We start from the raw sequence: 230,686 nt of genomic DNA, 5'->3' as shown, positions 1-230,686 counted from the left end.
CGCCCCTCGAAATGCTGTTGGAAATCGCGGAAATAGGAGGTATATACCCTTACGGTATGGTCACTGTAACGCACTTGCTGAAGTTTTTCCAGATAGCCTTCCGGCAGTGGCGGCCGTTTGTCTTCCTCTTTACGGGGTGCGGTTTCCTTGATGGCAGAATAGTCTATAAACGCCATTTTTACATAGCGGTCGAAGAACTCGGCAAGCACGAAATCTTCTGCCGGCAGATAAGCCCTGCCGCCGACAAGCAGTACGTTTTCTTCCTTCGACAGCGACAAGCGGATGTCATTGTCATTACCGAAAGTCACTTCGACAAATTCTCTCCCGTTTCTTATCACCGGAGAAAGTTTGATCTTGGTTTTTGGGGGATATATTTCCATGCCTCACGTTTTGTCGGATATTGAAACCCGTTTTCGCAAATTTATAAAAAAACACGGGTTATCCATGCGCTTTATTGACATTTAACAATAGATCCCGACTACCTGACAATAAGGTGAGGAGCCACGAAAATACCCTCTGCCAAATCCGTCCTTCCCGGCACTCCGTTTCTCCGATTTCCTCTGCCCTGCGCCACAAGCGGCCACTTCTGTGCCCGATGCTTCCATAGCCTTTCCAACTCTTTTACGTTCAGCCGGTTCCCCTTACTTTCGTTCCCGCATCGCTATTGGTGCTAACTAAAAACACTCGTAATTATGGACGAAAACGTAAAGAACGACGCTAAACAAGTCATGCTCGTTCAGAATGCCGACGACGGACGACTGCAAGCCGTTACCGGCGTGGATCGGGACGGCAATATCCAGACCGCCGACCCCACGGATCAGAATGTGGCGAGCCTGCTGAACGTGAACACGCAGGATTCAGCCCTCGAAGCCTTCTTCAAAAAGTTCATGGAACAGGCCCAGAACCCCGTCCACACGGGTATCTTCGTCATGACGGAGAATGCCCTGAACAAACTTATCCGCATCGACTTCGACCCGGAGATTCTGGAAAATTACCGTATCGACCCCTCCGAACGGCTTCAGACGCAGGAGCAGCGGCAGTTCGAGCCGCTGGACGTCACGAAGATAGACCTGGCGGATATGGAGAAGAAAGGTATCCGCATGGAGGACATCGAGCCGCACCTGAAAGCCATGTCTTACGGACATAAATCCAACGGGCTGGTGGAGATGAACCCCGAACTGGAGAACGGGATGCGTGTTTCCACCAAAGGGCGCGTGTCGCTCGAAGAGCAGGCGGACGGCTCGCTGCGCGTCGTGCCGCATTACTGGCAGGAACGGCCCGACCTCGACGCCCCCTTCCACGGGGTGCTGCTCGACGAGGAGGCGAAAACGAACCTGATGAACACCCGCCACGCCGGGAAAGTGATCGACCTGGAGCTGGAGCCGGGCAAGCTCACGCCCTGCTACGTGTCGATAGACAAATGGACGAACACGCTGGAACCCATGCCCGTTTCGTTACTCGAAAAACGTGCCCGCATCAAGGAGGCCGACCTCTCGGAAGGCAAGCAGATGGATTTCTACGGCGGCGGCAAGGTGTTGCTCGAAGGATATACCACCCGCGCGGGTTATAAGCGGGATGCCTATATCCAAATCGACGCGGCCGAACGTAACTATTCCTTTACCTACGACGGTTTGGATCGCAACCGCTACGCCCAGGAGAACAAGGAGATTTACCGTCAGAAGGCCGCCGAGAAAAACGGACGGCAGGAAACTACGGCCTCCGAACGACAGCCCACGCTCACGATTCACCGGACAATCCTCAAAGCCTCCGTGCCCAAAGAGGCTTATGACCAGTGGACGGAAGCGGTGAATGATCCCTCCAAGCGGGCGGATGTCAAGGCTTTCTACATCAAGGGCATGGTCAAGGACGGGCAGGGTGAGCCGTTCAACGCCTGGGTCAAGCCCAACTTCGAGCGTAACAAGATGGACTTCTTCCGCTGGAATCCCGACCGTGCGAAACGGCAGGGAGCGGAGGTCAAACCCGCCGTTGAAAGCCGTACCCAGGTCGCCGTCAATTCCGAGGGCAAGACCGTCGAAGCGGTCAAAGGTGTGAAAGAGCCGCTCAAGCAGGGACAGCAGGAAGCCACCCCGACGCAGAAGAAAAATTACCGCAGCAGCAAAAAGAGCAACTCCAAAGGTGTCAAGGTATAACGTATGAAATGGTTCTACATGCAGGCCGGAGCCATGCCGCTCCTGATCGCGGCGCTGGCCGCCTTGTACCTCCGGCCGGGTAAACGCAGCCCCCCGGAGGAGGCGGACGACGGACGGCAGTATTACGACGGGAACGGCAACCATGTCTATTACGACCGCCGGCTGATCGCCCGTCCGGAAAAAGAGAAAGAAGAAGAACTACAAGAAAACAACCACTGAAAAATCCGAATCATCATGCAAGTAATTATCGCAGAAAAGCCCTCGGTGGCGCGTGAGATCGCCGCCATCGTGGGAGCCACGAACCGTAAAGACGGTTTTATCGAGGGAAACGGCTACGCCGTAACCTGGGCCTTCGGCCACCTGGTCGGGCTGGCAATGCCCCAACAGTACGGCATCGCGGGTTTCCGCCGGGAAAACCTGCCTATCCTGCCATCATCGTTCATCCTCCTGCCCCGGCAGGTTCGGGAGGGTAAAGAGTATAAGGCCGACCCGGGTGTCGTGAAGCAGCTCGGTATTCTCCGGGAATTGTTCGGCATGGCCGAGCGCATCATCGTCGCGACCGACGCGGGGCGTGAAGGGGAGCTGATCTTCCGCTACATCTACTCTTACCTGGAATGCCGCACCCCTTTCGTGCGGTTATGGATCAGCAGCCTGACCGACCGGGCCATCCGCGAGGGGTTACAACACCTCCGCCCCGGCAACGAATACGACAACCTTTACCTCTCGGCCAAAGCCCGCAGCGAAGCCGACTGGATCGTCGGTATCAACGCCTCGCAAGCGCTTGCCGTGGCTGCCGGGCGGGGCGTCTGGTCGCTCGGACGGGTGCAGACCCCCACGCTGGCGATCATCTGCTCCCGTTACCTGGAGAACAAGGCGTTCAAGCCCGCCACCTATTTCCGGCTGAAGCTCTCCACGGCAAAGGAGGGCACGGAGTTCACCGTCCTCTCCACGGAGAAATTCGACGGCAGGGAGAAGGCGGAAGCAGCCCGCGCCGAGGTTATCGGCGTCCGAACGGTACGCGTCGTGAACGTGGAGCGCAAGGAGGCCAGGGAACAGCCGCCTCTCTTGTACGACCTGACGACACTCCAAAAAGAGGCCAACAGCCGGTATGGTTTTTCGGCAGAAAAAACGCTCGACATCGCCCAGTCGCTTTACGAGAAGAAGTTCATCACTTATCCCCGTACCGGCTCACGCTATATATCGGAAGATGTGGCCGAGGAGATTCCGGCACTCATCGGGAACATGACACGCTATCCCCGTTTCGCGGAATACGCGGGCAGGATGGATACCGCATCTCTCTCCCGCCGAAGCGTGGACAACGAAAAGATCGCCGACCACCACGCGCTGCTTCCCACCGAGAACCTCCCCTCCGAACTGGATGCCGACCACCGCATCGTCTATGAGATGGTCGCGGGGCGGATGCTCGAAACCTTTTCCGGGGCCTGCGTGAAAGAAAACACTTTCCTTACCCTGCAAAGCGCGGGACATGATTTCACGGCCCGCGGCAGTATCATGGTCGAGACGGGCTGGCGGGCCGTCCTGAATGAACCTGTCGAAGAGAAAGAGGAGGACATGACCCTCCTTCCCGACATCGTGCAAGGCGACGAGCTGCCCGTCAAAGGATGCGGCACGGAACAGAAACAGACCCGGCCGCGCCCCCTTCACACGGAATCGAGCCTGCTGGCGGCGATGGAAACCGCCGGACGCGAACTGTCCGACGAGGCCGAACGCGAGGCGATGAAAGATGCCGGCATCGGCACGCCCGCCACCCGTGCCGCCATCATCGAAACGCTCTTTGCCCGCGAGTATGTCAGGCGAGAGAAAAAGTCGCTTGTACCCACGGACAAGGGACTGGCCGTGTATGCCGTGGTCAGGGACAAGAAGATTGCCGATGTCGCCATGACGGGCGGCTGGGAACTGGCCCTCTCGAAGATCGCCACCGGGGAGATGGACGCCCCGACGTTCCATCGCGGTATCGAGGTCTTCACCTCGCAAATCGCCAAAGAACTGCTGGAAGCAAGAATCGACGGCGCGGAGAGTGACACAGCCTGCCCGCGTTGCGGCAGGCCCGTGGTGTTCTATCCCAAACTCGCCAAGTGTCAGAATCCCGATTGCGGCCTGACCGTATGGAGAACCGTGGGCCGCAAGGAGCTGACCGACAAGCAGCTCGCGGAACTGCTGACCAAAGGCAAAACCGGCACGATCCGGGGATTCGTCAAAAACGGCGGCGGAACGTTCGACGCGGCCCTCACGCTCGATGACCAGTTCAAGACCTCGTTCGTTTTCGAACCGCGCGATACTCCCAGGCAGGGAAAGAGGAACAAACGGAAATAATCGTTACCTTTGCCACTGGAAAAGACCTGTCATAACGAGATACGCTTGTTTGATAAGGATTTTTTCAGTGGTCGGCGCTTCGGGTGGGAACCCGGGGCGCCTTTCTCTTCCCCGATTATCAACGACCACTAAAAATTCTTATCATGCCAGACAAGCAACACCATACCCCCACGGGGGAATTGTCCTATTACGGACTTTCGTTACTATCCTACCTCAAGGACAGCCACCCGGAACTCATCGCCGAAAGTGAGTTCATCGCCGAGCGGGCCGACAGCGCCGCCCAAGCGTACAGCGAGGCGATCCGTTCGGGCTGCAACCACATCGAGGCCGAAGAAATTGCCCGCGAGGAACTCTGCCGCGGACTGCACTTTTCACCCTACAACACGCTGGTAAACATCCTCTGGAGGGAATTCGAGGCGGAGATTCCCGAGGATACCGCCCGGCAGGCGGCTCTACGCCTGCTGCCCCTCTGCCGCGGGGTGCTGGAGAAGTACGACCTCACGGACGACTTCGCCGACACGCCCGACTACGAACTGTTCTATACCGAACTGACGGGAACCGTCCAAATACTTCTCGAAGATGGCATTCAATAAGAAAACCCACCTCCGCCAGAATATCGACGCGCTGAAGACGGCCTTCACGCTCGACAGGGAACGGCGGGCGCCGACTCCCGAAGAAGAAAGGACACTCGGCGCATACAGCGGCTTCGGCGCCATCAAGGAAGTGCTGGAAAACCCCACCGGGAAACCGGACAAGGACGGCATGGCAACGCTCGTGGCCGAGTTGCACGAGGTCATCAGGGCGAACACCCCCGACGAACGGGAATACAAGCGCTACATGGACGGGATCAAGAACTCCGTCCTGACGGCTTTTTACACGCCCCCGAAAGTGGCAGACGCCATCGTGGAGGCGATATGGGACACGCGGATCGTCCCCAAACGTATTCTTGACCCCAGTGCGGGAACGGGGGTTTTCGTCAGTGCCGTGGATTTCCACGCCCCCTATGCGGAGATCACCTGCTTCGAGAAAGACCCCGCCACGGGGTTGATCCTGAAGCACCTGCACCCCGAAAAACGGGTGCGGGTACAGGGATTCGAGCGCATCGAACCCAAATACGCCGGTTACTACGACGTGGCCGTGAGCAACATCCCTTTCGGGGACGTGGCGCTCTTCGACCCGTTCTTCTCCACCCATACCGACCCCGTGCGGCGGCAAGGCACACGGGCGCTGCACAACTATTTTTTCATGAAGTCCGTCGATATGGTACGCGAGGGCGGCCTGGTGGCATTCATCACCTCGCAGGGAGTATTGAACGCCGAGCAGGGACGCCCCGTGCGCGAGTGGCTGATGAACCGCTGCGAGCCCGTATCGGCCATCCGGCTGCCGAACAACCTCTTTACAGAACACGCGGGGACGGAGGTCGGCAGCGACCTGGTTATCCTGCAAAAGAAAGCCGCCACGGGGGAACTGTCCGAACGGCAGCGGGATTTCATCGAATCCCGCAAGCTGTCGAACGGCATCCGGATAAACAACCTTTTCCAGTCGTTCGACAGGGTGATCCATACCGAGGCCAAAGTAGGCAAAGACCCCTACGGCAAACCGGCGATGGAGTTCACCCACGCGGAGGGCGTGGACGGCATCGACCGGGAGATGCGGCGTATGCTCTCGGAGGATTTCAACCGGCATTTCAACGAGAGTTATTGCCTGGAACATGCTCCGGAACAGACACCCGGTACACCGGAGCGGGAATTGTCCCGTCCCCGTCAGGCGGAACGCCAGCGTGCCGAAAGACACGAGCCCCGCCTTGCCGGAGAAATCGTCAAGGAGATTATCGCCGATGCCCGTAACCTTCAGCAGCAGCGGGAAGAGGAGGAAAAACGCCGCGTCGTCGCCGAAATGGCGGCACAGGGCTACCATGTCGATACCGAAACCGGGGAGATTACCCGAATCGAAAACAAACCCGGACAAGTGTTACCGGATTCTGCTGCCACACCCGCCGGAGAACCGACCGGGGAGGATCTGGCCGACTTCGGGGCCTGGTCGAAAGAGCGGGAGAATCGCTTGTGGGAGCAGCACCCGCCGAAACCCGAAGATTTCGGCATGGCAGATACTCCCGTGCAGCACGTGGGCGGAATAACGGAACCGAAACCGCGGGAGGGCTTCGCCGGGTCGCTTTTCGACACGGTGGAAACGGCGGCTCCCGTACCTGCCACCCAAGCTGCCGAACCGGTAAATGTGCAGCAGGAACCGTTGCTGACGCTCTACGATCTGTTCGGCTTCAGCGCCGAGGAGCGGCGGCAGGCAGAACTCGGTATATCCAAGAAAAGGAACAGCCGCCGGGGAGCAAAGCGGAAGACGCCCCGACAACCCTCATTATTCGCCCCGGCCTCCTCTCCGGAGGAACAGAAGAGCGAAATGCCGAAAACGACGCCACCGGAGCGTGATCCCGAAGACTTGTATGCCTCCCTGAACTGGGAGGACAACCCGCCGATCAACGGCTTTTACGAGATGATGATGTCGCTTACCCCGGAACGGAGGGCGGAATTGCGCCGACAAAGCGCCCGGCAGCAGGAAACCCCGGAACAGCGGGAACGGCAGGCGGTACGCCCCCCGACGGAAGCCCCGAAAGGCAAACGGAAACAAGCCGCCGGTACGCCGAGAACGGGCGGCCTGTTCGACACGCCGGACAATCCAGAGGAGGAAGAACCCGGTAAAGAAATGCCGCAGATACGGGAGGCGGATATGAAACCCCGACCGTTCGAGGGGGAGGTCGCCCCCTATTTCCGCGAGGGAACACTCGTCACGGACGGACAAAACCGGGTCGGCTACCTGCGGGAGACTGAATCCCTGCAACCCATGTTCCACCCGCTGGAACTCACGCCTGCACAACGGACGAAAGCCTCCATGTATATCGAGATACGCGATGCCTATTACCACCTTTATAACAACGAGGCGGAAACGCTGACGGCGAACCCCGCCCTGCGGGAGATGCTCAACCGGCTTTACGACAATTTCACCGAACGCTTCGGACGGCTCAATGACAAACGCAACCTCGACCTGATCAAGATGGACGCGCGGGGGACGGAGATTCTGTCGCTGGAGCGTTACATCGACGGCAAGGCACGCAAAGCCGACATCTTCGAGCGTCCCGTGGCCTTCAATCCCGATGAGATCACGCACGCCGACGACGCTTCGGAGGCCCTTGTGGCCAGCCTGAACAAGTACGGCCGGGTGGAACCGCACTACATGGCCTCGCTCACGGGAACTACCGTGGAGGGAATACTCGGGGAACTGAAAGGACGTATCTATTACAACCCGGAAACGGACGGCTACGAGGTTGCCGACAAGTTCATCGCCGGCAATGTCATCGGGAAAGCCGAACGGATCGAGGCGTTCCTGCGGGAGAATCCCGACCACGCCCCGGCCCGGGAATCGCTGGAGGCTCTGCGCGAGGCGACGCCCAAACCCATCGCTTTCGACGACCTGGATTTCAACCTGGGCGAACGGTGGATTCCAAAAGGTGTTTACGAGCGTTTCGCCTCCTCGCTCTTCGATACGGAGGTGAAGATCACCTTCGCCTCCAACCTAGACGAGTACGGCGTGAAGGCGGAAGCGACGAACGTGAAGATCACGGAGCAGTATGCCGTCAGCGCGCAGACCCGTAAGTACAACGGCCTGCACCTTTTGAAACACGCCCTGCAAAACACTTCGCCCGACATCACCAAGACCGTCCTCAAATGGGTGGACGGAGAACGGCGGGAGGTCAAAGTGCGTGACGGGGAGGCCATACAGCTCGCCAACAGCAAGATAGATGAGATCCGGGGTGCTTTCCCCGAATGGCTGCGCGAGCAGTCGTCCGACTTCAAAGACCGCCTGACAGACCTCTATAACCGTACTTTCAACTGTTACGTGCGCCCGAAGTACGACGGGACGCACCAGGAATTCCCCGACCTCGACCTCAAGGGGCTGGGAATCGACAAACTGTATGACAGCCAGAAGGACGCGATATGGATGGACAAACTGCTCGGCGGCGGGATAATCGACCACGAGGTGGGCGGCGGAAAGACCCTTATCATGTGCTGCGGGGCCTACGAGAAGAAACGCCTCGGGCTGGCCAATAAACCCATGATTATCGGGCTGAAAGCCAACATCCATGAAATAGCCCGGACGTTCTGCACCGCTTACCCGATGGCCAAAGTCCTCTACCCGGGCAAGGAGGATTTCACGCCCCGGAAGCGTGAGCGCATCTTCCGGGAGATACGCAACAACGACTGGGACGTCGTGATCCTCTCGCACGAACAGTTCGGCATGATACCCCAGTCCCCGGAGATACAGCAGGAGATATTGCAGGCCGAGCTGGACTGTGTGGAGGAGAACCTCGAAGTGCTCAAAGCACAAGGCAGGGACGTTTCCCGCGCCATGATGAAAGGGTGTCAGAAACGCAAGGCCAACCTGGAAGCCAAGTTGCAGAAGGTGGCGCACGCGCTGGAAACACGCAAGGACGACGCCGTGGACTTCCGCCTCATGGGTATCGACCACCTCTACGTGGACGAGAGCCACAAATTCAAGAACCTGACTTTCACGACCCGGCATGACCGGGTGGCGGGCCTCGGAAATCCCGAGGGGTCGCAGCGGGCGCTCAACATGCTTTTCGCGCTGCGTACCATACAGCAGCGCACGGGCCGCGACCTGGGGGCGACGTTCCTCTCGGGAACGACCATCTCCAACTCGCTCACGGAACTGTACCTGCTTTTCAAGTACCTGCGCCCGAAGGAACTGGAGCGTCAGAATATCCGCACCTTCGATGCCTGGGCGGCCATATTTGCCAAGAAAACCATCGACTACGAGTTTTCCGTGACCAACGAGGTCGTGCAGAAAGAACGGTTCCGATATTTCATCAAGGTTCCCGAACTGGCCATGTTCTACTCCGAGATTACAGATTACCGCTCGGCGGAGGATATAGGGATCGACCGACCGCAAAAGAACGAGATATTGCACAATATCCCGCCGACACCCCAGCAGACGGAGTTCATAGAACGGCTGGTGCAGTTCGCCAAATCGGGCGATGCCACGCTCCTGGGCCGCCTGCCGCTCTCGGAGCGGGAGGAAAAGGCGAAAATGCTCATTGCCACAGACTACGCCCGCAAGATGTCGCTCGATATGCGTATGATAGACCCCGAACTATACAGCGACCACGTGGACAACAAGGCGAGCCACTGCGCCCGTATGATTGCCGGTTACTACCGCCGTTTCGAGGCGTACAAAGGTACGCAGTTCGTATTCTCCGACCTGGGAACCTACAAACCCGGAGCGGGGTGGAACGTCTATTCCGAGATACGGCGTAAACTCGCGGAGGATTACGGCATACCCCAAAGCGAGGTGCGGTTCATCCAGGAGGCGACCTCGGAAAAAGCGCGCAAGGAGATGATCGCCGGTATGAACGCCGGAAAAATCCGCGTACTCTTCGGATCGACCGAGATGCTCGGGACGGGAGTGAACGCGCAGAAACGCTGCGTGGCGATACACCACCTGGACTGCCCCTGGCGTCCCAGCGACCTGGAGCAGCGCGACGGGCGGGGAATACGCACCGGGAACGAGATCGCCAAACTCCATGCCGACAACAAGGTGGACGTGATATTATACGCCGTCGAGAAGTCGCTCGACGCCTACAAGTTCGGGCTGTTGCACAACAAGCAACTGTTCATCCGCCAGCTCAAGACCAACAACATGGGAAGCCGTACCATCGACGAGGGGGCCATCGACGAGAAAAGCGGCATGAATTTTTCCGAGTATGTAGCCGTCCTCTCGGGAAATACAGACCTGCTGGACAAGGCCCGCCTGGAGAAGAAGATCGCCACGCTCGAAAGCGAACGCCAGGCATTCGTGCGCGGCAAATCATCGAGCCGCTACAAGCTGGAGCAGATCACGGAGAAGATAGAGAAGAACAACGACCTGATACGGCGTATCGGCAAGGATCTGGAACACTTCAAGGCCCGCGTCGAGTTCAACGAGGACGGCTCGTACCGCAATCCCGTGAAACTGAACGGGCTGGAAACCTCCGACCCCAAGCTCATCGGGAAACAGCTCAACCGTATCGCCGAAACGGCACGCACGCTCGACAGGCTCGAACCCATCGGGAGCCTCTACGGGTTCGAACTGCTCGTCCAGAGCGAAACGACCGGGAAAGACGGGCTCGACCTGGTGCAGAACCGTTTTTATGTCCGGGGTGAAGGGGATTATCTATACCAGTATAACTACGGGAATATCGCCTCCGACCCGCGACTGGCGGCGATGAACTTCATCCACGCGCTCGCGACCATCGAGCCGACACTGGAAAAATTCCGGAAAAAGAACGAGGAACTGGAGAAAGATATTCCCGTCCTGCGGGAAGTGGTGGAAAGTTCCTGGCGCAAGGAGCCCGAACTGACGGCCCTGAAAACTGACCTGACGGAAATAGACCGCAGGATACAGCAAAGCCTCAAACCGATAGAAGAGAGCGAGGGAAAGGAGGCGGAGGAGGATAACGACGTGTGCCGGGAACGGCATGACACGGCGGAAGAGCTCCCGAAGGAAGACAACACGGCGGCCCGTATTCCTTCCCGGCTGCGGCAGATTGCCGACGCCTCCGGGGGGCGCATCGTGATCGCGGGCGTGGGCAGCCCGCCGGAGAACGGCCCCGCAAAGAAAGGGATTAAGATGTAAGCGAAAAGCCGACGGAAGTACAGATTTCCGTCGGCTTTTTTCATATGCCCATGAGCGTTGTTGTCACACTTCCTGCAAGAGTGTTTGCAGCTCCTCCTGCGTGGGAAGATAGGTCATGTACTGGGCGGCGAAGACCTGCTTTTCATCTTCGGGCAGCGTATAACGGACGACCGCGTCGTTTTTCTCCGCGCAGAGGACGATACCCACCGGAGGGTTATCCCCGGGATTCATCAACTCACGGGTGTAGTAATTGACATACATCTGCATCTGCCCCAAATCCTGATGGGTCAGCTCCCCGGATTTAAGGTCTATTAAAACGAAACAGCGGGCCAGGTAATTGTAAAAGACCAGGTCGATGTAGAAATGCTTGTCGTCGAAGGAGATACGCTTCTGTCGCGCGACGAAGGCGAAGCCTTTCCCGAGTTCGAGCATCAAGCGCTGCAAGCGGCTGATGAGCAGTTGCTCCAGATCGGTTTCCAGAAAATGCTCTCCCTGGGGGATACCGAGAAACTCCAGGATATACGGGTCGCGGATGATCTCTTTGGGTTCGACACGCCCGGGTTCGGTACGGGAAATCTCCTCTTTCACGGCTTTCTTGTCTCGGCTGGCCAGCAGGCGGTCATAGAAAAGCGTGTTGATTTGGCGGTCGAGCTGCCGGACACTCCAGTTTTCCTTGACGCACTCGTGCAGGTAAAAATCACGGGCGGCATCGCCCGACACCTTGAGAAGCGTGCGGCAATGCGACCAGCTCAATTTATCACACAGCGTGTGATATTTCGGGTAGCACTGGTAAAACTGCCTCATGTACCGCAGGTTGGTGGCCGTGAACCCGTTTCCGAACTCCGCCACGAGCCGCCTGGAAAGGGTGTTGATGACAGCCTTGCCATATCCGGCACGGCCGGTTCCCTGCTGCTCGTACTCCACTATATATTTCCCTACCTGCCAGTAAGCCCTCACGAGGGTCGAATTGACATGATGTATCACCTTCGCGCGCGCTTCCTGCAAGATATGGCGCACGTTATGCAGTAGCTCTTCCTCCCCTTTGTCGGCAGGATATATTTTATCTGTTTCTTTCATTGTTCATTATTATATAGGCTTCCAAGTGCAAACATACTGATTTTACGGCAAATATCGAACGGTTGTACCGCCTTGTCGTGCCTTATTCCATGTATCTCCGCGTTTTTCCATGACGCCGGACTCTCGGGACAGGGCCTAACCGGAACCGGCAGGACGATCCTTTTTCAGCTTGCGGAAATTACTGAAGTTACGCTCGATGAACCGCAGGACGTCCGATTCCCGGTAGAAGGTCTTGTGATAGATCATCTCGTAAGGCAGCTCTCCCGAGGTGCGGTAACGCTGGAGTGTGCGCTTGCTGATATTGAGCATACGGCACAGGTCGTAATTGTCCAGAAGACGCTCCCCGTCAGGCAGGATGGAAAGCGGTTGCTCCACATCCCCCGCGCACAGCTTCTCAATACGTTCCAGCCGTTCCGAGAGCCGCTGCATCCATCCGTCGAAATATTCCTTATCCAGAAACATGGCCTACTCCTTTGGTCGGTTTTTGCGCCGCACGGAACGCTCCTTCAGCACACGGCGGATTTCCGTGAGGGAATAATACAGCTTCCGGTTGATGGCCGAATAGGTGATCACGTGATCCGAGCGGAGGCGTTGAAGGGTACGCCCGCTGATGCCCAGGTAACGGCAGACCTGCTCGCCGTCCATCCATTCGTCGTTTATATACTCCTTATTCCATGCACGCCCCTTTTCAGGGAGAGAGGCGATTGCAGCCTCTATTTTCTCTATACGCCCGACAAGCTCGTTATAGGCTCGCGAACCGATCACTATGATTTTCATACTCCTTTGTTTTTTAGTCTGTTACAAAGGTCGGGCTTATATGGACAGCTTAAAACGAGGTCGGTACGACTTTTTTTTGATAATTTGCAGTGAACTGATTCTCAACGGTTCATGCGGTGAAGAAGGCAGTGTTTTTTACCGAAATCCGCGGCCCGTACTCGGTATTTTTATTGGCAGAAATGCGATAGCATACTGTGATTCAACGCTTAACGGTGTTCTAATCCGGACGGGGCTACAACGGAACACCCGTATCGGCTCCTTATACGGGTGCAAATACGGGCGTTCGGGAAAGTTCCTTTCGAGAGTTACGGGGGAAAACCGACCTCGGTTCTTTTGTTATATACAACGCTGATTATCAGTGCTTCTATAAGAAATAGAGTGCTTTACCGGTTCATGTTCTACTCGGAATTGCCGTTTTTCTTGTTTCGCTTCCACGTCTGCATACGTTTAAGCAGGGCCTCTTTCGCCTTGTCAAGCCACGGTGTCGGGTTGTTTCGGATTTTCATATCGCAGAATGTCCTCGAAAGGTTCATGTCGAGGTGTACGTTGAAAGCGTTGGAAATGTAGCTGGCAAGTTGCGTGAGTGGCACATTGCCGAAACAGCCTTTACTGTCGAGCAGGTAAATAAGTTCCGTCAGATCCGTCTTCGAGTCCTGCCATGTCGGACGCACGTCAGGCAATGGCAGAACCATGTTCCGGAGGTTCGTGCTCTCCAGTGATTCCAATTCGCCCATAAGATAAACCGACAACATATCGTTGGCCAGGATTTTCGCCACCTTGAAATCCGCGTTTGTCGAAAACTGCGGGTCGAGTTCATAGTAGAAGGTTTCCAGGTATTGCTCCGTGTCGGTCTGCCCGCGCAGGAAATAGAGGCTGTCCAGGTGTGTAGCGCCGCTGCGGAAATAGCGGATAAAGTCGAGGCGTTTCTGCGTGTACGCGTTGATGGCCCGAACATGGGCGTCCAGGTACTCCCGTTGTGCCTCGATACTTCCTACCGGACGGTTCATCTCGATATTGTAGAGCTTGCGGTAATAGATCAGACGGCAAAAAAGACGGGGTTTGATTTCTTTGAAGAACTTTATTTCCTCGTCATCGTTTTGAAAACGGTAGCCGATGATATATTGTTTCAAACGGTCGAACGCTTCTCCCAGGACACGTGACGCTTCAAGCGACTTTTTCAACACGTCGGTATCCCGCGATTCGATACGTTCGATACTCCGCAGGACTTCGCTGTTTAATTTTTCTATAAATGCAATCATAATCCGTCTTGTTACTTTCGCGTATAAAGTTAGCGAATCGAAAAACCGGCGGATTACGATTTTTATCTTTCTCTTCGTTTTTTTATCACGGAGCCGATTTTAATGTCAGATCCGACCTTCCTGGCGGATGGAAGTGGGATTGCTCCCCATATTCCGCTTGCAAAAGTCCGTAAAGTGGGATTGGGCGGAGAAACCGCACATGTAGGCTATTTCCTGCAACGTGTAGTGTGTCGTCCGCAACAACTCCCCGATACGTTCGATACGGCGCTGACGTAACCACGAGGAGGCCGAGCAGCCGAAAACCCGCTGGAAACGCCGGCGGAAGGTAATCGTGCTGGAATACCCGCAAACCCCGGCGAGTTCCGTGACGTTATCCGAGGCAAGATAATTCGATTTGACACGGGAGATGAACTCGTAATCGTCCCCCAGGTGCAACAGCTCCTCGAACTCCCCGACATCGGCGGGAGTGAGATGTTCATAAGAGGCGTCGAGCATTTTCAGCATGACAGCAGCGTTACATTCAACGGGCATACCCAATGTCTTACGGGCTTCACGCAGGTAATTCTTGAACCGCAGCCGCAGCGTGTCGTGATGCGGGTAGGAACACTCGGACAGAATGGTGCAAACCGTCCGCAGTTCATCGACACAACAGTAGCCGAAATACCACGTTACAAGACGCTCGACGTAATGGACGACATGAAATTCCTCCGAAAGCATCAGAAGAAGCAGGAACGGGGTGAAATCCTGGTATTCCCTCGTTATGGGACGGGGTGCTTCGTCAAGCAAGGAGGCGATGTCCCGCATCAGCAGAGAATCTCCCGAGTACGCTTTTATTTGTTCGGAACTGCGGGCATAATCCCGGTAACGCGATATGACCGCCGACAAAGCATTGAACTTCACGGCGTGAACGCCTTCTATAAAGGAAGGGCGAAGACTGTTGTAAATGGATAAGTCGGTTTGCATAAGTCATTTCTATAAAACGGAGCCGCATCCCCTTGTTGCCAAAACTCCGCAAGTCGTTACTTATGAACCGCTTGGAACACGGTACGAATCCTAATTACAAATATATCGCATCTGATAATCCGGAACAAATATCAGCAGGTAAAAATGAAAATAAACCTCGTTATTTTTGATTATTACCTGCAATAATATTATATTTGCAAACAAATAAGAGTTGTTTGACAGCATGAGAAATATAGTGTATCAAAGCACTTTACCAATTTCTTATCCGTTGCCCATTCTCATGCGAGTTTCTTTTAATCTATTTGTAGTCAATTAAATACCTTCAGACTACATCAAATATAGAAAAAACTAACAATATACAATGGAGTGTTTCTATTAATTTTTTACCAGTACCTATTATTCGAAATGGAAAAAGGCTTTGGGTATGGCTATATGCCAGTTTTAGAGTTTGCCAAGAATCTTGTCCATCACCCAGTTGGTCAGCGTGGCGCTTTCACCGTCGCAGGAGCAAACAGACTGACCCAACAAATGGTCTACCACTGCCTGGATAAGCGGCTGTTGCACATGTTCAGGATTACCGATGCAGATTTCTTCGCGTCCCTTTTCGGTATGCAGTCCGATAGGCTCGTAAGTAAAGACAGAGAAACAAATCATTCCCTTATCGCCGATAATCTCTATACGGTCTTCGCGGGCGGAATCATGGGCGACGAAGCACCACGAACCGCTACCCACCAATCCGTTGTCGAACTGGAAGCAGGCGCTCAATGTATCTTCGGCGGGATAGAGTCCGCCACGATTGCTCTTGTAGCCGCTGGCTTCGAGGATACAACCGAACATATCCTGCAATAAATCTATCTGATGCGGGGCAAGATCATAGAAGTAACCACCTCCGGCAATATCCGCTTGTACACGCCAGGGAAGATTATCACGATTGTAATCCAAATCGCGCGGCGGCTGGGCAAAACGAATCTGTACATTGATAACATTACCGATAGTCCCATTTTCTACCAGTTCCTTTACTTTTTGAAAATAAGGAAGATAACGCCGATAATATGCGACGAAACAGGGAACACCCGTTTCTTTGGATATGCGGTTGATGCGGGTACATTCTTCATAAGTGACGGCCATCGGCTTTTCGATATAGGCCGGCTTGCCTGCTTTCATGGACATGATTGCATAAGTGGCGTGTGAAGAAGGGGGGGTAGCGATATAAATAGCATTAACTTCCGGGTCGTCTATCAACTCCTGTGCGTCATCATACCATTTTTTGATACCTCTCTCTTTGGCATAAGCCTTCGCCTTCGCACCGTCACGGCTCATTACTGCCACGACTTCCGAATGGTCTACTTTTTGGAAAGCAGGGCCACTTTTTGTTTTCGTAACTTCTCCGCAACCGATGAAGCCCCATTTAATGATCTTTTCACTCATAATATAATTACCTATTGTGCCTGTTTTAAACAAACCCCAAAGATAAAGCTATTTTTTGTCAAGAGCAACTTTATCGGGTATAGTATTTCTTGTAAATCTTTTGATATTCCTCTTCCTTTTGGAATGCATCCAGCCATGTATTCAAACTATCGAGTAAGACGGGTGATTGTTTGCTGACTGCCCATGAGTAGAACTGCGTAAAGCTGATTGCCGTATTAATATCAATTTGCGGCAAAGAATCTGCAACCGCTTGTGCGATGCTTTCGTCACAAACGGCGTAGTCGATGTCTCCATGAGCTACCATCGAAATCAATTGCTCGGGGCCGTATTTCTCTATCTCCTTTATATAGATAGTGTCTCCGATTTCATTTCCCAGGTTTTGGATGCGTAGAATGGAAGGAGAGCCTTTCACTACATGAAGGGTTCGTTGCGCTAAGTCCAACTGGCTGTGAATATAAAGTGAATCGTCTTCTCCGGTTTCTTTCCGCTGTACCAGCACTTGCTTGTTGAGTACGATAGGAGAGGTGAGGAGCAGGGAATCTTTTAGCGCGCTGGTGGCTAATATGCCGAAAGCGATGACATCATAACGCCCTTCGCTTAGTCCTTTCAGACGTTCGTCGAAACTCATAATGGGAGTTATCCTGGCTTCCAGTCCCTTATCACGGGCAAATGCTTCAATCAGTTCATAATGAAAACCGGAAATGGTGTCACCATCTACATAGAAACTGATGGAATTGTATTCAGTTGCTACACGCAATATCCCTTCTTTGGCAATGGCGGCGTAGTCACGCGGGTGTCCCGACGGCTTTTCCTCTTTGCCGCATTGGCGGACAGAAAAAAGGATTGCCAGTACAAGGATTACAGGTATTAAATATCTGAACAGTCTCAGTTTGGGGCGTGTCTCCATAAGCCATAAAGGTTTAGTTAATCATAGAAATTCCATGAAAGGCCGAATTTCAGTACTCTGGGGTTGATAGGGTAGTGAGGTGACAGGAAGTAATTCGGTCTGCTCATATCCTGGTTCACATGATACATCATCACATAGAAACGTGTACGCTTTAAATGCAGGTTTGCGTAAACATTCACAATCGGATAACCGCCAATCTCTACCTGATCTTCTGTCGGTTGCAGATGGAAGTTCTGAATGGCAGGCATATAGGCAGGGGCATTGTATTTTGTAAAGTACCGCACATCTGCACCCAACTGTACGCTAAGTACCTTCTTCGCCAGTTTGAACTGCATATAGAAATTGTGATACAAGGACAGGTCGGGCAGAGGAAGCACCGTCTGGTCACTGGACTTTTGCCAGGTTACTTCATTGTCCAGATGGAATATTCCCACCTTGAAGTCTTGTGTTAAACTGGCGGATAATACTTGCAGGCTTCCGCTTTTCTGTTCGGGTGTTGCCTGTTGGTTAAAGTAAGTGTAGTTCTTTATGTTCTCTACTCCTGCTTTCAGCCGTGTTCTCCAACGGGCGATACTTAATTCCCCCTCGATACGGGTGCGGAATTCTTTGTCCATATCATTGTCCCACAAGAAATGTTTGGAGTGATAATGGCGCATATAGAAAGGCGCAAGTTTGTTGCTGACTTCACCACGGGCTATGAGACTTACCGTATCTTTCCACAAAGGGAAGTTAAGGTCAATATCCCCTTTCACGTTGAACTGCCCGATGGCTTTTCCTGCCAGCCCCACTTCACCGATAGCATGATAATGAAGCACATTTCCTTCGCGTTTGGAAAGTTCACCGCCCACAAATATTTCGTTCTCATTATATTTGTCGGGAGACGGGCTGCCATTCATATTCATAAGTGTGTACTTGCTAATTTTATAGGAAGCAAATGCGGTCAGTCCGGCTTTGGCATATTTGTTGAATCCTTCCAATAAAGCAATACCTAAGGTGTTCTTGATTCCTATATACGTGGTACTGTCTCTGACAGTCGGGCTTTCCGGGTCTAAATATGTATTCTGATAATAGCCTTTATCTACTTGGTCATTCGAATTAAAACCGTGCCGCGCACGCTCTACCTGAATGGTATGTATGAAGCTGGTGACCGGTACAAATTCCTGTTTGGCGGGAGTGGTATCATTTTCAGCCTGCACAATATCGCGTTTGAATCCCAAATTGTAGCGTTGGGTCAGGAATACATAAAAATCGTGATTACGATTGGTTGTTGCGTTTAGTTTGGTCGGGATGTTGGTTGATTCATATTCCCTTTGCCCCTCTGCCATTTCCTCGGGAGCTGTGATATATCTGTCATCAGTAATACCGCCGTTTTCGTTTGTCTTCAGGTAGTTGTTGCTGTATATGGCTTGCATCTGATATTTGTCGCCAATGTAACTACCGAAAAAGGCGGCATTGAAGTATGCCGTATTCTGATTATTGTAATATCCCCGTCCGTACAGGTAGTCTATATTAAAACCGAAAGCCAGTCTCTTGTTGACATTGACAGAGAAGTATGATTTGAAACGTTCTTCACCGTTTACTTTATTCCCCGCTTTATGATAGGTAAGATTGGTGTAGGGTACGTTACTGTTTGTAAAATTGAATTCCGTAGGACGGATAAAGAAACTGGAGAAAGGCTCCATGAAAATGGTCGGTTCCGGGTCGCGGCGGTCAAAGAAGATACGCGACATACGGGGAGAACCCATATTACCCAGATAATTATAATGTCCGGTCAGTCCGTCTGTAAGGTTCGTGTTCTGGAAATGATGGTAGGCGGTATCTGCCGGAATGATAGTCCGGTCGCCCAACTGATTTTTGATACGCCACATATATAATGTAGGCGGTAACCCCTGCACTTCGACATTTGCACTATCCAGTCTGTCCGGAATCATGGCAGGGTCTACCTGATTACCATATTGGTCGTATCCGTTCTCGTCCACTCTTTGTCGACCATTATCGAACTGTGCACGGACAGTTGTCAAACCTATAACGGAAAGCAGTATATATAATAGTAAGATTCGTCTCATAATTGGGGACAAAGATACTTACTTTTATTGATTTAATGATAATGGATAATTGAAAATTATGTTGCATACGCACTATACGTAGCTAATAATTATCAATTATCCATTGTACATTATCTGTTAATTAAACCTCACGGATTAACTCCATACCTTTCTTGATGGCTTCCTCATTCATAGGTATCAAGTGGTGGTGGCGTTCAGGCAGGGTTTTCTTCAGTCCTTTGATGACATTTTCCAACGTAACAATCGGGCGGAGCTTCAATAAACCGCCAAGCACAATCATGTTGAATGCCTTGGCATTATTCATTTCGTTGGCTGCGTCCATTGCGTCGATGCGGTATACTTTGATGTCCTTGCGGGTAGGCGGGTTGATAATTCCGTAACCGTCATAAATAAGGATACCGCCGGGCTTCACTTTGCTTTCAAACTTCTCGAGTGAAGGCTGGTTCAGAATGATGGCACTGTCATATTTACTAAGAATCGGCGAGGATATCTTGTCATCGCTTACAATGACCGTAACGTTGGCCGTTCCGCCACGTTGCTCAGGGCCGTAAGCCGGCATCCAGCTAACTTCCTTGCCTTCCATCAAACCGGAATAAGCCAGAATCTTACCCATAGACAATACGCCTTGTCCACCGAATCCTGCTATAATTATTTCTTCTTTCATTGTTCTGTTGACTTTTAGCGTTATTCTTTATCTTTTAAATCACCCAGCGGATAGAACGGGAACATATGTTCTTCCATCCATTTGTTCGATTTTTCAGGAGTCATCTTCCAACCTGAACTACAAGTTGAAACGATTTCTACCAAATTGGAACCTTTACCGCTCATGGAATTTTCAAAAGCCTTGCGGATTGCTTTCTTTGCCTTGCGGATAGCCGGTACGGATTGTACGGACTGGCGGGTTACGTAAGCGGTCCCTTCCAGTTGGGCGGCGATTTCGGTCATCTTCAACGGATAACCGTGAAGTTCTACGTCACGTCCGTAAGGACAAGTGGAACTTTTCATGCCTACGAGGGTAGTCGGAGCCATCTGACCGCCGGTCATACCATAGATAGCATTATTAATAAAGATAATCGTGATATTTTCGCCACGGTTCAAAGCGTGTATGGTTTCGGCTGTACCGATACAAGCCAGGTCACCATCACCCTGGTAAGTGAATACCAGACGATCAGGCCACAGGCGTTTCACGGCAGTTGCCACAGCGGGAGCGCGTCCGTGTGCTGCTTCCTGCCAGTCAATATCCAAATAATTATAGGCGAAAACTGCGCATCCTACCGGCGAGATTCCCACCGTCTTATCTTCCATGCCCATCTCCTCTATCACTTCGGCAATGAGCTTGTGTACCACACCGTGACTGCAACCCGGGCAGTAGTGCATGGCGTTATCGTTCATCAGAGTCGGTTTTTTGTAAACCAGATTCTCGGGCTTGATTATTTCTTCTTTAGTCATAACTTCATCTCCTTATCTGTTGGTGAACCGTATAAAAAACTCCATCAGCTTGACAAAGATTGCCGCGCCGCATACGTAGATAAACATTTTGAAATCATCTCGCGCTACGAAGTAGGTGATGATGGCTGCCACAGCCAATATTATAAAAAGGATGTTCAGTACGTTTCTTATTTTATCGGGATTCATCGTTTCGTTATTTGATTATTTTTTCTTCCAAAGCAGTTACAATCTCATCCGGATCGGGGACAATGCCGCCGAGACGTCCGAAATGTTCTACCTTAATTTTACCGTTCACAGCCAGGCGGACATCTTCAATCATCTGTCCCGCGTTCAGTTCCGTAACAAGCATGCCTTTCACCTTTTCAGCGTATGCGGCAATCGCTTTTGTCGGGAACGGCCACAGTGTAATCGGACGAAGGATACCTACTTTGATACCTTTCTCACGAGCGAGTTCCATTGCTTTCTGACCGATACGTGCCATTGAACCAAAGGCAATAATCAGATATTCTGCGTCTTCGCAGTTTATTTCTTCGAAGCGTACTTCGTTTTCTTCAATTTCGCGATATTTGGCCTGGAAACGCAGATTGTTGATTTCCATCGCTTCCGGTTTCAATTCAAGAGAAGTGATAATGTTCGGTTTGCGGCCTTTCGCTTTTCCGGTAGTAGCCCACGGGCATTGCGCGATAACTTCTTCTTCCGTGCGGCGTGGTTTCTGCGCGGGAAGAACTACTTTTTCCATCATCTGTCCGATAACACCGTCGGAAAGGATGATAGCCGGGTTACGGTATTTGAAAGCCAGTTCGAAGCCGAGTGCCACGAAATCCGCCATTTCCTGCACGGATGCCGGAGCGAGGGCAATCAGCCGGTAGTCACCGTGGCCGCCGCCTTTTACTGTCTGGAAGTAGTCGGCCTGGCTCGGTTGGATAGTTCCCAGTCCGGGGCCACCGCGCATCACGTTCACAATCAGACAAGGAAGTTCGGCACCGGCGATGTAAGAAATACCTTCCTGTTTCAAGCTTACACCGGGGCTTGAAGATGATGTCAGTACCATCTTTCCGCTACCTGCGCCACCATACACCATATTGATAGCTGCCACTTCACTTTCTGCCTGAAGCACTACCATACCGGTTGTTTCCCAGGGTTTCAGTTCGGCAAGCGTTTCCAACACTTCCGATTGGGGAGTAATAGGATAACCGAAGTACCCGTCCGCACCGCAACGGATGGCTGCGTGGGCGATGGCTTCGTTTCCTTTCATTAATACAACTTCTTCTGCCATATTCTTTTCTTTTATTCTACTTTTACTTTATACACTGAGATACATCCGTCGGGACAAACCGTTGCGCACGAGCTGCATCCGTTGCAGGTATCTTCTTTCACTTGCCAGGCATAGTTATAGCCTTTCATATTCACCTCTTTATTGAGGGCGATTACATCGAGCGGACACGCCACTACACACAGGTTGCATCCTTTGCAACGCTCCGTGTCGACTACGATTGCTCCTTTGATTTTTGCCATAATCTTTATTTTATTACGTTATCTTTGAGTACGGTTATTGATTATACATCTCTTTATTGATTGAATCTGTTCTTTACTGGTTGAACATATCCTTGTTGTAGAAGTTAAGGATATCTATCACCATCTTCCTGGCCTGAACGGCAGGACTGTCGGGATTGATTTCGATAGCATACTGGTAGTTGTCCAGCGCCCGTTTCCAATCTCCTTTTTTCCGGTAGGCATTTCCCCGTAAATAATAAAGGGCATCTTTCTCTTTTTCGACAGAAGTGTCCTGGAGAAGCTGATCCAATTGCTTGATCGCTGTGTCCACGTCCCCCTGATTGATAAGCTCTTTTAGGTTGTCTATTTGCTCCATTTCTTTCGTCTTTCGGGATTCTGAAACGCAAAGATAGTTTTTATTTATGTAAATGGGGCAAACGTGGACGGAAATTTGCATCGTTTTGAGTTTATTGCATATTACTTCTTTATCCGACGCACCGGCTTTCGCATACTTCACTTCCAACAGATACGTGTACGGTGGCAATACGGGTACTGCCGGACTGGGTTTGAAGAAGAAATTATTCTCTTTATATAATATTTTATTAGATGAAAAAAGCGTGTATTTGAGGGTGAGCCCCTCACCCTCAAATACACGCTTTTTTTGCATTAAAAAGAATAATATTCCGCGCCTGCGCGCGTACATTATTATATAAAAATCAATTATAATAAGAAAACTGCCCCCCTTGCTTATTCTCCATAATGCGATGTATTTGATGAAATCCCGTTATAGTCGCTTGAACTTTTCGCTATAGCTAATTCCGGTTTCATTATAGCAAATTTTTTTTTCATTATAGCTAATCCGTTTTTCATTATAGCTAATTTTATTTTCGTTATAGCTAACCGGAATCTGTCCTAAAGAGATTCACGGCTCATCGGGATACTTCAAGAAATAATTCCGGATGTTAGCTTGCATTTACTGAAAGATACTGTATTTTTGTGCAGATATTAAAATGTATAGACTATGCTGGACATTATTTTGATTGTGATAAGTGCCCTCTGTTTGATAATCGGGTTGGCCGGTTGTGTACTTCCTATGGTGCCCGGCCCGCCTGTTGCTTATTTAGGACTGGTTATTCTCCATTTCACGGATAAGGTGGAATATACTGCGACGCAATTAATCGTGTGGTTATTGATTGTAGCTGTTTTGCAGGTCTTGGATTATTTTACGCCGATGCTGGGCAGTAAGTATAGTGGTGGCAGTAAATGGGGAAATTGGGGATGTATCATCGGAACTTTGGCCGGACTTCTTTTCTTGCCTTGGGGAATTATTCTCGGGCCTTTCCTCGGAGCAGTGATTGGTGAGTTGCTGGGGAATAAGGAGTTTTCCCAGGCACTCAAATCCGGATTCGGCTCATTGATCGGGTTCATATTGGGAACATTGCTGAAGTTCGTTGTCTGCGGTTATTTCTGTTATCAGTTTATTATAGGTTTTATCCGGTAAGCCTTTTTTGTTGTATAAATTCAAATGTAAGTTACTGAAATGTCTGGTGAGAGTTTATAATAAACTGTAGGCCCGTTTATAATAAACGATGAACGTTTTTATTATAAACTTAAAAAGGGTTTGTGTATAAAGGATAAACAATTTTCAATGAATAAGGAAGGCGGGAAAACGAATGAATGGTTTTAGAAGATTGAAATGGTAAATATGTGGTACATATTTCCCGGATATACGATTCAGTTATTCAAAAATAAAGGCAGCTATTTTATTTGATGTTGTACCATCCTATAAATAGCTGCCTTATTTATTTTATCTTTTCAGGCTTTATTTTACCGGAATCTTATCAATACGGTTCTGATGACGGCCGCCGTCAAACTTTGTAGAGAAGAACTCTGTCAAAATCATGTCCGCTTCTTCAGTGCTGATGAAGCGTCCCGGCATTACCAGAATGTTGGCGTCATTGTGCTGACGGGCAAGATGTGCAATCTCTGCATTCCAGCAAAGAGCGGCACGAATACCCTGATGTTTGTTCAGCGTCATATTGATTCCGTTTCCGCTGCCGCAGATAGCGATACCGGGATAACATTCACCCGATTCCACTGCAAGGGCTAGCGGATGAGCATAGTCCGGATAGTCTACGCTTGCGGTAGAGTTAGTTCCGAAATCTTTGTAAGCCCAACCTTTTACTTCCAGCCAGCCACGAACATATTCTTTTAGTTCAAAGCCGGCATGGTCGCATGCTAATCCGATTGTTTTCATTAGAGCATTGCTTTTACTTGGTTATACACGTTCTCGGCAGTAAATCCAAGTTTCTCATCCAATACAGTGTAAGGAGCGGAGAAACCGAAAGATTCCAGTCCCCAAACTTTACCGTGGCAACCTACCAGACCTTGCAAGGTGACAGGCAGACCGGCGGTCATACCGAAGATCTTGGCTGCTGAAGGAAGAATAGATTCCTGATACTCTTTGGACTGGCTGCGGAACAGACCTTCGGACGGAGCAGATACAATACGTACTTTTACACCGTCTTTACGAAGCAATTCTGTGCCGGCTACCAAAGTAGCCACTTCAGAACCGGAAGCTACGAGGATTACATCCGGGTTTTCGTCAGAACCTGCTACGATATAAGCACCTTTGGATGCTTGTTCGTAATCCGTTCCTGAGGGCAAGCTAACAATATTCTGACGAGAGAAAATCAAGCCTGTCGGAGTAGATGTATTTTCCATGGCAAGTTTCCATGCGATAGTTGTTTCTTCTGCGTCGGCCGGACGAAGTACCAGCATAGAGTTGTGTCCCTTGTGGTTTTTCAGTTTCTCCATCAGGCGGATTTGTGCTTCCTGCTCTACCGGTTCGTGAGTAGGGCCGTCTTCACCTACGCGGAATGCATCGTGTGTCCAGATGAACTTCACGGGTTGTTCCATCAGGGCAGCCATACGTACGGCAGGTTTCATATAGTCAGAGAATACAAAGAAAGTACCGCAAGCTGCGATTACACCACCGTGAAGTGACATACCGATACAGATACAAGCCATTGACAACTCAGATACGCCGGCCTGGAAGAATGCTCCGCTGAAATCACCTTTCTTGAAAGAATGGGTTTTCTTCAGGAAGCCGTCGGTCTTGTCAGAGTTGGAAAGGTCGGCAGAAGCGACAATCATGTTTTCCACTTGAGTGGCAAGTGCTCCCAATACAGTTGCAGATGCGGCACGTGTTGCGCTGCCTGCTTTCTGTTCGATAGCGGCCCAGTCCACTTTCGGAGCTTTGCCGGAGAAGAATGCTTCCAGTTTGGCAGCCAGTTCAGGGTTCGCTTTTGCCCATGCGGCTTTTGCTGCATATCTTTCAGCTACGATTTTCTTCAGTTCTTCCGCACGTTTAGCATACAATTCGGCTACTTCGGGGAATATAACGAACGGGTTGGTAGGATCACCGCCCAAATTTTTGATTGTATTTACATAAGCGTCACCGCCGAGAGGGGCACCGTGTGTAGCGCAGTTAGCTTCATAGCTGCTGCCGTCTGCCTTGCGTGCGCCTTTACCCATTACGGTCTTACCGATAATCAGTGTCGGGCGTTCTTTTTCAGCCTGTGCTTCCTTGATAGCTGCGCGGATTTCGTCCGCGTCGTTACCATTGATGGTAAGTACGTTCCATCCCCATGCTTCATATTTCATGGCTGTGTCTTCAACGGTCACATCTTTCGTTTCTGTAGAAAGCTGGATATCGTTGGAGTCATAGAACATAATCAGGTTGTCCAGTCCCAGTGCGCCGGCAATACGTCCGGAACCTTGAGAGATTTCTTCCTGAATACCACCGTCCGAAATGTAAGCATAGATGGTTTGGTTCATCACCTCATTGAAACGGGCTTTCAGGAATTTTGCGGCAATCGCGGCACCTACGGCGAAAGTATGTCCCTGTCCCAACGGGCCGGAAGTGTTTTCAATGCCACGCATGATATCTACTTCAGGATGTCCCGGAGTAGGGCTTCCCCATTGACGGAATTCTTTCAATTCATCCAACGTGAATTTTCCTGTCAATGCCAGTGTGGAATAAAGCATCGGAGACATATGACCCGGATCGAGGAAGAAACGGTCACGTCCTTCCCAACGTGGGTTTTCGGGGTCGTATACTAGAAACTCGGAGAAGAGTACATTAACAAAATCAGCACCACCCATGGCACCACCCGGGTGACCGGAATTGGCTTTTTCAACCATTGAAGCAGCAAGAATACGGATGTTATCCGCTGCACGATTCATAAGTTTGTTATCGTTCATATCTTTAAAATTTAATGGATTTCTGTCAGATTGCTGGCAAAGATAACTCTTTATGTGGATTTAACAATCCAAAAGTACTATCTTTTTTATTACCATTTTAACAGTCTTCTTGTTTGTGGAACAATAAGTGACAGCCCTAAAATTACTGTAACTCTAAAGTAACAATGGACTTAGCGGGAAGTTTTACCTTCATTGTACCTTTATTGATTTTTACCTCTTTGAAAGGTGCCGGTTTTACAATATCAGGATTTTCAAAAGAATTGTAATCGGTCAGTTTGGCAGAGGTCAGGATTTCTCCGACAGCTTTTTTCGCTTTCGTATTTCCCAAATTGATGGTAATTTCCTGTGCGTCGTCAGCATCTACATTGGAGAGTGAAATATGAATGATACCGTTCTTGTCTTTCGAAGCGGTGGCGCTTACCATAGGTACGGTGCGATTATCACGTGCATTCACCTTTTCGCAGTTCAGGTCGATGGGAAGATAGGTGGCATCCTGATGCACTTTGTACATCTTGAATACATAATAGGTGGGAGTAAGCACCATCTCTTTGTCCTTCGTCAGAATCATGGATTGAAGTACATTGACAATCTGTGCGATGTTTGCCATCTTCAGGCGGTCTGTGTATTTGTGGAATACATCAAGGCTCAAAGAAGCTACGAAAGCGTCGCGCATGGTGTTTTGTTGATACAGGTGTCCTCTGATAGTTCCGGGTTCTTCGTCCCACCAAGTTCCCCATTCGTCCAATAAAAGAGCGATTTTCTTATCTTTGTCGTATTTGTCCATGATGGCGCAATGCTTCTTGAGTACGTCTTCCACTTCCAGGCATTTGCCCATTGTCCAGTAATAATCGTCCTTGTTGAATCGGGTGGCGGAAGTCTTGCTGCCACTCCATCCGGTTACGGTATAATAATGGAGAGAAAGACCTTGCATACGATGTCCTACACGGTTCATCAATACATCTGTCCAGTTGTAGTCGTAGTCGCTCGCACCGCTGGCAATCTTATACAGGCGGTTGCCGTCATAATTGCGGCAATAAGTGGAATAACGGCGGTACAGGTCTGCGTAATATTCCGGACGCATACTTCCACCGCATCCCCAACTTTCATTTCCTACACCGAGATATTTAACTTTCCATGCTTTGTCACGGCCGTTTTTGCGGCGGAGATTTGCCATAGGCGAGTCGCCGTCCGACGTCATGTATTCCACCCATTTGGCAAGTTCCTCTACCGTACCGCTGCCTACATTTCCGCTCACGTAAGGTTCGCAACCCAACATTTCGCAGAGATTCAGGAATTCATGTGTACCGAAACTGTTGTCCTCAATCGTTCCGCCCCAGTTATTATTAACCATCTTCGGACGGTCTGCTTTCGGGCCGATACCGTCCATCCAGTGATATTCGTCGGCGAAGCAACCGCCCGGCCAACGGAGAACAGGAACAGCCAAATCCTTTAATGCGTTAAATACGTCCGTACGATAGCCTTTGATATTAGGTATATCCGAATTTTCGCCTACCCAAAGGCCACCATAGATACATGAACCCAGGTGTTCGGCAAACTGACCGTAGATTTCTTTCGGGATGATTTCTTTGCCTTGGTCGGCATGTACGGTGATGGTGGCGCTCTTTTGTGCGGAAAGAGACACGGAAGCTGCCAGAAAGGCCGTGCTGACTAATAGTTTTGCTTTCATAAAATGGTATTTGTTTAAATGATTATATAGATATTTGATGATGTCTTTCTTTTTGCCTTTATTTGAGTAAGCGTATCTCGTAAATGGCGGGAGTCCACTCTGTGCCGTCAGGGCTGAAACGTATCGGATAACTGCCGGCTTTCAACTTCTGTGGCAGAAGCCAGGAGAGGGTAGTGAAACCGTCTTTATCTGCTTCGCTGATAGTCGGATTTACTGCCAGTTTCTCGTTATTCAGGAGAATGGTTACTTTATTTCGTTCATCTTTGCGTACTGTAATCATAATCCGGCTTGCTTCTTCCTTTACTTTCAGATTATAACTGAACCAACCTTTGGCACGACGGAAGTGACGGTCTTTGTTCGTTCCTGTTTCTGCCTGTTCGTATCGGATACCGTGGTCGGATTCCGGTTGTTGCTCACCGGGGAAAATCAAGTCGATAGTTTGATTGGCCAGTTCTGTCGCTTTTCTTTCGGTCATTGCCATTTCTTCCTGAATAGCTTTGAATTGTTCTTCACTTGCCTGGCGGAAGTAAACGGCATAGCGGGAATTGTGCAGGCGGAAGAATGGAACGAGTTCCAATGCTTTGCCTTGTGCCGGATAAACCTCTCCGTTGTAACTGAAAGTAATCCGGCTGTTTTGTTCTTTCTGAAGAGATTTACAGATTGAATCCGGGTTTCCTATCAGCATCGGGACTTCCTGCAAAGGTATTTGTTTGCCATGAGCGATATGTCCGCCACGACTGTCGTCTGCATATAAACCATCGAGATGTTCAGTGCCCGTGGATGCAGCAAGGACGATAGGACCATACAAAAAAGCGTAATAGTCTTTCTTGTCAGGTATCTGCTCAAGACTGACTTCCATTGGCAGATTGAATGTAATGACATCTCCTTTTTTCCATTTGCGATGAATGGGTAGATAAATACTCTCTCCCGGACGTATGACAAACTGACTTTTCTTTCCATTGATTGTTATTGCATAATCTTTGGAGTTTTTAGCCCATTCAGGAATACGTATCATCAATGTGAATTTCTTTTTAGGTGCTTCATCCATTCGTAAGGTTACTTTTCCATCATCAGGAAAACGGGTCTCTTGTGTCAAGGTAATGCCTTGCTCTTTCCAGGTCAGTTGTGAGGGGATGAAAAGATTGACGTAAAGCGTATCTTTCTGATGTGCATAGATAAATTCACCGTATTTGGTATGATTCTCCAAACCTGAACCGACACAGCACCACATGGATGTTTCCGGTTGTGAATAAACACGATAATGTCCGGGACGCATAGGAGTGAAGTAAACAAATCCGCCCTTATCCGGCTCTTGTGATGCCAGGATATGATTGTAAAGTGCGCGTTCGTAATAATTCACATAAGTTGGATCCGGTTCATTGGCATGATACGGATTTTGAGAGTTCTGATAAAGCATTTTGGTTAGCCGGAGCATATTATAGGTATTGCAAGTTTCCGGCCCTTGGACATCGTTCAGCATGGAAGTGAAATTATCTGCCGGATGGAAATGTTCGCGTACGCTATTTCCACCAATGCATACAGAACGGTGATTGACTACCGTATTCCAAAAGAAACGGGCGGCATGGTCCCATTCAGCAGCATGATTCCAGTTTTTATCATCTTGTGACAGTTCGGCAACTCGTTTGTATCCGATAACTTTTGGTATCTGTGTGTTGGCGTGCATACCTGTCAATCGGTCTTCATCTTTGATAAGCGGGTCAAGGATTACTTCATGGGAGAATCGGCGTGCCAGTTCCAGATATTTCTTGTCTCCTGTGATTTCTGCTACATCGGCGAATGTTTCATTCAATCCGCCATGTTCGCTGCGAAGCATATCCTGTATTTGTTTATCGCTTAGTCCGGAAGTGATGTCAATCATCCAGTCTGTCAGGGAAATAAGCATTTGGCGTGCCAAATCACTGTTGGCGTAGATATATGCGTCCCGCAATCCGGCATAGGTCTTGTGTATATTGTAGAGAGGTACCCATTTGCCGTTAAGGTCGAAACCACCGGCACGGATATTTCCTGCTTTTATTTCTTTCCAAAGTTGGAGACTTCCCGGAGTTCCTCCGATAAATCCTGTGCCTACTGCTTGCTGTGCACGGTGAAGTTCACCCAGCATATAGTTGAGGCGATTGTAAACTGCGGTGTCTCCCGTAGCAGCATACATCATGGAGAGTGCGGATAAATAATGTCCGCCGATATGTCCGTCCAATCCGGTATTCTCCCAGTTGGTGTAGCTTGGAGCTTTCGGTGTCAGTCCCGCTTCACGTAGAAAAGGAGCGAGCAGACGGTCGGGGTCGAGAGCTAGTATGTAATGTAAATCAGTCTGTTGGGCTTGTAAGAAAGGACTATCCAATAACTTTACATCCTGTAACGGGAAGTAAGACACTTGTGGAGCGTTTTGTGCTTTAGCCAGTGAAGCGGATAGGATGAGTGCAAGTATGAACGAGGTGGTTTTCATAATAATAGTCTCCCCTTATCCCTCTCCAAAAGGAGAGGGGATGGGGATAGTTTATGTGAATACTTAAATATGGTTATTGAGAAAAAAGCAGAGAAAGCTGCCTGTGAGGAAGCTTATTTAAATTTGACTGCTGCTTCTTCAATGGGCAATCCTGCCTTGTAGTTTTCGATGTATGTATTGAATCCGGCTACATCTTCGGGTGTGGGGGATACCTCGACACCGGCGTCACCGACAAATACACTTTCATCCAGAAAATCGGCAAGGGATTGTTTCTTTTCATTGTTCACGAGATAAGAACCTAGCAGGGCAATACCCCATGCACCACCTTCACCGGCTGTCTCCATTACGGAAATGGGCGAATTGATAGCTGCTGCAAGTATTCTCTGACCTACTCCCTTTGTTCTGAATAATCCTCCGTGACCTGTAATTCTGTCGACTTTGACTTTTTCTTCGTTGAACAGGATGTCGTTGCCAATCTTGAGAACTCCTACTGAAGCGTATAAGTGAGTCCGCATGAAGTTTGCCAGGTTGAACTTGTCATTTGCCGAACGTACAAACAACGGTCTTCCTTCAGCAAGTCCTGTTACAGGTTCGCCTGAGATGTAGTTGTACGAGAGAAGACCTCCGCAATCAGCGTCACCTGTGAGCGCAATATTATAGAGCTTGCCATATATTTCATCCATATTTACGGGGATGCCCAGAAGTTCCTGATATTCCTTGAACAGGTTGACCCATGCATTGAGGTCGGAAGTGCAGTTGTTACAATGTACCATGGCTACGGGACTTCCGTCAGGAGTGGTGACCATGTCAATCATCTCGTATGGTCGGGACAATTCTTTTTCCAATACAATCATGGAGAATGAGGAAGTACCTGCCGATACGTTTCCGGTACGCTGTTTCACCGCATTGGTTGCAACCATGCCGGTACCGGCATCTCCTTCCGGCGGACAAACCGGTATTCCTGCCTTCAAATGACCTGATACGTCGAGCTTTTTGCTTCCTTCCGGCGTGAGGACACCCGCATTTTTACCTGCCGGTAATACTTTGGGCAGAATATCCAGCAATTTCCAGTTATATTCCTTCGGCGCAATCAGATTGTCGAATTTCGCCACCATTTCTGCAGAGTAGTTGTTGGTAGTTGAATCTATGGGAAGCATACCCGATGCGTCGCCTATGCCTAATACCTTTTCACCTGTTATCTGCCAATGCACATAACCTGCAAGGGTTGTCAGGAAATCAATCTCCTTGACGTGAGCTTCGTTGTTCAGAATAGCCTGATACAAGTGGGAAATGCTCCATCTTAGAGGGATGTTGTAGACAAACAATTCTGATAAGGCTGCTGCTGCCTGACCTGTATTGGTGTTTCTCCACGTGCGGAAGGGTACGAGGATTTCTTCTTTTTTGTTGAATGGCATATAGCCATGCATCATGGCGCTGACACCGATGGCTGCCAGGTTTTCGATTTCTATGCCATATGAGTTCTTTACGTTAGAGCGAAGGTCGGCATAGCAATCTTGCATTCCGTTCCATATGGCTTCAATGCTATACGTCCAAAGCCCGTCGACTAACTGGTTTTCCCAAGTGTGGCTTCCTTGAGCAATGGGCTTGTTTTCCTGGTCAATCAAGACAGCTTTTATTCGTGTCGAACCGAGTTCGATACCAAGAATGGCTTTACCTGCCTCGATGGTTGATTTTGCATCTAATTTCATGTTGAAATTAATATTTTAAGGTTTAGCAAAGTGCTTTATTCAGCATATAATAAACTTCGTTCATACGGAGTTCTTTCTTGAAGCAGCTGATAGTCGTATCCTTGTTGATATGTACCATTTCGATACCGGCGATTTCAGCGTAATCTTCCCAGTATTCGGCTGTCAGGTCGTAAGAGAAGCAAGAGTGATGAGTACCACCTGCCAAAATCCATGCACCTGCACCTACTTCGAGGTCAGGCATCGGAATCCAAAGGGCGGAAGCAACCGGCAATTTAGGAAGCGGTTTCGGTTCGATACATTCTACATCGTTCACAATCAGACGGAAACGGTTACCCATATCTACTACGGTAGCAGTACAGCCTGTTCCTGTTTTTGAAGTGAATACAAGACGTGCTGTCTGGCTCTTGCGAATACCTATACCGAGGAAGTGTACTTCCAGGCGAGGTTTGTTGGCTGCGATAAGCGGACAGATTTCCAACATATGTGATTGAAGGATAGAGCTTCTTGCACCATCGAAGTTCAATGTATAGTCTTCCAGGAAGGAGCAGCCTTTGGGAAGTCCCTGATTCATTACCCATACAGTGCGGTAAAGAGCAGCCGATTTCCAGTCGCCTTCAGCACCGAATCCGTAACCTTCTGCCATCAGGCGTTGGGAAGCCAATCCCGGAATCTGGTCGAAACCATTGTATTCTATGTCACCCAAATCGTCGAAGTTGGTTGTGAAACCTTTGGCGCCTTTCGCTTTCAGGATAGCACGCATGGCAAGTTCGGCTTTCGCGGCATTCCATACTTTCTGGTAAGCTTCTGTCGACTTGTCTTCCAAAGAAGCATCGTGGTCGTATTCCTTGAAATAAGTAGCTACCAATGCATCTACGTCAGCGTCTTTAATATCTTTGTGGTATTCCATCAGTTCGCTTACCGGACAGTAGTCTACGTGGTAACCCATGCGCTGTTCAGCTTCTACTTTGTCACCGTCGGTTACAGCTACATTATTCATCTGGTCGCCGAAACGGATGATAAGCATATCCTGTGAGTCTGCCCAACCTGCGCATACACGCATCCAAACGGCAATCTTATGCAGTGTATCTTCTTCTTTCCAGTAGCCTACCACCACTTTGCGACGGATACGCATACGGGTACAGATGTGTCCGAATTCACGGTCGCCATGAGCCGACTGGTTCAGGTTCATGAAGTCCATATCCATTGTATCCCAAGGAATTTCCTTGTTGAACTGGGTGTGCAGGTGCAGCAACGGTTTCTTCAACTGCTGCAAACCATGAATCCACATTTTAGCAGGAGAGAAAGTATGCATCCAGGTGATAACACCAACACACTTTTCATCATTATTGGCTGCTTTGAAAACAGCTTCCACTTCTTTGGAAGAATTGGCCGTTCCTTTATATACTACTTTAACAGGAAGTTTACCGGATTCATTCAGTCCGTTAACCATTTCATTAGAGTGTGCGTCTACTGCGATTACTGCGTCACCTCCGTACAAAAGCTGTGCTCCTGTTACGAACCATACTTCATATTGGTCAAATACGTTATTCATATCTTTACTTGTTTTACTATTATTAATCGTCTAAATTGAATTTCTTGTTATTGTCCGTAGTAAGCATTCGGACCATGCTTGCGGCTGAAATGTTTCTCTATCAGCAGCGGGTTCATTGTTAAATTCGGATTAACGGCATAAGCGATGCTTGCCATCTTTGCCACCTGTTCCATTACTACAGCATTGTGTACTGCATCATGCGCATCCTTCCCCCACGAGAAAGGACCGTGATTCTTCACCAGTACCCCCGGCGTATGTACAGGATTCAATCCTTCAAAACGTTTCACGATCACGTTTCCGGTTTCCAGTTCGTAGGCGCCTTTCACTTCCGCTTCCGTCATGTCTGCCGTGCAGGGGATGGCGTCATGGAAGTAATCCGCATGAGTGGTTCCGATATTCGGAATATCACATCCGGCTTGCGCCCAGGCTGTCGCATAGGTAGAATGAGTGTGTACCACTCCACCGATTTCCGGGAATGCTTTGTAGAGTACTACGTGAGTAGGAGTATCTGAGGATGGCTTCAGCCGTCCTTCAACGACTTTGCCATCCAGATCCACTACTACCATATCTTCCGCTTTCATATCATCATAGCTTACACCACTGGGCTTGATTACTACCAGTCCGCTTTCACGGTCGATGGCAGAAACATTTCCCCAGGTAAAGATGACTAATCCATGCTTTACCAATTCGAGATTGGCATGAAATACTTTTTCTTTCAGTTCTTCCAACATGCTGATTATAATTTAAATTTCGGGTCTTTGCGATAAACTTTGCTGTTAAACTTGTACAAGGCTGCACCGCGCTTAGAACCCAGTTTATCTATTTTGTCCGTCTTTTCTATATAGTCCATTCCGGCGACGCGCTTGCGGAAATTCCGCTTGTCCATCTCCTCACCGTAAATGGCTTCATATAAGCTTTGTAACTGGGACAAAGTGAAGAGCTTCGGCAATAAGTTGAAACCGATGGGTTCGGAAGATGCTTTCTGTTTCATCAACTCCCGTGCTTTTGTCACCATCTCGGGATGGTCGAAAATCAGTTGGGGGAGTTCATTGATATTTACCCAGTAAGCATTATGTTTCTTTACCAGTTTCCGGTCGTATTCATTGATGTTGATGAGCGCATAGTATGCAACGGAGATTACCCGTTCCCCCGGGTCGCGGTCGACCGCCCCGAAGGTGCCCACTTGTTCCATATATACATTCTCCAGTCCGGTAAGCTCCGCTAATACGCGCTTGGCAGCATCGTCCACGCTTTCATCGTTTTGCACGAATCCGCCCATCAGTGACCATTCGCCCATTGCCGGTTCGAAGTTTCTTTTCAGTAATAACAGGTTCAATTCGCCCTCGCTAAAACCGAAGATGATACAGTCGATACCAAGATAAAAGGTAGGGTTCGAGCTATAATAGTTATTCATTGTTTTGTTAATATGAGTTTTTATTTAGTTACCAGAAATACCAATAGAATGCACCTGTGATAGCCAGAATAATAACTGTATGGATAATATCCCAGTGATTCCAGCTTGCACGTGTAGCTGCTTTTTGTTCTTTGCTAGCCGTACCGAACACCAGTCCCTGGATTTTTTCGGCTGTCGGAGCTTCTGTTGCCAAGCTGACTACGATTACTACGATGATACAGAACAGGAACATCCATCCGCAGAAGAACAGCCAGTTCATATCATAGAACAGATATTTGAATGTAGAATCTGCCATTTCACCTGCATTGCTGTAATATACTTTAGCACCCAGACGGGTCAAACCGATAACCATACCGGAAATCAATCCCCACATACCACCTTGGGCGGAAGTACGTTTCCAGCAGATACCCAGTAAGAAAGCAGCGGCAATACCCGGAGCCAATACAGACTGAACATCCTGCAAATAGGTATAAAGCACGTCACCTACACTACGCATGATAGGAATCCAGAGAATACCTAAAATAACGATTACCACTGTTGCAATCTGGCCGATACCTACCAGTTTCTTTTCCGGAGTCTCCGGTTTGAAACGTTTGTAGAAGTCGATAGTGAACAACATGGCAGATGAGTTGAACAAAGAAGCCAAAGAACTCATCAATGCAGCAAGGATACCACATACTACCAAACCTTTCACACCGGCAGGAAGCAATTTAGCCACTAATGTAGGGAAAGCGGCATCGGCATTGGCATTACCGTTAGCCAACATCGGAAGGAAACCTTCACCACCGGCACCGATATACTTCTGATGCAAGGCAAATGCAATCATACCCGGAATCAGGAACAGGAACACAGGCAACAGTTTCAGGTAAGCACCGAAGATAGTACCACGGCGGGCTTCCTTCTCGTTCTTTCCGGAAAGTACACGTTGTACGATAAACTGGTCAGTACACCAGTACCAGAAACCGATGATGGCAGAACCGATCAAGGCACCCAGCCAGGGGAAGTTCGCATCATCATTGCTACGAATCAGGTTCGTCATTGTGTCCCCGTAATCATTAACGGTTACAGCACCACACACTCTCATCATTTCGTCCCATCCGCCCAGTTCTTTGAAACCAAGCACAAGGATAATCAATGAACCCAACAGAAGGATGGGGGTCTGAAGTACGGAAGTGTACAATACAGATTTCATACCACCGAAAATTGTATAAAGTGCAGTCAGGAGAACCAGACCGATTGCCGCAATCCAGAAGAAGTCGATTCCCCAAAGTGCTTTGATGCCGAATACCTGTTGGAATACCAAGCCGCCGGCATATACGGTAACAGCTACTTTAGTCAATACATAACTTACCAGAGAGATAACTGACAGTATCGTGCGTGATTGAGGATTATAACGGCGTTCAAGGAATTCGGGCATTGTATATACCATGCTTCGTGTGTAGAACGGCACGAACACCCATCCGAGAATCAAAATCATCCATCCCTGAATTTCCCAGTGTGCCATAGCCATACCACTGGAAGCTCCAGCTCCTGCGAGTCCTATCAAGTGTTCCGAACCGATGTTCGACGCGAAGATAGAGGCACCTATCGCAAGCCATGTTGCGTCACGTCCGCCTAAGAAATAATCTGCCGAATCATTTTGTTTTTGTCTGACTACCCAAACAATAATACCGATTAGAGCCAGAAAGAAGACTCCAATTACTACCCAATCTAATGCTTCCACAATAAATATGATTTATAAGTTAATATTATTTCTCTACTGAGAATTTGAAAATACATTCGCTGTTGTATGTTTGTCCCGGTTCCAGAACCACTGAAGGCCAGTCTGCCTTGTTCGGGCTGTCAGGATAGTGTTGTGTTTCCAGGCAAACGGAAGCACGTTGGTTGTAAACGATGCCTTTCTTGCCGGTTACGTTTCCATCGAGGAAGTTGCCTGTGTAAACCTGGATACCCGGTTCGTTGGTATATACTTCGAGGGTAATGCCACTTTCAGAAGAAGTCAGTCTGGCAGCTACCTGCGAAATGTCCCCCTTTGTATTCAGTACCCAGTTATGGTCGTATCCGTTTCCGTTCTTCAACTGGACGAAATCGTAGTTGTTGATTTCCTGTCCTACTGCTTTTGGAGTAGTGAAGTCCATCGGCGTGTCTTTTACCGGAGCTATTTCGCCTGTTGTCATAAAGGTGCTGTCCACCGGAGTATAGTAGTCTGCGTTTACATACATAATATGATCGGTTGAAGCTTTCGACGGATTACCGGCCAGATTGAAATAAGAATGGTTGGTCATGTTGATAATCGTCTTTTTATCAGTAGTAGCGCTATATTTGATGTCGATAGCGTTGTCTTCAGTCAGTTGGTAAGTCACTTTTGCAGTCACGTTGCCCGGAAAGTTTTCGTCACCGTCGGGTGAGATACGGGTCAGTTCCAGTGTCATCGGGTCAACGGGATTTGCTTCGTAAACCTGATATTGCCAGCCTTTCGGACCGCCGTGCAGACAGTGACCGAAGTTGTTCTGCGGCAATTGGATTGTGTCGCCATCCAGAACAAAGCGTCCCTGATCGATACGGTTCGCATAACGTCCGATAGAAGCACCAAAGTCACTCGGCACATTGATATAATCAGCAATGCTGTCAAAACCTAAAACTACATCCTGCATCTTTCCGTTTTTGTCCGGCACCATGATAGACACGATACGTCCTCCGAAGTTAGTGATGCATACTTCCATGCCTGCCTTATTCTTTAATGTATAAAGATTCGTTCGGGCATTGTTCACTTCTGTTTGAAAATTTGCCGGGTCAAGACCGGATAAAGTCAGCTCGGAAGCCGGCTTGTTATTGCACGCAGCTAGCATCAGCGCGGCAATTCCTGCAAGTAGAAAATGTTTTTTCATGGTTTTATTTTTAATGTAAATGAGATGCTTATCTTAATTTGGGTGTAAAAGTAACACTTTAGTTTGGTGTATCAAATACACTCTTGTATGTTATGCAGCATAAAAGGTACTTTTTTAATTATACCTTATTATATATAAAGTGTTGATTCGTCGTTCGTATGGATAAATAGTAAGGATGAAATAGGTGTCTTTATGCCTTGGTTCGTACTATAATAATGGACGATGAATGGAAAATTGTGCAAATGAATGGAAATTGGTCCTTTTTGACCGAAAAATGCCTATTAATGGTAAGATTGGGCAAAGAGGAAATTAAGAATCTGATTATCTTTGCAGGACACGATTGGGAGAATGAAACGGAAACTATATATAAATTTTTAATTAAAACCATGAGAAGATACACAGAAATCTTGGCTGCATTAGCCTTATCCGCCGGAATGGCACTTCATGCGCAAACCAATGAAATGGTGATACAAACCAAGAAGTTGGGAGTAGAAATTCAACCTACCATGTACGGACTCTTTTTTGAGGATATCAACTATGCTGCGGACGGTGGGCTCTATGCCGAACTGATCAAGAACCGTTCATTCGAGTTTCCCCAACACTTGATGGGTTGGAATACCTACGGAAAAGTGTCATTGATGGACGACGGCCCTTTCGAACGCAATCCTCATTATGTACGTCTTTCCGCCCCGGGACACGCACATAAGCATACCGGACTTGATAACGAAGGTTTTTTCGGTATCGGCGTCAAGAAGGGGGAGGAATACCGTTTCTCCGTTTGGGCACGTCTGCCACAGGGAAGTACGAAAGAAACATTGCGGATTGAACTCGTAGATACCAAATCAATGGGCGAACGCCAGGCTTTTGCCACACAGAATCTTACCATTGACTCCAAAGAATGGAAAAAATATCAGGTTATACTGAAACCGGAAGTGACCAATCCCAAATCTACGCTTCGCATTTTCCTTACTTCCAAAGGAACCGTAGATCTGGAACACATTTCTCTTTTCCCGGTAGATACTTGGAAAGGACATGAAAACGGACTTCGCAAAGACCTTGCACAGGCTTTGGCGGATATTCATCCGGGAGTCTTCCGTTTTCCCGGTGGCTGTATTGTGGAAGGTACGGAACAGGGTGATCGTTATGACTGGAAGAAAACGGTAGGAGCTGTAGAGAATCGTCCTTTGAATTTAAATCGCTGGCAATATACGTTTACGCATCGTTTTTATCCGGATTATTATCAAAGTTATGGACTGGGATTCTATGAATATTTCTTGTTATCCGAAGAAATAGGAGCGGAACCTCTTCCTATTTTGAATTGTGGACTTGTTTGTCAGTACCAGAATAATGATCCGAAGGCGCATGTGGCTGTTTGCGACTTAAATCCTTATATACAAGACGCTCTTGATTTGATAGAGTTTGCCAATGGTGATGTAAATACGACTTGGGGAAAAGTGCGTGCCGATATGGGACACCCGGATCCATTCAATCTGAAATTTATTGGTATCGGTAACGAGCAGTGGGGAAAAGAATATCCCGAACGTCTCGAACCGTTTATTAAAGCCATCCGCAAGGTGTATCCCGAGATAAAAATTGTAGGCAGTTCCGGCCCTAATTCCGAAGGTAAGGAATTCGATTACCTGTGGCCCGAAATGAAACGTCTGAAAGCCGACCTGGTGGACGAACACTTCTATCGTCCCGAAAGCTGGTTCTTAGCCCAAGGCGCACGTTATGACAACTACGACCGTAAAGGTCCGAAAGTCTTTGCCGGTGAATATGCCTGCCACGGAAAAGGAAAGAAATGGAACCATTTCAATGCCGCCTTGCTCGAAGCTGCTTTCATGACCGGACTGGAACGTAACGCTGACATTGTCCATATGGCTACTTATGCTCCGCTTTTCGCCCATGTAGAAGGCTGGCAGTGGCGTCCGGACATGATTTGGTTTGATAACCTGAATTCCGTACGTACCGTAAGTTACTATGTGCAGCAACTGTATGCACAGAACAAAGGGACGAATGTACTTCCGCTTACAATGGACAAGCAAAACGTGACAGGTGCCGAAGGACAGAACGGACTCTTTGCCAGTGCCGTATATGATAAGGATAAGAATGAACTGATTGTAAAGGTTGCCAACACTTCGAATACTGCCCAATCTATTTCGTTGAACTTCGCAGGATTGAAGAAACAAGACGTATTATCGAATGGCCGTTGTATCAAGCTTCGCTCACTTGATTTGGACAAAGATAATACGCTTGAACAACCTTTTGCCATCACTCCGCAGGAAACTCCAATATCTATTGAAGGACATGTGTTTATAACCGAATTAGAACCGAATACATTTGCGGTTTATAAATTTACGAAGAAATGATATATTAGATAATTGGCTTTGTTAATAGAGAAGAAGGGCGGCTACCGTGATGGGAAGCCGCCCTTCTTAGTTATTTAATATTGAATAATCTCTTATTCCAATCTACGAGAACCGTCGCCGATTACTACATCATATACTTTCGGGCTTCTGCCGAATTTAGCTTTGAAAGCTTCTTTTGTCTTTTCAACGAAGTTGTCATACAATTCGTTTTTAACAAGGTTGATAGTACAACCACCGAAGCCACCACCCATAACGCGTGAACCGGTCACACCGTATTCTTTAGCGCAATCATTCAGAAAGTCGAGTTCTTCGCAGCTTACTTCGTACAGCTTGCTCATACCGTGGTGAGTTTCATACATCTTCTGGCCTACAGTCTCGTAATCATCTTTTTCCAAAGCGTCGCAAACATCGAGTACGCGTTGGATTTCTTCGATTACGTATTCTGCACGCATATAATCTTCGTCACTAATGTCAGCTTTTGCCTCTTTCAGCATTTCCATAGTACAGTCGCGGAGGAATTCTACGTGCGGATGTTTCTTCTGGATAGCGGCAACAGCAGCCTCACAGCTTTGACGACGCTTGTTGTAAGCAGAAGAAGCCAATTCGTGTTTCACCACTGAATCCATCAAAACCAGACGATAACCTTCCGGATGGAACGGGAAATACTGATATTCCAGTGAACGGCAATCCAAACGAATCAAGCTGCCTGCTTTACCAAATACGGAAGCAAACTGGTCCATGATACCGCAGTTCACGCCACAGTAATTATGTTCTGTTGCCTGACCAACTTTCGCCAATTCAAATTTATCTATTTTGTTTTCACCGAACAGTTCGTTCAATGCGAAAGCGTACGTACTTTCCAAGGCTGCAGAAGAAGACATACCTGCACCCAGAGGCACATCACCCGCGAAAGCAGTATTGAATCCCTTTACGTCAACACCACGTTTGATCATCTCACGGCAAACACCGAAAATATATCTTGCCCAGCTGGCGCGTGGAGCATCTTCTTCGTTCAAACCAAATTCCACATAATCCTTCAAGTCGATAGAGTAAGCTCTTACCTTGTCAGTACCGTTCGGTTTGATTTCAGCAATCATACCTTTGTCTACTGCTCCGGGGAAAACGAATCCACCGTTGTAATCTGTATGTTCGCCGATCAAGTTGATACGGCCTGGTGAAGCATATAAGAATCCGGTAGTTCCATCAAAATGCTTAATGAATCGACTTCTTACGTATTCTGTATCCATGATATTAATAGTTTAAAGGTGAATAAATTATATATGATTATTCCACAGGAATATCCTTATTGACATTTTTGCAACCTACCAGGCCGTAGAACAGCAGATAAGCGAGGGCAACGATAATCAGCCAGTAGCTAGCCATGTAACCGACAGCATCTGAGATACCTTGTTGGATCAATGGCAATACACCCCCACCGACAACCATCATCATGAAGATACCGGAAGCCTGTGCAGTATATTTTCCCAAGCCTTCTACAGCAAGGTTGAAGATACCGCCCCACATTACAGAAGTACAAAGACCGCAAAGAACGAGGAACAATGCGCTGACAGGAACCTGGGCCATCATGAACCCTTCACCTACCGAATAACCCGGCATAGACACTGTTACGTCTTTCGGAGTGAAAATAGCGATCAAAACAAAGATGATAGCAGTAACCGATACGACAATCAACTGCGTGCGGCTTGAAACCTTACCGCTGATAGCGCTACTTGCAGTACGTCCGACAAGCATTAACAGCCAGTAGATAGCAGCAATTGCACCACCGATAGCTGCTCCGTTCATCAATATACCGGCACCTTTGTCGCTTGGGTCGGCAAGGTAGAAGTTCAATGTACCCGGAATACCGATTTCGATACCTACATAAATAAAGATACCGATTACACCCAATACCGTGTGGCGGAAGCTCCAGGGGCTATGAGAGAATTTCTCTTTAGCAGCTCCGGCTTTCTGAAGATGAGGTTCGGGGATTGCGACAAATGAAATAATGATGAATGCAGCTACGAATACTCCCATTGCAACGAAAAGGAGAGGAGCTACGTCGGACATGGCTGTCTTGTCAGTTACTGTACCGATCAAAGCACCTACGAAGAGCGGAGTCAGCGTTCCGGACAAAGAGTTAAGCGCACCACCCGTCTGGATCAATTGGTTACCCTTGTTACCACCGCCACCGAGAAGGTTAAGCATCGGGTTTACAACAGTGTTCAGCATACATACGCAGAAACCGCAGACGAATGCACCGAGCAGATAGATGATGAAGTTCAGCTTGATGGCATATTCACCGAAAGCGAAAACGTCGGTGCCTGCGCCTATTACACTGGAAAGATACTGGATAAACAATCCGACAACACCTACTGCCATTGCAATAAGAGCAGTTTTCTTATAGCCGATTTTGACAAGCATGTTACCGGCGGGAATACCCATAAACAGATAAGCCAGGAAGTTCATCATATTTCCCATCATACCTAATGTGCTCGAGCCTGCGTATTCATTTTTCCAAATGGTACCGAAAGGCGCGGCCAGGTTTGTCACGAAAGAGATCATCGCAAATAAGAAGAACATTGTAATAATCGCGATGAGATTACCGTTCTTTTTTCCTTGATTCATGGTTCAAAAAAAATGTTAGTTTATAAAATTAGGTTAGTTGTTTTTTGATTATTCTTCTTCTACCGTAAATTTGTAGACAGTGATTTGCTGATATTCATCACCCGGCAGCAAAGTAGCCGATGGGAAATGAGGTTTGTTCGGAGTATCCGGGAAACACTGTGCTTCGAAGCAGATGGCGCTTCTTGCAGGGAATGTGGCACCGTGTGCACCTTCGAATCCGTTGAGCCAGTTGCCGGTATAAAGTTGTACGCCCGCTTCGGTTGTGTACACTTCCATGATACGTCCGCTTTCCGGGTCTTTGCAAGTGGCAGCCAGGTCGAGTGAGCCGCTTTCAATCTTGTTCAATACATAACAGTGGTCATATCCTGCGCCAAATACCAGTTGCTGGAATTTGTCGTCGATACGTTCGCCTACGGTATGCGGAGTACGGAAATCCATCGGAGTGCCTTCTACTTTGGCAATTTCTCCCGTTGGGATGGAAACTTCGTCGATTGGCGTATAGAAATCAGCGTTGATAGTAACAATGTGATTGTTGACAGTAGGAGTAGGGGTGGCGATGCCGGCGAGATTGAAGAAACCGTGGTTAGTCAGATTTACCACTGTGGCTTTGTCGGTTGTAGCACGATATTCGATAGTCAGTGCGTTTACTTCGTTTTCCAACCGATAGGTCATTTCTACTTCGAGATTACCGGGGAAACCTTCCTCTCCGTCTTCAGAAACATAGTTGAATTGTACCGTACTCTCGTCAATCTGGATAGCATCCCAAACGCGGGCATGGAAACCAGTGGGACCGCCATGCAGGGAGTTAGGCCCGTTGTTGATAGTGAGTTCGTGCTCTTCGCCGAATAGAGTGAATTTACCCTTGGCGATACGGTTGCCATAGCGTCCGATAGTCGTACTCAGGAAAGGTTCCGGGCTGTTGACTACATGGTCGATACTGTCGTGTCCGAGAATCACATTAGCATACTTACCGTTTTTGTCCGGTACCATAATAGAAAGAATGGCGCATCCGTAATTGGTTACAGCTACTTCCATTCCCTTTGTGTTTTTGAGGATAAATAAATCTGTTTTCTTATCGTTTATCTCCTTTTGAAAATCTTCACGGCTGAGCCCTGAAAGATTCCCTTCTGTTGGGAATGTGTTATTCATGTCTGGTATTATTAAAATTTCCTGCAAATAAAAGGAAATTCTTTCTTACTCACAAATTATTCCGACTAAATATAAGAGGTGGTTTAGGAAAGTTTAGCTTTCTTACTTTATGTTCCTTATTTTTTGCGGTACGATTTTTTTCAAAAAGATTTTCATCTTCCTTTTCTTAAAAAACAAACTATTTTTTGTATGTTTGTTCCCGGATTGTAACAATCCGAGCGAATTTAATCTAAGTTTATAACAAGAAAAACAAAAATGTATCCATTAAAATTCGAACCGATTCTGAAGCAGACGCTTTGGGGGGGCGACAAGATTATTCCGTTCAAGCATTTGAACTCAGACTTGAAAGGAGTAGGAGAGAGCTGGGAGATTTCCGGCGTTGAAGACAATGAATCCGTAGTGGCTAATGGCCCGGATAAAGGTTTAACCTTAACCGATATGGTAAGAAGGTATCGCGAGGAATTGGTGGGCGAAGCTAACTATGCGCGCTTCGGTAATAAATTTCCGTTGCTCATTAAGTTTATCGATGCCCGACAGGATTTGTCAATCCAGGTGCACCCGGCAGATGACTTGGCGAAAAAACGCCATAACTCGATGGGAAAAACCGAAATGTGGTATGTGGTAGATGCCGACAAAGGAGCCAAATTGCGTTCGGGATTTTCTGAACAGATTACTCCGAAAGAATATAAAGAACGCGTGTTGAACAATACGATCACCGACGTATTGCAAGAGTATGAAGTCCATCCGGGAGATGTATTCTTCCTTCCCGCCGGACGCGTGCATAGCATCGGTGCCGGTTCGTTTATTGCCGAGATCCAACAGACCTCTAATATTACGTACCGCATCTACGACTTCAACCGCAAGGATGCGAACGGTAAAACACGTGAACTTCACACCGATTTAGCACGCGAGGCCATCAACTACGAAGTATTGGATGACTACCGTACTAAGTACGATGCAGTGAAGGACGAACCGGTAGAATTGGTTGCCTGCCCTTACTTCACGACTTCTCTGTATGACATGACCGAAGAAATTAGTTGTGACTACTCGGAACTCGACTCATTCGTGATTTTTATCTGCATGGAAGGTGCATGCAAAATGAGAGACAATGAAGGTAACGAGTTGACAGTTAATGCTGGTGAGTCTATCCTGCTTCCTGCTACCACTCAGGATGTCACTATTACTCCTGAAGGGGGAAATGTGAAGTTGCTGGAAACATACGTGTAATCTTATCTTGCATATAGTTAAGGTCATCCGACTTTGTCCCGTTATAGTGACGGACAAAGCCGGATGACTTTTTATTGTATGTAATGAAGATGATTAATGATGCATTATAGAGCCTTAGGGAAACGAAAAAGCAAAGCATCGCTTTGTGCCTGCTAAAGCTATGCTTTACGATTGCTAAAGCATAGCTTTAGAACTCGCAAAGCACTATGTTATTAACAGGTACAGTAGGTACACTTTTTCCGGGGCTCCTAACACACACACACACACACACGCATGTGTGTATATACGCGCCCGCGCATATAATAATGTACACGCGAAAAAAAAACTTATATATGGGTTTGATTTGATACTTATATCTGTTCGTGTTCCGAATAATTTCGAATTACGCAATGTATAGTTGCGGGTAGTATGAATTATGATGAATACTAGAAATTCTGATCAGCTTTTTTGTTGTTCCATACCTTATTATTACGCGCACGTGTGTGGAAAATGAAGAGGGTGTACCTGCTGTACCCGCTGTACCTCTCCGGTTGTTTAATACCCCATGAATAAGTATGAAAAATGAGTCAGTATAATCTCATTTCAAACTCCTGAAATACTTCCGCACCTTCCGCATAATCTTAACTCCCATCATTACTCCATCAAAGACAGCCATACCCGTATTGAACGAGCGCATGATGGCGTCCGCCTTATTGGCTGTCGGAGCAACAGGGGCGAATATTTCGCGGGTGGTAGTAATTATAGCCTTTTTCTGGACCTGAATCTCACTTTGTAATTGCTTTTTACGTTCGGCAATTTCTTCTAAAGTATATTTATGTACAGTTTGCGGACTCATAACTTATTTATTTGAATCGGTTAGAAATAAATTAGCGAGGAAGTTGACTAAGGGTGAGATGATAAGCCGCTTCCGGAAAATGACAATGATGGCAATGAGGACAACATTGATACCTGCAATAATGGCAAAGCTTGCCATGAGTCCACCAACGAATGGTTCCAAAATATAAGCCAGTGTGAAAAATAGATAAAACAGGGCTACCATGCCAAGAATAATTAGTATTAAAACCATGATTAACGTTGAGAAAAGTATGGTTAACTTTTCTGTTAATTCTAATTTGGCATATTCTTTTTGAAGTTCCAAATACTTCTTGAACTCGAAAAATAACTGTTGAAAATTCTCAATACTTTTATCATTCCCAAACATAGTTGCTCTGTTTTTAGTCTTTTGTTACTCACTTACTCTGCTATTTCTCCTTTCATCTCGGCAGCAATCTCGTCCACGAGATTTTCCATTTCACTGCGGTTGAGCTTGATTCCTTTCTTACGTAGAATCTCGGCGATCTTGTTACGGGTATCTTCTCCCTTTTCAGGAGCAAATAAAATACCAAGGGCTGCGCCTACGGCTGCACCACCCAAAAAAGCTGCTAATACATTCAATCCTTTCATAATTTGTAATATTTAAAATGATTACGATACAACAAATATAACATTTTTATCGAAAGGTTGTTCATGAAAACGAAGAAAAAGTGCTTAGTTTTATAATTCTTTTTTCTTTTATGGTTTAATCTTATTTAACGGGCTTTCGAGACTAACCAATATGACTTAAGGCGTACTTTTGCTACCGAATATTATAAACCAAAACATAATGGATAATAAAATTGTTTTAATAACCGGCGCAACCAGTGGAATTGGTAAAGCTTGTGCCCGTAAATTTGCGAAAGAAGGATGGGATTTGATTTTGAACGCACGTAATGCTTCGAAATTGGAGGAGTTGATATATGAGTTGAAGGTGGAATATCCCAAGGTGGTGACGTGGTCATTTCTTTGTGATGTGCGTAACCGCGGACAGATTGAGGCTGCATTGGAAGAGTTGCCGCCGGAATGGGCTGAAATTGATTTGCTGATAAACAATGCCGGACTGGTGATTGGAGTGGATAAGGAATTTGAAGGCAGCCTGGACGAATGGGATATCATGATCGATACGAATATAAAGGGATTATTGGCAATGACGCGTCTTGTGGTTCCGGGCATGATAGAACGTGGACGGGGACATGTTATCAATATCGGTTCTATTGCCGGTGACGCGGCTTATCCGGGCGGAAGCGTGTACTGCGCTACCAAGGCTGCCGTGAAGGCTCTTTCGGATGGCTTGCGAATTGACTTGGTCGATACTCCGTTGCGGGTTACGAATATCAAGCCGGGCATGGTAGAGACTAACTTCTCGGTAGTACGTTATCGGGGTGATAAAGAAGCTGCTGATAATTTCTATAAGGGAATCCGTCCGTTGACGGGAGATGATATTGCCGAAACAGTTTATTTTGCAGCATCGGCTCCGGAACATATTCAGATTGCGGAAGTGCTTTTGATGCCGACAAATCAGGCAACAGGCACTATTTCGTATAAGAAAAAGCAGGAATAGACGTTTTTTTGACGGATTTCTTTGCCGGATGATAAAATTTCTATTATTTTGTTGCCCGAAACTAAATATAGATAGACGGGAACGTTGAATTATTAATTAAAACAGAGTATAGGATTATGAAAAAATTAGTCGTATTAGGAATGGGAGTATGCTTGGTTCTGGCATTTACATCTTGTAAATCCAGCGAAAGTGCCTATAAGAAAGCTTATGAGAAAGCAAAACAGCAGGAATTGGCAGAACCGCAAGTGGAAGCTCCGGTAGAAGTGACTCCGGTAGTTGTAGCTCCTGTGACAACGCCTAAAGTGGCAGATACATCCGGCGTTCGCCAGGAAAAGGTTACTGTGGTTTCCGGCAATGAAGGATTGAAAGATTACAGCATCGTGGCTGGTAGCTTTGGTGTAAAGGCAAATGCCGAAGGTCTGAAAGACTGGTTGGATGCACAAGGTTATCATTCTACTATCGCATTTAATGCAGACAAGGCAATGTATCGCGTGATTGTCAGCTCATTTGCTGATAAGATGGCTGCTGCTGAAGCCCGTGACGCATTCAAGGCTAAGTACCCGAATCGTTCAGATTTCCAGGGAGCTTGGTTGCTGTATCGTGTATATTGATTTCTTTTTGGTAATATATATTGGAAAGGACAAGCGTTTTTTCCAAATAAGAAGGCGGTAACTGGGAAGTTACTGCTTTTTTATTGAAAGAGGAAAGTGTTATTCCGTTTAGATATTTTTATCTTTCTACTAAAAGAAGTTATAAATGATAGTGGGGAAACTTTTATAGCAAAGAAAGTTTTTACTTTTGTCAATTCTTAATTTGGAGAATTTACGGCCTTGGTATAAATAAGGTATTAATGAAGGAATTAAATGGAAGAAAAATATGTAATGGCTGCTATCGACGCAGCATTAAAAGCTGGTAAAGAAATACTTTCTATCTATGAGGATCAGGCATCGGATTTCAAGATAGAGCGAAAGGCTGACAACTCTCCGCTGACAATAGCAGACAGAAAGGCACATGAGACAATTGTGGCTATTTTGAATGATACTCCTTTTCCTGTTCTTAGTGAAGAAGGGAAGCATATGGGGTATGAAGTCCGTAGTCAGTGGGATACTTTGTGGATTGTGGATCCGCTGGACGGAACGAAAGAGTTTATCAAGCGTAACGGAGAATTTACCGTAAATATAGCTTTGGTGCAGAATTCTGTCCCTGTGATGGGGGTTATTTATGTACCGGTAAGAAAGGAACTTTATTTTGCGCTTGAAGGTGTGGGAGCTTATAAATGCTCCGGTATTATCGGCTTGGAAGATGACAGCGTGGCATTGGAACAGCTGATAAAGGAATCGGAACGGATGCCTTTGGAAGATGTCCGCGATCATTTTATTGTGGTGGCTTCCCGTTCGCACCTCTCACCTGAAACGGAAGAATATATCGCAGATTTAAAGAAGAAACATGGCAGCGTTGAATTGGTATCAAGCGGGAGCTCTATTAAGATCTGCCTGGTTGCAGAAGGAAAGGCTGATGTGTATCCGCGTTTCGCTCCGACGATGGAGTGGGATACGGCTGCCGGACATGCGATAGCACGTGCCGCCGGAATGGAAGTGTATCAGGCCGGAAAAGACGAACCTCTACGATATAACAAGGAGAATTTATTGAATCCGTGGTTTATCGTTGAGCCAAAAAGAGAACACTAATTAATGTTTATATGACATTTGAAATTGTATTTGTACTATTGTCCCTATTAGGAATGGTAGCTGCCTTGGTTGCGGATAAGATGCGGCCGGGCATGATACTTTTTTCGGTAGTGGTATTGTTTTTGTGTGTAGGTATCCTGACTCCTAAAGAGATGCTTGAAGGGTTTAGCAACAAGGGGATGATTACCGTTGCTTTGCTGTTTCTGGTCAGTGAAGGTATTCGTCAGTCGGGTACACTGGGACAGGTGATAAAGAAATTGTTACCTCAGGGTAAGACAACAGTGTTTAAAGCGCAGTTGCGTATCTTGCCTTCGGTCGCTTTTATCTCTGCTTTCCTGAATAATACTCCTGTTGTGGTCATTTTCGCTCCGATTATCAAGCACTGGGCAAAATCGGTGAAGCTCCCTGCTACAAAATTCCTGATTCCTCTTTCATATGTGACTATCCTGGGTGGTATTTGTACGTTGATCGGTACTTCTACCAATCTCGTGGTGCACGGAATGATATTGGAAGCAGGATTTGAAGGGTTTTCCATGTTTGAACTGGGAAAGGTGGGGATTTTTATAGCGATTGCCGGAATTATTTATATATTTCTTTTCTCCAAACGGTTGCTGCCGGATGCCCGTCCGGATACAGCAGTACCGGATGAGGATGTAGAGGAAGGGGAGAGGCTGCATCGGGTGGAAGCTGTTTTGGGCGCCCGTTTTCCCGGTATCAACAAGAAACTGAAGGACTTTAATTTCCAGCGTCATTATGGGGCGGAAGTGAAGGAGATCAAGACACGTAGCGGACAGCGGTTCGTGACGAACCTGGATGAAGTGGTGCTTCACGAAGGTGATACGCTTGTGGTGATGGCGGATGATACATTTATTCCGACTTGGGGGGAGTCTTCGGTATTCGTCCTGTTGACAAACGGTAATGAACCAGATACTACCGGAAAGAAAAAACGTTGGTTTGCTTTGCTGCTGTTGGTCTTGATGATTGTCGGCGCAACGGTAGGTGAACTTCCGGTCACCAAAGAATTGTTTCCGGATATCAAACTGGATATGTTTTTCTTTGTTTCTATTACTACGATTATCATGGCGTGGACAAATCTGTTTCCTGCCCGTAAATATACCAAATATATTTCGTGGGATATTCTGATTACTATTGCCTGCGCGTTTGCTATCAGTAAGGCGATGGTGAATTCGGGTGTGGCTGGCTGTGTGGCGAAGTTTATTATCGGGCTAAGTGATGATTACGGGCCGCATGTATTGCTTGCCATGTTGTTTATCATCACGAATTTGTTTACGGAGTTGATTACGAACAATGCGGCGGCCGCTCTGGCATTCCCGTTGGCGCTGTCTATTGCCGCCCAGTTGGGAGTAAGCCCGACGCCTTTCTTTGTCGTAATCTGTATGGCTGCGTCTGCCAGCTTCTCTACGCCTATCGGCTATCAGACTAATTTGATTGTGCAAGGTATCGGTAACTATAAGTTTACGGATTTTGTCCGTATTGGTTTGCCGCTTAATATCATTACCTTCCTGATTTCTGTTATTCTGATTCCGATGATTTGGAACTTTTAATAAAACTAATTTATAAATGGAAGAAAAGAATCATATATATCCCATATTCGACCGCATGATGACGCGGCAGGATAAAGAGGAACTCCTTGGACAGCATAGTGTGATGATTTGGTTCACCGGATTGAGTGGGTCGGGGAAAAGTACAATCGCTATTGCGTTGGAGCGCGAACTTCACAAGCGGGGATTGCTCTGCCGTATCCTGGACGGAGATAATATCCGTAGCGGTATAAATAATAACCTGGGATTCTCGGAGACTGACCGGGTGGAAAATATACGTCGTATAGCCGAGGTTTCCAAGTTGTTTTTGGATAGCGGTATTATTACGATTGCCGCGTTTATCAGTCCGAATAACGATATCCGTGAAATGGCGGCAAATATTATCGGCAAGGAAGATTTCCTGGAGATTTTCGTAAGTACTCCGTTGGAAGAATGCGAAAAGCGTGATGTAAAGGGGCTGTATGCGAAAGCGCGGAAAGGAGAGATTCAGAACTTTACGGGAATCTCCGCTCCGTTTGAAGTTCCGGTGCGTCCGGCTTTATCACTGGATACTTCAGAATTGAGTCTGGAAGAATCGGTGAACCGTTTGTTGGAGTTGATTTTGCCCAAAGTGAAAAAGAATGTTTAGTAGAAGAATAAAATCATTATTTTAGTAATGGAAGAATATAAATTAAGCCACTTGAAGGAGCTCGAAGCAGAGTCTATTCATATCATCCGCGAGGTGGCTGCGGAATTTGAGAATCCGGTGATGCTTTACAGCATCGGAAAGGATTCTTCGGTGATGGTGCGCTTGGCTGAAAAAGCGTTTTATCCGGGTAAAGTGCCATTCCCGTTGATGCATATCGATTCGAAATGGAAATTCAAAGAGATGATTCAGTTCCGTGATGAATATGCAAAGAAATACGGATGGAATCTGATTGTGGAAAGTAATATGGAGGCTTTTCATGCAGGCGTTGGGCCTTTCACGCATGGAAGTAAAGTACATACGGACTTGATGAAGACGCAAGCGTTGCTCCATGCATTGGATAAATATAAGTTTGATGCTGCGTTCGGCGGCGCCCGCCGTGATGAAGAAAAGTCACGTGCCAAAGAACGTATCTTCTCATTCCGTGATAAATTCCACCAGTGGGATCCGAAAAATCAGCGTCCCGAGTTGTGGGATATTTATAATGCCCGTGTGCATAAGGGGGAAAGTATCCGCGTATTCCCGATTAGTAACTGGACAGAATTGGATATTTGGCAGTATATTCGTCTGGAGAATATTCCGATTGTTCCGCTTTATTATGCCAAAGAACGTCCTGTTATCAACCTGGATGGAAATATCATTATGGCGGATGATGAACGTCTGCCTGAAAAGTATCGTGACCAGATTGAGATGAAAATGGTGCGTTTCCGTACATTGGGTTGCTGGCCATTGACAGGCGCGGTGGAAAGTGGAGCCGCTACCATCGAAGAGATTGTGGAGGAGATGATGACTACTACTAAGAGTGAGCGTACCACCCGTGTGATTGATTTTGACCAAGAGGGTAGTATGGAACAAAAGAAACGTGAAGGATACTTTTAATTGGAATTGGAAATGGCAGATAATAAATTAGATATAAAGGCTTTTCTGGACAAGGATGAACAGAAAGACTTGCTGAGACTGTTGACCGCCGGATCGGTAGATGATGGAAAATCAACGCTGATCGGACGTTTGTTGTTTGACAGTAAGAAATTATATGAGGATCAGTTGGATGCGTTGGAACGTGACAGCAAACGTGTGGGGAATGCGGGTGAGCATATCGACTATGCATTGCTGCTTGACGGTTTGAAGGCCGAACGTGAACAGGGTATCACGATTGACGTGGCTTACCGTTACTTCTCTACCAATGGTCGTAAGTTTATCATTGCGGATACTCCGGGACACGAACAATACACACGTAATATGATTACCGGCGGCTCTACAGCCAACCTGGCGATTATTCTGGTGGATGCCCGTACGGGAGTGATTACGCAGACACGCCGCCATACTTTCCTGGTGTCTTTGCTGGGTATCAAGCATGTGGTATTGGCTGTCAACAAGATGGACTTGGTGGACTTCTCGGAAGAACGCTTTAATGAAATCGTTGCAGAGTACAAGAAGTTTGTGGCTCCGTTGGGAATTCCTGATGTGAATTGTATTCCTCTTTCTGCGTTGGATGGAGACAATGTTGTAGATTTGTCAGAACGTACTCCGTGGTATAAAGGAACTTCCTTGTTGGATTTCCTGGAAACTGTCCATATTGACAATGACCATAATCTGACTGATTTCCGTTTCCCGGTTCAATATGTGCTTCGCCCGAATTTGGACTTTAGAGGATTTTGTGGCAAAGTTGCGTCCGGTATCATCCGTAAGGGAGATCCGGTGATGGCTCTTCCTTCAGGCAAAACGTCTAAGGTGAAGAGCATCGTGACTTATGACGGAGAATTGGATTATGCTTTCCCGCCGCAGTCTGTGACGTTGACACTGGAAGATGAAATTGATGTGTCTCGTGGCGAAATGCTTGTGCATCCTGATAACCTGCCGATTGTTGACCGTAATTTCGAAGCGATGATGGTATGGATGGACGAAGAACCGATGGATGTTAATAAATCATTCTTTATCAAGCAGACTACCAATTTGAGCCGTACTCGTATTGATGCGATTAAGTATAAGGTGGATGTGAATACAATGGAACATCTGTCTTTGGACAACGGACAATTGACAGAAGAAACTTTGCCTTTACAACTGAATCAGATTGCCCGTGTGGTGCTGACTACTGCGAAGGAACTGTTCTTTGACCCCTATAAGAAGAATAAGTCTTGTGGCTCGTTCATTCTGATTGACCCGATAACCAATAACACTTCAGCAGTGGGTATGATTATCGACCGGGTGGAGATGAAGGATATGAGCAATACGGATGATATTCCTGTACTGGATTTGTCAAAGCTGGGAATTGAGCCGGAACATTATGAAGCTATAGAAAAGGCGGCGAAAGAGCTGGAACGCCAGGGATTTGCCGTGAAAATAATAAAATAAGATAGTATGGGATTACTCGAATTTAATAAACTTCCGATTAATACACTGGTAGGTGCCGACTGGAAAACGTTTAAGGCAATCACTGCCGGTCGTGAAATTGATGCGGCCTATAAGGGTAAATACCGACTGACAAAGGCTGTATGCCGTTTGCTTTCTCCATTGGCTGGGCTGCAAAATAGCCGGTATGAAAAACGGTTGGCTAACCAACCGTTGGAACATGACCCGGTATTTATCCTGGGGCATTGGCGGAGCGGAACGACTTTCGTGCATAACGTATTCTCGTGCGACAAGCATTTTGGGTATAATACAACGTACCAGACTGTATTCCCTCATTTGATGATGTGGGGGCAGCCTTTCTTCAAGAAGAATATGAGCTGGCTGATGCCGGACAAGCGCCCGACGGATAATATGGAACTGGCTGTGGATCTTCCTCAGGAAGAGGAATTCGCATTGTCGAATATGATGCCGTATACGTATTATAATTTTTGGTTTTTGCCAAAATATCAACAGGAATATGCTGATAAGTACCTGCTGTTTGACGACATCACGGATGCTGAACTGAAGGTTTTTGAGGAGGTGTTTACAAAACTGATTAAGATTTCTTTGTGGAATACACAGGGGACACAGTTTCTTAGTAAGAACCCGCCACATACGGGCAGGGTGAAAGAACTGGTGAAAATGTTCCCGAACGCTAAGTTTATCTACCTGATGCGTAACCCGTATACTGTATTCGAATCTACACGCAGTTTCTTTACAAATACGATTCAACCGTTGAAATTGCAGGATATAAGTAATGAACAATTAGAGGAAAATATCCTTTCTATCTATGCAAAGCTTTATCATAAGTACGAATCGGATAAACAGTTCATTCCTGAAGGAAACTTGATTGAAGTGAAGTTTGAAGATTTTGAAGCGGACGCGATGGGTATGACGGAGAATATTTATAAGTCTCTTTCCATCCCCGGATTTGCCGAAGCACGCGGAGATATAGAAAAGTACGTAGGCGGCAAGAAGGGGTATAAAAAGAATAAGTATAAATATGATGACCGGACAATTCAATTGGTAGAAGAAAACTGGGATTTTGCTTTGAAGCAATGGGATTATAATTTATAAGAAGAAAAAAGAAAGGAAAGTAATGATTCAGAAAATCGTTCATCGCCTGTTGGTGACAGGTTTCGTGGCATTTTTTTCTTCCTTGTCTTTGATGGCGCAACATAGGGTGGAAATGGTTCCTTTTGGAGACATGAACCAGTGGGTAGACCGTCAGATAAAGGAGTCGGGCATTATTGGTGGGAATACAAAGAATGTATATGCGATAGGGCCGACGTCTGTAATCAAGGGAGATCAGGTTTATAAAAATATGGGTGGGTCGCCTTGGGCTACTTCGAATGTGATGGCAAAGGTGGCAGGTGTTACGAAGACAAATACTTCGGTTTTCCCGGAAAAGAGGGGAGACGGATACTGCGCCCGATTGGATACACGCATGGAAAGTGTGAAGGTGATGGGACTCGTTAATATTACAGTATTGGCGGCTGGCTCTATTTTTACTGGTTCGGTACATGAGCCGATTAAAGGTACTAAGAATCCGCAGAAGATGTTGCAGACGGGTATCCCGTTTACCAAAAAACCGGTTGCCCTTCAGTTTGATTACAAAGTGAAGATGTCTGATCGGGAGAACCGTATCCGTGCTACCGGTTTCAGCAAGATAACGGATGTTCCCGGCAAAGATTTTCCGGCGGCTATCCTGTTTCTGCAGAAACGTTGGGAAGATGCGGAAGGAAATGTGTATGCCAAACGTATAGGTACGATGGTGACTTACTATTATCATTCGACGGACTGGAAGAATAATGCTTCTTATGAAATTATGTATGGTGACATTACGGATCGTCCTGAATATAAAGCTCACATGATGCGCCTGCAAGTGACCGAAAGCTATACGGTGAACAGTAAGGGTGAAAGTGTGCCTATCCATGAAGTGGCATGGGGAGATGAAAATGATGTTCCGACTCATATGTGTCTTCAGTTTACGTCCAGCCATGGCGGTGCTTATATCGGTTCGCCGGGAAATTCATTGTGGATTGATAACGTGAAGTTGGTATATTAATAGAAGGATACAACCAAAATATGAAAAATGACCGGTGGTGTGATTTACTATCGGTTATTTTTTTTGTTTTGATTCTTCTGTAATAAATGCCCTCAGAAGGCTTCTGAACTTATATGACACTTTTATCATTCCATAAAAAACTATGTCCGAATGAAAATTTACGTGATTTTTTGTTTGTGTTATATTAAATATCTATATTTGCATTAATTTTAGAGAAAAGGACAATGAATATTGTCTCTTTGTTAGGAATGGACGTTAAGGTCTATTGCCATCTTGAAAGGCAATTGAAATATATTATTTACTAAAATAAATTGAGATGAAAAAGGGTTTATTGTTTATTTTATTGGCAGCAGTCTCAGTATGTCTGCCTGCTCAAGAAAAAGAAAAAGCTGCAAAGAGCTACAGAGTAGAAACAAATCTCTTTGGCGCTAATTGGTTTATCAGCGGTGGTGTTGGTGCACAAATGTACTTTGGTGACAACGACAGTAAGGCTAGTTTTGGAAAACGTCTTGCTCCAGCACTTGATATTGCTGTTGGTAAGTGGTTTACTCCGGGATTGGGATTACGTGTTGCGTATAACGGTCTTCAGGCTAAAGGCGCATCTCCGGAAGCTGATGACCTTTATGTAAAAGGCGGCACCTATTCTAATGGGTATTACAAACAAAAATGGAATGTTGCTAATTTCCATGGTGATGTAATGTTCAACCTTTCCAATATGTTCTGTGGATATAATGAAGAACGTGTTTATTCATTTATTCCTTATGTAGGTGTTGGATTGGTGCATTCATGGACAAAACCGACAGAGAACAATTTAGGTTTGAATGCAGGTTTGATTAACCGTTTCCGTCTTTCTCCGGCATGGGATCTTAATGTAGAATTACGTGGATTACTGATGAAGAATGCTTTCGGTGGTGCAGGTAAGGAAGGTATGGCCGGTTTGACTGTAGGTGTTACTTATAAGTTCAAGAAACGCGGTTGGGATGCTGTTCCTACTGTTCCTATGGTTCCGGAAAGCCAGTTGAACGACCTGAGAGACAGGGTTAACTCTTTGAAGGGTGAAAACGAATCTCTGAAACGTGACTTGGTTGAAGCACGTAACAAGAAACCGGAAGTTATCGTTAAGAAAGAAGTTGTATCTGCTATCCCACGTCTGGTTGTTGTATTCAATATCGGTAAGAGCAATATCGCTAAGAGAGAATACATGAACATCGAGACTATGGCTAAAGCTATCAAAGAAAATTCTGGTAAAGTATATACTGTAACAGGATATGCTGATAAGGGTACCGGTTCTGCTGAGTACAACATGAAGTTGAGTAAGAAGAGAGCTGAAGCTGTTCGTGACTTGATGGTTAACGAATTTGGTGTTCCTGCTTCTCAATTGAAGGTTGATTACAAGGGTGGTGTAAGCAATATGTTCTATGATAGCGCTAAACTGAGCCGCGTAGCTATTGTTGAAGAATAATATACATTTGAAATATTACAATAAAAGAGACGTTTCCTTTCACGGGAAGCGTCTTTTTTGTATTTTTGTGCCCCATGAGCAGAATTGTAGCAATAGATTATGGAAGAAAGCGCACAGGGATAGCTGTCAGTGATACTATGCAACTGATTGCAAACGGTTTGACAACAGTGCCTACGCATGAGCTTCTGAAGTTTATCGGTGATTATGTAGCCAAAGAACCGGTAGAACGGATTATTATCGGACTGCCTAAGCAGATGAATAATGAGGTCTCGGAAAATATGAAAAATATAGAACCTTTTGTCCGTTCGCTGAAGAAACGTTTCCCTGATATTCCGGTTGAATATGTGGATGAACGTTTTACGTCTGTTCTGGCGCATCGCACAATGCTGGAAGCGGGCTTGAAAAAGAAGGATCGTCAGAACAAAGCATTGGTAGACGAGATAAGCGCTACAATAATTCTGCAAACATATTTGGAGAGTAAACGTTTTTAGTAGATGACAATAGAATAATTTAATTTATTAGTAGAATATAAAGATATGATTTTACCTATTTATGTATATGGACAGCCTGTTTTGAGAAAGGTGGCAGAGGACATAACTCCGGATTATCCGAATTTGAAAGAGTTGATTGCGAATATGTTTGAAACAATGGTGCACGCAGACGGTGTTGGGCTGGCTGCCCCGCAGATTGGTCTGCCTATCCGTGTTGTTACCATCACATTGGATCCGCTTTCGGAAGATTATCCTGAATTTAAGGATTTTAATAAGGCTTATATCAATCCGCATATACTGGAAGTGGCTGGTGAGGAAGTGTGTATGGAAGAAGGTTGTTTGAGCCTTCCCGGCATTCATGAAACAGTGAAAAGAGGAGATAAGATCCGCGTGAAATATATGGACGAGAATTTTGTAGAACATGAGGAAGTGGTAGAAGGTTACCTGGCTCGTGTCATGCAGCATGAATTCGATCATTTGGACGGTAAAATGTTCATTGATCATATCTCTGCGCTTCGTAAACAGATGATTAAAGGAAAGCTGAATACGATGCTGAAAGGGAAAGCACGCAGTTCTTATAAGATGAAACAGGTGAAATAAAGATAAAAAACGTTTATATCCCTGTTAAGTAAACGAAAAGCATTATTTTTGCTTCGTTTACAAGCATAAAATGTCGATGATAAAAAGAATATTAACAGTATTATTACTGTTCCCCACGCTGGTATGTGCTCAGATAAATACGGATCGGGTGATGACTATCGCCCGAAACGCTCTTTATTTTGAGGATTATGTACTTTCTATCCAGTATTTTAACCAGGTGATTAATGCGAAGCCTTATTTGTATGAACCTTATTTCTTCAGGGCGTTGGCTAAACTGAACCTGGAAGATTTTCAAGGTGCTGAAATAGACTGTGACGCAGCTATTCAGCGGAATCCGTTTGTGGTAGGCGCTTATCAGGTTCGTGGTTTGGCAAGGATTCGTCAGAGTAAATTTGACGGGGCTATTGAAGATTATCAGAAAGCTTTGCATTATGATCCGGAGAACATCACTCTGTGGCATAATCTGACATTATCCCATATTCAGAAGAAGGATTATGATTCTGCGAAAGAAGACTTGGAGAGTTTGCTGAAAGTGTCTCCGCGTTATACTCGTGCGTACCTGATGAGGGGTGAGGTGTCTTTGCAGCAAAAGGATACGATTGCTGCTTTGAATGACTTTAATAAAGCGCTTGAACTGGATAAGTATGATCCGGACGCATGGTCTGCAAGAGCGATTGTGAAATTGCAGCAGTCTAAGTATGCGGAAGCTGAGTCAGACTTCGATCGGGCTATTCATTTAAGTGCCAAGAATGCAGGAAATTATATTAATCGTGCATTGGCACGATTCCACCAGAAAAATCTGCGGGGTGCTATGAGCGATTATGACCTGGCACTGGATATTGATCCTAATAATTTTATCGGGCATTATAACCGTGGCTTGCTTCGCGCGCAGGTAGGTGATGACAACCGGGCGATTGAGGATTTCGATTTTGTGATTCAGATGGAGCCGGATAATATGATGGCTATATTTAACCGTGGCTTGCTTCGTGCACAGACGGGTGATTATCGTGGTGCGATAAAAGACTACACAACTGTAATCGACCAGTATCCCAACTTCCTTGCCGGATATTACCAACGTTCGGAAGCCAGACGGAAGATTGGTGACAAGAAAGGGGCGGAACAGGACGAGTTTAAAGTCATGAAGGCGCAGATCGACAAGCAGAACGGTGTGACGAATAAAGATGTAGCCCAAAATCAGAATAAAGAAAAAGACGGTGAAGACGAGGAGGGTGAAAAGACCCGTAAGAAGTCAGATAAGAATATGAATAACTATCGTAAGATAGTCATTGCTGACGACTCTGAAGCCGAACAACGCTATACGAGCGATTATCGTGGACGTGTGCAGGATAAGAACGTGAATATTACACTGGAACCTATGTTCGCATTGACTTATTATGAGAAAATGAGTGATGTGAAGCGTTCTGTTAATTTCCACAAATTCGTTGAGGATTTGAACCGTTCGGGTGTGCTTCCGAAACGTCTCCGTATCACAAATATGGAAGCTCCGTTGACGGAAGAACAAGTGAAGTTCCACTTTGCTCTGATCGATACGCATACATCTGCTATTGTAGCGGATGAAAAGAGTGCTCCAAAACGCTTTGCCCGTGCAATTGATTTTTACCTGGTACAGGATTTCTCAAGTGCCGTTTCCGATTTGACGCAAACGATCCTGTTGGATGGGGATTTCTTCCCGGCATACTTTATGCGTGCTCTTATCCGCTGTAAGCAACTGGAATATCAGAAGGCGGAACAAGCTGCTGAAACAGAGACTTTGGGTGACAAGCGCAAGGAGATTACGGCGGTAGATTATGAAGTGGTGAGAAAAGATTTGGATAAAGTAATCAATTTGGCACCGGATTTTGTTTATGCTTATTATAATCGTGCGAATGTTTCTGCCATGCTGAAAGATTATCGCGCGGCAGTGGCCGACTATGACAAGGCTATCGAACTGAATCCGGACTTTGCGGATGCATATTTCAACCGGGGGCTTACTCATATTTTCTTGGGTAATAACAAACTGGGTATTTCTGATTTGAGTAAAGCCGGTGAGTTGGGCATTGTTTCCGCTTATAATGTAATCAAGCGTTTTACGGATCAGACGGAATAACATTTTTTTGATAAAAAATGGAAAACTCAAAAGATTTAGTTACTTTTGCGTTCAAATTGTGAAAATATAACATAATCATATTATGATAAAGATAACATTTCCCGATGGCTCTGTTCGTGAGTATAACGAAGGAGTGAATGGTTTACAGATTGCAGAAAGTATCAGTTCGCGTTTGGCACAGGATGTGTTGGCATGTGGCGTGAATGGTGAGACTTACGATTTGGGACGTCCTATTAATGAGGATGCGAATTTCGTACTTTATAAATGGGATGATGAAGAAGGTAAACATGCCTTTTGGCATACAAGTGCCCACTTGCTGGCTGAAGCTTTGCAGGAACTTTATCCGGGTATCCAGTTTGGTATCGGTCCGGCTATTGAAAACGGATTCTACTATGATGTGGATCCGGGAGAAGCTGTGATTAAAGAAAGTGATCTGCCCGCTATTGAAGCTAAGATGCTGGAACTGGCTGCAAAGAAAGAAAATGTAGTCAGAAAGAGTATTGCTAAAACAGATGCTTTGAAGATGTTCGGTGATCGTGGGGAAACTTATAAATGTGAATTGATTTCCGAATTGGAGGACGGACACATTACTACGTATACACAGGGTGTATTTACTGACCTATGCCGTGGCCCTCACTTGATGACGACTGCTCCGATCAAGGCTATCAAGCTGACTGCTGTTGCCGGTGCTTACTGGCGTGGTCACGAAGATCGCAAGATGCTGACCCGTATTTATGGTATTACGTTCCCGAAAAAGAAAATGCTGGATGAATATCTGGTATTGCTGGAAGAAGCGAAGAAGCGTGACCACCGTAAGATTGGTAAGGAGATGCAATTGTTCATGTTCTCTGAAACGGTTGGAAAGGGACTCCCGATGTGGTTGCCGAAAGGTACTGCATTGCGTCTGCGTCTGCAAGAATTCCTGCGTCGTATTCAGACCCGCTACGATTATCAGGAAGTGATTACTCCGCCGATTGGTAATAAATTGTTGTATGTGACTTCCGGTCACTATGCAAAATATGGTAAGGATGCATTTCAGCCTATCCATACGCCGGAAGAAGGTGAAGAGTACTTCTTGAAACCAATGAACTGTCCTCATCACTGTGAGATTTACAAGAACTTCCCGCGTTCGTATAAGGATCTGCCTTTGCGTATCGCTGAATTCGGAACGGTTTGCCGTTATGAACAAAGTGGCGAGTTGCACGGTTTAACTCGTGTACGTAGCTTTACGCAGGATGATGCACATATCTTCTGTCGTCCGGAGCAAGTGAAGGATGAATTTCTCCGCGTGATGGATATTATATCTATCGTGTTCCGTTCTATGGATTTCCAGAATTTTGAAGCTCAGATATCATTGCGTGATAAAGTGAATCGCGAGAAATATATCGGTAGCGATGACAACTGGGAAAAAGCTGAACAGGCTATTATCGAAGCTTGTGCGGAAAAAGGCTTGCCTGCCAAGATTGAGTATGGAGAAGCTGCTTTCTATGGCCCTAAGCTCGACTTTATGGTGAAAGACGCTATCGGCCGTCGTTGGCAGTTGGGTACTATCCAGGTTGACTACAACTTGCCGGAACGTTTTGAACTTGAATATATGGGTTCTGACAACCAGAAGCATCGTCCGGTAATGATTCACCGCGCTCCGTTCGGATCTATGGAACGTTTTGTTGCCGTGTTGATAGAACATACTGCCGGTAAGTTCCCATTGTGGCTGACACCGGAACAGGTGGTTATTCTGCCGATCAGTGAGAAGTTCAATGAATATGCAGAACAAGTGAAGATGTATCTGAAGATTCATGAAATCCGTGCGATTGTAGATGACCGTAACGAGAAGATTGGTCGTAAGATTCGCGATAATGAAATGAAGCGCATTCCTTACATGCTGATTGTCGGTGAGAAAGAGGCTGAAAATGGTGAAGTTTCTGTTCGCAGACAAGGCGAAGGTGATAAGGGAACCATGAAATTTGAAGAATTTGCTAAAATTTTGAACGAAGAAGTTCAGAATATGATAAATAAATGGTAACTTTGCAGCCGTTTCAGAATAAAATATTTAGTATAACAATTAAAAGATCAAACTAGGAAGTAAACGTTTTTAATGAAGAATGACACTCTAAAAGGGCAATACAGAATCAATGAACAGATTCGTGCCAAGGAAGTTCGCATAGTAAGCGACGATATTGAACCGAAAGTATATCCTATCTTTCAGGCTTTGAAAATGGCCGAAGAGAAAGAACTGGATTTAGTGGAAATTTCTCCGAATGCTCAACCCCCTGTTTGTCGTATAATTGATTATTCTAAATTTCTTTATCAGTTAAAGAAACGTCAGAAGGAACAGAAAGCAAAGCAGGTGAAGGTTAATGTGAAAGAGATTCGCTTCGGCCCTCAGACAGATGACCATGACTACAACTTTAAGTTGAAGCATGCAAAAGGATTCCTGGAAGACGGTGATAAAGTGAAGGCTTATGTATTCTTTAAAGGTCGCTCCATCCTTTTCAAGGAACAAGGTGAAGTATTGCTGCTTCGTTTTGCCAATGATCTTGAAGACTATGCAAAAGTGGATCAAATGCCGATACTTGAAGGAAAGCGTATGACTATACAACTTTCTCCGAAAAAGAAAGATGTTCCTAAAAAGCCGGCGGCTCCGAAACCTGCTGCTCCTGTACAGAAAGCTGAAAAGCCGGAAACAAGCGAAGAATAAGAAAAGATGCGTAACGCGCAGGTATAGTGCGTTGCCATTATATATTTAATAATTTAAAAACAAGTAAGATGCCAAAGATGAAGACTAACTCCGGTTCTAAAAAAAGGTTTACCCTTACCGGAACAGGTAAAATCAAAAGAAAGCACGCTTTTCACAGTCACATTTTGACTAAGAAATCCAAAAAGAGAAAAAGAAACCTGTGCTACTCTACAACTGTTGATACAACAAATGTAAGCCAGGTGAAGGAACTCTTAGCAATGAAGTAATCAAAAGCGTAAAAGTATTATTAAAGTATTAACCGAATGCATTAGCCTGAAGTTCGCTGCGTGAAGTAGCGGCGCTAACATTCAAAAAAAGTAAAACTATGCCAAGATCAGTAAATCATGTTGCTTCAAAAGCAAGAAGAAAGAAAATTTTGAAATTAACCAGAGGTTACTTTGGTGCAAGAAAAAATGTATGGACCGTAGCTAAAAACACTTGGGAAAAGGGTTTGACTTACGCGTTCCGTGACCGTAGAAATAAGAAAAGAAACTTCCGCGCTCTTTGGATACAACGTATCAACGCTGCTGCACGTCTTGAAGGAATGTCTTATTCTAAATTGATGGGCGGTTTGCACAAAGCCGGTATCGAAATAAACCGTAAGGTTTTGGCTGATTTAGCAATGAATCACCCGGAAGCTTTCAAAGCTGTAGTTGCAAAAGCAAAAGCTGCTTAAGTTTCAACAGTTTACGATTTACAAAGTGTCAGATACTAAGCTAGTAACTGGCACTTTCCTTTTATCAGGCAGATGAAAAGGAATAAAAAAAATGTTAGTAGGCAAACAAAATCCTTTTTTTTCTTGCTAATCTCAGGGATTCTTATTACATTTGTGATACAAAAATATTAGCCGTATCGACTGGATCGGGAAACTCTTCAAATTAATCTGATGCACCGAGAAAGCTTCGTTCTTCAATGGCGGGCCACATCCTTCGGGACAGCTTTAAGCCGGTGGATTACAAAGAGGGCGAGCGCTCAAATCTTGTTCTATCAGAGTTTCATCACATCGTCGGTACGGCTTTCTTATATACTTTCCTATGATATTTTATTTTTCAGGTACAGGTAATTCCAAGTGGATCGCCCGGCAGCTATCCAAGGAACAGAAAGAAGAATTGGTTTTCATTCCCGATGCATTAAGGAATGAAACGTTGGAGTTTTGTCTGCAAGAAGATGAGAAGATAGGATTTGTGTTTCCAATCTATTCGTGGGCACCGCCTGAAATTGTATTTCGCTTTATCCGGAAACTTTCTCTGAAAGGATATAAAGGACAGTATTTGTTTTTTGTCTGTTCATGTGGGGATGATACCGGACTTACGCAGCAGGTGTTGACGAAGGCACTGAAGTCTAAGAGGTGGGAGTGCCATGCCGGCTTTTCTGTGACTATGCCTAATAATTATGTATTGCTTCCGGGGTTTGATGTGGATAGCAAGGAACTGGAACGTAAAAAGTTGGCAGAGAGTATTCCAAGCCTCAAAAGGGTAAATACTTTGATAAGTAGGAGGGAGTATGTATTTTCCTGTCATGAAGGGAGTATGCCTTTTATCAAGACAAGGATTATCAATCCTTTATTTAATAGTTTCCAAATGTCACCTAAGAACTTTTATGCTACGGATGCCTGTATTGGATGCAGGCGCTGTGAGAAGAGTTGCCCGGTGAAGAATATCACCCTTTCGGAAGGAAAGCCAGTGTGGGGAAAGGATTGCACCTCCTGTCTGGCATGTTATCATGTATGTCCTCAGCAAGCGGTGCAATATGGAAAAAGAACAAAAAGGAAAGGGCAATATTTCAACCCCAACTCCGGTTATTGATCTTTGATTTTAATACAGCAGTGGGATAAGTCCTCAATAATAGCAAGGCTTTCTACTCTGACTCCTTGTTCTTCTAATATTTTGCGGCCGTTTTGGAAGGCTTTTTCGATTATAAATCCCATTCCTACCAAATTAGCTCCGGATTGCTTGATGAGGTCGAGAACGCCTAATGCTGCGTTTCCGTATGCAAGGAAGTCGTCAACAAAGAGTATATTGTCATTAGGAGTGAGGAAATCGGCACTGATAACAACTTCATAGTCACGGTCTTTGGTAAATGAATGGACAGTGGTACTCAGTGCATTCTGAATGGTTTTAGGAGATTTTTTCTTGGCAAATACGACAGGTAAGTCCATTAGGTAGCCTGTCATGATAGCTGGGGCGATACCACTGGCTTCGATTGTCATAATCTTATTTACGTTTGTGGCTGCAAAACGGCGGACAAACTCAACTCCGATTGATTTCATCAGGACGGGATCCATTTGATGATTGATAAAACCGTCTACTTTCAGGATACCTCCTTCGTAGCATTTTCCGTCTTGCAGAATTCTCTTTTTAAGTAATTGCATGCTGTATGATATTAATTAATAATGTGCTAATATGCCATTCCGTTTGATGAAAGTTGCGGATGGTATATTAGCACATAGGCAATTTAAATAGTTTACTTGTTGTTTCGTAAGTCTTTCACACGAACGGCTTTTCCCTCGCTTTGTGGGAGAGAGCCTTTCTTGACCAGTTTCACTTTCGGCGTAACTAGAATTTCATCTTTCAATTGGCGGGTAATATCCTTGCGGATTTTTTCCAGCTCAATATAGTTGTCGGTAGAGAGATCGCTCAATTCTACCTCGACAATCATTTCGTCCTGGTTGTTGACAGTTTCCAGAGTGATTAAGTAGTTGCTACCTAATTCGGGGAATTGTACCAGAATTTTCTCAACCTGCATCGGGAAGATGTTGACTCCCTTGATAATAAACATATCATCACTACGCCCTTTGATACGGTCGATGCGGATATGTGTACGTCCGCAGGGACATTTTCCGGGGAGAATTCGGGTTAAATCGCGCGTACGATAGCGGAGCAGCGGCATCATTTCACGGTCGAGAGTGGTGAGTACTAATTCTCCGATTTCTCCTTCGGGCATAGGTTCACCTGTTTCGGGGTCAATGATTTCTACCAGATAGCAGTCTTCCCAAAAGTGCATTCCGTTCTGTTCCTGGCATTCGAAAGCGACACCGGGGCCGTTCATTTCAGTCATACCGAAGCTGTTGTATGCTTTCACGCCTAACATACGTTCTATTTTCCGGCGTTGCTCGTCTGTATGAGGTTCAGCGCCGATAACCAACGTCTTTAGGGTGGTCTTTGTCGGGTCGAGACCTTCTTCCTGGAAAACTTCAGCAAGGCGGATAGCATAACTGGGAATGGCGTGTAAGGCGGTCGTTTTAAAGTCGTTGATGAACTTGATCTGGCGCTTACTGTTTCCGGCAGCAGCAGGAACCGTCAGGCAGCCGAGACGTTCGGCACCGTATTGGAAACCTAATCCGCCGGTAAACATGCCATATCCCGAACTGTTTTGGAAAACATCGGTCTTGCGGATACCTACGGCATACAAGCATCGGGCAACCAGGTTCGCCCAGGAGTCGAGGTCATGTTGTGAATGGACAATTACGGTCGGATTCCCGGTAGTACCACTGGAAGAGTGGATACGTACACCGTCATTGCTCATATCGCCTGCCACTAGTCCGAAGGGGTAGTGGGCACGCATATCGGATTTGGTTGTAAAAGGCACTTTGCGGATGTCATCCAATGACTGTATGCTATCTGCGGTAATGCCATGTTTGCTGAAAACTTCTTTGTAGTAAGGAGCGTTTGCAGCTATGTTGATTGTTTTTTTAAGCCGTTGAAGTTGCAATTCCTGCAACTTCTCGCGGCTCATGGTTTCTAGTTCTTCTTCCCAGTATTGTGTATTCATGGTAATGCCTGTTATTGCATTAACTTTTCGGCAATTTCCTTGCCGGCAGCCAATGCTTTAAGATTCATTTCTACAACTGCTTCTCCCTTGCGCAGGAAGATTTCACGAATGCTGTCTTGTATTTTTTCGTAATCAATGCCAAGGAATGGGATGGTTGCTCCCAGTAAGACGATATTAGCAACCCGGGCAGAACCTACTTCCTTTGCTACTTTATCTACATTCAATACAATCTTATGGGGTAACTTATTGATTTCCGCCATTACTTTGTCTGCTTCCGGATAGTTGGGAATGTTGACAAACGGAGTTTCGTTAGTCACCAACCAGCCTTCGGGACTAAGGTAGGGAAGATAACGCAATCCTTCCATAGGTTCCAGGGAGATGATAAGATCACATTTTCCGGAAGGGATCAAGTCTGAGGCAATCGGCTGGTCACTGATGCGGAGATTGGACTGAACGTCTCCACCACGCTGGCTCATTCCGTGCACTTCTGCCTGTTTCATGTAAAGTCCTTCTTTCAAGGCAGCTTTGCCGATTACTGTAGCGATGGACAAAATTCCCTGTCCACCTACTCCTGATAATATAATGTCTTTTTTCATGGCTTACTTACTTCTTTTTTTGCGTGCTAATGTTTGGATACACTCTCTGCGTGGGATAATGACAGATACACCCCGATATTCGATTTCTTCGCGTATGATTTGCTTCATCTCTTCGTAGTTTTTCTTCAGTGGAACAACTACGCGGATATGGGCGGGCTCTACTCCAAGGCCAGCGCATATAGCCTCAATGCGTCCTGTTCCGGCCGAATCCTGTCCACCTGTCATGGCAGTGGTTTCATTGTCGGAAATCACGATAGTTACGTTGGCGTTTTCATTGACACAGTCTAGCAGTCCGGTCATTCCCGAATGAGTGAAGGTGGAGTCTCCGATAACGGCTACAGCCGGATAAAGACCACCGTCGGCCGCACCTTTTGCCATAGTGATGGAAGCACCCATGTCTACACATGAGTTGATGGCGTTGAATGGCGCATTAGCCCCCAGTGTGTAGCAACCGATGTCACTGAATACCTTATGAGAAGGATATTCTTCTTTAAGGACTTCAGTCAATGTGATATACATATCGCGGTGTCCGCATCCTTCGCAAAGTGCGGGTGGACGCATTTCCACTACGGAAGGAATGCCAAATGCTGATTTATTCTCTTTTCCTATTGCACGGGCTACCGAATCGGGGTTTAATTCGCCATCTTGCGAAAGAGTACCGTCCAGGCGTCCTTTTACTTTAATGCCAATGCCCAGATAACCTTTTAATTGCTTTTCTACAAATGGCTGACCGTCTTCCAGAACGAGGATTTCGTCACAAGATTCGATTAATTGATGCAATTGTTTTTTAGGTAATGGGTATTGACCGATTTTGAGCACCGGATATTCACAACCTTCGGGATAATTTTCCATCAGGTAATTGTAGCCGATACCGCAAGCGATGATTCCTAATTTCTTGTTAGGGCCATCTGTATATTTATTGTAAGGTGATTCTTCTGAAGCTTTGATAAACTCGTCCTGGCGGGAGAGTAATGTTTTATAGCGCTTGCGGGCATTTCCCGGCAACAGGATGAACTGGCGTGGATCTTCGCTGAAAGATATGCCATTCTGTGGCTTTTGCTCTTTACGCTCTACTCCGGAACGGGAGTGTGCAAGGCGGGTTACCATACGCATTAAAACAGGCTCGCCTAGTTTTTCAGAGAATTCGAAACCGCTGTACACCATGTCATATGCCTCCTGCTGGTTGCTGGGCTCGTACATAGGAATCAGTGAAAAATCTCCGTAGAAACGGCTGTCCTGCTCATTCTGAGAAGAGTGCATGCTAGGGTCGTCGGCTGCTATCACGATCAATCCGCCTTTCACGCCGGTGATGGCAGAATTGACGAAACAGTCGGCAGCTACGTTCATTCCTACATGCTTCATACAAACTAACGCCCGTTTGCCCACGAAGGACATACCCAATGCGGCTTCCATCGCTGTTTTTTCATTGGCACACCAACGGTTGTGTATATTCTGTTCGGTCGTTATAGGGGCCATTTGAATATATTCCGTAATCTCAGTTGAAGGAGTACCGGGATAGGCATAAACACCTGAAAGTCCGGCATCCAATGCAGCTTGTGCAATGGCTTCATCGCCAAGTAAGAGTTGCTTGCTCATATCTATTTCTTTTATTTAGTGTTGATCACAGTTTGTTAATCTATCGGGCAAAGATAGGCTTTTCAGTTCGTTTTATCACGAATTTACTTGAAAATCTTTCTTTCATTCAGTGCTTTCCAGTATTTTCTTGCATTTGCCATGTGGTCGGCATAATTGGATGCAAAATTGTGGGTTCCTGAGAAATCTTCTTTGGCACACATATAGATATAGTTATGTTTGGTATAGTTCAATACGCTGTCCAGACCTTTCTTGGAAGGGATACGGATAGGACCCGGCGGCAATCCGGTATTTATATAGGTATTATAGGGTGAATTAACTTTCAGATGTTCGTTGGTGATACGGCGCAAGCCAAAATCTTGCAGGGCAAATTTTATGGTAGGGTCTGCCTGCAAAGGCATATCTTTATGCAAACGATTGATATACAGTCCGGCTACCATTGGCTTTTCTTCATTGTTGTTGGTTTCTTCCTCAACAATGGATGCCAGTGTACTTACCTCATCCGGTGTCATTCCGATGGCAGTAGCTTGAGTGAGGCGTTTTTCGTTCCAGAAACGCTCGTGTTCCTTTTGTATACGCTTGAAAAAATCATCTGCGCTTATATCCCAGTATACTTGATAAGTTTCCGGTATGAAAAGACTGGGAAGGGTTGTCTCCGTGTATCCTATTTTGTTTTGAAAAGCAGGGTCAAACAGTCGCCCGGCGATTTCGGCGGAGTCTATCATAAGTTGTCTGCCGATGCTACGTGCCAGTCGGTCTAATGTCCGGACGCTTCCGATTGTGAGATTGACGGGTTCCTGGTAACCTCTTGAGAAACGGCTGTATACATGATAGACATTATCATTCGGGCGAATGGCGTAGCGTCCGGTATGGATGTTCTGTTTGAAATCCTTATATTTAGCCATCCAGTAAAATCCGGTGAATTTGTTGACATGTCCGGACTTCTTTATTTTATTATATATGGAGTCTGCTGTGTCATCCCGGTCTACATAAATATATACGGTTTTAGACGGACGGAATTGAGGAGCAAACAGGTAATAATAAACAGTTCCTCCGGCAATGGCACAAAAAAGGAATGCTCCGATCAGAATGGATAATAAAATGTTTCTCTTTTTCTTCTTCATCTTATGAGACGTTATTTTTGCAGCGTCAAAGATAACAAGAATTTGAATAGGAGTGATTTCTTTCTGAGAGGAATCTTTCTTTTGTGACATTTTTGCTCTTATATTAAGTATTATACCCGGAAAAACAAAAATGTCGCAGCGTTGATAATCAGACGATTATGTGTGTAAATAGGGTGTAATTAAGATAAGTTTACAAAAAACATCTAAATGATTTCTGTTTTTTGAAGGAGAAAGTTGCACTTTTTGTGCAATGTGTTGTTAATGAAGTGATTACTTGCTTTTATACGTATATGTGCTGATTTGTTAAGTTACAGTGGAGTAACTACGGGGAAGAACAAGTGCAACTGGCAAGTTGCTCAACAGTATCAAGCAGGTTGCACAAGTGTAACAGCTTAATATCCCGGCGGATTTTATTAATATACTGAAAGGATTACATTAATTGATAGGAAAGAAACCGGTAAGGTTACCGCATGATTCTAAGAAATTATGTGGTGTTTCTGATTAATTCGACCATTGGAAATAGTTTGCTTCTGCTTCTATTTTATTCTCTATATCATCGGGAAGTGACGCAAAAAAGTCCATGTTCGTAAGACGTTCGATGCTGTCTATGGTTACTGCGTATGTAGAAAGAGGCTCTACTGCCTGTTTGTTATTGAACAGGAATCCGATAGCCCGCATGGGTTTGACGTAAGGAGAGAGGATTACTTTGAAAAACTGCTGAGGTACTGCAACTTTATTTTTTCCTATTGTTTTTGGCTGTTTGCTTACGATAGGGCCACATATAATGATAATTGCGCTATCTGCAATAGCCCAATCCCGGATTTTCTCTTCCAGGTTTTTCCATCCTCTCCTGTTTAATTGCGGGTGTTGCGGACACATATTACTGAAATAGAATGATTCTTTCATTGCTTGTGAACTCCATTTCATATCCGCAGCAGGTGCCATGTGTCCTTTGTCGTATCCTGAACGTGTATAGTCGGCATTAGTTGCAATCGAGCCTGTTACCAGCGGATCGGCAATAAAACGGTCGTTTCTTTTTTCTTTTCCCTTTGTTTCTTTCCGGGTTAATTCATAGGAAACCCAATTGGGGAGCTTTAAATCTTTATTATATGAAACGGTGTATCCGGTATGGTGGATTATTTGTTCTTGTCGCGGAGTTAGTGATACCGGAATCTTCAACTCCTTGCCGGATGGAATTTGAAGTGATATGTTTGCTTGCGGCTCTTCCTTTTTTGTGCTGTCAATTTGTTGACAATATAAATAGACGCCATAAAGAATAGGAATGAGTGCAATGAGGACGATAATCCATCCTAATTTATAATTAGAGCGTGATTTCTTTTTGAATAATTTTCTGCTTTTGCCTTTTTTACTTCGATTCATTGATTTATTGACGATAATGGTCAAGTGCATATCATGCCATTCTGTAGATATGATGTCACTTTTATACTTATAATTCAGTCAGCAAAAATAAGCTATATTTCTTTCTTTTCCTCATTTTCTATGAACTTTTAAAGTTTTCTGTTTCAATAAGGAAGCGATGGGGTATTGTGTAGTTCTTAGATACTGAATAATTTTATTAATCTAATTCGTTAATCTAGTACTTTTTGTATATTTGCAATCAATATACTTAGTTTGTTCCTGATTATAAATAATACTTGATAAAATACAAATCAAAATGGAAATAAGGGTAAGCAAAGAAAGTTGGCTGTTGTTGATACTCTTTTTGGGCAGTTGGGGAACATTGCAGGCTCAATATAAATGGAAGAATCCTCAGGAACAAGTCTGTCCTGTGATTCGTGGTAGAGCCTGGCAAAGTGAATTGCAGGGTACTTATGCCCGTCTTCCGCTTAAAGCCCAAAGCAAAGTGCGTACCCCGCTTTGGGACTTGTCTCAACAGAGTGCGGGTCTGTCTGTTGCTTTTTATTCCAATTCTCCGGAAATTAAAATAAAATATGTAGCAAAAGGTAGCCGGGGGATGGCGCATATGCCGGTAACAGGAGTTTCCGGAGTTGACTTATATGCCACTGACAGGAATGGACGAAGTAGGTGGTGTGCAGGGAAATACAGTTTTGGTGATACTATAACCTATACATATAGCGGTTTGACTTATGAAGACGGTTCAGGTAGAGGATATGAGTATGAGTTGTTTCTGCCTCTTTATAACTCAGTATCTTTTATGCAGATAGGGGTTAGAGAAAATGCTTTTATAGACTTTCTTCCCGTTTCACAAGAGAAGCCATTGGTCATTTATGGTACCTCTATTGCGCAAGGAGCCTGTGCGTCGCGTCCTGGAATGGCGTGGGGAAATATAATCAATAGGGAACTGAAACATCCGGTTATCAATTTAGGCTTTTCGGGCAACGGAAAGATGGAGAAAGAAATCTTTGAATTGCTGTCGGAAATAAATGCCCGATTATATATAATAGATTGTATGCCTAACATGGCTAATGCAACTGATAGCGCAATGATTTATAATCGTACCTTGGACGGGGTAAACATGCTTCGTGCCCGGAGTGACGCTCCTGTTTTATTAGTGGAGCATAGCGGGTATATGAATGAATATACTTCAGAAAAAGTGAAATCTTCTTATAAGATGGCAAATACCCCATTGCGCAGAGCCTATGAAGATTTGATAAAGAATAAAGTTGCAGATATCTATTACTTGACTAAAGAAGATATTGGCTTATCAATGGATGCTATGGTTGAAGGAGTTCACCCGTCTGATTTAGGTATGCAGCAATATGCGGATAGCTATATTCGGAAAATAAGGGAAATACTACATGAAGAAGGTGGAAATTCTTCAGCTTGTATTCCTTGTAAGCAACAGAGAGACCCGTATGACTGGACAGCAAGACATGAACAAGTATTGGATTTGAATAGTAAGAATTCTCCTGAAATCTTGATGATTGGTAACTCGATTACTCATTATTGGGCAGGTGAACCGCTTTCGGACAAGCAATCCGGAAAAGAAGCGTGGGAGAAACTTTTCAAAGGACGAAGAGTGCATAATTTGGGCTTTGGTTGGGATAAAACGGAGAATGTACTTTGGCGCATTTATCATGGTGAATTGGACGGTTTCCAGGCAAAGACTATTTTTCTGTTGATTGGCACTAATAATTTACAGTTTAATACTGACCGGGAGATATTGGATGCCATTATGTTGATAACAAAGACTATCAGAAACAAACAACCGGCTGCCAAGCTGTATGTAATAGGTCTTTTACCTAGAAAAGGCATGGAAGAGCGTATCCGCCGAATTGATTCGGAATTGCAGGATTTGGTATCTGAAACTGATGCTTTGTATATAGACCTGACCCCTTCTTTGATTAATAAAGAGGGGCGAATTGATGCGTCATTATTTAGTGATGGCCTTCATCCTAATGAGAAAGGATATGAACGGATCGCTAGTGTGCTTTCTTCATTTTTATAATGTGAGAGATATGGGGATGTTTAGAAGTCTCTTTACTCTTCTTTTCTCATGCTGAATTCACAACCACAATATTGCTGGTTGTAGAAATTATATTCTTTGATGATGGCGATACGGCGTTCGCTTAATCCACCTTTACGCCAATTCTGTTCCCAGTATGTGACATCGGGATAGTGTGCCGTGGCGTATTGTCCGGCTTCATTAATCTGTTCCAGGCTTTTCCAGCGGCTGGAAGCAAGGGTGGTAGTAATTACGGAAAATCCATGCTCGTGTGCATAACGGGCTGTTTCCAACAAGCGGACTTTAAAACAACGCAGGCAACGTCCCCCTCTTTCGGGTTCCTGTTCCATTCCTGTCATTTGGCATCGCCAGGCTTCGTGGTTGTAATCGGCATCAATAATTTCCAGCCCTAATGATTGTGCATAACGTGTACATTCATCTTTTCTTATATTGTATTCTTCCAGTGGATAAATATTGGGATTACAGTAGTAAATGACAGGGGTTATATTGTGTTGCATCAGACATTCGATGATAGCTGACGAACAGGGAGCACAACAGGTATGAAGTAAAATCTTGTCGGCTCCTCCGGGAACTTCGAGTTGGAATTTCTTTTTCATGCGGTAAAGTTAGTACATAATTTGCCATACCGCTCAATGGTTTATAATTTATTCAGAATAAAGTCGGAGAGGGTTGGGGATGGAATTTTTGCTAAATGAATCAGAACGAATCAATTAATCTCGTTTTTTTTAGTAATTTTGCCCGCTCAACTCAATAACAGAACATGATGGATGAATTAAACAACGGGCAACAGGAGCAATATGCTGAACCCGCTAAGAAAAAGAATACACAGAAAATAGTAAAGAGAACTTTGGTAGTGGCAGGATTAGCCTTGGTGGTATATGTTGTATATTCCATCGTTTATCTGTTTGTCTCGCCCGACCGTAATATCCAGCAGATTTATCTGGTTCCCGAAGATGCTGCATTTATTATACAGTCATCTGCTCCGATTGAAGATTGGGAAAAATTCAGCGGAAGTGAGACATGGCAATGTCTGAAGAAAGCGAAATCTTTTGAAGAAGTAACTGCGAGTGTGGAAAAGCTCGACTCGGTGGTAAAAAGCAATAAAGTACTATTGTCTCTTGTCGGTAAAAGAGACATGCTGATTTCACTTCATAAAACCCGTCCTACTAATTGGGATTTCCTGCTTATCCTGGATATGCAGAAAGCGTCAAAGATGGATTTGGTAAAGGATCAGGTTGAAACGGTACTGGTAATGAGTGGCTTTAAGGTTACTAACCGAATGCATAATGGTATCAATATACTTGAAATGCGTGATCCTGATACGCGTGATATTTTCTACATTGCTTTTGTGGATAATCATTTGGTGGGTTCTTATACATCCGGCCTTGTCGAGTCGGCTATCGATTCGCGTAATAAACCCAAAATCGGACTCGACCAGTCTTTTATCGAAACGGAAAAATTAGTTTCGGGTAAGGGGCTTGTAAGGGTCTTTGTCAATTATGCACGCGTTCCTCAGTTTATGTCTATTTATTTAGGAACGAGAAACGAATATGTTGATCTCTTCAGTAACTCTATGAACTTTGCCGGTCTTTATCTGAATGCAAACAAGGACAGAATGGAGGTGAAGGGATATACTTTACGAAAGGACTCCGCCGATCCCTATGTTACTGCTTTGTTGAATTCGGGAAAACATAAGATGAAAGCGCATGAGATTCTTTCCGGGCGAACGGCTCTTTATACAAATATAGGTTTCAATAATCCGGTAACTTTTGTGAAGGAGTTGGAAAATGCACTTTCTGTGCATGATAAACTGTTGTATGATTCTTATCAAAATTCCCGGAAGAAGATTGAAGGATTGTTCGGTATCTCTTTAGAGGATAACTTTCTGAGTTGGATGTCGGGTGAATTTGCCATTACACAATCTGAACCGGGCTTATTAGGGCATGAACCTGAACTTATTTTAGCCATCAGGGCTAAAAGCATAAAAGATGCCCGTAAGAATATGGAATTTATTGAGAAGAAGATAAAGCGGCGTACTCCGGTTAAGGTCAAGACTGTTAATTATAAGGACTTTGAGATTAATTATGTTGAGATGAAGGGCTTCTTCCGCCTGTTTTTCGGAAAGTTATTTGATAAGTTTGAGAAGCCATATTATACTTACGTGGATGATTATGTAGTTTTCAGTAATAAGGCTTCTTCTTTGCTTTCCTTTGTAGAGGATTACGAACAAAAGAACTTATTGAAAAATAATCAGGGATTTAAGGATGCACTTTCGTATATGAAATCCAGTTCTACTATTTTCTTATATACAGATATGCATAAGTTTTATTCTCAGTTGAAACCTATGATGAATGCGAGTACATGGAACGAGATACAATCTAATAAAGATGTTTTGTATTCATTCCCTTATTGGACGATGCAGGTGATAGGGGATAACCGGTCAGTTTCTTTGCAATATGTTATGGACTATGCGCCCTATGAGCCTGAAGAGACTGTTGCGGTTGTAACAGATGAGGATGACGAAGAAATGAACAAAGATGCTGAAACCGAAAAAGAACAGATGAGCGAACTGAAACGTTTCTATGTAGAGAAATTTGAAGGAAATGTTCTGCGGGAGTTTTATCCGGAAGGCGCATTGAAGAGCGAGTCGGAAGTCAAAGAAGGAAAACGGCATGGACGCTATCGTGAATATTACGAAGATGGTACTTTAAAACTTCGCGGAAAATATGCTAATAATAAACCTAAAGGTACGTGGAAATACTATACCGATGAGGGGAAATTTGACCACAAAGAGAAGTTTTAGATTTAGCCAACAAAAGCCGACTAAAAAATAACTTCAAAAAAATAGTCGGATTCTTTTTGTTTTCTCAAATAAAGCTGTAATTTTGCACGCCGTAAACGAGAGACAAACGCCGCTATAGCTCAGTTGGTAGAGCAACGCATTCGTAACGCGTAGGTCGCCAGTTCAAGTCTGGCTAGCGGCTCTCAAATAAAACGCTGATTATTAGTTAAATAATCAGCGTTTTGTTTTATGTGGAATTTCTTTTGTATGAGCGGGGTGTCTCCCTTTATATGAAATTTATGTGAAATATAAAAACGAAATTTATGTTGGGTCGCATTATTGTTTTAGTCATCGCCGGAGTTGCCGTGGTCTATATTGTTCGTTTTATAGATAACTTTTTCTCTCAGCGCAGAAGATAAAATCAACTTTCAAACATGCGGCTACGTGCCAGCATACAAGCGCCGACGATACCGGCTTTGTCTTTCAGTTTGGATGTCACAATGGCTGAATCCTTATTGACCAGATTTAGCGAGTACTTGCGTACTGCTGTTTTTATTGGCTGGGTGATATAATCGTCAGTCAAAGATAGGGTTCCGCCTATGATTACCAGTTCAGGGTTGAATATATTAATTAGCCCTGCGATTTGTTTTCCCAGTTTTTGTCCGATCTCTTCTACAATTTCAATGCAGAGTGGGTCTTCCTTGTTTACGGTAGCTATAATTTCATCCAAAGTAAGAGGATTTTCTTTGGCTAAAATCCGGTTGGATAGGATAGAACTTTCTCCTTTCTGGATGCGTTCTATTAATATTCGATGAAGAGCTGAACCTGACGCTTCCGTTTCCAAGCATCCTTTTTTACCACAGTGGCAGATGATTTCATTGTCAAATACATTTGTATGCCCGAATTCTCCGGAAAATCCGGACTTTCCGGTATATATTTTCCCATCAATGATAATGCCTATGCCTAATCCCCAACTGACGTTTACAAAAATAATGTCTTTTTCCCCTTTTACGCATCCTTTCATATATTCCCCGTAAGTCATAGCGCGTGTATCGTTGTCTATTGTTACCCGGAATCCGATTTTTTCAGTTAATACTTCCGCCAAGGGTCTCTCTTCAAAATTAAATTGACTGAAGCTATATCCGGATTCTGGGTTGACTCTGCCGGACACATTTATATTGATATTTAATATTTTATCATTATCTATATCTGCTTTCTTTATGAATTGCAGAATAAGTTTGCATAACTCTTCCAGTGCTTCTGAAGTGTTTTCTGATTTAAAAGGGATATTCATTTTTAATTCTACCATATCGCCTTTGAAATTAATCAGTCCTATATTAATGGCAAACTTTTTAATATCTACTCCTATAAAATAACCGGATTCGGGATTTAGTCCATATAAGCTGGGGTAGCGTCCTCCGCTCGTCTCCAATTTGCCATAATCGTTTATATATCCTTCTTCGCACATTTCACTAATGAATTTTGTGACAGTCGGGACACTGAGATCCAGTTCTTTTGCTAAATCTGTAATAGTAGAACTACCATTATATATATAATGTGTAATAATCTTCTTTTTGAGAAGAGCGTTCTTGGTTCCTGCTTCTATTTCTTTCAGTAAATGTTGTTTCATCTTAGTCCTTCTTTATTGTTTGAGACAAAGATAATAAATTTATTTATTAATGGAGATTTGTTTGATTTGAATTTAGTAGATGCTTTATTTATCCCTCTTCCTGAATATTGTATTAAAATGAATAATATATAAATCAAGAATCTATATATTGAATAATTTTATTAATAACATCCATTATATTAAATATTTCTTTTATATTTGCCCTTCTATTATTTAATTATAAATGAAAGGAAAAATATGATCGTATCTAATCTGCAAAACAGTCAGCGTATCGAAGGGCTCCACCCTTTGTTCAAGCCCTTGTTTGATTATGTGAAAACCCATGATTTGCTTCATACGGATTTGGGGCGTATTGAGATTGATGGTGAGAATTTGTTTATCAATAATGTAAATCCGGAATGTGTATCTCCTGATAAGCAAGTTTTAGAATTACATCATGACTATATTGATGTGCATATCTTGTTGGAAGGTGCGGAAACAATTGGTTGGAAAGCCTTGGAGGACTTACAAAAAGAGATTAAGGCATATTCTAAAGAGGACGAGTGCGCCTTATATTCAGATACTCCGACTACTTATGTTAATCTGCTTCCGGGACAATTTGTAATAGTGTATCCGGAAGATCCCCATGCCCCGATTATTGGTCATGGCAAGATACGTAAATTGATAGCTAAAGTACGGCTATAAATTGTTATTGTTTTTATTTTGTAGTATCGAAAATAACATGGAAAAGGTGGTATCTCTTATAAATGAGATGCTGCCTTTTGATATATATAAAGCATTATATCTTCTTGCGTGTTTTATAAATCAACGGATATATAATAAAATATTTAATTAAATGTTTGGATAAAAATAAAAATAGTATTATGTTTGCAATGATTTAATACGAGTGAAACATAAAAAATTACTTTATATGAAAAACAAAAGTATTTACCCATGGGTGGTTGTCGGTCTGCTATGGATAGTAGCGTTACTTAATTATATGGATCGTCAGATGCTTTCTACGATGCAGGAAGCTATGAAAGTAGATATCGTAGAGTTGAACAAAGCTGAAGCTTTTGGAGCTTTAATGGCTATATTTTTATGGATATATGGTTTTATGAGTCCTGTTGCGGGAATTATCGCCGATAGGGTAAATCGTAAATGGCTGGTGGTCGGTAGTCTTTTTGTCTGGTCAGCGGTTACTTTTTTAATGGGGTATGCTCATAACTTTCACGAGCTTTACTGGTTGCGTGCTGTCATGGGAGTCAGTGAAGCGTTGTATATTCCTTCGGCTTTATCGTTGATTGCTGACTGGCATGAGGGAAAATCCCGCTCTTTAGCTGTAGGAGTTCATATGACAGGGTTGTATGTCGGGCAGGCTATCGGTGGTTTTGGGGCTACGGCTGCTGCCGCTTTTTCCTGGCAGGCTACTTTTCATTGGTTTGGCATTGTAGGTATTGCTTATTCTTTGGTACTTATATTGTTTTTGAAAGAAAATCCTATTCATAATATATCTATCAAAAAAATAGATAATGCTCCTGAAGAGAAGAAACCTTCCATTATAAGTGGACTTTCCCTGCTGTTTACTAATTGGGCATTTTGGATTATTCTTTTCTATTTTGCGGCTCCCAGTCTTCCGGGGTGGGCAACAAAGAATTGGCTTCCGACTTTGTTTGCGGATAGCTTGAATATTCCTATGTCCGAAGCGGGACCGATATCTACTATAACAATTGCCGTGTCTTCTTTTATCGGTGTTATTTTAGGGGGAATCTTATCTGACCGTTGGGTGCAAAAAAATATTCGCGGGCGTGTTTATACCGGAGCCATCGGTTTGGGTATGACTATACCGGCTCTGCTCCTGCTTGGGTTTGGACATAGTTTTGTTAGTGTGATTGGAGCGGGATTGCTTTTTGGTATTGGTTTTGGAATCTTTGACGCAAATAATATGCCTATTCTATGCCAGTTTGTATCAGCAAAACATCGTGCAACGGCTTATGGAATTATGAATATGACCGGTGTGTTTGCGGGAGCTGCCGTGACAGAAGTTCTTGGAAAGTGGACAGACGGAGGAAGTTTAGGACAGGGATTTGCAATGCTGAGTATCGTGGTAGCTGTAGCATTGGTACTTCAAATCTATTTCTTAAGACCGAAGACAGATAATATGGTAGATTAAGAATATAATAACTTTATAAAAAATAAAATGATGGAACGAATTAAAGGACTTATCGATGCACCGTTTACTCCTTTTTACGAGAATGGTGAAGTGAATTTGGAACCTATTGAAGCATATGCCAAGATGTTGGTAAAGAACGGACTCCAAGGAGTGTTTATCAATGGTTCTTCCGGTGAAGGTTATATGTTGACTGAAGAAGAACGTATGTTATTGGCAGAGCGTTGGGTTGCTGTCGCTCCCGAAGGCTTTAAAGTTATCGTGCACGTCGGTAGTTGCTGTGTAAAGGCCAGCCGTATGTTGGCTGAACATGCACAAAAAATAGGCGCATGGGGAATTGGTGCTATGGCTCCTCCTTTTCCGAAGATTGGCCGTATTGAAGAATTGGTGAAATATATTGAAGAGATAGCATCCGGTGCGCCCGAACTTCCCTTCTATTATTATCATATTCCGGCATTCAACGGTGCTTTTCTGCCAATGGTTAAATTACTGGAAGCGGTAGACGGACGTGTTCCTAACTTTGCAGGTATTAAATATACTTTTGAGAGCATGTATGAATACAACCAATGCCGTTTATATAAAAACGGAAAATATGATATGTTGCATGGACAGGATGAAACAATTCTTCCTTGTCTGGCTATGGGTGGTGCTCAGGGCGGTATCGGCGGAACAACCAATTATAATGGTAAAGAACTGGTTGGCATCATCAAAGCATGGGAGGCAGGTGATATCGAAACAGCCCGTGAACGTCAGAACTTCTCACAGGAAGTAATAAATGTGATCTGCCATTTCCGTGGGAATATTGTTGGCGGAAAACGCATAATGAAATTGATAGGACTTGATTTAGGCAAGAACCGTACTCCTTTCCAGAATATGACAGATGAGGAAGAAGCTCAAATGAAAACGGAACTTGAGGCAATTCATTTTTTTGACCGATGCAATAAACTTTAAAAACGCATAGCATGAATACAGCAGAATATTTGAATAAGTGGGCCATATCCTATAAAGACGATATAATAAATAATATTATGCCGTTCTGGATGAAGTACGGGCTGGATAAAGAACATGGAGGGGTGTATACATGCGTTAATCGGGATGGTAGTTTGATGGATACAACGAAATCTGTCTGGTTTCAGGGACGTTTCGGGTTTATAGCTGCATATGCATATAATAATATAGAGAAAAATCCCCAATGGTTGGCGGCATCCAAGAGTTGTATCGATTTCATCGAAGCGCATTGCTTTGATACGGATGGACATATGTTCTTTGAAGTCACAGAAGATGGAGTCCCGTTGCGTAAGCGCCGTTATGTGTTTTCAGAAGGTTTTGCGGCAATAGCAATGGCTGAATATTCATTGGCAACCGGTGAAAAGGAATATGCTGAGAAAGCATTGGAAATCTTCAAGCGTACACAGCATTTCCTGGATACTCCGGGAATGCTTGAACCTAAATATTTGCCGGCTATGTCTTCAAGAGGGCATTCTATAACGATGATCTTGATTAATACAGCTTCTCGTATCCGGATGGTTATTGACGATCCGGTGTTGACAGAGCAGATAGATGCTTCGATTTCCGCCTTGCGTAAGTATTTTATCCATCCGGAGTTTAAGGCTTTACTTGAAATGGTAGGACCTGATGGTGAATTTATCGATACATGTAACGGACGTGTCATAAATCCGGGTCACTGTATTGAAACCGCGTGGTTCATTATGGAAGAAGCTAAATATCGCAATTGGGATAAGGATTTACTGCAATTGGCTCTTCAGATTCTCGACTGGTCTTGGGAATGGGGATGGGATAAAGAGTTCGGCGGTATAATCAATTTCCGTGATTGCCGTAATCTTCCGGCTCAGGACTATTCTCAGGATATGAAATTCTGGTGGCCGCAAACAGAAGCTATTATTGCCACTTTATATGCCTATCAGGCCACAGGGGATGAGAAATATATTCAGATGCATAAACAAATCAGTGACTGGACATATGCTCATTTTCCTGATAAGGAATATGGAGAATGGTATGGTTATCTTCACCGTGATGGTACTGTGGCACAACCAGCTAAGGGAAATCTCTTTAAAGGGCCTTTCCATATACCTCGCATGATGATTCGTAGTTATATGCTTTGCAGGGAGCTTTTGTGAAGTAATATGTAACTTTTCTGATAAAATCTAGAACTATTACTATGTGTATTATGAAGAACATATTATTTGCGGGACTTATGCTTTTCTTTTCTTGTATGAAAGGAGAAGCGCAGTCCGGTGCAAAAAATATTTTCCCGGAGTTTCCTAAATATACCGTGTTTTCAGCAGGAGATGATAATGTGAATAGTTACCGTATTCCATCATTATTGACAGCGAAAGACGGCTCTTTACTTGTATTTTGCGAAGCACGTAGAGAAAGTTGGAAGGATAAAAGCCGTACGGATATAGTAGTGAAACGCAGTACGGATAATGGGCGGACATGGTCAGTTATGCAAGATTTGACTCAGGGAATCACCGGTGCTTATATGGATCCGACTCCTCTTTTAGATTCAGTTACCGGCAGAATTTTCCTTTTTACCACTTTTTGGCCGGCAGATGATCACACAGGTGCCAAAAATCGGGCAGTCTTGCTGACTTCAGATGACAATGGTTGTACATGGGCTGCTCCTGTTGACGTGACTGATACGTTAATGCCGAAAGGATGTCGTATTTATGGTTTTGGGCCGGGAGCCGGTCTGCAAATGGTGGGTGAAAAATATAGAGGAAGACTGATTTTACCGGCTCGTGTATCTGAAGTCACTGGTGAGAAAGCCCATGATGTAGCTATTTATTCCGATAATCATGGTAAAACATGGAATATGGGTGGCAATGGTGATAATGATGATGAATTTCAGATTGCAGAGTCACCTGCCGGAGTCTTGGTTTATAATGCCCGTGTTCCCAAAGCACGAATGGTGTCATTCAGTGTAGATGGGGGAGATACATGGAGTAAGGCTGTAAAGGAACCTGCTTTGCCAGGTGTATCTAAAGGATGTCAGGCAAGTGTATTGGGAAAGGGCAAAACGCTTTATTTCTCGGGGATACAAGGAATACCGGAGACATCCGAATATGATGAACGTGCAAAACTTACTTTATATAAAAGTGAGGATGGTGGAAGGAAATGGGATAATGGGTTACTGCTATATGATAAAGCTTCCGGATATAGCTGTATGTCTTTCTTACCGGACGGACGAATGGCTATAATCTTTGAAACGGCAGATACTCAGTCGTTTACTCGTAAATCATTACCTGATACGAAACCTCTTAAGCGTCCGGCTGATTGGATGAAGTTGGATTTAATTTTAGTGCCTGTTATTAATCTTTAATTTTTTTATTTATGAAAAATATATTTAATACGTTTTGTTATATTCTGAGTTTGCTTACTATTATTGCCTGCTCGGATGACAACGTTAATGACTTTAGTCCGGTGCCCTATCCGGATGAAGTCGTGAACCCTAATCCTGAGCCTAACCCTGATCCTGATTCAGAACCGATATGGGAGATAACTTCTCCAACAATAACCGTATTCAATTCAAAAGCAAGCAATGACATTTCGTATCGTGTCCCTGCCATTGCGGTTACGAAGAAAGGTAGTATACTCGTATTTTGTGAAGCTCGTTATGGAACTTGGCAAGACAAAGCTGGCCGGACGGATATTCTGATGAAGCGTAGTACCGATAAAGGGGCAACATGGACTGAAAAGAATTTAACCAGTCAAGCTACTTCATCAAAGTTGTCATATATGGACCCGACTGTTGTAGTCGACCAAGTTACGGGGAAAATCTTTTTGTTTACTTCTCTGTGGGATGCTGTAGGCAAGGAGTCTGCCAAACAAGGCTATAATAATAGAGCTATCATGTACACTTCGGAAGATGACGGATTAAATTGGACAAGAAAAGATCTCACAGACGAGGTGGAAATTGGTATTTTTAGCGGTGCGACAAGAATGATTGGTAGCTTCGGTCCCGGCTCCGGAGTGCAAATGACGTCAAGTGAGCAATATAAGAACCGGTTGATTGTTCCCATACGCACATTCAAGGTAAATGAAGATGCCGGTACTGTTTCAAACGGTGGAAATACGGCCATGTGGTCGGATGACAACGGAGTGACATGGGAAACCGGACAGCCTAACAAGTCCGGTGAATGGACAGTTACGGAAGCTCCTGACGGTGCTTTGATTGGAAATATCCGTTATAAAGGATATCGCCAGAATTATGTAAGTACAGATGGTGGAGCCAAGTGGCCTTCTTTCTCAGACTATGATCCGACAGCATTACCCACTCCTGCTAATGGTTGTGCAGGAAGTGTTATCGTAAAGGATGACTGGTTGTATTATTGTGGACCGAAAGGGATTACCGAAACGGGTGCTCATGATGACCGTGGTATACTATACTTGGCTAAGGCCAAATTCTTTGGTGGCCATTCGCATACATTCGAGCCGGCAGACCATATGGTGCTTTATGACAAAGCGGCAGGATACACATGTATGGCACTTCTGCCTGATGGTGATATGGCTATTGTTGCCGAACTCGGTAATGAACCGGGATTCCAAAAACTATCGACTCGTCCCGCCGGATGGATGAGATTGGAATTATTTATATTATCTACTAAATAACCTCTTTTAATATGAGAAAAATACATTTAAAGTACTGCCGAGAAGTAATATTCGTGGTAGTGGCCATGCTTTGCTCCATTGGTAGCATGTATGCACAAGTCGGGCAGACGGTAAGTGGTGTTGTGAAAGATGTTACAGGAGAGCCTTTGATTGGTGTCTCGGTATTGGAAGTAGGCACATCAAATGGTGCCATTACTGATTTGGATGGAAAATATACGTTAACATTGACAAAGAGTAAATCAGTTCTTGCTTTTTCATACATAGGTTATGTTCAGCAGAATATTCATGTGGATGGACGTAAGAATATTATGGTAGTGATGAAAGATGATGCTATAGGTTTGCAGGAAGTCATAGTCACAGGTTATGGCAAAACCGTTACTAAAGATAAGCTGACAGCGGCTATTTCCAAAGTCTCTTCCGAAGTTCTGGAGAAAGGTGTACGTTCTAATCCGCTGACAGCTTTGGCGGGTACGGTTACTGGTGTACGTGTTACGCAGACTTCCGGTCAGCCGGGAGCAGGGCCTTCCATTCAAGTGCGTGCGGGAGCTTCCTTGAATGGTAGTGGTAGTCCGTTGTATATTATTGATGGTGTGCAGAAAGACGATATGAACGACATCAACAGTAACGATATTGAATCTATCGAAGTCTTGAAAGATGCTGCTGCGACAGCGCTTTATGGTGCACGTGCCAATAACGGCGTAGTTTTGGTGACCACAAAAAGCGGTCATGTGGGGAAAACAACCGTAACATTGAACGTAAATATCGGTAAAGGTTTTGCCCGCGACAACTACGATTTTATGAATGCCCGCGATTATCTGTATTGGGAACGTATGGCGGCAAAACGCAGTGGAGATGACATGAATCTTGTGAACGGATGGGGTACAGGAAATGACATCACTGCCGACGGAAATAAAAGCAGCAACGGTATCTATAGTACCTCTATTCTGACGGATAAGAACAAATATCTTTTGGATTATGGTTGGCAATCGATGAAAGATCCAGCATCAGACAATTATCTATTGTTCAAGGAAACTGATTTTATGAAGTTGAATACGCAGGATGCTTGGACGCAGGATTATAATGTCTCTTTCTCCGGCGGAAACGATAAAGGCAAATACTACTCAAGTATCGGGTATTATGATGAAACAGGTTTTCCATTGGAGTCGGGATACCAACGTTTGTCTTTCAACCTGAACGGTGAATATAAGATTAAGAGCTGGCTGAAAGCTTCCGGTTTCGTGAATTTCTCACGTTCGGAAACTAATCCCAACTACATGAGCGACGCTAATTTCTGGAGCGTGGTAGCTGCTGCTCCGCCTACTTTCAAAGGAGCTAATCTGGACGGAACGGTTATCACACTACTCAATAATACCCAAAATGCCAACTGGAATGAGATGAAGAACTACTACTATCGCAGAAATACGGCTTACAAGACTACGCTGGGAACTTCTTTCCAAGTGGATTTGATGAAAGGACTGAGCCTGAAACTGAGCGGCATGTGGTATCTTTGGATGAAGGAAACAGAATCTTTTGATAAAGAGTTGCCTACCGCTCCCGGTAAGTTGAATTCTAACCGCAAAGCTTCTGCTACTTATGCACGTAAACTGGATCAGACTTACAACGCCATTCTTAATTACAATGCATCATTCGGTGAACACAGTGTCAGTGCAGTCGGTGGTTTTGAAATGATAGACAAATACAACTACGGACTCTCGGCATCAGGTCAGGGAGCTACTTCCGATGACTTTATCGGATTGCAGTTCACTGCCCCGTTGGACGCAAACGGAAAATCCACCCGTAACATGTCTACCACTCACACACAGGAGCGCATCATGTCCGGTTTCCTGAATGCTACTTACGACTATAAGAGCAAGTATCTTTTCTCTTTCTCCGGACGTTACGACGGTTACTCCAAACTGGTGGACAACCGTTGGGGATTTTTCCCCGGTGTCAGTGCCGCATGGAACGTATATCGTGAGGAATTCATGGAGAAATACCTGGATATATTTTCCAACATGAAAGTACGTATGGGATACGGGCAGAATGGTAACGTGAATGGTATCGGACTGTACGAACTACAAGGCAGTTATGGAACTGCCGGTAACTATAACGGCATCTACGGCCAGTTGATTGACGATATTGCATATCCCGGACTGCGTTGGGAGAAAACCACCTCTTTTGATACTGCCATAGAGTTGGGATTATTTAATAAAGTAGATCTGACAGTAGGTTACTTCAACAAGAAAACTACTGACCTGATTGCCAATGTACCTTTGGCTTCTTCATCCGGCGTAGGCTCAATGACGACAAACAACGGCGCCGTGCGTAGTCAGGGTATGGAGCTTGAAGTCAATTACCGTATTTTTGACCGCAAGGACTTTAAATGGAATGTAGGTGCCAATATCACTTTCGTGAAATCCAAAATCCTGAAATTGCCCGACAACGGTAACGAGAACAACCGTCAGGGCGGAACGGAAGTTTATAAAGGCAAAGGTAGTAATGAAACCGTATGGAAAGGTGGAATGCAGGAAGGACAATCTTACGGTGATATCTACGGTTTCAAAATGATGGGCGTTGTGCGTGACGAATCCGATTTGGCAAACTATGCTTACTATGTAGACAAGATTCCTTCCAAGCCGGTATACGGCCCGGCGGCTTATGCACAGTTGACGGTTGAACAGCGGAAAAATGCGCAGCAGTTAGCTCCAGGTGATGCTGTCTGGTACGATGTGAATGGTGACGGAACTATCGACACGTACGATCAGGTGAAGCTTGGTAATGAAATTCCAAAATGGATGGGTGGTTTCAATACATCCGTTACGTGGAAAGGGCTGACCTTGTTTGCCCGATTCGACTATGCGTTGGGATACAAGAAGTGGAATAGCGGTTATCAATATTTCATGGGTATCACTTCCGGTCACTTTAATGTCCCGGATTTGGCTAAAAAGACATGGACAGAAGATAATCCGGGTGCGGAACTTCCGGTATTGATGACTAACGACACTAACTTTAAAAAGAACTATACCCGCAACACTTCATTGTTTTGGGAAGATGCTTCATACCTGTGTGCCCGTGAGATTTCCTTGAGCTACGATTTACCTTCGCAGTGGACTAAGAAAGCCCTCATGGATAAAGTGACGGTGACGCTTACCGGACAGAATTTATTCTACATAACGGACAATCGTCTCTATACTCCCGAGTATGGAACCACCAGTAGCAACAAGGGTGGATATGCTTTGCCGAAGACAGTTCTGATGGGATTAAAGGTTGTGTTCTAAAATCATAAAGAAGATAGTATTATGAAAAAGATAAAATATGCATTATTAGTATTGTTGATAGGAGCCATGCAGTCTTGCGATTATTTGGACTTGAGTCCGGTAGACTCCTATGGTATCAGTAATTACTGGACTACCAAAGATCAGGCGGAACGCTTTGTCCGTGGTTTGCATTATCGTGTCCGCGAGCGTCAGGAAGTGCTGTTCAAGATGGGTGAACTGAGAGGCGGGACTTTTTACGGCTCCAACTCTTCTTTGTTCAATCAGACTATCAGTGACGTTCCGGCTGTGACAAACAATCTCACTGTGGCTAATTATGTAATAGGTAACTGGGGTAATTTCTATATGGACATCATGCAGATAAATCATGCCATCCAGTCCGTTCCCGGCAGTTCTGCCCTGAATGAAACAGAAAAGAACTATTATCTGGGAGTACTGCACGGATTAAGAAGTTTTTATTACTTCCACCTGTTCCGTACCTATGGTGGAGTTCCTTTGATTGAAACCGCACGTGTGATGGACGGAAGTTTTACCCCTTCCGACTTGAATCAGCCGCGGGCTACGGAAGAAGAAGTCTATGATTTCCTTGTAAGAGACATCAAGGCATCAGACGATTATTTTGCAGGTGACGCATTTACCATCCCTTCCACAGACAAGAGTTCTTATTGGAGCAAAGCGGCCACAAAGATGCTGAAAGCCGAAATCCTTTTGTGGGGGTGTAAGGTGAAACCTATTGGCGGTGCAAGCGTCTATTCAAAAAACATATCGTCCGATCTTGCGGCAGCCAAACAGGCATTGCAGGATATCATTGATTGTGGCAAGTACGGCTTTGCTTCTAAGAACAGTTTTGAGGACGTTTTTGATGTAACGAAGAAAGATAACAAAGAAATGATATTCGTTATCCGCTATATGCTGAATGAGAAAGAAAATTTCTTCAGCAAGTTCATGTATCCTACCAATACCAATTTGGTCGGTTTTGAAAATGCGGACGGTGTAGAGTACAAAGGTGACAATGTGAACCCATTGAAACTGAATGGTACGGCATCCAACTATCAGTATGCGAAAGAATTTTTTGATACGTTCAGTGAAAACGATATCCGTCGTAGCGCCACTTTCTTTGATGTATATAAGGTAGACGGCGGAGCGGCAGCCATACTCTTGAATAAATATAAAGGTGAACTGGACAATGACATACGCAAGTTTACGAACGACTGGCCTGTCTACCGCTATGCGGATTTGCAGTTGCTGCTGGCTGAAATCGTGGCATTGCAGGGAGGTGATCCTGCCGCTTACATCAATAGTGTCCGTGAGCGTGCATACGGTTCCGCTTATGCTGCCAATAAATATCCCCGTGAAGGCGAAACGGCGGAAGATGCAATTCTGGAAGAACGCTCCAAGGAGTTTGTCGGCGAAGGTAAACGTTGGTATGATATTCGCCGCATGAAGGATGGAGAATTGGCCAAGGCTCTCCAGACCAGTGTATCGGGCGACCTGATTGAGAAGCACTTGTTGTGGCCTGTCGACGCTTCGGTAATGTCGAAAGACCCGTTGGTACAGCAGACACCGGGTTACTGATCTGCCTGTCGGATTCATATCATTCATTAAAAATTAAATCATACAAAGATGAAAAAACAATATATATTTCCGGTCTTAGGACTTTGTGCAGCGTTTCTTGCCACTGCATGCAGTGACGATGACTATGCCCAGACAGATTTTACGCGTCCGGCGGGAGGAAATCAGATCTTCCTCGGTTGCCAGTCACAGTTGGGTGATAACAAGACGGTTTGGGCGGCAGATAGTAAAATTGGTTTCTTTTGCGAGCAGACAAAAACAATCAATCTTGCCGTGGGAGTTGCAGCTCCTTATGTGGGACAGGTTGAGGGAATGTTTTACACACAGGTAGTGTGGGGCAAAGAAATGGGAGAGCACACTTTCTATGCTTACACTCCTTATAATAAGGATAATACGTCAGCGAAAGCGGTTGCCGGAGTTTTGAGCAACTCACAATTACAGTCGGGCACATCAAACGCTCATCTGACGAACACTGCCTTGATGTATGCGACGGCTAAGTCTGCCGAAGTGGAAACTGCTGTTCCGATGACCTTTAGGCATGCTTTGGGATATTTAGACATCAGTTGCAAGACATCGGCTAAGTATGTCGGTTGGAAAGTGAAGTCCATCGAGTTTTCTACGGAGGATGGCATCGCTTTGGCGGGTGATTATAAATTTGACCTTACTACCGGCCAGTTTGCCATCGCCGACGGTTCTTCAAGAATAGAGTTGAGAGTAGACAATGCTCCGGTACTCGTTGCGAACGAAATTTTTCACGGATATATGTCTATGAATCCTATGGACTTGTCAGCGAAACAATGTAACGTAAAAGTAGCGATTGAAAAAGCAGGGGAGGACGACCTTAGTCTGACAGGCAGGATCGCTTCTGTCAATATACTTGCAGGCGGCATTAACACATTGAATCTGGAACTGGACAATCTGACTGCCGAACTTCTGGAAGACTTATCCATTGATTTGAGTGCAACGGAAACGGCAAACTGCTATGTGGCAGGAAAGGCAGGGCAGGAATATCGCTTTAAGGCTACCGTTATGGGTAATGGAGCAATTACTCCGGCAGTAGAAGGGGACGAAACAAAGAAAGGCATCACTCCTTCGCCGCTAGCTCCTGTATCGGCTTCAATTCTTTGGCAAAGCGAAAGAAGCCTGATATCCGGTGTGAAACTGAAAAATGATTATATCTATTTTACCTTGAACGGTTCGGAAGAAACGGCGTTGAAAGCAGGTAATGCGGTTATTGCCGCTTATGATGACGCAGGAACGATTGTATGGAGTTGGCATATTTGGGTTACAGATGTGGATTTGGACACTAAAGTGCAAACATATACTGTGCATGCAGATTACAGCGCATACCCCGCTTTCCAGTCACCTGTGATGATGGATCGTAACTTGGGTGCAACGGATGACAAACTGTGGTCGGCAGCTACTGATCCTAAAGGTTCGCATGGTTTGTTCTATCAATGGGGACGTAAAGATCCGATTATCGGCCCGAGTGATGATGCGGCAAATGCACACGCCACAGTTTATGATAAGGATAATGAGGTTGTAAGTTGGGACTTTACAGTTACAACATTGATTTCAAGAGAAGATATAGCCAAATATCCGATGAAATATATTAAGGGAGATAATTGGTTGAATGAAGACGCCTATGATTTATGGGGAAATTCAACAATGTATGATAGTGGCGGAGGAGACGGCTCTACCGGTTCGAAGTCAATCTATGACCCATGTCCTCCGGGTTATCGTGTCCCTCATCCTTATGTGTGGAGTGGATTTACATCGACAGTCAGCGGCGGCAATCATAAAACAGGTGCTGTGACTACCAGTGCTTCAGGTGATATAACGAAACAGGGTGGCGTTACTTTTGCAAATGGCGGAACGGCTATTTATCCTAGTACCGGTTTTATCAATAACGGAGCATTGCAGCGGGTAGCCCCTGCAGGTAATGGATGTGTCAGCTTATGGAGTAATGCCGCAACCAAAAAAGACTTCGGGGCACAGTTCTATTACGATGCTACGAATTGTAATACACCTAAAGGAAATAAGCGTACATTTGGTTTTGGTGTTCGTTGCATGAGAGACAATACCGTCAACTAGTCACTCGCTTTTCATTTCCATAAATCCTTGGCATGTTTTTTGAAGAATCATGCCAAGGATTCTTTTTCAATATAAGGAACGATAAAATAACTTTTTATAATACAGGCATTACAATGAAAAAGAACATAATAGCTGTTTTGTTATTACTATTGGTGCATGCCAACAGTCTTGCTCAAATTCCTGATGTGACAGGAAGCGAACATACTATCATTCAATCAGAAAGACAAGACGGACGATTCCTGAGTACCTATGGAGTTGTCCATGCAATGCTCGCGAACATAAAACCGGAATGTGCATTTCAGCCGGATATGACTGCCGAAGAATTCCGTGAATGGCAGCATAAAGTACGGAAGTCAATGCAGGAAATTATGAAATTTCCCGAAGTGAAAGATATGCCGTTCCCTAAACGGCTGTACAGCAAACAGCGTGACGGTTACAAACTGGAGAAATGGGAATTTTATCCTTTGCCCGAGTGTGTCTCTACCTTTTTAGTACTGATACCGGATTCTCTGCGGCAACCGGTTCCCGCCATTCTATGTATCCCCGGTTCAGGTGGCAGTAAGGAAGGATTGGCGGGAGAGCCGGGAGTTGCTCCGAAGCTGAATGATGATTATCTGAATCCTAAAGTAACGATGGCACGCAACTTTGCGAAAGCGGGTTATGTGGCGGTAGCCGTAGACAATCCGGCAGCCGGTGAAGCTTCTGATTTGGAACGTTATGCCCGCGGAAGGAATTATAACTACGATTTAGTGTCACGCATCTTGTTGGAATTGGGGTGGAGCTATCTCGGATATACTTCATTTCTTGATATGCAAGTTCTTCAATGGATGAAAACGCAGTCCTATATCCGTAAAGACCGGATTATTGTAAGCGGTTTTTCTTTGGGGACAGAACCTTTGATGGTATTAGGGACACTGGATACATCCATCTACGCTTTTGTTTATAACGATTTTCTGTGTCATACACAAGAACGGGCATTGGTTATGACTGCTCCGGACAAGGCGGGTATACGACCTTTTCCAAATTCTATCCGCCATTTGATACCGGACTTCTGGCGTAAATTTAATTTTCCGGATATTGTAGCCTCTTTGGCTCCCCGTCCTGTTATATTAACGGAAGGCGGACTGGATCGCGATTTGGATTTAGTACGTGCCGCTTATAAGATGACCGGACGTTTGGAGAATGTCGAGATACATCATTATCCAAAATACGCTGATCCGCATAGTCGGACAGATATAAAGGCACTGCCGGAAGGGCTCGATAGGAATGAGTTTTATAAACTGGTGAATGTGGACGGGGCCAATCATTATTTTAAGTCGGAGTTGATACTTCCTTGGTTGAAAAAACATCTTGAATAGATTGTGATATCTGTCACTAGGGTAATAAAATATCTATCATACTATCATTCATTTTTATATTGTTCTCATTATTAAAACAATACATATGATAGATACCTTTATCAAAAGGTATCTATCATTATTTCTCCAGTAAAAACAGGGTATCTATCATTAATAAAACAGTCTAATGGAAGGAGAAAAAGCATAAAATGGCTTGTTTTTGTTGAAATGAATCCATATAAAGCGGATTATAATGGCTTAATAACCCGATTTGAGTGGCGCTAAGTTTATAGCCCACGGTTGTGTGCTGTAGAGCCTGCATACGTGGGCTGTATGGTTTACATATGTGTGCTGTTCAGCCTGCATATGTGGGCTATAAAAAGACGACCATTCCTATTAGATTATCAAGTAGCTAACCGTTGGTAATATATGAGATTTGTGGTGTTTATTTCTACTGGCTCATATTAATGATGCGGTTCTGTTTATGCTGTTGTCATTATACGAGTAATCGAACCCATTAGCTTTGTCTTTCTAAGAATCTAATAGGCATAGTTTTTCTAATGTATAAATGGCTTTCTTGATAAGTTTTAATGGATGGCGGTTTCTGATAAATACCTAAGTTCGATTAGAACTTAGGTAAGTTATTAATTAATATTTCTTTTGTTTCATAGATAATTTCTTTGTTTTTGTTTATATGTTATTTGAAAACGCTGCAAATATATTTGTAATATTAATATCTACAAAGTATTTAATAAAATATTTTTGTATATATGCTATTAAATATAAAATATCAACTCATAATTAGAGCTGATACAAAGTATGAATTACATATGAAAAGAGTAGAAAATAAATGGATTTTATAAACCTGTTTTTTCTCATATAGAAATTTTAAAGGTGAATCTGGCATAAGGGGCATAGGGTATTACTAAGGGATTAGTTCTAATCGGACTTAGGTAAACGTATTTCCAATATTTAATTATTAACTAAAAGTAATACTAATGAAAAAAAACATCCTTTTGCTTGTGTTGTGTCTTTTCTGCTCTATTGGGGTTGTGGCACAGACAAAAACAATTACCGGTGTGGTAAGCGATGCTTCAGGTGAGCCAATCATTGGAGCGAGTGTCATCGAGGTGGGTACCACGAATGGTATCATTACTGACATTGATGGTAAATTTGTATTGAACATGAATCCGGGTGGAAAGATTAAAATCTCGTATATCGGATATCAAGCGCAGACTGTTGACCTTAAGGGGAGGACTTCTCTTAAGATTCAAATGAAAGAAGATTCCGAGATGTTGGAAGAAGTGGTCGTGACAGGTTATGGGGGCAAGCAGTTGCGCACAAAGGTGACGAACTCCATTTCTAAAGTAAGCGAGGAATCGCTGAAAGTCGGTTTGTTTTCCAATCCGGCTCAGGCGCTCTCGGGCGCGGTTGCCGGATTGAAAGTGACGCAGTCATCAGGAAGTCCGGGTGCTACTCCTACTATTGTCCTTCGTGGCGGTACGGATTTCAACGGGTCGGGTTCTCCATTGGTTATTATTGACGGGCAGTTGCGCGACGGATTGAGTGATATCAATCCTGAAGACATCGAGTCAATGGAAGTGCTGAAAGATGCGGGAGCAACTGCCTTGTATGGTGCTCGTGCAAGTAATGGTGTAATTCTTATTACTACAAAAAGCGGTAAGAAAGGACATCGTGAAATCAATCTGAAAGTCAAACTGGGATTGAACTATGTTAATAATCCGTATGAGTTCTTGAATGGAGAAGAATATATCCGTGCATTACGTACTACTTATTCAAAGTCCGGCTATTATTGCAGCGACGGAGAATATGTTTCTATTGCTCCATTGAGCAATCTGACGGGGGCGTCTCCTTTCGGTCTTGGAAACGAACTGGGCAAGTCGGCATGGAATATTATGGGTAAAACCGCAGATAATGCCTATCTGGTGCAGCAACATGGTTGGAAAGAAATGATAGACCCGCTTGACCCGGCACAAACCATTATATATAAGGATATCAATCCGGCAGATTACAACTTGAACAATCCGTCTTTCTCGCAGGATTATAATGTGAATATGTCCGGTGGGGGCGATAGGGCAACTTATTATGCCGGTATCGGTTACAATCGTCAGGAAGGTTTGCCCATTGATACCTATTATGAACGGTATAGCTTTATTTTGAACGCAGGTTATAAGGTGACCGATTGGCTGACAACAACCTCTAATTTTAATTATAATCGTGCAAACTGGAAAAATATGCCGGGTTCCAATACGAGTGAGGGCAATTACTTCGGACGTATTATGTCGACGCCGCCTACTTCACGTTTTGAGGATGAAGAAGGTAACCCTACGTTGGGGCCTAATGTTGCAGACGGCAACCAGGCTTTCCAACCGGACAAATGGACAAACTTCAACCAGACGGACAAGTTTACCATGATTCAATCTTTCCAGATTGATATTATGAAAGGATTGTTTGTGAAGGGGTCTGCCAACTGGTATTATTCGGAGGGGCTGTATGAAAGCTTCACTAAAGACTATCTGGATAATATGCTGACAAATCATTATACGAAAACTCGTAGCACTTCTGCCAAGTTCGAACGTAATTTTGCCCAGACATATAATGCTGTGTTGAACTATTCGCAAACACTCTTTAAAGACCATAATGTAAATCTGATGTTGGGTATGGAATATTATGCGAATGAGAAACGTGGTTTCTCGGCATCAGGCTCCGGCGCCCCGACAGATGATTTTGCCGATTTGGCATTGACGGACAAGGGAGAGGGCAAGCGTTCTATCGACTCATGGCATGAACAATATCGTATCTTGTCTTATTTCGGGCGGTTGAATTATGATTATAAAGGAAAATATCTGCTTTCGGCAGTATTTCGTCATGATGGTTATTCTTCTTTGTTGGGAGATAACCGTTGGGGATTCTTTCCGGGCGTTTCCGCTGGTTGGATATTCGGGCAAGAGCAGTTTGTTAAAGATGCCGTTCCTTTCCTTTCATTCGGTAAGTTGCGTGCCAGTTATGGTGTGAATGGTAATGCAACGGGAATCGGTGCTTACACTCTGCAAGGTTCTTATAACTCGGCTGTTTACAATGGCAATACTGGTTTCTTGATAGGTTCTTTGCCGAATCCCGCTTTGAGATGGGAAAAGACGAAAACTGCCGAAGTCGGTCTTGACCTGAGCTTCTTTGACAATCGGTTGAATGCCAACTTCACTTTCTATAACCGCTTGACTTCTGATAAGTACGCAGACTTCAGCCTGCCTTCAACAACGGGCTTTTCTTCTATAAAAAATAACAATGGAGAATTTCGTAACAGAGGTTTGGAGATAGAACTTTCCGGCAAGATTATTGATACGAAAGACTGGAAATGGAGTATGTCCGGCAATATTTCCTACAACAAGAATAAGGTGATTTCTTTGCCGGACAATGGTTTGGAGCGCAACCGTCAGGGTGGACAGCAAATCTATACGGGAGAAAAGATAACGAAAGAGAATGGTGAGATTGAATACGTAAAACGTTGGGTTGGTGGTACGCAGGTTGGTATGGAACCCGGCACTATGGTGGTCTACCAATCGGAAGGCGTATATCGTAGTTGGGATGAAATCCCCGGTGATTTGGTAATCACATCCGGCAATTACTTCGGTAAAAAACTCTATGGCCCCGATGCTTGGAAAAAGCTGACAAAAGCCGAACAAAAGAATGCTTTGCCTATTATGCCCGGTGATATGAAGTGGAAAGATATCAATGGCGACAGGGTGATCGACCAGTACGACCAGGTAGAATTGGGGAATACCACCCCTCATTGGACAGGCGGTTTCAATACTACCCTGCGTTGGAAAAACTTACAGCTTTACGGACGTTTCGATTTTGCTTTGGACTATTGGATTTACGACCATACCACTCCGGAGATATTCCTCGCTTGTGCGCAGGGTACTTATAATACCACAAAAGATGTATATGATACGTGGTCGGAAGATAATCCGGGTGCAAAATACCCGCGTTATGCCTATGCGGATGTTTTGACGAACGCAAACTATGCCCGTAACTCTACAATGTTTGCTTATAAGGGCAATTATCTGGCTATCCGTGAGATATCTCTCACTTACTCTCTTCCCGAACTTTGGGCTAAGAAAGTATTCTGCCAGAAAGTAGACGTATCTATTACCGGACAGAATCTGGGGTATATAACTTCTGCCAACGTGGCGACTCCCGAGGTTTCCAGTGCCGGTTCGGGCTATGCTTTACCACGGACTCTGTTGTTCGGATTGAATGTGACGTTTTAAGTAACTAACTCTAAAAAGAAAGAATTTATGAAAAAATTAAATATACTATCTGCTATACTGTTTGCAGCTGTTGCGGGAGGGGTAGGGACATCATGTGCCGACAAGTTAGATCTTTCTCCTATTGATTACTATGGAAGCGGTTCGTATTGGAAAACCGAAGCGCACGTGATAGGATACATGGATGGCATTCATAAGCATCTTCGTGATGCGGCATTCCAGCATACTTTTTTATGGGGAGAAGCACGCGGCGGAAGCTTGATTACCGCAGGTACCAGTTCGGACGGTATGGGTATGCTCTATGGCGACATCAAGTTGCAGAATTTTGATGAAGCACATACCGGCGTCTCTAAGTTTGGTGATATTTTCGGCCGTCTCACCAATATCAATCTTTTCATTGCCCGTGTGACGGAAGCCACTTATATTGATGAGGCAAAGAAAGGTTATTATCTGGGACAAGCTTATGGATTGAGGGCCTTTTATTACTTTGACCTCTACCGCACGTATGGCGGAGTGCCTTTGCGTCTGACGGCAGATGTGGTGGAAGGCGTGATTGACCCCAATCAGTTATATTTAGGGCGTGCTACTCCGAAAGAGGTGATGGATCAGATAAAGAAAGACCTCAATAAGTCGTTGGAATGTTTTGGGGACAACACTTCTTTTGATCCTAACAATAGAAACAATAAGAAAGGCTATTGGTCTAAGGCTGCCACCGAATGTCTGATAGGAGAGGTGTATCTTTGGATATCCAAAGTTACTATCGGCAACGATGCTGCTGATGAGAGCAATCTGGTTACGGCAAAGAAGCACTTGTTAAATGTTCTGAGTAACTATGGGCTTGACTGCGTGGAGAACTTTGCAAATGTGTTTGAAGCTAAGAAAAATAAGGGTAATAAAGAAATAATATTTGCAGTCCGTTATGCAGAAGGTGAGGCGACCAACAGCAATAATCTTTTTACGTATGCCATGGCTACGGGTAGTACGAAAGACAGATACAAAGAAAACGGAGAGAAATTTCTGGATGCCTTGAATCTCGGTAACACAGGAAGCCAGCAACTGGAGTATAAGAGAGAACTTTATACTAGTTTTGATGATAAGGACACTCGTAGGGATGCCACATTCATCGCTTCTTATAATAAAGATGAGGCTACCAACGAGTTGTCTTTGTTTGGCACGCATGTGTGCAAGAATATTGGTTATGTAAATGATCAGGGAGCACGTATATACTGTGGAGATTACATCATTTATCGTTTACCGTGGGTATGGTTGACACTTGCTGAAATTGAAAACATGCAAGGGGGAGATGTTGCCGCTTATATAAATAAGGTACGCGAACGTGCTTATGGAGACGATTGGGATGAAACAACTTATGGTTATAAAAATGCAGATTTCACAACGAATGAATTGGCTATATTACATGAAAAGGATAAAGAGTTTGTTCAGGAAGGACAACGCTGGTGGGATCTTCGTCGCATGACTTTGACTAAAGGCGGCAAGCACCTGGTGTTCTGTAAAGAAGGGAGCATAGGAACAGACCAGCCCGTACTGGACGAAGAGACAGAAGCTCATAAAGTGCTTTGGCCGGTAGATGTCACTTTGCTGGGCAATGACCCGCTGATTTATCAGACACCGGGATATGCCACTTATAAGCAGCAGTCGGAATAAGGTTAGTACATTGTGATAAAAAGCAGGATAGGTACTGATTTGCTTATCTTGCTTTTTATCTTTTCCTTTCTTTTGAAGGGGGAAACAGTATGTTGAGGCGAATTTATTAATATTCTTGTATATAATAAAATATTTAATTATTTGCGAGAGATATGATAAATTTATATCTTTGTGCCCAAACAATTAATAATACCATGAAAAGAAAACTACTTTTATTATCGTCTATCCTTTTTTTATGTGTCTGCGGAACCTTGCAGTCAGTTGCATCGGATACTGTATTTGTGCGTGAAACTCAGATTCCTGTTTTGATTGAACGACAAGACAATGTGTTGTTTATGTTGCGTATGAACGCAAAAGAGAGTCGTGCTTTGGATGAAGTGGTTTTAAATTTCGGCAAAGATGTGAATTTGTCAGACATAAAATCCGTCAAGTTATATTATAGTGGTACGGAAGCCCGTCAGAACTATGGCAAGAATCTTTTTGCTCCTGTGTCCTATGTTTCCAGTTATACGCCGGGAAAGACATTGGCGGCCAATCCTTCTTATTCGATTAATAAGTCGCAAGTGGACAATCCGAAACAGAAAGTTACCTTGAAAGCCAATCAGAAGCTTTTCCCCGGAATCAACTATTTTTGGATTAGTTTGCAGATGAAGCCGGATGCTTCTTTGCTGGATAAGGTTTCGGCTAAGATTGCTACTGTGAAAGTAGATGGTAAAGCCGCCCTTATGCATACGGTTTCACCGGAAAATATAGCTCATAGGGTAGGAGTAGGCGTGCGCCATGCCGGTGACGACGGCTCGGCTGCTTTCCGTATTCCGGGACTGGCAACTACCAACAAGGGAACTTTGCTGGGAGTATATGATGTACGTTACAATAGTAGTGTCGATTTGCAGGAGCATGTAGATGTTGGTCTGAGCCGCAGCATAGACGGTGGTAAAACATGGGAGAAAATGCGTTTGCCTCTGGCTTTCGGTGAGACCGGCGATTTACCTGCTGCTCAGAACGGTGTTGGTGACCCTTCTATTCTGGTGGATACCAAGACCAATACGGCATGGGTGGTAGCAGCCTGGACACATGGGATGGGTAATCAGCGTGCCTGGTGGAGCTCTTATCCGGGAATGGATATGAATCATACGGCCCAGTTGGTGCTGTCAAAGAGTACGGACGACGGTAAAACGTGGTCAAAGCCTATCAATATCACAGAACAGGTGAAAGACCCTTCCTGGTATTTTCTTCTGCAAGGGCCGGGACGTGGTATCACAATGCAGGACGGCACACTGGTATTCCCGATTCAGTTTATCGACTCTACCCGTGTTCCGAATGCGGGAATCATGTATAGCAAAGACCGTGGCGAAACATGGAAAATACATAACTACGCACGTACAAATACGACTGAAGCACAAGTGGCGGAAGTAGAGCCGGGCGTATTGATGCTGAACATGAGGGATAATCGTGGCGGCAGCCGTGCTGTTGCTACCACCAAGGATTTGGGCAAGACGTGGACAGAACACCCTTCTTCGCGCAAAGCATTGCAGGAGCCGGTATGTATGGCAAGCCTGATTAGCGTAAAAGCCAAAGACAATGCACTAAACAAGGATATTCTTTTATTCTCCAACCCGAATACGGTGAAAGGCCGCCATCATATCACCATCAAAGCAAGTCTGGATGGCGGTGTCACATGGTTGCCCGAACATCAGGTGATGCTCGATGAAGGTGAAGGATGGGGATATTCTTGTCTGACTATGATTGATAAGGAGACAGTCGGCATACTGTATGAGAGTAGTGTAGCCCACATGACTTTCCAGGCTGTCCCGTTAAAGGATATAATAAAATAGAGACACACTCGACCTGTAATCATGAAAAACAAATTAATACTATTCATATATTTTACAATTAACTTATACACACTTTCAGTGGCAAAAGCAGGTGATTACCACCTGCTCCCCCAGCCACAAAAGTTTACCCCCTCTCATATAAACTTTCAAGTGAATAAGGTGATGCTTTCCACTCCTGTGCTTCAACAGGAGTGGGAAGCCTTTATCGCAGAAATGGGTGGAATAGTCTCACCAAAGGCAACTGCCGTCATCGAGGTGAAACTACTGCCTTCTCTACCTGAAATACCGATGAACCGGGATGAGGCTTACCGCCTGAATGTAACCAGGAAACGGATAACCGTTGAGGCTGTGACCGAACGGGGCGTTTATTGGGCTATGCAGACTTTAAGGCAACTGGCAGAGAAAAAGAACTCAAAAACACAGATTCAAGGAGCTGAAATCATTGACTGGCCTGCTTTCCGTGTCCGCGGATTCATGCAGGACGTAGGGCGGAGTTACATTTCATTGGAAGAACTCAAACGTGAAATCGCCGTACTCGCAAAATTCAAAATCAACGTCTTCCACTGGCATCTGACCGAGAATCAGTCCTGGCGACTGGAAAGCAAGATTTTCCCGATGCTTAATGATAGCGCGAACACCACCCGCATGCCCGGTAAATATTACACGCTGGAAGAAGCCAAAGAACTGGTCGCTTTCTGTAAGGCGCATCACATGACGTTGATTCCAGAAATTGATATGCCCGGACACAGTGCAGCCTTTATACGCACCTTCCGTCACGACATGCAAAGTCCCGAAGGAATGAAAATCCTGAAACTTCTGCTGGACGAAGTGTGCGAAACGTTTGACGTGCCTTATTTGCATATCGGCACGGATGAAGTGCAGTTTACCAACCCCCGTTTCGTACCAGAAATGGTGTCCTATGTACGTTCCAAAGGCAAGAAAGTAATCTCATGGAATCCGGGCTGGCATTATAAACCCGGAGAAATTGATATGACCCAGCTCTGGAGCTACCGCGGGAAAGCGCAGGAAGGTATTCCCGCCATTGATTCACGTTTTCATTATCTGAACCATTTTGATACATTCGGTGATATTGTCGCATTGTACAACAGCCGTATATATAATAAGGAACAGGGAAGCGACGACCTGGCAGGAACGATTCTGGCTATCTGGAACGACAGGCTGATTGATTCCGAATGGGATATGATTATCGAAAATAATTTTTATCCCAATATGCTGGCTGTGGCAGAACGTGCCTGGAAAGGTGGCGGAACTGAATATTTTGACAAGAACGGCACAATACTTCCTACTGACGGACAGTCGGAGCTATTCAAGAATTTTGCTGATTTTGAACGTCGTCTGTTGTGGCATAAGGAACACACCTTTGCCGGTTATCCGTTTGCGTATGTCCGTCAGACAAATGTGAAATGGAATATTACGGACGCATTTCCGAATGGGGGAGATTTGACAAAGACTTTCCCGCCGGAAGAATCCTTGCAGGATAGTTACACTTATGAAGGAAAGACATACAATGTACGTCCCGCCATTGGTGCCGGCATTTACTTGCGCCATGTATGGGGTATGCTTGTTCCCGGATTCTATAAAGAACCGGAAGAGAACCATACAGCCTATGCTTACACCTATGTCTATTCACCGAAAGAACAGACAGCCGGCCTGTGGGTGGAATTCCAGAATTACAGCCGTTCGGAAGCCGACCTTCCCCCTTTACAGGGAAAATGGGATTATAAAGAAAGCCGCATTTGGATAAATGAACAGGAAGTGTTGCCGCCCGTATGGACAGCCACCCACCGGACTAAAAGTAATGAAATCACTTTGGGTAACGAGAACTGTGTAGTGCGTCCCCCTTTGGAAGTCCGTCTGCAAAAAGGATGGAATAAAGTATTTATGAAATTGCCGGTAGGAAAGTTCACTTCTCCCGAAGTCCGGTTGGTGAAATGGATGTTTACCGCTGTTTTTGTTACTCCTGACGGACAGAAAGCGTTAGAAGGACTTGTGTATTCACCGGACAAAACATTGAAATAGCCAATCATAGAGGGAAAGACTTTTATGGATATGCCATGAGCTAATAAGAATATGCTATAATGAAAAACAGATATGCTATAATGAAAAAGAAATATGCTATAATGAAAAACGGATATGCTATAATAAAAGACGGATGTACTATGATGCAAAACGGATATGTCAATGAGCCAATAAAAGGAATAGCCTGTAGGAAGTTCTTTTTTCTAGTGGTCATATTGTCTTTGGCATTAGTATGCCGTGCGCAAGAACGTAAATATTCTACATTTTATTATCAGCGTGCCACATTGTTTGAAGAGCTGCCCGTGACTTCTGATGACATTATTTTCTTGGGGAATAGTATTACGAACGGTGCCGAATGGTCGGAACTGTTTAATAATAAGCACGTCAAGAACCGCGGAATCAGCGGTGATATCTGTATGGGAGTGTATGACCGTCTGGATGCTGTCCTGAAAGGAAAACCTGCAAAAATATTTCTTCTGATTGGCATTAATGATGTGAGTCGTGGAACTCCTGCCGATACCATTGTGTCCCGTATCGGGATGATTGTCCGGAAGATAAAGACGGATTCACCGAAAACAAAGCTTTATCTGCAAAGCGTTCTCCCCGTGACCGACCATTATAATATGTTCAAGGGGCATACTTCCCGTTGGCAGGTTGTTCCGGAAATTAATAAAGGATTAGTCCGTCTGGCAGAGAAGGAAGGAGCGGCATATATAGACTTGTACTCCCATTTTGTAGATAAAGAAACCGGAAAAATGAACACTGCATACACGAATGACGGTCTGCATCTTTTAGGAAAAGGGTATTTGAAATGGGTAGAGATTGTAAAACCTTATATCGGAAAGAAATAAAAACCAAAGAAATAAATCAAAAGGAGCTCGATATAAATCATAGGCTGTGCTTCTTCTCCTTCTGGAAGGAGGGGAAGCCATGCGGAGATTGATTATATTGAATTGACGTTAAAAAGGGGAGGAAATACATGAAAAAGATTCTGATTCTATCTGTCTGTCTGTTTGTATGTTGGACTATTTCGTCCGCTCAGCAACAACGGATAAAAGTAGCCTGTGTAGGAAACAGTATCACCTACGGAACCGGATTATCCGACCGTTTGGTGCAGTCTTATCCCGTGCAGTTGCAAAAAATGTTAGGCAACCGTTATGAAGTCGGAAACTTCGGAAAGCCCGGCGCCACCCTGCTCAATCAAGGACACCGTCCCTATACCCGGCAGGAAGAATATCAGAAAGCATTGGATTTTGCAGGAGACATTGTTGTCATTCATTTGGGAATCAATGATACCGACCCTCGCAACTGGCCCAATTACCGTGACTTTTTTGTGAAAGATTATCTGAACCTGATTGATACCTTCCGCAAAGCCAATCCCGGCGCACGGATTATCATAGCGCGAATGACCCCGATTGCCGACCGGCATCCGCGTTTCCAGTCGGGCACCCGTGACTGGCACGGCGAGATACAGACAGCTATCGAAACAGTAGCGCGTTATGCCGGTGTGCAGTTAATAGACTTTCACGAACCGCTCTATCCATATCCTTTCTTGCTGCCGGATGCCGTTCATCCTACTGCCGAAGGGGCAGCCATCATGGCAAAAACTGTTTATTCGGCTATCACCGGAGATTATGGCGGCTTGAAATTATCCCCGCTTTATACGGATAATATGGTTCTCCAACGTGATACCCCTTTACTGATACAGGGAACAGCCAATGCAGGAGAGCAAGTAACAGTCAGCATAGACCGTCAGCAGTGGATTACAAAAACTGCACTGGACGGGAAATGGTCGGTGAGATTATCACCGTTGAAAGCAGGCGGCCCTTATACGTTGGCAGTCTCCACTCAAAAAAGAATCTTGAAGTACACCAACGTCCTGGCAGGAGAAGTCTGGCTATGCTCCGGACAGTCGAATATGGAATTTATGTTGAGCCAAACCACTACCGGAAAGAAAGACATTCCTCAAGCTGCCGACGAACAGTTGCGCTTGTATGACATGAAAGCCCGTTGGCGTACGGACGCGGTGCAATGGGACGCTTCCGTCCTCGACTCCCTGAATCATCTTCAGTATTATAAAGACACGGAATGGCAAACCTGTACTCCCGACAATGCCGCCCGTTTCTCGGCGGTAGCATCTTATTTCGGCCGGATGTTGCGGGATAGCTTGAAAGTTCCGGTAGGGCTGATATGCAATGCAATCGGCGGTTCGCCTACTGAATCATGGATAGACCGGAATACGTTGGAATATCACTTCCCGGCTATATTGAAAGACTGGACACACAATGATTTTATACAAGACTGGGTACGCGGACGTGCTGCATTAAACATCAAACAGTCGAAAGAGAAATACCAACGCCACCCTTACGAACCTTGTTATTTGTATGAGTCGGGGATTCGTCCGTTGGCGCAATATCCGGTCAAAGGTGTGATTTGGTATCAGGGAGAATCGAACGCCCATAATTACGAAGCCCACGAGAAACTCTTCAAACTCTTGATAAGCAGTTGGCGTAAGAACTGGGAGAATGAGGAACTGCCGTTCTACTACGTTCAGCTCTCCAGTATAGCCCGTCCTTCCTGGCCGTGGTTCCGTGACAGCCAGCGCAGGATGATGAACGAAATACCGAATACAGGTATGGCGGTGTCGAGTGATAATGGCGACTCATTAGACGTACACCCTAGAAATAAGAAACCGATTGGCGAACGTCTCGCCCGTTGGGCCTTGAATAAAACGTATGGCATGAGCCATATACTGCCATCCGGCCCGTTATTTCAGCAAGCCGATTTTCGTGAAAATGCCGTATATGTGACTTTCAATTACGGCAAAGGCTTAAAGAGTGCGGACGGTCGTCCTTTGCGTACGTTTGAGGTCGCCGAGACGGACGGTATTTATTATCCTGCCGTTGCCGAGATAATAGACGGTCAGATAAAAGTATATAGCGAACAAGTAAAGCATCCGCGATATGTCCGCTACGGTTGGCAGCCTTTCACACGCGCAAATCTGGTGAATGAAGCAGGCCTGCCGGCTTCGACCTTCCGTGCGGAAGCATCCGAGCGGTTCATTACGGATATTCACTTGCAGAAAATGGAAGGATTCCCCCAATCGGAGAAAGGCTTCAAACTTGGCGTTTCCGCCTGCTACTCAGGAATCCTGAGCGGTAACCTGCTGATGGCGGGTGGTTGTAATTTTCCCGGTGTTCCTGCCAGCGATGGCGGAAAGAAGAAATTCTATCGGGGGATTTATGCGGCAACGATAAATACCGATACGGTACTTGCCTGGCGTAAGGTGGGAGAGTTGCCTGTCGCTTCCGCTTACGGAGTTTCCGTGTCTTGTCCGGATGGTATCATCTGCATAGGGGGAACCGATGGAAAAGATGCGCTGACGTCTGTCTATAAAATCAGTTGGGGGAGAAATCCGAAGGCGGCAAAACAAGGGAAAGTCGTAATAGAAACTCTTCCTGCTTTGCCTTATGCGTTGGATAATATGTGCGGCACGTTGATAGGCGGGCAACTGTTCGTTGCAGGTGGTAACAGAAACGGCAAACCTTCCAACTCATTCCTTTGCCTCGACTTGGACAGGCTTGAGACTGGTTGGCAGGAGTTACCGGATTTTCCCGGAGATGCACGGACGCAAGCTGTCTGTGCCGGACAGCTTAAAGACGGTGAAGCCCGTATCTTCCTATGGGGCGGATTCGCCGCTTCTACTGATGACAAACCGGCAACACTTTCCACCAACGGTTATTGCTACTCGTCCCTGTCCCGCCAATGGATTCCCATAGCCACCCCGACAGGAAATGACGGTGAAACCATCTCCTTAGGTGGCGGAACTGCTATCGCCATCAATGAAAACCTGATTCTCTGTACAGGCGGGGTGAATAAAGATATCTTCCTTGCGGCTCTCCGACACCCCCAGAAGGACTATCTTCTCCATCCTGCCGAATGGTACAAATTCAATGACCGGATATTAATATATGACATCAGCCAAAACACATGGCAGGAAGTAGCCCGTACCCCGCAAACAGCCCGTGCCGGAGCAGCATTGGTGGGATGGGATAAGACTTATTACAACATAAACGGAGAATTGAAGCCGGGTATCCGCACACCCGAAATAATCAGGATAACAGTGGAATAATAAAAACAATGCCGCTTGTAATCTATATTTTGTTAAATTATCAGGGAAAATTGATGGAAAAATAATATCTTTGACACCGTTAATATCTAATGCCCCCACTATGATGATTAATTTAACCGGAAAAAAAGCTCAGATAGCGTGTGGATTACTCTGCTGTTGCAGCATGGCCTATGCCCAGAGCAATGACAATTCAGAAGTTCTAACTTTGCACACAGGCTGGGAGTTTTCCCAAGTGGGGACAGAGGTATGGCGCACAGCCGTAGTCCCCGGCACGGTACATCAAGACCTTATCCATCACAACCTCATTCCCAATCCCTTCTACGGTACCAACGAACAGAAAATCCAATGGGTCGAAAATGAAGACTGGGAATACAGGACGGCTTTTACAATCACCGCCGACCAACTGAAACGTGATGACGCCCAACTCACCTTTGAAGGGCTCGATACCTACGCCGATGTCTACCTCAACGGAGCATTGCTGTTAAAAGCCGACAATATGTTCGTCGGCTACACAATCCCCGTCAAACAATATCTTCGTTCCGGAGAAAATCTCCTTCACATATATTTTCATTCGCCCATTCGGCAGACATTGCCCCAATACGCTTCCAACGGATTCAACTATCCCGCCGACAACGACCATCACGAGAAACACCTGAGTGTATTCTCCCGCAAAGCCCCTTACAGCTACGGCTGGGACTGGGGTATCCGCATGGTGACCAGCGGCATCTGGCGTCCGGTAACCATCCGCTTCTACGATGCCGCTTCCATCAGCGACTACCATGTGAAGCAACTATCACTGACTGACCAGGTAGCCAAGCTGTCCAACGAACTGGAAATAAACAACATACTTCCCCATCCGCTTCAAGCAGAAATAAAAATAAAAACCTCGCTCGAAGGGGAACAGGAATCCGCCATCACCCAAAACGTCACCCTGCAACCCGGAATCAACCACATCTGTATCCCTACGGAAGTTGTCTCACCGGTACGCTGGATGCCGAATGGCTGGGGAGCGCCGACCTTATACGAATTCTCCGCCCAAGTTATCGCTCAAGGCAACATCGTAGCTGAACAATCCCACAGAATCGGACTCCGCACCGTCCGCCTGGTGAACGAAAAGGACGCGGATGGAGAATCCTTCTATTTTGAAGTGAACGGTATCCCGATGTTTGCCAAGGGAGCCAACTACATACCTCAGGACGCTCTACTGACGAATGTGACTACCGAACGCTATCAGACATTGTTCCGCGACATTAAGGAAGCGAACATGAACGTCATCCGCGTATGGGGTGGCGGAACCTATGAAGACGACCGTTTCTACAATCTGGCAGACGAGAACGGAATACTGGTATGGCAGGACTTTATGTTTGCCTGCACCCCTTATCCGTCCGACCCCACCTTCTTGAAAAGGGTAGAGGAGGAAGCCTGCTACAACATCCGCCGTCTCCGCAACCACCCTTCGCTAGCCATGTGGTGCGGAAACAACGAAATACTCGAAGCCTTGAAATACTGGGGATATCAAAAGAAATATACCCCGGAAATCTATCAGGAAATGATGACCGGCTACGACAAACTCTTCCGCGAGTTACTTCCCGCCAAAGTGAAGGAACTCGACGCAGACCGCTTCTACATCCACAGTTCCCCCTATCTTGCCAACTGGGGACGTCCCGAATCATGGGGAATAGGGGATAGCCACAATTGGGGCGTCTGGTACGGAAAGAAAACTTTTGAATCATTGGATGCCGATTTGCCGCGTTTTATGAGCGAATTCGGTTTCCAGTCTTTCCCCGAAATGAAAACCATTGCCACATTCGCATCTCCAGAAGATTATCAAATCGAATCGGAAGTGATGAACGCCCATCAAAAGAGCAGCATCGGCAATGACTTGATTCGTACTTATATGGAACGCGATTATATCGTACCCGAGAAATTCGAGGACTTCGTATATGTCGGACTTGTATTGCAGGGACATGGAATGCGCCACGGCCTGGAAGCGCACCGTCGCAACCGTCCCTATTGTATGGGTACATTATACTGGCAATTGAACGACAGTTGGCCGGTAGTGTCATGGTCGGGTATCGACTACTACGGTAATTGGAAAGCCCTGCATTATCAGGCAAAGCGTGCATTTGCCCCCGTTCATATCAATCCTTTGCTGGAAGGTGACAACTTGTGTGTTTACTTGCTTTCCGACCATCTTGACACCCGGGAGAAACTGACGTTGGAAATGAAACTGACGAACTTTGCGGGAAAGAAAGCCGGAAAAACGGTTGTCCTTCCTTCTTTGTCTCTTCCTGCCAACACTTCCCAATGTGTATACCGCACTCCGCTCACCACTTTGTTCTTTCCGGCAAAGCGCCCGCTTACGGACGACCTGCGCAGTAGCTTCATGCAACTGACCTTGAAAGACAAATCCGGTCATACAGTAGCCGAAACAGTCTACTTCTTTGAAAAGACCAAAGACCTGCTCCTGCCCGAGACGACCATCACCTATAAGATGAAGCAGACAGACGGCAAATGCGAACTGACACTTCTTTCTCCTGCCCTGGCAAAAGACGTCTTTATCGAAATACCTTTGCAGGGCGCCCGTTTCAGCGACAACTTCTTCGACCTTTTGCCCGGAGAGCGTAAAACGGTCATCATCACTTCTCCCGACATCAAGAAAGGAGAAGAATTGCCTTTGGGACTCAAACATATTCGTGAAACCTATAATTAAATATCTATTAGTAACTTAACACTTAATTTTTAGTTTATGAAACAATTCTTAAAACTAACCGGATGCCTGGCAGTGGCGGGACTTTTTGCTTCGTGCCAATCCGCGCAACAGGAAGCTGATTACCAAATCATTCCTTTGCCGCAGGAAATCGTTACAGCTCAGGGAAGTCCCTTCATCCTGAAGAGCGGAGTGAAAATCCTTTATCCGGAAGGTAACGAAAAGATGCAACGCAACGCAAAATTTCTTGCCGACTACTTGAAAACAGCTACCGGAAAAGACTTTGCCATCGAAGCCGGAACAGAAGGTAAGAACGCCATTGTGCTGGCATTGGGAGCGGAAGCCGAAAATCCCGAGTCCTACCAGTTGAAAGTAGCGGGTGACGGAATCACTATCACCGGCCCGACGGAAGCCGGAGTATTCTATGGAATCCAGTCTTTGCGCAAATCCTTGCCCGTTGCAGTGGGTGCGGATATCGCATTGCCGGCAGTAGAGATAAAGGATGCTCCCCGTTTCTCTTATCGTGGCGCGCACTTCGACACTAGCCGCCATTTCTTTACCGTAGACGAAGTGAAGACCTATATCGACATGATGGCTTTGCACAATATGAACCGTTTCCACTGGCATATTACTGAAGACCAGGGCTGGCGTCTGGAAATCAAGAAATACCCGAAACTGACGGAAATCGGTTCCAAGAGAACGGAGACAGTCATCGGACGCAACTCCGGCGAATATGACGGCAAACCTTACGGCGGTTTCTACACTCAGGAACAGGCGAAAGACATAGTAGCTTATGCTGCTGAACGTTATATCACGGTTATCCCCGAAATCGACCTGCCGGGACATATGCAGGCTGCTCTTGCCGCTTATCCGGAACTCGGATGTACAGGTGGCCCGTACGAAGTATGGAGACAATGGGGTGTATCCGAAGACGTGCTCTGTGCCGGAAACGACCAGGTATTGAAATTCCTCGAAGACGTATATGCCGAACTGATTGAAATCTTCCCGTCGGAATATATCCATGTAGGTGGTGACGAATGTCCGAAAGTACGTTGGGAGAAATGTCCGAAATGCCAGGCACGTATCAAGGCGCTGGGATTGAAATCGGATGATAAGCATAGCAAGGAAGAACGTTTGCAGAGCTTCGTTATCAACCATATCGAAAAATTCCTCAACGACCACGGACGTCAGATTATCGGTTGGGATGAAATCCTCGAAGGCGGGCTTGCACCGAACGCGACTGTCATGTCATGGCGTGGTGAAAAGGGCGGTATCGAAGCAGCCAAGCAGAAACATGATGTTATCATGACACCGAACACTTACTTGTATTTCGACTACTACCAGACAAAAGACACGGAGAACGAACCTCTCGGTATTGGCGGTTACCTGCCTCTTGAAAGAGTGTACAGCTACGAGCCGATGCCGGCTTCCCTCACTCCCGAAGAACAGAAATATATCAAAGGCGTGCAGGCTAACCTCTGGACTGAATACATTCCTACATTCTCTCATGCCCAGTATATGGTATTGCCCCGTTGGGCTGCCTTGTCCGAAATCCAGTGGTCGGCTCCCGACAAGAAGAATTATGAAGACTTCCTGTCCCGTCTGCCGCGCCTGATTAAGTGGTACGATGCCGAAGGATACAATTACGCAAAACACGTATTCAACGTAACTGCCGAATACACTCCGAACCCGGCAGACGGTACGCTGGATATCACCTTGTCAACCATTGACGGTGCGCCTATCCATTACACACTTGACGGCACGGAACCTACCGCTGCTTCTCCGCTTTATGAAAGCCCGCTGAAAATCAAGGAAAACGTAACTTTCTCTGCCATTGCTGTCCGTCCTACCGGAAACAGCCGTGTGGTTTCTGAAAAGGTTAATTTCAGCAAGTCCAGCATGAAGCCGATTGTAGCCAACCAACCTGTCAATAAGCAATACATGTTCAAGGGTGAATCTACACTGGTAGACGGCTTGAAAGGAAACGGCAACTACAAGACCGGACGTTGGATTGCATTCTACAAGAACGATATGGATATGACTATCGACCTTCAGCAGCCCACCGAGATTTCGAGCGTTGCTATTTCTACTTGCGTGGAGAAGGGCGACTGGGTGTTTGACGCGAGAGGACTTTCCGTAGAAGTTTCAGACGATGGCAAGAACTTTACCAAAGTCGCTTCCGAGGAATATCCTGCTATGAAAGAAAGCGATAAGAATGGTATCTACGAACATAAACTGTCATTCAGCCCGGTGAAAACTCAATACGTGAAAGTGGTTGCCCTGTCTGAAAGTAAAATACCGGCATGGCATGGTGGCAAAGATAGTCCGGCATTCTTGTTTGTAGACGAAATCACGATAGATTAATGAATATAAGAAAGAGATACGCTAAAGTTTGTCTTTTCTTATGGGTATTGGGAATGTGCTTGACCGCACATTCCCTCAAAGCACAGTCCGTCATTCCTGTCCCGTTGAAAATGGAGCAGGGGACGGGCTCTTTTTTACTCTCGGAGAAAACAAAACTTTATACAAATTTACAAGGTGGAGAAGCGCAGCTTCTTGAGAATTGTCTGCAAGCATTGCCGGTTCATCTCAAGAAAGGGAAAAAGAAAGATACGCAGAATGTACTTTCTCTATTGATAACGGAAAAGAGCGGACAGTTGCCTACTCCTGAAAGTTATACGCTGTCCGTCACACCGTCCCGAGTCCTGATACAGGCAACTTCGGGAGCCGGACTGTTTTACGGGATTCAGACACTCCTGCAATTGTCGGCGGCTTCGGGTGAAAGTATTACTGTTCCTGCCGTTGAAGTGCAGGATACCCCCCGTTTCGCCTATCGCGGATTGATGTTGGACGTGTCCCGCCATTTCCTCTCCAAAGACTTTGTGAAAAAGCAGATAGACGCACTGGCATACTATAAAATCAACCGCCTGCACCTGCACCTTACGGACGCGGCAGGTTGGCGCATTGAAATCAAGAAATACCCCCGGCTGACAGATTTTGCCGCCTGGCGTACCGATGCCAACTGGAAGAAATGGTGGAACGGCGACCGCAAATACGTCCGTTTCGACGAACCCGGAGCTTCCGGCGGTTTCTATACCCAGGATGATATCCGTGAAATCGTGGAATATGCCCGTCAGCATTTTATTACGGTTATTCCGGAGATTGAAATGCCTGCCCACTCGGAAGAAGTATTGGCAGCCTATCCGCAACTTTCCTGTACGGGCGAACCATATAAGAACGCGGATTTCTGTGTCGGAAACGAAGAGACATTCACCTTCCTCGAAAATGTACTGACCGAAGTAATGGAGCTTTTCCCGTCGGAATATATCCACGTCGGCGGTGACGAAGCCGGTATGGCAGCATGGAAAACCTGCCCGAAATGCCAAAAGAGAATGAAGGACGAGCACCTCTCTCACGTAGACGAACTGCAAAGCTACTTGATTCACCGGATAGAAAAGTTTCTGAACGCCCGTGGCCGTCGTCTGCTCGGTTGGGACGAGATATTGAAAGGCGGTCTGGCTCCTAATGCGACAGTCATGTCATGGCGTGGGGAAGAGGGTGGCATCGCTGCCGTCACTTCCGGTCATCAGGCCATTATGACCCCCGGCGCATTCTGCTATCTGGACAGTTATCAGGACGCCCCGTATTCTCAGCCGGAAGCTATTGGCGGATACCTGCCCTTGAAGAAAGTCTACTCCTACAATCCCGTTGCCAAATCATTGTCGGCAGAACAGGCGGAACTGGTGTATGGCGTGCAGGCTAACCTGTGGGCTGAATATATCCCGACTCCGGAACACATGGAATATATGATGTATCCTCGTGCATTGGCGTTGGCGGAAATAGCCTGGTCGGTTCCCGAACGCAAGTCGTGGACAGACTTCCATGCCCGTGCCTTGAAAGCGGTGACGGACTTGCAGTCAAAAGGTTACCACACTTTCGATTTGAAAAACGAGATAGGCAGCCGTCCCGAATCCACCCGTCCCGTCGACCACCTTGCTTTAGGCAAAAAGGTGATTTACAACTCTCCGTACAGCTCTCATTATACCGCCGGTGGAAACACCGCCCTGACGGACGGCATACGTGGAGACTGGACATATGGTGACGGCCGCTGGCAGGGCTTTATCAACGGCGACCGTCTGGACGTGACGGTTGACCTCGAAGCCGCGACTACCATCCACTCCGTTACAGCAGCTTTCATGCAGGTGGTGGGAGCGGAAGTATTCCTTCCCGCATCTGTCACCATTTCTGTCTCCGATGACGGAATCAACTTCACGGAACTGAAACATCAGACCTTTGAAGTAACCAAAGAAGTCCCCATTAAATTTACGGACATTTCTTGGGAAGGAAACGCACAAGGAAGATATGTGCGCTATCAGGCAAAGGCCGGAAAAGAGTTCGGCGGATGGATATTTACTGACGAGATAATTGTGAAATAGATATTCGGACACGGATTAAAAAAAAGAGGGAATCTACTCAACCAGATTCTCTCTTTTTTTGTTATATTTATATCAGAAGTCTGCTTTAAAAACGAAAGTATCTCAAATTCCTTCCGGAAGGAAGAGATTTGAATAGAATCAACAGCTTGGAGTAGACACTATTGTAACATTACCTTAAAAACTAATTATTATGGTACGACGACACGGTAAACTAATTTTTCTCAGTCTTCTTCTGATAACCTCTTGTGGCAGCCTGTTTGCGCAGAAGATTCCCCTGACAGTTCCCATAGATTCCTTAATCACGGTAGGATATGCCACCGGAAGTCTGAAAACTATCTCCGGCTCCGTAGAGAAAATCACGGAAAGGCAGATGAACAAAGACCAGATAACGAATCCTTTGGAAGCCATTCGCGGTCGTGTCCCCGGTCTTACCATTCAGCGGGGAAGTAACGGCCCTGCCGCCCTCGATGCTGTCCGTCTCCGGGGAACCACCTCTCTGACCAGTGGCAACGACCCGCTGATTATCGTTGACGGAGTATTCGGCGACCTTAGTATGCTGACCTCTATTTACCCCACCGACATCGAGAGCTTCACCATTCTGAAAGACGCTTCCGAAACCGCCCAATACGGTTCACGCGGTGCGTCCGGTGTGATAGAAGTCACCACGAAAAAAGGAAGGCAAGGCCGGACGCAAGTCGCCTACAATGGCAGCTTCGGCATCTCCACCGTCTACAAAAACCTGAAAATGCTCTCCGGCAACGAATTCCGCCAGGTAGCTTCAGAACGTGGCATCTCCATCCTCGACAAAGGAAACAACACCAACTTCCAGAAAGAAATAGAACAAACCGGCTTACAGCAGAATCACCACATTGCCTTCTACGGCGGTTCTAGTGAATCCAACTACCGTGTCTCCCTCGGTTTCATGGATCGTCAGGGAGTCATACTGAACGAGGACATGAAGAACTTCACCTCCAACATGAACATGAACCAAAAGATGTTCGACGGTTTTCTGGACTGCGAACTGGGAATGTTCGGTTCTATCCTCAAGAACCATAACCTCGTAGATTATCAGAAAACATTCTACTCCGCCGCCACCTTCAACCCCACATACCCCAACCACAAAGACCCCGTCACCAACTCTTGGGACGGCATCACCACCGCCAGCCAAATCACCAATCCGCTGGCATGGATGGAAGTGCAGGACGACGATGCCACCTCACATATCAGCACCCACGCCCGACTGACATTCAACCTGATGAAAGAACTGAAACTCACACTGTTCGGTGCCTATACCTACAACATCGTCGAAAACTCCCAATACCTCCCCACGTCCGTATGGGCAAACGGCCAAGCCTACAAAGGAACGAAAAAACGTGAATCCCTGCTAGGCAACATGATGCTGACCTACAAGAAGAACTGGAGAAAACACTTCTTCGACGCACTCGCCCTTGCCGAAGTCCAGAAAGAAACTTACACCGGATACTACACCACAGTGACCAACTTCAGCACCGACAAATTCGGCTACAACAACCTGCAAGCAGGAGCGCTCCGCCTGTGGGAAGGCACGAACTCCTACTACGAGCAGCCCCGCCTTGCATCCTTCATGGGACGCTTCAACTACACCTACGCCGACCGCTACATCTTGACTTTGAACGCCCGCACGGACGCATCCTCAAAATTCGGCTTTAATCATAAATGGGGATTTTTCCCTTCCGCATCCGCCGCCTGGGTAATCAGTGAAGAGAAATTCATGAAACAACTCCCGATGGTCGATAACCTGAAATTTCGTATCGGCTACGGTCTGGCAGGCAACCAAAGCGGAATCGACTCCTACACAACCCTGAACCTCGTCAAACCGAACGGCGTTGTCCCCGTAGGAAACTCCGCCATCGTCTCCCTGGGCGACTTGCGGAATACCAACCCCGACCTGAAATGGGAAGTAAAACATACCTTCAATACCGGTATCGACGTCGCCCTGTTCGGTAACCGTCTGCTGCTCTCCGCCAACTATTACAACTCCCGCACCACCGATATGCTCTACCTCTACAATGTCAGCGTACCGCCATTCACCTACAACACCCTGTTGGCCAACATCGGCTCCATGCGCAACTGGGGTACTGAAATCGCCATCGGCATCACCCCTCTGAAAACGCCGGACATGGAACTAAACATCAACGCCAACATCACTTTCCAACGCAACAAACTGCTCTCCCTGAGCGGTATGTACAACGGTGAAATGATTTCCGCCCCCGAATACAAAAGCCTTGCCAGTCTTGACGGCGCCGGCTTCCACGGCGGATACAACCACATCGTCTACCAAATGGTAGGGCAACCCTTAGGTGTCTTCTACCTTCCCCACAGCACCGGACTGGAATCCGACGGCAACGGCGGATACACCTATGGCATCGCCGACCTGAACGGCGGCGGTGTCAGCCTCGAAGACGGTGAAGACCGCTACGTGGCAGGACAGGCCGTCCCCAAAACGATACTGGGCTCCAATATCAGCTTCCGCTACAAACGCTTCGACCTCTCCGTCCAAATCAACGGAGCTTTCGGGCATAAAATCTACAATGGAACTTCCTTGACGTATATGAATATGAACATCTTCCCCGACTATAATGTCATGAAAGCAGCTCCGAAGCAGAACATCAAAGACCAGACCGCCACCGACTACTGGCTGGAAAAGGGGGATTACGTCAACTTCGACTACGTCACCTTGGGTTGGAACGTCCCCATAGAGAAAGTGCAGAAACTCAAAAAGTATGTCCGTTCCCTGCGTCTGGCATTCACCGTCAACAACCTGGCGACTATCTCCGGTTATTCGGGACTCTCTCCGATGATTAACAGTTCCACCGTCAACTCAACCTTGGGCGTGGACGACAAACGCGGCTACCCGTTAGCCCGCACCTACATACTAGGATTAAGTATCAACTTCTAAAAGAGGACAACATGATAAAAAAATATTTGAAAAATATAGGACTTATCCTTATTGCATGCACCACTTTCTTTTCATGCGATAAATTTCTGGAAGAAAATCCAAAGGATAAACTTCCCGCCGATGACGTTTACAATAAACTGTCAGACGTATATCTCAACGCCGTAGCCTCGCTCTATACTTACATCGGCGGTTACAGCGACAGCCAAGGACTGCAAGGAACGGGTAGGGGAGTCTACGACCTCAATACCTTTACCACCGATGAAGCCATCATCCCCACACGTGGCGGTGACTGGTACGATGGTGGCTTTTGGCAAGGTCTGTTTCTCCACGACTGGGGCATCGAGAACGATGCCATCCAAGCCACTTGGGAATACCTCTACAAAGTCGTCATGCTAAGCAACAAATCATTAGAAATAATAGACAAATTCAGCGAAACCCACTCCGACGCGGAACTTCCCGCCTACCGTGCAGAAGTGCAAGCCATGCGTGCCATGTATTATTATTACCTGATGGACTTATTTGCCCACATCCCTTTGGTGCAATCTTCTTCCGTAGCCATGAAAGACGTCGTCCAAAGCGACCGCAAAACCGTCTTTGAATTTATATTTCGCGAATTGCAGGAAGCCGCCCCCTTGTTAAGTGTCGCGCACAGTAACCAATCCGGCCCTTACTACGGTCGTATCACACGTCCCGTGGTCACTTTCCTGTTGGCCAAACTAGCCCTGAACGCCGAAATCTATACCGACAACGACTGGACGGACACTCAGCGTCCGGACGGAAAGAACATCAAATTCACCGTAGACGGCAACGAACTCAACGCCTGGGAGACTACCATCTACTACTGCGACCAACTGGAATCCCTTGGCTACAAACTGGAACCGGAATACGAAACGAACTTCTCCATATTCAACGAACCATCGGTAGAGAACATCTTCACTATCCCGATGAACAAAACCCTGTACACCAATCAAATGCAATACCTCTTCCGCTCCCGTCACTATAACCACGCCAAGGCCTACGGACTAAGCGGCGAGAACGGGCCCAGTGCAACGATTGAAGCCCTCGAAACCTTCGGCTACGAAACACCCGAACAAGACCCCCGTTTCGATATCTGCTACTTCGCCGGCATCGTGCGCGACCTCAAAGGCAACATCATCAAACTGGACAACGGCACCGTCCTTGAATATCTTCCTTGGAAAGTAGAACTCGATATCACCGACACCCCCTACGAACAAACAGCCGGTGCACGCATGAAAAAGTACGAAGTAGACCCTACCGCCACCAAAGACGGTAAATTGATGGAAAACGACATTGTACTCTTCCGCTACGCCGATGCCTTACTGATGAAAAGCGAAGCAAAAGTACGCAACGGCGAAAGCGGCGATGATGAACTGAACGAAGTACGTAGCCGTGTGAACGCCTCTTCCCGTTCCGCCACCTTAGAAAATATTCTTGCCGAACGCCAACTTGAACTGGCATGGGAAGGCTGGAGACGCCAGGACTTGATACGCTTCGGGCAGTTCACAAGAGCTTATAGCAGCCGCCCGCAATTGCCCAAAGAGGAGAGTGGCTATACTACTGTATTCCCCATCCCTGAAAAGATACGGGTAATGAATGATAATCTGACGCAGAATCCGGGATACTAATAAAGTAATAAAAGTGAAATAATAAAAGCCGGAGAAATCCGGCTTTGGTTGATGGTTACTTTTCCCATTGTATTCTATAGAAATATCCAGGTGCGGGATTGATTAAATAATATTCATAACATTTTGCACGTTCATCGAATGTAATGCTACCGATTTCTTCATATTCTGTTGGTGTTTTACAATCTATCGGTCTTTTTAGCACTTTAGCTGGTTGCTGAAAATCATCTTTATATTTTAGGATTACACGATAATGGATAATGTTAATGTAGGATTCAACCTTATAATCTAAATAGGGTTTAGCTTTTCCATCGTAATCGTCTGTTTCTGCCCTAAAATGAACGACTCCTGTTTCATTATATAATAAGGGTTTTTCAAATGTCAATATAGCTTTGTCATAGTCATGCTCATTTGTTATGACATCTTTGACTTTTTGAAATCTTGATGATACCTTAGGCAGTTGAGAACCTGACCATTTGAAGTTTTGGTCTATTTCTGATAAGACAAGTCGTTTGGATTGGATCACTCTATAAGTCTCGAATATACTATGTGTTTTGTCTAATGCTTCAAACTTTGTAAAAACAGATACTTTTAAATGATTGTTTTCATTACTACGTTTAACAAACGAATAAATAGCCCATATAATACTCATAAGAAGTACTAATATACATATGCAAAAAAATGATAGCGCAATAATGGCATTAGTAGTGTCAGAAAATGCAAGTATTAAAATTCCTATAATTGAAGCAAATCCGGCTGTACTGTTAAATATTGTCGATAAATTTTCTTTTAAAAATCTCATCTGTGATTGTGTTTGTAATATAAATAAAGCAATGTATATTTATATACATTGCTTGTTATTTTCTAATTCTAATTTGATTACTCAGTCTGATCCCATAATTATATCCTCCTTACTTTTAATAGAGAGGTGCTTGAAGCACTCTATACAATTAGTATTTGATATGTTGCTTTATAATAATAACGTTAATAACCTTATTATGTTGCAAATATACGAAATATATTATGGAGTATTGATTGATTGATTGATTGATTGATGTACCTTAGTGGTTTTTAACACTTTTGGCTTACTGTTCAATGCCTTTTTCTCTGGTTTTGAGAGTGCTCCACCCTATGTTTGAAACAGGATGGAGCATTTGGTGTTATTTTTATATAGCAAAGTCTTAGTCGAAGAAACTCTTGAACTTCTTGAAAATCTTCTCCTTCACCGACGTGCTCGGCTTGAAGTTGTCCGAATTCTCCATCTTCTCGAGCGTACTCTTCTCCTCCTTGTTAAGAGCTTCCGGCACATAAATACTGATATTCACGAGCAAATCCCCCGTTCCATATCCATTCACGTTCGGCAATCCCTTACCGCGTAGACGGAGCACCTTGCCCGGCTGAGTACCCGAATCAATCTTCACCTTCACCTTGCCGTCAATCGTCGGAATCTCCACGGCACCGCCCAGCGCAGCCGTCGGGAAACTCAACAACAGATTGTAAATCAAGTCATTCTCGTCGCGAATCAAGTCCGGATGCGGTTCTTCCTCTACGAGAATCAGCAAATCGCCTGCCACGCCATTATGCTTTCCGGCATTACCCTTGCCACCCATAGAGAGTTGCATACCCTCTGCCACTCCGGCAGGAATCTTCACCGTCACCACCTCTTCACCGTAAATGATTCCGTCGCCACCACACTTCTTGCACTTGTTCTTGATAATCTTACCTTCACCATTACAAGTAGAGCAAGTGACACGCGTCTGCATAGTCCCTAGAATCGTCTGCTGGTTGCGAATCGTCGAACCGCTACCCTTACAAGTAGGGCAAGTCTCCGAACCACCATCGCCCTCGGCACCAGAGCCATGACACTGGTCGCACGGCACATATTTCTTGAGCTTAAACTTCTTTTCCACCCCTTCGGAAATCTCCTTCAGAGTCAGTTTCACCTTGACGCGAAGGTCACTTCCGCGATACCGGCGCTGCTGTGAACCGCCGCCACCGCCGCCGAATCCGCCAAAACCGCTGAATCCGCCGCCGAAGCCACCGCCACGACCGCCGAAGATATCGCCGAACATAGAGAAAATGTCATCCATCGACATACCTTCGCCACCGAAACCGCCGAACGGCCCGCCATTGCCTGCCGCGCCGCTCACGCCCGCATGACCGAACTGGTCATAACGTGAACGCTTGTCCGGATTACTCAATACATCATAAGCCTCGGCTGCCTCTTTAAACTTCTCTTCCGCTTCCTTATCCCCCGGATTCTTGTCAGGGTGATACTGAATCGCCTTCTTGCGGTATGCCTTCTTTATTTCTTCTACTGTGGCGGTCTTCGTCACTTCCAGTATTTCGTAATAATCTCTTTTTTCTGCCATGCTTCTTTGTCAATTACAAATTAATCTTATTCCCCTACAACTACCTTCGCGTGACGGAGCACCTTGTCGTTCAATGTATAACCCGTCTGCACACAATCCAGAATCTTGCCCTTCTGTTCTTCCGACGGAGCAGGAATCACTGCGATGGCTTCATGATAATCCGTATCGAGCGGCTGGTCTTTCGTCTCGATGACCTTTACGCCGTTCTGTGCCAGTACAGCCAGAAACTTATTGTAAATCAGCTCAACGCCTTCCTTTACGGCATTCACATCCGTTGCCGTCTCCATCGTCTTGATGGCACGCTCGAAGTCGTCCACTACCGGAAGAATGCTGCTCAGGCTCTTTTCGCCACCATTCAGAATCAGCTCCGCTTTCTCCTTTATAGTGCGCTTGCGATAATTGTCAAACTCGGCGGACAATCGCAGATACTTATCCTTCTGCTCCTCGATAGTCTCCTGAGCCTTTCCCAATTCCTGCTCAAGCTCTTCCTCGTGCGTCAGCGGCGCTGCGTCTTCAGCCTGTTCGTTTTGCGGTTGGTCTTCCGCACCATTATTCAGAATGTCTTCCACATTCATCTCTTCTTCCTTCACTTTTTTTTCTTTCGGATCCATATTGGTATTTACTATTTTACTTATTACTATTTACTGTTTAAAAAACACGCGTCATCCGTATAAGATACCGCCTGTAAACATGCCGGGCTGACCGGATGTCATTGATTCTGCCTGCAAAAACTTTGCCAAGTTGGCCGTTTTGCCAAAAAACGCTGCAAAGGTAACACTTTTATGTCAGATTGGCACATACCGGATAGCTCATAATTCATTTTAAATACCTACCTTTGCGGCTTCAAAGCGAAAAAGTTAAAAGTTAAATAGAAAAAGGTAAGATGATTACAGTTTCGAATGTTTCGGTACAGTTTGGTAAAAGAGTGTTGTTTAATGACGTAAACCTGAAGTTTACGAGTGGTAATTGCTATGGTATTATCGGTGCGAACGGTGCGGGAAAATCTACATTCCTCCGCACGATTTACGGGGATTTGGATCCAACTACCGGTACGATTGCCCTGGGCCCCGGCGAACGCCTCTCCGTATTGAGCCAGGATCACTTCAAGTGGGACGCCTTTACCGTAATGGATACCGTAATGATGGGGCATACCGTGTTGTGGGACATAATGAAACAACGCGAAGTGCTGTATGCCAAAGAAGATTTTACAGACGAAGACGGACTGAAAGTTTCCGAACTGGAAGAACGTTTTGCCGAGTTGGACGGATGGAACGCGGAGAGTGACGCGGCCATGCTGTTGAGCGGACTGGGCATTAAGGAAGACAAGCATTATACATTGATGGGTGAGTTGAGCGGTAAGGAAAAGGTACGTGTGATGTTGGCACAAGCCTTGTACGGAAATCCGGACAACCTGCTACTGGATGAGCCTACCAATGACCTCGATATGGAAACAGTGACCTGGCTTGAAGAATACCTTTCCAACTTCGAACACACCGTGCTCGTAGTGAGCCACGACCGTCACTTCCTCGACTCCGTATGTACGCATACGGTAGACATCGACTACGGAAAAATCAATATGTTTGCCGGTAACTACAGTTTCTGGTACGAATCGAGCCAGTTGGCTCTCCGTCAGCAGCAGAACCAGAAGGCAAAGGCTGAAGAGAAGAAGAAGGAACTGGAAGAATTTATCCGCCGGTTCAGCGCCAACGTAGCGAAGAGCAAGCAGACCACAAGCCGTAAGAAGATGCTTGAGAAACTGAACGTAGAAGAAATCAAACCGTCTTCACGCAAGTATCCGGGTATCATCTTCACCCCCGAACGCGAACCGGGCAACCAAATCCTGGAAGTATCGGGACTGAGCAAGAAGACGGAAGAGGGCGTAGTGCTCTTCAACGACGTCAACTTCAACGTAGAGAAAGGCGACAAAATCGTATTCCTTTCACGCAACCCGCGTGCGATGACTGCCTTCTTCGAAATCATCAACGGAAACATGAAGCCGGATGCCGGAACCTTCAACTGGGGCGTGACTATCACCACCGCTTATCTTCCGTTGGACAACACCGACTTCTTCAACACCGACTTGAATCTGGTAGACTGGTTGAGTCAGTTCGGCGAAGGCAACGAAGTTTATATGAAAGGCTTCCTCGGCCGTATGCTGTTCTCAGGCGAAGAAGTGCTGAAGAAAGTAAGCGTACTCTCCGGTGGTGAGAAGATGCGTTGTATGATTGCCCGCATGCAGCTCCGCAATGCCAACTGTCTGATTCTGGATACTCCTACCAACCACTTGGACTTGGAATCTATCCAGGCATTCAACAACAACCTGAAGACGTACAAGGGAAATATCCTCTTCTCTTCCCATGACCACGAATTCATCCAGACCGTTGCCAACCGTATCATCGAACTGACTCCGAACGGTATCATCGACAAGATGATGGAATATGATGAATATATCACGTCCGACCATATCAAGGAATTGAGAGCAAAGATGTACGGCGATAAATAACCACGCTAACGCTTAGCCATAGCTATAAAACTAAGGCGCGAATTACGCGGATAACACGGTTTTTGTTAATCACAAATGATTAGCTACCGTGAAATCCGCGTAATCCGTGCCTGATTTTTTTATATCTAAGACTCACCCGCACATTGTCGTGTGATAAGTTATCCTATACCTCTTTCATCTGTGCCGATTTCCGATAAAAGCCCGTGCGTAAGTTGAAAGAATGTGTTGTTTTGTGCGAAAATCACAACTCCAATCCCTTCTGAACCGGAAGTTGCGGTCGAATTGAATTTTCTTTGCGTTCTTCGGGTGAATATTCCACCACCCAATATTCCGTCACCTTGTTGGAAGTCTTCCGTGAGTGGAAATGGTTGTTTTCCAGTACCGTGGTCAGCATTTGTTTCGTCTGCGCGTTGGACTGTGTGCGCCCGTTCAGGCTCAATACCGACAGCAGATAGGAGGCAGGATACCATTGCGCCAGTATATCGTTCGGCCTGGCGGCACGGAAATAGAAGAAAAGATTTTCCTCTATCGGGTCTTTCTGGCGGAACGCCTCATTGCGGTTGTTGAGAAACGTAATCTCCTCGTTCTCATACCAGTACTGGAATCCCTGCCGGTAGAGCGCATATGCCTGTGCGTATATCCCCTCATGGTTGACGGGCGTATGATAGTCTATGTCCAGTAGCGTGTTGAACGAGATACGCCTGTTCTCGCCGATATCCGGCAGGCAGTGCGGATTGTTGGTACTGGCGATGAACGATGCCCGGCGGATGTACGTATAACTCTGGATATCATAGACCTTGCGCTCGTTCACGACATCTTGCGTGATAAGGCTTTTCAAGTTCTGCATACGCTCCGGGGAGAGCGTGTCAAATTCGTCCAGGTTGATAATCAGGCAAGACGACATTTGCAGCAGATGGGTCGTGTTGTCGGGATTAATCATGCCGTTGCGATAATAATCCTTAAGTTCCGGCGGGAGAAGGTGGCGTATGAAGGTGCTCTTCCCTTTTCCCTGTGCGCCGTGGAATAGCATCAACTGGTGGTTCTGCACCTCGTCGTCGATGGCGCACGCCACCATTCCTACGAGCCATCGGCGGAAACTGTCCTCGAAAAAAGCCTGGTCTGCCGCCTTCACAGTTCCCGTCAGTTGGCCGATAAAGTCCGTTTTCCCGTCCCATGCCTTGAGTGAGGTGAAATAATGGACAAACGGGTTGAACGGCTTTGCGTAGTCCGAGTCTACTACAGCTTTCAAGTCAGCCTGAGTACAGTTGATATTCTTTACATGTGCGTTGACATAGAATGTGTTGAGATCCTTTGTGCGAAGCGCGTTGAAAGGCGGCAACTCTGCCGGAGGGATTTCGGGCGTTGTCTTCCGGAACTCGATTTGTTCTTTCACTACGTTTCTCCTGATTTCGTAGTGTTCGTCCATAAACTTGATGATCTGGCAGATTTTCGGTTCTTTCTCTTCCTCTTCCGCATGGTCGGTCTTTGAGGTGTATTGGTAAGCGTTGTGCAGGGGGAGTCCGAGGTCGAAGCCGGGAAGGTCGCCGAAATGGCTGTGTGCCAGGCTGACGGCTTCCTGCTCCGTGATGTGGCGGCGGTAACACTGGTTGCCCAGGCAATAGAAGAAATTGTCGCGGTTGCCCGTCTCGAGACGTTCCTTGCGTCGGGTGTATTCCAACGCCTTGCGGAAGTCAAGCTGCACTTGCAGCTCGATGGGCGACGCGTTCTCCTGTACGGGAAGGAGCGGGGAGCGGTGTTCCGGATTCCTGCGTTTCTTGTTCTTGCACTCTTCCTCGGTGGGGAGAGTCACTTTGACCGTCAGTGGCTTTACGTTTTCCAGCCCTTCGAGGGAGAGGAAGGCGTCCGGGTCATGCGACACGAAGAATCCCCGTCCCGGATCGCTTCCGCTTGTATCCACTTTGGTGTTGAGCAGCTTCTCGTATTTGCTGCTTGCCAAGGCGTACATGCGGTGGTGGTAGCGTTCCAGAGTGGGGAAGTCGACAGTTCCCAGCGCATTCAGTTCGGCACGCAAGGCTTCCGCTTCTTTGCCGGTGAGATAGACGAAGATTTTCAGCCCGTGCATGCGGGGGCTGACGAAATCCCCTAACGTGTCGGGACATTCATTCACCAACAGGCGGAATTCCGGGAGCTTTTCCGTCGGCATGTCGTCACAGTCGAGCGTGATGATGTCCTGATACGTGTCAAGACTGTAAGCCAACCTTTCCTTAATGTAGGTAGCCGTGATAGTGTGGTAGGGCAGTTGCTTCTTCATCCGGTCTGCCTTCGCTGTGTCTCCCTCTTCCATGGCTTCCCGAAGTCTCCGGATTCTGTCGCGGTAAACATCTCCCCGGATAAATGCGAACAACTGCCGGATGGTTATCCTTCCCGATACGAGTGATAATCCTCTGTATGTGGTTATTACGATATTTTCCATTTTAATTGTTTATATGAATTTAAGTTGTGTCAATAGTGACACGCTGCAAAGGACGGCTTTTCGTGTGGAATAAAAAAACTGCTTTTTGTACCCAAAAAGCAGTTTTTTAACATTTGGCTCTTAACTACTAATCGTCAAGAAGCGTTCTTTTCAGTCTTTGTATCTCACAATCAATCTCTTCCACGCTTAATGACTCGTCCGAATCATCAGATTTCTTGAAATCGACAGCCAGAAATAACCACTCTGCGAAGAACTTGGGGCCTTTAATCTTAAAGGGTGAGTCATGGTCATAGCAGAGATGGACATAAGGAAGGAGATACTTCTTGCGGTCGCGGGGACTGACTACTATCCTGTTGTTATACAGGTGATTGACGATGTCGAGCGTCTGCGTGATAGACTTGGATACTTGGGGGAACTCCCCTTTTTCGAGTGTCACGGCCTGTTTGTTCTGGTAAACGAAGCCTTCGGAAAAAATGTCTTTTTTCTCATGATTTTAACTGGTTTTTTGGTCTTGTTAAAAAATGTTGTTTTAAAAAGACGCAAAGGTACGTTTTATTTTGTTCCTTTCATTTACTCATTCTGTCTATTTTCTTATATATTTTATTTGATGGAAAAAGCGTGTATTTGAGGTGGAGCCCCTCCACCTCAAATACACGCTTTTTCCTCTAAAAAAGATAAAACTTTCGCGCCCGCGAGCGCGTACATTATTATAATGTGAGTTTGACATAGTACCCCTTCCGCATGGCTCGGGGATTACTGTATCGAACACACGTTATTATAGGAGAAAAACCACAGCTTGCTTATCTTCCCCAGTGTTATGAATTGCACGGGAGCCCGCTATAGCCGCTTTTATTTTCATTATAGCAAATCTTTTTTTCATTATAGCTAATCTTTTTTTCGTTATAGCTAATCCGGATTTCATTATAGCTAATTTTATTTTCGTTATAGCTAACCGGAATCTGACCTGAAGAGATTCACGGCGCATCGAGATACTTCACGATGAGCCGCACCTGTCTTGCGCTGTAAGCGTGGTCGTTTTTACCTTCGCCACCGCTGTACATAGCGTCATACAGTTCCTTGTTGTTTCTGATCCACTCCCTCATCTTCCGCATGGCATACACCAACGGTACATAAGGATTGTACAAATGTGCCAGTTCCGACTTCAAATACGGACGTATGACAAACGGCTCTTCCACCGCCTCTTCTGTTTCTGCTTTCATATCTTCGGGAAATTGATATTATCGTATTCCAAATATACGAAAAATCCCCCGGATAGCCAACTATGTAAGTCAAATAAAATCAATATGAATAAAAGTAAATACACTTTGGATGAAACTGAATGAAAGTAAGACAAAGTAAGCCAATCCGAGACAAAGTACGTCATCTCACCCCACTGTAATATAGTACCTTTGAGGTATCGAAAGAGAAAGAAACAGAGCTCGTTCATCTCTCCCGATACTCATTGCGAAAATCGCAATATGTAATAAATATTTTTCAATTATTAATTCTCAATTTTTAATCTATCATGGCAATACCATTTAAAAGAATGGGTCGTAAAGACCCGAGAAAGGATGACGGGGTGGTGAAATTTCACCCGCAACTTGTGACACAGGGACAGAGTGTAGACTTGGATAAACTCGCTTACATCATGAAAGACAAGAGTTCTCTTTCACTGGGAGACATCCAGAGTGTGCTGACCAATTTTGTGGAAGCGATGCGCTCGGAACTGTTCGACGGCAAATCCGTCAACATCCGTGACTTCGGTGTATTCAGTCTTTCCGCCACCACACTGGGAGCGGACACGAAGGACAAGTGCACGATGAAAAACATCAAGACGGTGAACATCAACTTCCGTCCTTCGAGCAGTGTCCGTCCTAATCTGACATCTACCCGTGCCGGAGAAAAAATCGAGTTTCTTGATCTCGATGCGCCCAAGACGAAAAACGAGGGTGGCGGAACTCCTGATGAAGGTGGCAATGAGAAGCCCGGTGGCGGTGGCGACGACGGAGAAACTCCGGATCCGGCAGCATAAGCTATTGGCAACCGATAACCGGTTATCAGCAACCGGTTATCAGCAACCGACAACCGGTAGTCGCCGATAATCAAAAACCGGCAATCAACAACCGGCAATCAGTAATCAACAATCAGCAATCAGCAATAGAAATATCAGCTACACCATGAGAAAGATTGACTTAATCGTGATCCATTGTTCCGCTACCCGTGAAGACCGTTCACTTACGCCGGATGATTTGGAAACGCTGCACCGGCGACGCGGATTCAACGGTACGGGCTATCACTACTACATCCGCAAGGATGGCACGGTTCACCTCACCCGTCCGATTGACCGTATCGGCGCGCACGTCCGGGGGTTCAACGCTCACTCGATAGGCATCTGCTATGAAGGCGGACTGGACTGCCGGGGACGCCCGGCAGACACCCGCACACCGGCTCAATGGTCTTCACTGTGGCAACTGGTGAATCTGCTGCAAGAAAAGTTTCCCGGCTGTCGGGTGTGCGGACATCGCGACCTCTCGCCCGACCGTAACGGAAACGGGGAGATTGAACCGGAAGAGTGGATTAAGGCGTGCCCGTGTTTTGAGGTGAAAGACGAGTTCGGTACTTCCGCCACATAAGACTTCAGTTTTTGAAAGGATAACAATGAATTAAGGTAATAGAGTTTTTCAGGAAGTGATTAATTATTTAAAGAGTCGGAAAGGAGGTGTGTAAAGTTATGGCAGTCAAAAGATCCCTTTGGGATACCATTTTGAAGGTAATCATCGCGGTGGCTTCGGCAGTGCTCGGTGCGCTGGGTGGTAATGCGATGAATCTGTAATCCTGTTCACTCCTGCAGGCAGAGATGGAATGTCTCTCTTGTGGGGGTGGATTTTTTACTACAAAGATTAGTGTATAAGAAAATGAGCGAATCTATTATTATATAAATTATGAAACAAAAATATCAAAAAAAAATAGGAATATTCCGAAATCGTTTTTTACTTTTGCTGTTGGCGATCCTTGGATGCCAGTCGTATCTGCATGGGCAGACAAGGAGCAATCCGCTTGACACGGAATCATTGTTTGACTACGAAGCAGTGGGTACGCCCGCTACGACGGCACTGATACAGAATATAGTCTATCCCGTAAATTACAGTACTGGACTGCCGGAAATAAAAATCCAGCTCTATGAAGTGAAAAATGGTGATGTCACTCTTCCCATTTATCTCACTTATCATGCTTCGGGCATCAAACTAAGTGATGTGGCTGGTTGGACGGGATTGGGATGGAATCTAGTAGCGGAGCCGATGATAACAAGGACTATTCGGGGATATGAAGATAACCCGAAAACCCGGACTTGCTCTTTTGATAAGGATGCCTATAACAGGCAAAGCTATGTATATACTATGGCAACAGAGGGAAACTTAGAATATCCGGACGAATATTATTATCGTCTTCCTGGCAAACAAGGAATGTTTATGTACTCAATGGAGCCTAAAGATACAACCCGGCAATTTCTTCCAATCCCTTATGAAAATATCCGTATTGACTGGATGAATACGTTTTTTAAGATTGTGGATGACAACGGAACCATTTATAAATTTAACGGAGGAACAGAATCAGGCGGGGCGGACGGAAAGGTCGTGGGATGGAAGGCATCGTCTCTAGTTGCTTCCAACCGGAAAGATTCCATATCATTCGTGTACGATACCAGTGTACTTTCTTATGACGTGAAGGTGCATAATGATTATATGGTAGTAAGGGATAAAATTAATAGTTCACTCTGTACACATACGAAGCGGAAAGAATGCATGGAAGTATGTGATTATTTGCCTGATGAGTGGATGCTGAATCCTATTATTTATAGTACGGTTAATAATCAGACAAAGACTTATCAGTATAATGAGACGGAGAAGGAACTCGTCCCGGACTGGGATGACTCGTTTTATTCGTCTTCGAACCGTATTCTACATACACATACCCAACCTTTGAGTGAGATTCGGTTCAGTCAGGGAAAATTGGTTTTTACGAAAGAGCAAAATCGTCCGCGACTTCAGAAAATCACAGTATATGATCTTGCAGGAAATAATGTTAAAGAAATCCGGTTCAATTACATGACCAATAATAGTAAATGGATACACCGTTACTATTTGGAAGGCATTGAAATAACGGATGAGGAGGGAAAAATATTGGAAAACTATCGCTTTGGCTATTATAAGCATGATCTCTTGCCACAACCGGGAGACCGCAGTATCGACTATTGGGGATATTTCAACGGTGTATATCGTTCGGATGATGAAACGTTGATACCCGGCCAGATGATAGATGCAAGGAGAGGGGTGGGATCTTCGGAGAGTTCTGATATCGATATAAATATTGGTTCTCTACTTTCTAGAGAAGCGGATGAGAAATATATGATGTGTGGAGTACTAGATGAAATTACTTACCCTACTGGTTCTACTGATAAATTTGTTTACGAGGCGCATCGCTATGTTGCAGCAAACAAAAAAGTCCGGATAGCCGGAGGGCTGCGTATCAAGCAGATTGTAACGAAAAATAAAGACAGGGAGATGAAAATCCGTACATTCAAGTACGGCATAGGCGAAGATGGAAACGGAAACTCTCTGATCGACGATTATTTCAATTATTTCATGCTTGACCAGGCACTGTATCTGGGGGATCCTCTGACGGTATGGTATGGACATGGGACTTTGTATTTTGCCCCTTATTACGATTTTTACATTTCTGCCCGACAACGCACATTTTTCAGTAATCCGATATGGTCTGTTACATATGACGGAGGATCTCCGGTGATGTATGATTGTGTAACTGAATACAACGGAACTCCTGAGAACAACTCTGGAAAAACGGTGTATCAATATGCCGTCAAATCCCCGGATTATTTTCCTGTCGGATACAATACTATTCAACGGAATTTGCATGATGGTTGGCAATACGGACATCTGACCAACAAGACTATGTATAAAAATGATATGGGAATGTATAAACCGTTGGAAAGTATTGAGAACTTCTATTCTTCTTCTAAAAAGAATTTCGGAAATATATTAATTGGAGAAGCTGCTTCAAATGTCGTTATCAGGAAAGCTGTCAGTGGCTTTATTCCTGGTGAAATAATGTATGACATTGATTACGCACGTACAACAATAAAAGTTGGAGCTAAATTGCTGTTGAAAAGCTACCATAATACCTACACGGATGAAGGTACGGTTAGTTCCATTATGGAATATGAATACGGTGACCCTTCTACTGTTTTTCCGACCTGCATCATTGAAACTGCAAGTGACGGTACGAATCGTACCACGACTTTGACTTATCCTTATACCAACAGAAATGTATATCCTTATACAGAAATGACGGAGCGCAATATTCTTAATCCGGTAGTGAAAAAAGAATATGTTTATAATGGATCTTATGTTGGAATTGAAACTCCTTTTATTAAAACTTCCGATAACGTTTATACCCCCAGTAGTCTTATTTTCCGGCGTGATTCTTTGGATAGTGGTGACGTCCGTGCTACTTACCTATACGATGATCATGGAAGAATACGGCAAGAAACTAAGGATGATAAAGAAACAGTCGCTTATCTTTATGGATACAAGAATCAGAATATCATAGTACGAGTAGAGAATGCGACGTATGCCGAAGTGGCGGCAGCTTTAGGTGGTGAAAATACAGTGAAAGCTCTTGCTGATGCTTCAACTCTTTCTTCCTATGAAATCCGGAGGATAAATAACTTGCGTTTTTTGCTGCCTGCGTCACATGTGACTACTTATACTTACGAACCGCTTGTCGGTGTAGCATCCGTGACTGATCCGCTTGGGATGACCACCGGCTTTGAGTATGATGAGGGAGGACGGTTGAAGCAAATATATATCCTGAAGGATGACAAGAAAGAGGTCGTCGAACGCTATGAGTATAATTATGCGAATTTACAAAAAACAGAATGATATGGAAAGAAGAATATTATGTCTGCTTCTGACATGTTTCATTACTTTCGGAAGCATATTCGGACAGGATTTGGACTATCTTGAAGATATGGGCACCTGGTCGTCCCCGTTTTCAACAAGCAAAAGCCTGGAACTTTTACCAGATATGATGTACGATATTGATTACCGGTTTACACTGACTCAACCGATGGATATCACTATATCAAACAACGGGACGACGCAGGAAAGTACTTGCCTGGCATTATATAACTCTGCCTGGGAACATATAGGCTCTGAATGCGGTGCTTTCTATTCTCCCCCCACTTTGGCAAACTTGTCTTTTTCCTGCCTTCCGGCGGGAACATATGTGATAGCTGTTAGTTGGGATAAAAATCAGGGACGGATATATACCGGACTTAAGGGAGAATATCCGAGTGTCACCCGGATTGCCGAACATATCGGTACACTTGATTCTCCTTTCGAATATGTGGATACCAAAGATACAAGTGATCCTTCTGTTGCTTATCAAGGTTCCGGTCGCTATAATGATGGGGTCTGCTATTGTTTTACGATTTCGCATGACATGAATATCATGATTTCGCATTGTGGATCGGTGGTGAATGCAACGGAACTTTACTTATTGGATGAACGAGGTGTCCAAATCAAAACCAATTTTGAAAATACTCCGCCTCATGATTGCGCAAATTCCAAACAAGCTTATCTGGAAATGAGCAATCTTGCTGCCGGCACCTATTATGTGGTGTCAGTTGGAGGATACGAGAATTCTAAATTTCTTAAAGGAAACATAACTACACGCATTACAGGTGAAGAAGTAATACCCGTTCCCAATGTCACGGAGTTTGCCGAAGAAATAGGTACTTTTAATTCTCCTTTCTTCTATGAAGACACGAAGGATACAAGCATTCCGGGGGTAGGCTATCCGGGTTGCAATGATTACAGATACGGTGTCTGCTACCGTTTCGCTTTGTCCCGCATCATGGAGCTCACCCTTTCACATTGCGGTTCGCAGGCTTTTGATACACATCTTTATTTGCTTGATGCGGCAGGAAATTTGCTGGCGGACAATGATAACTATTTTGGTGCAGAGCAATGCGGTAATCCTTCTAACGCTTATCTGGCAATGCCTCGAATAGCCCCTGGTGTCTATTATGTGGTATCCAAAGTAGAAAATGGATATGGTGGAATCGCTACACGCATTATGGGTAAACCGATCGAAGAAAGTGTTGGATCTATTGACAGAAATTATGTAATGACTCGAACCTACAGGGATTCCCTCGGCGGTCAATGGCTGGACAAAGTGGATTACTTCGACGAGATGGGGCGCGCCAGTCAGTCTGTATTGGTAGGAGCGTCTCCCGAAGGCGGAGATATCGTGTCGGTATCTGAATATGACTCTTACGGGCGTGTCAATAAAACATGGCTTCCAGCATCCATAGAAAATAAGGCGGGTAATTATATTCCGGCTGCATCTTTATCGGAAAGCGTGAAAGCGGTATACAATGGCGAATCGGCACCTTTTTCGCATATTGTCTATGAACTATCGGAAATGAACCGTCCGGTGATGCAGTATGGTACCGGAGATGACTGGCAGTCGAAAGGTAAGGCTGTGTGTGCAGAATATCAACTGACTAATATTGCAGGAGACAGTATCCGAAACTGCGTCCATTACCAGGTTTCAGATGGGGTTGAGAATAATGACACCTTGATGACTATCCTGCATGCGGGAAATTATCCTACAGGAAGCCTGCAAGTTGTCCGGAAAACGGACGAAGACGGAAACGCTGTCATAGAGTTCTCTAATAGTTCCGGTCAGGTAGTACTGAGCAGGCAGATTCCTAAGGATGGTGCTATGTGCTACGACACTTATTATATTTACGATGAATGGGGGAATTTGCGTGCAGTCCTACCGCCTTTGGCTGCGGACGAGATGAACAATGAAGACGGCATGAATGGTGCGGAAAACTCATGGACTACTTCAGACCCGACAATCCGCAACTACGCCTATCTTTACAAATACGACGCCCGTTTCCGGTTAACAGCTAAGCGTCTTCCGGGACAGGACTGGATACGTTACGTTTATGACAAGTCGGACGCTCTGATTTTTGCTCAAGATGGAGAACAGCGCAAACGAGGAGAGTGGGTATTTTCTATTACTGACGGTCTGGGACGTGAGTGTTTGACGGGAATCTGCAAGAATATTTTCGGGACAGCCTCGCTCAATACAGCAGTGAGTGCCGTACGTAGCAACACTATGGGTGTCTATAAAGGTTATTCGGTTTCAGGAGTCACCTTAATCGCTCCGCGGGTAATGACAGTGAATTACTACGACGATTACGCGTTCATGGGCAAAAACGGAATACCTTCGGCAACCGACAGTAACTATAAATACGACATGCTCGCCGGCTATGGTGAACGCTACACGGAAGGAGCGCAATCGCTATTGACCGGTACGTTGATTGCACAGCTTGACGGCTCGCAAGCAATAAGCTATCTGCCTTCAGTGATGTATTATGACTATCGGGGTCGGTTGATACAGAGTAAAACAGGAACCCATCTGGCAGACGGTATCGAGAAAGAATATGTTGCTTATGATTTTACGGGTCATCCGTTGAAGCGGCGTTATGTTCATGCTGCAACAGGGAAAAGTACTCAAACGGAAGAATATACTTATACTTACGATTCTGCGGGACGTCTGCTTACTTCGAAGCATATTTTGAATGGAAAACCAAGTGTTACTCTGGCAGATAACGAATATGACTGCATAGGTCGTCTGAAAGCAAATAAACGGAGCGGTAATATGAATTTGAAAACATCTTATTCATACAATGTCCGTTCGTGGGTGAAAAGCATTTCCAATCCATTATTCAGTCAACAACTCTATTATAACGATAAGCGTCCGAATGAAACAAATAATGTTTGTTACAATGGGAATATTTCCGGCATGGACTGGGCTGTTTCTTCCGACAATGTGCGCCGTGGTTACGACTTCGAATATGACGGGCTGTCACAACTATTGAACGCTCAATATTTGGAAAGTGATACGAGAAGTGACAAATTCAATACATCTTATAGCTATGACAAACAAGGAAATATCCTTTCATTATCGCGGAAAGGTCTTATCGCATCCGGTGAATATGCCCTGTTGGATGATTTATTCTTGACTCTTGATGGCAATCGGTTGAAAGCGGTGAATGATGTCGCAACAGGTTCGGCTTATAATAACGGATTTGAGTTCAAAGACGGTTCTCATTCGGATATGGAGTACTTCTACGACGCCAATGGTAATTTAATTAAAGATTTAAATAAAAAGATTAGCGTTATTGAATATAATTACCTAAATTTACCAAATCGTATAGAGTTCGAGGATGGCAGCTTTATTTCTTATCTTTATGATGCAGCAGGTTCAAAACTGCGTGTTGTTCATAGTATCGCAGGAAATACAACTACTACTGATTATTGCGGTAATGTGATCTATGAAAATGGAATCCCCAAGACTTTATTGACAGATGCCGGATTTGTATCTTTGAGTGATAGTAGGTATCATTATTATTTGCAGGATCATCAAGGTAACAACCGTGTAGTGGCAGACTAAAACGGGAATGTTGAGGAAGTAAATCATTATTATCCGTTTGGCGGTACGTTTGCTTCGACTTCGTCTGTTCAGGATTACAAGTATAACGGGAAGGAGCTGGATAGAAAAGGCAGTCTGGATTGGTATGATTACGGGGCTAGACGTTATGATGCGGCATTGGGACGCTGGCATGCGGCGGATCCATTAAGTGAAAAGTATTATTCGGAAGGTGTATATGGTTATTGTGGAAATAATCCGGTAAATCGTGTTGATCTCTTTGGAATGGATTATTGGAGCACGAATGATACATATGAGATTGCACGTTTCATGGATGCTTTCCGTTTTAATAATACTTCTATAGCTGAGACTTTCAACTTTGGTTCTTGGAATCATGTAACGGACGGTGAATTTACAGGTAATCTGACGTTCAGTGACAAAACGAATACCTTTTATTCAAGTTATGGTGCTGTAGAAAATGGAGTTTCTACAAGAGTTGGTGTTTCTATAAAAGCATCCAATGTATGGGATGGCGGAGCATCAATAGATGGCGGCAGAGGACGTTGGTATCGGAAAGCATCCGGTAGACTGGAAAATACATATCCGGAGTTTGAGATACTTATGTTGGGAAGAGGGTTATTTAATTGGGCTTCACAAGTGGTAAAATCTTCTTCTAAAGAGTTGTTTAACTTTAGTATTAGAGCAGCGGAACATATGGCTGAAAAAGAAAGAACTGTTCCTGTTCAAATATTGCAACAAGCTATCAAAGAAGCAAAAGGTATACCAGATCCACGAGGTTCCAAAGCTTTAATGTATACTACTAAAATATGGAAAAATGGTAGGCTGTACAATTTGGAGATCCTTTACGATAAAGCAACAAATGCTATTTGGCATTTCAAATATTATTGATGAAAATTATAGTAAATTATGTATGCAAAAAATGATAAAAGAAGGTTGTATGAACTGCTGAAATTGTATTTGTCTCAAAGAATAACAGCTTCAAACTTGTGTGATGAATTTTATTTTTGTTATGATTTGGAGTTGGATCATTCTACATTAACAGAATTAGAAACGCAAGTATTTATTGAATTGGATAAAGTATGTAGTAGATTTTCACCGTATAAAGAAGATTATAAATTAGATCCTAAAGCTTTTGTTACAGAAGCGGAACTTCAACAAGTTGTAAGAGATGTACAAAATCAATTAAATATATCAGATTGATATCTAAGGATTTTAAATAGATAGAAAACTTGCTTTATCTTGATATAAGTTAACTGAAACTTTATTTATATCGAAGTAGTTCTAGTAGTGAGGACGGTGACGATCTACAAAATTTTTTTAAACTGTTCAATAAGTATGTGAAAAAGAAAGTTGTGAATGATCCAAATACTACTACCGATTATTGCGGTAATGTGATCTATGAGAATGGAATCCCCAAGACTTTATTGACAGATGCCGGATTTGTATCTTTGAGTGATAGTAAGTATCATTATTATTTGCAGGATCATCAAGATAACAACCGTGTAGTGGCAGACCAAAACGGAAATGTTGAGGAAGTAAACCATTACTATCCGTTTGGTGGTACGTTTGCTTCGACTGCGTCTGTTCAGGATTACAAGTATAACGGGAAGGAACTGGATAGAAAAGGCGGTCTGGATTGGTATGATTACGGGGCTAGACGTTATGATGCGGCATTGGGGCGCTGGCATGCGGCGGATCCGATGGCGGAGAAATATTATGGTTGGAGTCCGTATAATTATTGTGTGAATAATCCGATTAAATATATTGATCCTAATGGTCAGACTATCGTTATTTGGTATAAGAATGAAGCTGGAAGAGATTTGTCATTTTCATATAGTGGTGGCAATGTAACTCATTCTAATCCGTTTGTTCAAGCTGTTATAACAGCATATCAATATAATAAAGCGAATGGTGCGAAAGCGGGTAATGGCGGCGGAGTTTCAACAGTGGCAATTGTGGAGAATACTGATATAAAAGTAAATGTGAGGGAAGCGACGCTGAGAAATGCGTATAATCCGGATGCTGCACGTGGAAAAGGAAGTATCTATTGGAAAAGTAATTGGGGCTCGCAAAATGATAATGGAACGGTAAATTATCCCGCTACCATATTCGATCATGAAGCCGATCATGCTTTGGAACATAAAACAAATGCTCAAGAATATGATGTAAATAGGATGAAAGATAGTGATCCGCAATATGAGACAAAAGAAGAAAGACGAGTGATAACTGGTTCTAAACAGAAAACTTCGAAGGCTAATGGAGAAACTCGTCCAGGACAAGTTACAAGAAGAAATCATGGTGGAAAAACTGTAATAACGAAAGGAGTTACTTCGAATGTAATTGATAAACAAAAAACACAAGTATATGAAAAAAGAAAGAAACCTACATGGAGTTCAGAATTGTAAAAGAATATATTATTATGGTTCGTTAGTTTTATTGTTTCTATTTATGACTTCATGCAAAAGTAATCGTTTTATGATTGATAGCAACGAAGTGGAAAATGTAAACTTTTGGTTTATCGGAGATGTAGATACAGACATTCCTATCACCGATTGTTTGCACATTGTGTTTGGAGACGATAGCCATAAAATGATTATTCGTGATAGAAAGATTGTTGATCGTTTTGTGGCTTTGGTAAATCAATTGAAACCTGCTGCTCCTGATTCTTATATTGATCTTAGAGTAAGTTCACTTATAAGATTAAAACCGATAAACAGTGAAAGGCAACCTGATATAAAAGTCTGCATTGGTGCTGGTGGATATGGAGTACTTTTAAATGATGTATTGATGAAAGGAAATCCTAAAGAACTTCAGAAGTTTGTTCAGGAAGAATTATATGATTCTCTTACCCCGTATGAATGGTTGCCTGATTTTATAAAAGGATATCTTAAGGATCATCCTGAAGAAAGGAGCAAATATTTGCCTGACGAATAAATAATTGATGAATATTTTCCCCTGATATAAACTCACTAATAACGAATTTATATCAGGGGAAATCTTTTTCTTCTTATTTCTTATAAATCAACTTGCTCGGCACACCGTCTCCAAACAAACTATCACCCAGCGTTGTAATCTTATCCCCCGTAGCCAACACATAACGCAGGTTATCACATCCCATAAACGCACCGAACTCGATAGCCGTCACACTGGCCGGCAGTTCCAATGTACCGCAAAGGCGACCGCAGTTGCTGAACACACGCTGTCCGATAGACTTCAGATTATGCGGTAATTTCATATTCAACAGATACTTCTTCTGTGCGAAAGTGAAATCGGGAATAGCCGTAGCGTTTGTCTTGGAAATATCGACTGACACCAGATTCGGCATATAATCGCGGATAAGTTTGAAATCAGCATTATCCAGTTTTCCTTCAACGGTCAGGAAATTGATATCACGAGGCTGCAATCCCGCTTTCAGAATCTCCTCTTCCAGTTTGCCCATAAGTCCTACCTGCAAAGTCGCTTCCACCGGCTCACCTTCGATGAAAGCAAAGTTCTGCCATCTGTCCTTGTAGCGGTAAGAGTCGCTGCTGCCCAGTGGCACGAAGATAGCGGTAACACTGTCCGCCAATGCTTCCGGCAACAGGTTGGGAGCGGTCTTTTTGCGGATCTGGCAGATTTTCAGATTCTCGCAGCCTTTAAAGGCGGCATCTTCGATATTCTTGGTCTTTTCGGAGAGGATAACTTTTTCCAGACTCAGTTTGCCTTTGGTCACTCCGTCCACTACATTGGAGAAAGCATAGGCAGGGATGAAGTTCGGCATATAAATGTAGAACTTGCCGTTTGGATAAGTTCCCGACTTACCGCTGTACATCTTTATTTCGGCATTCGAAATATCCAGTACTTTCAGGTTATCGAACTCGTCACGCAGGTGCCTGAAGTCTTCGGCATTCAGTTTTCCGGTAAGGGTGAGGTGGGTGACGGCGTTGGCTTCGTCTTCCGTCATCATGGAAATCAGTGTTCCGGGTTTGCTTACATAGTACGTTTTACTCACTTGCGCTGCGGCTCCTAATGAGTTGGCAGCCAATAAGAAGCTTATCAATAGTAGTTTAAATTTCATAATTTTGCAGATTTGTTCTGACAAATATAGGAAAAAACAGGATTACATGATGTTTTTTTATGTTTTATATCTAATTTTGTAGCCGGATTAACAAATTGTAAAGATGGCGGCAGACGATATTGTAGAGAAAAAAGAGCCAAAGAGACTTCCTGTATGGGCGTGCATCCCACTGTTCATTGTGGTGTTTCTGGTATTCATGGGATTATATGGTACGTTGACTCAAGGTTTCTTGTCATTGGTGCTTGGTGTGGAAGCCCGCCATCCGGGGATGGTGGGGTATATTCTGCTCGAAACCAGTATGTTGTTGGCTGTCCTTACTGCCGCCGCTATCATGCTCCGCTTTGAACGGCGTCCGTTTTCCGATTTGGGACTGTCCGTAAAGGGGCACGCAAGAGGGTTGTGGTATGGTTTTCTGATGGCTGTCTTGTTATATTTCCTCGGCTTCGGACTGTCTCTGATGATGGGAGAAGTGGAAGTGACCGGCTTTCAGTTCAAGCCGTTGGATTTGCTGGGGTCGTTGTTGTTTTTTCTGTTAGTCGCGTTGTTTGAAGAGATTCTGATGCGCGGGTATATCCTCGGACGTTTGCTGCACACCCGCCTGAACAAGTTCCTGTCACTGTTCATCTCGGCATCGTTGTTCGCCTTGCTGCATATTTTCAATCCGGAGATAGACATCCTGCCGATGGTAAATCTTGTACTGGCAGGCATGCTGTTGGGAGCTTCCTATTTATATACGCGGAATCTTTGTTTCCCCATTTCACTGCATCTTTTCTGGAACTGGATACAAGGCCCGATATTGGGCTATCAGGTGAGCGGGAACGATTTCATGTCTACTATGCTGAAACTGCGTATGCCCGAAGAGAACGTACTGAATGGCGGAGCCTTCGGTTTTGAAGGCTCGCTCATATGCACAGTACTTATGATCGTATTTACGATTCTGATAGTCTGGTGGGGTGAGAAGAGAGAGGCGATCAGTCTTGCTGTACCCCGATCATGCTAAGCTGAATCCGTTTCCGGTCGGTATCTACGTTCATCACTTTCACCATGACGTGCTGATGGATGGATACGATTTCTGTGGGGTCGGAGATGAACCGTTCGGCCATTTGGGAGAGATGTACAAGGCCATTCTCCTTGATACCTATATCGACGAAAGCACCGAAATTTGTGATATTGCCTACGATGCCCGGAAGAATCATTCCTTCGCGGAGATCGGCTATGGTGCGTACGTTCTTGTCAAATTCAAATACTTTGATGGCTTTACGCGGGTCACGTCCCGGTTTGTCGAGCTCTTGTAGGATGTCCTGTAAGGTAGGCAGACCGACGGTGGGGGTGATGTAGTCGGAGATGGTAATCTTCTGACGGAGCCCCTTGTCGGTTATCAGTTCATCGACGGTACATTTCAGGTCTTTTGCCATCTGCTCCACGATGTGGTAACTTTCGGGATGCACGGCCGTATTGTCCAACGGGTTCTTTGCCTCGGGGATACGAAGGAAACCCGCACATTGCTCAAAAGCTTTCGCGCCCATGCGCGGGACTTTCATCAGTTCTTTGCGTGAACTGAATGCTCCGTTTTCTGCCCGATAGTTGACGATATTCTGGGCCAGTTGCGGGCCTAAACCGGAAATGTACGTCAGCAGATGACTGCTTGCCGTGTTCAGGTTCACTCCGACGAGGTTCACGCAGTTTTCTACAGTCTGGTCGAGTGCCTTCTTCAGCTTCGTCTGGTCTACATCGTGCTGATATTGACCGACTCCGATGGATTTGGGATCAATTTTTACCAATTCCGCCAACGGATCCATCAACCGGCGTCCGATAGAAACTGCTCCTCTGACTGTCACGTCATATTCGGGAAACTCGTCACGGGCGATTTTGGAAGCCGAATAGATGGAAGCTCCCTGCTCGCTGACTACAAACACGGGAATCTGACGGTCGAAGCTCTGGCGGCTGATAAAATCTTCCGTTTCACGACTTGCCGTCCCGTTACCGATGGAGATGGCTTCTATCTGATAGGCTTCAATCATCTTGCGGAGTTTGGATGCCGCTTCACTGGTTTTGTTGACGGGCGGATGCGGGTAAATATTCTCGTTATGCAATAAATTTCCTTGCGCGTCGAGACAGACAACTTTACATCCGGTACGGAATCCGGGGTCGATGGCGAGTACCCGTTTCTGTCCTAAAGGCGCTGCGAGAAGTAGCTGGCGAAGGTTTTCGGCAAAAACACGGATGGCTTCATCGTCCGCTTTCTCTTTCGACTGGGCGGCAAATTCCGTTTCGATGGAAGGTTTGAGCAGACGTTTGTAGGCATCGGCGGTAGCTTCGTTCACTTGGCGGCTGCATTCGTTGTTGCCACGTACGAACTGGCGTTCCAGACGTTCGAGGCATGCTTCGTCGTCCGGGGTGATGGAGACTTTCAGCAGTCCTTCCGATTCTGCCCGGCGGATGGCGAGCAGACGGTGGGAAGTGCAGCGTTTCAAGGGTTCGGAGAAGTCGAAGTAATCACGATATTTGGCGGCTTCTTCCTCTTTGCCTTTCACTACTTTGGCACTGATTTCCGCCTGGCGGCTGAATTGATTACGTATGGCGTTGCGGGCACGCTCGTCTTCGTTCACTTGTTCGGCGATGATGTCGCGCGCACCTTTCAGGGCATCTTCCACATCTTTCACTTCACCTTTGACAAAGGCGGCGGCACGGGCGGCGGGATTGTTTTCCCTTTGTAACATCAAGAGGGTGGCGAGCGGTTCCAGTCCTTTCTGACGGGCTGCTTCGGCACGCGTCTTCCGCTTGGGTTTGTAGGGGAGGTAGATGTCTTCCAGTTCCGTCGGATTCCAGGTATCGTTGATACGCTTTTCCAACTCGGCAGTCAGCTTTCCCTGTTCGGTGATGGTGCTGAGAATCGTCTCTTTGCGCTTGGCTATGTCGCACAGCTTATCATGCTGCTCCTTTATCTGCTCTATCTGAACTTCATCCAGTCCGCCCGTAGCCTCTTTACGGTAGCGGCTGATAAAAGGAATCGTGGCACCTTCACCCAGAAGATGGAGAGTGCTGCTTATTTGTCTTTCCGGTATCCCCGACAGGCCGGAAATCATCTTGTGAAATAATTCCATATATAGTCTTTTGAAAATAAATGAGCGACAAAAATACATATAAATCTCATATAACCCGACAAGTTTTATTATATTTGCAGCTTGAATAAAAGAATTGACACATCAAAACTGCATGATTATGCTGAGATTTTTAGGATATCTTTTTATCTTTTCCCTTTGGCTTTTACAGTCAATGGAAATCTTTGCTGCCTCTAAAGACAAGAATCCCATCCTGATTATCTGTTCCTATAATCCCGCTGCACACCAGACTTCGGTAACTATTTCCGACTATATGGAAGAATATAATAAGTTGGGCGGAAAACGGGATATTATCATCGAAAACATGAATTGCAAGAGTTTCTCGGAGTCTCCTTTGTGGAGCGACATGATGACGCAGATTCTTTCTAAATATAAGGGGGAGAACCATCCGGCACAGATTGTCTTGTTAGGACAGGAAGCGTGGGCGGCTTATTTGTCGCAGAGGGATTCGATGCAGGTCAAAGTACCGGTGATATGTAGTCTGGTCAGTAGCAATGTGGTGATTCTGCCGAAGGATACGATGGAGCATCTCGATAGCTGGATGCCCGAATCGGTCGATATATTTGACGACCATCTGAATATTCCCGAACTGAAGTCGGGCTTTATCAACCGTTATAATATTGAGGATAATATCCGCATGATTCAGGCTTTTTATCCGAAGACGGAGCACATCGCTTTCATTTCGGACAATACCTATGGTGGAGTGACGATGCAGGCGTTGATGCGAAAGGAGATGGAGAAATTTCCTGACCTTGACCTGATTCTGATGGACGGACGGAGACATACAATCTACACGATTGTCGAGGAATTGAGAAATCTGCCGGAAAATACAGTGATTATGGTGGGAACCTGGCGGGTGGATATGAACGAGGGGTATTTCATGCGGAATGCTACATATGCGATGATGGAAGCGACTCCTGCCATCCCGACTTTTACACCATCATCGGTGAGCCTGGGATATTGGGCAATCGGCGGCGTGCTGCCCGATTACCGGAAAGTGGGTGGAGAAATGGCTATGGAATCCATCCGTCTGGATAATCAGGCGGATAGTCAGATAGGGGATGTGGAGAAGCATCTGGAGATTATCGGTAGCAAGGCTGTATTGGACAGCCGGAAGATGAAAGAGTGGGGGTTGAATCCGAATGTTTTGCCTTTTGATGTGCAGCTTGTCAATCAGCCGGTTTCGTTCTATCAGCAGTACACGTATCAGATATGGTCTGCCTGTGCGCTGTTTGTGGTGTTGACGCTGGGACTGTTCATTTCTCTTTTCTTTTATTTCCGTACGAAGCGTCTGAAGGATGAACTGTTGAAGTCGGAGAAGGATTTGCGCGTGGCGAAAGATAAGGCGGAAGAGTCCAATCGACTGAAGAGCGCTTTCCTTGCGAATATGAGCCATGAGATACGGACACCGTTGAACTCGATTGTCGGATTCTCGGATGTGCTGGCTGTGGGCGGCAGCACGGAAGAGGAACAGCAGTCTTATTATCAGATTATCAAAACGAATTCTGACTTGTTGCTGCGCCTGATTAATGATATTCTCGATCTTTCCCGTCTGGAAGCCAACCGAGTGACTTTGACATGGGGGGAGTGCGATGTGGTGCAGTTGTGCAGGCAAGTGGTGGCTTCCGTCAGTTTCTCGCAGCATTCGTCGGATAATCAGTTTCTGTTTACTACAAAAATTGATACTTACCGCATGGAGACGGATGTACAGCGTATGCAGCAGGTGATTATCAATTTGCTTTCAAATGCGAATAAGTTTACGAAAAAAGGAACGATTACGTTGGACTTTTCGATTGATGAGACGAAGCAAATGGCTGTTTTCTCGGTGACGGACACGGGATGCGGTATCCCGAAGGAGAAGCAGGGGCTTGTGTTCGAGCGTTTTGAGAAGCTGAATGAGTATGCGCAGGGAACAGGTCTGGGACTGTCTATCTGCAAATTGATTGTGTATAAATGGAAGGGTGCTATATGGATTGATCCCGACTATACCGGTGGGGCCCGGTTCGTATTCTCGCATCCGCTAAAAATAGAAAAAGAATGAAACGGATTACATTAATTTATGTGTGGCTTCTATGTCTGGTGCTGTCGGTGGCAGCGCAGGAGAAAGTGGTGAAGCTGAAGATTGTACAGACAAGCGATGTGCACGGCAACTATTATCCTTACAATTTCATAACCCGTCAGGAATGGAAAGGCAGTCTTGCACGGATATATTCGTTTGTGCAGAAAGAGCGCGAGCAGTATAAAGATAACCTGATATTATTGGATAACGGGGATATTTTGCAGGGACAGCCTACCGCTTATTATTATAATTACATAGATACTGTGTCTCCGCATCTTTGTGCGGAAATGATGAATTATATGAAGTATGATGCCGGCAACATGGGCAACCATGACGTGGAAACGGGACGTGCCGTGTTCGACCGTTGGATCGGCACTTGTGACTTCCCCGTGCTGGGTGCCAATATCATCGATACATCTACGGGAAAGACGCATCTGCCGCCTTATAAGGTGTTGGAGCGTGATGGCGTGAAAATCGTTGTTCTCGGAATGATTACCCCTGCCATCCCGGCATGGCTCTCGGAAAATTTGTGGAAGGGGTTACGTTTTGATGATATGGAAGAGACGGCTCGCAAGTGGATGAAGATTATTCGTGAAAAGGAAAATCCGGATTTGGTCATCGGGCTGTTCCATGCGGGACAGGAAGCATTCAAGATGTCGGGAAAATATAATGAGAATGCGTCACTGGATGTAGCGAAGAATGTGCCGGGATTTGATATAGTATTGATGGGGCACGACCATGCGCGTGAATGTAAGAAGGTGATGAATGTGGCCGGAGATTCGGTGCTGATTATTGATCCGGCAAGCAACGGGGTTGTCTTGTCGAATGTGGACGTAACTGTCAGGATGAAAGACGGCAAGGTCTTGGGCAAGGATATTCAGGGAGTGCTGACGGCTACGAAGGACTATGGTGTCAGCGAGGATTTTATGAAGCGTTTTGCTCCGCAATATGAGGACGTACAGAAGTTTGTTTCCAAGAAGATCGGTACGTTTACCGGGGATATTTCTACGCATCCTTCTTTCTTCGGCCCTTCTGCTTTTATCGACTTGATACATACATTGCAGCTTGATATTACAGGGGCTGAGATTTCCTTTGCCGCTCCGCTTTCATTCGACGCGGAAATAAAGAAGGGGGATGTGTTCGTGAGCGATATGTTCAACTTATACAAATATGAGAATATGCTGTATGTGATGACATTGTCGGGAAAAGAAATCAAGGATTTCCTGGAAATGTCTTATTATATGTGGACTAACCGGATGAAGTCGCCGGATGATCATCTGCTCTGGTTCAAGGAGAAACGTCGTGAAGGTGCGGAGGACAGGGCTTCTTTCCAGAATTTCAGCTTTAACTTCGATTCGGCTTCAGGCATTATTTATACGGTGGATGTCACCAAGCCGAAAGGGGAGAAGATAACGATTGTCAGTATGGCGGATGGTTCTCCTTTCCATTTGGATAAGATTTATAAGGTGGCGTTGAACTCTTATCGGGGTAATGGCGGTGGAGAATTACTGACAAAAGGGTCGGGCATTCCTCAAGAGAAATTGAAAGAACGTATTGTCTTTTCTACTGATAAGGATCTTCGTTTTTATCTGATGAATTACATTGAGAAGAAGGGAACGATGGATCCGAAAGTGTTGAACCAGTGGAAGTTCGTTCCGGATAAGTGGACAGTGCCTGCTGCCAAACGTGATTCCGAATATTTGTTCGGGCATGGTCAATAAGTAGCCAATAATGTTCTTTTTGTCCTGTAATATCCTATCTTGACTTGTATATATGATTTATTGCTGATATATTTGTCGCAAAAAAGAGAGAGTATGGATATTCAAAGTGTTCCGAAGATTGGTATTTCTTCGGTGGTTCATTCAAAGCATATAGATTCCGACAGCATTGATGTTGTTGATAATGATATAGCGCTCTTCGATACGGAGAGCGTTATTTCCTTGTATAATGGCCCCAGTAAAATGGAGGTACTGACAATAGGGCTTTGCCTGCAGGGCGAAGGGGCTTTCAATATCAGTTTGCGCGAGTTTCAGTTGTCACCGGGAGTGATGGTAGTGGCGTTGCCGAATCAGATTATCGAACACCGGTATTTCAGTCCGGACTATAAAGGTATATTCTTTGCTGTGTCGAAGAATGTATTGGAGACATTACCTAAGGTCGGGAATATGCTTTCACTGTTTTTCTATCTGAAGGATTATCCATGCTTCAGTCTCACTCCGCATGAGCAGGAAGTGATTCAGGAATATCATACGTTTGTGAGAAAGCGGTTGAGGGACAAAAAGGGTACATACCGCAGGGAAGCTGTAATGGGTTTGATGCAGGGCTTTTTCTTCGAGCTTTGCAATATCTTTAATAATCATGCTCCTGTAGCTGCTGCGCCTAAAACCAAGACCAGAAAAGAGTATATCTTCGAGCGTTTTTATGAATCGTTGGTCGAGTCTTACCAATTTGAACGTAGTGTGAAGTTTTATGCGGATCAGTTGTGCCTGACGCCCAAGCATTTGTCGGGTGTGGTGAAAGAGGTCAGCGGGAAAACGGTGGGAGAGTGGATTGATGAGTTTGTTATCCTGGAAGCGAAAGCGCTTCTGAACTCTTCAAGTATGAATATACAGGAGATTGCCGACCGGCTGAATTTTGCCAACCAGTCTTTTTTCGGGAAGTATTTCAAGCATTATACAAATATGTCTCCCAAGGAATACCGGAAAAGCCGATAACGGGGAATTCCGTTATCGCAGTCGGGAAGAATGTCTTATAGAACTCCGGAACGTACGCGGCTCAATGTTTCGGGCGTCATCAGCAGGTAAGAGGCTATGTACGCCAAGGGAGCCCGTTTGATGATTTCGGGATGTGTTTCGAGCAGGAGATTATAACGCTCACGGGCGGATTCAAAACGCCACGAGTCTGCTTTGACCTGTGATACGATCAGGGAGTATTCCAGTATTTTCTGATAGAACATATTGATTTCCCAGTTTTCTCTCGCCAGTTTTTGTATCATGTCCCGAGGGAACAGGTAGATTATGCTAGGTTCCAGTGTTTCTACTATCAGTCGAGTAGGGACTTGTTTCAGGAAACTTTCAATGCACATGGTGATACATCCTTCATAGGAGAAATGTTCGGTAACGTCTTTTCCGTTTTTATAGTAGTACTGCCTGAGCATTCCTTTGCCGACAAATACGATTTCGTGGGCTACTTCTCCTTCCTTCAGCGCGATGGCTCCTTTAGGGAATTCTTCACGAATCAGTATGCTTTCTATCTGTCGTCTTCCTTCTATACTCATCTCGGGGAAACGGGAGTTTACAACGGCATTTACCGTTTCTCTTAATAGTGTATCCATGTCTTTTCTGTCTTGATGTGTGCAAAAATACTAAAAACGGTTGACATAAATCAAGTGTGGTACAAAAAAGATGTATATTTGCCTCTTAAATCAAGATGTAAGACGATAATGAATAAGATAATAGGAGTAGCAGTGTTACTGCTTTGTTTATATGGTTGCGCGAAGGATAATGATGCTATTTATTATCCGGTAGGTAACGTGAACGTTGAGAATGGCGATCCGGCTCTGGAAGATGGAAAGGGTGAATTGGTTGCCCGTAGTTATAATGATGAGGATTATGTACTGGATACGATAGCGCAATATCCGGGAGATCCCACTCTCGGCAAGTTGACGTTTATGGTTAATCTGAAAAATCAATTGGCAGGTAAGGAAGCTGAAGGATTTAATGGAATCGGTAAGTCCGGACTAACAATGAGTCTTGGATACAAGAATGGTAACTATCCGCAAGAAAGTCAAATCCCTGTCTATACCTCATCGGATGTGACTACCGCTTATGCCGTCAAGCTCCGTTTAAAAGGAGAATTGACCTTATCGGGGGATGAATGGATGATCGACTATGTTTATGCCCAACTGGCGAGTCTGTTTCAGCCATATCCGCCTACGGCTTTCCCGGAAGTCTTCATGTGTAAAGGTGGAGAGCAATCATTTGCCTATTTCGACTCTTTCCGCAGAACCTGGACATTCGATATTGAGTATAATCGCTCTAATCTTTCTTTCAGCCAACTGTATTTTAACTTATTCGTAAACTTGGCAGGGCAGAAACGGGAGGACAGAGTCCGGTTGCGGATTGATAAAGATTCTTACTTTGAGATATATAAATTAAAAGAGGGAGTGTAGTTAGAACTACACTCCCTCTTTTAATTTTGTAGTGGGTACGAGAATCGAACTCGTATTACATGCGTGAGAGGCATGTGTCCTAACCGTTAGACGAACCCACCGATTTTTAATTGATTTAAAAAGAGCCAAGTCCTAAAACTTAGCTCTTTTTTATTTTGAGATTTTGCGGAAGCTGGGGGATTCGAACCCCCGGTACCCTTACGAGTACGTCAGTTTAGCAAACTGGTGGTTTCAGCCACTCACCCAAACTTCCTTGAACCCGCATTCTCTCTCAAATGCGGTGCAAAGATAGGGGGAAGTTTTTGACTATGCAAATCTTTTAGCAAGAATTTTTTTACGGTTTTTGGAAGAAATGAGATAACCTGCTATGTTTCAAATGTTAAACGGGAGAATTTTTTTTCGGAGCTTTTGAATTTTAGTAGCAGGGAAGGGGTTTGAAACATATTGACGCTATCCACTCGTTATAGTGACGGTATACTGACGGGATGGGGTAACTATATTGATGGGATAGTGACGCTATGTGAATACATAAAAAAAGGCAGAAAAAAGAGCATAAAAAAAGGCTATCTATCCCAGACAGCCAATCTTTTGTTAACCTTAAATCTAATACTATGAAAAACACATTGCAAATATACGGACTTCTGTGAAATTAGCAAATAAAACAAGAAAAAACGGATGTTTTATAACATTGATTAAATATTTGATTCTTCAATTCTATTTTTATTAAGCTTTTCGGCGGTTTGAACACTATATTCCCAATATTTATCACATAATTTCAGATAACTGTTTTCGGCGCTTTTGCCACCTAAGGAAATGGCGTACATCTTTGTCTCTTTTGTTTTCGCCCGTTCTATGCTTTTGGCCAACATATTATCGACGGGACGCATTTCGAAGTCGGATACGGTAATAATATCTGCTTCCATGTATCCTTCTTCACTGATTTTCCGCAAAGCATGGGTGATAACGGGTTCCATATCCGTGCCACCATGAAAAGACTGGCTGAGGAAATCAACCAGACGGTCGAAGCTGCTTCCTAAATCGGTGATTTCGATACATTCAATATCGTCGGAGAAAAGGATGATGTAACATTTCCGGTGCTGTACTTCCGTCAGTTCGGCGATGGCTAGTAGGGTTGACTTTGCGATTCTTTCCCGCTCTCCTGCCATAGAGCCGGAAGTATCCAGGCAGACGATAAAAGGGCCTTCGGCTTCTTCAGAAACTTCGTTTCCTGCTGTTTTCTTGTCGTTGACGGGTTGTTTTTCGTGCGATTGATAGTCGATTACCTGGAGCCGCTTTTCTATGAAACGTTCGAAGAAGACGGGTTGCAGGCTTTTTTCGGCCAGATAGCAGTACTCGAGAGGGAGAAGGCTGTTCAAGTCGTTTCCTTCACAAATACCTGTTATATCACTACGTGTGGCATGGGATACGATTTGTTCCCGATGGATTCCCGCAGTCATCTTGAAACGTTTCCGGCTGCTTTGGTGTTTCTTTCCCAATATCTCTACCAATTCGCGGATTACCGGATTCCGTTTGATTGTTTCTTCATATTCCAGTATTTGCTCCGCTATCTGTTTATGGTTACGAAGCAGCCAGACGAGACGTGAACCGCCACGAACGGGGAGATTCCTGGATAGTGACAGTTGACGGCGGTAGAAATCGTCACAGAGCTGTTCGATATGTTCCATTTGGTAGTTGAACTCGTTGTTCGAGAGTAACGTATTCCATTTCTCGAAAAAGAGGGCGCGCAGAGCTTTCCATTCTTTGGTGCGCGGACTGATTGCGGCGAAACGCTGGAGATAATACTTGACGTTCAGGTCTACCAGATGGTATTTCATGGAAAAAGGATAAGCGCTGTTTTTCAGGAATTGGAGAAATCTGGTGTCGGACGCTTCATCCATTTCGTGAAAATATTCCCATTGGGATGCATAGCGGGAGTAGAAGTCCTGCAAAGAAGGCAATGTATGACGAAAATACAGATGAATATCCGTGTCCAGTTCTTCGGGGCGGATAATCAGGTTGTGTAGCTGTTCGTCGTACACATCGTAGGCTATTCCCTGCAATTTCTCGTAATAAATGTCTTGCAGGTGTTTGAGCCTAATACTCTCTGTTCTCTTGTTCATGGGCATGGGCGATGATGCGAAGCTCGTTCCGGTAGTTTTCGATGATATGCGCGGTTTCTCCTAAGATTCGTCTTATCTTGCTTTTCTGTGATGGACTCAGGAAAAGATGTTCTTTGGTGTATGCGGTTTCCCGTTCTGAAATCGTCTTGTATTCTGTTTCCATTTGTTGGAGCAGGTCGATGACTTCTTGCAGGGTAAATTCAAACGGGGTACTTTCATCCTGTTGTGCCGGTAGCGGATCGCAATTGTCGTAGCATAATAGCGGATACTCCTGGTTGTTGACAAAGACAGACCGTTTTCCTTTTCGGAGAGAATAGATGTTCTTTTGCGCGATGTTCCTGTTTTTCACAAAGTCATAGGCTTTCAGGATTTTGTTGACAGGACGGAATTTATCTTGCTGGATATAGAATAAACGGTTGCTGTCTTTTTTGAGAGACTGATAGTCTGAAGCGAATATAAGCAGGTTTCCGGCGATATGATAACCTTCGATACGATGATAGAATGCATCTACTACCTGAATACCCGGATCGCTGATTTCCCGCAGGCTATGTTCGGATTTCATGTTTTCTTTGAGGGTATCCAGTTTCTGTTCCAGTCTTTTTTCACCCAGCAGATAGGCGTTGATACCTCGTGCTATGGATTGTTCCACCATTTCTTCAACAATGGGCAGTTGGGATACTTCGTCCCACAGGCAGGCGGTCATTAAGAGACAATCCGAGAAATGGATTCCCGGAGACTCATTCAGACAGGCGGAAGTGCGGAGCAGACTCACAATTTTCTTCCAGCGACGGTCGGATATGTAAATAGGCGGGGTGTTTTCATCACGTCCTGCATTGTACTGCTCAATTTTCCGTTTGATATTGTGAATCAGTTCGAAGATTGTATAGTGGATTCCTACCTTCTCACTTTCAGCTTGTATTTTAGAGTATAACTCGTCGTCTATCTGAAGTTTTCCGGGAATTTCGGGCTCAATCTCTTTTGTGGAGGAAATCATCTGGTCGAAAGCGTATTCCTGTTCGATGCATCCTACGAACTGGCGGATCAGGAAACGGTCATACAACGCTTCCAATCCTTCACCTTTGGCGGGTAACTCGTTGGAAGCGGCGATCAGAGCTTTCAGAGGAACACGCACTGTGAACTGTCCGTTTCGGTATATCTTTTCATTGATAACCGTCAGGAGTGAGTTCTGAATGGCGGGGCCTGCCTTCCATATTTCATCCAGAAAAACAATGGCGGCTGTGGGCAGATATCCTTTGGTTATTCGTTCGTATGTGTCCTCATCTTTTAACTTGGATATGGATACAGGGCCGAATATTTCATCCGGCGTACTGAAACGGGACATCAGATACTCGAAAGCATCCGCATCCTTGAAAGCAAGTTTGAGCCTGCGGGCTACCAGACTCTTGGCTACCCCCGGAGGGCCTAGCAGGAAGATACTTTCACCCGCCATGGCAGATAGCAGGGAGAGCGCGATGGTATGTTCTTTTTCAAATACTCCCTCGTTGAGAGATTTTAGTAATTGAGTGATATGGGATTTGATAGACTTCATGTGACAGATGATTTTCTTGTGTTTTTTAGTGACGGGCAAAGATACAAGAATTCTTTGAAATAGACTCCGTCAGGTTCGGAAGCTTTAGGGGATTTCCTCCTGACAAGTAGGAATTTTCAGTTTCAGGAGGAAAATTCATTCTATACTTTTGTCATATCGAAAGATAAATGATAGATAATAATAAATGAACCATTAAAAATAAAGGAATATGAAAACGAACACATTCAAATACTTAGGCTTGGCTTTGATGGCTGTATTGATGGTAAGCTTTACTTCTTGCGAAGTGGAAATTGACAGTTTTTATGATAGCGATAATAATGGCGCAGGGTATTACAATCGTTCTGCTGATTTGTGCAGCCGCACATGGGTAAGTTTCTATCGGGATATGGACGGTAATTATTGCCGTCAGGAACTCGATTTTTTCTTGGACCGTACCGGAATTGACTATATACGGGTGGAATATCCTAACGGTGCTGTGGAACAGTTTGAATATAATTTCCGTTGGAGTTGGGAGAATTACGCACAGACTTCTATCCGCATGGCTTATGGCCCGAATGATGTTTCATATCTGGATGATGTATATATCGGTGGCAACAGGTTGAGCGGTTATCTGGACGGACGGGATAACTTTGTGGAATATCAGGGAAAAAGATAAAAGATAAGAGCGACAAGCAACAGGTGAAAAGTTGGCGGATGTCAATATGCGGGTAAAAAGAGAAAGGATAATACGGTTAAGACAGGAATATCACAAGTATTAAAAACAAAATAATAGGTAAGGCGGTAAAAGGGTTGCCAATAAGATTTCAGGATACAAGAATCAGACCATACATGGGGCGCGAAATGAAAGCTTAAAAGTTTTGAACGGGACTAAATAGTTTTTATCTTTGCGCCCTATTAGTTTGAATATACATGGAGTGGTTATATAGTCTATTTCTCGAACATTCTGCCTTACAGGCTGTTGTGGTGCTTTCGCTGATTTCGGCGATAGGTTTGGGCTTGGGAAGGGTGCATTTCTGGGGAGTTTCCCTGGGAGTCACTTTTGTTTTTTTTGCGGGCATTCTTGCCGGGCATTTCGGACTTTCGGTAGATCCGCAGATGTTGAATTACGCGGAGAGTTTCGGTCTTGTCATATTTGTTTATTCCCTCGGGCTGCAAGTAGGCCCCGGTTTCTTCAGTTCTTTCCGTAAAGGAGGAGTGACGCTGAATATGCTGGCACTGGGAGTCGTATTTCTAGGAACATTGTTGACGGTGGTGGCGAGCTTTGCCACAGGTGTTTCACTTCCCGATATGGTTGGTATCCTTTGTGGGGCAACCACGAATACTCCGGCGCTGGGAGCTGCACAGCAGACTTTGAAGCAGATGGGAATGGAGAGCAACACACCCGCTTTAGGGTGCGCGGTAGCCTATCCGATGGGGGTAGTCGGCGTTATTCTTGCCGTTTTATTAATTCGTAGAGTACTGGTTCGCAAGGAAGATTTGGAAATAAAAGAGAAAGACGACGCGAACAAAACTTATATTGCAGCGTTTCAAGTACACAATCCTGCTATTTTTAATAAGAGCATCAAGGATATAGCTCATATGAGCTACCCGAAGTTTGTCATTTCCCGTTTGTGGCGGGACGGGCACGTCAGCATCCCGACTTCCGATAAGGTTTTGAAAGAAGGAGACCGCCTGCTGGTGATAACTGCGGAAAAAAATGCCTTGGCTTTGACCGTGCTTTTCGGCGAACAGGAAAATACGGATTGGAACAAAGAGGACATTGACTGGAATGCGATTGACAGCGATCTGGTTTCTCAGCGCATTGTCGTGACCCGTCCTGAACTGAACGGAAAGAAGCTGGGTGCACTCCGGTTGAGAAATCATTATGGGATTAATATCAGCCGTGTCTACCGCTCGGGCGTACAACTGCTTGCCACTCCGGAATTGATACTTCAGTTGGGCGACCGGTTGACGGTAGTGGGAGAGAAAGCGGCTATCCAAAATGTGGAGAAAGTATTGGGTAATGCGGTCAAAAGCCTGAAAGAACCTAATCTGGTGGTTATATTTATAGGCATTGTGTTGGGATTGGCGTTGGGTGCCATTCCTTTTTCCATTCCGGGTGTCAGTACTCCTGTGAAGTTGGGACTGGCGGGTGGCCCGATTATCGTCGGTATCCTTTTGGGTACATTCGGGCCTCGAATACATATGATTACCTATACTACCCGTAGCGCGAATCTGATGCTGCGTGCATTGGGACTTTCGATGTATCTTGCCTGTTTGGGACTGGATGCCGGAGCGCATTTCTTCGATACTGTCTTCCGTCCGGAAGGTCTGCTATGGATTGCTTTGGGAGCCGGATTGACAATTGTCCCGACAGTCTTGGTGGGCTTTATAGCCTTCAAGATGATGAAGATAGATTTCGGAACGGTATCCGGTATGTTGTGCGGAAGTATGGCGAATCCGATGGCGTTGAATTACGTAAACGATACAATTCCCGGTGACAACCCGTCCGTAGCTTATGCGACAGTGTATCCGCTGTGTATGTTCCTGCGGGTGATTATCGCGCAGGTGCTGTTGATGTTCTTGTTAAATTGAAAATTGAGAATTAAAAATTGAGAAATAATGGACTTGTGAATAAAAAGTACTATATTTATCACGAATAATTGAATCGCATGATTCCAAACAAAGAACATAGGAAGCAAAATAATTGGTAATTAGTAAATTGTAATATAATAAAATGACTGCTCAAAGTAATATAACTCCTGAAAGCATTGTGAGCGACCTTCGCTATCTGCAACTGCTTTCCCGAAGTTTTCCTACGATTGCCGATGCAAGTACGGAAATAATCAATCTGGAGGCTATCTTGAATCTACCCAAGGGGACGGAGCATTTCTTGACAGATATACATGGTGAATACGAAGCCTTTCAACATGTGCTGAAAAATGCATCGGGTGCGGTGAAACGTAAAGTGAATGAAATATTCGGTAATACTCTCCGTGAGGCCGAGAAGAAAGAAATCTGCACCTTGATTTACTATCCCGAAGAAAAACTCCAACTGGTGAAAACGCGTGAAAAGGATTTGGACGACTGGTATCTGATTACTCTGAACCAATTGGTGAAAGTCTGCCAGAATGTATCGTCCAAGTACACCCGCTCCAAAGTCCGTAAGTCGCTGCCGGCTGAATTCTCTTATATTATACAGGAGTTATTGCACGAATCTTCCATTGAGCCGAATAAGCATGCCTATATCAATGTGATTATCAGCACGATTATTACTACAAAGCGTGCGGATGATTTCATCATTGCCATGTGCAACCTGATTCAGCGTCTGACGATTGACTCTCTCCATATTGTAGGCGATATCTATGACCGTGGGCCGGGCGCACACATTATTATGGATACTTTGTGCAACTATCACAACTTTGATATTCAATGGGGCAACCATGATATCCTTTGGATGGGCGCTGCTTCCGGTAACGACAGTTGCATTGCCAACGTTATCCGCATGTCGATGCGCTATGGCAACTTGGGTACACTTGAAGACGGTTACGGAATCAACCTGCTTCCATTGGCAACCTTCGCCATGGATACTTATGCCGATGATCCCTGCTCTATCTTCATGCCGAAGATGAATTTTGCCGATGCCCACTACAATGAGAAGACTTTGCGCTTGATAACGCAGATGCATAAAGCGATCACTATTATCCAGTTTAAACTGGAAGCTGAGATTATCGACCGTCGTCCTGAATTCGGGATGGCAAATCGCAAACTGCTGGAGAAGATTGACTTTGAGCGTGGCGTCTTTGTCTATGAAGGTAAGGAATATGCCCTTCGTGATACAAACTTCCCGACCATCGACCCTGCCGACCCTTACCGTCTGACGGATGAAGAGCGTGAATTGGTGGATAAGATTCATTATTCGTTTATGAATAGCGAGAAACTGAAGAAGCATATGCGCTGCCTGTTTACCTACGGCGGGATGTATTTGGTTTCCAATTCCAATCTGCTTTATCATGCTTCCGTGCCTTTGAACGAGGATGGTAGCTTCAAGCATGTCAAAATACGGGGTAAAGAGTACTGGGGACGTAAATTACTGGATAAAGCCGATCAGTTGATTCGTACCGCTTACTTTGACGAAGAAGGAGAAGAAGATAAGGAATTCGCTATGGATTATATCTGGTATATGTGGTGCGGGTCGGAAGCTCCTTTGTTTGACAAGGATAAGATGGCTACTTTCGAACGTTATTTTGTAGAAGACAAAGAACTGCATAAGGAGAAGAAAGGATACTATTATACATTGCGTAACCGGGAAGACATTTGTGACCAAATACTGGCTGAATTTGGCGCTTCAGGCCCTCATTCGCATATTATCAACGGTCATGTGCCTGTGAAAACCATTCAGGGGGAGCAACCGATGAAAGCGAACGGCAAGCTTTTCGTTATCGACGGCGGATTCTCCAAAGCCTATCAGCCGGAAACCGGTATTGCAGGATATACGCTTGTTTATCATTCTCATGGTATGCAACTTGTACAGCATGAACCGTTCCAGTCTCGTCAGAAAGCCATTGAAGAAGGGTTGGATATTAAATCAACTAACTTCGTTTTGGAGTTTAACTCCCAGCGGATGATGGTGAAGGATACTGATAAAGGAAAAGAACTGGTGACGCAGATTCAGGATTTGAAAAAGTTGCTTGTGGCTTATCGTACGGGGCTGATTAAAGAAAAAGTGTGATAGAGCATCCGCACATTATAAATAAAGCCCTGCAAGAACGAAATATCTATTTCATAGTTCTTGCAGGGTTTGTCTTATTATATCGCATTGATATGCTTTGTTCCTTTTTTAGAAAAGCACAATACCGGCTTCTACAATCGCTCCCTTGTCGTAATTACTTGATTTATTATAGAATCTGGTTAGTCCGTAACCACCTGTCGCGAAGATACCGAATTTCTTGGTAATCTGATATTCCAGATTGGCGCGTACCTGTAATGCATACAGACGTCTTGGGATTACTTCGTCTTTGTTATCACAGGCTTCGATATGCTGATATCCGAGGTCACCGCTAATTGAGAGACCTTTATAAACAGGAAGGGACAGACCGGCACGGTAGGACGCACTGATAGAAAATTTGTCATTCAATCCCTGGTACATGGAACCCACTCCCAAAATCGTATAGAATAATTGGTTCTTGAAGCGTACGCCTATATTGGCGGGAGTAGCATTGCCACCATATACCATCATTTGTATTCTTGTGTCAGGATTCGCGTTGACCAGTCCCAGTTGTAGTCCTTTCATGTCTTCCCTGTAATAATTGACCAGTCCGATCTGGAGTCCACGGACTTTTGTAGCGTAATTGCACAATGCTATCTGTAGACCATTCAACTTGGTGGCTGTAATATTGGCAATGCCGGCTATTTGCAAGCCATTCATATTTTCACCTACCACGTTCAGGAGTCCGGAAGTCATCATGCCATTGAAACTCTGTCCCGTGATATTCGCTGCTCCGGAGAGATGGACACCTGAAGCCATGTTTCCCGTCACATTCATAAATCCACTTATCATTACTCCCGAAGTATTGTCTCCGCCGATACCGGTAAGTCCGGCTATGGTTACTCCTTGTGTACCGTCACCGGTTATGTTAACTAATCCGGCAGTGGAGAATCCTACGGTATTGTCTCCGCTGATATTACTGACACCTGCTATTTGGACACCCCGCATCGTCCCGCCTGCCAAGTTTGCCAGTCCTGTAATCTGAACCCCGTTCATGTCACCGTGGACTACGCTTCCCAACGCGTTGATTCCCACTCCATTCAGGCGGTTCATGGTAGACAGCAGGCCGATATTCACATAAGTTGTCTGTGTGCTGTCATGCGGCTGCGTGCAAATATCTTTCCAGATGGAAATATTAATGCCGCCACTTTTATTCTGTGCCGGCAAACAAACGGCAGCCATCAGGATAGCTGCCGTGATTATTGTTTTCTTTATCTTCATTCTATATCTTTTTTCTTCGGTTCAAGTCATATCCTCTACGGCTCAGTTGCCTTACCCTTTCGCTTCCTGATATAAATACCGCTTGATACTCTTCTTCGGCGTCTTCTCAAACTCTTCGGGATAAATTTTCATTTTTGATACCTGGCTGTATGTCGGCAGCATTGTATTCAGTGTTACCCGGTTCTCTTCCATTACCTGCTCGATGTCTTCATTCTTCAGGCCGTGGGCGAAAGCATCATCAAAGTCAGGATAAACAAGACCGACGAGCTTTTCGTTCTGCTGAACGATAATACTTTCGGCTACATACGGCATATTGTTCAGCTTGTCTTCTATTTCTTCAGGATAGATGTTCTGTCCGCTTGCGCTGAGAAGCAGATTTTTGCTGCGTCCCTTGATCGTTACATTACCTTCCTCGTCCATTAATGCCAAGTCGCCTGTATGTAACCAGCCGTCCTTGTCAATCACTTCCTGCGTAGCTTCTTCATTCTTGTAATATCCCAGCATCACATTCGGGCCTTTGCAAACGATTTCTCCTACAATGTTCTCCGGATCGGAAGAAAGAACCCGTACATCCATACGAGGTACGGCTTTTCCGCAAGACCCCGGCTTGAATCTTCTCCAGTCTTCGTAGCAGATAATCGGGCCGCATTCTGTCATTCCATATCCTACGGTATAAGGGAAATCAATCATTTTCAGGAATTGTTCCACTTCCTGATTGAAAGCTGCGCCTCCTACAATCACTGCTTTGAAGTTTCCGCCAAACGCTTTAATCATTTCCTCGCGCACCGTCGCTTTAATCTTGTCATTGATGATAGGTACTTTCAACAATATCTTCATGGCCGGAGTTTCCAACTTTGGAAGTACGCTCTTCTTTATAATTTTCTCGATGATGAGCGGGACAGCCACAATCAGGCTCGGCTTGACTTCCTCGAATGCTTGAAAGATGATTTTCGGACTCGGCATACGGGTAAGAAAGTAGATGTGGCAACCTACGGAAAACTCATAAAGGAATTCGAATGCCAGTCCGTACATATGTGCCATAGGAAGCATGGATACGATTTTGTCTCCGGCTTCCAACTCCAACACTTCAAAGGCGAATTTTGTATTCGACCACAAACTGCGGTAGGGGAGCATTACTCCTTTTGAATAACTGGTTGTTCCGGAAGTATAATTGATTACGGCTAGTTCTTCGGGTTCGTCTTTGTGATAGGCGACGTGTTCTTTGCGGAAATTCTTGGGATATTTCTTACCGAACATTTCATTCAGATGTTCGCGGGCGTAAGTCAGGCGTTCGCTGCGTGATACCAGCAGGGTGAAGTCGTTCATCATCAGGATACCTTCCAATAGCGGCATTGCCGATTCGTTGAGGTTTTCCCATACCATATCTCCTACAAGCAGTAGTTTAGCTTCGGAGTGATTGACGATGTTGTGTACATTGTCCGCTTTAAACTCGTGAAGAATGGGGACGATAACTGCCCCATACGTCAGCGTAGCGAGGAAAGTGACTCCCCAATGCGAACTGTTTCTTCCACAGACGGCAATCTTGTCTCCCTTGCGGATTCCACTTTCTTCAAAAATGATATGGAGTTTTTCGATTTTGCGGGCTACGTCTTTATACTGAAGGGTGGCTCCCTTATAATCTGTCAGGGCATCCAAGTCCCAATTGTTTTTGATACTATTCTCAATGTAAGCTATAAAACTCTGTTCCATTGTTTTTTGCACATTTGGTATTAAATTGTGCAAATATAGCAATTAAATTAAGAATGAAGAATTATGAGTGAAGAATTTTTGGAAAAGGAGTGGGAGAGGGGGTAAATCTAAGCTCATACTATGAGCCGGTTCTGATATGCTATAATGATAATCGGATATGCTATAATGAAAAATAGATATGCTATAATGAAAAACAATTATGCTATCAGCAAAAATAATAATGCTGATAGCATATTAATAGATTGTTCGGCTTCCTTATTTCAAGTACCATTCGTACATTCTCTGTACGCCTTCCTCGATTTCGATTTTGTGATGCCATCCGAGAGCGTGTAGCTTTGAAGGGTCGGTCAACTTTCGCATAGTACCGTCCGGTTTGCTGCTGTCGAAAGTCAGTTTGCCTTGGTAGCCTACGGTTTCCACGATACGTTCGGCAAGCTGACGGATAGTGATTTCCTTACCTGTTCCGATGTTGATATGGCAGTTGCGGATATCCTTGTCGCCTTCCTTGTAAGTATCTTTGAAATCTACGTGCTCCATGACGAATACACTGGCGTCTGCCATTTCTTCACTCCAAAGGAATTCACGCAGCGGAGTTCCTGTGCCCCAAAGAGTCACTTCAGTATCGCTGATACCATATTTTCTCAGAATAGCCAGAATTTCTTCCTTCGGGCTGTCACCATTGACGCCTTCTACCGGACGCAGGTTCATATCCTTGCGTACAGCTTCCCAATTACCTTCTTTCAGGCAATGTGCCAGGTGAATCTTGCGAATCATGGCAGGCAATACATGACTGCGTTCCAAGTCGAAATTATCATTCGGGCCGTAAAGATTGGTCGGCATCACAGCGATATAGTTAGTACCATATTGCAAGTTGAAACTCTCACACATCTTTAATCCGGCAATTTTGGAAATGGCATATGGTTCGTTCGTGTATTCCAGCGGAGAAGTGAGCAACACATCTTCTTTCATGGGCTGTTCAGCATCACGCGGGTAAATACACGTACTACCCAGAAAGAGTAGTTTCTTCACATTGTGACGGAAACTTTCCCCAATCACATTCTGTTGAATTTGCAGGTTCTTGTAAATGAAGTCGGCACGGTAGATACTGTTTGCCATGATACCGCCTACGAAAGCGGCCGCAAGGAATACATATTCCGGCTGTTCTTCATCAAAGAACTTGCGGACAGCCGCACCGTCCAGTAGGTCAAGTTCTTTATGGGAGCGACTTATCAGATTGGTATATCCTTTATCCTGCAAATTTTTCCAAATAGCAGACCCTACAAGACCGCGGTGTCCTGCTACGTATATCTTTGCATTCTTTTCCATTTTATCTTTTATTAGTTCACCACAGAGGACACGGAGAGCACAGAGGAAAAAATAAAATCCTCCGTGTCCTCTGCGTCTTCTGTGGTGAAATGAAATTCATTTAGTGTTTGTTGGCTATCATGCGTTTCACCTTCTCCATATCGTGGCGAACCATGATACTTACCAGTTCCTCGAATGAAGTCTTGCACGGATTCCATCCCAGCAAAGTTTTTGCTTTAGTCGGGTCACCCAATAATTGTTCCACTTCCGACGGACGGAAATATTTAGGGTCAACTTCTACCATTGTCTTTCCGGTAACTACGTCGATACCCTTCTCGTTCACGCCTTCACCTTCCCAACGGAGTTCGATTCCCGCTTCTTTGAAAGCCAGCGTCGCGAATTCGCGTACCGTGTGCATTTCTCCCGTAGCAATCACGAAATCTTCGGGAACGTCATGTTGCAGAATCAGCCACATGCATTCCACGTAATCCTTGGCATATCCCCAGTCACGGCGTGCATCCAGATTACCCAGATACAGTTTGTCCTGTTCTCCCTGCGCGATACGTGCGGCAGCCAGAGAAATCTTACGGGTTACGAAAGTCTCGCCGCGGCGCTCGCTCTCATGATTGAACAAGATACCGTTTACGGCAAACATACCATAACTTTCACGATAATTCTTGGTAATCCAGAAACCATATTGTTTGGCTACCCCGTACGGAGAACGGGGATAGAACGGAGTTGTCTCTTTTTGTGGAACTTCCTGCACCTTACCGAACAATTCGGAAGTAGAAGCCTGATAGATGCGGGTTTTCTTTTCCAGTCCAAGGATACGTACAGCTTCGAGCATACGCAGTGTACCTACAGCATCTGCTTCGGCAGTGTACTCAGGAACGTCGAACGAAACCTTCACATGGCTTTGAGCCGCCAGATTGTAGATTTCATCCGGTTGCACCTGTTGAATAATACGAATCAACGAACTAGAATCTGTCATATCCCCATAATGCAGATTAATAGTACGTTTCTGTTTCATGTCGCGCACCCACTCGTCAAAATACAAATGTTCAATACGTCCTGTATTGAACGAAGAAGAACGGCGTAGAATGCCGTGTACTTCATAACCTTTTTGCAATAAAAACTCGGCAAGATAAGAACCATCCTGCCCGGTGATGCCTGATATTAGGGCTTTTTTCATACGCTATGTATTTAATAATTGAAAATGTGGGTGCAAATGTCGTCATTTTCTATGACCCTTGCAAACCACTTTCCAATTATTTTTCAGCACAGTCATTCAGCACAGTTTTTTCCCATCATTTTGTCGATAATCAGCGCAATAGCTCCGTCACCGGTGACATTGCAGGCTGTTCCGAAACTATCCATCGCAATGTAAAGCGCAATCATCAAAGCCTGTGCCGATTCATCGAAGCCGAGCATGGATTGAAGGATTCCCAAAGCAGCCATGATAGCCCCGCCGGGAACGCCCGGTGCCGCCACCATCGTGATTCCCAGCATAAAGATAAAACCCGCAAAGAGCGGGAAGTCGTACGGCATCCCTTGCATCATCATCAGAGCCAATGCGCAGGCTACGATTTTCAGTGTGCTGCCCGACAGATGAATCGTGGCACATAGCGGAATCACAAAGCCTGCGATATCTGCCGATACTCCGTTTTTCTTCGTCTGTTCCAACGTCACGGGAATCGTAGCGGCTGATGATTGTGTACCCAATGCCGTGAAATAAGCCGGCAGCATCTTGCCGAGCAGTTTGAACGGATTCCTGCGCACAAACAGTGCGGCGATGGAATACTGAAAGACCAACAGGAATATGTGCAGGATAAAGATTACCCCGATGATTTTGATAAATACCATCAGGATAGAATATACTTGCCCCGAATGTGTCATATTCAGAAAAATACCGAAGATATAAAGCGGGAGCAAAGGCAGAATCACCGCACTAATCATACGGACGATAATCTCCTGAAAATCCCGTGCCACGTTCTTCAAAGCATCACTGTTGAGCGAAGCCAGCCCCAGTCCCAAAGTGAAAGCAAAAATCAGAGCTGTCATCACATTCATCAACGGGGGAATGGATACGGTGAAGTAGGGGAGAATCCCTTGCGCCTCGCTCACTTCTTCGAGAGGGACTCCCTGTTCGATGAGCGACGGAAATACCGTGACTCCGGTAAAATAGGAGAGGAAACCCGAAAACAAAGTGGCAAAATAGGCAATCAGGGCAGTGATGAGCAACATCTTTCCTGCGCCTTTGCCAATGTCAGCGATAGCCACGGTGACCAGTCCGAGAATAATCAACGGAATGGAGAAATTGAGGAACTCACTGAAAATACCGTTGAAAGTGACGAATATCCGTACCAACGGAGCCGGAAAAAAGGTACCGATGGCAATACCTAGAATGATGGCGATAACAATACGGGTCAATAAACCGATTCTGATTTTCTTCATCCTTGCTTTTATTTGTTGCCCGCAAAAATAATATTTTAATCTAAATATTACGAACAAATGTTCATTTCAATTGTTACTATGATAAACATTGTTACAAAATATACAAGTTATGGCAAATCAGAATAAAACAGATATCGGACTTATCGGCTTGGCCGTGATGGGCGAGAATCTAGCTTTAAATATGGAAAGTAAGGGATGGCATGTCTCAGTTTATAACCGTACCGTTCCCGGAGTGGAAGAAGGAGTAGTAGACCGCTTTATGAACGGTCGTGCAAAAGGTAAAAATATCGAAGGATTCACAGATATAAAAGCTTTTGTAGATTCAATAGCTACCCCTCGGAAAATAATGATGATGGTTCGTGCCGGAAGTCCGGTAGACGAACTGATGGATCAGCTTTTTCCGTTACTTTCACCTGGAGATATTCTTATCGACGGTGGTAATTCCAATTATGAAGATACCAACCGTCGTGTCAAGCTTGCCGAGTCGAAAGGTTTCCTTTTCGTCGGCAGCGGTGTGTCCGGTGGTGAAGAAGGCGCTTTGAACGGTGCTTCCATCATGCCCGGTGGTTCGGAAAAAGCATGGCCGGAAGTGAAACCGATTCTTCAGAGCATTGCGGCGAAAGCGCCGGACGGTACTCCTTGCTGTCAATGGGTGGGGCCGGCAGGTTCCGGTCACTTCGTGAAGATGATTCACAACGGTATCGAATATGGCGATATGCAGTTGATTGCCGAAGCCTATTGGGTGATGAAGAAACTGCTCGATTTGAATAATGAAGAAATGGCGGATGTTTTCTCCCGTTGGAATGAAGGCAAACTTCGCAGTTACCTTATCGAAATCACTGCCAACATCTTGCGTCATAAAGACAAAGCCGGCGGTTATCTCATAGACAAGATACTGGATGCTGCCGGACAGAAAGGGACAGGCAAATGGTCGGTCATCAATGCCATGGAACTGGGCATGCCGCTAGGACTGATTGCTACGGCCGTGTTCGAACGCAGTCTCTCCGCCCAGAAAGATTTGCGCCGCCTGGCTTCCAGACAATTCCAGTGCCAACATACACAACCTATATATAATAAGGTGGAACTCGTCAAGGATATTTTCTCTGCCCTTTATGCTTCCAAACTCGTCTCTTATGCCCAGGGATTCGCCGTGTTGCAACGCGCTTCCGACGCTTTCGACTGGCATCTCGACCTGGCTTCCATTGCCCGTATGTGGCGTGGTGGATGCATCATACGCAGTATATTCCTGAATGACATTGCGGCTGCCTTCGAAGCCACCGACAAGCCTGAACACTTGTTGTTGGCTCCTTATTTCAAAGAAGAAATGAAAACGTTACTCCCCGGTTGGAAGAGCCTCGTGGCCGAAGCTATGAAAGAAGAGCTTCCTGTTCCCGCTTTCTCTTCTGCCTTGAATTATTTCTATTCGCTCACTTCCGCCGATTTGCCCGCCAACCTTGTGCAGGCACAGCGTGACTACTTCGGCGCGCACACGTTCGAACGTAAGGACGAACTGCGCGGACAGTTCTTCCATGAAAACTGGACAGGACACGGTGGCGATACGAAATCGGGCACATACAACGTTTGACAGTATATGGTGAAGTAATAAGATTGTTTTATAAGTAAGAGATAAAAAAGCGACAATGGATAAATTTGCAATGATTATTTTCGGTGCGTCCGGCGACCTTACCAAGCGTAAGCTGATGCCTGCCCTTTACTCTCTCTTCCGTGAAAAACGGTTGACCGGAGATTATAGCATATTGGGTATCGGACGTACAATCTATTCTGACGAGGACTACCGTTCCTATATATTAGGTGAACTTCAGACATTCGTAAAGTCCGAAGAGCAGGATGCGGCGCTGATGGATGCCTTTATTTCCCATCTGTATTACTTGCCGATGGATCCGGCAAAAGAAGAAGGTTACCCGACACTCCGCCAACGACTGGTGGAGTTGACGAATGAGGTAGACCCCGACAACCTGCTGTTCTATCTCGCCACTCCGCCGTCACTTTACGGTGTAGTACCCTTGCATCTGAAAGCAGCCGGACTCAATACTCCCCATTCACGTATCATCGTAGAGAAGCCTTTCGGTTACGACCTCGAATCGGCACGCGAACTGAATAAAATCTATGCTTCTGTTTTCAACGAACAGCAGATTTACCGTATCGATCATTTCCTCGGTAAAGAGACTGCCCAGAACGTACTCGCTTTCCGCTTTGCCAACGGTATCTTCGAACCCCTTTGGAACAGGAATTATATCGACTACGTAGAAATCACGGCAGTCGAGAATCTCGGCATCGAACAGCGCGGCGGCTTCTACGAAACGGCAGGCGCCCTGCGTGATATGGTGCAGAATCATCTTATCCAGCTTGTAGCCCTCACGGCTATGGAACCGCCTGCTGTCTTCAATGCGGACAACTTCCGTAACGAAGTCGTGAAAGTCTACGAATCTCTGACCCCGTTGAATGAAGTCGACTTGAACGAACATATCGTTCGCGGACAATATACGGCTTCCGCCAATAAGAAAGGTTACCGTGAAGAAAAAGGCGTATCTCCCGATTCGCGCACGGAAACTTATATTGCCATGAAACTGGGTATCAGCAACTGGCGTTGGAGCGGCGTTCCGTTCTATATCCGCACAGGTAAGCAGATGCCGACAAAGGTGACGGAAATTGTAGTTCATTTCCGTGAAACACCTCATCAGATGTTCCATTGTGCCGGTGGCAACTGTCCACGGGCGAATAAATTGATTCTTCGTTTGCAGCCGAACGAAGGAATAGTGCTCAAGATTGGTATGAAAGTTCCCGGCGCAGGTTTTGAAGTACGCCAGGTAACGATGGATTTCAGTTATGCCCAGTTGGGTGGTGTACCTAGCGGTGACGCTTATGCGCGCCTGATAGACGACTGTATCCAAGGTGATCCGACCTTATTTACTCGAAGTGACGCAGTGGAAGCTTCATGGAATTTCTTCGATCCGGTACTCCGTTATTGGAAAGAAAATCCTGATGCGCCTCTTTACGGCTACCCTGCAGGTACGTGGGGGCCTTTGGAAAGTGAAGCCATGATGCACGAACATGGGGCCGACTGGACAAATCCCTGTAAGAATTTGACGAACACAGATCAATATTGTGAATTATGAAATTAGAAGTTTTTCCCTCGTCCATAGAGACGTCCCGTGAGCTGATACTCCGCTTGGTGGAAATTATGAAAGAAGAACCGGGTAAGGTGTTCAATATAGCGGTGAGTGGTGGCAACACCCCTGCTCTGATGTTTGATCTATGGGCGAACGAGTATATGGATATCACTCCCTGGCACCGTATGCATATCTATTGGGTGGACGAACGTTGTGTGCCGCCCGATGACTCGGACAGTAATTATGGGATGATGCGCAATCTACTTTTAGGACTGACTCCCATTCCCTATGAGAACGTCTTCCGTATTCGCGGCGAAGCGAAACCGGTGAAGGAAGCTCTTCGTTATTCAGAATTAGTCAGGCAGCAGGTACCGCTCAAACAAGGCTGGCCTGAGTTTGACATTATCTTGTTGGGCGCGGGAGACGACGGGCATACTTCTTCCATTTTCCCCGGACAGGAAGACCTGCTGACTTCCAGTTCCATTTATGTAGTCAGCAGCCATCCCCGCAACGGACAGAAGCGTATTGCAATGACCGGCTATCCGATTCTGAATGCCCGCCATGTCATTTTCCTGATAACGGGGAAAGGTAAAGCGGACATAGTAGAGGAAATATGCAATTCGGGAGATACGGGGCCGGCAGCTTACATTGCCCATCACGCACGGAATGTAGAACTTTTTATGGATAAAGGGGCAGCTTTGTATATTGACGACTTGAATAAAAAAGACTTCAATTAGATTTTTCTTCTTGTACTATCATAAACCGGATACATACGAAAACTAAAAAGACTAGAGGAGAATTACACTTTCGTAATCTCCTCTACTATATAAGTCTCTTTCACTTTCCTGCAAGTACATACAAAGTATTCGGGATGTTGCAACGCTCCTTGTAAAGTATCCGGAAGAATTATCTCTTTCGTACGCCGGTCTACCGCAACCATTGCATACAAGATTCCTTCACTTTCGCATTTCTCGATTAGTGCACTTTTCAACTCTTCTACAGCATATTCCATTTGTGTGATATTTTGTCGCTGCAAAGTTATGGAAAATATGTATATTTTGTGCAATATTATTCTTGTAATATATAAAAATAGCTCCCTTGTTCGTCCGCCGACGAGGGAGCTATCAACACAAAAACTAAACTAGACTTAACTAAACTATTCTATTCTCGGAATTTCACAATCCCTTTCTGTTCTCTGCAAAGGTAGGGATAAAACGGCTTTTGACAAAGCATAATCGACAAAAATCGCATTTTCACCGATAAAATAACCAACATTAGCTTCGTTCGTCAAGGAAAGTCTGAAAAACTTGCTTGTAACTGTCACTGATAGGGATATATGTTTTGTCAAAAACAATGCGGCCGCGGTCGATCACACGTATCTTATCTTTCTGCACGATGAAGGAACGGTGCACACGTATGAAACGACTGGAAGGTAAAAGCTCTTCCATCGCTTTCATGCTCATGAGTGACAGAATGGGCTTGGGAACGTCTTCTGTATAAATTTTGATATAATCCTTCAACCCTTCGATATACATGATTTTCTTCAGGTCTACCTGCACTAGCTTATAGTCGCTTTTCACAAAGATGCTGTCTATCTCTTCCGGCTTCTGCACCAGTTCGAACCATTGAAGCGCCTTGTTGGCCGCTTGCAGGAAATCGACATATGAGATAGGTTTCAGCAGATAATCGAGTGCATTGACACGATAACCGTCTATGGCGTATTGACCGAAAGCGGTGGTAAATACGATGCGGGTGCGTGAATCCACCATCTTCGAGAATTCCAGTCCGTTAAGCTCCGGCATCTGAATGTCCAGAAACAGAAGATCTACCTCTTCATCCGGCAATTCTTTCATTGCCTGAACCGCGCTGGAATACTTTCCCGCCAGTTGCAGGAACGGAGTCTTGTTCACGTAACTTTCCAACAAGCTGAGAGCTAAAGGCTCATCATCGACAATTGCACATCGTAATACCATATTATTCTATATCTAAAGTTTTATACTTAACGTTTTCCACCTACTCTTTGATTTTAATACTCAATCTCGATTCATAGACAGACTCATCCTCTGAGCTGCCTTTCGACCAAGTGTAAGCCCCCGGATAAAGTATCTCCAACCGCCGGCTCACTTGCTCTAATCCGACACCCGAACCACTCTTATCTTCCACTGTCTTGGGATGATTGCTATTCCGGATTTCACAAACCACTTCCTTGGCATTCTCTGAAATATGAATACTGATAAAACTCGGTTCGGTAGGAGAGATGCCATGCTTGAATGCGTTCTCTATCAACGAAATGAAGATAAGCGGCGCAATAAGCGTCTGACTATCCGGCTGAATGTCGAATTGAGTAGTCATCCGTACATTGGCCGACAGGCGGATACGCATCAATTCAATATAGTTGCGGATAAAATCCACTTCCTTGCAAAGCGGTACATACGTCTGCTGATTATCATACAATACATATCGGAGAAGTTTGCTCAACTCCTGCACCGCTTCCTGTGCCTTGTCCGAGTCAAATGCAATCAGAGCATAGATATTATTCAGCGTATTCAGCAAGAAGTGGGGATTCAGTTGGTTGCGCAGGTTTTTCAGTTCGGCTTCCGCACGGCTTCGTTCAGCTTCTTTGCGGGCAGCTTCGTTCTGCGTCCATCGGGCACTCATACGAATGGCGGCACTCAGTCCGATGGTAAAGATAAGGCTCAACATGTCCCTGAGGAAGAACAACCATCCCGGCGGCATACCCGGTCGTTTGGGTCTGGGAGCGAAGGATGGGTCGAATGTCAGGCTTTGCCACAGATGAAGTAAAAGTCCGACAACACATAGGAAGATAATATTATAGATAACATATCTTTTAGCCTGACTTTGGAAAAGATAGCGGGGAACCAATAAGAAATAATTGACGTAGAACACAATCATAAAAGAAAGTGGTACGGCAAGATGGCGTATATACGCCATCCAGTTGATGTTCCCGTTCCCGCGTTCAACGAAAAAGAACGGGAAACCGAACATAATCCCCCAGCCGATAATGTGTATCAGTATCTCCAGGGGACGACGTGCGGATGTGAAGTTTTGTTTCATAAAGACAAAGATAGTTTTTTATTCGTATCTGATGGCCTCTATCGGGTCTAAATCTGCTGCTTTCTTGGCAGGATACCATCCGAAGAAGACTCCGGTGACGGTACATACCGCAAAAGAAAGGAACACACTCCACGGTTGGATATAGATAGGCCAATGCGCCACGCTTTTCACAATCCAACTGGCTCCGCAGCCGATTATCACTCCGATGATACCGCCCGTGATACTAATCATAATGGCTTCGATAAGGAACTGGCTCAGAATATCGACCCCTCGTGCGCCGACTGACATACGCAGACCGATTTCGCGGGTACGTTCCGTTACAGATACATACATGATATTCATAATTCCGATACCGCCTACCACCAGTGAGATACCTGCGATGCAGGCAAGCAGAGTCGTCATCAAATCGGTAGTGGAGTTGAGCATCGTACTCAATTCCTGTTGCGTACGGATGGTGAAATCATCATTGTCCGATTCCTTCAGTTTATGGTTGCGGCGAAGAATCGTACTGATTTCATCCGTAGCATATTCCGTCATATCTTCAGTGAGAGCAGAGGCAAACACACCCTGCAAGTACGTAACGGCAAGCAAACGTTTCATTACGGTAGTATAGGGAGCAAGCACTACGGCATCCTGGTCTTGTCCCATAGAGTTGTATCCCTTTGCTTTGAGCACACCTACCACCCGGAAGGGTATCTTGCTGAAACGGATAACCTTGCCTACCGGATCACTTCCGTCCGGGAAAAGATTGTCCACTATCGTCTTTCCTATCACACATACTTTTGCCGAACTCTGTATGTCGGCTTCTGTAAACATCTCCCCATTTTCCACCGTCAACTGGCGAATGTCGAGATATTCCGTTCCCACGCCATTCACAGATGCCGGATAGTTATTGTTGCCGGCAATAAGCTGTCCAGATGAGGATACATTGGGACTGATGGCAGACAGGAAACTTGTCTCATCTCGCAAGGCTTCATAATCGGCAAGCTTCAAGGTCTGCATGGCCGACGGGTCTTGCCGCACGCCGCCACGCATATCGGCTCCAGGATGAATCATAATCATGTTCGATCCCATCTCGGAAATCTGCTGCTGGATGCTTTTCTTCGAACCCTGTCCGATGGCGAGCATCGTGATGACGGAAGCAACACCGATAATGATACCAAGCATGGTGAGAAAAGCACGCAGCTTATTGTTCGCCAACGCCCGGAGAGCTATCTTGAATAAATTAGTTCCATTCATAATAAATAATTTGCTAATTGGTCAATATACTGATTTGCCGGTTTGACACCCTATGATTGCGCAATCTATGGGGCGCACTGGCACATCGGCATATTGAATGATTATTAATCCTCGTCATTTTTCGGCAACGCAGCCAATGCTTCGGCGGCGGACAGAATCTTCGGATTAGTAGTATCCTCAATGACATGACCGTCACGTAGACGGATATTCCGGCTGCTATATTGCGCGATTTCGGGATTATGCGTTACAAAGATAATTGTACGTCCTTCGGCATGGAGCTTCTGAAACAGGACAAGTATCTCGAAAGAGGTACGGGTGTCGAGATTTCCGGTCGCTTCATCGGCAAGAATCACTGCCGGATTATTCACCAACGCACGCGCAATGGCAACACGTTGCATCTGTCCACCGGACATCTGATTGGATTTATGTTCCAAACGGTCACCCAATCCCACGGCCTGCAAGGATTCCACAGCCCGGCGGCGACGTTCGGATGCGCTGACGGACGAGTTGTACATAAGCGGTAGTTCCACATTCTCCACAGCCGTCGTTTTAGGCAACAGATTGTAGCTTTGGAACACGAATCCAATCTTACGATTCCTCAGTACCGCACGTTGAGGCTTGCTCATCGTGCGTACGGGAATATCATCGAGCAGATATTCTCCACTTGTCGGAGTATCCAGGCAGCCTAGTATATTCAGCAGCGTGGACTTTCCCGAACCGGAAGTACCCATGATGGTGACAAACTCCCCTTCGTTGATAGTAAACGAAACGCCCCGTAACGCATGGACGGTTTCGTCTCCCACCTGAAAGTCCCGTTTGATATTTTGTATTTCAATTACTTTCTTCATGGTTTTCACTTATTGTTTTTCTTCTTACTGCCCGGAGGGCCCGGCATGAACGGGCTTCTTTCGCCACCACTTTCTTTGTTGGGCTCACCCCCTATATTTTCGCCCGGCAATGCACCTATAGTAGCTTCGGACACCACTTTCGTGCCTTCAGCGATACCACTGATAATTTCCGTAGATATACCGTTACTGATTCCGACTTCTACCGGATGAGCGGTGAATGTCATTCCTTCACGCGTCCAGAGTTTATGTTCGCCTTCGCAATCTTTTACGATGTCATTAGCGCCGATCAGAGGTTTTTCCGGTACGAAACGCAGGGCTTTGTTCGGAACGGACAATACATCCTTTTTATCAAGAATATAGATCGTAACATTCGCTGTAAGACGCGGCTTCAGTTTTTGGTCGGGATTGTGAGCGGAGATTACTACTTCATAAGTAACTACCGTGCTACTGCTGCTACTTGTACTGTTCGTACTGCTTGCATCTCCCAAACGAATCTGCGTCACTACACCATCGAACGTATCATTCGGATAAGCGTCTACCGTAAAGCTCGCACGTTGGCCTTCTTCCACACCGCCTATATCGGCTTCATCCACATCGGCTACCACCTGCATCTGCGTCAAATCCGCAGCAATGGTGAAAAGCGTCGGAGTCTCGAATCCGGAAGCAACCGTCTGTCCGGCTTCCACATCGCGGCTGATAACGACTCCATCAATCGGCGAAGTAATCGTTGCATAAGACAAGTTACGTTCCGCTTTTGCCAAAGACGCCTTGCTGCTGTCATAACTGCTTTTGGCCTTCTGATAATTATAAAGAGCCTGTTCGAAATCCGTATCACTGATCAGAGACTTCTCGTGCAGTCCTTTGCTGCGTTCATAATTCTTCTTCTGATATTCATATTCGGCCTTGGCACCATCGTAAGTTGCCTGTTGGGAAGCCAGTTCACTTTGTAAAGTGGCACGATCCATTTCAGCAATCAACTGCCCTTTGGTAACTGTCGAGTTATAGTCTACATAAATCTTGTCGATGATACCTGATACTTGCGTACCGACTTCTACTTCCGTCACCGGTTCGATGGTTCCGGTAGCAGTCACCGAATTGGAAATATCGCCTTTGCTCACGGTAACAGTGGCATATGTGACTTTGTGTTTTGCAGGTGAACCTGCAAAGAACCAAATCCCTGCACCTGCCACCATAACGACTGCCACGGCGATTAAGATAATCTTTTTCGTTTTCATTCGTTTCTTATGCTTTTACTTATTTATTATAATGCTAATTTATCCCCCTGATAGAACTTCAGCAACTGCGTGTTCAGGATAGCCATGTATTTGGCTTGAAGCTGTTCTTGCTGAGCTTGCAGTAAGTTATTCTTCTCAGTAAGAAGTTCTATGGTATTCTTCATTCCCAGGTTGAATTGTTCGCTAATCAGGTCATAGCTGATTTGTGTACTCCTCAGCTTCTCGTTGGCTGCCGCATAGCGCTGCTGTGCACTGTTGGCATCCAGCCAAAGACCTTCAATTGCCTTATACAGAGCTTTTTGTTCATCAAGCAGCGATAACATGCTCGTTTCGCGTTGCAACTTAGCCTTTTGTACGGCACTCTTTGTCTGACGGTTATTGAAGATAGGCACACTGACGGACAGGCCGATGGAATTGTTCCATCCGTTCTTCACCTGTTCGCCGAAAGTAAAGTCGCTGCCGCTCGTATGATTCGTCCCGATACCTGCACTAAGGCTGATAGTCGGAAAATAACCGGATTTTGCAATATCAATCCCCAGTTCGGAAGCCTCTACATTGAGCTTGCTTGCCTCAATCTCCGGACGAATGGCGAGGGCGCTCACATACACATCTTTCTTGGTAGGCAACGGGGCAAGCACATTCTCGTCGGACAGGTTGGGGAGATAGACGTCCATTTCATTCTCCCCGTCCAGTTCGAGCAGTTGTTTCAGTTGTAATTTGTAATCTTGCAGGGTGGCTTGCGCTGTCACAAGTTGATAACGGTCGGTACTAACCTGAGCTTCCAGTTGCGCAAAATCACTTTTTGCAATACTTCCCGCATTCAGCAGTTGTTCTCCGCGATCCCGCTGAGCAATGGAAACTTGCAATGTGTTTTCGTTTACTCTGACAGACTCGGCCGCATAAAGAATCTGAATATAAACCTGGGCTATGGATTCCTGAATCGTATTCTCGGAAGTTGCCACATCCAGTTCGGCTACATGGTTGTTCAGTTGTTCCTGCTTGATAGTCTTCAGCCGTTTGTTACCATTATATAGAGTCCACGAAGCATTCAGGCCATAATTACCATTGTAACTTGTCTTGCTGTTACTGCTGATAATCTCGTTGCCGCTCACCCGGCTGCTCGACTCCTGATACGGACGATTCACCACCTGCTGACTGGTAGAAAACGAAAGGCTGGGAAACAAAGCAGCTTTAGCTGTCTTTACATCAATCTGTGTACTTTCCGCCGTCACACGGTTTTTGCGGATAGTAATATTCTGTTCCAAAGCATAGTCGATGCACGATTGCAAATCCCATTGGGCAGGGAGCTTCGCTTCGTTCTGTGTATCGGCTTGCAGCGGAGATTCTTGTGCAGATATGCCCGGAAGCATACCTGCGCCAAGAAATGCCATCACTGTCAATCTTCTTACATTTATCATATTCATACTTCTATTGATTTACTGGTAACGAAGGTACGTACATATTATATTAGCTGCAAAAGCGATAGACGGAATACGGAATTTTGCCGTTAAATGTTTTTTTTCTGTCGATAGGTAGATTTTATTGGAAAAACACAACAAATCTTGCAACAATTCGGGGGATTTGTTTGTTTTAATTATAAAAATTGTATATTTGTACTTATTACAAAATTAGAACGTCATCATATGAAGAATACACTGCTTTCTATTTGGAACTTCTATTTAGAGGGTTTCCGTAGTATGACACTCGGTCGTACGCTGTGGATTATTATCCTGCTGAAATTATTCGTTATGTTCTTCATCCTCAAATTATTCTTTTTTCCTGATTTCCTCGGCGACCATCCTACGGATGCCGACAAGGGAACCTATGTGGGCAACGAACTGATACAACGTGCCATTCCGGAGTAATCGACTGATTTTTAACTCTTAAACTACATAAGATTATGATTGAAAGTATTGACACTTCGCTGATAGATTGGTCGAGAGCCCAATTTGCGATGACAGCAATGTACCACTGGATTTTTGTTCCCCTCACACTCGGATTGGCAGTGGTGATGGGCATCATGGAGACGCTGTATTATAAAACAGGCAAAGAATTCTGGAAGAAAACCGCGATGTTCTGGATGAAGCTATTCGGTATCAACTTCGCTATCGGGGTGGCAACCGGCTTGATTCTTGAGTTTGAATTTGGCACGAACTGGAGTAATTATTCCTGGTTTGTAGGAGATATTTTCGGTGCGCCATTGGCTATCGAGGGTATTTTGGCATTCTTTATGGAAGCCACGTTTATTGCCGTGATGTTCTTTGGGTGGGGGAAAGTAAGTAAACGTTTCCATCTGGCTTCTACCTGGCTCACAGGATTGGGAGCAACGATTTCTGCCTGGTGGATTCTCGTTGCCAACGCATGGATGCAACATCCGGTGGGGATGGAATTCAATCCCGATACCGTTCGTAATGAGATGGTCGATTTCTGGGCAGTGGCAACTTCACCCGTTGCTGTCAATAAATTCTTTCATACCGTATTATCCGGTTGGGTGCTCGGCGCTATCTTTGTAGTCGGTATCAGTTGTTGGTACTTGCTGAAGAAACGCAATCGTGAGTTTGCGCTTGCCAGTATCAAGATTGGCGCTATCTTCGGATTAGTGGCATCCTTATTGTCTGCCTGGACTGGCGACGGCTCCGGTTATCAGATTGCACAGACACAACCGATGAAGTTGGCTGCCGTGGAAGGTTTGTATGAAGGGGGGACGAATGTCGGACTGGTAGGAATCGGCATGCTGAATCCTGAAAAGAAAACTTATAACGACGGAAAAGACCCGTTCCTTTTCCGCATTGAAATACCGAGCATGCTTTCTTTCCTTGCCGAACGTGATGTGGATGGTTACGTTCCGGGTATCGCAAATATCATCGAAGGCGGTTATCAGATGAAAGACGGTACAAAAGCCCTTTCGGCTGCCGAGAAAATAGAACGGGGAAAAACGGCTATCGGTGCCTTAGCAGCCTATCGTGCCGCCAAGAGCGCAGGAAATGAAGAAGATGCGCAAGTGGCTTACAAAGTATTACAAGAAAATATTCCTTATTTCGGTTACGGATATATTAAGGATGTGAATCAGTTGGTTCCGAATGTTCCCCTGAACTTCTACGCGTTCCGTATAATGGTGATTCTGGGTGGATATTTTATCTTGTTCTTTATCGTTGTCCTTTTCTTTGTCTATAAGAAGGATTTGAGTAAAATGAGATGGATGCATTGGATTGCTTTATTGACTATTCCTTTGGGATACATTGCCGGACAAGCCGGATGGGTGGTTGCCGAATGCGGCCGTCAGCCGTGGGCTATCCGTGATATGCTGCCTACGTCGGCCGCTATCTCCAAACTGGATGTAAGCTCCGTGCAGATTACTTTCTTTATCTTCCTGCTCTTGTTTACGGTAATGTTGATTGCAGGTGCCGGAATCATGGTAAAGGCCATCAGAAAAGGCCCGGATACGGGAGATAATGCTAATACTAACCATTAATCGTAAAGACTATGTATATATTTCTACAACAATATTGGTGGCTTGTCGTTTCCTTGCTGGGAGCTATCCTTGTGTTTTTATTGTTTGTGCAGGGCGGTAATTCATTGTTGTTCTGTCTCGGTAAGACGGAAGAACATCGTAAAATGATGGTGAACTCTACCGGACGTAAGTGGGAGTTTACGTTTACTACGTTAGTTACTTTCGGTGGCGCTTTCTTTGCTTCCTTTCCGTTATTTTATAGTACCAGTTTCGGTGGCGCTTATTGGCTTTGGATGATAATTCTTTTCAGTTTTGTGTTGCAGGCTGTCAGCTATGAGTTTCAGAGTAAAGCGGGAAATCTGTTGGGTAAGAAGACGTATCAGACTTTCCTCGTGATAAATGGGGTAGTAGGCCCGTTGTTGCTTGGCGGAGCGGTAGCTACTTTCTTCACGGGTTCTGATTTCTATATCAATAAGGCAAATATGACGGATACCATTATGCCGGTTATCAGCCATTGGGGAAATGGATGGCACGGACTGGATGCGTTGACTAATATCTGGAATGTGATTTTAGGGCTGGCTGTATTCTTCCTTGCCCGCGTCCTGGGTGCGCTTTATTTTATCAATAATATAGCGGATAAGGAACTGACAGACAAGTGCCGTCGAGCTGTGCGGAACAATACAGTCTTATTTCTGGTATTCTTCTTGTCATTTGTCATCCGCACGTTAGTTTCCGACGGCTTTGCTGTGAATCCGGATACGCAGGAGATTTATATGCAGCCATTCAAGTATTTCACTAACTTTATCGAAATGCCGATAATTCTTGTCTTATTTCTGATAGGAGTTGTTTTGGTTCTCTTTGGCATCGGAAAGACTTTACTCAAAAAGACGTTTGATAAAGGAATTTGGTTTACGGGAATCGGTACGGTGCTAACCGTATTGTCTTTGCTGTTAGTGGCAGGATATAATAACACCGCTTATTATCCGTCTTATACAGACTTGCAAAGCTCATTGACGTTAGCCAATAGCTGTTCCAGTGAGTTTACTTTGAAGACAATGGCTTATGTTTCCATTCTCGTCCCGTTTGTGATAGCTTATATATTCTACGCTTGGCGTAGCATCGACCGTCACAAGATTACGGAGAAAGAGATGGACGAAGGCGGACATTCGTACTAAAGGAATCCCGGAGACGGAGAATCGGGAATAATAAGAATAATCTGGAATAATAAAATAGATGGAGGGGAAAGTGCCCAAACTCTCCTTTTAACGAAGAGGACATGTCAAAACTCCCCTTTTAACGAAATCATCCCCGCTACAACTATCTGTAGCGAGGATGATTTTTTATTTATAAGGGTTTTGACACACCCTCTTCTTATTTATTGCTAGTCCTTACTTCTTATTTGTTTACTACATTTTCCGGCTTTCCGGCAGCATATGCCTGTAAGTTGCCGATTGCAATATTCATCAGGCGTTCACGGGCTTCCAGTGTTGCCCATGCGATATGCGGAGTGATATAGCAATTCTTTGCTGTCAGCAATGGATTGTCCGCACAAGGAGGTTCAGTAGAAAGAACATCCACTCCGGCTGCATAAATCTTACCGCTGTTCAATGCATCCGCCAAATCCTGTTCGTTGATTAGCGGGCCACGACCGGTATTGATTAAGATAGCAGTCGGCTTCATCATAGCAAGGCGACGGGCATTCACCATTTCGCGTGTCTCGGGAGTAAGCGGGCAATGCAAGCTGATAATATCACATTCACTGAACAGTTGGTCTAAATCCATCTTTTTGATTTCCGGTGGCAACTGGAAGTGTGACTTTGAAGTCAATGCATATACCTGCATTCCAAAACCGATGGCGACACGTGCAGTCGTATATCCGGTATTTCCCAGTCCGACCAGTCCGATTTTCTTTTCTCTGAGTTCCATCAGCGGAGTATCCCAAAAGCAGAAGTCCTTGCTGTTTGTCCAACGGCCTTTGTGTACTTCTTCAGAATGGTGTTGTACTTGTTGAGTGATATTCAGAATATGCGCAAATACCATCTGTGCAACAGAGGCGGTGCTGTATGAAGGAATATTAGTAACGATGATTCCCCGTTCTTTGGCGGCAGCAGTGTCGACTACATTGTATCCGGTAGCTAATACGCCGATATATTTCAGTTCGGGCAGTGCAGCCATGTGGTCTGCGTTGATGATTACTTTATTAGTCAGAAGCACTTCTGCTCCGGCTGCACGTTCTAATACTTCTTCAGGAGCGGTACGATCGTAAATCGAGCATTCTCCGAGAGCTTTTATACCTTCCCAGGACAAATCACCGGGATTGGCGGCAAAACCGTCTAAAACTACAATCTTCATTTCAATTTTTATATTAATAATATGTTATACGTCTGTTATACGTCTTTCTTTAACAAGATATTGATTTTTCAGGCACGGATTACACGGATAACGTTGCTGCTTTTTGCAAAATCATATTTTAAGAAACCGTGAAATCCGTGTAATCCGTGCCTGAAAAACATCATTTCTTGAACTTGTCTCCCCACAACTGTATCATCCGTTCGGCATGTTTCTGTTCCGCAGCATTATTTTGCGGTTGCCATATCCGTTTATCTTTCAATTCATCCGGCAGGAATTGTTGCTTTACAAAGTTGCCCTCATAACTATGTGCGTATTTATATTCCTGTCCATATCCTAATTGTTTCATCAATTTTGTAGGCGCGTTGCGCAGATGCAACGGAACAGGCAGATTTCCGGTAGAACGAACCAACTCCAGCGCATCATTAATCGCGCTATATGCCGAATTACTTTTAGGACTCGTTGCCAGATAAATCGTAGCTTCCGCTAAAGGAATACGTCCTTCCGGCCAACCGATTTTCATCAACGTATCAAAGCAGGCATTGGCAATAAGTAATGCATTCGGATTGGCCAGCCCGATATCTTCCGAAGCCGAAATGACAAGTCTGCGGGCAATGAAAGCAGGGTCTTCGCCGCCTTCCACCATGCGGGCAAGCCAGTAAATAGCTCCGTCAGGATCACTTCCGCGAATCGACTTGATAAAAGCAGAGATAATATCATAATGCATTTCCCCGTCCTTATCGTATGCCAACGGATTCTGCTGCAACCGTTCAGTCACCATCTCATCAGTGATAACCACCGTTTCTTCGGTTTCCGACTGAACGACAAGTTCCAGTATATTAAGTAATTTGCGGGCATCCCCACCGGAGAAGCGCAACATGGCTGTTGTTTCTTTCAATTCGATTTTACGTTCCTTCAGTACGGTATCCGTAGCGATGGCACGTTGCAGAAGTTCCAATAAATCTTCCTTCTCCAATGATTTGAGCACATAAAGCTGACAACGGGACAGGAGAGGGCGGATAACCTCGAACGACGGATTCTCCGTTGTCGCGCCAATCAGCGTGACAGTTCCGTTCTCTACCGCTCCCAACAAAGAATCCTGCTGTGACTTGCTGAACCGATGAATTTCATCAATAAACAGAATAGGGCTGGACTGTGAAAAGAAACGGTTACTCTTGGCACGGTCTATCACTTCGCGCACATCCTTCACACCGGAAGTTACGGCGCTCAATGTATAAAACGGAGTTTCCAGTTTATTGGCAATGATTTGTGCCAACGTTGTTTTACCCACTCCGGGAGGGCCCCAAAGGATAAAAGAAGAGATGCGTCCTGCATCAATCATCTTGCGCAAGACAGCACCCGGCCCGACTAAATGTTTCTGGCCGATATAATCGTCTAAAGTCTTCGGCCGTAGCCGCTCTGCTAAAGGTTGCATAATTCTTAAAATACCATTAATACCATGAAACGAATACCGTTCTTGTTGATACCCGGATTGTCACGGTAGGTGAAACGATGTACATACTCAACGTGCAGCAACTTGAAAATGTTGTAGATACCGACACTTGCTTCGACATACGGCACTTTCGGATCCATCACGAAACTGGTAAATTTACCGTCGCGTGTCGGGAAACGGAACAAATCGGGATTGCTGCTCTTAAACGGATTGTTCTTATCTGTCAACGTCCCCCACAATGCACGGACACGGAACATCTCTCTCCACTTCAAGTTTTTGATGAGCGGAATACGGTTGAATAGTTTCCCATTCATGTCATAAGACAAGGACACGGAAGCGAAACGGTCGTTCAGGAATTCCATGTTATTGATAAGGTTGAACGTCTCTCGCTGCGTGATGTACGATAAGTTGGCTTCCGGCAGAATCAACAGCGGGAAAGGAACTGTATTCCATTCCGCCCCTGCTTTCAGGCTGCAATCTATCTTACCCCAGGAAGCGGGAAGCCAGAAGCGTTTCCACACACTTGCTTCTGTGCGGTTGAAATTGTATTCTCCGCCCAATACACCTTTGAATCCCATTGCATGAGTAAGTGTAAAGATAGGGGCATCCAGCGATACCGGCACACGGCGTTGCTTGGAGTTGACGAAAGATTCACCCGGCGCATAACGCAGCGTCAGGCTCGCTTCGGTAGTCGTAACGTCATGTACACGGGTTTGCGCAGCGTCATTACGCAGATATTCCAATTTTCCGGTAGGCTCGTCGTTACGGTGGCGGAGCATCGCTTTCACTCCAAATCCCGTAAGCGTTTCGAGTTCGTAGTTGACGGTCGCGTCACGCATATAAGACATTTGGTCTACCGTCGTCGTTTTCAGTGACAGGAAGATATTGTCCTTATCCGTAAACAGGAACTTATCCATCGGCGACATTACATCATAACTATACGTTGCCGAAATATAATGTTTCGGGAACTCCCAAACCACATAATCACGTTTATTGAACGAATAAGTCAGCGTACTGCTGTATTTCCATCGCTCGTCTTTCAGACCGTAGGCGCCGTAGCCACTCAAGAACCAGTGTTTGTCGAAATGAGCCGTAGTCATACCGCTCAACCGGAAACGGGTTCCGTCGATGTAGTTGCTTGAAATCATGGTGTTGATAGGGCCGATGTCCACTTTGCTCGGATGTCCTTTGCTTCCTGTCTCCACAAAGTTCTCAATCAGGGCTTTCGCTCCGAAGATGATATATTTGAATCCCGGAATCTGTTCGAGACGGTTGACGAATACGTCCATTGTACTTTCTTTCTTCGTCAGCGGCACCTGTCGGACGCTCGCCCAGTATTCATCACTTTTCGAAAGCATATCCGCTTCCTTTATCACGCTTCCTTTCAACCGGAAAAGCCGTTGCTCGATAGGGTCGAATTTATAATCGCTGTATTTCGTGGTTCTCTCCACCTGCAATCCACCTGCTGTTTTGTTGGAACTCCAGGAAAGGTCTACGGTCATATTATCGTCGGACAATACCCAGTTGCCGTTTGGTAACTGTTCGTACTGCTGCACGATATCCATGCGGTTGACAAAGTTTACTCCGGTTTTCTTAGGCAGGTTCATCGTACATTTCTGGACGGCATATGTAGAATCGTTCAGTACATACAAATGTCCGGTGAATCCGAAGTCCTGCGAATTCTGTGGAACGAAAGTCAGATGTACGCATTCGCGCTTGTCCACCATCAATGTGTCCATCAGATAATATTTATAGAAAGAAATGGCATTGTTGCCGATAGGGCTTACGAAACGCTGTTGGAGCAGGCGGATGTCGTCATCATAAATATTAATGTCGGCAAAGACGTCTTTCAGAACAGTGCCGAGCATATCTCCCGTTGAGAAGAATTCTTCGATACCGTTGGAATTCTTTCCTTTGATGATGGTTTTCTTATTTTCGGGATTTTTACGATAGATGGTTTGCGAAGCCGTCTCCTGTACGGAAATGGGGAGAATCAACTTGTTCGTAGTTTCTGATACTTCCACCTGGTCTCTGAGGAAGGAATATTTCTTGTAGATGCCTTTTTCGAGTTTTTCCGGGGTGAGGTCGTTGATAGACATTTTCATCTTCTCGTACTTGTCGTACTGATAGTAGTCGTTCACTTCGAGGACTTGCGCCTTCTTGTGCTCGATAACCTTTTTCATGAATTCGACTGCCGGATTGTTTTTGCGGGAGTATTTTTCTTTTTGTGGTTTTACAACGACTTCATTCAGGATTACATTGTCCGGAGCTAACTGGACATTGACTGTTTGGTTGCCATAACTGACTTTCACAGTTTTGCTGACATAACCAATGGCGGAGAAAACAAGTGTTCCCCCATTTCTGCGTGCTTCAAGACTATATTCCCCGTCAATATTGGTGATAGTACCCATATCTCTTTTTTCCTGATAGTAAACAGAGATATACATTAACGGTTCATGTGTCACTGAATCAGTAACTACCCCCTTTATTTGCTGTGCAAACGCATTTGAAGCTGCCAATACAAGTAAGAGCAGAATAAGTATTTTGTTATATCGTTGTCTCATAACGTTCGTAGTAGGGCGCAAAGTTAGCAAATAACTCTCATGATGAGAGAATATATAACTTTTTTTACCCATCGTTTTTGGTTGTTTACAAGCATATATCACCCGATGTTCAAATAAGTCAGCCTCGGACATATATATTTAACAACTAGTTTCAGATTTAGTTTCATCCGTTGAAACTATTTGTTCCATTACTTGGAACTATTGTTTCCATTACTTGAAACCGGAGTTTCATCGGCAAGAAACTAAAGTTTCAACGGTGAGAAACTAGAGTTTCAAAGCGTATTGAAACTACTTGCCCTACGCTTGACAGAATAGGGCAAGTAAGGTTGTTGTTATTTGCTTGATAGAATCTGTACGATACGCTCTGCGGTGCGTCCGTCCCAACGTTCGGGGAGTCCGCCGCGCTTCCATTCGCCTTTCATCAGCGTATCCATTGCTTTGGCAAGTAGAGCCGGATCTTCTCCGACAAGTTCGTTGGTTCCCATGCGCCACGTTTCCGGGTGTTCGGCATACGTATTGAGGGTGATACAAGGAATGCCCAGGAAGGTTGCTTCTTCCGCCACGTTTCCGGAGTCGGTAATAATTCCTTTTGCCTTATTAATCAGATAACCGAAGAAAAGATAGTTCTGTGGCGGCATGATATGCAGGTTCGGAGCTTCGATACCCAGTTCTTTGATAGCATTACGCACATAGGTGTGCAGCGGTGCTACGATAGGCATGCCGGCAGACTTTTCAATGATTGTTTCCATTAGTCGTTTCAGATTCTCCCTGTCATTGAGCAATACGCGGCGGTTGAGGGTGAGCAGGAGATAATTGCCTTCCTGCAATCCCAGTACGGAGAACCATATCGGTTTGAGTAAGCGGTTACGGTTGTAGCGGATGGCATCTATAAGGATATTGCCTACATAATATACGTTTTCACTTTCCGTTCCTGTCTGGTTCAGGTTGCGGTTGGCAACCATACCGGCTGTAAACAGGTAGTCGGATAGTCCGTCCGTAATCATGCGGTTCACTTCTTTTGGCATCTTCATGTCGAAAGAGCGGGTTCCGGCTACGAGGTGTGCCACCTTGATTCCTTGCTTTTTGGCAACGATGGCGCAACTCATGGTTGCAGTCAGGTCGTCTACCACAAGAACAACGTGTGCCGGGTTTTCGGTCAGCTCCTGTTCGAAAGCTACCATGATTCCTGCTGTCAAAGTCGTTGGATTACTGCTTTCCACTCCCAGATAGACATCGGGAGCTTTCATGTCGAGATCCGAAAAGAGAGAAGCATCCAGACTCGTATCCTCTTTTCTGCCCGTATAGACCAGTCGGTAAGAGATACTTTTACCCAGCGCCCGTGCGGCTTCAATAGCGCGTGTAATGGGAGCTATCTTCATGAAATTGGGGCGTGCCCCGGCAACAATTGTTATTTTCATATTGTTTCTATCATATTCGGTTTAATTCGTGAAGCAAATGTACATTTTCTTACGGAATTTATTTGTTACTTTGCATACAAAATAACAAATATATGCCCACATTCGTTCAAATTCTTGATTTTATAGGCACATTTGCCTTTGCTATTAGTGGTATCCGGCTCGCTTCGGCAAAACGTTTCGACTGGTTCGGAGCCTATGTTGTAGGACTTGCTACGGCTATCGGTGGTGGTACTCTTCGTGATGTCCTGCTCGATGTTACTCCGGGATGGATGACAAATCCCATTTATCTGATTTGTACGGGACTGGCTTTGCTATGGGTTATCTGCTTCGGACGCTGGCTTATCCGGCTCAACAATACGTTCTTTATCTTCGACTCCATCGGACTGGCGTTGTTCACTGTGGTAGGTGTGGGTAAAAGCATTGCCTTGGGCTATCCTTTTTGGGTGGCAATCATTATGGGTAGCATCACGGGAGCGGCAGGTGGTGTGATTCGTGATGTCTTTATCAACGAAATTCCCCTGATATTCCGAAAAGAAATTTATGCGATGGCCTGTGTGGTAGGCGGCATTGCCTACTGGCTTTGCGATGTCGCAGGACTTGAGTCGTACGCATGCCAGCTAATCGGCGGGTCGGCCGTATTCCTGACCCGCATCTTGGCTGTAAAATATCACATCTGCCTGCCTATATTAAAAGGTGGGGAAGATATAAAAGAAGATGTAAAAGAGGAGTAAGGGCTTACTCGTCTTTCATTTCCAGTTCTCCCTGAAAACTGATGGATTGCCGGTTCTGCATATTCACATCAATGCTTGCCGAACCGTTGGAGTATACTTTTGCCCTGAATTCAAATCTGTCTTCGGGATTCCGGGCGATGAATTTGATGACGGCATTCCCTTTCTTATCCATTTCCATGCTGTATTCCTTGAGGGGCGCCCGGAAGTTCAGTCCGTCCCCGCCACCATAAGGGATACTGTAAGCCCGTCCGAAATAAGGCAGATAGGAAATGACCGAATCATTTCTAATCTCCAATGAGTAGGGAGATGTCAGAGGAATGGAACGTCCGCGCATCGGCAGGGCGGTCTGTACATCTATCTTATAGTTCTCGGATGCGATGATCTTTTTTACAGCTTCTTTCTTTTGTTCCTTTTTCTCCTTTTTACTTTGAGCCGAAAGGGTAGGGAAGCCTACTAGCAGGGCTAGCAGCAACATTAAGATTTGTTTCTTCGTTTTCATATCAGTTGCATTTAGGTTGATATTTACATGTATAACAATCAAATATACTAAAAAGTCAGGAACTCTTCTCTTTTCTTTAATGAAAATTAAACAGAAATCCTGACCTTTGCCGTAATGTATGCCTTACCTTATGTTCCGATATGTCTTGCCTATACCTTATATATAAAGAGAATTTAGACTTATATAAGGGAACTTAGAACTGTTCCAATATCTCAATCCGCTTTTCAATAGGAGGATGAGTGGCGAACAAACCACTTAGTTGGCTGTATAATCCTTTTGTTTTCTTTTTAGGATTTTGAATGAATAATTGGGCTACATCTTTCCGTTCAACAGCTTCTATCGCCGGGTCGACAGATATTTTACGCAAAGCACTGGCGAGCGCCAACGGATTCTTCGTCATTTCTGCCGAACCTGCATCTGCCATATACTCGCGCTTGCGTGAAATGGCAAAACGCATCAGGCTAGAGAAAAGAAAACCGATGGCAGCTATCAGCAAAGCAACAAGCATAAAGAGGAAAATTCCTCCGCTACCTTTACTGTTGTTACGTACACGTATATGTGTTATTGCATAAAACGTGATTTCCGTCAGCATGGAGAAGATGCCTACAAATACGATGGAGATAATCAACAGGCGCACATCCCGGTTACGAATATGAGTCAGTTCATGTCCGATGACCGCTTCCAGTTCTTCATCATTTAGTTTCTTGATGATGCCTTCCGAAAGAGTGATTGTATATGTACGGTCATTGATGCCACTTGCAAATGCATTCAGCGAATTATCATAGATAATATTTATCTTTGGCATGCTCATCCCTTGAGTCATACAGAGGTTTTCCACCAGATTATAAACGCGTTTGTTCTCTTTGCGGTCTAGCGGTTTGGAACCTGTGGCGGAATTGATAATACTTGTATTAGCCCAATAGGCAATAAGAAACCAAATCAGCACTACTCCTAAAGTATATGGCAGTGAAGAAAGGAATAAATGATTGACCATAGGTATCATTTCAACTTCCATGCTTTTTCCATATCCGAAAAGAATCAGCAGGTAGCAGGACAGATACAGGAGTGCTGTTACCAGGCAAGGAAAAAGGATTAATAGGAACACGGAACGTAAGTTGTTCCGGCTCTGCTGTGTTTGGATTCCGACGTATTGCATCGCGTGTTTGATTTATGCAGTGAGTGAATAGTGACTGGAGATTTAGAAATTGATTTTGGGAGCCTGTTCCAAATTGGCGCGTTCGTTCTTACCCAAGTCGAACATAATTTCCCTTTGGAATCCGGTCATGCCTGCTATGATATTTGAAGGGAAGGTCTGCACGGCGTTATTGTACTCTTTGGTTGCCGAGTTGAAATAACGGCGGACAGCAGCCAGCTTATTCTCCACATCGGCTATTTCTTCCTGTAATTGCAGGAAATTCTGATTCGCTTTCAGGTCGGGATAGGCTTCTAATGTGATTTTCAGTCCTGCGAGAGCAGAGCTTAACTGATTTTCAGCCGCTATCTTATCGTCGATAGTCTTGGCGTTGACAGCACCGTTACGTGCCTGAATCACACGGTCGAGTGTCTCTTTTTCGTGTGCGGCATATCCTTTCACGGTATCTACCAATTGGGGAATCAGGTCATGGCGTTGCTTCAACTGTACGTCGATGTCGGCAAATGCGTTTTCACGGTTGTTTCTTAGTCTCACTAGCGAATTGTACATGGATGCAAAAATGATGCCCAGCAATACAATAATTCCTACAACAATAAGTATAGTCATCGTCTTTTAATTTATTAGATTAATGTTAATCAAAAGTAATCTATTTGATTCTTTTAAGCAAATGAATGAGAGATTTTTCTTCAAATATCACCCGAAAACTATCAGAAAGCACCCGAAAACTATCATTTGATAGAAATAACCCCTAAAAAATGATTGAAATTCCCCTGTATAAGACGCAAAATACCTTTAAACTTGCAACCGACGAGAAAAACGAAATATTAACCATAAAACCCTTAAAGTATGAAAAGTTTAAGTTTCAGAAAAGATTTAATTGGAGTTCAGGAAGAGTTGCTGCGTTTCGCTTATAAACTGACGGCCAATCGTGAAGAAGCGAATGATTTGTTGCAGGAAACATCTTTAAAAGCCTTGGATAACGAGGAAAAATTTGCTCCGGACACAAATTTCAAGGGATGGATGTATACTATCATGCGTAACATCTTTATTAATAACTACCGGAAAATTGTACGCGATCAGACTTTTGTAGACCCCACCGATAATTATTATCACTTGAACCTGCCTCAAGATTCAGGATTCGAAAGCACGGAAGGTGCCTATGACTTGAAGGAAATGCACCGCATTGTCAACGCGTTGCCCAAAGAGTATAAAGTGCCTTTTTCCATGCACGTATCCGGTTTTAAATACCGCGAAATCGCAGAGAAGCTAGGTTTGCCATTAGGAACGGTGAAAAGCCGTATTTTCTTCACGCGCCAACGTTTACAACAAGAATTGAAGGACTTCGTATAAATGAGGATAACGCATACAAACAAGCTTACTGATATAAAAGGAGCAAGAGAATTAGATTCCCGTTGCTCCTTCTTTTTTGTACTGGCTTATAGATTAGTTTTATAAATGGGAATTTGATTTAGACATAAGAACAAAAGAACATAAAGGCTGCGCTTGGATAATTATTTCTGCTAGTCATTAAGCTACTACTGTTTCATCTTTTGTTCTTATGTTCTTCTGTCTAAAAAGAAATTTATTAGTCTGTATGCAAATAAATTTGGAATTACTACCGACTATCCGCAAGGAAACCTTGCCGGGGCGCTACGCCCCTAAATTATCATTTAATTTTGATGCAACATTTATATGTGCAGGAATATAGGTGAATAGTCACGGCATCTGTCTACCGCTTCTTTTTCTTACTCTTGCTGTTTTTCTTTTCTGTAGTTTTCTCTTCCGGCGGGAACTTGGGAACCAGATTCATCAACCGTAATATCTGATTTTGTCGTTTTAGTATGTATGGCGAAGGTTTCGCCGAATTAAACCGTATCGGATTGGGAAGGGTGGCGGCTATGAGCGCGCATTGGCCTTTCGTTAATTTGGCAGCTGTTGTGTCGAACTTATTTTCCGCGGTAGCTTGTGCACCGTAGATACCTTTTCCCATTTCAATAGAGTTGAGATAGACTTCCATGATTCGCTCTTTTGACCAGAATGTTTCGATCAGGAACGTGAAATAGACTTCAAGTCCTTTCCGTACCCACGAAGACTGCGGCCATAAGAATACATTCTTGGCTGTCTGCTGACTGATGGTGCTTGCACCCCGTTGCCGTTTGCGTGTTTCATTCTCTTTCATCGCTTTCTTGATTTCTACGAAATCGAACCCGTTGTGCTCGGCAAAACGGTTGTCTTCGGAAGCAATGACTGCCATCGGCAGGCTGGGAGATATCTTATCAAAAGAAACCCACGTGTGTTTCCACGTGGGTTTATCTCCTGAAAAAATCTGTTGAACGCTTCGGATAACCATTAACGGTGTGATATAAACCGGCATGAACCGGTAAATAATGACCACCAGTAAGGTCGATGCAAAGAAGAATATCAGCAGGTTGCGCGTATAACGCAGTAATTTTTTAATGAGAAGCGGCTTGTGCATCTCTAATCATTTGCTCGCTAGCGTACATGTAAACTTCTACACGACGGTTCTGCTCACGACCGGCTGCTGTGTCATTGTTTGCAACAGGGTCGCTTTCGCCCATTCCTTGTACACTTTTAATCTGATTTGTAGAAACACCACAACTCAGCAGGTAACTGGATACACTCTGTGCACGTTCCTGTGACAGGTTCAGGTTTTTCTGACGGCTTTGTTCGGCAGTACTGTTCTTCCACCCCTGATTGTCGGTATATCCATAAATAGATACATCCATGTCACGGTTTTGATTAAGCACATTGTTGGCAAATTTGCTCAAAGCAGACTTGGCGGCAGCACTCAAGGTTGCATTGCCTGTTGTGAAAAGAATACCTGAATCGAATGTAACTTTCACGGCTTGCAATCCGTTGTTGTCTGTTATCTGTTCTACTTGTGCGCCTTCAATTTGTTTTGCTTCTGCTGCTGCCTTATCCATCTTCTTACCGATAAGCGCGCCGGTTCCCGCACCTACTGCCGTACCAATGGCAGCGCCGATTGCAGCACCTTTACCTTTACCGATAACACCACCCAGGATTGCACCTAGCGCAGCGCCCGAACCACCACCGATAGCAGCACCTTTACCAGTGTTGTTCATACTTCCACAGCTACCAAATATCATGGCAATACTCATGAAGAGAACCATAAATTTCATCTTGTTCATAATGTAGATGTTTTTTAAATTGTTTATAAAATATAGTTTAATACGAATCATATCGTATTATGAATAACACCGCAAAGATACATATTATTTGGCATAGGGGTGCTTTTTAAGTTAAAATAACTCGGACGATTCTTTTCGTGTGTTAATAAAAAGAATTGGGAGCTATTCTTTAACCACAGTTGGGATGCCCAAACACTTTTTCTTGATGATGACAAACCAGCTTAAAAGAATCAGTCCCTTGGCAACCGTAGTGACGCAGACAGCCCACCAAATGCCTTCTACTCCCATGCCCATCCGTACAAACAGGATGGCAAGCGGGATACGCATGTAGTTGCAGACGATACTGATAACAGCAGGCGGTATTGTACGTCCGATGCCATAAAATACTCCCTGCATGGTGATTTCGAGCATCATAAAGAGCTGCGAATATCCGTCGATACGCAGGAATACACCTCCGGCTTCGTAAGCCGCTTGCTCAGGGACAAAAATGGAAAAGACCTCATTTCCGAAGAAAACGAAAAGCAAAGTGCAAAATGTTCCGAAAATTCCTGTCATCCATAAGGTTGTGTGCCAGGCTCTAAGTACCCGTTCGATTCGTCCGGCCGCATAGTTTTGGGCGATAAAGGCACTTAGTGCGGTGGAGAACCCTTGAGAAGTATTCCAGGTGATGGCTTCTATCTGTCCGCCGGTGGTGAAAGTCATCAGGCCGATGTGTCCGCCCTGTTCTGAAGCCGTGCGGCAAAGGAACATATTGACGAAAGCAAATAGAGTGTTCAAAGTAGCTACGGGGAGTCCCAGCTTTAAGATTCTCCGTGTGTATTTTTTCTTCAGACGGGTGAAGAAGGGGAATCCGCCGAGCAAAGCATCTCTGTGACGCAACTGATAGACGAAGATAAGGAATACACTCGCTTCTGCAATCCAGGTGGCATAAGCTGCGCCGTTTGTTCCCAGTCTGAATCCGAATATAAACAGAGGGTCGAGGATGATGTTCAGTATTAATCCCGTGCCGCTTATAAAGAAGGGAACTTTACTGCGTCCTGCCGCATTATAAATACCTGTGAAGGCGGCGGAGAGGAAAACGAACGGCAATCCGGTCGAAACAATCCGCAGGTATTGGACGGCATTGGCAGTAATATGTTCTTCAAGCTCATAGATACGTATGATAGGCTCTGCGAAAACGAAAAGCAATGCTCCCCAACATACGGAAATAACCAATGCAATTGTAATATTGTGGGACGCGAAGTTCCGTGCGTCTTCCTGACTCTGTGCGCCGATGGACTGTCCGACACTGACTTCGGATCCTACCTTATTTAATAGCGAGATAGAGCCGGACATCCATGTCAGAATTCCGACAGAGCCGATGGCGGCTACGGCTTCACTTCCCAGTCGTCCCACCCAAGCCATATCCGTAAGACTATATGCCATCTGAATGAATGAGGTTGCCATGATAGGCATTGCCAGATTGAACAGTTGACGGTTGATAGGGCCTTGCGTGAGATTCTTTATTCCTTGCATATAATTTTTATAATCAAAATGGGGTACAAAGATACACAAAATTACTATCTTCGCACGTCTAATTATTCATTAATCAAAGTACATAGATACTATGAAACAGAAGTTTTCTACTATTTTCTTCCTGCTGCTGCTTTTGTTGGCAGGTTCCCGGGTGGTAGCCCAAAATGCTCCGAAACCATTTGATATTGAACAACCTTCGCTTCGTGTATTCCTTCCTGCACCGGAACTGGCAACGGGACGTGCCGTTGTAGCTTGCCCGGGTGGCGGATATTCTCACTTGGCTGTTGACCACGAAGGTTATGACTGGGCACCGTATTTCAACAAACAAGGTATTGCACTGATTGTCCTAAAATACCGCTTGCCGAAAGGTGACCGCACGCTTCCAATTTCGGATGCCGAAGCTGCCATGAAGATAGTTCGTGACAGTGCGGATGTATGGAATCTGAATCCGAATGACATTGGTATCATGGGGTCTTCCGCCGGTGGTCACTTGGCATCGACCATTGCTACCCATGCTAAACCCGAACTTCGTCCGAATTTCCAGATTCTTTTTTATCCGGTGATTACGATGGATAAATCTTATACTCATATGGGTTCTCACAATAACCTTTTGGGTAAGGATGCGTCCGCCGAACTGGAAGCTGAATATTCCAATGAAAAGCAAGTGACGAAGGATACACCCCGTGCCTTTATCGTTTATAGTGACGACGACAAGGCTGTTCCACCCGCCAATGGAGTGAACTATTACCTCGCCCTGAACAAGCACAAAGTTCCTTCCGTTCTACATATCTATCCTTCCGGCGGACATGGCTGGGGAATCCGTGAAAGTTTCCTTTATAAGAATGAGATGTTGAACGAACTGACTTCGTGGCTACGTAGTTTTAAAGTCCCTCATAAAGATGCTATCCGTGTTGCCTGCATCGGTAACAGTATTACCTACGGAGCCCGCATCAAGGATCGTAACCGCGACAGTTATCCTGCCGTATTGAGTCGTATGATGGGCGATGCTTATTGGGTAAAGAATTTCGGAGTAAGCGCCCGTACCTTATTAAATAAGGGTGACCATCCTTATATGAACGAAAAAGCCTATCAGGATGCACTGGCTTTCAATCCCAATATCGTAGTCATCAAACTTGGCACAAATGACAGTAAATCATTCAACTGGAAGTATAAAGCAGACTTCACAAAAGACCTGCAAACAATGGTGGATGCTTTCAAAGCCCTGCCTGCCCAACCTGAAATTTATCTCTGCTATCCTTCCAAAGCTTATCAGACTGGTGACAATATCAACGATGATATTATTTCAAAAGAAATCATTCCGATGATAAGGAAGGTTGCCAAGAAAAACAACCTGCCAGTTATCGACCTTCATACGGCAATGGATGGAATGCCCCAGCTTTTCCCGGACAAGATTCATCCGAACGAAGCGGGAGCTGAAATAATGGCAAAAGCCGTTTATCAGGCCTTGAAGAAGTAATAAGAAATACAGCAATTACAATATGCCCGGTTGGAATTCTCTCGTGAAGAGAGCTTTTCCAATCGGGCATTTTTTAGTTTAAGGACGAATAATCTTCTTATAATATGCTAAAAATGTGGCTTTTAGCAAACCTCAATTCCATAGAAACTCTACCTTTGTGCACTTAACTATGTTAAAATGAGTAGTGGATGTTATGAATAAACAGAAAGATTGTAAGTTTTTCTCGAAGTTGATGGCTCACGCTAACATGGGGTGGTGGAAGGCCAATTTAGCAACTGCGAGTTATGAATGTTCTGAACATATATCAGAACTCTTAGGTTTGGACAAAACGGGGATTATCAGTTTCGAGGACTTCGATAAACGTATATTGGAAGGGGAGCAACACCTCACGGCAATTTATTCTTTAGGTGTTCTTCAAATACCGGAATCCGTATACTTGCTTGATACAAAGAAAGGTGCTGTTTGGGTACGGAGCAAAGTTTGCTTTAAAGAAACGGACGAAGAAGGAAATACAATAGTTTACGGCATAGTCGAAATACAGGACGCTCCCGATATGGCATCGGCATATCAGGCTTTGCAATATAGCGAACGGCTCTTGCGCAAATTTTTCAAGCATCTTCCCGTAGGTATCGAACTATACAATAAAGATGGATTCTTGATGGACCTGAACGATAAGGAACTCGAAATGTTTCATGTAGATAAGAAGGAAGACATCTTGGGTATCAATATATTCGATAACCCTATCTTTCCGGAAGAGATGAAGGAACGGCTGCGGAATAATGAAGATGCCGATTTTACTTTCCGCTATGATTTCTCGAAAGTAGGACAGTATTATCAGAATTCGAAGAAAGAAGGAACGATTGATTTAGTGACAAAGGTAACTACCCTGTATGATGATGCTCTCAATCCGGTAAGTTATCTGCTGATTAATGCAGACAAGACGGAAACCACTGTCGCTTATAATAAGATTCAGGAGTTTGAAGAGTTTTTCGAACTGGTCGGTGATTACGCTAAAGTGGGTTATGTTCATTATAATATTTTGAACAGGCAGGGCTATGCCCAAAAGAGTTGGTATAGGAATATGGGTGAAACGGACGGTACTTCATTGTCTGAAATCTTTGGTATCTATCGGCACTTGCATCCTGACGACCGTGAATCAATGATTCGTTTTTTGGAAAATGCGCGGAAAGATGCAACTGCCAAATTCAATCGTGAAATACGTGTCCTTAGGGCGGATGGCGCATATACGTGGACGCATGTCAACCTGCTAGTCAAGAAATACGCTCCGCAAGATAATATTATCGAGTTAATCGGTATCAACTATGATATTACCGAACTGAAGGAAACGGAAGAGAAACTTGTCAAAGCCCGTGATAAGGCCGAAGCGTCCGACCGTCTGAAATCTGCTTTTCTGGCTAATATGAGTCATGAGATTCGTACTCCTTTGAATGCTATTGTCGGCTTTTCGAGCCTATTGGCGAACACCGAAGATGTGGCGGAGAAAGAACTTTATAATTCGTTAATCAGCCACAACAACGAACTCCTGCTCAATCTGGTAAACGATGTTCTCGATCTTGCCAAGATAGAATCCGGATATTTTGAGTTGCATCCGAATTGGTTTAACTTGACAGAGCTTCTTGAAGAGAGCGTTGCGGAATATGCCTGTCAAGTACCTTCCGGCGTCGAACTCCGGACTAACTATCCTGAGCAGGATTTTTTAGTGGATTTGGACAGGTTACGGATAAAACAAGTCTTGAATAACTTTCTCTCGAACGCTTTCAAGAATACATCCTTTGGGTACATAGAAGTGTTCTATGAAGTAGCTTCCCATTATGTACGTATCGGTGTTCGCGATACCGGCGGTGGTATTCCTCAGAATATGCAGGATAAAATATTTGAAAGATTTGAGAAAGTAGATTCTTTTGCCCAAGGCGCAGGGTTGGGTTTGTCTATCTGTAAATCTATTGTTGATAAAATGAACGGACGGATATTGATAGACTCCCAACTGGGGGCAGGTAGTACTTTTGTTGTTGAGTTGCCTTGCCAATCTGTTCTGGCATAAAATAAAAATCTCTTGATAATACTTGATTATCAAGAGATTAATCTTCTTTTTGTGATCCAGCTGGGGCTCGAACCCAGGACCCCAACATTAAAAGTGTTGTGCTCTACCTGCTGAGCTACTGAATCAATCCTTATGTGCTTTCTTTCGAATGCGGGTGCAAAGGTAGAACATTTTTTTATAACTCCAAAGGAATTCAAACATTTTTCTTATCTTTGTGCCATTATCAACAATATACATTATTAATATATGGCTGCTGACGATAAAAAAATTATCTTCTCAATGGTTGGAGTGAGCAAAGCATTCACTCCGAATAAGAATGTGCTGAAAGACATTTACCTGTCATTCTTTTATGGAGCGAAAATCGGAATTATCGGTTTGAACGGTTCCGGTAAGTCTACTTTATTGAAGATTATCGCAGGTTTGGAGAAATCCTATCAGGGGGAAGTGGTATTCTCACCCGGATACTCTGTAGGTTACCTGGCACAGGAACCTCATCTGGACAACACAAAAACAGTAAAAGAAGTAGTAATGGAAGGTGTGCAACCTATTGTTGACGCACTTACAGAATACGAAGAAATCAACCAAAAATTCGGTTTGCCGGAATACTATGAGGATCAGGACAAAATGGATGCCCTCTTTACCCGTCAAGGCGAATTACAGGATATTATCGACGCAACAGACGCATGGAATCTCGACAGTAAACTGGAACGTGCAATGGATGCCCTTCGTTGCCCGCCCGAAGACCAACCGGTCGTAAATCTTTCCGGTGGTGAACGTCGCCGCGTAGCCCTTTGTCGTCTGCTGTTGCAGAAACCCGACATCCTGTTACTTGATGAGCCTACTAACCACTTGGACGCAGAGTCTATCGACTGGTTGGAACAACATTTGCAACAATACGAAGGAACCGTTATCGCCGTCACCCACGACCGTTACTTCCTCGACCACGTTGCCGGATGGATTCTTGAACTCGACCGTGGCGAAGGTATCCCCTGGAAAGGTAACTACTCATCCTGGTTGGAACAGAAAACCAAACGTATGGAAATGGAAGAGAAAACAGTCAGCAAACGTCGCAAGACGTTGGAACGCGAGCTCGAATGGGTGCGCATGGCTCCAAAAGCCCGTCAGGCAAAGGGTAAAGCCCGTCTTAACTCTTACGACAAATTGCTGAATGAAGACGTAAAAGAGAAAGAAGAGAAACTCGAAATCTTTATCCCGAACGGCCCTCGTCTGGGCAATAAAGTAATTGAAGCCAAACATGTAGCCAAAGCCTACGGTGACAAACTGCTCTTTGACGACTTGAACTTCATGCTTCCCCCCAACGGCATCGTCGGCGTAATCGGTCCCAACGGTGCGGGAAAAACTACTTTATTCCGTTTGATTATGGGCTTGGATACAGTAGACAAAGGCGAATTTGAAGTAGGAGAGACTGTAAAAGTGGCTTATGTAGACCAGCAGCACCGTGACATCGACCCGAACAAGAGCGTTTATCAAGTCATCTCCGGCGGTAATGAATTGATTCGTATGGGTGGACGCGATGTAAATGCCCGTGCCTACCTTTCCCGTTTCAACTTTTCAGGCGGCGACCAGGAAAAACTCTGCGGCGTCCTTTCCGGTGGTGAAAGAAACCGCTTGCACTTGGCGATGGCTTTGAAAGAAGAAGGCAACGTATTGCTGCTCGATGAGCCTACCAATGACATTGACGTAAATACATTGCGTGCACTGGAAGAAGGCCTGGAAGACTTCGCAGGTTGCGCGGTAGTCATTTCTCATGACCGTTGGTTCCTCGACCGTATCTGTACACACATTCTTGCTTTCGAAGGAGATTCCAACGTATTCTACTTTGAAGGCTCTTATTCTGAATACGAAGAAAATAAATTGAAGCGTTTGGGAAATGAAGAACCGAAGCGTGTTCGTTATAGAAAGCTAATGACTGATTAGGATTTGGTTTTATATTGAAAGTAAATATCTCACATTTGTAATAGAAAGAAAGCTCTGCAGGTAGTTGCGGAGCTTTTCTGTTTTAACAAACTTCAACAATGCTTTACTTCTTTGAAAAAATGTAGCACAATTGTAATGATTATCTTATTTAATAGTACTATATTTGCGTCTTTAGAACACATTTTAAAGGTTGATTAACATTATCTATTAACTAAAAGCAGAATTATGAGAAGATTTCTAATTCAAGTCCTGTTAGTTGCTGTGCTGTCAGTATTTAGTACTGCTGCATTCGCCCAAACTACAGTGCGTGGTCAGCTGGTCGATTCAGAGACTGGTGAGCCGCTGGTAGGAGCTGCCGTAATGGTAGAAGGTACTACGCAAGGGTCTACAACCGACATTGACGGTTATTTCAAGCAAAGCGTTGCTTCGAATTCCACCTTATTATTTAAGTATGTGGGTTACAAGGATCAAAAAAAGAAAATTACGCAGAAAGGCGCTTCTGTGGAATTAGGTATTATTAAGATGCAGCCGGATGCAGTGATGTTGGCAGACGTCACAATTACTTCCTCTGTTGCTGTTGCGCGTAAAACTCCGGTAGCAGTCTCTACAATCGACCCGGTATTCATAGAAGAAAAGTTGGGCTCACAGGAATTTCCTGAGATTCTGAAATCCACTCCGGGTATATATACCACCAAAGACGGTGGCGGCTACGGTGACTCTAAAACCAATGTACGTGGTTTCAAGAGCGAAAATGTAGCGATGATGATTAACGGTGTGCCGATGAACGGTATGGAGAATCAGAAAGTATATTGGTCTAACTGGGCAGGTCTGTCCGATGTTACTCGTAGCATGCAGGTGCAACGCGGTTTGGGTGCATCCAAAGTTTCATCTCCGGCTGTCGGTGGTTCCATCAATATTATAACCAAGAGTACAGATGCTAAAAAAGGCGGTTTTGTGTCTTACGGTATGGGTAATGACGGTTACAACAAGATTTTGTTCAGTGTATCTTCCGGCCTTTCCAAAGACGGATGGGCGTTCACTTTGCTGGGTGGTAAAACTTGGGGTGACGGATACATTCAAGGTACAGAATTTGAAGGTTACACTTGGTTTGCCAGTATCGCTAAGCGTTTCAATGACAATCATCAATTGACTTTAACAGCTTTTGGTGCTCCCCAGTGGCACAACCAACGCAGCAACCAGAATGGCCTTAGCATTAAGGAATGGCAGCGTGTGAAACAATATATGGGCGATGATAGTCCTTATAAGTACAACTCTACTTTCGGTTATAGAAACGGGCAAGTTTATAACTCTTCCAGAAACTCTTATCATAAACCGCAGATTTCATTAAACCACTTGTGGCAAATCGACCAAAAATCTAGCTTGAGTACTGCTGCTTATGTATCAATCGGTCGTGGTGACGGCTTTAGAGGTACAGGAGATAGCGATTACAGCAACAAATGGTATGGTTCAACGAACGGGTTGGTGAATAACGATTTCCGCAGACCCGACGGAACGTTTGATTACGATACGGTTGAGAAGATGAATGCAGAAAGCACTACAGGCTCAAAGATGGTGATGAGTAAGATGATGAACAATCACTTGTGGTATGGATTACTATCTACTTATACAACAAAATTCGGTGAATATTTTGACTTCTATGGTGGTATCGACCTTCGTTATTATAAAGGCTTGCATCAGGATATTCTTACCGACTTGTTTGGTGGTAAATACTTTGTGGATTCATACAACCGTAAAAATGTATCTGCCGAGAATAACCCAATAGCTTCCGACCCTAATTTTAAGAATGCCAAGTTAGGTGTAGGAGATGTTTTGAGACGCGACTATGACGGTCTGGTATTGCAGGAAGGTGTTTTCGCGCAGTTGGAATACAATCAGGACAAACTCAGCGCTTTTGTTTCCGGTGGACTTTCAAACACAGGCTACTGGCGTTACGACCGTCTTTATTATAGCAAAGACAAGGCCAAATCATCCACTAAAAATTATTTAGGTGGAAATATCAAAGGTGGTATTAACTACAATCTCAACGAACGTAACAACGTATTCGCCAATGCAGGCTATATCAGCCGTGCTCCGATGTTCGATACGTCATTTCTAAATTCACAGACTTCCCATGCGCGTAATAATGATGCCAAGAACGAGAAAATCATGTCCTTCGAAGTGGGTTATGGTTTCCGTAGCGGTTTCTTTACTGCTAACTTGAACGCATATTACACACGTTGGATGGATAAGGCTATGTATGACTCCGGTGATATGAGAAACAGCGAACGCTATACATTGAATATGATTGGCGCCAATGCAGACCATTGGGGTATTGAGCTGGACTTTCTGGCAAAACCATTCTCCTGGATGGAAGTTAACGGTATGTTTTCATGGGGAGACTGGCGTTGGAATGGCAATGCTACCGGTTACTACTTCAATTCATCGGGTCAGATGTTGTCAGACCCTAAGGAAGGTACTGTTGTAATAGATATGTCTCAGGCTGAGCAGTATAAAGCTAACATCAAGATGGACAATGTTCATGTCGGTGGTTCCGCTCAGACTACAGTAGCATTAGGCGTTACTTTCCGTCCGATGAAAGGTGTGCGCCTCGCGGCAGACTGGAACTTCTTTGCACGCAACTATGCCGATTATGACATTGATGCAGGAAGCGCAAAAATGGGTCAGGAGATTTTGATAAGCAATCCATGGCAGATACCATCATACAGCACTTTTGATTTGAGTGCGGGCTACACGTTTGATTTTGGAAAGGTACGTGCTACTTTGAGCGGTAATGTCAATAACCTCTTAGATCAGGAATATATTGCTGACGCCCGTGACGGTAACAGTCATGATTGGGAATCGGCTACACGCGTACTCTATGGTTTCGGTCGTACCTATTCTGTAAGATTGAAGTTCAATTTCTAAACCAAGACAGATTATGAAGAAAAATATATTATTTAGTATGTTCGCCGGCTTGTTGCTTTTGGCAAGTTGCGACTACAACGAAGACAACTTTCCGGGGTATGATGACCTCACTAATGCCACGGATGTACAGAACGTTACGTTAACGCTCGAAGACGCCGAATACAAAACCATTGCGGGCATTGCCGCAAATAAAGAACTGGCGTTATCCAAAGATCCGGAAGGGGAAACTTATGCAAAAGCTCTGGAAGCAGTAGGTAAAAATAAATTCTTCACAGAAGACGCACCTGCAGCATGGTATCTCCCTGCATATATCAATGATAAACATCCTTATTTGAGCGATGGTTCTAAAGTAACTGTCAATTACAACAACTTTGAAGAACTTCCCGAATATTTGAAAGACTTTAACAGCGTTTCTAAATACGACTTGACTTCTGACGATTACAAGGCAGTATGGGGTGAAACAGTATCTGCTTCCTTCCTGTCTCCGTCCACAGTAAGACAAATACCTGACCTTCTGGCAGAAGCAGTGAAGAATCCTGCTGACGGCGCTATGCGTCTAGTCAATTATGCTTATTCTGAAACCGAACCGAGCACAGGTGGCGGTGGTGAAGAGCCGGAGCCGACCTATACGAATATCGCTGAAGCTATCAATTCAGGTGCCGGCACTTATGATGTAAAAGGCGAGGTGGTAGCAGCTAATGCTAAAAGTATTTTGGTAAAGGATGATACAGGTATTATAATGGTGTATCTGAATGCATTGCCGACATATTCTTTGGGAGATGTGGTGACGGTTTCAGGTGATATCAACTCTCGCAATCCGGGTGAACCTTATCAGTTCTCTGGAGAGGTAGGTATAGCAGTAGTAGAGCGTAAGACTGCATTTGAATATCCTGCTTCACCAAGAAACATGTCGGCAACGGATATGGAAAATTATTTAACGAACCAGTCTGTAGAGTACATTACGTATGAAGGAACTTTGACAATATCTAATGGTAGATACTTTAATGTTGCCATTGAAGGTACTACAACAGCAATGGGTAGTATTCAGTATCCGATAGCAATCGACAATGATTTGGATGGCAAGAAAGTAAAAGTGACCGGATATGCCGTTAGCGCAAGTAGCGGTAAATATGTGAATACCATCGCTACGTCAGTAGCCCTTGCCGATGGTACTGGAACTGTTACTACACCGGTAGGATTGATAGCTTTGTCTGAAGCCGGTACATATACAACGAGAGGCGTGGTAGCGGCTATCTATACAAAAGGTTTTATGCTGACTGACGGCACAGGTAATATTTTGGTATATGAAAATAAAGTTCCGACCTCAAAAATAGGTGATATTGTTTCTGTATCTGGAACTACTTCTAAATATAACGGTTTGATGCAATTTGCTGCTGATGGTTTGCAGGTTAAAAGGGAGTCAGAAGGTAGTACTTCAGTGAATGGTTTGATTGCTCAAGATATGGATGGCATAGCAATGGATGCTTATTTGGATGCGCCTCGTGCCGTTTATGCTACCTATACAGGTATATTGACTATTAAGGATAGCGGTAAAGGATATAATTATTATGACGTAGAAATTGATGGAGCTACTACAGCAAAAGGTTCTTTCTCTTACGTGGATGAAAGTACGATAGATGCAAGCCTTAATGGCAAACAAGTTATTGTGAGAGGATATCTCATAGGTACGAAGAGCGGAGCTGTTAATACAATGGTGACTTCCGTTGAAGAAGCAACAGCAACTAATCTTAGAACTTTCGGCATGACTCGCGCTTCCGGTTCCACGCCTAACACGTCTGCAGTTTATCGTTATGACGCCTCTACTACAAGATGGAAAGCATATACGTCCGAAGCAGCAGGTATTGCGGTACTTCAACCGGCAGATTACACATCAATAGGTAGTAAATACGTATCCAAACCGGCCGAGACGTTACCTGTCTACTTGAAGCAGAACTATCCGTATGCCAAGAAAGATGATGTTATGGCAGTAGTTTATTATTCAAATTCAGACTTGGCAATTACGGCTACTGAATTTGTTTATGACGGTGCAGTTTGGACTCAGACTACAGTTTCCACTCCGAGTGTTATTGTATTCTTGAAATCACAAGGTGTATGGACAGAAGCAAAAGTTTACTATTCTTGTTCATTCCTGAATGATGATGATGGTGGTTTCTTTACCCAAGATGTTGAATTGAGTGACTTGAAGAGTGTTTGGAAGTTGGACAAAGCTTATGGTTGGAAAGGTTCCGGTTATTCCGGCGGTAATAAAGTAACCGAAAGTTGGCTTGTTTCACCGGAAATCAGCCTGAAGAAATCGGCTCTACCGGTATTGAAGTTTGATATTGCCATCAACTACTTGAATGATGGTGAACTTGCAAAGAACCTTAATGTGATGATATCGACCAACTATGCCGGTGATGTAACAGAAGCCGACTGGACAGAATTGACAGTAGAAGGTATGCCGGCAGGAGACTCATGGGACTTCTCGACTGTGACACCTGTTGACTTGAGTGCATATAAGGATCAGAATATTCGCATTGCATTCCGCTATAGAAGTGACCTTGCTGTTGCCACTACGACGGAAATCAAGAATCTGTCAATTCAGGAATAAGCTGGATGTAAAAGCAGAATAGAGATAAAAAACAGAGAATACACACTCATTCTGTCGGTAGATTATATGGCATCGGAGAGGTCTTCATCCTCTCCGATGTTTTTTTTAGGTTTAGACTAAGTCTAAACCTTTTTTTGTTTAACCCTTAAAAAATGTAATACGAATATAATATGCATCTGTCTTATTTTACTTATATTTGCCGCTGATTTAGAGAGTTATAATATTATAAAGGACAAATTTTGAAAGTACTTATGTTAAAAAGATTAAGATTTATTCTTACGGTTATTGCCCTTTTAGCTGCTGTGGGTATCAGTGCACAGGTAACCACAGCTACCATGAGCGGTAAAGTAACTGCACAAGATGAGCCCATTATCGGTGCGACAATCGTAGCCATTCACGAGCCGTCAGGAACTCGCTATGGTACTGTGACGAATGTCAGCGGACAATTCACTTTGCAAGGTATGCGTACCGGTGGCCCATACAAGGTGGAGATCTCCTATGTCGGTTATCAAACTGCTATTTACAAAGGTATCAACCTTTTGTTGGGAGAAAATTATGTTTTGAATGTGTCTCTAAAAGAAAGTTCTGAACTATTGGATGAAGTAGTAGTGACTGCTTCGAAAGATAGTAATATGAAGTCTGACAGGGCAGGGGCTGTAACCAATCTTACTAGTGCAAAAATAGCTTCTATCCCTACAGTGAGCCGTAGTATGAACGATATTATGCGTTTATCTCCGCAATCAAACACAACATCCAATGGTTTTGCTGCCGGTGGTGGTAACTATCGCCAGTCATTTGTGACAGTGGACGGTGCTTCGTTCAACAACGCTTTCGGTATTGGCTCTAATTTACCGGCGGGCGGTGCTCCCATCTCTTTGGATGCCTTGGAACAGTTATCCGTCTCAATCACTCCATATGATGTTCGTCAAAGCGGTTTTACAGGTGCGGCTATCAATGCAGTTACTAAATCCGGTACAAACGAACTGACAGGTTCTGCTTATACATTCCTCACGAACAATAATTTGATTGGTGATAGAGTGGGTGATAACTCCATTGAACTTGAGAAGTCCCATCAATATACTTATGGAGCTACTTTGGGTGGAGCCCTAATAAAGAACAAATTGTTCTTTTTCGTGAATGGAGAATATGAAAATGACTTGACGGCAGGACCTATTGCCCGTGCACGAAATGATGAAAGCGAGAAATATGGGGTAAATGGTATCCATCGTCCTGTAGCTTCCAAGATGGATGAAATACGTGACTATCTGATTAATAAATATGATTACGATCCGGGAGCATATCAAGGGTATAATGTAACTGTACCTTCGTATAAGTTTCTAGCACGTTTGGACTGGAACATTAATGAAAACAATAAAGTGAATGTTCGTTTTTCTAAAACGAACAACAAATATAATGCCTCTCCTTCCACATCTGTAAATCCTATGACTGCAAGTACGATTTTTCCAGGTAATAATGGTACGATTTCATCGGGAAAAGGAGCAAGCAATGATGAAGGCTTATATTTCAGGAATACACGTTATTTTCAGGAGCAGAGATTTACATCTGTCGCTACTGAATGGAATGCAAAATGGGGTTTGGTAAATAATACATTACGTGGCACTTATTCATACCAGGATGAACCTCGTTCATATGATGGCGGCAGTTTTCCGACTACTTATATTTTGGAAGAAGGTGCAGTATATGCCATGTTCGGTACAGAGCTATTTACAGAAGGAAATATCCGTCAAGTAAAGTCGTTTACTATAACGGATGAAGCTACTTGGACATGGGGTAAACATAACTTTATGGCTGGTTTACAGTTTGAACATAATAAAGCGGTGAATGGCTATATGCAAGGTGCGAATGGTGCATATATATTTAAATCTTGGAAAGATTTTGTAGATGGTAATAAGCCTTCTTCGTTCTTGATTACTCATTCCAATTCTGCTGATTTGTCGCAGTTTACTTCTCAGATGAAGCAGATGCAGTATTCTGCTTACATTCAGGACCAGTGGAATATCAATGAAAATTTCAAATTGACTGCCGGTTTGCGTTTTGAATTACCTGTTTACCCATCGTTGAAGGATAATTATAATGCTGAATATGCGAAATTAGAGTTTGGTAATCGTAAGTTTTCAACAGACCAAGTGCCTGATAATTCAATTTCAGTTTCTCCGCGCGTAGGCTTTAATTGGGATATTACCGGTGAGCGCAAATATGTATTGCGCGGTGGTACAGGATATTTCGTGGGGCGGTTGCCATTCGTGTGGTTAGTGTCAGCAGTGGGAAATTCGGGTGTAGGTCAAACGCAATATGGTTATAATATCGGTAATAGTTCAACAGTTGGTGCGGTTGCCCCCAATTTCCATGTGAATGCAAAGGACATTTTAGAAGATATTTATCATGGTGGATTTACTCCAAGTGTTAGCCTTCCTGGTGATCCTACTATTATAGACAAGAATTTGAAGATGCCTGCTACTTGGAAAACCTCTTTGGCCTTTGACGCCAAGTTGCCCGGTGATATTGATTTTACGTTGGAAGGAATCTACAATCGTGACTTCAATCCGGCAGTTATCTCCAATGCTAATATCTATGCTGACGGGACGAAAACAATCAGTCCCAATGATACGCGTACTGCTTATAAAAAGTATAATAACTCTAATGCTTTCTTAATCGAAAATGGCGGTTCAAAAGCTTATTATATGTCATTAACCGCTCAGTTGCATAAGTCGTTTGATTTCGGTTTGGATGCCTCTTTCTCTTATACCTATTCTCGTGCACGCTCCTATGGTGATGGTATTGGCGATCAAGTAACTTCTGCTTATAGAACTAATACTTATTCTATCAATGGTATTAATGACCATGAACTTGGTTACGGTACATACGTGGCACCTCATCGTATTCTTGCTTCATTGGGTTATTCAAAGGCTTATGCTAAACATTTCAGGTCGAGCGTATCTTTTATTTATGAAGGCGCACCGTTAGGTTATGCAGGTGGAAGCTATTCTTATTCCCGTTATTCGTACACATACACTAAAAATATAGTAGGTGATGGCGGTGCTAATAATTTGTTGTATATACCTGCTACTAAAGATGAGTTGACATTCAAAGATGTAATTTCAGAGAAAACAGGTGAAGTGACATATTCGGCTGCGCAGCAGAAAGAAGATTTCTGGAACTTTGTTCAGCAAGACAAATATTTGAAAAAACGTTTGGGCAAATATGCCGAACGTGGTGGTGCTGTGATGCCTTGGCATCATCAGTTAGATTTCAAGTTCAATCAAGATTTCTATATGATGATAGGCGGTAAGAAGAATTTGTTGCAATTTGGTGTGGATATTCAGAACATTGCCAATCTGTTAAACAAGAACTGGGGATTATACAAGACAGTTAATTCTACTACACCATTGATGGACAATGGCGACGGAACATTTACAATGCAGAAAGCCAGTGGTCAAGTCCTGAATTCTACTTATAAGAATTACGAAAACACGGCTTCTACTTACCGTGTAATGTTCAGTCTGCGTTATATTTTCAACTGATAGTTGCAGGGAAGAACGTTTCTGAGATATACAAAAGGAGAGAGGATGTATCACACAGTGAATACATCCTCTCTTTTTGGTATTTAATATTGGTGTTATTACATCTTCACCCTCATCACCACCGGATTATGGTCACTATAACTCAAATCCGGTGAAAAATAGTCCATACTCTTTAGTTCCGGTGAATGTAAGATATAGTCGATTCTCAGCAGATGTTTGAAATACTTGAAAGTGTACATATACCCGTGCCCGCTTGTCTTGAATCCATCCTGCAATTTGTCACCTTTCACAGTATGATACACATAAGACGAAGGCAGCGAGTTGAAGTCACCGCAAACCAGAGTAGGATAGGGGGAAGCGGTAATCAGTTGATTGAGAAGATTAGCCTGTACGGCACGCTTCTGAAAATTCTCGTGCAATCCGTCCATAAGAGTAAGTGCTGCACGCTCTGCCCGTTGCGTATCATCCTTGCGGAGTTCCTTTTCCAGTTTACGTTTGTTTTGGGTCACTTCCGTTGTTTGGAGGTGATTATTGAATAGACGGAGCACTTTTCCATTGATTTCAATATCGCACCAAAGACTACAATTCTTGGAATCAGGATAGATAATAAGATTTTCCTCTTTGATGGGGTAACGGCTGAAAACAGCCAGTTGCAGGAGATTCATCCCTTCGGGAGATGAAGGGATATAGTGATAAGGCCAATTGGCGAGAGCCACGCAAAGACTGTCAATCCCAAATTCATCATTGATACCAAACTCCTGGAAACAAAGAATATCCGCTTTCTGATTCTTCATGTAAGAAGCGATTTCCTTGCATGAATATCCGGTATGTTCGTGATTGAAAGCATCGACGTTGTAAGTAGCTATGGTTAAAACTCCCGGAGTATATCCACCGATTTTGACCGTTGGCTTCGAAGCCGGACTGAAAAGAGGGAACTGGAGAACACAACTGATATACCCCCAATTACAGAATATAGCAATCAAAGGGATGAAAAACCAAAAGCGCCAGCGGACAGTCCAATAAATGGCAGTGGCAAGGTTAGCCAACAGAAGAATGGGCAAACCTAAACCGATGAAAGGCATCAATTTAAAACTATCCGGTGTAGCGCTGCCTGTAAAGGCACCGACTATTGTTATACCTGCCAAGACACCGGTCAGCAGGATAGATATGTAGTAAAATAGTCTGTAAAAGGCTTTCATCTAATTAAATAAGTTATTTACTATAATCTAAGCAACGTGTTGTATATCCATGTATCGCATTGTATAACTATGCGTCATACACCTTACGGAAGTGGTAACCATTTCTTTATCACCGCCTTTAACTTGTCATGCGCTATCGGTTTAGCTATAAAATCATTACATCCCGCTTCTTGTGCCGCTTTCCGATCCTGTTCATAAGCAAAAGCACTTTGAGCAATAATAGGAACCGTCGCAGACAGTTCGCGAATGATTTTCGTAGCTTCCAACCCGTCCAGATTCGGCATCTTTATATCCATCAGAATAAGATCCGGTTTCACTTCATCATACATCGTGACCGCTTCCATACCATCATGCGCACGGACAAGACGATGCTTTTTACCCAGAATAGCTTCCAATAAGTCGAAATTACTGTCCGTGTCTTCTGCCACCAAAATACAGGCTGATTTAACATTATCCCCATCTTTTTCCGCTTCAACATCCGCAGGCAAATCCTTTTCCCCGACCCTTGTAGCCTTGTACGGCAAAGTAAACGTAAACGTTGTTCCCGCTCCATACTCTGAACTGACAGAAATCTGCCCGCCGAGCCGTTCGACGATTGACTTACAGATAGACAATCCTAATCCCGTTCCCTGCGCATGCTGATTCAGTTTGGCGAAACGTTCAAATACACGTCCCACCTTTTCCGGTTCAATGCCCGTACCGGTATCCGTCACATGGAAAACAATCTGATTATCCACCAGTTGATATCCATAACTGATACTCCCTTCTTTCGTGAATTTCACCGAATTTCCTATCAGGTTCGAGATCACCTGGAATACCCGGTTCTTATCCGTTTCAATCATCAGGCTCTCGTCCGAAGGCTCGTAAACTAGGTTCACTCCCTGCGGAGTACGGAAGATATGCGCATCATGCACTTCCCTGCACAAATGGTTCAGGTTGACAGGCCCGTAAGAGAACTCGATAGTCCCCGATTCAATCTTCGACAAGTCGAGAATCTCGTTAATCAGTGTCAGAAGCCGTTCGTTGTTGGCATCTACAATATTGTAATACGTCTTTCTCTCTTCCGCGTCGTCACTTTCGGCTATCAGATGCGAGAAACCGACAATCGCATTCAGCGGAGTACGTATCTCATGGCTCATATTGGCTAGGAAAGCCGATTTCAGGTTGTCAGATTTTTCCGCTTTCTCTTTGGACGACATGAGTTCCCGCTTCATTATTTCCAGTTCCGTGACATCCCATTCGATGCTGACGATAATAGGAGAGGAGAGTTCGTCGCCGTCCACCCGTATCTTCCGTTTGTCGAGGATAATCAGGTTCCCGTTCCTGTCCTTGCCTTCCGCCGTCCAGTGCATCCCTTTTCCGGTACTGGCCACCTGAATATCTTCCTGCCGCTTCTTCTCTGCCACGATGAACGGATAATAGTCGAAGTCATTCATTCCGATAGAGGAATCGTTGAAGACATCCCGGTTGTACGATTCACGATTCCGGTAGATATACCGGAAATCATTATTAATTTCCTTCACTACAATCCCTGCGGGAAGATTATTAATAGTGGTATCCATAATCAGGTTAAGGCGTTTGATTTGAGCCTCATACCTCATCCGTTCCGAGATATCGTGCGCGAACGACCAGTAACTATCTTCTCCCGAATCATTGGTGACCTTGTACATCGTACATTCATACGCCAATATGTCCTTGTTGATTTTCGACGGATGATGCGCGATAAAATTGCTCTCACCGCCATCCGTAATGTCTTTGCAGCGGGTGTGCCACGCCTCTTGCGTAGGTAAGTCTGCGGCGATGTTGTATATTTTCAACTGACTGATGTCCTTGTTCTCCGCGATGCCGTGATTGTGAAGGAAGCGACGGTTGGCAAAGATAATCGTGCCGTCGGGTTTTGCGGCAAAGATACTCTCTTTCGCGTTGTTGATGGCATGAGTCAGTGTATTTATGTCATTTCTCCGGAGCTGTATATCCGTAATATTCTGTATATATCCCTCAAGATTCAGGCTACCGTCCGGCAGTTGTTCGCGCAGATATGTCTGGATAGTCATATAAAAAATCTTCCCGTCCAGGCGGATACGGTAACTGATACTTTCCGTGTAGAAATCCTTCAGGTTCCTGTTGCACCATTCCACAAACATATGCTGGTCTTCTTTCACAATCAGTTCCTTGTACTTGTCAAACGAGATATGCTGCACTTCCTCTTTCGCCAGTACACCCGTGTAACCTTGATAATGAAAGACATTCTCATTCGTATTATACGTCCATTGCCCGATTTGCGCCACTTTCTGAATCTCCCGCAGCGTGCGGTTCGTATGTTCCAGTTTGCGTTTTACGTTACTTCTTTGTGTGATGTCCCGATACTGGCAGAGCACCATGTCGTCATAAGGATACATCAGACATTTAAAATAATACGTCTCTCCCCTCAGTACCAGCTTGAAATTCTTGCTGATACTTCTTTGCTCTTCAAGCACTTCCCGGAAGACTGGCATTACCCTCTCCCGTGTATATTCCGGCAGAAGTTTGAATATATTCTTCCCTAAAAGTACATCTTCCTGCAGAAACCATGTGTCACATTGGGGCGCGATGTCCACGCAGACGCCATTCCTGTCCACTAATAGCATCGTATCCGCTGTCAGTTCCAATATTCTCTGTGCATTACTTGCATCATGTAATGTTCTGTCCATGTCTGTTTTCTTTTTTTTGATTTGTTTCTACTTCTCCGCCCGCTTCGCCTTTTCCCAAGCCCCGCTGCCTTTCTTCTTTCTCAGATACCGTATCCCTTTCAACACATTGACATTCATGAAAAGGAAATAATACGGAATAAAAAGCAACTTGTTCTTTATCTGCTTGGTAGACAGGTAATACCCCCAATACCCTAAAATATAGAAGAGAACCTGCAACCCGAGCAACATCCCGTAAAATACCGGTGAGCCACCCAGTAATAAAATCGCCACATTGAGCGGGAGCAGTGCGAACAGCAGAAACGGCGTGACCGACCACCGCAACACCCGGTGCGACGTATATTGAAAGCTCAACACCCCGTACTTGAAAGGATTCAGCAACGGGCGCAACCGCCAGATAGACTGCAACCCGCCCGCAGCAATGCGCACCTTCCTCTTCTCTTCTTCCCGCATATCCGCCGACCCGCTCTCGATGGCATACGCATTGGTACAATAAGCAATCGTGTATCCCTTCATCGTAATCCTCAACGAAAGAATAAAATCATCCAGCAACGTGTCCGGCTCCATTGCCTCGAACAACTCCCGGCGTACGGCAAACAGCTCTCCCGCAGCCCCCACGGCCGAATACAACCGTGCATCCAACGCCTTCAATGTCGACTCATACTTCCAGTAAATCCCTTCGCCACCGGCAGCCGCCCCGTCCTTCGTCTGCACGGCAATCCGTTTCTCACCTGCCACACAACCCACTTTCGGATTCTGAAAAGCAAGCACGATCTCCCGTATCGCTTCGCGGTTCACCATCGTATTGGCATCCGTAAAGACTACGAGCGGCGTATCCACAAGCGCCATTCCTCGTGTCATTGCTGCCGTCTTTCCCTGTCGCAACGGTTGGAAATACACCGTCGCCTTTCCTGCCCAGCGAGTCTGCAAACGCTCATTCGTACCGTCATCGCTGCCGTCCGTCACCCAGACGATATGCAGCTTGTCCGCCGGATAATCGAGCTCAAGACTGTTCTCCATCTTCTCGTCCACCACATCTTCCTCGTTGAAGGCAGTGATGAAGAGCGTCACTTCCGGCAGTTCCCCGTCAGCCGATGGCAGCGAGTACCTCACCGGCTTCACGAAAAGCTCTTTCAGCTTGACCAGAATATACAGCACAATCCCGTAGCCCAGATACGTATAGAACACGATGAACAGGGCAAACCAAAATATAATTTCAAGCCAAAGAGTAAGGGTATCGTTCATGGTCGTATTATTTGTTTAAATGGATATTATTCAATTCGTTTCAATCATTCATCTTTCTATTTTTTCTTTGCTACAAGATTACTGTCCTCATCCTTATACTCCTTCTTTTTCGTGAAAAGCCCGCCGATACCTTTCAGCCTGCTGACGACACGCACCCTGAAACTATCGAACAACGAACCGTCAGCCCCCACAGTGCCATATCCGGTCACAGCCCTTGCCCGTCTTTTGCGTACAAAAGCGATTTTCCCGTACGCCTTCAGTTGCAGAGCCAGATACCCGTCCTCACCCCGGATAATATCCGTGCGAATCCCCGTTTCTCGTGCAAAGTCCGTGCGGTAGGCAAACACGAGCCCGCGTACACTAAGTTCAGGACGTTTAAAAGATTGCAACCATAAATGCAGGTCGCGCGTTGCTTCATAAAATTTCAGTCCCAGCCAGGGATGCTCCTTGTCCGGAATGTAGCTCCACAGTGAGCTGACAGCTACTACACCGGGCTTTTCAAGCGCATCCACCATCGTTTCGACATACCTCGGCGGATACATGGTGTCAGAATCAATATTAATATGATATTTGCCCCGCGCATGATTTAATCCGCAGAGACGGGCAAAGCCGCAACTATGCCGTGTTTCCGTGAAATAAGGCACTCCGCATGCCTCATAGATTTCCGCCGTGCGGTCTTTCGATTCGTTATCCACACCGATGATTTCTACGGGATATTTGCACTGCATCTCGCTCAGCGACCAGAGGCAGGCAAGCAGATGCTTTTCTTCATTGTATCCGATGAGGGACACCGTGACGAGCGGTTCCTTGCTCTGCAATCCTGCGAGATTGCGGCGCACCTCTTCGATAACGGACTGCGGGGCTTCCGCAAAAGGTTTTTCGTATACCTGTAAATACTTGGAATACCATTTCATAGACATTGGATGCTTTATTTGTTATCAGATGCCGGGACAAGACTCTCGAACAGTCGTTTCCATTGCCCGGCTATATTTTCTATCCGGAACCGCCGGACGTCGATTCGTCCTTGCCGTCCCATCTCTTTGCGTATATCCTCATGCTCGATCAGATACGAAATCTTCCCGGCCAGTTCTTCTATATTTCCGTCTTCCACCAGCAAGCCGTCCTTTCCGTCGTCGATAATATCCCTCGGCCCGCAAGGACACGTGAACGAGACGGGCGGCACGCCGCATGCCATCGCTTCGATGATGACCATTCCGAACCCTTCGAAGCGGGACGACAGGGCGAATATGGAACTCTCGCAATATTTGTTGACAATGTCCGGCACGGTAGGTTCGAGGATACAGCTATCCGTGATTCCCAGCGAGTCAATCTGCTGCTGAAGTTGTTCGCGCATCCCGTCCCCGTAGATGCGCAACACCCAGTCCGGGTGCTTCCGGGCTACGATTTGCCAGGCGGGAATCAGCCGGTCGAACCCTTTCTGCGGGACGTAACGCCCGACGGCAATCACCTGTTTGCTGTTCCCGTCGGAAACCTTGTCCGGAAAGAAAGGAAGCGGGTTGTGAATCACTTCCACGTTCGACAGTTCCGTCCATTCGCGCGCGTCCTCGTGGCTCAGCACGATGAAGCGTTCCAGTTGGCGGAGCTGGCGGTACAATTGCGCTCTCCAGTACCGCCTTGCGATAGCCCGCATGAAGGCGGGCAGGCGGCTGTTGCTGAAATCCCTGTAATTGGACTTGTTGAAATGTATCTCGCCCAGTTTCACGCTGCCGTCCGTCATGCTGTTGATAAAGTTGATGTCGCGGCGGAGCAGGGAGATGGTGATGTCCGGCTTGATCTGATGCAGGCATTCGTTCAGTTTCCTCTTGAAAAGCCCTTGCTTGACGATATATTTCGGAAGCCTTTTGTAAAGCGGCATTCCGTTCAGTTGGTCGTAGTCGATGTCAAGCTGGTGAAGGATGATGGACGGGTGCAGGTCATAATATGGCTTCCGGTCTTTGCCTTCCGTCATGATGATATGTATTTCGTAACCGAACACTTCGGCAAAATAATTCGCTTTCAGTGTCAGCACCCGTTCCATGCCGCTGGGATAGTAGAGTGCAGGGATACAATAAGCTATTTTCATTGTTTTATCAATATATTGTTTGTTCTATAACTACTAAAAAAATACCTGCCCTATATGGAGACACCCACTTTGTCGATGACCTTTTGCATTTGCGCTTTCCATGAGAGCGGGCGGACGGATTCACGGATTTCCGCGGGAGTCATAGATTGATTCCGTTGGAAATCAATCAGTCGGGGGATGTCGATTAGCGATTCGTCTGCGGGCACTTTCCACACATAAGGCATGGAGTCAAAATCCTCATCGTTTTCCGAATACATGAAAGCAAGTCCCCGCGCGGCATATTCACGGTTTTTCAATGTTTTGATATAAGTGATGCCGCTTCGGTGGCGTCCCAGACTGCCGATGGCAAAGTCTGCTTTTTCAAATTGCGCGTTTAGTTTTTCGCTGTGCAGAGGGCCGTGTAAAATAACATACGGTTCCAGGTGATTGTCACGGATGACAGGCAGGATTTCTTTCCGTTCCCGTTCGCCGGACAGAGGGCCCACGATATGAAAATAAACCTTATATTCAGGATTAGTCCGGTAGTATTCGGCCAGTCCGTTTACCAGCCGGTCGAAACCATGCCAATAATGTACCTCTGCCACACCGATGAGGTGTAGCTCGTGTGAAGTGTCATTCCGGCCCTGTTTTATGGGGATAGCGTCAAAGTCTATCCCGTTGGAGATACGTATCGTTTTTCCGCCGAAAATAGTTTCCGCATTGGAGAATGTGACAATACCGTCCAGATGCCTTGATAGTTGGCGACGGAAGCAGCGGTCGATTACCAGGTGAAATTTCATTGACAGTGAGGAGTATTCCTGATCGTAAGGATACGTCGGGATTTCCATCACCACTTTGGCTCCGGTGCGTTTCAGATGCTTCACCAGATTCAGGGTGAAAGGATTGGCATTGTGATGCGAACGGATATAGACAAGATTGATATTTTCGCGGCGTGCGTAGTCCGCAATAGGCGAGTAGTATATACGTTTCCATACTTTTGCCGTCGTTCCCGTGCCGAAATCGGCGATTACTTCGTCGTCTACCATCCAACGCCGTTCGCCGGTAGCGGTGATATCATAATAACACAGGCGGACATCCACCCCACATTCTTTGAGGGCTTTCACCTGGTAATGTATTTTCTTACTAATTCCGTTGGCTTTGTCGAAGCCGTGGAAAATAAGGAACAAAGCTTTCATTCTTATCAATCAGTCTCTATAAATATTGCCTATTCTGTCTTCTATTTTCTCTTACCCGCCACGTTCCGCACTTTTCCAATGATGTCGTACTCATGCGTGGCTTGTATATAAATGCCAAAGATAATAAAACTAACGATACTTTTGGCTATAATTGTAAAAAATATGTTCATACCTTCCATCGCCCATTGCATGGGGACGAGTGCCGCCGCCATCAGCAGGCTGACTACGAGCGGCGAAATAAGCTGACGTATGAACGGCCACGCGCTCTGCCGGAAAGTCACCCGGTACATCTGCCAGTAGCACTGCGCGAAATTGATGGTGAACGTCACCACGATGCAGGCGGCTACCGCTGTCAGTGTGCCGAAATGGAAGATTCCGAGCAGTATCCCCGCTACATTGAGTGTGGACGAGAACACGCCGCAGACGAACAGGCTGCGTGTGTCGCCTGCCGCCTGAAAGATGGAGCCGGACGAGGAAAGGATAATCTGTATCCCGACCGAAAGCGCCAGTATCCGGAATACGGGTACGGACGGCAACCATTGGTCGCCGAAGATAATCAGCGTCACCTCTTCCGCCGTAAAGAAAAGCAACACGCTGAGCGGCAGGCCGATGAACGCAAGGAAGCGGACAATGCGTTCGTAAGAGCCGGCCAGTTTTCCTTTGTCGTTCTGGAAATCGCTGAAAATGGGGTGCATCACGGGCGTGATGACTTGCGTGATGTTTTGCAGGGGAAGCATCATCAGGCGGTAGGATTTTTCGTAATATCCGAGGGGGGACATACCCATGTATTTGCCAATCAGCAGTTTGTCCAGATTGCGGCTGAAATAATTGATGACGTTGAACAGGAACTGGTAGGCGGAGTAGGAGAAAATCTTCCGTAGCGGCGTCAGTCCCAACGTGAAGCGCAACCGCTGCGGATAACGCTGGTAGGAGATGGCGAATATCAGGACGCTGGAAAGTATCGGGTTGATAATCAGTGCATACAGTCCCGCCCCGCAGAGGGCTGCGGTCACGGCTGCTGCACCGCCGGACAGTTGTATGACGAAGCTGCGGATGGCGATAAACTTGAACTCCTTGTTGCGGTAGAACAGCGCTCCGGGCACGATGGTGGCGGAAGCGAAAAGCAGGTTGACGGAGAGCAGTTGGCACAGCGTGCGCAGGATTTCGCTCCCGTAATAGTCGGCGATGAGCCATGACGCGGCAAAGAACAGCACACTGATACCGATGCCCGTCCACACCGTGAACGAGAAGATGTCCGACAGTTCCTCTTTGGTCAGCGACTTATGCTGCACGATGGCAGGGGACACCCCCATGTCGGTGAAAAGGTTGAAAAACGCGATAATCACGGAAGCGATGGCCACCACTCCGAAGTCGTCCGGCGAGAGCAGGCGTGCCAGTACGCCTGCCACCACAAGCGAGATGATGACGCCGCTGTACTTGGCGAGTGCGGTGTAAAATACTCCGGAGAAGAGTTGTCCTTTGATATTGTTTGTCATTGTTGATAGTTGTTATTCTTAACTCATTGTTAATGGTTATTGTTTTAACTCATTATTTAAGATTGTTGTTATTAACGGTTAGTAAGCAGTGACTTGAATAATAGCGTCCCTATTGTCCTTGCCGACACATATTTCCGGTACTTGTGCAGGCATAGCCATGCCAGTCTGAGCCGTTCCGGCAATCTGAGCGTATGTGCCTGCCACATGGCGGCATCGAGCATCTGCGAGAGATACAGGTCGATGATTGCTCCGTTTTTGCGTTCCACTGTCCGCTTTTTGAAATCGAGTATTTCCCGTGTGACGGTAAGATATCCCTCGATGTTCCGGTTGGTGAACTTGCCTGTCATGATAGAGTTTTCTCTCATGCGCCGTTGGAAAAATGTCCGCTTGATGCAGGCGGTTTTTCCGGCTTGCAGGTAAAGCAGGGTGGTGAACAGCTGGTCTTCGTGCACGATGCCGGGATAAAACCGCAACCCGTTTTTCTCTAGAAAACTCCGGCGGATAAAGTTCAGGCACGCCGAAGGGGTATATTCCCGGTTTTCCAACTGTGTCTTGAGCGCTTCATCCCCGGTATAGGTTCTATCTTCCAGTTTGTCCGTGCGATTGTAACTTAGTGAAGGAGCATTCTTCAGGTTGCCGTCAAAAAAACTTTGCGCGTCGAAGAAAACGAAATCAAGCTTTTCTTCCTCACATTTGCGGTAGCACAGTTGCATGGCGTCTTTTTCCAACAGGTCGTCACTGTCCATGAAATAAATATATGTACCGTGAGCATGTAAGATACCGGCATTGCGTGCCATTGATAGTCCCTGGTTTGCCTGCGAGTATATTTTGATACGGTTGTCCGCGCTTTTCAGTTCTTCTGCTATATGGAGACTTCCGTCGGTAGACCCGTCGTTGATAATGATGATTTCCAACTCTTTCAGGCTTTGGCGCATAATGCTTTCCACCGCTTCCCGGACATATTTTTCAGTATTGTAAACAGGGATGACAACGCTGACTTTTATATTCTTGTTTTCCATGCTTTCTGTAATTTTTATGGCGCTGACGGATACTTTCCCGTATCATGCCCTGTTTGCCAGCTCTTTGTAGAGTGCGGCATATTGTTTACCCACTTTGCTTACACACATGTTTTCCATGGCATACGCATAGTTCATTTCTCCTTTTCCCCGGACGGACAGGCGCCTGCCTTCTTCCAGTGCCCATATGATGTCTTCTTTCCTGCCGGGGTGGAAAGTAGGATTCCCTGTACTTTTCAACACCCCGCCGATATTTCCGCAATCGGGCCCGATAATGACTTTACGGAAGAGGAACGCGAGAGGCACGTCGGCCGAATTCAATATGTCCTTTTGCTGAATCAGCAGCACGTCCGAGGCGGCAATGTAATAAGGCAGGTCACAGTCGTCTATCCGTTCGTCACCGGCACCGGCTTTCAGCTTCAGCGCACGGTTGAGTAGCGGCATCAGCAGATAATATCCGGCTCTTGACGCCCATCGTTTCAGAAAGTTCCGCCCGTAGCTGTCGTGTCGGGAAAAAGGGTGGAAACGTGGGGCTGACAGTAATTTGCGCGGCTCGTCCCAGGCGCGGAATGCATCCAGTGTCATGCGTCTTTCTTCGCGGTTGCGGAATTTCCCGATACAAGTGACAACGAACGCTTCCTGCGGAAGCCGCAGGTATTGGCGTGCACGCTCTACGCTGATATTCTCCTGATAGGTATATTGATAAATGTGATGTGGAATCACGACATTCCGGCTGCCGGGATACCTGGCGGCAAACTCGTCGCGGCTGAACCGCCCCATATGCACCACGACATCGCTTTGCGATTCGATGATGTCATACGCCCGGCTGATAACCTCATTGGCATCATGCGGTCGTACATTGTGGCGCGTATAGATGAAATGTGCCCCCCGCGAGCGGAAGAAGCGGATCCGTTCTTCGAGCCGGCGGATGATGCCGGAGTCGTCGCACGTCCAGCCCACCACTTCTTCCGGCCATTGGAAGTGGATGATGTCATAAGTCTTGTCCGATTCCCAGAATTCCTTTGTTGAACATCGCACGTCGATGCCGCCCGCACGAATGGCATCGCACAAGATGGGGACGAACAGATTGTCTGTGTCCCCATCTTCTCTGAATACAATAAGTGCTTTTATCGCCGGACTGCTTGTTTCTTCACTGTCATTCATGTTTTTTTCTGAGCCTTAATAAACTGAGCTTTGCCACAAAGGTATGAAAAGATATGATAATTCTATCTTTTTTTCCTGTCTAAATTCATGTCAGGACATTATTGGATGAGGGCAGAATAGTTCTGTATCTTCTATCAGCTTGATTATTTCTTCCGTAAAAGGGATTTTGTGTTCTGCCATATGCTGTTGGAGGAAGATGCAGGCGTGTATGTATGTGTGGGAGTCTATTCTGACAGGATGATTGTTCTGATACCATCTGTAGAAGGTGGATTTGTCTATGTCGAGATGTACGCACAGGTCTTCGGTTGTCAATCCGGATGCATGAAGCAATTCTTTTATCAATAGGATCTGGTTGTTGTATATCCGGTCTACGATATTGTTTTCTTCTATTTCAGCGAGTGTATGATTGCATTTTTGTTTCATTATAGGAATGGTTATTTGTAAATAATGATGCAAAGTTCCGATAAAATAAGATTCGGCATGTCGCAGATATGCGACCGATGGTATATAAAATATTCCACACCTTTGCGGCCGAAAGATTTACATGTTGAATTTTAAACACTTAGCTGTCGCGATGAAAAAAGACCAGTATTTCAATTTGGAGGTAAATTTATTGAGTGACGACAATATTGCCGGCATGATGTTGGAGTTGGGGGCTGCGGAAGCCCTCGGAATTTACGTGATGCTGCTGTTGCATCTGCGTACGAAGGACAATTACGAAGCCTCGTGCAAGCTGCTGCCGTTGCAGGCGCTTGCCAGGCGCTATGATATGGACTTGGATTTGATAGGACGCGTGCTCCGCGAATTCAACCTTTTCGAGGTGGATGAGGAGCGGCAGACGTTTCGTGCTCCTTACCTGGACAAGGTGATGAAAAACCTGGAAGCGAAGTGGCGGCTGAATGCCGAAAACGGCAAAAAAGGCGGTCGCCCGAAGAAGGTTGTGAAAAGCGCTGAAACGCCCGCCAGCAAGGGGCAAAAACCGAATGAAACCCAAGAGAAGAGAGGAGAAGAGAACAAGAGTATTACTCCTGTTGTGAACAACAGTAGCAATACCGGCGGAAAACGGGAAACTGCTGCTGTTGCTGCCGCTGGTATGAGGATTGTTCCGGCGGAAAAGGCCGGCGGACGTCCGTTGCAACAGGTGCTTCCATGGGAGAAACTGGTGGACGAGCTTGCCGCTTCACGGACGTACATGGAGCTGGCGGGACAGCATTCGGGCTTGGGGCTGCTTTTTCTTGAGCATCAGCAACAGGTCATCATGCTGTTCAAGAACCATATCCGGCTCTACGGCAAGGGGGGCGAACTGCTGTTTCTTGAGGATGTGCGGCGTTATTTCTCCAACTATGTCGCGGCAGGTTCTCCCACTTGCGGCAGGTTGCGCGATGTATTGCTACAGGAGCTCAAGGAGAGGGATAGCGGGAATATGAACCGGTTTGAGAGCATAGCCGGCGGGCAGCGGACGTATCTGGGACATGTCATTCCGGACGACGCGCCACCGCGGCCGGACAGCTCGGCAGTGTGGGACGACGTGCGCAAGAGGTGGGTGCACTGAGTCCGGCTTTCATCCTTCGCCGGACGGGGGATGGATGTCCTTCAGCCTGCGTCCGGGGCTTGTCCGCCCCACGCACGAAGGTTTCTCGCCCCACGTCCGGCAGGTACTCACCCCACGTCCGGATGACACGGATTACGCTGTTGCTTTATGCAATCATCATTCTAAAAACCGTGTAATCCGTGTAATCCGTGCCTAAATTAAAATTATCATTTAGTTCATTCCGGTGCTGAAATGGGAATTTATATTTCACCACAGATTACGCAGATTCACGCAGATTAAATAAAACAGATTAAATATTGCTTAAAAAATAACTTGGTACACAGTAAGGTGATGACTAATAAGTCGGTAGTAACTCTATTCTCCTCCTTCTGGAAGGAGGAGTCCCCGTAGGGGGAGGTGGTAGGTGAGTGCATCTGGCATAGATAACTTAGTATGAAAACAAATAGGCGCACCTACCACCCCGCCCTTTGGGCACCCCTCCTTCCCGGAAGGAGGGGAAGTGGATACTATCGACTATAAATTATCATTAAAACTGTAATGAAGTATTCAATCTAAAAAAGTAAAACAAAAATTATGAGAAATTTTGCCAGTCACCAAGTCGATGTACGTCATCGCACGAGTGGAGTTATCAAGACAATCTGTAATCAATGTCTCCCTACGCGGCATAACAAGCGCGACCGTTCGCTGCGTGTCAATATCGACACCGGACATTGCCACTGCTACCATTGCGGGGCCGACTTCTACGTCCCCGACGACAATGAAGAACGAGAGAAGGCAGAACGCCGTGCAGCCCGCCAGCGTCGTGCGGCAGCCGTTCCGCAGCATTTCCGTCGTCCGGTGTTTGACGCTTCGAAGACCACGCTGTCCGAAGCCACGGAACGTTGGCTGGTCGAAACGCGCTGCATCCCGCAGTCCGTCATAGCCGCGCTGCGCATCACGGAACAGGAAGAATTTATGCCGGAGTCCGCCGCGAAGGAGCGTTGCGTCTGCTTCAACTACTTCGAGGGCGGGCAACTCGTGAACACGAAATTCCGCAGCGGCAAGAAGCATTTCAAAATGGTGCAGGGAGCCGAACTGATTCCCTACAACATCGACTCCGTCGTAGGGCAGACGTCCTGCATCATCCACGAAGGCGAACTGGATGCCGCCTCTTCCATCGCTGCCGGATTTGAAAGCGTCATCTCCGTTCCTGCGGGCGCCAACTCCAATCTCTCGTGGCTCGACCGTTTCATGGAAACCCATTTCGAGGACTTGAAAGAAATCATTATCGCCGTAGACACCGATTCGGCCGGAATCCGCCTGCGTGACGAGCTTGTCAACCGCATGGGCGCCGAACGCTGCCGTATCGTCACGTACGGCCCCGGCTGCAAGGACGCCAACGAACATCTCGTCAAATATGGAATCGAAAGTCTCCGCATCGCCATCGGACAAGCGGCGGAAGTGCCGCTGGAAGGCATCTTCACCGCCGCCGACCTGCACGGCGACTTGCGTGCCCTGTTCGACAACGGCTTCGGCCCCGGCGCGGAAACCGGTTGGGAAGAGATGGATAAAATCTGTACCTACGAGCGCCGCCGCGTCGTCATTGTCACCGGCATCCCCGGCGCGGGAAAGTCCGAATGGGTGGACGAACTGGTGCTGCGTCTCTGCCTGCGGCATCAATGGAAGATTGGTTTTTTCAGTCCGGAGAATGTCCCTATCGCCTACCATCTCCGCAAACTGATCGAGAAGCTCACCGCCCACCGCTTCCAGAACGGCTGCGGCATGACGGAAAGCCTTCTGGCACGTTCCGAAGAGTTTCTGACGGAGAACGTCTCGCATATTTCCCTCAAAGGCGATGCCACTCCCGAGCGTGTGATAGCCAAAGCCCGTGAACTCGTCGTGCGCCGTGGCTGCCGCATCTTCGTCTTCGACCCGTTCAACCGCTTCGACCACGACCCCAAGCCGGGGCAGTCGGAGACGCAATATCTCTCCAACTTGTTGAATAAGTTCACCGAATTTGCTACTCAGAACAATTGCCTGCTGATAGTCGTCGCCCATCCGCGCAAGATGAACCGCAACCCTGCAACGGGCGTCACTCCGCGTGTGGAAATGTATGACATCAACGGTACCGCGGATTTTTACAACAAGGCTGATTACGGAATCGTCGTCGAGCGCGACAAGGAAATCGGCATCACCCGCGTATATGTGGATAAGGTGAAATTCAAGCATCTCGGAACGGGCGGTGTGGCTGCTTTCGTCTACGACCCCGTCAGCGGGCGGTATCTCCCTTGCGAAGAGTCTCATGACCCCGCCGTACCTGTCGACCAGCGTGCACGGAATACTGTCTTCGACAATTCCTGCTGGTTGCCGGAAAAGGAGCTGTTTGAATAGTGGTTAACGGGGGTAGTGACTAGTGATTAACGGAATTAATGATTATACCCCCAGTGGCATGAGTTTGCGCACCAATTGCGTCGCCTGTCAATTACTAAGCACTACTCCGTTAACCACTAAATTACGGCTCTTCGAGCACTTCCACGATGAGCCGTACCTGTGCGGGAGTGTAGCGTCTGCTCTGTGGATTCATGCCGGTGGCGAGCAGGCGATCTTTCAGTCCCGGAGCAGCGTCTATCCATTCGTTGAAGCGGGCTACCGCGCTCTGCTGCTTGATATAGGGGAGATATAATGCGGCAAGTTCGCCTTTTCCATAGCTGCGGTATTGGAATGTTTTTTCTTCTTCCTGTTCGGGAAGGTTTTCGGGTTTTGCTTTCATTGATAATGAGGATTGAGTTTGTATTTACCAGCTATAAAGTTACGCATTTTTACTGAGTTGTGCAAGTTTCGGGCCATTTCATTTGAGGGAAGTCGGAAACATTAGGGAAGGTTGAAAAGGAATGGATAGGAGTTAAAAAAAGGAAAAGAAACCGCTCACTTTGAAAAATATAGTATCTTTGTATAGACTGGATGCATTCCGGTCTATACAAACGTAAAACAAAGAAAATGGGAAAATTTATCAATCCGTTCACGGATGTAGGCTTTAAGAAAATATTCGGGCAGGAAATAACGAAAGACTTGCTGATTGATTTCTTGAACGGTCTGCTTGTAAACGAGAAGAGTATCACGGATATAACCTTTTTGGATAAGGAACTGCTTCCTGAATACATGGGTGACCGCGGAGTTATTTACGACATTTATTGCACGACAGAGAGCGGTGAACAGTTCATTGTGGAGATGCAGAACAAACAGCAGACGAATTTCAAGGAGCGGGCTCTTTTTTACTTGTCTCATACTATTGCCCGACAAGGAGAACGGGGCGCTCATTGGCAGTTTGACTTGAAAGCGGTATATGGCGTGTTTTTCCTGAACTTCTGTCTGGCGGACGCTCCGCACAAACTCCGGACGGACGTGGTATTGGCTGATCGTGATACGCATGAAACATTTTCGGATAAGTTACGTTTTATCTTTATCGAGCTTCCTTCTTTTCACAAAGAGGAATCGGAATGTGAAACTGATTTTGAACGTTGGATTTATGTATTGAAGAATATGGACACATTGAAAAGAATGCCTTTCAAGGCACGAAAATCGGTCTTCGAAAAGTTGGAGAAGATTGTGGACATTGCTTCCCTGACTAAAGAAGAACGCATGAAATACGATGAGAGTATCAAAGTGTTTCGTGACCAACTGGCTACCATCTCGTTCGCGGAAGAAAAAGGCTGGCGAAAAGGACTGGAGAGAGGGATAGAGGAAGGTATGGAGAAAGGTATGGAGAAAGGTATGGAAAAAGGTATGGAAAAAGGCATGGAGAAAAAGAGCCGGGAAATTGCCCGTAACCTTAAGAAATTAGGGGTTCCCGCCGACACTATCTCTCAGGCTTCCGGACTTTCCGTAGAAGAAATTGAAAATATCTGATGATAAGCACTTGCAGGAATGGCAGCATGAATCCGAAGTTCATGCTGCCATTTTTGTATCTTGGCCCTTCAAAACAGTAATGCCCGTTTTTATTCCCCTTTATCCCTTCTTAATCCTACGTAGCCCGATGTAACCCGCCGGGCTGCCGGTGCGTTGCCGTATCTTTGTTTCACCATCAGAAAGGGAGAATGTCCTTCCTTTCGTAGAAACAAATTTATGTAAGTATGGCAACAGTTACAGTAGTGCGCTACAAGCGCAGAAAACGAATCGCTGATGAAGAATCTCCGATGGTGTACGCCCTCAAACCCAAGTCCGGAGAGGCGAAAATCTATTCAATTGAGACGCTGGCACGCGAAATCGAGTCTATCGGGTCTCTTTCGGTGGAAGATGTGTCGCACGTCATGAAGTCCTTTGTCCGTGCGATGAAGAAAGTCCTTGTGTCGGGTGATAAGGTGAAAGTAGAGGGGTTGGGCATCTTTTACACTACGCTGACTTGTCCCGGCGTGGAAGTGGAAAAGGACTGCACCGTGAAGAGTATCTCGCGTATCAATCTCCGTTTCAAGGTCGATAATTCCCTGCGCCTTGCCAATGACAGTACGGCAACCACTCGTGGCGGTGATAATAATATGGTCTTCGAGCTGTACACGGACAAGAAGTCCGCTGCCGGCGGAAACGGTGGCTCCGATGATTCCGGTGATTCCGGCAAAGGGGATGGCGGTGACAACGGGGAAACTCCCGATCCGGCAGCCTAGCCGTCTCTCCGGTTTGCGGGTAGTCCGGCCGTATTCCTGATTAGCGGACAGCCCGACCGTATCCCTGATTGAAAGGCATTTTCCGGCGGAAGGCTTGTGCACGGCTCTTCCGCCTTCATATCAACAAAATTAAACTATAAAATACAGAAAAATGATTGACAGAATCTTAGACATTGTATTGGAAGTCCTGTTCTTCTTTCGCAGAAAGAGAAAGGGTAAAAAGAGTGAAAGGACAGGTCGATGAGGAAGATTGACCTGATTGTAATCCACTGTTCCGCCACCAGGGCGGACAGGGATTTCACCGAAGATGATTTGGATGTGTGCCACCGGCGACGTGGTTTCAACGGTGTGGGGTATCATTTCTATATCCGCAAGAATGGGGACATAAAGACTACCCGTGCCATCGAAAAGGTCGGTGCGCATGCGAAAGGACACAACGCTCACTCGATAGGCATCTGCTATGAGGGCGGACTCGACTGCCACGGTCGCCCTGCCGATACCCGTACCGAGTGGCAGATACATTCGATGCATGTGCTTATCCTCACGCTGCTGCGTGATTATCCCGGCTGCCGCATTTGCGGACATCGCGACCTGAGTCCCGACCTGAACGGGAACGGGGAGATTGAACCGGAAGAGTGGGTGAAGGCTTGCCCTTGCTTTGAGGTGAAGGACGAGTATTCGGAAAGGTAATGTCATTCCAAAGAAAGAGACTTGCAGTCAAGTGTATGGATACTTGATTGCAAGTCTTTTTTAATTCTCTTTTACACCCTTTGATTTTATTCTTTCATCTGTTTCCTGTTGTCCACTTCAGGAAACACGGCGCATATTTGCGCAATATCCAATAAATTGCATAGACAATGGTGATATCCACGATAATCGCTGCAAAATAGCTGATTATGATTTGTAATTCGCTGCTTTGGTCTATTAGCTTTAGCGAAAACTTCCGTATAAACCGTAACATAGGATCGTGTGTGACATATAGGAAGAAACTGGATGAACTCAGAAAAGCTATATCGCGAATCCTGCCTTTTTTCAATAAGAATGAGATGACGGCTATCACAAAAAATACTCCTGTGAGAGTTTGGATACGGTGCAGATAAATATTAAAAGAAGCATCCGACAACAGCAAATCGGTTATCATAATAGTGGGAAATAGGATAAAAATAATCTTGTTTTGTTGCTCTACGGATTCTGTCAGGCTCTTGTTGTTGATACTGAACCACGCGCCGAGACTATAGAAAAATAAAGAATTGAGAGGGTAAGCCATCCCGGGATGTAATATCCATGCGATTCCAAAGGCGGCAACTCCAGCTAACCGGGTGTAACGTATGACGAGATAGATAATGGGAGCGGATATGGCAAGAATAATTAAATTGCGGACAAACCACAGCTGGGTTAACATAGGATACCCGTTATCCATAGCCCACAAAGCCTTTAGATAATCCGTAAAACCAAAATCGTGTATTAATGGATGACCGTCGTTGAATAGATTTCGAATCGAAGGGATACATTCTGCAGAATAATATACGATAATGATAAATGCACTCCAAAATAAGTATGGAAGTAATAATGAATAAAAACGTTTCTTTAATTTGTATAGATAACAATCAATGGTTTGCTGGTATCTATTATAAAAGAGGTATCCGGATATCAGGAAGAAGGTAGGTACGGCCACCTCTCCGAATTGTAAGGAAAAAACTTTAGCTATTTTTTTGTAAATGGTGTATTCATTTAAATATGTGTACGTTTGCACTGATGTATACGCATGTAGAAATACGATTGCGATGCTCATGACAAACCGGGTGATGTTAAGAGCGGATGATTCTTGTTTGTTCATATTCTTTTTATTCGTGTGATTTTTATTCGTATTCTTTTTATTTGTATGTTTTGTAAATGTTGATTAGCTGTTTTACATTCCGTTTCCAAGAGAACTGTTTTCCCCGTTCTAGTCCATAATTCCGTTGTTCTTGTGCCAGTCCGGGAATTTCTTCAAGGTCTAGTATTTTGTCCGCTATGTCTTGTTCGTCAAAGGGATTGACAAGTAGTGCTCCTTCACCTGCCACTTCGGGCATGGCGGAGAGATTGCTCGTGATAACAGGAGTGCCGCATGCCATAGCCTCGATAATCGGGATGCCGAATCCCTCGGACAGTGACGGGAAAAGGAAAACCTCGGCTCCGCAATAGAGGGCGGGCAAGTCTTCACCGGGCAAATAGCCGGGATGGAGAAGGATCTGTTTGCGTATGTCCTGTACCTCCAGCCTTTGGAGAAGCGTAGCCTCTTCATTCATGAACCGGTTGAGTTCCTCTTCTTTCAGTCCGCTGATAAATAAAAAGCATGGCTCCGACGATTGCCAAAGGTAGTAGGCATAAGCTTTCAATACGTTACGAGTGTTTTTTCTTGGCTCGGGACTGCTCATGAAGAATATATATTTGCCTGTGGGCACATAACGCTGTACGGTTGTCCTGTTGGCGCCGGATGGATTGTAACGGCTGTTGTATCCGTTGTGTAATACGCTGATCTGTTCTGCTTGGAGGTGAAAATAATTCAGGATCCGTTCGCGTTCCGTTTCAGATACGGTGATGATATGGTGGCACTGATGTACAATGCGGGGTACGACCCAGCGGCGGTAATGCCAGCCCAAGCGTTGATACCATGATTTGCTGCCGGAGTGACGGCGTTCCATATAGATGATATCGTGCAGCGTAAGCAGCAATGGTACAGGACAAAAGAGAGGAGCCGTGTTACTGGTGCAATGCAGTAAGTCAGGCTTTAGCTTGCGTAGCAAAAGTGGAAGTGCCACCTGCTCCCAAAGCGGATAGGTAGGGCATCGCAGTTCGATGATGTGCATCCGTTCTGATGCTTGCAGACAACGGTCTGCGCCGGGAGCGACAATCACGAAATATTCGTTCTCTGTGTCTGTCTTTTGTATCTCCCGGAGTTGTTCGAGTACGACAAAGTCCATCCCGTGTTTGTCCGGGCGGAAGATGCGTTGGGCTTCGATGGCTATTTTCATACTATGTTTTGTTTTAATGCTCGGTATGAATGAATTTTTTGTTTGCTCCTTGCAGATGAAACAGGTTGCCGACCATTCTGACTGCCAGCATAGGAATACACAGAATGGCTTTTAGCATTTTCCTGTTAGCTAATGAGGAAGGCAATGGCAGTAGCATGGCCAGGATTTGCGCAAATGCCAGTACCCACCATTTCAGTGCAGGGCCGGGAAGCCCGGTTGTGAATGCGGCAATGACGGTGGCTAGTGTCGTCAATCCTATGACGGCCGCCAACTGAATGACACGTGGGGGAAGCATCCATTGCAGGATTTTGTCTGCATAGCTGAAATTACCACTGGCGATGGCTCCCGGAAGTTCGGGCAAGGTGGTTCGCAACGAACCGAATTGAGTGGCAATCCAACGCTTCCTTTGTTGCTGTATGACTTCTTTCTTCTGTGTTTTTTCGTCATATACGTCTACTTCCGAAAGATATTCCACGTAGATTCGTTCCCGTTGCAGCAGAACTTCCAGTTCTTTGTCTTCGCCGGCGGTCTGGAGCTTTTCCACATGGCGGGCGAACCATTCCGCTTCTATCGCCATGCCCGAACCTATCAATGCGCATGAAAAACCGACAGCTACATGCCCTTTGCGGAAAATGCCGTTGTTGATTTCCTCACTGGCTGCGTCGAGCAAGGCAATGTCTGTGTTCAGGTTCTTTGCTGTCCGATGGGCTTGGATGGCTCGTATCCCGGCAGTAGCCGCTTTGTTCAGTTCGCGTAGCAGGTAAGGGGTGGCGGTATTGTCGGCATCCATAATGACTACCATGTCGTACATCTGCACATGGATGGAATGCATGGCAAGCGTGAGTGCTTTGGCTTTCGAACTGTTCCGGTAGGTGGCTACAAGCACTTGCGCACCTGCGTTGCGGAGTTCCTCGCAAGTCGCCTCTTCCATATGGTCGGCAATGACAATAATGTCATACCGGCTTGCGGGATAATCTTGTTGCTGAAAAGAGCGTACAGACGACAGGATGACCTTGTCGGCACGATAGGCGGGGAATAATACTGCAAAACGTTTCCGTTCCGTAGTCTCCGGATAACGGGCAGGACGATAAAACCGGGAGGCGACAGCGTAAAATAGCAGGTAACATACGCATGGAAGCAGTATGATGTAGCAAATCCAGTCGCCGGCAGACAGTATGGTATGAAGTGTATCCATGGTGAATGGTGTTTATTTATGGGGTGTGTGAAGTATGGGTGATGAACGCATATGCGCCCCTGAGGACGGCGTGAGCAAGTTTCCATTCTTTTCTGATGGCGTGAAGTAACGTGTTTTTGGGAACGACGAACGTCCATTGGTAGAGAAGAGAAAGTATGCGTTCCGTTCCCCGTAGATTCCGTTGTGCGAATAGCATCCGGTTGCGTGTCATGTAGTAAGTTCGCAGAGGACTGGATTGCCCGGTGCTCTGACTCTCTTTATGGAATACCGTGAAACGAGGTTCATACCATAACTCGTAACCTGCACGTCTTAGCGAAACACACCAGTCCAACTCTTCATAATAGAGAAAATAGGCTTCCGGCATTAGTCCGGCCTTGTCTATGGCTTCCCGTTTCAGCATGATGGCGGCACCGTGCAGGTACGGGCTTGTGTGTGGCGTATCGAAGCTTCCATTGTCGGGACAGCCGAAACCGATAGACTCATTACGCAATGTCGCATAGGAGAGGGGGGTGAATCCGGCAAACTGTATGTTGCGCGGAGGAAAAGCGAAGCGTATCTTCGGGGAAACGGCTCCGATTTTCACGTCGTTTTCCAAACGTTCTATAAGATAGGA

The 230,686-nt window shown here is 45.4% G+C and carries 171 protein-coding genes, 4 tRNA genes and 2 pseudogenes (2 of these 177 only partly in view); 88 read left to right on the top strand and 89 right to left on the bottom strand.

The genetic code is table 11. From position 1 onward, the window contains the following. Positions 1 to 380: the 5' end (the start) of a site-specific integrase gene (locus AB5443_RS01130; RefSeq protein WP_032568676.1), read on the bottom strand. 739 nt of this gene lie to the left of the window's left edge; only the first 380 of its 1,119 coding nucleotides appear in the window; its start codon is at positions 378 to 380; its stop codon lies off the left edge, out of view. Positions 381 to 692: 312 nt separating this feature from the next. On the opposite strand from AB5443_RS01130, the gene AB5443_RS01125 reads away from it, so the two are divergent. The 5 genes from AB5443_RS01125 to AB5443_RS01105 all read left to right on the top strand — a co-directional run bounded on the left by AB5443_RS01125 (position 693) and on the right by AB5443_RS01105 (position 11,186). After that, on the top strand, positions 693 to 2,150 hold the full coding sequence (locus tag AB5443_RS01125; RefSeq protein WP_007558960.1) for a DUF3945 domain-containing protein: 1,458 nt from the start codon (positions 693 to 695) through the stop codon (positions 2,148 to 2,150). 3 nt (positions 2,151 to 2,153) lie between these two features. Beyond that, complete coding sequence (locus AB5443_RS01120) at positions 2,154 to 2,369, top strand: hypothetical protein (RefSeq protein WP_004319199.1); 216 nt, start codon at positions 2,154 to 2,156, stop codon at positions 2,367 to 2,369. A gap of 15 nt (positions 2,370 to 2,384) precedes the next feature. After that, positions 2,385 to 4,484: a type IA DNA topoisomerase gene (locus AB5443_RS01115; RefSeq protein ID WP_004319201.1), complete on the top strand. Its 2,100-nt coding sequence runs from the start codon at positions 2,385 to 2,387 to the stop codon at positions 4,482 to 4,484. A 143-nt stretch (positions 4,485 to 4,627) separates the two neighbouring features. Next, the gene (locus tag AB5443_RS01110) at positions 4,628 to 5,077 is read left to right on the top strand and encodes a DUF1896 family protein (RefSeq protein ID WP_004295482.1); all 450 of its coding nucleotides are present in this window, start codon (positions 4,628 to 4,630) and stop codon (positions 5,075 to 5,077) included. Further along, positions 5,064 to 11,186 carry a helicase-related protein gene (locus tag AB5443_RS01105; RefSeq protein ID WP_004319204.1) on the top strand — a complete coding sequence of 2,041 codons (6,123 nt, stop codon included), beginning with the start codon at positions 5,064 to 5,066 and terminating at the stop codon, positions 11,184 to 11,186. The genes AB5443_RS01110 and AB5443_RS01105 overlap by 14 nt, the downstream gene beginning before the upstream one ends. Positions 11,187 to 11,249: 63 nt before the next feature. Here the strand turns inward: AB5443_RS01105 and AB5443_RS01100 are convergent, their stop codons facing one another. The 13 genes from AB5443_RS01100 to AB5443_RS01040 all read right to left on the bottom strand — a co-directional run bounded on the left by AB5443_RS01100 (position 11,250) and on the right by AB5443_RS01040 (position 22,982). Further along, positions 11,250 to 12,263 carry a YhcG family protein gene (locus AB5443_RS01100; RefSeq protein WP_004319206.1) on the bottom strand — a complete coding sequence of 338 codons (1,014 nt, stop codon included), beginning with the start codon at positions 12,261 to 12,263 and terminating at the stop codon, positions 11,250 to 11,252. Between the two features lie 135 nt (positions 12,264 to 12,398). Further along, positions 12,399 to 12,725: a helix-turn-helix domain-containing protein gene (locus AB5443_RS01095; protein ID WP_004295487.1), complete on the bottom strand. Its 327-nt coding sequence runs from the start codon at positions 12,723 to 12,725 to the stop codon at positions 12,399 to 12,401. Positions 12,726 to 12,728: 3 nt separating this feature from the next. Next, positions 12,729 to 13,040 carry a helix-turn-helix domain-containing protein gene (locus AB5443_RS01090; RefSeq protein WP_004303820.1) on the bottom strand — a complete coding sequence of 104 codons (312 nt, stop codon included), beginning with the start codon at positions 13,038 to 13,040 and terminating at the stop codon, positions 12,729 to 12,731. 398 nt (positions 13,041 to 13,438) lie between these two features. Next, on the bottom strand, positions 13,439 to 14,299 hold the full coding sequence (locus AB5443_RS01085) for an RteC domain-containing protein (protein WP_004295489.1): 861 nt from the start codon (positions 14,297 to 14,299) through the stop codon (positions 13,439 to 13,441). Positions 14,300 to 14,404: 105 nt separating this feature from the next. Then, positions 14,405 to 15,262 carry a helix-turn-helix transcriptional regulator gene (locus tag AB5443_RS01080; protein ID WP_004294809.1) on the bottom strand — a complete coding sequence of 286 codons (858 nt, stop codon included), beginning with the start codon at positions 15,260 to 15,262 and terminating at the stop codon, positions 14,405 to 14,407. 441 nt (positions 15,263 to 15,703) lie between these two features. Further along, positions 15,704 to 16,690: a Gfo/Idh/MocA family protein gene (locus tag AB5443_RS01075; RefSeq protein WP_022138096.1), complete on the bottom strand. Its 987-nt coding sequence runs from the start codon at positions 16,688 to 16,690 to the stop codon at positions 15,704 to 15,706. Between the two features lie 70 nt (positions 16,691 to 16,760). Further along, the gene (locus AB5443_RS01070; RefSeq protein WP_195406986.1) at positions 16,761 to 17,597 is read right to left on the bottom strand and encodes a transporter substrate-binding domain-containing protein; all 837 of its coding nucleotides are present in this window, start codon (positions 17,595 to 17,597) and stop codon (positions 16,761 to 16,763) included. Between the two features lie 17 nt (positions 17,598 to 17,614). Continuing rightward, the gene (locus AB5443_RS01065) at positions 17,615 to 19,663 is read right to left on the bottom strand and encodes a putative porin (protein WP_368113056.1); all 2,049 of its coding nucleotides are present in this window, start codon (positions 19,661 to 19,663) and stop codon (positions 17,615 to 17,617) included. Between the two features lie 121 nt (positions 19,664 to 19,784). Continuing rightward, the gene (locus tag AB5443_RS01060; protein ID WP_022138093.1) at positions 19,785 to 20,327 is read right to left on the bottom strand and encodes a 2-oxoacid:acceptor oxidoreductase family protein; all 543 of its coding nucleotides are present in this window, start codon (positions 20,325 to 20,327) and stop codon (positions 19,785 to 19,787) included. Positions 20,328 to 20,347: 20 nt separating this feature from the next. Next, positions 20,348 to 21,112 (bottom strand): thiamine pyrophosphate-dependent enzyme, encoded by a 765-nt coding sequence (locus tag AB5443_RS01055; protein WP_044653655.1) that lies wholly within the window; start codon positions 21,110 to 21,112, stop codon positions 20,348 to 20,350. A gap of 193 nt (positions 21,113 to 21,305) precedes the next feature. After that, the gene (locus AB5443_RS01050) at positions 21,306 to 22,388 is read right to left on the bottom strand and encodes a 3-methyl-2-oxobutanoate dehydrogenase subunit VorB (RefSeq protein WP_044653656.1); all 1,083 of its coding nucleotides are present in this window, start codon (positions 22,386 to 22,388) and stop codon (positions 21,306 to 21,308) included. A gap of 11 nt (positions 22,389 to 22,399) precedes the next feature. Beyond that, positions 22,400 to 22,627 (bottom strand): ferredoxin family protein, encoded by a 228-nt coding sequence (locus tag AB5443_RS01045; protein WP_004297419.1) that lies wholly within the window; start codon positions 22,625 to 22,627, stop codon positions 22,400 to 22,402. Positions 22,628 to 22,700: 73 nt separating this feature from the next. Then, positions 22,701 to 22,982 (bottom strand): tol-pal system YbgF family protein, encoded by a 282-nt coding sequence (locus AB5443_RS01040; protein ID WP_044653122.1) that lies wholly within the window; start codon positions 22,980 to 22,982, stop codon positions 22,701 to 22,703. Between the two features lie 645 nt (positions 22,983 to 23,627). Between AB5443_RS01040 and AB5443_RS01035 the strand changes: the two genes are divergently transcribed. After that, positions 23,628 to 24,107, top strand: a complete 480-nt coding sequence (locus AB5443_RS01035; protein WP_073348339.1) for a DUF456 domain-containing protein — start codon at positions 23,628 to 23,630, stop codon at positions 24,105 to 24,107. 321 nt (positions 24,108 to 24,428) lie between these two features. On the opposite strand, the gene rpiB is transcribed toward AB5443_RS01035, so the two are convergent. From rpiB to AB5443_RS00985, 10 genes are all read right to left on the bottom strand, one after another. Beyond that, positions 24,429 to 24,863, bottom strand: coding sequence for a ribose 5-phosphate isomerase B (gene rpiB, locus AB5443_RS01030; protein ID WP_044656153.1), 435 nt, complete (start codon positions 24,861 to 24,863; stop codon positions 24,429 to 24,431). Continuing rightward, positions 24,863 to 26,872: a transketolase family protein gene (locus AB5443_RS01025; protein ID WP_368113055.1), complete on the bottom strand. Its 2,010-nt coding sequence runs from the start codon at positions 26,870 to 26,872 to the stop codon at positions 24,863 to 24,865. The genes rpiB and AB5443_RS01025 overlap by 1 nt, the downstream gene beginning before the upstream one ends. A gap of 142 nt (positions 26,873 to 27,014) precedes the next feature. Beyond that, complete coding sequence (locus AB5443_RS01020) at positions 27,015 to 28,559, bottom strand: alpha-N-arabinofuranosidase (protein ID WP_368113054.1); 1,545 nt, start codon at positions 28,557 to 28,559, stop codon at positions 27,015 to 27,017. Positions 28,560 to 28,617: 58 nt separating this feature from the next. Then, a complete protein-coding gene (locus AB5443_RS01015) occupies positions 28,618 to 31,023 on the bottom strand; it encodes a glycoside hydrolase family 127 protein (protein WP_333699523.1) in 2,406 nt (801 codons plus the stop codon). 113 nt (positions 31,024 to 31,136) lie between these two features. Continuing rightward, on the bottom strand, positions 31,137 to 32,732 hold the full coding sequence (locus AB5443_RS01010) for a xylulokinase (protein ID WP_368113053.1): 1,596 nt from the start codon (positions 32,730 to 32,732) through the stop codon (positions 31,137 to 31,139). A gap of 22 nt (positions 32,733 to 32,754) precedes the next feature. Further along, positions 32,755 to 34,284 carry an L-arabinose isomerase gene (gene araA, locus AB5443_RS01005; protein WP_368113052.1) on the bottom strand — a complete coding sequence of 510 codons (1,530 nt, stop codon included), beginning with the start codon at positions 34,282 to 34,284 and terminating at the stop codon, positions 32,755 to 32,757. A gap of 47 nt (positions 34,285 to 34,331) precedes the next feature. After that, positions 34,332 to 35,015 carry an L-ribulose-5-phosphate 4-epimerase gene (locus AB5443_RS01000; RefSeq protein ID WP_004297457.1) on the bottom strand — a complete coding sequence of 228 codons (684 nt, stop codon included), beginning with the start codon at positions 35,013 to 35,015 and terminating at the stop codon, positions 34,332 to 34,334. A 5-nt stretch (positions 35,016 to 35,020) separates the two neighbouring features. Then, positions 35,021 to 35,698, bottom strand: coding sequence for an NUDIX domain-containing protein (locus AB5443_RS00995; protein ID WP_044655514.1), 678 nt, complete (start codon positions 35,696 to 35,698; stop codon positions 35,021 to 35,023). Positions 35,699 to 35,726: 28 nt separating this feature from the next. After that, the gene (locus AB5443_RS00990) at positions 35,727 to 37,421 is read right to left on the bottom strand and encodes a sodium:solute symporter (RefSeq protein ID WP_368113051.1); all 1,695 of its coding nucleotides are present in this window, start codon (positions 37,419 to 37,421) and stop codon (positions 35,727 to 35,729) included. Between the two features lie 25 nt (positions 37,422 to 37,446). Continuing rightward, entirely contained in the window at positions 37,447 to 38,586 is a 1,140-nt protein-coding gene (locus AB5443_RS00985; RefSeq protein ID WP_368113050.1) for an aldose epimerase family protein, read from the bottom strand. Positions 38,587 to 38,972: 386 nt separating this feature from the next. Between AB5443_RS00985 and AB5443_RS00980 the strand changes: the two genes are divergently transcribed. Continuing rightward, complete coding sequence (locus tag AB5443_RS00980) at positions 38,973 to 40,955, top strand: alpha-L-arabinofuranosidase C-terminal domain-containing protein (RefSeq protein ID WP_277130717.1); 1,983 nt, start codon at positions 38,973 to 38,975, stop codon at positions 40,953 to 40,955. Positions 40,956 to 41,047: 92 nt separating this feature from the next. Here the strand turns inward: AB5443_RS00980 and galK are convergent, their stop codons facing one another. The 3 genes from galK to AB5443_RS00965 are packed head-to-tail and all read right to left on the bottom strand — an operon-like array spanning position 41,048 to position 44,729. After that, positions 41,048 to 42,202, bottom strand: coding sequence for a galactokinase (gene galK, locus AB5443_RS00975; protein ID WP_175629729.1), 1,155 nt, complete (start codon positions 42,200 to 42,202; stop codon positions 41,048 to 41,050). Between the two features lie 37 nt (positions 42,203 to 42,239). Further along, positions 42,240 to 43,580, bottom strand: coding sequence for an MFS transporter (locus AB5443_RS00970; protein WP_073348348.1), 1,341 nt, complete (start codon positions 43,578 to 43,580; stop codon positions 42,240 to 42,242). Between the two features lie 48 nt (positions 43,581 to 43,628). Continuing rightward, positions 43,629 to 44,729 (bottom strand): aldose epimerase family protein, encoded by a 1,101-nt coding sequence (locus tag AB5443_RS00965; protein WP_073348349.1) that lies wholly within the window; start codon positions 44,727 to 44,729, stop codon positions 43,629 to 43,631. A gap of 255 nt (positions 44,730 to 44,984) precedes the next feature. Between AB5443_RS00965 and AB5443_RS00960 the strand changes: the two genes are divergently transcribed. Further along, positions 44,985 to 45,956: a type I phosphomannose isomerase catalytic subunit gene (locus tag AB5443_RS00960; protein ID WP_368113049.1), complete on the top strand. Its 972-nt coding sequence runs from the start codon at positions 44,985 to 44,987 to the stop codon at positions 45,954 to 45,956. A 577-nt stretch (positions 45,957 to 46,533) separates the two neighbouring features. On the opposite strand, the gene AB5443_RS00955 is transcribed toward AB5443_RS00960, so the two are convergent. From AB5443_RS00955 to AB5443_RS00945, 3 genes are read right to left on the bottom strand one after another with little or no spacing between them, the layout of a single operon-like run. After that, positions 46,534 to 46,791 (bottom strand): hypothetical protein, encoded by a 258-nt coding sequence (locus AB5443_RS00955; RefSeq protein ID WP_073348351.1) that lies wholly within the window; start codon positions 46,789 to 46,791, stop codon positions 46,534 to 46,536. Positions 46,792 to 46,794: 3 nt separating this feature from the next. Then, entirely contained in the window at positions 46,795 to 47,157 is a 363-nt protein-coding gene (locus AB5443_RS00950) for a phage holin family protein (RefSeq protein ID WP_073348352.1), read from the bottom strand. Positions 47,158 to 47,189: 32 nt separating this feature from the next. Then, the gene (locus AB5443_RS00945; RefSeq protein WP_044653389.1) at positions 47,190 to 47,399 is read right to left on the bottom strand and encodes a YtxH domain-containing protein; all 210 of its coding nucleotides are present in this window, start codon (positions 47,397 to 47,399) and stop codon (positions 47,190 to 47,192) included. A 199-nt stretch (positions 47,400 to 47,598) separates the two neighbouring features. Between AB5443_RS00945 and AB5443_RS00940 the strand changes: the two genes are divergently transcribed. From AB5443_RS00940 to AB5443_RS00855, 18 genes are all read left to right on the top strand, one after another. Next, positions 47,599 to 48,372, top strand: coding sequence for an SDR family oxidoreductase (locus tag AB5443_RS00940; protein WP_288360948.1), 774 nt, complete (start codon positions 47,599 to 47,601; stop codon positions 48,370 to 48,372). 116 nt (positions 48,373 to 48,488) lie between these two features. Further along, positions 48,489 to 48,983, top strand: coding sequence for an SPOR domain-containing protein (locus AB5443_RS00935; RefSeq protein WP_368113048.1), 495 nt, complete (start codon positions 48,489 to 48,491; stop codon positions 48,981 to 48,983). Between the two features lie 252 nt (positions 48,984 to 49,235). Further along, positions 49,236 to 50,060 carry a 3'(2'),5'-bisphosphate nucleotidase CysQ gene (gene cysQ, locus AB5443_RS00930; RefSeq protein ID WP_368113047.1) on the top strand — a complete coding sequence of 275 codons (825 nt, stop codon included), beginning with the start codon at positions 49,236 to 49,238 and terminating at the stop codon, positions 50,058 to 50,060. Between the two features lie 11 nt (positions 50,061 to 50,071). Continuing rightward, positions 50,072 to 51,625: an SLC13 family permease gene (locus AB5443_RS00925; RefSeq protein ID WP_368113046.1), complete on the top strand. Its 1,554-nt coding sequence runs from the start codon at positions 50,072 to 50,074 to the stop codon at positions 51,623 to 51,625. A 16-nt stretch (positions 51,626 to 51,641) separates the two neighbouring features. Further along, a complete protein-coding gene (gene cysC / locus AB5443_RS00920) occupies positions 51,642 to 52,250 on the top strand; it encodes an adenylyl-sulfate kinase (protein ID WP_368113045.1) in 609 nt (202 codons plus the stop codon). Positions 52,251 to 52,277: 27 nt separating this feature from the next. Then, positions 52,278 to 53,186 carry a sulfate adenylyltransferase subunit CysD gene (gene cysD, locus AB5443_RS00915; RefSeq protein ID WP_004313239.1) on the top strand — a complete coding sequence of 303 codons (909 nt, stop codon included), beginning with the start codon at positions 52,278 to 52,280 and terminating at the stop codon, positions 53,184 to 53,186. Positions 53,187 to 53,198: 12 nt separating this feature from the next. Beyond that, the gene (gene cysN / locus AB5443_RS00910; protein ID WP_368113044.1) at positions 53,199 to 54,659 is read left to right on the top strand and encodes a sulfate adenylyltransferase subunit CysN; all 1,461 of its coding nucleotides are present in this window, start codon (positions 53,199 to 53,201) and stop codon (positions 54,657 to 54,659) included. Positions 54,660 to 54,665: 6 nt separating this feature from the next. Then, a complete protein-coding gene (locus AB5443_RS00905; RefSeq protein WP_073348355.1) occupies positions 54,666 to 55,772 on the top strand; it encodes a sulfotransferase in 1,107 nt (368 codons plus the stop codon). A gap of 22 nt (positions 55,773 to 55,794) precedes the next feature. Further along, positions 55,795 to 56,763: a PCMD domain-containing protein gene (locus tag AB5443_RS00900; protein WP_195407036.1), complete on the top strand. Its 969-nt coding sequence runs from the start codon at positions 55,795 to 55,797 to the stop codon at positions 56,761 to 56,763. A 316-nt stretch (positions 56,764 to 57,079) separates the two neighbouring features. Beyond that, a complete protein-coding gene (locus AB5443_RS00895) occupies positions 57,080 to 58,225 on the top strand; it encodes an OmpA family protein (RefSeq protein WP_073348357.1) in 1,146 nt (381 codons plus the stop codon). A gap of 74 nt (positions 58,226 to 58,299) precedes the next feature. Next, the gene (gene ruvX / locus AB5443_RS00890; RefSeq protein ID WP_044654664.1) at positions 58,300 to 58,716 is read left to right on the top strand and encodes a Holliday junction resolvase RuvX; all 417 of its coding nucleotides are present in this window, start codon (positions 58,300 to 58,302) and stop codon (positions 58,714 to 58,716) included. Positions 58,717 to 58,761: 45 nt separating this feature from the next. Next, positions 58,762 to 59,316 (top strand): peptide deformylase, encoded by a 555-nt coding sequence (gene def, locus AB5443_RS00885; RefSeq protein WP_368113043.1) that lies wholly within the window; start codon positions 58,762 to 58,764, stop codon positions 59,314 to 59,316. A 76-nt stretch (positions 59,317 to 59,392) separates the two neighbouring features. Continuing rightward, on the top strand, positions 59,393 to 61,423 hold the full coding sequence (locus tag AB5443_RS00880; RefSeq protein ID WP_044654666.1) for a tetratricopeptide repeat protein: 2,031 nt from the start codon (positions 59,393 to 59,395) through the stop codon (positions 61,421 to 61,423). 82 nt (positions 61,424 to 61,505) lie between these two features. Then, positions 61,506 to 63,446 carry a threonine--tRNA ligase gene (gene thrS, locus AB5443_RS00875; protein WP_368113042.1) on the top strand — a complete coding sequence of 647 codons (1,941 nt, stop codon included), beginning with the start codon at positions 61,506 to 61,508 and terminating at the stop codon, positions 63,444 to 63,446. Positions 63,447 to 63,518: 72 nt separating this feature from the next. Then, positions 63,519 to 64,121 (top strand): translation initiation factor IF-3, encoded by a 603-nt coding sequence (gene infC / locus AB5443_RS00870; RefSeq protein ID WP_044654661.1) that lies wholly within the window; start codon positions 63,519 to 63,521, stop codon positions 64,119 to 64,121. Between the two features lie 68 nt (positions 64,122 to 64,189). After that, on the top strand, positions 64,190 to 64,387 hold the full coding sequence (rpmI, locus tag AB5443_RS00865) for a 50S ribosomal protein L35 (protein ID WP_004297539.1): 198 nt from the start codon (positions 64,190 to 64,192) through the stop codon (positions 64,385 to 64,387). Between the two features lie 98 nt (positions 64,388 to 64,485). Further along, positions 64,486 to 64,836, top strand: a complete 351-nt coding sequence (gene rplT, locus AB5443_RS00860) for a 50S ribosomal protein L20 (protein WP_004297540.1) — start codon at positions 64,486 to 64,488, stop codon at positions 64,834 to 64,836. A gap of 358 nt (positions 64,837 to 65,194) precedes the next feature. Then, positions 65,195 to 65,965: an EFR1 family ferrodoxin gene (locus AB5443_RS00855; protein WP_368113041.1), complete on the top strand. Its 771-nt coding sequence runs from the start codon at positions 65,195 to 65,197 to the stop codon at positions 65,963 to 65,965. Here the strand turns inward: AB5443_RS00855 and xpt are convergent. From xpt to AB5443_RS00825, 6 genes are all read right to left on the bottom strand, one after another. After that, the gene (xpt, locus tag AB5443_RS00850) at positions 65,959 to 66,531 is read right to left on the bottom strand and encodes a xanthine phosphoribosyltransferase (protein ID WP_022136608.1); all 573 of its coding nucleotides are present in this window, start codon (positions 66,529 to 66,531) and stop codon (positions 65,959 to 65,961) included. The two genes, AB5443_RS00855 and xpt, sit on opposite strands and share 7 nt — an antisense overlap. A 92-nt stretch (positions 66,532 to 66,623) precedes the next feature. Beyond that, positions 66,624 to 67,931 (bottom strand): phenylacetate--CoA ligase, encoded by a 1,308-nt coding sequence (locus AB5443_RS00845; RefSeq protein WP_022136609.1) that lies wholly within the window; start codon positions 67,929 to 67,931, stop codon positions 66,624 to 66,626. A gap of 11 nt (positions 67,932 to 67,942) precedes the next feature. Then, positions 67,943 to 68,527: an indolepyruvate oxidoreductase subunit beta gene (locus tag AB5443_RS00840; protein ID WP_022136610.1), complete on the bottom strand. Its 585-nt coding sequence runs from the start codon at positions 68,525 to 68,527 to the stop codon at positions 67,943 to 67,945. 3 nt (positions 68,528 to 68,530) lie between these two features. Then, positions 68,531 to 70,123 (bottom strand): thiamine pyrophosphate-dependent enzyme, encoded by a 1,593-nt coding sequence (locus AB5443_RS00835; protein ID WP_307996979.1) that lies wholly within the window; start codon positions 70,121 to 70,123, stop codon positions 68,531 to 68,533. A gap of 83 nt (positions 70,124 to 70,206) precedes the next feature. Further along, positions 70,207 to 71,244 carry an endolytic transglycosylase MltG gene (gene mltG, locus AB5443_RS00830; RefSeq protein WP_368113274.1) on the bottom strand — a complete coding sequence of 346 codons (1,038 nt, stop codon included), beginning with the start codon at positions 71,242 to 71,244 and terminating at the stop codon, positions 70,207 to 70,209. A 501-nt stretch (positions 71,245 to 71,745) separates the two neighbouring features. After that, positions 71,746 to 72,624, bottom strand: a complete 879-nt coding sequence (locus tag AB5443_RS00825; protein ID WP_368113040.1) for a DNA/RNA non-specific endonuclease — start codon at positions 72,622 to 72,624, stop codon at positions 71,746 to 71,748. 295 nt (positions 72,625 to 72,919) lie between these two features. Between AB5443_RS00825 and AB5443_RS00820 the strand changes: the two genes are divergently transcribed. Next, positions 72,920 to 74,674, top strand: coding sequence for an SGNH/GDSL hydrolase family protein (locus AB5443_RS00820; RefSeq protein WP_368113039.1), 1,755 nt, complete (start codon positions 72,920 to 72,922; stop codon positions 74,672 to 74,674). Positions 74,675 to 74,706: 32 nt separating this feature from the next. Here AB5443_RS00820 and AB5443_RS00815 read toward each other — a convergent pair whose 3' ends face one another. After that, on the bottom strand, positions 74,707 to 75,288 hold the full coding sequence (locus AB5443_RS00815; protein WP_044655981.1) for an epoxyqueuosine reductase QueH: 582 nt from the start codon (positions 75,286 to 75,288) through the stop codon (positions 74,707 to 74,709). A 167-nt stretch (positions 75,289 to 75,455) separates the two neighbouring features. Between AB5443_RS00815 and AB5443_RS00810 the strand changes: the two genes are divergently transcribed. Together AB5443_RS00810 and AB5443_RS00805 are read left to right on the top strand one after the other, a co-directional pair. After that, on the top strand, positions 75,456 to 77,495 hold the full coding sequence (locus AB5443_RS00810; RefSeq protein WP_368113273.1) for a toxin-antitoxin system YwqK family antitoxin: 2,040 nt from the start codon (positions 75,456 to 75,458) through the stop codon (positions 77,493 to 77,495). A 108-nt stretch (positions 77,496 to 77,603) separates the two neighbouring features. Further along, positions 77,604 to 77,676: transfer RNA gene (locus AB5443_RS00805), tRNA-Thr, on the top strand. 219 nt (positions 77,677 to 77,895) lie between these two features. Here AB5443_RS00805 and AB5443_RS00800 read toward each other — a convergent pair. Further along, positions 77,896 to 79,104, bottom strand: a complete 1,209-nt coding sequence (locus tag AB5443_RS00800; RefSeq protein ID WP_022139740.1) for an ROK family transcriptional regulator — start codon at positions 79,102 to 79,104, stop codon at positions 77,896 to 77,898. 237 nt (positions 79,105 to 79,341) lie between these two features. Here AB5443_RS00800 and AB5443_RS00795 point away from each other — a divergent pair, with 237 nt between their 5' ends. The 21 genes from AB5443_RS00795 to AB5443_RS00695 all read left to right on the top strand — a co-directional run bounded on the left by AB5443_RS00795 (position 79,342) and on the right by AB5443_RS00695 (position 119,854). Next, a complete protein-coding gene (locus AB5443_RS00795) occupies positions 79,342 to 79,788 on the top strand; it encodes a YhcH/YjgK/YiaL family protein (RefSeq protein WP_195662455.1) in 447 nt (148 codons plus the stop codon). 226 nt (positions 79,789 to 80,014) lie between these two features. Then, on the top strand, positions 80,015 to 81,256 hold the full coding sequence (locus AB5443_RS00790; protein WP_022139738.1) for an MFS transporter: 1,242 nt from the start codon (positions 80,015 to 80,017) through the stop codon (positions 81,254 to 81,256). A gap of 30 nt (positions 81,257 to 81,286) precedes the next feature. Then, positions 81,287 to 82,204, top strand: coding sequence for a dihydrodipicolinate synthase family protein (locus AB5443_RS00785; protein WP_044654222.1), 918 nt, complete (start codon positions 81,287 to 81,289; stop codon positions 82,202 to 82,204). A gap of 11 nt (positions 82,205 to 82,215) precedes the next feature. Further along, entirely contained in the window at positions 82,216 to 83,391 is a 1,176-nt protein-coding gene (locus AB5443_RS00780) for an AGE family epimerase/isomerase (protein WP_277130559.1), read from the top strand. A 50-nt stretch (positions 83,392 to 83,441) separates the two neighbouring features. Then, positions 83,442 to 84,596 carry an exo-alpha-sialidase gene (locus tag AB5443_RS00775; protein WP_277130557.1) on the top strand — a complete coding sequence of 385 codons (1,155 nt, stop codon included), beginning with the start codon at positions 83,442 to 83,444 and terminating at the stop codon, positions 84,594 to 84,596. 11 nt (positions 84,597 to 84,607) lie between these two features. Beyond that, positions 84,608 to 85,885, top strand: a complete 1,278-nt coding sequence (locus AB5443_RS00770; RefSeq protein WP_073348367.1) for a sialidase family protein — start codon at positions 84,608 to 84,610, stop codon at positions 85,883 to 85,885. An 11-nt stretch (positions 85,886 to 85,896) separates the two neighbouring features. Then, complete coding sequence (locus AB5443_RS00765) at positions 85,897 to 89,163, top strand: TonB-dependent receptor (protein WP_277130553.1); 3,267 nt, start codon at positions 85,897 to 85,899, stop codon at positions 89,161 to 89,163. 21 nt (positions 89,164 to 89,184) lie between these two features. Further along, entirely contained in the window at positions 89,185 to 90,735 is a 1,551-nt protein-coding gene (locus tag AB5443_RS00760) for a RagB/SusD family nutrient uptake outer membrane protein (protein WP_368113038.1), read from the top strand. A gap of 48 nt (positions 90,736 to 90,783) precedes the next feature. Continuing rightward, positions 90,784 to 92,826 (top strand): fimbrillin family protein, encoded by a 2,043-nt coding sequence (locus AB5443_RS00755; RefSeq protein ID WP_368113037.1) that lies wholly within the window; start codon positions 90,784 to 90,786, stop codon positions 92,824 to 92,826. 113 nt (positions 92,827 to 92,939) lie between these two features. Continuing rightward, on the top strand, positions 92,940 to 94,184 hold the full coding sequence (locus AB5443_RS00750) for an alpha/beta hydrolase family protein (protein ID WP_288360096.1): 1,245 nt from the start codon (positions 92,940 to 92,942) through the stop codon (positions 94,182 to 94,184). Between the two features lie 977 nt (positions 94,185 to 95,161). After that, the gene (locus tag AB5443_RS00745; protein ID WP_333700608.1) at positions 95,162 to 98,455 is read left to right on the top strand and encodes a TonB-dependent receptor; all 3,294 of its coding nucleotides are present in this window, start codon (positions 95,162 to 95,164) and stop codon (positions 98,453 to 98,455) included. Between the two features lie 27 nt (positions 98,456 to 98,482). Then, on the top strand, positions 98,483 to 100,117 hold the full coding sequence (locus tag AB5443_RS00740) for a RagB/SusD family nutrient uptake outer membrane protein (protein WP_368113036.1): 1,635 nt from the start codon (positions 98,483 to 98,485) through the stop codon (positions 100,115 to 100,117). Between the two features lie 194 nt (positions 100,118 to 100,311). Continuing rightward, positions 100,312 to 101,952: a BNR-repeat neuraminidase N-terminal domain-containing protein gene (locus tag AB5443_RS00735; protein ID WP_368113035.1), complete on the top strand. Its 1,641-nt coding sequence runs from the start codon at positions 100,312 to 100,314 to the stop codon at positions 101,950 to 101,952. Between the two features lie 21 nt (positions 101,953 to 101,973). Next, positions 101,974 to 103,992, top strand: coding sequence for a family 20 glycosylhydrolase (locus tag AB5443_RS00730; protein ID WP_368113034.1), 2,019 nt, complete (start codon positions 101,974 to 101,976; stop codon positions 103,990 to 103,992). 143 nt (positions 103,993 to 104,135) lie between these two features. Next, positions 104,136 to 104,843, top strand: coding sequence for an SGNH/GDSL hydrolase family protein (locus AB5443_RS00725; RefSeq protein WP_368113272.1), 708 nt, complete (start codon positions 104,136 to 104,138; stop codon positions 104,841 to 104,843). Positions 104,844 to 104,971: 128 nt separating this feature from the next. Next, positions 104,972 to 108,124 (top strand): cyclically-permuted mutarotase family protein, encoded by a 3,153-nt coding sequence (locus AB5443_RS00720; protein WP_368113033.1) that lies wholly within the window; start codon positions 104,972 to 104,974, stop codon positions 108,122 to 108,124. A gap of 100 nt (positions 108,125 to 108,224) precedes the next feature. Next, on the top strand, positions 108,225 to 110,837 hold the full coding sequence (locus AB5443_RS00715) for a glycoside hydrolase family 2 protein (RefSeq protein WP_368113032.1): 2,613 nt from the start codon (positions 108,225 to 108,227) through the stop codon (positions 110,835 to 110,837). Positions 110,838 to 110,873: 36 nt separating this feature from the next. Continuing rightward, positions 110,874 to 113,198, top strand: coding sequence for a glycoside hydrolase family 20 protein (locus tag AB5443_RS00710; protein ID WP_307997256.1), 2,325 nt, complete (start codon positions 110,874 to 110,876; stop codon positions 113,196 to 113,198). Continuing rightward, complete coding sequence (locus AB5443_RS00705) at positions 113,198 to 115,270, top strand: family 20 glycosylhydrolase (protein ID WP_368113031.1); 2,073 nt, start codon at positions 113,198 to 113,200, stop codon at positions 115,268 to 115,270. The genes AB5443_RS00710 and AB5443_RS00705 overlap by 1 nt, the downstream gene beginning before the upstream one ends. 190 nt (positions 115,271 to 115,460) lie before the next feature. Next, entirely contained in the window at positions 115,461 to 118,208 is a 2,748-nt protein-coding gene (locus tag AB5443_RS00700) for a SusC/RagA family TonB-linked outer membrane protein (RefSeq protein WP_368113030.1), read from the top strand. A gap of 11 nt (positions 118,209 to 118,219) precedes the next feature. Further along, positions 118,220 to 119,854 (top strand): RagB/SusD family nutrient uptake outer membrane protein, encoded by a 1,635-nt coding sequence (locus AB5443_RS00695; protein ID WP_368113029.1) that lies wholly within the window; start codon positions 118,220 to 118,222, stop codon positions 119,852 to 119,854. Between the two features lie 55 nt (positions 119,855 to 119,909). Here AB5443_RS00695 and AB5443_RS00690 read toward each other — a convergent pair whose 3' ends face one another. The 3 genes from AB5443_RS00690 to AB5443_RS00680 form a co-directional block, all read right to left on the bottom strand. Continuing rightward, positions 119,910 to 120,653: a hypothetical protein gene (locus tag AB5443_RS00690; RefSeq protein ID WP_195662439.1), complete on the bottom strand. Its 744-nt coding sequence runs from the start codon at positions 120,651 to 120,653 to the stop codon at positions 119,910 to 119,912. Positions 120,654 to 121,032: 379 nt separating this feature from the next. Next, complete coding sequence (gene dnaJ / locus AB5443_RS00685) at positions 121,033 to 122,223, bottom strand: molecular chaperone DnaJ (protein WP_277133493.1); 1,191 nt, start codon at positions 122,221 to 122,223, stop codon at positions 121,033 to 121,035. A 26-nt stretch (positions 122,224 to 122,249) separates the two neighbouring features. Then, positions 122,250 to 122,834 (bottom strand): nucleotide exchange factor GrpE, encoded by a 585-nt coding sequence (locus tag AB5443_RS00680; RefSeq protein WP_073348380.1) that lies wholly within the window; start codon positions 122,832 to 122,834, stop codon positions 122,250 to 122,252. Between the two features lie 272 nt (positions 122,835 to 123,106). Here AB5443_RS00680 and AB5443_RS00675 point away from each other — a divergent pair, with 272 nt between their 5' ends. Further along, a complete protein-coding gene (locus AB5443_RS00675) occupies positions 123,107 to 124,726 on the top strand; it encodes an ABC-F family ATP-binding cassette domain-containing protein (RefSeq protein ID WP_073348381.1) in 1,620 nt (539 codons plus the stop codon). A gap of 241 nt (positions 124,727 to 124,967) precedes the next feature. On the opposite strand, the gene AB5443_RS00670 is transcribed toward AB5443_RS00675, so the two are convergent. The 3 genes from AB5443_RS00670 to AB5443_RS00660 all read right to left on the bottom strand — a co-directional run bounded on the left by AB5443_RS00670 (position 124,968) and on the right by AB5443_RS00660 (position 128,380). Continuing rightward, positions 124,968 to 127,160, bottom strand: a complete 2,193-nt coding sequence (locus tag AB5443_RS00670) for a VapE domain-containing protein (protein WP_368113028.1) — start codon at positions 127,158 to 127,160, stop codon at positions 124,968 to 124,970. Between the two features lie 127 nt (positions 127,161 to 127,287). Next, on the bottom strand, positions 127,288 to 127,596 hold the full coding sequence (locus AB5443_RS00665) for a hypothetical protein (protein ID WP_195407059.1): 309 nt from the start codon (positions 127,594 to 127,596) through the stop codon (positions 127,288 to 127,290). A gap of 538 nt (positions 127,597 to 128,134) precedes the next feature. Next, on the bottom strand, positions 128,135 to 128,380 hold the full coding sequence (locus tag AB5443_RS00660) for a DUF4248 domain-containing protein (RefSeq protein ID WP_277133487.1): 246 nt from the start codon (positions 128,378 to 128,380) through the stop codon (positions 128,135 to 128,137). A 305-nt stretch (positions 128,381 to 128,685) separates the two neighbouring features. Between AB5443_RS00660 and AB5443_RS00655 the strand changes: the two genes are divergently transcribed. The 9 genes and pseudogenes from AB5443_RS00655 to AB5443_RS00615 all read left to right on the top strand — a co-directional run bounded on the left by AB5443_RS00655 (position 128,686) and on the right by AB5443_RS00615 (position 139,643). Beyond that, on the top strand, positions 128,686 to 129,192 hold the full coding sequence (locus tag AB5443_RS00655) for an HU family DNA-binding protein (protein ID WP_044656504.1): 507 nt from the start codon (positions 128,686 to 128,688) through the stop codon (positions 129,190 to 129,192). A gap of 145 nt (positions 129,193 to 129,337) precedes the next feature. Next, a complete protein-coding gene (locus tag AB5443_RS00650; protein WP_044656505.1) occupies positions 129,338 to 129,793 on the top strand; it encodes an N-acetylmuramoyl-L-alanine amidase in 456 nt (151 codons plus the stop codon). A gap of 98 nt (positions 129,794 to 129,891) precedes the next feature. Then, positions 129,892 to 129,993, top strand: a complete 102-nt coding sequence (locus AB5443_RS00645; RefSeq protein WP_156150155.1) for a smalltalk protein — start codon at positions 129,892 to 129,894, stop codon at positions 129,991 to 129,993. 109 nt (positions 129,994 to 130,102) lie between these two features. Continuing rightward, positions 130,103 to 133,120, top strand: a complete 3,018-nt coding sequence (locus tag AB5443_RS00640; RefSeq protein ID WP_277133483.1) for a hypothetical protein — start codon at positions 130,103 to 130,105, stop codon at positions 133,118 to 133,120. 1 nt (position 133,121) lies between these two features. Continuing rightward, positions 133,122 to 136,712, top strand: coding sequence for a DUF6443 domain-containing protein (locus tag AB5443_RS00635; RefSeq protein WP_277133481.1), 3,591 nt, complete (start codon positions 133,122 to 133,124; stop codon positions 136,710 to 136,712). Positions 136,713 to 136,751: 39 nt separating this feature from the next. Next, a pseudogene (locus AB5443_RS00630) lies at positions 136,752 to 137,597 on the top strand (RHS repeat-associated core domain-containing protein); the annotation flags it as partial. A gap of 18 nt (positions 137,598 to 137,615) precedes the next feature. After that, entirely contained in the window at positions 137,616 to 137,909 is a 294-nt protein-coding gene (locus AB5443_RS00625; protein ID WP_277133478.1) for a colicin immunity domain-containing protein, read from the top strand. Positions 137,910 to 138,076: 167 nt separating this feature from the next. Then, positions 138,077 to 139,114 (top strand): annotated as a pseudogene (locus AB5443_RS00620) (RHS repeat-associated core domain-containing protein); the annotation flags it as partial. After that, positions 139,074 to 139,643 (top strand): hypothetical protein, encoded by a 570-nt coding sequence (locus AB5443_RS00615; RefSeq protein WP_277133476.1) that lies wholly within the window; start codon positions 139,074 to 139,076, stop codon positions 139,641 to 139,643. The pseudogene AB5443_RS00620 and the gene AB5443_RS00615, both read left to right, overlap by 41 nt. A gap of 73 nt (positions 139,644 to 139,716) precedes the next feature. Here AB5443_RS00615 and AB5443_RS00610 read toward each other — a convergent pair whose 3' ends face one another. Continuing rightward, positions 139,717 to 140,766, bottom strand: coding sequence for a leucine-rich repeat domain-containing protein (locus AB5443_RS00610; RefSeq protein ID WP_277133474.1), 1,050 nt, complete (start codon positions 140,764 to 140,766; stop codon positions 139,717 to 139,719). 103 nt (positions 140,767 to 140,869) lie between these two features. On the opposite strand from AB5443_RS00610, the gene AB5443_RS00605 reads away from it, so the two are divergent. Continuing rightward, the gene (locus AB5443_RS00605) at positions 140,870 to 141,766 is read left to right on the top strand and encodes a CPBP family intramembrane glutamic endopeptidase (RefSeq protein WP_277133472.1); all 897 of its coding nucleotides are present in this window, start codon (positions 140,870 to 140,872) and stop codon (positions 141,764 to 141,766) included. On the opposite strand, the gene AB5443_RS00600 is transcribed toward AB5443_RS00605, so the two are convergent. Then, positions 141,738 to 143,870, bottom strand: a complete 2,133-nt coding sequence (locus AB5443_RS00600; protein WP_277133470.1) for a Tex family protein — start codon at positions 143,868 to 143,870, stop codon at positions 141,738 to 141,740. The two genes, AB5443_RS00605 and AB5443_RS00600, sit on opposite strands and share 29 nt — an antisense overlap. Before the next feature lie 118 nt (positions 143,871 to 143,988). Between AB5443_RS00600 and AB5443_RS00595 the strand changes: the two genes are divergently transcribed. The 3 genes from AB5443_RS00595 to AB5443_RS00585 all read left to right on the top strand — a co-directional run bounded on the left by AB5443_RS00595 (position 143,989) and on the right by AB5443_RS00585 (position 148,661). Then, positions 143,989 to 145,929: a HAMP domain-containing sensor histidine kinase gene (locus tag AB5443_RS00595; protein ID WP_277133468.1), complete on the top strand. Its 1,941-nt coding sequence runs from the start codon at positions 143,989 to 143,991 to the stop codon at positions 145,927 to 145,929. After that, the gene (locus tag AB5443_RS00590) at positions 145,926 to 147,668 is read left to right on the top strand and encodes a bifunctional UDP-sugar hydrolase/5'-nucleotidase (RefSeq protein ID WP_277133467.1); all 1,743 of its coding nucleotides are present in this window, start codon (positions 145,926 to 145,928) and stop codon (positions 147,666 to 147,668) included. Before AB5443_RS00595 ends, AB5443_RS00590 begins: the two co-directional genes overlap by 4 nt. 93 nt (positions 147,669 to 147,761) lie before the next feature. Beyond that, positions 147,762 to 148,661 carry an AraC family transcriptional regulator gene (locus tag AB5443_RS00585; RefSeq protein WP_022138464.1) on the top strand — a complete coding sequence of 300 codons (900 nt, stop codon included), beginning with the start codon at positions 147,762 to 147,764 and terminating at the stop codon, positions 148,659 to 148,661. Between the two features lie 35 nt (positions 148,662 to 148,696). Here AB5443_RS00585 and AB5443_RS00580 read toward each other — a convergent pair whose 3' ends face one another. Next, positions 148,697 to 149,281: a Crp/Fnr family transcriptional regulator gene (locus AB5443_RS00580; protein WP_022138465.1), complete on the bottom strand. Its 585-nt coding sequence runs from the start codon at positions 149,279 to 149,281 to the stop codon at positions 148,697 to 148,699. Positions 149,282 to 149,296: 15 nt separating this feature from the next. Between AB5443_RS00580 and AB5443_RS00575 the strand changes: the two genes are divergently transcribed. Beyond that, on the top strand, positions 149,297 to 150,118 hold the full coding sequence (locus tag AB5443_RS00575) for a DUF3845 domain-containing protein (RefSeq protein ID WP_044653451.1): 822 nt from the start codon (positions 149,297 to 149,299) through the stop codon (positions 150,116 to 150,118). Positions 150,119 to 150,147: 29 nt separating this feature from the next. Here the strand turns inward: AB5443_RS00575 and AB5443_RS00570 are convergent. The 4 genes from AB5443_RS00570 to AB5443_RS00555 form a co-directional block, all read right to left on the bottom strand. Beyond that, positions 150,148 to 150,219: transfer RNA gene (locus tag AB5443_RS00570), tRNA-Glu, on the bottom strand. Between the two features lie 65 nt (positions 150,220 to 150,284). Further along, positions 150,285 to 150,371 (bottom strand) — tRNA-Ser (locus AB5443_RS00565). Between the two features lie 439 nt (positions 150,372 to 150,810). Then, positions 150,811 to 152,238 carry a VWA domain-containing protein gene (locus AB5443_RS00560; RefSeq protein ID WP_277133463.1) on the bottom strand — a complete coding sequence of 476 codons (1,428 nt, stop codon included), beginning with the start codon at positions 152,236 to 152,238 and terminating at the stop codon, positions 150,811 to 150,813. Further along, positions 152,213 to 153,787, bottom strand: a complete 1,575-nt coding sequence (locus tag AB5443_RS00555) for an AAA family ATPase (protein ID WP_368113027.1) — start codon at positions 153,785 to 153,787, stop codon at positions 152,213 to 152,215. The genes AB5443_RS00560 and AB5443_RS00555 overlap by 26 nt, the downstream gene beginning before the upstream one ends. Before the next feature lie 208 nt (positions 153,788 to 153,995). Here AB5443_RS00555 and AB5443_RS00550 point away from each other — a divergent pair, with 208 nt between their 5' ends. The 3 genes from AB5443_RS00550 to AB5443_RS00540 all read left to right on the top strand — a co-directional run bounded on the left by AB5443_RS00550 (position 153,996) and on the right by AB5443_RS00540 (position 158,498). Further along, on the top strand, positions 153,996 to 154,442 hold the full coding sequence (locus tag AB5443_RS00550; protein ID WP_022137752.1) for a hypothetical protein: 447 nt from the start codon (positions 153,996 to 153,998) through the stop codon (positions 154,440 to 154,442). A 254-nt stretch (positions 154,443 to 154,696) separates the two neighbouring features. After that, positions 154,697 to 156,361 carry a putative transporter gene (locus AB5443_RS00545; protein WP_044654747.1) on the top strand — a complete coding sequence of 555 codons (1,665 nt, stop codon included), beginning with the start codon at positions 154,697 to 154,699 and terminating at the stop codon, positions 156,359 to 156,361. A 142-nt stretch (positions 156,362 to 156,503) separates the two neighbouring features. Then, complete coding sequence (locus AB5443_RS00540; protein ID WP_022140183.1) at positions 156,504 to 158,498, top strand: fructose-bisphosphatase class III; 1,995 nt, start codon at positions 156,504 to 156,506, stop codon at positions 158,496 to 158,498. 108 nt (positions 158,499 to 158,606) lie between these two features. Here AB5443_RS00540 and AB5443_RS00535 read toward each other — a convergent pair whose 3' ends face one another. From AB5443_RS00535 to AB5443_RS00515, 5 genes are all read right to left on the bottom strand, one after another. Continuing rightward, the gene (locus AB5443_RS00535) at positions 158,607 to 159,755 is read right to left on the bottom strand and encodes a hypothetical protein (protein ID WP_277133460.1); all 1,149 of its coding nucleotides are present in this window, start codon (positions 159,753 to 159,755) and stop codon (positions 158,607 to 158,609) included. Between the two features lie 51 nt (positions 159,756 to 159,806). Continuing rightward, the gene (locus tag AB5443_RS00530) at positions 159,807 to 161,465 is read right to left on the bottom strand and encodes a long-chain fatty acid--CoA ligase (RefSeq protein WP_044653731.1); all 1,659 of its coding nucleotides are present in this window, start codon (positions 161,463 to 161,465) and stop codon (positions 159,807 to 159,809) included. Between the two features lie 255 nt (positions 161,466 to 161,720). Next, positions 161,721 to 162,791, bottom strand: a complete 1,071-nt coding sequence (locus AB5443_RS00525; protein WP_277133458.1) for a GDP-L-fucose synthase — start codon at positions 162,789 to 162,791, stop codon at positions 161,721 to 161,723. A 100-nt stretch (positions 162,792 to 162,891) separates the two neighbouring features. Further along, complete coding sequence (gene gmd / locus AB5443_RS00520; RefSeq protein WP_044654960.1) at positions 162,892 to 163,962, bottom strand: GDP-mannose 4,6-dehydratase; 1,071 nt, start codon at positions 163,960 to 163,962, stop codon at positions 162,892 to 162,894. Positions 163,963 to 164,054: 92 nt separating this feature from the next. Then, positions 164,055 to 165,224: a dicarboxylate/amino acid:cation symporter gene (locus AB5443_RS00515; RefSeq protein ID WP_277133456.1), complete on the bottom strand. Its 1,170-nt coding sequence runs from the start codon at positions 165,222 to 165,224 to the stop codon at positions 164,055 to 164,057. Between the two features lie 109 nt (positions 165,225 to 165,333). Between AB5443_RS00515 and gnd the strand changes: the two genes are divergently transcribed. The 3 genes from gnd to pgl are packed head-to-tail and all read left to right on the top strand — an operon-like array spanning position 165,334 to position 169,092. Next, positions 165,334 to 166,809, top strand: a complete 1,476-nt coding sequence (gnd, locus tag AB5443_RS00510) for a decarboxylating NADP(+)-dependent phosphogluconate dehydrogenase (protein ID WP_277133454.1) — start codon at positions 165,334 to 165,336, stop codon at positions 166,807 to 166,809. Positions 166,810 to 166,864: 55 nt separating this feature from the next. Next, positions 166,865 to 168,361: a glucose-6-phosphate dehydrogenase gene (zwf, locus tag AB5443_RS00505; RefSeq protein ID WP_044654958.1), complete on the top strand. Its 1,497-nt coding sequence runs from the start codon at positions 166,865 to 166,867 to the stop codon at positions 168,359 to 168,361. Continuing rightward, a complete protein-coding gene (gene pgl, locus AB5443_RS00500; protein WP_044654957.1) occupies positions 168,358 to 169,092 on the top strand; it encodes a 6-phosphogluconolactonase in 735 nt (244 codons plus the stop codon). Before zwf ends, pgl begins: the two co-directional genes overlap by 4 nt. A 62-nt stretch (positions 169,093 to 169,154) precedes the next feature. On the opposite strand, the gene AB5443_RS00495 is transcribed toward pgl, so the two are convergent. From AB5443_RS00495 to AB5443_RS00465, 7 genes are all read right to left on the bottom strand, one after another. Next, a complete protein-coding gene (locus AB5443_RS00495; protein ID WP_044654956.1) occupies positions 169,155 to 169,367 on the bottom strand; it encodes a hypothetical protein in 213 nt (70 codons plus the stop codon). A 262-nt stretch (positions 169,368 to 169,629) separates the two neighbouring features. Then, a complete protein-coding gene (locus AB5443_RS00490; RefSeq protein WP_022140197.1) occupies positions 169,630 to 170,328 on the bottom strand; it encodes a LytTR family DNA-binding domain-containing protein in 699 nt (232 codons plus the stop codon). 40 nt (positions 170,329 to 170,368) lie between these two features. After that, positions 170,369 to 171,430 carry a sensor histidine kinase gene (locus AB5443_RS00485; RefSeq protein WP_022140198.1) on the bottom strand — a complete coding sequence of 354 codons (1,062 nt, stop codon included), beginning with the start codon at positions 171,428 to 171,430 and terminating at the stop codon, positions 170,369 to 170,371. Between the two features lie 18 nt (positions 171,431 to 171,448). Further along, a complete protein-coding gene (locus tag AB5443_RS00480) occupies positions 171,449 to 172,669 on the bottom strand; it encodes an ABC transporter permease (protein WP_022140199.1) in 1,221 nt (406 codons plus the stop codon). A gap of 104 nt (positions 172,670 to 172,773) precedes the next feature. Further along, on the bottom strand, positions 172,774 to 173,517 hold the full coding sequence (locus AB5443_RS00475; RefSeq protein WP_022140200.1) for an ABC transporter ATP-binding protein: 744 nt from the start codon (positions 173,515 to 173,517) through the stop codon (positions 172,774 to 172,776). Positions 173,518 to 173,522: 5 nt separating this feature from the next. Then, on the bottom strand, positions 173,523 to 174,752 hold the full coding sequence (locus tag AB5443_RS00470) for an efflux RND transporter periplasmic adaptor subunit (protein WP_195407140.1): 1,230 nt from the start codon (positions 174,750 to 174,752) through the stop codon (positions 173,523 to 173,525). 26 nt (positions 174,753 to 174,778) lie between these two features. Continuing rightward, positions 174,779 to 176,176 (bottom strand): TolC family protein, encoded by a 1,398-nt coding sequence (locus tag AB5443_RS00465; RefSeq protein ID WP_277133449.1) that lies wholly within the window; start codon positions 176,174 to 176,176, stop codon positions 174,779 to 174,781. A 219-nt stretch (positions 176,177 to 176,395) separates the two neighbouring features. On the opposite strand from AB5443_RS00465, the gene AB5443_RS00460 reads away from it, so the two are divergent. Genes AB5443_RS00460 through cydB form a run of 3 tightly spaced genes read left to right on the top strand, consistent with a single transcriptional unit; the run spans position 176,396 to position 179,378 of the window. Then, positions 176,396 to 176,617 carry a DUF4492 domain-containing protein gene (locus tag AB5443_RS00460; RefSeq protein ID WP_277133448.1) on the top strand — a complete coding sequence of 74 codons (222 nt, stop codon included), beginning with the start codon at positions 176,396 to 176,398 and terminating at the stop codon, positions 176,615 to 176,617. Between the two features lie 35 nt (positions 176,618 to 176,652). Then, entirely contained in the window at positions 176,653 to 178,224 is a 1,572-nt protein-coding gene (locus tag AB5443_RS00455; protein WP_044654917.1) for a cytochrome ubiquinol oxidase subunit I, read from the top strand. Between the two features lie 11 nt (positions 178,225 to 178,235). Further along, the gene (gene cydB / locus AB5443_RS00450; protein ID WP_167964559.1) at positions 178,236 to 179,378 is read left to right on the top strand and encodes a cytochrome d ubiquinol oxidase subunit II; all 1,143 of its coding nucleotides are present in this window, start codon (positions 178,236 to 178,238) and stop codon (positions 179,376 to 179,378) included. Between the two features lie 220 nt (positions 179,379 to 179,598). On the opposite strand, the gene AB5443_RS00445 is transcribed toward cydB, so the two are convergent. The 4 genes from AB5443_RS00445 to wecB form a co-directional block, all read right to left on the bottom strand. After that, positions 179,599 to 180,555 carry a D-2-hydroxyacid dehydrogenase gene (locus AB5443_RS00445; RefSeq protein WP_368113026.1) on the bottom strand — a complete coding sequence of 319 codons (957 nt, stop codon included), beginning with the start codon at positions 180,553 to 180,555 and terminating at the stop codon, positions 179,599 to 179,601. A gap of 160 nt (positions 180,556 to 180,715) precedes the next feature. Further along, complete coding sequence (locus AB5443_RS00440; protein ID WP_022140207.1) at positions 180,716 to 181,987, bottom strand: replication-associated recombination protein A; 1,272 nt, start codon at positions 181,985 to 181,987, stop codon at positions 180,716 to 180,718. A gap of 5 nt (positions 181,988 to 181,992) precedes the next feature. Next, positions 181,993 to 184,569 (bottom strand): DUF5686 family protein, encoded by a 2,577-nt coding sequence (locus AB5443_RS00435; protein ID WP_368113025.1) that lies wholly within the window; start codon positions 184,567 to 184,569, stop codon positions 181,993 to 181,995. Between the two features lie 332 nt (positions 184,570 to 184,901). Beyond that, on the bottom strand, positions 184,902 to 185,987 hold the full coding sequence (gene wecB / locus AB5443_RS00430; protein WP_368113024.1) for a non-hydrolyzing UDP-N-acetylglucosamine 2-epimerase: 1,086 nt from the start codon (positions 185,985 to 185,987) through the stop codon (positions 184,902 to 184,904). Between the two features lie 92 nt (positions 185,988 to 186,079). On the opposite strand from wecB, the gene AB5443_RS00425 reads away from it, so the two are divergent. Then, complete coding sequence (locus AB5443_RS00425; RefSeq protein WP_073344941.1) at positions 186,080 to 186,718, top strand: trimeric intracellular cation channel family protein; 639 nt, start codon at positions 186,080 to 186,082, stop codon at positions 186,716 to 186,718. A 4-nt stretch (positions 186,719 to 186,722) separates the two neighbouring features. Here AB5443_RS00425 and AB5443_RS00420 read toward each other — a convergent pair whose 3' ends face one another. The 3 genes from AB5443_RS00420 to AB5443_RS00410 all read right to left on the bottom strand — a co-directional run bounded on the left by AB5443_RS00420 (position 186,723) and on the right by AB5443_RS00410 (position 188,976). Continuing rightward, the gene (locus tag AB5443_RS00420) at positions 186,723 to 187,217 is read right to left on the bottom strand and encodes a DUF4251 domain-containing protein (RefSeq protein WP_368113023.1); all 495 of its coding nucleotides are present in this window, start codon (positions 187,215 to 187,217) and stop codon (positions 186,723 to 186,725) included. A 193-nt stretch (positions 187,218 to 187,410) separates the two neighbouring features. Beyond that, on the bottom strand, positions 187,411 to 188,373 hold the full coding sequence (locus AB5443_RS00415) for a M48 family metallopeptidase (protein WP_368113022.1): 963 nt from the start codon (positions 188,371 to 188,373) through the stop codon (positions 187,411 to 187,413). Positions 188,374 to 188,415: 42 nt separating this feature from the next. Further along, positions 188,416 to 188,976 (bottom strand): LemA family protein, encoded by a 561-nt coding sequence (locus AB5443_RS00410; protein WP_022140213.1) that lies wholly within the window; start codon positions 188,974 to 188,976, stop codon positions 188,416 to 188,418. A 240-nt stretch (positions 188,977 to 189,216) separates the two neighbouring features. Between AB5443_RS00410 and AB5443_RS00405 the strand changes: the two genes are divergently transcribed. Next, on the top strand, positions 189,217 to 189,720 hold the full coding sequence (locus AB5443_RS00405; RefSeq protein WP_022140214.1) for an RNA polymerase sigma factor: 504 nt from the start codon (positions 189,217 to 189,219) through the stop codon (positions 189,718 to 189,720). 379 nt (positions 189,721 to 190,099) lie between these two features. Here the strand turns inward: AB5443_RS00405 and mtgA are convergent, their stop codons facing one another. The 3 genes from mtgA to AB5443_RS00390 form a co-directional block, all read right to left on the bottom strand. After that, positions 190,100 to 190,846 (bottom strand): monofunctional biosynthetic peptidoglycan transglycosylase, encoded by a 747-nt coding sequence (mtgA, locus tag AB5443_RS00400; protein ID WP_368113021.1) that lies wholly within the window; start codon positions 190,844 to 190,846, stop codon positions 190,100 to 190,102. After that, positions 190,824 to 191,540, bottom strand: coding sequence for an OmpA family protein (locus AB5443_RS00395; RefSeq protein ID WP_044654338.1), 717 nt, complete (start codon positions 191,538 to 191,540; stop codon positions 190,824 to 190,826). The genes mtgA and AB5443_RS00395 overlap by 23 nt, the downstream gene beginning before the upstream one ends. Before the next feature lie 162 nt (positions 191,541 to 191,702). Further along, positions 191,703 to 193,055, bottom strand: coding sequence for an MATE family efflux transporter (locus tag AB5443_RS00390; RefSeq protein WP_333699971.1), 1,353 nt, complete (start codon positions 193,053 to 193,055; stop codon positions 191,703 to 191,705). A 91-nt stretch (positions 193,056 to 193,146) separates the two neighbouring features. Between AB5443_RS00390 and AB5443_RS00385 the strand changes: the two genes are divergently transcribed. Together AB5443_RS00385 and AB5443_RS00380 are read left to right on the top strand one after the other, a co-directional pair. Next, positions 193,147 to 194,532: a GDSL-type esterase/lipase family protein gene (locus AB5443_RS00385; RefSeq protein ID WP_195407148.1), complete on the top strand. Its 1,386-nt coding sequence runs from the start codon at positions 193,147 to 193,149 to the stop codon at positions 194,530 to 194,532. A gap of 193 nt (positions 194,533 to 194,725) precedes the next feature. Next, the gene (locus tag AB5443_RS00380) at positions 194,726 to 196,594 is read left to right on the top strand and encodes a PAS domain-containing sensor histidine kinase (RefSeq protein WP_368113020.1); all 1,869 of its coding nucleotides are present in this window, start codon (positions 194,726 to 194,728) and stop codon (positions 196,592 to 196,594) included. Positions 196,595 to 196,646: 52 nt separating this feature from the next. On the opposite strand, the gene AB5443_RS00375 is transcribed toward AB5443_RS00380, so the two are convergent. Then, positions 196,647 to 196,719: transfer RNA gene (locus AB5443_RS00375), tRNA-Lys, on the bottom strand. Positions 196,720 to 196,840: 121 nt separating this feature from the next. Between AB5443_RS00375 and ettA the strand changes: the two genes are divergently transcribed. The 4 genes from ettA (at position 196,841) to AB5443_RS00355 (ending at position 207,610) form a co-directional block, all read left to right on the top strand. Continuing rightward, a complete protein-coding gene (ettA, locus tag AB5443_RS00370; RefSeq protein WP_022140219.1) occupies positions 196,841 to 198,532 on the top strand; it encodes an energy-dependent translational throttle protein EttA in 1,692 nt (563 codons plus the stop codon). A gap of 225 nt (positions 198,533 to 198,757) precedes the next feature. Then, positions 198,758 to 201,457 (top strand): TonB-dependent receptor, encoded by a 2,700-nt coding sequence (locus AB5443_RS00365; protein WP_368113019.1) that lies wholly within the window; start codon positions 198,758 to 198,760, stop codon positions 201,455 to 201,457. A gap of 13 nt (positions 201,458 to 201,470) precedes the next feature. Further along, positions 201,471 to 204,068 carry a choice-of-anchor J domain-containing protein gene (locus AB5443_RS00360; RefSeq protein ID WP_195407150.1) on the top strand — a complete coding sequence of 866 codons (2,598 nt, stop codon included), beginning with the start codon at positions 201,471 to 201,473 and terminating at the stop codon, positions 204,066 to 204,068. 251 nt (positions 204,069 to 204,319) lie between these two features. Continuing rightward, on the top strand, positions 204,320 to 207,610 hold the full coding sequence (locus tag AB5443_RS00355; RefSeq protein ID WP_195407151.1) for a TonB-dependent receptor: 3,291 nt from the start codon (positions 204,320 to 204,322) through the stop codon (positions 207,608 to 207,610). 98 nt (positions 207,611 to 207,708) lie between these two features. Here the strand turns inward: AB5443_RS00355 and AB5443_RS00350 are convergent, their stop codons facing one another. The 10 genes from AB5443_RS00350 to AB5443_RS00305 all read right to left on the bottom strand — a co-directional run bounded on the left by AB5443_RS00350 (position 207,709) and on the right by AB5443_RS00305 (position 220,098). After that, complete coding sequence (locus AB5443_RS00350) at positions 207,709 to 208,809, bottom strand: endonuclease/exonuclease/phosphatase family protein (protein WP_368113018.1); 1,101 nt, start codon at positions 208,807 to 208,809, stop codon at positions 207,709 to 207,711. 83 nt (positions 208,810 to 208,892) lie between these two features. After that, positions 208,893 to 211,499 carry an ATP-binding protein gene (locus AB5443_RS00345; RefSeq protein WP_368113017.1) on the bottom strand — a complete coding sequence of 869 codons (2,607 nt, stop codon included), beginning with the start codon at positions 211,497 to 211,499 and terminating at the stop codon, positions 208,893 to 208,895. 27 nt (positions 211,500 to 211,526) lie between these two features. After that, complete coding sequence (locus AB5443_RS00340; protein ID WP_368113016.1) at positions 211,527 to 212,741, bottom strand: glycosyltransferase family 2 protein; 1,215 nt, start codon at positions 212,739 to 212,741, stop codon at positions 211,527 to 211,529. 56 nt (positions 212,742 to 212,797) lie between these two features. Continuing rightward, positions 212,798 to 213,655: a glycosyltransferase family 2 protein gene (locus AB5443_RS00335; RefSeq protein ID WP_288360556.1), complete on the bottom strand. Its 858-nt coding sequence runs from the start codon at positions 213,653 to 213,655 to the stop codon at positions 212,798 to 212,800. 14 nt (positions 213,656 to 213,669) lie between these two features. Beyond that, a complete protein-coding gene (locus tag AB5443_RS00330; RefSeq protein WP_195407155.1) occupies positions 213,670 to 214,824 on the bottom strand; it encodes a glycosyltransferase family 4 protein in 1,155 nt (384 codons plus the stop codon). 50 nt (positions 214,825 to 214,874) lie between these two features. Further along, positions 214,875 to 215,999, bottom strand: coding sequence for a glycosyltransferase family 1 protein (locus AB5443_RS00325; protein ID WP_368113015.1), 1,125 nt, complete (start codon positions 215,997 to 215,999; stop codon positions 214,875 to 214,877). Between the two features lie 41 nt (positions 216,000 to 216,040). Further along, positions 216,041 to 217,495 (bottom strand): lipopolysaccharide biosynthesis protein, encoded by a 1,455-nt coding sequence (locus tag AB5443_RS00320; protein WP_368113014.1) that lies wholly within the window; start codon positions 217,493 to 217,495, stop codon positions 216,041 to 216,043. Between the two features lie 71 nt (positions 217,496 to 217,566). Next, positions 217,567 to 218,514: a glycosyltransferase gene (locus AB5443_RS00315; protein WP_303006327.1), complete on the bottom strand. Its 948-nt coding sequence runs from the start codon at positions 218,512 to 218,514 to the stop codon at positions 217,567 to 217,569. 42 nt (positions 218,515 to 218,556) lie between these two features. Continuing rightward, a complete protein-coding gene (locus AB5443_RS00310) occupies positions 218,557 to 219,675 on the bottom strand; it encodes a glycosyltransferase family 1 protein (protein ID WP_368113013.1) in 1,119 nt (372 codons plus the stop codon). A 90-nt stretch (positions 219,676 to 219,765) separates the two neighbouring features. Next, complete coding sequence (locus tag AB5443_RS00305; RefSeq protein ID WP_073344979.1) at positions 219,766 to 220,098, bottom strand: helix-turn-helix domain-containing protein; 333 nt, start codon at positions 220,096 to 220,098, stop codon at positions 219,766 to 219,768. Between the two features lie 151 nt (positions 220,099 to 220,249). On the opposite strand from AB5443_RS00305, the gene AB5443_RS00300 reads away from it, so the two are divergent. The 3 genes from AB5443_RS00300 to AB5443_RS00290 all read left to right on the top strand — a co-directional run bounded on the left by AB5443_RS00300 (position 220,250) and on the right by AB5443_RS00290 (position 223,597). Then, a complete protein-coding gene (locus tag AB5443_RS00300) occupies positions 220,250 to 221,227 on the top strand; it encodes a Lin1244/Lin1753 domain-containing protein (RefSeq protein ID WP_022140235.1) in 978 nt (325 codons plus the stop codon). A gap of 34 nt (positions 221,228 to 221,261) precedes the next feature. After that, positions 221,262 to 221,423, top strand: coding sequence for a hypothetical protein (locus AB5443_RS00295; RefSeq protein ID WP_368113012.1), 162 nt, complete (start codon positions 221,262 to 221,264; stop codon positions 221,421 to 221,423). 377 nt (positions 221,424 to 221,800) lie between these two features. Continuing rightward, positions 221,801 to 223,597: a toprim domain-containing protein gene (locus tag AB5443_RS00290; protein ID WP_368113011.1), complete on the top strand. Its 1,797-nt coding sequence runs from the start codon at positions 221,801 to 221,803 to the stop codon at positions 223,595 to 223,597. Positions 223,598 to 223,718: 121 nt separating this feature from the next. On the opposite strand, the gene AB5443_RS00285 is transcribed toward AB5443_RS00290, so the two are convergent. Then, complete coding sequence (locus AB5443_RS00285) at positions 223,719 to 223,976, bottom strand: DUF4248 domain-containing protein (protein WP_368113010.1); 258 nt, start codon at positions 223,974 to 223,976, stop codon at positions 223,719 to 223,721. 227 nt (positions 223,977 to 224,203) lie between these two features. Between AB5443_RS00285 and AB5443_RS00280 the strand changes: the two genes are divergently transcribed. The 3 genes from AB5443_RS00280 (at position 224,204) to AB5443_RS00270 (ending at position 226,554) form a co-directional block, all read left to right on the top strand. After that, on the top strand, positions 224,204 to 225,112 hold the full coding sequence (locus AB5443_RS00280) for an Rpn family recombination-promoting nuclease/putative transposase (RefSeq protein ID WP_368113009.1): 909 nt from the start codon (positions 224,204 to 224,206) through the stop codon (positions 225,110 to 225,112). Positions 225,113 to 225,336: 224 nt separating this feature from the next. Beyond that, positions 225,337 to 225,864 (top strand): HU family DNA-binding protein, encoded by a 528-nt coding sequence (locus AB5443_RS00275; protein WP_044655077.1) that lies wholly within the window; start codon positions 225,337 to 225,339, stop codon positions 225,862 to 225,864. A gap of 240 nt (positions 225,865 to 226,104) precedes the next feature. Continuing rightward, positions 226,105 to 226,554, top strand: coding sequence for an N-acetylmuramoyl-L-alanine amidase (locus AB5443_RS00270; protein ID WP_368113008.1), 450 nt, complete (start codon positions 226,105 to 226,107; stop codon positions 226,552 to 226,554). Between the two features lie 94 nt (positions 226,555 to 226,648). Here AB5443_RS00270 and AB5443_RS00265 read toward each other — a convergent pair whose 3' ends face one another. The 4 genes in view from AB5443_RS00265 to AB5443_RS00250 are tightly spaced (at most 37 nt apart) and all read right to left on the bottom strand, a layout consistent with a single transcriptional unit that may run on beyond the window. Beyond that, positions 226,649 to 227,701 carry an acyltransferase family protein gene (locus tag AB5443_RS00265; RefSeq protein ID WP_368113007.1) on the bottom strand — a complete coding sequence of 351 codons (1,053 nt, stop codon included), beginning with the start codon at positions 227,699 to 227,701 and terminating at the stop codon, positions 226,649 to 226,651. 37 nt (positions 227,702 to 227,738) lie between these two features. Beyond that, on the bottom strand, positions 227,739 to 228,878 hold the full coding sequence (locus AB5443_RS00260) for a glycosyltransferase family 4 protein (RefSeq protein WP_368113006.1): 1,140 nt from the start codon (positions 228,876 to 228,878) through the stop codon (positions 227,739 to 227,741). Between the two features lie 13 nt (positions 228,879 to 228,891). Beyond that, the gene (locus AB5443_RS00255) at positions 228,892 to 230,052 is read right to left on the bottom strand and encodes a glycosyltransferase family 2 protein (protein ID WP_368113271.1); all 1,161 of its coding nucleotides are present in this window, start codon (positions 230,050 to 230,052) and stop codon (positions 228,892 to 228,894) included. A 37-nt stretch (positions 230,053 to 230,089) separates the two neighbouring features. Next, positions 230,090 to 230,686, bottom strand: the 3' portion of a protein-coding gene (locus tag AB5443_RS00250; protein ID WP_368113005.1) for a glycosyltransferase family 2 protein. Its footprint extends 303 nt past the window's final position; 597 of the gene's 900 nt are visible here — the last part of the coding sequence; its start codon lies beyond the right edge, outside the window — the gene reads right to left on this strand; the stop codon is at positions 230,090 to 230,092.

This window comes from Bacteroides sp. RTP21281st1_H5_RTP21281_210402 (assembly GCF_040918965.1).
Taxonomy (GTDB): Bacteria; Bacteroidota; Bacteroidia; order Bacteroidales; family Bacteroidaceae; genus Bacteroides; species Bacteroides congonensis.
This window is presented reverse-complemented; position numbering and strand designations above follow the sequence as displayed.

Bases quoted from the DNA above. Each gene is read 5' to 3' on its own strand.
- AB5443_RS01125 (WP_007558960.1), top strand. From the start codon at position 693: ATGGACGAAAACGTAAAGAACGACGCTAAACAAGTCATGCTCGTTCAG.
- AB5443_RS01120 (WP_004319199.1), top strand. From the start codon at position 2,154: ATGAAATGGTTCTACATGCAGGCCGGAGCCATGCCGCTCCTGATCGCG.
- AB5443_RS01115 (WP_004319201.1), top strand. From the start codon at position 2,385: ATGCAAGTAATTATCGCAGAAAAGCCCTCGGTGGCGCGTGAGATCGCC.
- AB5443_RS01110 (WP_004295482.1), top strand. From the start codon at position 4,628: ATGCCAGACAAGCAACACCATACCCCCACGGGGGAATTGTCCTATTAC.
- AB5443_RS01105 (WP_004319204.1), top strand. From the start codon at position 5,064: ATGGCATTCAATAAGAAAACCCACCTCCGCCAGAATATCGACGCGCTG.
- AB5443_RS01100 (WP_004319206.1), bottom strand. From the start codon at position 12,263: ATGAAAGAAACAGATAAAATATATCCTGCCGACAAAGGGGAGGAAGAG.
- AB5443_RS01095 (WP_004295487.1), bottom strand. From the start codon at position 12,725: ATGTTTCTGGATAAGGAATATTTCGACGGATGGATGCAGCGGCTCTCG.
- AB5443_RS01090 (WP_004303820.1), bottom strand. From the start codon at position 13,040: ATGAAAATCATAGTGATCGGTTCGCGAGCCTATAACGAGCTTGTCGGG.
- AB5443_RS01085 (WP_004295489.1), bottom strand. From the start codon at position 14,299: ATGATTGCATTTATAGAAAAATTAAACAGCGAAGTCCTGCGGAGTATC.
- AB5443_RS01080 (WP_004294809.1), bottom strand. From the start codon at position 15,262: ATGCAAACCGACTTATCCATTTACAACAGTCTTCGCCCTTCCTTTATA.
- AB5443_RS01075 (WP_022138096.1), bottom strand. From the start codon at position 16,690: ATGAGTGAAAAGATCATTAAATGGGGCTTCATCGGTTGCGGAGAAGTT.
- AB5443_RS01070 (WP_195406986.1), bottom strand. From the start codon at position 17,597: ATGGAGACACGCCCCAAACTGAGACTGTTCAGATATTTAATACCTGTA.
- AB5443_RS01065 (WP_368113056.1), bottom strand. From the start codon at position 19,663: ATGAGACGAATCTTACTATTATATATACTGCTTTCCGTTATAGGTTTG.
- AB5443_RS01060 (WP_022138093.1), bottom strand. From the start codon at position 20,327: ATGAAAGAAGAAATAATTATAGCAGGATTCGGTGGACAAGGCGTATTG.
- AB5443_RS01055 (WP_044653655.1), bottom strand. From the start codon at position 21,112: ATGACTAAAGAAGAAATAATCAAGCCCGAGAATCTGGTTTACAAAAAA.
- AB5443_RS01050 (WP_044653656.1), bottom strand. From the start codon at position 22,388: ATGGCAGAAGAAGTTGTATTAATGAAAGGAAACGAAGCCATCGCCCAC.
- AB5443_RS01045 (WP_004297419.1), bottom strand. From the start codon at position 22,627: ATGGCAAAAATCAAAGGAGCAATCGTAGTCGACACGGAGCGTTGCAAA.
- AB5443_RS01040 (WP_044653122.1), bottom strand. From the start codon at position 22,982: ATGGAGCAAATAGACAACCTAAAAGAGCTTATCAATCAGGGGGACGTG.
- AB5443_RS01035 (WP_073348339.1), top strand. From the start codon at position 23,628: ATGCTGGACATTATTTTGATTGTGATAAGTGCCCTCTGTTTGATAATC.
- rpiB (WP_044656153.1), bottom strand. From the start codon at position 24,863: ATGAAAACAATCGGATTAGCATGCGACCATGCCGGCTTTGAACTAAAA.
- AB5443_RS01025 (WP_368113055.1), bottom strand. From the start codon at position 26,872: ATGAACGATAACAAACTTATGAATCGTGCAGCGGATAACATCCGTATT.
- AB5443_RS01020 (WP_368113054.1), bottom strand. From the start codon at position 28,559: ATGAAAGCAAAACTATTAGTCAGCACGGCCTTTCTGGCAGCTTCCGTG.
- AB5443_RS01015 (WP_333699523.1), bottom strand. From the start codon at position 31,023: ATGAAAACCACCTCGTTCATACTTGCACTCATCCTATCCGCTTCACTG.
- AB5443_RS01010 (WP_368113053.1), bottom strand. From the start codon at position 32,732: ATGAAATTAGATGCAAAATCAACCATCGAGGCAGGTAAAGCCATTCTT.
- araA (WP_368113052.1), bottom strand. From the start codon at position 34,284: ATGAATAACGTATTTGACCAATATGAAGTATGGTTCGTAACAGGAGCA.
- AB5443_RS01000 (WP_004297457.1), bottom strand. From the start codon at position 35,015: ATGTTGGAAGAACTGAAAGAAAAAGTATTTCATGCCAATCTCGAATTG.
- AB5443_RS00995 (WP_044655514.1), bottom strand. From the start codon at position 35,698: ATGAATAACTATTATAGCTCGAACCCTACCTTTTATCTTGGTATCGAC.
- AB5443_RS00985 (WP_368113050.1), bottom strand. From the start codon at position 38,586: ATGAAAAAACATTTTCTACTTGCAGGAATTGCCGCGCTGATGCTAGCT.
- AB5443_RS00980 (WP_277130717.1), top strand. From the start codon at position 38,973: ATGAGAAGATACACAGAAATCTTGGCTGCATTAGCCTTATCCGCCGGA.
- galK (WP_175629729.1), bottom strand. From the start codon at position 42,202: ATGGATACAGAATACGTAAGAAGTCGATTCATTAAGCATTTTGATGGA.
- AB5443_RS00970 (WP_073348348.1), bottom strand. From the start codon at position 43,580: ATGAATCAAGGAAAAAAGAACGGTAATCTCATCGCGATTATTACAATG.
- AB5443_RS00965 (WP_073348349.1), bottom strand. From the start codon at position 44,729: ATGAATAACACATTCCCAACAGAAGGGAATCTTTCAGGGCTCAGCCGT.
- AB5443_RS00960 (WP_368113049.1), top strand. From the start codon at position 44,985: ATGTATCCATTAAAATTCGAACCGATTCTGAAGCAGACGCTTTGGGGG.
- AB5443_RS00955 (WP_073348351.1), bottom strand. From the start codon at position 46,791: ATGAGTCCGCAAACTGTACATAAATATACTTTAGAAGAAATTGCCGAA.
- AB5443_RS00950 (WP_073348352.1), bottom strand. From the start codon at position 47,157: ATGTTTGGGAATGATAAAAGTATTGAGAATTTTCAACAGTTATTTTTC.
- AB5443_RS00945 (WP_044653389.1), bottom strand. From the start codon at position 47,399: ATGAAAGGATTGAATGTATTAGCAGCTTTTTTGGGTGGTGCAGCCGTA.
- AB5443_RS00940 (WP_288360948.1), top strand. From the start codon at position 47,599: ATGGATAATAAAATTGTTTTAATAACCGGCGCAACCAGTGGAATTGGT.
- AB5443_RS00935 (WP_368113048.1), top strand. From the start codon at position 48,489: ATGAAAAAATTAGTCGTATTAGGAATGGGAGTATGCTTGGTTCTGGCA.
- cysQ (WP_368113047.1), top strand. From the start codon at position 49,236: ATGGAAGAAAAATATGTAATGGCTGCTATCGACGCAGCATTAAAAGCT.
- AB5443_RS00925 (WP_368113046.1), top strand. From the start codon at position 50,072: ATGACATTTGAAATTGTATTTGTACTATTGTCCCTATTAGGAATGGTA.
- cysC (WP_368113045.1), top strand. From the start codon at position 51,642: ATGGAAGAAAAGAATCATATATATCCCATATTCGACCGCATGATGACG.
- cysD (WP_004313239.1), top strand. From the start codon at position 52,278: ATGGAAGAATATAAATTAAGCCACTTGAAGGAGCTCGAAGCAGAGTCT.
- cysN (WP_368113044.1), top strand. From the start codon at position 53,199: ATGGCAGATAATAAATTAGATATAAAGGCTTTTCTGGACAAGGATGAA.
- AB5443_RS00905 (WP_073348355.1), top strand. From the start codon at position 54,666: ATGGGATTACTCGAATTTAATAAACTTCCGATTAATACACTGGTAGGT.
- AB5443_RS00900 (WP_195407036.1), top strand. From the start codon at position 55,795: ATGATTCAGAAAATCGTTCATCGCCTGTTGGTGACAGGTTTCGTGGCA.
- AB5443_RS00895 (WP_073348357.1), top strand. From the start codon at position 57,080: ATGAAAAAGGGTTTATTGTTTATTTTATTGGCAGCAGTCTCAGTATGT.
- ruvX (WP_044654664.1), top strand. From the start codon at position 58,300: ATGAGCAGAATTGTAGCAATAGATTATGGAAGAAAGCGCACAGGGATA.
- def (WP_368113043.1), top strand. From the start codon at position 58,762: ATGATTTTACCTATTTATGTATATGGACAGCCTGTTTTGAGAAAGGTG.
- AB5443_RS00880 (WP_044654666.1), top strand. From the start codon at position 59,393: ATGATAAAAAGAATATTAACAGTATTATTACTGTTCCCCACGCTGGTA.
- thrS (WP_368113042.1), top strand. From the start codon at position 61,506: ATGATAAAGATAACATTTCCCGATGGCTCTGTTCGTGAGTATAACGAA.
- infC (WP_044654661.1), top strand. From the start codon at position 63,519: ATGAAGAATGACACTCTAAAAGGGCAATACAGAATCAATGAACAGATT.
- rpmI (WP_004297539.1), top strand. From the start codon at position 64,190: ATGCCAAAGATGAAGACTAACTCCGGTTCTAAAAAAAGGTTTACCCTT.
- rplT (WP_004297540.1), top strand. From the start codon at position 64,486: ATGCCAAGATCAGTAAATCATGTTGCTTCAAAAGCAAGAAGAAAGAAA.
- AB5443_RS00855 (WP_368113041.1), top strand. From the start codon at position 65,195: ATGATATTTTATTTTTCAGGTACAGGTAATTCCAAGTGGATCGCCCGG.
- xpt (WP_022136608.1), bottom strand. From the start codon at position 66,531: ATGCAATTACTTAAAAAGAGAATTCTGCAAGACGGAAAATGCTACGAA.
- AB5443_RS00845 (WP_022136609.1), bottom strand. From the start codon at position 67,931: ATGAATACACAATACTGGGAAGAAGAACTAGAAACCATGAGCCGCGAG.
- AB5443_RS00840 (WP_022136610.1), bottom strand. From the start codon at position 68,527: ATGAAAAAAGACATTATATTATCAGGAGTAGGTGGACAGGGAATTTTG.
- AB5443_RS00835 (WP_307996979.1), bottom strand. From the start codon at position 70,123: ATGAGCAAGCAACTCTTACTTGGCGATGAAGCCATTGCACAAGCTGCA.
- mltG (WP_368113274.1), bottom strand. From the start codon at position 71,244: ATGAAGAAGAAAAAGAGAAACATTTTATTATCCATTCTGATCGGAGCA.
- AB5443_RS00825 (WP_368113040.1), bottom strand. From the start codon at position 72,624: ATGAATCGAAGTAAAAAAGGCAAAAGCAGAAAATTATTCAAAAAGAAA.
- AB5443_RS00820 (WP_368113039.1), top strand. From the start codon at position 72,920: ATGGAAATAAGGGTAAGCAAAGAAAGTTGGCTGTTGTTGATACTCTTT.
- AB5443_RS00815 (WP_044655981.1), bottom strand. From the start codon at position 75,288: ATGAAAAAGAAATTCCAACTCGAAGTTCCCGGAGGAGCCGACAAGATT.
- AB5443_RS00810 (WP_368113273.1), top strand. From the start codon at position 75,456: ATGGATGAATTAAACAACGGGCAACAGGAGCAATATGCTGAACCCGCT.
- AB5443_RS00800 (WP_022139740.1), bottom strand. From the start codon at position 79,104: ATGAAACAACATTTACTGAAAGAAATAGAAGCAGGAACCAAGAACGCT.
- AB5443_RS00795 (WP_195662455.1), top strand. From the start codon at position 79,342: ATGATCGTATCTAATCTGCAAAACAGTCAGCGTATCGAAGGGCTCCAC.
- AB5443_RS00790 (WP_022139738.1), top strand. From the start codon at position 80,015: ATGAAAAACAAAAGTATTTACCCATGGGTGGTTGTCGGTCTGCTATGG.
- AB5443_RS00785 (WP_044654222.1), top strand. From the start codon at position 81,287: ATGGAACGAATTAAAGGACTTATCGATGCACCGTTTACTCCTTTTTAC.
- AB5443_RS00780 (WP_277130559.1), top strand. From the start codon at position 82,216: ATGAATACAGCAGAATATTTGAATAAGTGGGCCATATCCTATAAAGAC.
- AB5443_RS00775 (WP_277130557.1), top strand. From the start codon at position 83,442: ATGAAGAACATATTATTTGCGGGACTTATGCTTTTCTTTTCTTGTATG.
- AB5443_RS00770 (WP_073348367.1), top strand. From the start codon at position 84,608: ATGAAAAATATATTTAATACGTTTTGTTATATTCTGAGTTTGCTTACT.
- AB5443_RS00765 (WP_277130553.1), top strand. From the start codon at position 85,897: ATGAGAAAAATACATTTAAAGTACTGCCGAGAAGTAATATTCGTGGTA.
- AB5443_RS00760 (WP_368113038.1), top strand. From the start codon at position 89,185: ATGAAAAAGATAAAATATGCATTATTAGTATTGTTGATAGGAGCCATG.
- AB5443_RS00755 (WP_368113037.1), top strand. From the start codon at position 90,784: ATGAAAAAACAATATATATTTCCGGTCTTAGGACTTTGTGCAGCGTTT.
- AB5443_RS00750 (WP_288360096.1), top strand. From the start codon at position 92,940: ATGAAAAAGAACATAATAGCTGTTTTGTTATTACTATTGGTGCATGCC.
- AB5443_RS00745 (WP_333700608.1), top strand. From the start codon at position 95,162: ATGAAAAAAAACATCCTTTTGCTTGTGTTGTGTCTTTTCTGCTCTATT.
- AB5443_RS00740 (WP_368113036.1), top strand. From the start codon at position 98,483: ATGAAAAAATTAAATATACTATCTGCTATACTGTTTGCAGCTGTTGCG.
- AB5443_RS00735 (WP_368113035.1), top strand. From the start codon at position 100,312: ATGAAAAGAAAACTACTTTTATTATCGTCTATCCTTTTTTTATGTGTC.
- AB5443_RS00730 (WP_368113034.1), top strand. From the start codon at position 101,974: ATGAAAAACAAATTAATACTATTCATATATTTTACAATTAACTTATAC.
- AB5443_RS00725 (WP_368113272.1), top strand. From the start codon at position 104,136: ATGCAAAACGGATATGTCAATGAGCCAATAAAAGGAATAGCCTGTAGG.
- AB5443_RS00720 (WP_368113033.1), top strand. From the start codon at position 104,972: ATGAAAAAGATTCTGATTCTATCTGTCTGTCTGTTTGTATGTTGGACT.
- AB5443_RS00715 (WP_368113032.1), top strand. From the start codon at position 108,225: ATGATGATTAATTTAACCGGAAAAAAAGCTCAGATAGCGTGTGGATTA.
- AB5443_RS00710 (WP_307997256.1), top strand. From the start codon at position 110,874: ATGAAACAATTCTTAAAACTAACCGGATGCCTGGCAGTGGCGGGACTT.
- AB5443_RS00705 (WP_368113031.1), top strand. From the start codon at position 113,198: ATGAATATAAGAAAGAGATACGCTAAAGTTTGTCTTTTCTTATGGGTA.
- AB5443_RS00700 (WP_368113030.1), top strand. From the start codon at position 115,461: ATGGTACGACGACACGGTAAACTAATTTTTCTCAGTCTTCTTCTGATA.
- AB5443_RS00695 (WP_368113029.1), top strand. From the start codon at position 118,220: ATGATAAAAAAATATTTGAAAAATATAGGACTTATCCTTATTGCATGC.
- AB5443_RS00690 (WP_195662439.1), bottom strand. From the start codon at position 120,653: ATGAGATTTTTAAAAGAAAATTTATCGACAATATTTAACAGTACAGCC.
- dnaJ (WP_277133493.1), bottom strand. From the start codon at position 122,223: ATGGCAGAAAAAAGAGATTATTACGAAATACTGGAAGTGACGAAGACC.
- AB5443_RS00680 (WP_073348380.1), bottom strand. From the start codon at position 122,834: ATGGATCCGAAAGAAAAAAAAGTGAAGGAAGAAGAGATGAATGTGGAA.
- AB5443_RS00675 (WP_073348381.1), top strand. From the start codon at position 123,107: ATGATTACAGTTTCGAATGTTTCGGTACAGTTTGGTAAAAGAGTGTTG.
- AB5443_RS00670 (WP_368113028.1), bottom strand. From the start codon at position 127,160: ATGGAAAATATCGTAATAACCACATACAGAGGATTATCACTCGTATCG.
- AB5443_RS00660 (WP_277133487.1), bottom strand. From the start codon at position 128,380: ATGAAAGCAGAAACAGAAGAGGCGGTGGAAGAGCCGTTTGTCATACGT.
- AB5443_RS00655 (WP_044656504.1), top strand. From the start codon at position 128,686: ATGGCAATACCATTTAAAAGAATGGGTCGTAAAGACCCGAGAAAGGAT.
- AB5443_RS00650 (WP_044656505.1), top strand. From the start codon at position 129,338: ATGAGAAAGATTGACTTAATCGTGATCCATTGTTCCGCTACCCGTGAA.
- AB5443_RS00645 (WP_156150155.1), top strand. From the start codon at position 129,892: ATGGCAGTCAAAAGATCCCTTTGGGATACCATTTTGAAGGTAATCATC.
- AB5443_RS00640 (WP_277133483.1), top strand. From the start codon at position 130,103: ATGAAACAAAAATATCAAAAAAAAATAGGAATATTCCGAAATCGTTTT.
- AB5443_RS00635 (WP_277133481.1), top strand. From the start codon at position 133,122: ATGGAAAGAAGAATATTATGTCTGCTTCTGACATGTTTCATTACTTTC.
- AB5443_RS00625 (WP_277133478.1), top strand. From the start codon at position 137,616: ATGTATGCAAAAAATGATAAAAGAAGGTTGTATGAACTGCTGAAATTG.
- AB5443_RS00615 (WP_277133476.1), top strand. From the start codon at position 139,074: ATGAAAAAAGAAAGAAACCTACATGGAGTTCAGAATTGTAAAAGAATA.
- AB5443_RS00610 (WP_277133474.1), bottom strand. From the start codon at position 140,766: ATGAAATTTAAACTACTATTGATAAGCTTCTTATTGGCTGCCAACTCA.
- AB5443_RS00605 (WP_277133472.1), top strand. From the start codon at position 140,870: ATGGCGGCAGACGATATTGTAGAGAAAAAAGAGCCAAAGAGACTTCCT.
- AB5443_RS00600 (WP_277133470.1), bottom strand. From the start codon at position 143,870: ATGGAATTATTTCACAAGATGATTTCCGGCCTGTCGGGGATACCGGAA.
- AB5443_RS00595 (WP_277133468.1), top strand. From the start codon at position 143,989: ATGCTGAGATTTTTAGGATATCTTTTTATCTTTTCCCTTTGGCTTTTA.
- AB5443_RS00590 (WP_277133467.1), top strand. From the start codon at position 145,926: ATGAAACGGATTACATTAATTTATGTGTGGCTTCTATGTCTGGTGCTG.
- AB5443_RS00585 (WP_022138464.1), top strand. From the start codon at position 147,762: ATGGATATTCAAAGTGTTCCGAAGATTGGTATTTCTTCGGTGGTTCAT.
- AB5443_RS00580 (WP_022138465.1), bottom strand. From the start codon at position 149,281: ATGGATACACTATTAAGAGAAACGGTAAATGCCGTTGTAAACTCCCGT.
- AB5443_RS00575 (WP_044653451.1), top strand. From the start codon at position 149,297: ATGTGTGCAAAAATACTAAAAACGGTTGACATAAATCAAGTGTGGTAC.
- AB5443_RS00560 (WP_277133463.1), bottom strand. From the start codon at position 152,238: ATGAACAAGAGAACAGAGAGTATTAGGCTCAAACACCTGCAAGACATT.
- AB5443_RS00555 (WP_368113027.1), bottom strand. From the start codon at position 153,787: ATGAAGTCTATCAAATCCCATATCACTCAATTACTAAAATCTCTCAAC.
- AB5443_RS00550 (WP_022137752.1), top strand. From the start codon at position 153,996: ATGAAAACGAACACATTCAAATACTTAGGCTTGGCTTTGATGGCTGTA.
- AB5443_RS00545 (WP_044654747.1), top strand. From the start codon at position 154,697: ATGGAGTGGTTATATAGTCTATTTCTCGAACATTCTGCCTTACAGGCT.
- AB5443_RS00540 (WP_022140183.1), top strand. From the start codon at position 156,504: ATGACTGCTCAAAGTAATATAACTCCTGAAAGCATTGTGAGCGACCTT.
- AB5443_RS00535 (WP_277133460.1), bottom strand. From the start codon at position 159,755: ATGAAGATAAAGAAAACAATAATCACGGCAGCTATCCTGATGGCTGCC.
- AB5443_RS00530 (WP_044653731.1), bottom strand. From the start codon at position 161,465: ATGGAACAGAGTTTTATAGCTTACATTGAGAATAGTATCAAAAACAAT.
- AB5443_RS00525 (WP_277133458.1), bottom strand. From the start codon at position 162,791: ATGGAAAAGAATGCAAAGATATACGTAGCAGGACACCGCGGTCTTGTA.
- gmd (WP_044654960.1), bottom strand. From the start codon at position 163,962: ATGAAAAAAGCCCTAATATCAGGCATCACCGGGCAGGATGGTTCTTAT.
- AB5443_RS00515 (WP_277133456.1), bottom strand. From the start codon at position 165,224: ATGAAGAAAATCAGAATCGGTTTATTGACCCGTATTGTTATCGCCATC.
- gnd (WP_277133454.1), top strand. From the start codon at position 165,334: ATGGCAAATCAGAATAAAACAGATATCGGACTTATCGGCTTGGCCGTG.
- zwf (WP_044654958.1), top strand. From the start codon at position 166,865: ATGGATAAATTTGCAATGATTATTTTCGGTGCGTCCGGCGACCTTACC.
- pgl (WP_044654957.1), top strand. From the start codon at position 168,358: ATGAAATTAGAAGTTTTTCCCTCGTCCATAGAGACGTCCCGTGAGCTG.
- AB5443_RS00495 (WP_044654956.1), bottom strand. From the start codon at position 169,367: ATGGAATATGCTGTAGAAGAGTTGAAAAGTGCACTAATCGAGAAATGC.
- AB5443_RS00490 (WP_022140197.1), bottom strand. From the start codon at position 170,328: ATGGTATTACGATGTGCAATTGTCGATGATGAGCCTTTAGCTCTCAGC.
- AB5443_RS00485 (WP_022140198.1), bottom strand. From the start codon at position 171,430: ATGAAACAAAACTTCACATCCGCACGTCGTCCCCTGGAGATACTGATA.
- AB5443_RS00480 (WP_022140199.1), bottom strand. From the start codon at position 172,669: ATGAATGGAACTAATTTATTCAAGATAGCTCTCCGGGCGTTGGCGAAC.
- AB5443_RS00475 (WP_022140200.1), bottom strand. From the start codon at position 173,517: ATGAAGAAAGTAATTGAAATACAAAATATCAAACGGGACTTTCAGGTG.
- AB5443_RS00470 (WP_195407140.1), bottom strand. From the start codon at position 174,752: ATGAAAACGAAAAAGATTATCTTAATCGCCGTGGCAGTCGTTATGGTG.
- AB5443_RS00465 (WP_277133449.1), bottom strand. From the start codon at position 176,176: ATGAATATGATAAATGTAAGAAGATTGACAGTGATGGCATTTCTTGGC.
- AB5443_RS00460 (WP_277133448.1), top strand. From the start codon at position 176,396: ATGAAGAATACACTGCTTTCTATTTGGAACTTCTATTTAGAGGGTTTC.
- AB5443_RS00455 (WP_044654917.1), top strand. From the start codon at position 176,653: ATGATTGAAAGTATTGACACTTCGCTGATAGATTGGTCGAGAGCCCAA.
- cydB (WP_167964559.1), top strand. From the start codon at position 178,236: ATGTATATATTTCTACAACAATATTGGTGGCTTGTCGTTTCCTTGCTG.
- AB5443_RS00445 (WP_368113026.1), bottom strand. From the start codon at position 180,555: ATGAAGATTGTAGTTTTAGACGGTTTTGCCGCCAATCCCGGTGATTTG.
- AB5443_RS00440 (WP_022140207.1), bottom strand. From the start codon at position 181,987: ATGCAACCTTTAGCAGAGCGGCTACGGCCGAAGACTTTAGACGATTAT.
- AB5443_RS00435 (WP_368113025.1), bottom strand. From the start codon at position 184,569: ATGAGACAACGATATAACAAAATACTTATTCTGCTCTTACTTGTATTG.
- wecB (WP_368113024.1), bottom strand. From the start codon at position 185,987: ATGAAAATAACAATTGTTGCCGGGGCACGCCCCAATTTCATGAAGATA.
- AB5443_RS00425 (WP_073344941.1), top strand. From the start codon at position 186,080: ATGCCCACATTCGTTCAAATTCTTGATTTTATAGGCACATTTGCCTTT.
- AB5443_RS00420 (WP_368113023.1), bottom strand. From the start codon at position 187,217: ATGAAAACGAAGAAACAAATCTTAATGTTGCTGCTAGCCCTGCTAGTA.
- AB5443_RS00415 (WP_368113022.1), bottom strand. From the start codon at position 188,373: ATGCAATACGTCGGAATCCAAACACAGCAGAGCCGGAACAACTTACGT.
- AB5443_RS00410 (WP_022140213.1), bottom strand. From the start codon at position 188,976: ATGACTATACTTATTGTTGTAGGAATTATTGTATTGCTGGGCATCATT.
- AB5443_RS00405 (WP_022140214.1), top strand. From the start codon at position 189,217: ATGAAAAGTTTAAGTTTCAGAAAAGATTTAATTGGAGTTCAGGAAGAG.
- mtgA (WP_368113021.1), bottom strand. From the start codon at position 190,846: ATGCACAAGCCGCTTCTCATTAAAAAATTACTGCGTTATACGCGCAAC.
- AB5443_RS00395 (WP_044654338.1), bottom strand. From the start codon at position 191,540: ATGAACAAGATGAAATTTATGGTTCTCTTCATGAGTATTGCCATGATA.
- AB5443_RS00390 (WP_333699971.1), bottom strand. From the start codon at position 193,055: ATGCAAGGAATAAAGAATCTCACGCAAGGCCCTATCAACCGTCAACTG.
- AB5443_RS00385 (WP_195407148.1), top strand. From the start codon at position 193,147: ATGAAACAGAAGTTTTCTACTATTTTCTTCCTGCTGCTGCTTTTGTTG.
- AB5443_RS00380 (WP_368113020.1), top strand. From the start codon at position 194,726: ATGAATAAACAGAAAGATTGTAAGTTTTTCTCGAAGTTGATGGCTCAC.
- ettA (WP_022140219.1), top strand. From the start codon at position 196,841: ATGGCTGCTGACGATAAAAAAATTATCTTCTCAATGGTTGGAGTGAGC.
- AB5443_RS00365 (WP_368113019.1), top strand. From the start codon at position 198,758: ATGAGAAGATTTCTAATTCAAGTCCTGTTAGTTGCTGTGCTGTCAGTA.
- AB5443_RS00360 (WP_195407150.1), top strand. From the start codon at position 201,471: ATGAAGAAAAATATATTATTTAGTATGTTCGCCGGCTTGTTGCTTTTG.
- AB5443_RS00355 (WP_195407151.1), top strand. From the start codon at position 204,320: ATGTTAAAAAGATTAAGATTTATTCTTACGGTTATTGCCCTTTTAGCT.
- AB5443_RS00350 (WP_368113018.1), bottom strand. From the start codon at position 208,809: ATGAAAGCCTTTTACAGACTATTTTACTACATATCTATCCTGCTGACC.
- AB5443_RS00345 (WP_368113017.1), bottom strand. From the start codon at position 211,499: ATGGACAGAACATTACATGATGCAAGTAATGCACAGAGAATATTGGAA.
- AB5443_RS00340 (WP_368113016.1), bottom strand. From the start codon at position 212,741: ATGAACGATACCCTTACTCTTTGGCTTGAAATTATATTTTGGTTTGCC.
- AB5443_RS00335 (WP_288360556.1), bottom strand. From the start codon at position 213,655: ATGAAATGGTATTCCAAGTATTTACAGGTATACGAAAAACCTTTTGCG.
- AB5443_RS00330 (WP_195407155.1), bottom strand. From the start codon at position 214,824: ATGAAAATAGCTTATTGTATCCCTGCACTCTACTATCCCAGCGGCATG.
- AB5443_RS00325 (WP_368113015.1), bottom strand. From the start codon at position 215,999: ATGAAAGCTTTGTTCCTTATTTTCCACGGCTTCGACAAAGCCAACGGA.
- AB5443_RS00320 (WP_368113014.1), bottom strand. From the start codon at position 217,495: ATGACAAACAATATCAAAGGACAACTCTTCTCCGGAGTATTTTACACC.
- AB5443_RS00315 (WP_303006327.1), bottom strand. From the start codon at position 218,514: ATGGAAAACAAGAATATAAAAGTCAGCGTTGTCATCCCTGTTTACAAT.
- AB5443_RS00310 (WP_368113013.1), bottom strand. From the start codon at position 219,675: ATGAATGACAGTGAAGAAACAAGCAGTCCGGCGATAAAAGCACTTATT.
- AB5443_RS00305 (WP_073344979.1), bottom strand. From the start codon at position 220,098: ATGAAACAAAAATGCAATCATACACTCGCTGAAATAGAAGAAAACAAT.
- AB5443_RS00300 (WP_022140235.1), top strand. From the start codon at position 220,250: ATGAAAAAAGACCAGTATTTCAATTTGGAGGTAAATTTATTGAGTGAC.
- AB5443_RS00295 (WP_368113012.1), top strand. From the start codon at position 221,262: ATGTCCTTCAGCCTGCGTCCGGGGCTTGTCCGCCCCACGCACGAAGGT.
- AB5443_RS00290 (WP_368113011.1), top strand. From the start codon at position 221,801: ATGAGAAATTTTGCCAGTCACCAAGTCGATGTACGTCATCGCACGAGT.
- AB5443_RS00285 (WP_368113010.1), bottom strand. From the start codon at position 223,976: ATGAAAGCAAAACCCGAAAACCTTCCCGAACAGGAAGAAGAAAAAACA.
- AB5443_RS00280 (WP_368113009.1), top strand. From the start codon at position 224,204: ATGGGAAAATTTATCAATCCGTTCACGGATGTAGGCTTTAAGAAAATA.
- AB5443_RS00275 (WP_044655077.1), top strand. From the start codon at position 225,337: ATGGCAACAGTTACAGTAGTGCGCTACAAGCGCAGAAAACGAATCGCT.
- AB5443_RS00270 (WP_368113008.1), top strand. From the start codon at position 226,105: ATGAGGAAGATTGACCTGATTGTAATCCACTGTTCCGCCACCAGGGCG.
- AB5443_RS00265 (WP_368113007.1), bottom strand. From the start codon at position 227,701: ATGAACAAACAAGAATCATCCGCTCTTAACATCACCCGGTTTGTCATG.
- AB5443_RS00260 (WP_368113006.1), bottom strand. From the start codon at position 228,878: ATGAAAATAGCCATCGAAGCCCAACGCATCTTCCGCCCGGACAAACAC.